Raw genomic sequence first — 230686 nt, 5'->3', positions numbered from 1 at the left:
CCCACCTGTGCTACTCCGAATTCGGCGCCATCATCGACGCCATCGACGGACTGGACGCCGACGTGACCTCCATCGAGGCCGCACGTTCACGCATGGAGGTTGTCCACGACCTCGAGACCCACGGCTTCGGCCGCGGCGTGGGCCCGGGCGTCTACGACATCCACTCGCCGCGCGTCCCGGGCGAGCAGGAAGTCACCGAACTGCTCAGCACCGCTGTCAAGCACGTCCCGTCCCGCCAGCTCTGGGTCAACCCGGACTGCGGCCTGAAGACCCGCGGCTACGCCGAGACCGAAGAGTCCCTGCGCAACCTGGTCAAGGCCACCAAGACGGTCCGCGCCAGCCTGCTGCAGGCGGCCAAGTAAGGTTTCGACAAGCTCAACCACCGAGCTAACAACGGCGGCCGGTCACCTCAGGTGACCGGCCGCCGTCGGGCTTTAAGAGAATCGGTGATCGAGCTTGTCGAGATCCAGGTTTCGACAGGCTCAACCACCGGCAGGGTCAGGATTCCCAGAGGATTTCGTCGTCGACCACGCCGTCCTCGTCGGCAGATACCACCAGGACCTCGTCCGTGAAGTGCGAGCCCAGCGTGAAATCAAGGACGAAGTAGCGCTCCGGCTGGCCGGGATAGATGCCGACGTGGCCGAGTTTCAGGGCTTTCAGGAACACCGCATTGGTCAGTTCGCTGCGGTCCTCGACGCCGAAGACCTTCTTGAGGTGCTCATCCTTCAGGGCGTTGCAGTGGAAGCGGAGATACTCCTGCGGGCTGGTGCCCTCCTGCTCGAGTTCTTCGGCGATCATGTCCCGGACCTCGTCAACGAGCTCGGGGAGGTAGCGGAGCCGGTAGTCCACCTTGTGCATGGCCGCTTCGTCAAAATGGTCATGCGCGTTGATATTCAGGTCGAGTTCCAGAGTGGTGCCACCCAGCTCATGTTTGGCGGCGATGTTGTGATCCTCGCCGTGGTTGAGCTCGATTTCTCCAAAGTGCTGGCTCGCTACCCTGTTCATATCTTCAACATAGACCCGTCAAGCGGTCCGTTCCAAGCATTCGGCTCTAATTGCCTGTTGTCCCCAGGCCCGCGAATGTTTCGGCCAGCAGGTCCACGAACAGCTGCACGCGTGCCGTTTTCTTCTCGTTGATCAGAAGCGCAAAAACGTTGCGGGCCAGCCTGATCTCCGGAACATCCAGCACCACCACCCCGGCCGGGCGGTGCCGCAGCGCGAGCTCAGGCACCAGCGCGGCGCCCAGTCCGCCGGCCGCCATCTCCAGGCTGGCATGGAAATCGTCACTGTAGGCCACTACCCGCGGGTGCAGGTTGCAGCTGGCGAAGAGCCGCTCGATCACCATGGCGTCGGGGCTTCCTGGATGGTGCATGATCCACGGCATCTCGGACAAGTGGTCCGCGGCGACCTTGGCGTCGGAGCGGAACCCCCAGCCGGCAGGAAGCACAACGCGGAAGTTGTCGTCCCCGATCCACTGCCGGTTGATGGTGTGCGGCCAGGCCAGCCCGGACTGGCCCACCTGGAAGACCAGCGCCACATCCAGCTCCCCGCCGGTGCGCAGTCCCTGGATGGTCTGGGACGGTTCCGCCACTGAGACCCGCAGGTCGATTCCCAGGTTCTTCCACGCAGGGTTCTTAAGGATCCGGGGCAGGACGTAGGTGGCCAGGCTGGGAAAGATTCCCAGCCTCAGTTCCTGGCTGGTGCTGTCCTGCGTTTTCGAAGCGGCGGCCATCAGCGCCTCGATGTCCGTGAGCACCTTGGCGGCGTGCCGGGTCATCACCTCGGCGGCTTCGGTGGGAACCACACTGCGGGCCGAGCGCTCGAAAAGAACCACGCCCGTGTCCCGTTCAAGGGCGGACATCTGCTGGGACACCGCCGATGCCGTGTAGCCCAGGCGTGCGGCGGCCGCCGCAAACGAGCCGAGCCGCGTCACTTCGAGGAGTGTCTTCAGGTGTACCGGATTTACCAACGCTGTCCTTCAGATCAGGGCCGGAAGTACCGAGGTGTTCCGGGTCTGGGCGGCCCGCTTCATTCTGGCACACGAACGAATACCGCCGGTATGTCGCGCCGGTCCCCGACCCGCCGGCACTGGAGAATCGGGATCAGCAAAGATTCTTGGGAAAACACTCATCCGGAGGCCCAACGGTGACGAATTGCCCCTAGAAAGTTTGCACAAAACGCAGAACGAGTCCGAGCAACAGGAGCAGATCAGTGTCAATCGCAGGGAACAACGCCGGGAGCGCCAGCCGCCGCGTAGCGGTCATTGGCAGCGGCGTGGCCGGGCTCACGGCGGGGTATGTCCTTAACCGGCATGACAATGTCACCCTCTTCGAAGCGGATACCCGGCTGGGCGGCCACGCGCATACACACAGCGTCCCCCAGCAGGACGGCCCTGCCCTGGGGATAGACACGGGCTTCATCGTCCATAACGAACGGACTTATCCCACGCTGCTGCGGCTGTTCGCCGAGCTGGGCGTGGAAACGCAGGATTCCGAAATGAGCATGTCCGTCCGCTGTGACGGCTGCGGGCTGGAATACGCCGGGGCGCGCGACGGCGCCCGCGGCATCATCGCGCGCCCGTCGAGCTTGCTGCGTGGACGCTACCTCCTGATGCTGGTCGAAGTCATGCGTTTCTACCGCCGGGCCCGGGCGCTCATCCAGGAGGTGCCGGCGTCGTCCGTTGACCCCAAGGCCGCCGCCCCGGAGCCGACTCTTGGCGAGTTCCTGGCGCGGGAGCGCTTCAGCCCCTATTTCATCTCGCACTTCATGACCCCTGTGGTCAGCGCCGTCTGGTCCTGCGACCCCACCACGGCGCTGTCCTACCCTGCCCGGTATCTGTTTACCTTCCTGGGGCACCACGGCATGCTGGGCGTCAAGGGTTCGCCCCAGTGGCGCACGGTCACCGGCGGTTCGGTGAGGTACGTGGCGAAGCTCGCGGCAACACTGCCGGACATCCGGCTCGGCACGCCGGTGACGGCTGTCCGGCGTCACGCCGACGGCGTGGAAGTCGCCACAGCGGAGGGCGTGGAGAATTTTGACGCCGTGGTGATTGCCACGCACCCGGCACAGGCCCTCGGCTTCCTCGCTGACGCCACCCCGGACGAGAAGGCAGCGCTGGGCGGCATGCCCTACTCCGTCAACCACACTGTCTTCCACCGCGACCCGGCTGTCCTTCCCGCCGCGGCCAACGCCAAGGCGTCCTGGAACTACCGGCTCCCGGGTTGCGACGCCCGTCCGGACAAGGTCCTGGTCAGCTACGACCTCACCCGGCTCCAGCGGCTTGAACCCGCAGACGGACGGCCCTACCTGGTCAGCCTGGGGGAGTCCGAACTCATCGCCGATGACCAGGTCCTGGAACGGATGGTCTACGAACATCCCCAGTACACCCCCGACTCGCTGCAGGCACAGCAGCGCATCGACGCCCTCAGCGACCACCGCGTGGCTTTCGCCGGAGCCTACCTGGGCTGGGGTTTCCACGAGGACGGTGCACTGTCCGGCGTGCGCGCCGCCGCCAGCCTGGGCCGGACCTGGGCTGCGCCCGGGACCACGGCGGAGCCCGAACTGCTGGCGGCTGCGGAGGGACCATGACTTCCACTGCAGCCATCTACCGCACCTCGATTTCCCATGTGCGGCAGACCCCGTTGAAGAACGCCTTCACGTACCGCAGCTACAGCTGGTTCGTTGACGTTGACCGGCTGCCGCGCCTGCCGCTGCTGTTACGGCCGCTGGCCGTCTTCCGTGCCGGGGACCACCTCGGTGACCCGTCGGCAACCATCCGCGCCAATGTTGAGCGGTTCCTCCGGACCCGGGGAATGGAGCCCGACGGCGGGGCCATCCGGATGCTGACCAGCGCCCGGGTCTTCGGTCACGTCTTCAACCCCCTCACGCTCTTCTGGTGCTACCGGCAGTCCGGGGACCTGCAGTGCGTCGTTGCCGAAGTCCACAACACCTACGGCGAACGCCACTGCTACGTCCTGGAGACAGATCCCTCCGGCCGGGCCAGCGTGCCCAAGGCCTTCTACGTTTCACCGTTCAACGACCTTGACGGGCAGTACCGGATGAAGCTGCCCGCACCGGGCGAACGGCTGGCCGTCTCTATCGTGCTGGAGCGGGACGGACACCGGCCGTTCATCGCCACCATGGATGGTGAACGGCACCCGGCCACCATCAAAAACATCCTCGCAGCGGCAGCGGCCGTCCCGGCGGCGCCGCTGCTGGTATCCGCCCTGATCAGAATCCAGGGCGTTAGACTCTGGGCAAAACGCCTGCCCGTCGTCAAAAAGCCACACCACCCCTCACAGGAGGCAGTTCAATGACAATGACCGATGAGAACGGAACAGCTGCTGCCGCGGAGGTTGCCACTGCGAAGCCAGCCACCCGGCACCCGGTGACGGACTGGAACGGAGCCGGGGTACCGGCAGCCCCGGCCACCATCGACCCTGACGTCTGGCCCGGGGTTGCCCAGCCGCCGTCGGGCACCAGGGCCCTGGTGGCGGGCAAGGCCGCGGGATTGCTCTTCAAGGCGGCCGTCCGCCGGCTGCCCCTGCGGGTGTCCTACCCGGACGGTTCGGTCCTTGGCACCGGCGGCCCCGACGCGCCCGTCATGACCATGGCCAGGCCCGAAGCGTTCGAGGCACGGATCGGGGACAACGGCCTGATCGGACTCGGCGAGTCATTTATGGCCGGGGACTGGGAGGCCTCGGATCTTGCGGGTGTGCTGGAGGTCTTCGCGGCATCCGTGGACACCTTGATCCCCACCCCGCTGCAGAAGCTCCGGACCCTCTACCTGCCACGGACGCCGCGGCAGGAGCGCAACGACGAGCAGAACACCCGCAGCAACATCTCGCGGCACTACGACCTCTCCAACGAGCTGTTCTCGAACTTCCTGGACAGCACCATGAGCTACTCGTCGGCGCTGTTTCCCGCGGACGCCGGAGCCCTGACGTCCGTGCCATGGGAAGCGCTGGCGGAGGCCCAGCAGGCCAAGATCGACAGGCTGCTGGACAAGGCCGGCGTGGCCGACGGAACCCGGGTGCTGGAAATCGGCACGGGCTGGGGGGAGTTGGCCCTGCGGGCAGCCGCGCGCGGCGCCACCGTGTACAGCGTCACGCTGTCCAGCGAACAGCAGGCCCTGGCCCAGGAGCGGATCGCCGCCGCCGGCCATGCGGGCCGGGTGACCGTTGCCCTGCAGGACTACCGGGCCGTGGAGGGCGAGTTCGACGCCGTTGTGTCCGTTGAGATGGTCGAGGCCGTGGGCTACGAGTACTGGCCGATCTACTTCCAGACGATCGACCGCGTCCTTGCGCCCGGCGGAAAGGTGGCCATCCAGGCCATCACCATGCCGCACGGGCGCATGCTCGCCACGCGCAATGCGTACACCTGGGTCCACAAGTACATCTTCCCCGGCGGGTTCCTGCCGTCGGTACGCGCCATCGAGGGCGTGACGCAGCAGCACACCACGCTCCGTGTCCGGGAACGGATGGGCATGGGCGATCACTACGCGGCGACCCTGCGGCTCTGGGAGGAGCGGTTTATGGCCCGATCGCCAGAAGTGGGCGAGCTGGGCTTTGACGCGGTGTTCCAGCGGATGTGGCTCTTCTACCTCTGCTACTCGCGGGCAGGTTTCCAGTCGGGCTACCTGGACGTGCAGCAGATTGTGCTGGACCGCCGGGAGGCACAGCTCTAGTTTTTTGCCAATCAACGCCGACCCTGCCCAAATGTCCGTGGGCTTGGTCACCTTAAGGGGTTCCGAAGATCACTTCGGGGCCCCTTTTTGTGTGCCGGACACAACATATAGGGGCCCCGGCACCAGGCGCGACACGCCGTCCACGGAGCGACACGCTGACGGTTAATTGTGGCTAAGTACTCCACAGGGTGTGGATTTCGTCCCCGAAATCAGCGGATTTCCGGACATTTTGCGGGGGTCTGCCTGTGGATTAAAAGTGCATTAAATGACATACTTGTAATACATCATCTTGGGGTTCCGGAGAGCTCTCTGCACTACATGTAGTATCTACATACAGCTTGAGCGGGACACCAGCGCAGGACATCAAACTGTAGACGGGCCGCGGAAGCGGCATGCAGGCCAGGGCAGTAACGGACATGGATTCCAGTTCGGAACGGCCCGCCTAAGAAGAGCGATATTTCGACAAAGGGGACAGGGACCATGACCGTTACGGTTTACACAAAGCCGGCTTGTGTTCAGTGCAACGCAACATACCGTGCACTGGATAAAAAGGGCATCACCTACCAGAGCGTGGACATCTCCCAGGACGCCGAGGCCCTTGAGCGCCTGAAGGCACTGGGCTACATGCAGGCTCCTGTTGTGGTCACCGACCAGGACCACTGGTCAGGATTCCGCCCGGACAAGATCGAGGAACTGGCACTCTCCGCTGTTTCCTCCGTGGCCTAGGGCCTCATTTTTCCTGCCGTCAGGCAACCTTCGATGCAGCTGAGGTGACTCCCGTGGCACTGGCAACAGCCGGGGCTTCCTTCACCGCGACAGGTGAAACCGACAATCCCGTTGACGCGGCTCAGCGCGCCGGCCGGGATGACGACGGTGAGGCCCAGGCGGTTCCGCCGGAGCCGGTCACCACGCAAAGCCAGCTCATCTATTTTTCCTCCACCTCCGAGAACACCAGCCGCTTCGTTGCGAAGCTCGGCCGCGAGCTGGCCCGGATCCCGCTTTACCCGAAGGACGCACCCCTTCTCGCCGCCAGGCCGTTTGTGCTGGTGCTGCCGACGTACGGCGGCACCGGCGGCGAAGGATCGGTGCCCAAACAGGTCATCCGCTTTCTGAACAACCCGCAGAACAGGAAACTGATCCGCGGCGTCATCGGTGCAGGCAACACAAACTTCGGGGACAACTACTGCATGGCTGCGGACATCATCTCCGCCAAATGCAAAATCCCCAGGCTTTACCGCTTCGAACTTATGGGCACGCCAGACGACGTTGCCCGCGTCAACAATGGATTGGACACGTTTTGGACACGACTGTCGCAGATACAGAAGTAACCAGGGCCGAAGGCCAGGGCACCCGCGCGGGTGCCGCCGTCGAAAAGCCCGAGATGCCGGCCGCCTACAAGGGGCTGGGCTATCACGAGCTGAACGCGATGCTGAACCTGTACGGCCCCAACGGCGAGATCCAGTTCGAGGCTGACCGCGAGGCCGCGCACCAGTACTTCCTGCAGCACGTGAACAACAACACCGTGTTCTTCCATGACCTGGAAGAGAAGCTCGACTACCTGGTGAAGAACCAGTACTACGAGCGCGAAACCCTCGACCAGTACACGATGAACTTCATCCGCGAGCTCTACAACCGCGCGTACAAGAAGAAGTTCCGCTTCGAGACGTTCCTGGGCGCGTTCAAGTTCTACACGTCCTACACACTGAAGACGTTCGACGGCAACCGCTTCCTGGAGCGCTACGAGGACCGCGTCTGCATGGTGGCCCTGCACCTGGCCCGCGGCGACGAGAAGCTCGCCCTGCAGATGGTGGACGAGATCATCGAAGGCCGCTTCCAGCCGGCCACCCCCACGTTCCTGAACGCCGGCAAGCGCCAGCGCGGCGAGCTGGTCTCCTGCTTCCTGCTCCGCATCGAAGACAACATGGAGTCGATCGGCCGGTCCATCAACTCCGCTCTTCAGCTGTCCAAGCGCGGCGGCGGCGTGGCGTTCGCGCTGACCAACATCCGCGAGGTCGGCGCCCCGATCAAGCAGATCGAGAACCAGTCCTCCGGCGTCATCCCCGTGATGAAGCTCCTCGAGGACAGCTTCTCCTACGCCAACCAGCTCGGTGCCCGTCAGGGTGCCGGCGCCGTGTACCTGCACGCTCACCACCCGGACATCTACCGCTTCCTGGACACCAAGCGCGAGAACGCGGATGAGAAGATCCGCATCAAGACCCTCTCGCTGGGCGTTGTCATCCCGGACATCACGTTCGAGCTGGCCAAGAAGGACGAGGACATGTACCTGTTCTCCCCGTACGACGTCGAGCGCGTCTACGGCATGCCGTTCTCCGACGTCTCGGTCACCGAGAAGTACTACGAGATGGTGGACGATTCCCGGATCAAGAAGACCAAGATCAAGGCGCGCGAGTTCTTCCAGACCCTCGCCGAGATCCAGTTCGAGTCCGGCTACCCGTACATCATGTTCGAGGACACCGTGAACCGGGAAAACCCGATCGACGGCAAGATCATCATGTCCAACCTGTGCTCGGAGATCCTCCAGGTTTCCCAGCCCACCACGTACCACGATGACCTGTCCTACGACGAGACCGGCAAGGACATCTCCTGCAACCTGGGTTCGCTGAACATCGCCAAGGCCATGGACAGCCCGGACTTCGGCCTGACCATCGAGACGGCCATCCGCTCGCTGTCCGCAGTGTCGGACATGTCCAACATCACCTCGGTGCCATCCATCGCCCGCGGCAACGACCAGAGCCACGCCATCGGCCTGGGCCAGATGAACCTGCACGGCTACCTGGCCCGCGAGCGGGTCCACTATGGCTCCGAAGAGGGCCTGGACTTCACCAACATCTACTTCTACTCGGTGGTGTTCCACGCGGTCCGCGCCTCCAACCTGCTGGCAATCCAGACCGGGCAGACTTTCGGCGGCTTCGAGAAGTCCAAGTACGCCTCGGGTGAGTTCTTCGACAAGTACACCGAGCAGGAATGGGTTCCGCAGACCGCGAAGGTTGCGGAGCTGTTCAAGAACATCCACATCCCCACGCAGGATGACTGGCGCGAGCTGAAGGCTTCCGTCATGGAGCACGGCATCTACAACCAGAACCTCCAGGCCGTCCCGCCGACGGGCTCGATCTCCTACATCAACAACTCCACCTCCTCGATCCACCCGGTGGCGTCCAAGATTGAGATCCGCAAGGAAGGCAAGCTGGGCCGCGTGTACTACCCGGCGCCGTACCTGACCAACGACAACCTGGAGTACTACCAGGACGCGTACGAGCTCGGCTACGAGAAGGTCATCGACACCTACGCCGCTGCCACCCAGCACGTGGACCAGGGCCTGTCCCTGACGCTGTTCTTCAAGGACACCGCCACCACGCGCGACATCAACCGGGCGCAGATCTACGCCTGGAAGAAGGGCATCAAGACCATCTACTACATCCGTCTCCGCCAGCTCGCGCTGGAAGGGACGGAGGTGGACAACTGCGTCAGCTGCATGCTTTAATCTTCAACTAAATCTGGACGGTACGACGGCGGGCGCCCGCCCGCCGTCGTACGCTTAACTTCAAAGAACAACCCAACGTTTAGGGGATGACATGACCGAGAAGGTCAAGCTGCTTAGCCACGTCGAAGCGATCAACTGGAACCGCATCCAGGACGACAAGGACGTGGACGTCTGGAACCGTCTGGTCAACAACTTCTGGCTGCCCGAGAAGATCCCGCTCTCCAACGATGTGCAGTCGTGGGCCACGCTGACTCCGGACGAGCAGCAGCTCACCATGCGCGTGTTTACCGGACTGACGCTGCTGGACACCATCCAGGGCACCGTCGGCGCCGTGTCGCTGATCCCTGACGCGATCACGCCGCACGAGGAAGCCGTCTACACGAACATCGCGTTCATGGAGTCTGTGCACGCCAAGAGCTATTCCTCGATCTTCTCCACGCTGGCCTCCACCAAGGAGATCGACGAGGCATTCCGCTGGTCCACCGAGAACGTGAACCTTCAGAAGAAGGCCCAGATCGTCATGGACTACTACCAGGGTGACGATCCCCTGAAGCGGAAGGTGGCCTCCACGCTGCTGGAGTCCTTCCTGTTCTACTCGGGCTTCTACCTGCCCATGTACTGGTCCTCACGGGCCAAGCTGACGAACACGGCTGACCTGATCCGCTTGATCATCCGCGATGAGGCCGTGCACGGCTACTACATCGGCTACAAGTTCCAGAAGGGCCTGGAAGGCCTCTCCGAGGAGCGCAAGCAGGAGATCAAGGACTACACCTTCGAACTGCTCTTCGAGCTGTACGAAAACGAAGTGCAGTACACGCACGACCTCTACGACAGCGTCGGCCTGGCCGAGGATGTCAAGAAGTTCCTGCACTACAACGCCAACAAGGCCCTGATGAACCTGGGCTACGAGGCCATGTTCCCAGCTTCCGTCACGGACGTGAACCCGGCGATCCTCTCGGCGCTGTCCCCGAACGCCGATGAGAACCACGACTTCTTCTCAGGGTCAGGTTCCTCCTACGTGATCGGCAAGGCCGTCAACACTGAGGATGAGGACTGGGACTTCTAGTCGTTCAGGATGCCTCCTCGGCCTTGTAATGCCCCGTACGCCAAGCGTGCGGGGCATTCGTGTACATGGACACCCTTAGAACAGCGGCCAAGGCACCGCGGGCATGTCACCACTCGGGGCCGGAAACTGCCGTGCCGACCGCAACCGTGTGCAGCGTGCAGTGAGCGAAGCGATTTCTTCGCCGCTGAGCAGGTCCGCCAGGTTTCGGCCCAGCTCACCGTGCAGTCCTTCGCTGACACGATCGATGCCCGCAAGTTCCTCGGTGGTCAGTTTGTCGCCCAGCCACCCCCACAGCACAGTGCGCAGCTTGTGGTCCCGGTGAAAGGTGAGCCCGTGGTCCACGCCGTGCCGGTGTCCGTCCTTCATGGCCAGGACGTGATTGCCTTTGCGGTCGGCGTTGTTCACGACGGCGTCGAACACCGCCATGCGTCTGAGCGCCGGAGAGTCCTCGTGGACAAGGGCGACCGTCCGTCCGGACTCATCCTGACCCTCAAGGACTTGTTTCCACCCGGTCTCCGGTACTTCCGTCGCAATGAGTTCCACTGCATTCTGGTCGGGGTCTGATTCCTGCCACAGCTGCACCATTCCTTTACCTAATGGACCGTCCCGCAGCCAGGTGCGTGGCACAACGTTCCAGCGGAGGACCTCCGAAACCAGGTAGGCGGCTACCTCCCGGTGGGCAAGGAAGCCATCAGGAAAGTCCCACAGCGGTTTCTCGCCGGCTATCGGCTTATAAACGACCGTGGTGTCGCCGATGCTGCCCACAAAGGTGGCGTTCGACGCCGTCGTGATGCGCCCAATGAGGATCAGTTCGCCAGTCAGCAGGTCGGGTGCCGGCATCAGACCTCGGGCACGGTGCAGACGTGCCCGTCGGCGTCCACGGGATAACCGCAGAGCGGGCATGCCGGACGCCCGGCGCCCACCACCTCCCGGGTCCGCTTGGCGAATGCCCTGGCGGTGCCAACCGGCATCCGCAGCAGTAACATTTCGGGCACATCAGCGCCGTTCTCCGCCAGTGATTCGACGTTGTCATCAGCATCGACTTCGGTGATGGGGTATGCCTCTATGACCACCTGCGCGGTCGTCGGGTCCCACCCTAAGGTCATGGCCCCGGTTCGAAATTGCTCCGTGACCGCCTCGAGCTGATCATTGTCGACGAGTTCGATGGGAGTCCCCGTGGGAACGCTGAAGGGGTTGCCTTCGAGGGTGATGAGCTGATCGAGGATTTCGTCAATCTTCTCGGCGAGCTGAGCCGACTGCTGCTTCTCCAGTGCGATGCTCACGATTTGTTTACCTGAGCGAACCTGCAGGTAGAACGTGCGCGCCCCCGGAACGCCGATGGTGCCGATGACGACCCGGTCAGGCCAGGCAAACTCATGAACAAGTGTGGGCATGTCAGTATTTTAAGCACATGAGGTTTACTGCGCCTTCTGCCCTGCGCCGCCGCCGACCTGCGCATCGCCGGAGCTGATGCCCTTCGACAGCCAGGACAGATCGCCCGCGTCGGTGTTCATTGCATGGACGGTCGGCCGAACAGCACCGTAGTGGACGATCGATACGGAGGCAGGGCCCACGTTAATGCGCTGGAACAGGTCAAGGTGCATACCGAGCGCGTCGGCGAGGATTGATTTGATGATGTCGCCGTGAGTCACTGCCACCCACACGGCTCCCGGCCCGTCCTTGGCTTCGAACGCTGCATCGTGGCGCCTGATTGCCGCTACCGACCGGGCCTGCATCGCCGCCATGGATTCACCGCCCGGGAAAACGACTGTGGACGGCTGCGACTGTACAGCAGACCACAGGTTTTCGGTGGCGAGCTCACTAAGCATGCGGCCCTGCCACTGGCCGTAATCGCATTCGTTGAGATCTGGGTCGGTCGGAGCAAAGGGATTACCAGCCTGGCGATCGAGAATGAGCCGAGCGGTTTCCTGACAACGCTCGAGGGGGCTCGATACCACCCCAGCCAGGTGCACGACCGCGAGCCGGTCTCCGGTCAAGGCTGCCTGCTCGCGCCCGAGCTGGTCCAAACTGACGCCGGCCGCCCGACCCGCCAGCAGTCCGGCGGCATTGGCCGTGGTGCGGCCATGCCGCACGAGGATAACTGTTGCCATCCACCCAGCCTAACCAGCATCCTTCGCCGAACCCCGGCGACAGCACGGTTGATGCCCGATCCGCGGTTACCGGTGTATGCGCTCTCGCCAGTCTGCCGGTACCTTGTCTGCCGGCGCAGGTGCCGGCTGCTCCGGTGGTCGGGACTGAGGATCCGGAAGCCGCGGGCCGCGGAAGAACTTCTTCGTGGTGTGCTCGTAGAACCAGTCCTCCCCAGGTTCAAACGACCTCACGACGGGGTGACCGACAGTGCGCGCGTGGGCACTGGCATGCTGTGAGGGTGAAGAATCGCAGCATCCGATGTGGCCGCATTGGGCGCAGCGGCGAAGATGTAGCCACCACCCCGGGCCGTCACCGCTGAGGCACTCCAGGCAACCTGTTCCACTCGGTGTGGCGGCGAGGCTGATTCCCGGAATAGGGCGGTCCTCCATGGGGTCCTCCCTTTCCATCGCGCCGGTTCCGCTCAGGTCATCCCGCGTGCCCACCGTCGGGAGCTATTCTGGCAGAATCTTCCCGCCCTTGTCCCCGATGTCTTAGCGCGAGTATCGTGGGCGCCACCGAACCATTGAACCGGAAAGACGGCGGCCATGGATCACTCGGTTCCGGTCATGCTGATTGCCACCACGGACCCGACCTCTCGGCGCATTCTTGGAGACGAGTTACGTCGACGGTACGGTGCCGACTACGAGGTGGTGACCTGCGCCGACTACGCCCACGGGCGGGCGGTGCTTGACGGGCTCCGGCGCTGGAACCGCCAGGTCGCCCTCATACTGGGGTGCTACGGACCGGCTGACCGCGGTGGACTGGAGTTCCTGCGGCGGGCCTATGGTTTTCACCCGGCGGCCAAACGTGGTGTTGTGGTGATATGGGGTGACTTCGCCAGCGCCCCGACCGTATTCCGGGCGATCGCGCGGGGGTACGCCGAACTGGTGATCATACGTCCCGAACGGTTGCGGGACGAAGAATTCCATGGGGCGATTACCGATGCCCTCGATGACTGGCACCTGGCCCAGGGCGTCGGGTTCGAGGCGGTCCGGCTGATCGGGGAGGTAGGCGACGAAAGAACCCATGCGTTGCGCGACTCCTTGAGCCGGAACCACATCCCGGTGGGCTTCCACCCTGCCGGGTCCGAGATGGCGGAACGGACTCTGGAGAGCGTGGGTCTTCGCAACCCCGTGCTGCCGGTCATGGTGCTGGAGTTCACCGCTCCACCAATTGTCCTCGAGAACCCCAGTGACCTGGAGATCGCCGAAGCGATGGGGGTGACGCGACCGCCACCGGCCGACAAGATCTTCGACGTGGTGGTCGTGGGAGCCGGTCCCTCCGGTCTCGCGACCGCCGTGTATGCCTCCTCTGAGGGCCTCTCCACCATGGTGGTGGAGGGAGAAGCCGTGGGGGGCCAGGCCGGCACCAGCTCGTTGATCCGCAACTACCCAGGCTTCTCCCGCGGTGTGAGCGGCGCCCACCTGGCCTACCGCTCATTTCACCAGGCCTGGACCCTGGGCACGGACTTCCTGTTCCTCAGGAAGGTGGAGGGGCTCGGCACGGACGGAGCCTTGTACACGGTGTCGATTTCCGATGGCAGCGCCGTGCGGTGCCGCGCAGTCGTGGTGGCCACCGGTGTTGACTACCGTCGCCTCGGCATCACTCCGCTGGAGGATCTGGTCGGCAGAGGCGTCTTCTACGGAGCCACAGTCTCCGAGGCGCCGGCGATGGCCGGAAAGCACGTCTGTGTGGTGGGCGGCGGCAACTCGGCCGGACAGGCGGTCCTGCACCTGGCCAAGTACGCGAAGAACGTGACGCTGCTGGTGCGCGGACCCACTTTGTCGGTCAGTATGTCGGAGTACCTGATCTCCCAACTCGAGGCCACCCGGAACGTTGCGATCCGATATGGCACGGTGCTCGTGGGGGCCCGCGATCGGGACGGATTCCTTGCCGCCGTCGAGGTCGCTGCATCCGGAGCCGCGGACGCAACCCCGGGCGAGGAAATCGAAGCGGGCGGCCTGTTCGTGCTGATCGGTTCGGTGCCGCGGACTTCCTGGCTGCCCGACACTGTAGAGCGTGACCCGGCCGGGTTTCTGCGCACAGGCGCCAGCCGGGATGTCAGTGACGCCGGGTCCGTCAGGCCGGACAGGGCGCCGTTGGCGCTTGAAACCAGCATGCCCGGCATTTTCGCGATCGGCGACGTGCGGGCCGGTTCGATCAAAAGAGTGGCTACCGCAGTCGGGGACGGCGCCACCGTGGTCTCGATGCTTCACACCTACCTGGCCGAGAACCCCCTGCCTGCCTCGCCCGCTGCCCGCGGTGCCGAATCCACACACGAGGAGCTGACCGGTCACGTCCGCTTCGAATGAGGCCACACCGTTGATTCCGCCAATGCGGTGGCTGCTCTACGTCGCTGCATTCCTTGTGTTTCTTGCCGGGCTCGTGCTGTTCGTGTTTCCGCTCCGGACTGATGAATTCTTCGCGTGGACAGTCAATCCGCCCATGACCGCGGTCTTCCTCGGGGCGGCATATTGGTCGGCCGCCGGTCTGGAGGTGACGGGCGCACGCTCACCGAGTTGGGGTTCAGCGAGGCTGGCAGTCTGGCCCGTGTTCATTTTCACGACATTGACCCTCGGAGTCACCCTCCTTCATCTCAGCCGCTTCCACCTGTCGTCGGACACCGCCCCCACTGCCCAAATAGCCACCTGGGCGTGGCTGGCAATCTATGCCGTCGTGCCCGTGGCGATGCTTGTCATCAGCTGGATGCAGATCCGGTCCCGGCGTCCTGTCCCAAAGTCCGTCACGGCGGGACGGCCAGTGCTGCCCCCTGCGCTCCGGCTGCTCCTTGCGGGAATAGGCGGGATACTGCTGCTATACGGCGCGGCGCTCCTGCTAGTACCCATTTCAGCCGCCACGTGGTGGCCGTGGCCGCTCTCAGAGCTCACAGCGAGGGCGATCGGAGCGTGGCTGGTCGGTCTTGGGTGGGCGGCCGCGCAGGGCCAGCTGAGCGGCGACCTCCGCACCGTCCGCCCCGTGGCCCTCACCTCCGTTGCCTTCGTCATTCTGCAGGCGCTTGCCCTGCTGCGGTATGGCAACGCCCTGACCTGGCCGAGCGCACCGGCAATCGGCTTTGCCACCGTACTGCTTGCCATTGGAGTGGCCGGCGGATGGGCACTCGCACTATCCCGTTCGCCAGTGGCCCGGGCCGGAAGTACGTGATCTCAGATTTTATAAGCATCCCTGTGGGTAGCCGGATTTTCTTATGACAGGTCCTGCGAAAGCTCGGCTTCGAGCAGTTCGATGCTAGGCAGCGTGGATGCCAATTCCTCTGGCAACGACTCCACGATTTCAGTTTTCCACTCGGAGACGCCGATGGGCATTTGCGTTGTCCGGAGCGCGTACTCGGCCACCAGGTTGTCCTTGGACTTGCAAAGCAAAAGGCCAATCGTGGGTTTGTCATCGGTGTGGGCGAGCTGGTCATCCACGGCCGCCATGTACATGCCAAGCTGGCCGAGGTATCCGGGTTTGAAGTCGGTGGCCTTGAGCTCGATCACTACAAAACAACGGAGCCTGAAATTGTAAAAGAGGAGATCTGCAAAGAACTCCTGGGCGTTGATCTGAAGTTTCACTTGCCGGCCCACGAATGCAAACCCCTGGCCGAGTTCCAGCAGGAACTTCTGAATGTGATCGACCAGCTGGTTCTCAAGTTCGCGCTCATTGCGCCTGTCCGTCATGGCGAGGAAGTCGAAGATGTAGGGATCCTTGAATGACTGCCGCGCGAGGTCAGAGTCCTCCGACGGCAGGACCGCCGTGAAATTCGTGACAGCCTGTCCAGTGCGTTCCATGCGCCTGGTTTCGATGTGATGCACCAGCACGTTCCGGGACCAGCCATGCTCGACGGCGGCAGCCGCATACCAGAGGCGGGCTACGGGATCCTCGAGCTTCTGGATCAGGGCGATGTGGTGGTACCAGGGCAATTGTGAAAGCGGCGCTTTCACAATTGCCTGCTCATTCCACGTTGCCGCCAGCGCCCTCATGAACATGAGGTTTCGCGGAGAAAACCCCTTGGAATCGGGAAAGCGCCCGCGAAGATCTGCGGAAAGCCGGGTGGTCACTTTCGCGCCCCAGCCCTCGTCTCCTTGCCGGCTAAGGATGTCGCGCCCGATTGCCCAATAGGTGATGACCAGCTCTTGGTTGGCTGCGGCCACGGCGCGCGCCTGGCCCCGCTCAACCCGCCGGGCGACAGTGTCGAGTAGTTCCGGATACCACTCAGGCATTGTGCTCTTCGCCGGGGTTTCGGGGAACGACGCGCCGCCGGCGTGCTTGCGGGTTCCGGGGCCGATGCCCATTCTGTTGGGCTCTGCCCGGTCCTGCCTACTTGGCGTTGACATGAATCGCCCCTTTCCGAGCTTCGGTTTTGCTTCCTTGAAGGTACGGAAGGGGGCCGACAATGTGGCGGGGTACCAGGGGGTGTTCAGCAGCTGGTGGCGGCAGCACCGCCGTCGTACTGGCGCTCGTCTGCGTGGCCGCCCCTACCCGCACCCGTTCTTCAGGTCCCCCTTGACAGGCCTCCGATCGCGGGGCTGTTATACGAGTATCGACGTGAATAGGAGAGGGTGTGGTGGCTATGCCTGCCATCCAAACTACCCCGCAGAGTCAGGCCCGCCTCCGGACGGGAGCCGCTCTCATGGCGCTTGCCGGGCTGGCTTTCGTTGCGTACGCCGCAGTCTTCCTGGTGCTCAACTTCACGGGGGCGTTCCTCGAGCTGGGTATCGGCCCCGATCAAGTGGACAAGGGAATGGCGGAGGTCGAAGCGTTCAGCCCTCAGTTGCATCACTACATCAGCCATCTGCACATCGCGCTCAGTGGCTTCATCGCTGCGACCGGGCTGGCCATCGCATGCCTGTCCTGGTACGGGGTGCGCCGAGGAGAACGTTGGGCCTTCGCCACAGCCGTTGTGGTCCCGACTGTCGGACTCGCGGTGGCCGTCCCCGCACATTACCCGTGGGGTCTGGCCACCATTGGGCACCTTGGCCCGGTCTACCTCGCTGTCCTGATTTTCCTGGCAGGGGTCGGGGTGGCCTACAGCGGAATGCGAAGCCCCGCGATGAAACACAACGACTGAGCCCGGGGCTGGCCGGACAAACCTAGATGGGCTCCTTGGCCAGCGCCTTGGTCTTGGCCGGGGTTTCACGGCCGAGACGCTCATCGAGCGTGACACGCAACCTGGCGGCTGCCACCTGGACACGGTGCTCGGCCGGCGTGGGCTTCTTATTGGCCGGCGTTGCGGGCGTGCTCCGGGGAGTCTGGACGAACCGGTGTTCAGATGACGCTGCGCTCATGGTCCAACCTCCTTGGATTTGTCTTCATCGGTCGTTCCATTGTCGCCTAAGTGTTCATCGGAGTCCACGGGCGCGATCACCTGGCCGGAGTCTTCCTCCTGCCCGCTTTCATCCCCGTTCTCCTCACCTGAGACGTTTTTCCATGCGATGTCGAACAACTCAAGCTCCTCTTCCCGGGCCAGTTCGCTGCGAGCCAGAACATCCAAGGTTGCCAGCCCCAAGGCCTTTGTTCCTTCATCTTCGTCCAATGCCCGGTCGAGAGCCCACTGGGTCCGCCTCCACCATTCCGCCCGGCTGTCCGCTTCAGTCTTCTGCCTGAGGGCCTGAACGTCCGCTTCCCGCTTCTGCTCCAGCGCAGTCTTGTCGGCCTCCGTCCGCTGCTTGAGCGTGCGCCAGTTGATGTAGAAGGCCAGGAGGGCCGCGACAAGAACGGCCAATGGTCCCAGCCCGGCAAGGATCACCCACCAGTCGGCCGGCCCCGAATGGACTATGACGTCGAGGGGGCTGGGGGATGGGGCAGGAGTCACTCGACCAGCATAAACGGCGGCAAGGATGTCAACGACGCGGCCCCTCGGACGGATAGCAGGCGATCAGGGCATCGGTGCGGGTGGGAGGTCCTTGGCGGCTGGCCCCTGGATGACGGCGCCGTCGGTGGTGAACCGGGAGCCGTGGCAGGGGCAGTCCCAAGTGGCCTCGGCGGCGTTGAACCCGACGGTGCAGCCCAGATGGGTACAGGTGGCGGATACAGCGTGAACGTGGCCTTCTTCGTCTTTGTAGACGGCGGTGCTCCCGCCGTTAGCTTTGATGACTGTCCCCTCTCCCGGCAGCAGGTCCGCGTGGCCCGGCCGGCCGCGGACCTTGCCGGCCACGACGGCCGCGAAGGTCCTAATGTTCTCCTTAACGAACCGTCCCGCGCTGGCTGCCGGGGTAATCCGGTTGCTGTTGAACACCGGGGCCCACGCGTTCGTCCGGCCGGTGAGGGTGTCGGTGAGAATGAGTGCAGCTGCGGTTCCGTTGGTCAGGCCCCATTTGCGCAGCCCAGTGATCACGTACACGTGTTTGGCCGTGGGGGACATAAGTCCGGCGTACGGCAGCCCGTCGAGCGGCATGCCGTCCTGTGTTGACCAGCGGTATGCGACCTTGTCCACGTCGAGGCGGTCGCGGGCGAAGGCCGCGAGCCTGCGGTACCGCGCGGCTGTGTCGCCGGACTCGGATACGCGGTGGCCCTCGCCGCCGGTGAGCACGTAGCTTGTGCCGTTGACGCTGGCGGTCAGAATGGATCGCATCGGTTGGTCGGCACTGATGAATGTGGCGTCCAGCGGTAGCGTGTCCACGCGCCCGGCCACGATGTACGAGCGGTGTGGATGAGAGCGCAGGTAGAACAGGCCCTGGCCGCCACACGGCACATTCGTGGCCACGATGATGTCGCGGGCCCGTACCCAGCCATTTTCAGTATCGACGACGGCCGGGGAACCATCGTGGACGTTCTGGGCCCGGGTGTGCTCGAAGACGAAGCTGCCGTCACCATGTACCGCGCGGGCGAGACCCTGGAGGTATTTCACGGCGTGGATTTGCCCTTGGCCATCGAACCGGACGGCACCCCTGACCGGGAAGGGCAGCGGCACTTCCGCGGTGAATGTGGCGGGAAGGCCCAGGCGGGCAGCAAGGCTGGCTTCCGCGCGCACGAGTTCCAACGCGTCAGCGCTTTCGGCGTAGGTGTAGTTGGCGACGCGGCGGAAGTCACAGTCGATGGCTTCGTCGGCCACCAGCTGCGCGACGTGTTCTACCGCGGCCTGGTTGGCCTGCCCGTACACGCGGGCGGTGCCCGTGCTGTGGCTGCGTGCAATGCCGGTGTAGGCGAGACGGTGGAGGGAGGTGACCTTGCCGGTGGTGTGGCCCGTGACGCCGGTACCAACACGTGCGGTCTCAAGGACCGCGACAGTACGGCCGGCCCGTTTGAGGGCCAGCGCGGCGGTCATCCCGGCGATGCCCGCCCCGATGACCGCGACGTCGACCTCAACATCCCCGCGCAGGGCGGGATAATCGGTGGTTCCGGCGGTGGCAACCCAAAGGGATACGGGTTCACCTTCGGGCCGTCCATGGTTCGCTGCGGCATTCACCGCGTCACCTCAGGATCCGGTTTTCCACTAACCGGTCGCTACATAGCGCTTCCCTTTTTCTCCATGGCGTCCCGGCCGAGCCAGAGGCCCAGCCCGACCATGCCGACGCCGAGAACCAGATGCAGCCAGTTGTCGGCAGTGTTGAACGGGACGAAGTTGGCGGCCGCGTTCATGTCGATGACCAGGCCGTAGATCCAGAGCAGCAGGTACACAACGCCGCCGCCAAGGAGGAACCACCGGGCCATCGGGTTTGTCCGGGCCATGGCAATTCCGGCCACGCCAAACAGCAGATGCACGATGTTGTGCAGCACGGACACTTGGAAGACCCCAAGCAGCATGGCCCCGGACTCATGTCCAGCGAAGGTCATGGCGCCGTAGTTGGTGGTGATTCCCGGGACGAACCCGAGGACTCCAACCAGCAGGAAAACCGCACCAATAATCAGGGCGGTGTTGTGAAGCGTCAACCCCATCATGTGGTGCTGGGCGGGGTGTGAGGCGGTAGTCATTGGTCTCCCTTTCACGCAAACTGCCGGGTCTTCAGGTGGAGAACCGGCGCGGCGGCAAGGAGTCGCAGGAATCCTGCCGACGGCCATATTTTACTCCCGAAAACCGCGTGTGGGCAGGGGAAACAGGGCCGTGACATGCTTGTGGGGTGACAACGCTTTCGACGCAACCACGCCGTACCGCGCTCACTTGGAAGCTCGTGCCGGCGGTCCTGCTCTCCGCATCCGGGGTGCTCCTTTTCGGCGTCGAGAACGACCCCTTTGGTTACAGCATGCTCGCCACGAGCCTGGTCACGGCGGCACTGATCGACCGCGGATTCCTGCGGCACCTGATACTGGTCGCGGCGGGAATGGTCATCATCAGCCTGGTTCCCCTCAACGCTGACTTGAGCGTCACGCACATGACCCTCATGGGTGGAGCCCTTGCCCTGGCCGTGCTGGTGCCCTGGCTGGTGTCGCGGTACGCCTACCGCGAGAGCATCATCAAGTTTCCGGTGAACACCGGCCGTAAATGGCCGTTGAGCGCGAAGCTGTACCTGATCGCGGTGGTGGCTCTTGGGTACTTGATTCTTCCCGTGTACCTGATCCGCACCGGGGTCTACCAGAACTGGCCGGATGCGTCAGACCCCACCATCTTCTGGCGGCTTTTCCTCGGGGTGAACACTGTTGGCATCTGGGATGAGCTGTTCTTTATCTGCACCACCTTCACCCTGCTGCGGCTGCATTTCCCGGACTGGCTCGCCAACATCCTGCAAGCCGTGATCTTCTCGTCCTTCCTCTGGGAGATCGGCTATATGGCCTGGGGTCCGCTCCTGACGTTCCCGTTCGCGCTGCTGCAGGGCTACACCTTCAAACTGACAAAGTCGTTTACCTACGTTGTGTCAGTGCACCTGCTTTTCGACTTCGTCCTGTTCCTCGCGCTGGTGCACGCGCATAACCGCGACTGGCTGCCGGTCTTCCTGTACTGAGCTGGCTCCAGAGTGGGCTGGAGGACTTACGCCACCAGCCGCAGCGGACGCTCACCCAGTTGGACCGTGATTTCCTGGCCCCAGGACGCTGTGAGCCGGTCGCCTTCCATGCCGTCGCCGAACACTACGAGCTGGTCTGAGCCAACAGTTACGCGAAGCGTTTCGCCAGCCTCCAACAAACCCTCGGTCAAGGAGGCTCCGGTGATGGGGGACGGCCATGCTTCGCGGACGAACCACGCCAACCGGGAATCCCTCGGCCCCGGCAGGGGGCGTCCTCCGCGCTCGAGGGCGATCGATGCGCACCAGCCCGTGGCGCCGGTGCCGGTGGAGACGATCAGGCCGGAGGAGGACTGGCGCTCGGCCCGCCCGTCCGGCACTGTCAGCCGGTAACGGGCCGACTGGTGTGAGGCGTGTCCAATAAAAATTTCGTTGAGTCCTGAGAGTTCCTGGCCGTCGTCGAGCCGCGCGGTCACCGTGGTGAGTTCATGGCACCGCAGCCGATCCGGCGTCCCGGCCAGGGCCGCGTCCTGCAGGAGCCTGGCCGCAGCACGGGGCGAGTGCTGGACCAGGACGCCCGGGTTCATTCCAGGTTCAGGGTCGATGCCGATGACGGGCTGGCCCTTGAGATATTTCGCCGCGTTGGCTACCAGCCCGTCCTGGCCCACCACGGCGATGATGTCGTCCGGTGTGAGCAGGAAGCGGCTGAGGTCCACGCGTTCCACTTCGGCGTGCCGCCATTCAGCGGGAACTGCGGCGCGGAGGGAGGCCAGGGCTGCGGTGAGCCTGTCGTGCCGCCCCTGGACGTCCTGGATGCTGCGGCCCCTGGTGCGGAGGAAAAATTCGGCCTGGCCGCGGGTGGCGTGCCGGTCCAGCAGCTCCTGGAGCTCGGTCCGCCGGTGGACGATGACTATGCGCGGGGTTGCCATGGTGCGTCCTTACTTGGCGATGGCGGTCGGCGTCACGGCTGCCGGGGCCTCCCTGAACAGCCCGGCCAGCGCCCCGCTCAGGAGGTCCGGGGTGATGGTGAGGTTGCCGATGTTGGGCAGCGATCCTGCTGCCTCGCGCAGCGCCAGAGCCAGCAGCGTGGCTTGCTCCATGCCCCGGTAGACCTCCATGGTGGCTGCTTCGCGTGCCGCGGCCGCTTCGCCCACCAGCCGGATCTGGTTTGCTTCGGCGGAGGTGGTGATGCCTTGGCGTTCGGCCGCAGCCTGCGCCTCGATCAGGCCGGCGGCGGCCTTTTCCCCGGCCTGGCGCCGCGCGTTGGCGCCCTCCTGGGCGACCAGGTGTTCGCGCCGGGTGGCCAGCTCAATCTGGCTCGCCATTTCGTTTTCGGAGATGGTCCGTTCACGTTCGACGGCGACCGCCCGGCGTTCGTACACGGCCCGGTCCGCCTCGGACTGGAGTTGTTCGCGGACGGGTGTCTGCAGCGCCCGCTCGACGTCGGACTCCGGCCGGACCGCCAGGACCTGGACCCCGAGGATCTCGATGCCGGTGGACAGGAGCCGCGCGTCACTTCGGAGGGCGTCGGAGAGGATAGTGCGGAGTTGGCTGACGCCGCGCTCGAGGGCTTCGGAGAGGGTAGTGGTGGCGATCTGGTCGATCGCGTGGCTCTGGCACAGCTGGCCGATGATCGTGGCCACCTGTTCGCGTCCCGTGGCCGGGGCTGAACCGGCCGGCTGGAGGCCGAAGTCGAGCCGGCTGGACACTGACACTGGGTCAACGAAGCGGTAGGTCACGTTTGCCTGGACGCTCACGTCCTGGTGGTCACGGGTGATGGCATGGAACAGGGTGGGCAGTTCCTGGTCATCCACGGGGACCTCGCTGAGTACGGAGTTCGCCGGCCGGAACCAGAATGCCTGGCCCACACCCTGGTGCCTGACCTGGCCCTGCTGCAGGTGGACGACGTACCCCGTAGGGCTGCCCAGGAAGTGGCTGATCCAGGGGTAGCGCTTGATGCTTGCCATGAGCTTCTCCTTCAGTGCGTTTTCGTCATTCTGACGATAACTAGACTGTAGGATCACCGCCGACTTATTGTCAAGGTGACGATAAATACCTAGGATTGCTTCATGACCGAACCTCACCCGCTGCCTGCGCGCTTCCCGGTGACCGTCGACGTCGTCGCCCTCACCGTCCGCGACGGCGCGCTGAATGTTTTGCTGATCACCCGCCTGATTGATCCCTTCCGCGGTCAGCTCGCCCTGCCGGGCGGTTTCGTCCTGGCCGGCGAGGAGTTGCTTACGGCCGCGGGCCGGGAGCTTGCGGAGGAGACCGGTGTCGGACGTCTTCCAGGACATTTGGAGCAGCTGGGCAGTTATGGCCCCAAAGGACGCGACCCGCGCGGGGACGTGCTCACCGTGGCCCACCTGCTGCTCGCTCCCGACTTTCCGGTTCTGGCGGCAGGGAGCGACGCCGCGCACGCGGCCTGGTACCCCGTCAGGCAGGTCATGAATGGCGAAGTGCGGCTCGCCTTTGATCACGAGCGGATCCTCAGTGACGCCTTGGAGCGGGCGAAGTCAAAACTCGAATACTCGCCGTTGGGAGCGGCTTTTTGCGGGCTGGAGTTCACCATAGCCCAGCTCCGCGCCGTCTATGAGGCCGTGTGGGGCACCCGCCTTGACCCCCGCAACTTCCACCGCAAGGCCACGGGAACGCCTGATTTCCTGGAAGATACCGGGCGGATGACGGCCGGCGACGCCGGCCGTCCTGCCGCCCTTTACCGGCTGGCTGAGGCTGCCAGGCCAGCTGCGGGACAGCCGGCGCGTGCCGTACTCAATCCACCGCTGATGCGGCCGCGGGACTGATTTCCGCCGGGGAACTGTCCGGGTCAGTACCAGTTGTTTGCGGCGCGGAATTCCAGGGCTTTTGCCGGAGAGCCATAGCGTTCCTTGATGTAGCCCAATCCCCGGTCCACCTGGCTGGGACGCCACTTTGCCGACGTGTCCCACAGCACGTTCAGGGCATTCATCTGTTCCGCGCCCCATCCATAGGACGCCAGGCGGGCGCTGGCATACGAGCGGGTGTCGACTGCTTCATCGGTGGTGCCATCCCCTTCCTCGGAGGGTGCAGCGGTACCAGTGGGCGAGGGGGCTGGTGACGCGGCCACTGGTGTGGGTGTGGCCGCCGGAGGCGTCGTTGTGGGTGCTGGTGCGGCCGCTGCCGGAGACGCTGGCGGAGCAGGTGTCGCAGGTGAAATAACCGGAGGCTGAAGGATTACGGTGGGCGTCGGTGAGGGCGGAACCGCGGCGGGGGAGTCAGCCAGGATTCCGGCCAGGGTAGGAGCGTCCACTGGCATGGGGAGGTCGGCGACGGCTGGCACGGACGAGGCAATGGGATCCGTAGTAGCAGGCACATTATCGGTGCCCGGGGCGGCCTGGCCCGGTGTGCCCGGTGTGCCCGGGGGAGTGGCGGCGCCGGGCCGGGGAGCCACGCGTCCATTAGTGCCGGTGGGCTGTGTTCCCGACGTGGCGCCGGTCGCGTCCGTTGCAACGGGGGCATCCTGGGCGGACGACTCTTTGCCGAAGAAAGGCAGTTCGGTGGCCTGGCTGGCCGTGCCGACGGCAAGCAGCACGGCAAGGGAGCCGGCGACTATGGCCATCCGATGGCCGACCACACGAACAGAAGCGGCTCTCTTCAGGATGGCCCGGGCATCGGAACTGAAGGCAGAGGCTACCTGGGGGCTAAGTGCTGTCGTTGGCGCGTCGCCCGGGCCGGCGGCCCTCCGTGGGCTTTCCGGAGCGGAACCCATGGGAGCTATTGCCGGAATGGCTTCGGTTGCAGGCGATGCAGTTTCCGAGGGGCGTCCTGATTCCGGGGCAGGCGGTACGTCGAAGGCCGGGCGCCTGTCCCTGCGTCGTCGCAGCGGGGCGGACGCCGTTTCGGTGGAACTATGCCCGGGATGTGACGCTTCTGCGTCGGAACTTGTGGGGGTGACTGGAGTGGTGATGACAGGCGCAGCAGCTGCGCGGTGTCGCCCGGCCCGAAAAGGGCGCGACTGATCAAGCGAACGGGACATGATGGTTGCCTCTCAACGCCTGCGGAGTTAGCTGTCGGGTTCGGCGGAGGTCAACCGGCCGGCACGTTAGACGTGACGGCTTCACCCCAAGGACCGCTGGGCAGCGGCCCGAAGACTGTGGGTCCCCCGTCTCTGCCTTAGTGTGTTGGGAGTCCGGGATGTGGCAGAGCTCGGCGTCAGCCCGGACGCAGCCCGATCCAGATGGGCCACCCCAAGACCGTACATGAACCCGTCCATTAAGTCACGTTTAGGTAACAGGAATGACTCGGACCGCGAGTTACCTTGTGTCCGCCCGCGATTGCACCGGGGTACGGGCTGGCCGGCCAGGGCACAGCGGTAAGCCGGCCGAGCTTTGGATAGTCCACTGGACGTAAGGTTTGATGGAACCCGGTGCGATGGGGGACGTCACGGGGTTGCTTCGGCGGTGCCGTGTCCCCCAGGGCGCCGGGGTCCAAGGATCGGCGGCAACCATGGCGATCTGACACATCAATAGGGGGAACTATGACAGTAATGCTGATCGGCGGGGGCGCACTTGCCCTCCTGCTCATCGCGGGATTCATCTTCTACACGTCGAGCATCCGGTTCGCTAAGCCGAATGAGGCCATGCTCATCACTGGCAAGAGCGATCCGAACACAACCGATGAAACGTCCGACGACCAGTCCCGTGTCATCATCAACAACCGGGCGTTCGTTAACCCGATCACCGAGCGCGTGAGCCACATCTCACTGTCCTCGCGTCAGGTTGAAGTCACCATCGAAGCGATCTCCAACAACGGCATCCAGCTCAAGCTGGCCGGCGTTGCCCAGGTAAAGGTCGGCGGCGACAAGATTTCTGTCCGCAAGGCAGCCCAGCGTTTCCTTGACCAGCAGGACGCCATTGACCACTACACGCAGGAGACCCTGTCGGGTTCACTGCGTTCCATCGTGGGCACACTGAGCGTTGACGCGATCATCAAGGACCGCGCGCAGTTTGCGGCCTCCGTCAAGGAAGAAGCCGAGCATTCGATGACCAACCAGGGCCTGGTCATCGATACCTTCCAGATCAAGTCTGTGGACGACGCAGGCGGCTACCTGAAGAACCTTGGCCGCCCCGAGGCCGCCCTGGTGGCTCGGAACGCCAGCATCGCTGAAGCGAACTCGCAGCGGGAAGCCGCGGAAGCGAAGGCGCTCGCAGACCAGAAAACGGCGGAAGCCGAGCAGAAGCTGGCCCTCCGGCGCGCTGAACTGAAGCAGGAAACGGACGCCCGCCAGGCAGAGGCTGACGCCGCCGGCCCCCTTGCCCATGCCGACCAGCAGCAGGCGATTATCCTCAAGAACCAGCAGGTTGTGGCACGCCAGGCAGAGCTTCGGGAAAAGGAACTCGACATCGAGGTCCGCAAACCCGCAGACGCTGCCAAGTACAAGGTTGAAACCGAAGCAGCCGCCGATCTCGCACGCCGTACCCGCATCTCGGAGGCTACCAAGGTTGAAGCCGCCGCCGAACTCGAAACCCGCAAGCTCAAGGCTGCCGGCAACGAGGTCGAAGCGAAGGCCCTGGCGGCAGCCAACACCGCCAAGGGCAACGCCGAGACCGAGATCAACAAGACCCGGGGCCTTGCCGAGGCCGAAGTGACGAAGACCAAGGGCATCGCCGAAGCTGATGTCATTGGCCTTCGCGGCACCGCTGAAGCAGGAGCCATCGAGGCCCAGGCCAAGGCGTACAGCGAGTTCAACGAGGCAGCAATCCTGAACAAGCTTCTGGAAGTTCTGCCTTCCATAGCCCGGGAAATCGCCGCGCCGATGAGCGCCATCAGCAATATGACCGTCATTTCCAACGACGGCGCAGGTCAGGTCAGCAAGAATGTTTCCTCGGGCGTGCAGCAGACCGCGCAGATGCTCAAGGACACCACCGGGTTTGACGTGATCGAAATGCTCAAAGGCTTCGGCAAATCAACCCCCGTCGCAGACCCCAGGGCCACCGGAAACGGCGTAGTCAAAGAACAAACCGGAGCGCAGTGATCGTGCTGGCCTGAGGGACCGGCCGGCCGGCTAAACTCTGGACGGAATCAACAAAACGCCGCGGAACCACAATTGGTCCGCGGCGTTTTGGCGTCCGGGTGCCGGGCGAAAAGAACTCTGCTTGTCAGCCAACAAAATGGGACACTCGTTTCCATGCGTGAACTTGTCATCCTAGGCACTGCCTCACAGGTGCCGACCCGCACCCGGAACCACAACGGCTACCTGCTGCGGTGGGACGGCGAGGGCCTGCTCTTCGACCCCGGTGAGGGAACCCAGCGCCAAATGCTCCACGCCGGGGTATCGGCCACCCAGATCACCCGCATCTGCCTCACGCACGTGCACGGTGACCACTGCTTTGGCCTGCCCGGAGTGCTGTCGCGGATGGCTTTGGACGCCGTGCCCCATCCGGTCCACCTGCACTATCCGGCGTCGGGGGAGGAGATGGTCCGCGCCCTGGTGGCCGTCAGTTCTCCCGGGACCGACCTGCGGCTTCACCCGCACGGCGCCGCCGGAACGGTCGCGCCTGGCCTGGAGGTGCACCCGCTGAAGCACCGCATCGAAACCTACGGCTACAGGCTCACCGAACCCGGTGGCCGCACCTTCCTTCCGGACCGGCTCGCCGCGGCGGGGATCACGGGAGCGGACATCGGCCGACTGCAGCGTGACGGCCGCCTGGGACGTGTCCGTGTTGAGGACGTGAGTATTCCCCGGCCCGGCCAGCGCTTCGCCTTTGTGATGGACACGGCACCCTGCGCCGGCGCGGAGGAACTGGCCGACGGTGCGGATCTGCTCGTGACGGAGTCAACGTTCAGCAACGACGACGGCGGACTGGCCGCGGAGTACCGGCACCTCACCGCCGGGCAGGCAGGGGAGCTGGCGGCCAGCGCCGCCGTCGGCACCCTTGTCCTCACGCACTTCTCCTCCCGGTACGGCGACGACGTCACGCCGCTCGCGGAGCAGGCACGGGAACGTGCCGGTGGGGCGACGGTTGTTGCGGCCAATGACCTGGACCGGATCACCTTCCCCAGACGACGGCCGCCGCGCTGAGCGGGACCAGGAAGGCCTTGCCCGCTCCACGCCATCGGAGGAGGATGTTGGGCATCTTCAGGAGGCTCCCATGATCCAGCTTGGCAAGTTTGAGACGTACCTGATCGAGGAATTCTTCGACGATTACCGCGCCGGGGACATGACCCACCGCACCTTTACCCGGCGGGTAGCATTCATCACCGGAAGCATGGCCGCCGCCTCGGCCGCGATGCTGCTGGTCGGGTGTACCCCCGAGGAAGTCCCGCGCAGCAGCGACCCGATGCCCACGCCAGCCCCGTCGTCGTCGTCGTCGGCGGGCAACGGCACCGCGGCGGCCGGTGCGGTCCCTGGCGCCAGGAGCCCCCTGTCCGTTCCCGAGGGCGCGGCGGGACTGACGACGTCGACAGTCGCGTTCCCCTCCAACGGCACCGGGATCAGCGGCTACCTTGCCCGGCCGGGCGGGGGAGCAGCGGGTCCGGCGGTGCTGGTCTGCCACGAGAACAGGGGGCTCACCCCACATATCCAGGACGTGGCGCGGCGTTTCGCCATAGCGGGATACAGCGCGCTGGCCGTGGACCTCCTGAGCAGGGAGGGCGGGACGGCTGCCCTGGATGCCGATGCCGTTCCGGGGGCCCTGACCAGTGCGGGCGCCGCACGGCATGTGGCCGATTTCGCTGCCGCCTTCGACTACCTGGCGGCGCAGGATTTCGTGGACTCGGCCCGGATCGCCATGAACGGGTACTGCTTCGGCGGCGGGATCACCTGGCAGGCGGCGGCGGAACTCAGCGGGCTTAAGGCAACTGCCGCGTTCTACGGCCCGGCGCCGGACCTCAGCAAGGTCCCGGCCATCAAAGCGGCCGTCTTCGGTGTCTACGCGGAGCTGGACCAGCGGATCACCGGGGCCATGCCGGCACTGAAGGACGCCCTGACGGCCAGCAACGTCACGCACCAGCTCACGGTGTACCCGGGCGTGGACCACGCCTTCCACAACGACACCAGCGGCCGCTACAACGAGGCCCAGGCCACGGCGGCCTGGAACGACACGCTGGCGTGGTTCAAACAGCACGTCTGAGGGGCGCTGGTCCGCACAGCTATGGGGGCGTCATCCGAAGGGATGCCCGTGATCGCACGTGGTTTGCCCGTCCGGAATCTCGTGTCCCTGGATGCACGTCACGGTGGGAGGCTGCGGAAGGTCATGGGCCAGGAAGAACAGGCTGCTCCGCCCGTGCTCAAACCCCGCGTCCTCCCGTTTCAGCCAGGACCGATGGTTTCGGTGCGCTGAATCAGCGGACCTTTCGACTTCCTGCTGATGATGCCCGAAGGGATTCTTGACCATGGCGACCGCGACCTTTCCATGACCGTCGCTGCCGTGTGAGCAGCGATGAACCGGTACCGAAATTTTACGCCGCCGGCGCCCTCGCCGGCACGGGTAGTCTTGAAACATGAGCACCACAACCCCAGCAACGCTCACCTTTGACGGCCGCTTCGCCCGGGAATTCGGGGAGCTTGCTGTTCCCTGGCAGGCCGAGGAGGCACCGGCGCCGGAGCTCCTTGTCCTGAATGAAGCCCTGGCCAGTGAGCTGGGCCTGGATCCGTCGTCCCTTCGGACGCCCGAGGGGACGCTGATGCTGATCGGCAACCGGATCCCGGAAGGCGCCACCCCTGTGGCCCAGGCCTACGCCGGGCACCAGTTCGGCGGGTACTCGCCGCTGCTCGGCGACGGTCGTGCCCTCCTGCTCGGCGAGGTCACCGACGTCCGCGGGCGACTGCGCGATGTCCACCTCAAGGGCTCCGGCCGTACGCCGTTCGCCCGCGCCGGTGACGGCCTGGCCGTGGTCGGTCCGATGCTGCGCGAATACCTTGTCAGTGAAGCCATGTACGCCATGGGCATCCCCACCACGCGTTCACTCGCCGTCGTGGCCACAGGACGCCCCGTTCGCCGCGAAACCATGCTTCCCGGGGCTGTGCTCACCCGCGTCGCGGGCAGCCACCTGCGCGTGGGCAGTTTCCAGTTCGCCCGCGTCAACGGTGAAACCGAACTCCTCCGCCGCCTGGCCGATCATGCGATCAGCCGCCACTATCCGGACGCTGAGAAGGCAGAGCAGCCCTATCTGGCGTTGTTCGACGCCGTCATCGCCGCCCAGGCGTCGCTGGTGGCCCAGTGGATGCTCGTGGGATTCGTCCACGGGGTGATGAACACGGACAATATGACCATCTCAGGCGAGACCATCGACTACGGACCCTGCGCATTCATGGATGCCTTCAACCCCGATGCGGTCTACAGCTCCATCGACGCGGGCGGACGCTACGCTTACGCGAACCAGCCGCTCATTGCCGAATGGAACCTCACCCGGCTGGCCGAGGCGCTGCTGCCCCTGCTCCATGAGGACCAGGAGCAGGCGGTTGCGCTCGCAGTGGACTCACTGGGCGGGTTCAGGAAGCTGTACAGCGCAGCCTGGTCCGCCGGGATGAGATCCAAGCTTGGGCTGGCCGCGGCCCCCGACGACGACACAGTATCCCCGCTGGTGAACGACCTGCTGGCACTGCTGGAGGAGGGACAGGTTGATTACACCTCGTTCTTCCGGAGCCTCGGCCCGGCAGCCCGGGGCACGCCTGACGCCGCCCGGGCCATGTTCGCCGACCCGGGAGCATTCGATGCATGGGCCGAACGGTGGCTCGCCCTGGAACCGGACGCGCGCATGATGGACCGGGTGAACCCTGCCTACATCCCCAGGAACCACCTCGTGGAAGAGGCCCTGGCCGCCGCTACTGCTGGCGACCTGGACCCGTTCCGCCGCCTGGTGGACGTCCTGGCGAACCCATACAGCGAGCGTCCTGGCCTGGAACGCTACGCCGGTCCCGCCCCTGCTGACTTCGGGAGCTACCGGACCTTCTGTGGGACCTGAGCGAACACAGGGAATGGACGACGGCGGCGCGCGGCCGGGCGCCGCCCGCCGCCGTCGTGCACGGCCGGATCACGCTACGCGGACGAAGGACGCTCCGGCGAGCCAGCTGATGGAGTGGACTTCGGTCTTGTAACCGTCCACGCCGCCGCTGACAACCTGGCCGTTTCCGGCGTAGACGCCCACATGGCCGGCCGTGATGACCAGGTCACCGGCGGCAGGAGTACCCACCACTGTGCCGTACGCAAAGAACTGGGTTGGCGCCAGGTCTCCCACGCTCTTGCCAACCGAGCGCAGTGCCTTCTCCACCATGGCGGTGCAGTCCTGCTGGACGCCCAGCTGCGAATAGGCGGAGGCGAGGATTGCCGCGCCAAGCGAGCCGGACGGAGCCTGGGCCACCGGGGCAGAGGTGGAGGCCAGCTGGACGCCGGTGTTGGCCGGAGCAGTTGGGGCTGCCGCCGCCGTTGCCACGGGAGCCGGTGCGGTGTAACCGGCGCCCGGGATCTGGATCTGGTCGCCGGGGTAGATGATGGTGGTCATGGTCAGTCCGTTGACCGACAGGACGTCGTTGAGGGCAACGCCGTAGGACGCGGAAATAGCGCCCAGGGTATCGCCTGACACGACGGTGTGGACGGTGGCAGCCGCTGCAGGAGCAGGGGCCGATGCCGGAGCAGCCACGGGAGCTGCTGCCGGAGCGCTGGTCTGGCCCTGAACATTGACGGTCCCGGAATTGTCGGGTCCGTGGACGCCGGCCTGTGCGGGTGTGCCGAGACTGAAGAGCAGGCCGGATGCGGCAACAGCAACGAGTGCAGGCCGGCCGAACGTCAGTGCGCGGGCTTTGGCTGTTGAAGACGTGCCGATGAGGGCTGTGGTGCGGACAGGAGTCGCACGAAGGCGTGCGGCAGTGAAGTTCTTGGACACGGATGATCGCCTCTCCCATGCCTGCGGGGTGAGCTGTCGGGTTCGGGTCGGAGACACCCGGCCGGTTACGGCTCCGCACGGGACGGAGCGATACCGACTTAACCCCAAGGCTTCGAAAGAAGCCGTGGAAACGTGGTTCCCCCGTCCCTGCCAGTGGAATGCGCTGGGGTCCCGGGTCAGTGGCAGGGCTCGGCATACTGACGGGAATGTCCCGGCTTGAGCCGGGGCACTGCACGACCATAACCAGCGCTGGATAGGAATGTCACATTCCGATAACGGAATGTAGCGTGCAGGGCCACCTGATCCTTTCGCCGGTTCCTGCGGCTCGGGAGACAGGCGCCGCAGGTCAGGGTCGTAATCCGTATATGCCGGAAGGGCCCATCCGGGTGTGTTGTGATTCACAAACAAAAGTAGGCCTGGGCGGCGATTGTGACGCAACAATTCGAGGCAGCTGTGATAATGGACATTTCGAGCCTGCGTGCAGGGCCATGTTGATGACGCCCTGGTACTTCCGGCTAATAGCCGGCGGACCGGCATCTCTGCTGGGTAACAATGTTGGACCGTGAACGACTTTTGGGCGTTTTGCCCGGTAAGCTCACCAACTATGTCCCGGTTTGCTCACAGAATGAGGCTGCCCGCCCTCGCGGGGGTGCTGGCCGTCGCCCTGACGGGGTCGGCTGCCTTGCTTCCTTCCTACGCCGCCGACGACGCACCGCCGGGCGGCTACCCTTCCTGGCAGGACGTGCAGAACGCCAAGCAAAGCGAGGCCGGCAAGGCCGCAGAGGTCAGCAGGATCAACGATCTGCTGGGCGGGCTGCAGACGCAGGCCGAAGTGCTGGGCAACGCTGCCGTAACCTCCGCCGCCGAGTACGCCGTGGCGGAGGCTGCGCTCCAGTCAGCCACTGCGAAGGTGGATATCCTCACCGCCCAGACAGCACGGGCAACTGCCGAACTTGGACAGTACAAAAGGGAAATCGGAGCGCTGGCAGCGCAGTCTTACAAGACCGGCGGCACCAACATGGGATTCTTCGTTGCCCTTGATGCCGTCCAGACCAACAGCATCCAGGGCCTCAACATCGTCCAGATCGTCAGCGACAAGACAGCAGCACTGGTCAACAAATCCTCAGCCGCCGAACGGGTCTCCGGCGCCCTGGCCGATCAGGAACAGGCAGCCAGGGCAGAACGTGAACGGTTGTCAGGGGAAGCAAAGACCAAGCTCGACGCCGCCCAGGCCGCCCAGCAGGCCATGTCACGGCAGATTGCGGAGCAGCAGGAACACGGCCAGGAACTGACCGCCCAGCTGGCGTCGCTCAAAGACACCACCGCCACGGTCGAGGGCGAGTTCCGGCAGGGCCAGGCCGCCCTGGCCGCCTACGAAGCGGCGCAGGCTGCCAAGCGCGCCGCTGCGCAGGAGCAGGCGCGCCAACAGGCTGAAGCAGCAGCCAAGGCCGCGGCCCTCGCCGCCGCGCAAAAACCCGTGAACCCGGCACCGGCCGCCCCAGCTGCACCGGCGGCGCCCGCCCCGGCTCCTGCCCCGAGTCCGACGCCGACCCCGCCACCCGTCGTCGTACCCATCGTCCCGGGCGGCGCGGTCAACGACCCGGCCGGCGCCAAGAGCTACGCGGCCAGCCGGTTGTCCGCCTACGGCTGGGGACAGGACCAGTTCCAGTGCCTGGCGCAGCTGTGGACCAAGGAATCCAACTGGCTGACCACAGCCACCAACCCCTACTCCGGTGCGTACGGCATCGCCCAGGCACTGCCCGCCGGGAAGTACGCCAGCGCAGGCAGCGACTGGCTCACCAGCTACAGGACGCAGGTCGAGTGGGGACTTGGCTACATCAAGGACCGCTACGGGTCGCCGTGCGGAGCCTGGAACCACTCCGTCCAGTACAACTGGTACTGACCCGGTGCCGCAGGTGCAACGCCGGGCTAGGCGGAGCCCTGCGGCGGTTTGGCGAATTCCGCCGCGCTGACAAACTCAATTCCGACGAAGGCCTGGTCGCCGTCAACCCAGGCGTCATGTCCTGGCGGAATGGTGTAGGAGTCGCCTGCGGAGATGTTGATGCTGTTTCCGTCGGTGGTTTCCACCGAGAGCGCACCGGAAACGCAGTATCCGATGTGGTTCACCTGGCATGACTCGGTGTGGACCACGGGCTTGATGCAGTCGGACCAGCGCCAGCCGGGCTCGAAAGTGAACCGGCCAACCGTGTAGTCGCCCAGGTTGACGACGTCCACTTCGGTCTTGTCCGGACGGCGTTTTTCGTCCGGTGAATTGTGCGACTTGACCGCCAGTTCGGTAACAACATTTGTGGGCATGGCATGCGGGCTTTCTCTGCGGAATCCGGTGTCCGTCAGCTGTCTGTCCCTGGCCGCCAGACGGCATCTGAGGCGCTTACGAGTGCCAGCATCCTCCGTTGCGTCCGGCTTGTCGAGTCCCCCACAGCAGCGACGGCGCTAGGCTTTTCCCATGGCTGACTTTGAGCGGTTCCGGATCCTCCTGGAGGAAGAGCGGGCCCGGAAACTTGCCCTGCTCCCGGCGCTCCGGGCGGACATCTCGTCAGCCAGCGCTGCGCGGCTGGACTCCAACGTCGACGACGAGCACGACCCCGAGGGCGCCACCATCGCCTTTGAATTGTCCCAGGCCTCGGCCCTGCTCAACCAGAGCAGCTCCGGGCTGGCCGAGGTTGAAGCGGCACTGCAGCGGATCTCGGACGGCAGCTACGGAGCCTGCAGCGTGTGCGGCCGGCCCATTGCCGAAGGCCGCCTGGAGGCCCGGCCCTGGACACCGTACTGCATTGAGCACGCCTCCACCGGACGCGGCGGACGGTAAGCCCGTGAACCAGACCGTAATCGATGCCGCGGCTTTCATCGACACCACCCTGCAGAACGAAGGCGCCTGGTACCGGGCGGACGATGTGGAGTCCCGGGTGGGCGGCGCCATGAGCTCGTACGGGTCATCGGTAGGAGCGGTGCGCGGGACCGTCCGCGACGCCGGCAGGAAGTTCAAGGACTTTGCCCACGACGACGTGACGGCCCTGGCATCCCTGCTCTGGGGCCAGCCGCATCCCGGCAGGAGGCCTGTGTATGAACGGCGCCTCGCCGCCGTCGTGCTGCTGCAGTCCCGTGTTGGCCTGCTGCGGCACACCGACCTGACCAGGCTCGAGGGCTTCATCAGGTCCGCGGACTCACGTGAGCTGGTGGATCCGCTGATCAGCGACGTTGTGGTTCCGCTGCTGACGGTACTCGAGGGACAGGACCGGCAGCGCGCCGACGTCGTGATGACCCGTTGGCGCCTGGACCCGGACGATTCGATCCGCCGGGCGGCATCCCTGACCGCGGAAATAGCCGGCAACACCTGAAAGAAGGAGACGGACATGAGCGACCCCCACCACCTGGAACGGTTTGTTGAGGCACAGGACAGCGGCGGCACGTACAGCCAGGCGCTGGCTGAACTGCAGCTCGGCCGGAAGACCGGCCACTGGATGTGGTTCGTCTTCCCGCAGATAGCCGGGCTTGGCAGCAGTCCGACGTCCGTCCGGTACGCCATCAGCACGCTGGCAGAAGCGCAGGCATTCCTGAAGCATGACGTCCTGGGGCCGCGGCTGCTCGAGTCTGCAGCAGCCGTTGAAACCCACGCCGGCCAGTCCGCCGTCGACGTCCTGGGCGGCGTCGACGCCAGGAAGCTCCAGTCCTCCATGACTTTGTTCCTGCGTGCCGCGCCGGGGGAGACCATCTTCAAAACAGTGCTGGCAGACTTTTTTGACGGCCAGCCGGATCCAGCCACCGACTCGCTGCTCGCAGCGGACAGGGACTGAGGCGCGGGTGATCAACCAACAAGAGCTCTGGGACCACGACGCCGCGCAGCAGTACGACACGCCTGGCGAGGGAATGTTCTCTCCCGAGGTGCTGGCGCCCACCGTCGAGGTACTGTCGGAGCTCGCGGGCGACGGTCCGGCGGTCGAGTTCGCCATTGGCACCGGCCGTGTCGCCATCCCCCTGTCAGGGGCGGGGATCCAGGTCAGCGGCATTGAACTCTCCCACGCGATGATCTCCCGGCTCCGGGAGAAGGCGGGAGAGGACCGCATTGCCGTCGTCCAGGGTGACATGTGCGAGGCCGTGGCGGGGGAGAACTTTTCGCTGGCGTTCCTGGTGTTCAACACCATCGCCAACCTCCTGACGCAGGACGAACAGGTCCGGTGTTTCCAGAACGCTGCCCGTCACCTTGCACCTGGCGGGCGCTTTGTCATTGAGCTGTGGGTGCCGCAACTGCGGTCGCTGCCACCCGGACATGGCGGAACCGTGGAGGTGAGCCGGCCCGGGTACCTCCTGGTCGACACCTATGACGTGCTGCACCAGCACGTCATCTCACACCACGTACAGTTCGGCCCGGACCTGGCGGACGGGCGGGAGGCCCGGATCGGGCGGACACCCCACCGCTACATCTGGCCCAGCGAACTCGACCTGATGGCGCGGTTGGCCGGGTTTGAGCTGGAATCCAGGTGGGCGGACTGGGACCGCAGCGAATTCACCGAAGATTCCCGCAGCCACGTTTCCGTGTACCGGCTCACCACAGTGTGAGCCGGCAGGCCAAACAGCGCACGAAATATGCGCCGGATAACTCTGCTCAACGGCACCCTGTTGCCGCCTGCCGTTGAGTCGTACTCTGGGGCTGGGAGGTGGTTGCCATGGAGGCAGCGCAGGGTGACAGGATCATCGTCAGGGGAAGGACCGTCGGTTCCACCGACCGGCACGGGGTGATCCTGGAAGTGAAAGGACAGGAAGGCCACCCGCCGTACCTTGTCCGCTTTGACGACGGACACGAGACCGTCATGTATCCCGGCGGTGATTTCGCCGTCGACAAAACGCACGGCGGCTGACGCCGTCTTATTGCGTGCAGCCGGCCGCGTGCCTGTCAGACTGGAGCCATGGATCATTCCGTGACCGCAACCCAGGCCGACGCCGGAAGCTCAAGCCAGCCCGGGCAAAACCCGTACCTTCAGCACCCTCCTGCCCGGACGGGTCCGCGGGATCCCGGCGATGACTGGGTGGAAGGGGACCGGGGGCGTTTCTGGGGCAGGTTCGGCGCAGCCGGAGTGCTCGCCTACGATCCGGACAGGGGTGTGCTCCTGCAGCACCGCGCGGAGTGGAGCCACAACGGCGGCACGTGGGGCCTCCCCGGCGGGGCCCTGCACCAGGGGGAGGACGCAGTGACAGGCGCGCTGCGGGAAGCCCATGAAGAAGCCGCGGTGCCGGGTGACAGCGTCAGCGTTCTGTTCACCTCGGTCCTGGACTTCGGTTACTGGTCCTACACCACGGTGGTACTCCTGGTCACAGCTCCCTTTGAGCCAGTGATCAGCGACCCCGAAAGCATTGAACTCCTGTGGGTGCCGCTGACCGACGTCGACGCCAGGGAACTGCACCCGGGTTTTGCCGCTGCCTGGCCCGGACTGCGGACCCGCTTGCTGTCGCTGGCAGAAGCGAGCCGTTAGCGGCTCCTGCCAGGGAACGGCCCTTAGGTGTCCTGGCCGTATTCCGCGGTGATCAGGATGGGCAGGTGGTCGGACTTGCCGCGCGGCAGGGTTTCCACACTTTCAATGTCCAGGCCCAGGGACGTGGCGAAATCGAAGTGGCCCTTGAAGACCTTGTAGCGGGTGTACGTGCGGCGGTCGCTGAGGGACAGGGCATAGCCCGAGTCCTTCATGTGTGCGTGCAGGTTCTTGGTGAAGAACGGGTAGTTGAAGTCACCCACCATCAGCGTCATCAGCCCGCTGCCCATGCTCAACAGCTCGGCGTGGGCGGCATGGATCTGCGTCCGGCGCAGGGAGTTGGAGGCGGTGAGCGGTGAGGCATGGAAGGAGCCGATCACCAGTTCGTGCTGGGTTTCGTTGTCCACCACCCGGGTGCCGATCAGGCGTTCATGTGCAGGCGCCAACACCCGGTCATGCATGGACTTCTTCAGCGCGAACGATTGAGTTTTCACAGCTGTAAAGCGGCTGCTCCGGTAATAGATGGCCAGACCCAGCCTGTTGCCCTTGGTGGAGTCTGCCAGGTGCAGCGACCCGAGGGTTTCCGGCAGATCGGCCGAATCCACTTCCTGCAGGCACAGCGCATCGACCTCAAAATTCCGGGCGAGGGCAAGGAGTTCTCCACTTGCCTTGTGCTTCCGGAGGTTGTAACTAATGACGCGCATCGGACACCTCTTCCGAGGGTTGCTGACAGGACCAGTTTCTGAGTCTACCCAGATCCCCCTCCTCCGGCGCCAACATTTCGCCGCGTCAGGGCAAAGCGTCGTGGCCAAGCCGATAGAGTTAGTGGCGATTCACCCAGAACCACGGGAAGGGCCAACGTTGACCAGAGATCTGCCCGAACTTGCCGACGGCAACTTCTACTACCAGGCATTGGGCGGCGGCCGTTTCCGCTCCACCATCCACGCCCAGGGGGCCTGGAACGAGCACGAGCAGCACATGGCCCCGGCCTCCGGGCTCATGGCCGACAGCCTTGAACGGCACGCGCCCCGGGCGGACATGCGGATGGCCCGGCTCAGCTACGAGATCCTGGGGCTGATTCCCGGCGGCGAATTCCATATCGAGAGCACCACCCTCCGGCCCGGCAGGACCATCGAGCTCCTTCAGGCCGAGCTCATCGCCAACGGCCGGGTGGCCATCCGCGCCACGGCCTGGCGCCTGGCCACCAGCGACACCAGCGCGGTTGCCGCCGTCGAGGACACCGCCATTCCCGCGCCGGACGAATGCAAGCCGTACGACGGCGCCAGCGTCTGGCCGGGCGGGTACATCCGGTCCCTGGAGATGCGCGTGGCTGAGGGCCATCGGCCGGGCGCCGGCACGGTCTGGCTGCGGACCGGCCATCCGTTGACCGACGCGGCCGACAGTGGCGACCTGGCCCGCCTGATGGGGCTGGTGGATACGGCCAACGGGATTGCGGCCCGCGTCCCGCCGGGCAAGGACAGCTACGCCTTCCCGAACCTTGACCTGCAGATCCACATGTACCGGCGGCCGGAGGGTGAATGGCTGGGCCTGGACAATGCGGTGTCGTTCGGGGCGGACGGAATTGGCCTCACGTCCACGGTGCTGCACGACCTTGCCGGCCCCTTCGGTCGCGCCGAGCAGATCCTGACGCTGCGGAAGTCCTGACCCGCGGCAGGGAGGCCGCGCCCCCTACTCGGTTGCCGCGGTGTCCTTGTAGGCGCGCACGGCGGAGTCGAGGGTGGGGAAGAAGTGGTCCGGCGTGAACCGTGCACTGGCTCCGAACCGCACCAGCCGGTCCTTGACGGGGCCCTTCAGCTCGGCAAAGACCAGGCTGGTGCCATCCCGGGCCAGTTCGTCGTCGAGCTGGGCCACCTCATCCAGCGCCGTTGTGTCGAGATCGGTAATAGGCTCGGCGGCGACGATGACCCACGTCACCGGCCAGGGGGCAGCGTCCACGAGGCTGCGGATATGGTCTGCGAATACCTCTCCGTTCGCAAAAAACAGCGGCGCGTCGAAGCGTGCAATCACCAGCCCTTCCACCCGCCGGCCGTCGGGATGCCGGTCCAGGTCGTGGAAGCCCGGGATGCCCTCCACGCTGGCGAGTTCCGTGCGGTAGGGATCCCAGGCACGCCGGACGAAGGCCATCAGGGACAGCCCGATGGCCACCACTATTCCCTCCAGGACACCAATAAAGGCGACGCCGAGGAATGCGACGACGAGGAGGAGGGCCTCCGTCCGGCTCGTCCTCATCAGCCGGAACAGCGTCTTCACGTCCACCAGCGACGCCGCCGCCACGATCACCACGGCGGCGAGCGTGGCCGTGGGAAGGAAGGCTGTCAGCCCCGGAACGGCGACCATAAACAGGATCACCAGCAAGGCTGCCACCACGCCGCTGAGCTGCGTCCGCGCTCCGGCGTCGAGCACAATCGGTGTGCGTGAGGAACTCCCGCACACCGGAAAGCCGCCCAGCACGCCGGTAGCCACGTTGGCGATGCCCAGTGCACCCATTTCCTCATTGCCATTGACCCGGTCCCCGCGGCGCGCTGCGAGGCTTTTGGAGAGCGTGGAGGTGTCCGCAAAAGCAATCAGCGCAATACCGGCCGCCGGCCCCGCGAGTGCCAGGACGTCGTCCGCCCCGATGCCGCCCAGGGCCGGGGCCGGGAGTCCCTGCGGCAGGGATCCGACCACCGGCAACTGCCCCGCCAGGTCCAGCGCCGCCACCACGGCGATGGAGCCGGCCACGGCAAACAGGACGCTGGGTACCTTCCAGGGCAGAAGGCGGCCAGCCACAATGACGGCCAGGCTGCCTGCGCCCACGGCGAGGGCGACGGGATTGATTCCTCCGCTGGCGACGGCGCCGGCCAGGCCGGTGAGGCGCTCCAGGAGGCTGTCGCCAGGGACGGAGATGCCGAGCAGCCGCGGAAGCTGGCTGACAGTGACTGCCAAAGCGATGCCGTTCAGATAACCAACACGAATGGGCCGGGACAGCAGTCCCGTCACAAATCCCAGCTTTAAGAGCCGTCCGGCAATGAGGAAGACGCCGATGAGGATGGCCAGCACGCCGGCCATTGGCACCGCCTGCTCCGGGTCACGCCCGGCCAGCGGAAGAATGGCGGCCGCGATCATCGGAGCGAGCGCCGAATCCGGCCCTACAATCACCACCCGCGACGGCCCGAAAATGGCGTAAACGATCATCGGCACCACGGAGGCGTACAGACCCGTGACAGCAGGAAGCCCGCTCGCCTCGGCGTACGCCATCCCCGCCGGCACCAGTGCGGCACTCAATGCCGCCCCGGCAATCAGGTCCGGCTTCAGCCACGAGCGCCGGTAGTTCCGCGCAACGCCGATTCCCGGCATGGCCTTCAGGATCCAGTCGTGGCGCACTTTGCCTCCCGGTGGCAACGGTCAGGATGGTTAAGTCGGAGCACCCGGCGGACGCGCCCGCGTCAGCTGCTCCGGAACACCAGCCAGCCGGCCAGTGTGGCGAGCCCGGTCAGCACGGCTCCCCAGAGCATGTCCACCACGATCAGCTGCAGCGGCCACGTCTTGAGGGTCGCGGCGTTGGTCAGGTCATAGGTGGCATAGGCGAAGGCGCCCAGCGCGGCGCCGTAGCCCACGGCGGTCAGCCAGCTGCCGCCGTCGAGCGCCGGACGCAGCGCGAAGAAGACAATTCCCGCGATGTAAATGACATAGAAGGCCACGGCGTAACCTAGGTGTGGTTTGTCCGCCAGCAACTCGCCGATGTGACTCCGGTAGAACGGGTTCATCAGCTTAAGCCACACGGCGTCAATGACTGCGAACGCGGCGGCGACAACGAGGAATTGCAATATGACCATAAGGGAGCTTAGCAACATGCAGGATGCCGGAACGGGACGGCGGGAGCTCACCGTGGTGCGCCAGGAACGATCGCTGGGCGCAGCAGAAGACCTGGATCTTGCGCTGGAACTGCTGGCCAGGGCCAAGACGGGCCGGATCGGCCCCACCCTCCGGCTGTACCGTCCAGCCCCCACGGTGGCCTTCGGCCAGCGGGACACCCGCCTGCCCGGATTCGAGGCGGCCGCGCAGGCGTGCCGTGACCGGGGCTTCGAACCCCTCGTGCGGAAGGCGGGAGGGCGTGCCGCCGCGTACCACCAGGGCACCCTCGTGGTGGACCACATCGAGCCTCATGCCGACGCCATCGCCGGGTCCAAGACCCGGTTCGGTTTTTTCGGTGAACTGCTGGCGGAGGCCCTGCGGTCCGCTGGCGTAGAGGCCGCCGTCGGTGAAATTCCGGGGGAGTACTGCCCCGGCGAATACAGCGTGCACGGAACGGACCGGGCCAACCCCGCCCACCAGGTCAAGCTCGTGGGCACGGCGCAGCGGGTAGTGTCCGGCGGTTGGCTCTTCAGCTCCGTCATCGTGGTGGAGGATTCCGCCCCGATCCGGGGCGTGCTGACCGACAGCTACGCGGCGCTCGGGCTCGAGTGGGACCCCGCAACCGCCGGTGCCGCCAACGATCTCGTGCCCGGACTTGACGTCCGGACCGTCGAGGATGCCTTGCTGTCTACCTATGCGGGCTACGCTTCCCTCCGGTTTGCCGACTTCAGCGGCTATGCCGGGCTGGACATCGGGAAGGCGTAGCCCGCAAGGGTTAACAGTGGCTCAGTGGCCCCGGGCGATCCATTCGTCCAGGTGCGGAGCTTCGGCGCCGATGGTGGTGGAGTCGCCATGGCCGGTCCGCACCACTGTCGCCTCCGGCAGCGGCAGCAGCCACGACCGGATGGAGTCGATGATCGTGGGGAAGTCGCTGTAGGACCTGCCCGTCGCGCCCGGACCGCCCTGGAACAGTGTGTCGCCGGTGAAGACAGTGCCTTCGCCGTCGGGCCCGTCAGCCAGGTAGAACGACACCGATCCCGGCGAGTGCCCCGGCGTGTGGAGTGCCTTCAGCTTCGCTCCGCCCACCTCGAAGACGTCGCCGTGGCTGATGTCGACGTCGGGATCCACCTCCGGGTAGACGTTCCGCCAGAGCATCCAATCGCCCTGGTGGAGGTGGATGGGTGCCTGCACCAGGTCCCAGAAGTCACCGACTGACCCGATGTGGTCGTCATGGCCGTGGGTGAGCAAGATGGCCTTAAGCGTCCGTCCGCCCACTGCGGCTGCCACTGCTTTGGCGTCGTGGGCGGGATCGATGACGATGCATTCCTCGTCGTTGCCCACAATCCAGACGTTGTTGTCCACGTCCCAGGTGCCGCCGTCAAGCGAGAACGTCCCGGACGTGACCAGACGGTCGATCCGCAGGCTCACAGCTCCACCACCGAACGCAGCACCGAACCGGCGTGCATTTTGTCGAAGGCTTCCTCCACCTGGTCGATGGTGATCCGCTCGGTGACGAAGGCGTCCAGATCCAGCTTGCCCTGCTTGTAGAGGCTGATGAGCATCGGGAAGTCGCGGGAGGGCAGGCAGTCGCCGTACCAGGAGGACTTCAGGGAGCCGCCGCGGCCGAAGACGTCCAGCAGGGGAAGTTCCAGCGTCATCTCCGGGGTGGGCACGCCCACCAGGACGACGGTGCCGGCGAGGTCGCGGGCGTAGAACGCCTGCTTGTACGTCTCCGGGCGGCCGACGGCGTCAATCACCACGTCAGCGCCGAAGCCGCCGGTGAGCTCGCGGATTCTCTCCACGGGATCGGTTTCCGAGGAATCGACAGTGTGGGTGGCGCCGAGCTCTTTGGCGCGCTCCAGCTTTTTCGCGTCGATGTCGACGGCGATGACCGTGGTGGCGCCGGCGAGCGCCGCTCCGGCGATGGCAGCCACGCCCACGCCGCCGCAGCCAATCACGGCCACCGAGTCGCCGCGCTTAACGCCGCCGGTGTTGATCGCGGCGCCCAGCCCGGCCATCACGCCGCAGCCGAGCAGGCCGATGGCGGCAGCATCGGCGTCGGGATCCACCTTGGTGCACTGTCCGGCGGCAACCAGGGTCTTTTCGGTGAAGGCGCCGATGCCCAGGGCGGCGGAGAGTTCGGTGCCGTCCTCGAGGGTCATTTTCTGCGTGGCGTTGTGCGTGTTGAAACAGTACTGCGCCTCGCCGCGGTTGCAGGCGCGGCAGTTGCCGCAGACGGCCCGCCAGTTGAGCACCACGCGGTCGCCCGGGGCGACGTCCGTGACGTCGGGGCCTACGGCGCTGACCACTCCGGTGGCCTCGTGGCCGAGAAGGAATGGGAAGTCATCGCTGATGCCGCCCAGCTTGTAGTGCAGATCGGTGTGGCAGACGCCGCTGGTGATGATGTCCACCAGGGCCTCGCCCGGACCCGGATCCGGGACCAGGATGGTCTCCAGAGTGACCGGGGCGCCCTTGGAGCGGGCTACGACACCTTTGACTTTATGGACCACGAAAGGCTCCCTCAATGCAGATAGACAAAAACGGGACCAACACGGATGTTGGTCCCGTTCTGTCTACCACATGAGCTGCTGCGGTCAGGCTGCGAGGCGGCTCTTTACTTCAGCTACGGAGGGGTTGGTGGCGGCGGTGCCGTCCGGGAAAAGCACGGTGGGGACTGTCTGGTTGCCGCCGTTGAGCTGTTCCACGAGTTCGGCCGTGCCCTCAACCTCTTCAATGTTGATTTCCGTGTAGCCGATGCCCTGCGCGTCCAGCTGCTTCTTCAGCCGGTTGCAGTAACCGCACCAGGTGGTGGAAAACATGGTGATGGTGCCGTTCTCGGGGGTAAAGTCCACGGAGCTCTCCTAAATCAGTGAGGGGGTTCGTTCCCATCAACGGTAACCCGCGGCCCGCTATTCCCCGGAGCCGGTAGCCCCGGATGACACCGCGTAACACTGATGGCATGCTGGTGCCATGTGTGGACGCTATGTGATGGCACGTGCGGTGGGGGACCTGCTGGCCGAATTCGATGCCCAGCTCGAGGAGGACGTGGAGCTGCCGCCGTCGTGGAATGTTGCACCCACCGATGACGTGCCCATTGTCCTGGAACGCCTGATTGACGACTCCGCCGTCCGGCAGCTGCATGTGGCCCGGTGGGGCCTGGTGCCGTCCTGGGCCAAGGATCCCGGCATCGGATCCAAAATGATCAACGCCCGGAGCGAAACGGTCCTGGAGAAGCCCGCCTTCCGCAAGGCCATCCAGTCGCGCCGCTGTGCCGTGCCGGCGGACGGCTATTACGAGTGGAAGCAGGGGACGGGGAAGGCGAAGCAGCCCTACTACGTCCACCCCGGCGAGGGCAGCGGCCTGGTTTTTGCCGGGCTGTACGAATGGTGGAAGGACCCGTCCAAGGCGGAGGGTGAGCCCGGCCGGTGGCTGCTCTCCACGTCCATCCTGACGGCCGACACGCCCCCACCGGGATCGGAGTCAACTGTCTTCGGCAAACTGACCGCCCTGCACGACCGGGTGCCGCTGCCCATGGACCGGGCCACGATGGAGTCCTGGATCGACCCGCAGATCGACGACGCCGCCTTCCTGGTGGACCTGGTCCGCGCCCATGTGAAGGATGTTGCCGCGGACTGGCACGTGGAGTCCGTTGGCCGGGAGGTGGGAAACGTGCGCAACAATTCCCCCGAGCTCATCCGCCCGGTGGAGGCGCTGTTCTGAGGCGTATTATCCGCTGACCCGGGCGACGGCGGAGGTGCCTGACCCCTAAACGGTGACCTTGCCGGCGTCGTCCACTGCCCACGTGGGGTTGTAGGCGATCTCCCAGCGGAAGCCGTCCGGGTCCGCGAAATAGCCGGTGTATCCGCCCCACGGCTGGGTGACCGGCTCCGCAACTATTTTTGCCCCGGCTGCGGCGGCTTCGGCCATGACCCGGTCCACGTCCGCGGTGCTGGGGAGGTTGTGGCTGAGCGTGATGCAGGGGACTGGTCCCGGCGCATCAACCCCGGCTTCGGCCTGCATCTGGCCGGCGTTCCACAGCGAGAGGATCAGCCCGTGGTTGACCTGGATAAACACCACGTCGTCGGGCAATTCCTTGTGGACGGGCCAGCCGAGGCCCTCTGCGTAGAAGCGGCGGGAGGCCGCTACGCTGCGTACACCTAGTGAGATGAAGTCGACTCTGGGCTGCATGCTTCGATACTGTCAGATGATGGCGACAATTCAAGGAAACGACAGGGACGCGCTGGCCGACAAGGAACAGCTCGCCGCCGTGCGGATTGCAGTCGACGAGGTCGATGACCAGATCGTTACCCTCATTGCCCGGCGTGAGCGGCTGATCCGGATCGCCGGAACCCTGAAGGGTGACGACGCCGAAGTCCGGGCCCCGGGCCGGGTGGAGCGGGTCATTGAGCACGTACGCTCCGCTGCGGAGAAGAAGGACATCGATCCGGACATCGTGGAATCCACGTACCGGGCCATGATCTCGGGCTTTATCGAACTCGAGCTGAAGGTCCACAAAGAAAGCAGCTGAGGCTGTTCGACATCCATACAGGGCGCCCTGCGGCCGGACACGTATCCGGTTGCAGGGCGCCTGTTTTGGTGCGCCTGGTTACAGTGCTTCGTCGACGGTGATGCCGGACTGGAATTCCCTGCCGTCCGCCTCGCTGAACGCCGACATGATGTGACCCTTGCCGAGCCCGTGGATGGCGGCCAAAGGGAAGTTTCCGGTGATGGAGTTGCCGGAGTGCGTGACTCCGCTGAGGTCGAAGTTTTCCTCGGTGCCCTGTTCGTGGCTGAACGAGTAGAAGGCGATCGCCTCCCCGTTCATGAATTCAATGCCCAACCGTCTTTGTGATGAGTAGTCAGGGCTGGCCGCAACGAGACCCACTACGTACGCACCCGCTCCCGGGATGTTGCCGTCGATATCAAAGGTTGCCACGAGCGTTGTGTCCTGGGCCTTGATGCTTACGTGCTTGAGGAGTGCGTCATTGGTGCTCATGCCACAATCCTGCTCCCTGCCGTCATTTCCGTCCACCCCTGTCTAGGTTTTGTGTTGGCTCCGGCGTAGACTGGATTTATTCGAACATGTATTCGAATAAGTGTGTTCGAAACCCCGGGATGGACCTTCCTGGGCCACAGTTCCAGTTCAGTTCCGGGAGGCGCCAATGGGTATGTTCAGCGAATCCGTTGACGTCGCCTGCAACGCTGCCGGCCAGCCGGTGGCCCTCCAATGGGCCGGGCGGCACTACACCGTGTGCGCTGAACCTGTGCGGTGGTTTGAACGCAGGCAGTGGTGGGCCGAGGAAAGCCGCGCACCGCTGGGAAGCGGGCCCGGTCTGGTTGACCACGAAATCTGGCGGGTCCAGGTGCAGGCAGACCCGCAGGAAGAACCCCTCACCCTGGACCTGAGCCGGCACCTCGGAAGCGGCCGGTGGCGGCTGCTCCGGATCCATGACGCACTCCAACCCAGAACCGCATGACTTTCACGCATCTCCACACTTCCACCGCCTTCAGTGCCCACTATGGGGTGTCCTGGCCGGACGAACTCGCCCAGGTTGCCGCCGCTGACGGTGCCACAGCGCTCGCCTGTACTGACCGGGACGGCCTGTACGGCACGGTCAAGCACCTCAAGGCCTGCATGGCCGCAGGTATTGACCCCATCGTGGGGGTTGACCTTGCGGTGTTCGACGACGACGGCGACCACCGCACCCAGCTCGCCGGACGCGTGGTGGTCCTCGCCCGAGGCCATAACAATGGCGCGGGCTACCGTGCCCTGTGCAGGCTGGTGTCAGATGCCCATGCCAGGACTTCCGGCAAAGCCGGGGGAGCTGTACCGGTGGCAGTCACCCGCGCCGAACTCGCCTCCCGGACCCTTGACCCGAAAACCCTGAAGCCGGTCCTGATGGTCCTGATCGGACCGGATTCCGACGTCGGACGCGCCATGGGCGGGCGGCGGTACCTGCGCCCCCGCACCCTCTTCAAACGCTGGCTGGATGCCATGCCGCAGGGGACCATGGTGGCTGAAGTGGTTTCCCAGCTCAGCTCACCGGGCTCACCGCTGAGCACCGCCCACGCAGTGCGGATGCTCAAACTCGCGGAGGAACACCAGGTCCCTGCCGTGCTCACCAACGCTGTACGGTACTGCGCCGAGGACGGAGCCGCCACGGCGGACGTCCTGGATTCAGCCCGCACACTGAAGTCCCTCCCCGAACTCGCCGCCGAACCCCTGCTCCAGCCCAACGGCCAGGCCTGGCTGAAATCGTCAGCACAGATGCTCCAGCTCGGCAAGGAAATCATCGGCACTGCAGGATACGGGGCGGCGGACCTCAAACAGCTCATGGCCCAGACCGAGGCGCTCGCCGACCTCTGCCGGATAGACCCCGTCACTGACATGGGATGGAAGCAGCCCGTTGTCCCCGAGGCCTCAGTCATCGGCATCAGCCAGGACCCGCACGTGGAGCTGGTCCAGCGCTGCGAGGCCGGGATCGGCAGGAGGTTCCCTGGCATCACCGGAGCCGCCGAAAAGGAAATGCGCTCGCGGCTGGAGCACGAACTGGGGATCATCATGAACCTCGGGTTCTCCTCCTACTTCCTGACCGTCGCCGAAGTGTCCCGGATGATCCTGGACATGGGGGTCCGCGCCGCCGCCCGGGGGTCCGGAGCATCCAGCCTGGTCAACTACCTCATCGACGTCAGCCAGGTAAACCCCCTGCAGCATGACCTGATCTTCGAAAGGTTCCTGTCCCAGGACCGGGCCACCCTGCCGGACATTGACATCGATGTTGAAAGCGCTGAACGGCACAACGTTTACCGGCGGATCTTTGACCGCTTCGGTGCCGAACGCGTCACGCTCATGAGCATGCAGAACGGATACCGGGCGCGTGGCGCAGTCAGGGACGCCGGCATGGCCCTGGGTATGGACGACGGCGACGTCGGCGAGATCGCCAAGCAGCTGTGGCGCTTTTCGGCCCGCAAGTTCCGGGAGGCACTGGTGGAGAAACCCGAACTGCGCGAGTTCGCCGACCGGGTGGAGCGCAGTGACTTTGCCGAAAACCAGCAGCTTGATCTTCTGGTGGACCTCACGGAACGGCTGGACCGGCTTCCCCGGCATATTTCCATGCACCCCTGCGGGGTGATCCTGGGCGATGCCACACTGCTGGACCGCACCCCCGTACAGCCCAGCGGCCTGGGATTGCCCATGAGCCAGTTCGACAAACACGACATGGATCCCATGGGGATGCTGAAGCTCGACGTCCTGGGTGTCAGGATGCAGAGCGCCATGGCCTTCGCTGTCCGCGAGGTCATCCGGCTCCACCCTTCCAAGGCCGAAGTAGTGGCTGCTGGGGCGCACCCCCAGGGTGAGGACGGGACAGGCCCGGACTACATCGCCGACAACGGCCACATCAACCTCAATGCCGTGCCGCTGGACGACGAACCCACCTATGAGCTGATCCGAAGCACGCACACCCTGGGCTGCTTCCAGATCGAGTCGCCAGGTCAGCGGGAGCTCATCGGCAAAATGGAGCCGCGCGAATTCAATGACCTCATCATCGACATCTCGCTGTTCCGGCCGGGGCCGATGAAATCAGACATGGTGCGGCCGTTCCTGGAGCACAGGCACGGTTTCGCGCCGGAGGTGTACCCCCACCCGGACCTGAAACCTGTGCTGCAGGAAACCCACGGGGTCACCGTCTTCCACGAACAGATCCTGAAAACCTTCAACGTCATGACGGGCTGCGGCCTTGCCCGTGCGGACGAATTCCGGCGCGCCCTGGGCAATGAGCTGCTCGAACCGAAGGTGGAGGAGTTCTTCCGGAAGGAGGCCAGGGCCAAAAACTATTCACCGGACGTGGTGGACAAGGTGTGGGGAACCCTGAAGGCGTTTGGCAGCTTCGGTTTCTGCAAGGCCCACGGCGCCGCCTTTGCCGTACCCACCTACCAGTCGGCGTGGCTGAAGGCGCACCACCCTGAGGCGTTCCTGGCCGGGCTGTGGGAGCACGATCCCGGCATGTACCCCAAGCGGCTCCTGGTGGCTGAAGCACGCAGGCTGGGCATCCCCATCCTTCCCCTGGACATCAACCGGAGCCATGCCGAATACCGGGTTGAGCCGGTGGAGCACGGGCCGGACCGCGGCAAACTGGGGATCAGGCTGAGCCTGAAGGGCATCTACGGGCTGTCCGGCGCAGAGCTTAAGCGCATCGTGGCCGGGCAGCCCTATGACTCGCTGGCTGATCTTCGGGCGCGGTCCCGGCTGAGCAAACCCAACATCAAACGGCTGGCCCAGCTGGGCGCCTTTGATTCGCTGCACCGGGAGTCGGGCGGGGCCGCCAACCGGGCAGACCTCGTCCAGCACCTCCAAAGAATGCAGTCGGCAGGCAGCGCGCGGAAGGGCATCGAGGTCATTGAGGGGCAGCTTTCCCTGCCATTGGGCGACGTGGAACTTCGAAACGTCAAACCCGGGCTGCCGGCCCCAACGCTGGTGGAAAATGTCCGGGCAGAACTGGACCTGATGGCCATTGACGTCAGCGGGCACCTGATGGACAGCCACCGCCCCATGCTGGACAGGCTCGGCGTCACTACGGCGGACAAGCTGCTGGGCCTGCGCAACGGCTCCGAAGTGCTGGTGGCCGGGGTGCGCATCGCCACCCAGACCCCTCCCATGCGTGGCGGGCGCCGAGTGGTGTTCATCAGCATCGACGACGGCACCGGATGCATCGACTCTGTCTTCTTCCACGAAGCTCAGGAGCAGGCCGGGCTGCTGCTGTTCGGCACCAGGCTTTTGCTCATCCGCGGCACCACCCGGCGGACGGGGCCCAGGGGCATCAGCCTGAGTGCCAGCATGGCGTGGGACCTGAGCCGGGTGGAGACCCTCCCGTTCCCGGAGTCACGGCCCGAAACCACCGACATTCCGCATCCCCTGGACGGAATCAGCCGCAGCCTGGCCATCACCGGAATGGGTGGCTGAACCGCGCCATCCCAGCCAAACCCGGGTGTCGGGGCCCGCGGGTCCCGTTGGTCGGCCCCTTGGGAAACCGATAGCATTGACGATGGCTGGCTGTGGTCCCCGTACGCCACAAGCTATGAAGCCTTAACTTTGAATAGGAGACACCCGTGTCAGATGCCCAGCAGATCACCCTCATCGTCGATGGCGAAGAGGCCAAGGTGACTACCGGGACAACCGGTGCGGAACTCTTCTTTGAGCGCCGCGACGTTGTTGTGGCCCGCGTTAACGGCGAGCTTAAGGACCTGGACCAGGAGCTGCCGGAGGGCGCCGACGTCGAAGGCGTCACCATCGAGTCCCCGGACGGACTGAACGTCCTCCGCCACTCCACCGCCCATGTCATGGCCCAGGCCGTGCAGCAGCTCCGCCCGGACGCGAAGCTGGGCATCGGCCCGTACATCACCGACGGCTTTTACTTCGACTTCGACGTCGCCGAACCGTTCACCCCCGAGGACCTCAAGACCCTCGAAAAGATGATGCTCAAGATCATCAACCAGAACCAGAAGTTCGTCCGCCGCGTCGTGTCCGAGGACGAAGCCCGCGAAGCCATGAAGAACGAGCCCCACAAGCTCGAATTGCTGGGCAAAAAGAACAACGCCGCCGAAGCCGGTGAAGGCGTCAACGTCGAGGTGGGCGCCGGCGACATCACCATCTATGACAACGTCGAGCGCAAGGAAGGGACCACCGTCTGGTGCGACCTCTGCCGCGGCCCGCACCTGCCCAACACCAAGCTCATCTCCAACGCCTTCGCGCTGACCCGGTCCTCCTCCGCATACTGGCTGGGCAACCAGAAGAACCAGCAGCTGCAGCGCATCTACGGCACCGCCTGGCCCACCAAAGACGCCTTGAAGGCCTACCAGGAGCGCATCGCCGAAGCCGAACGGCGCGACCACCGCAAGCTCGGCGTCGAACTTGACCTCTTCTCGTTCCCGGACGAGCTGGGCTCCGGCCTGCCCGTGTTCCACCCCAAGGGCGGCATCATCCGCAAGGAGATGGAGGACTACTCGCGGCAGCGCCACGTCGACGCCGGCTACGAGTTCGTCTACACCCCGCACATCACCAAGGGCCACCTGTACGAAGTCTCGGGCCACCTGGACTGGTACAAGGAGGGCATGTTCCCGGCGATGCACGTGGACGCCGAACTCAATGAGGACGGCACCGTGCGCAAGCCCGGCCAGGACTACTACCTGAAGCCGATGAACTGCCCCATGCATAACCTGATCTTCCGCTCCCGCGGACGGTCCTACCGCGAACTGCCGCTGCGGCTGTTCGAATTCGGTTCGGTGTACCGCTACGAGAAGTCCGGCGTGGTCCACGGCCTGACGCGCGTCCGTGGCATGACCCAGGACGACGCCCACATCTACTGCACCCGCGAGCAGATGAAGGACGAACTCACCAAGACCCTGACGTTCGTGCTGGACCTGCTCAAGGACTACGGCCTGAACGACTTCTACCTGGAGCTCTCCACCAAGGACCCGGAGAAGTACGTCGGCGAGGATGCCGCCTGGGAAGAAGCCACCCGGACCCTCGCCGAAGTGGCAGAGGAATCCGGCCTGGAACTGGTTGCGGATCCGGGTGGAGCGGCCTTCTACGGCCCGAAGATCTCCGTCCAGGCCAAGGACGCCCTCGGCCGCACCTGGCAGATGTCCACCATCCAGCTGGACTTCAACCTGCCGGAACGGTTCGAGCTGGAATTCCAGGCCGCCGACGGCACCCGGCAGCGGCCAGTGATGATCCACCGCGCCCTCTTCGGTTCCATCGAACGGTTCATGGGTGTCCTCACCGAGCACTACGCCGGCGCCTTCCCGGCGTGGCTTTCCCCGGTCCAGGTGGTGGGCATCCCCGTCGCCGAAACGTTCAACGAGTACATGTTCGACGTCGTTGACCAGCTCAAGGCGGCGGGCATCCGCGCCGAGGTGGATACGTCGTCGGACAGGTTCCCTAAGAAGATCCGCACCGCCAGCAAGGACAAAATCCCGTTTGTCCTGATCGCCGGCGGCGACGACGCCGAGGCCGGCGCGGTGTCCTTCCGCTTCCGCGACGGCAGCCAGGACAACGGCGTGCCGGTGGCCGAGGCCGTCAAGCGGATCACCGAAGCCGTCCGTAACCGGACCAGCTAGCGAAACGGACGAGAAACGGTGCAGGAGAACACAGGCGCAGGATATCCAGGCGATGCCGGCGTGACCGACGACTTTGACCTCGCCGGTGTCCCGGATGCCTTCCAGCGCCTGTGGACTCCGCACCGGATGGCCTACATCAAGGGCGGCCAGCACCAGTTCAAGAACGAGAACGACTGCCCGTTCTGCGTCGGTCCCGGCCGGACCGATGAGGAGGCACTCATCGTTTACCGGGGGAAGACCTGCTACGTGGTGCTGAACCTGTTCCCGTACAACCCGGGCCATCTGCTCGTCTGCCCCTACCGGCATGTGCCGGACTACACGGACCTGACCCTGGAGGAGACCGCCGAGTTCGCCGATCTGACGCAGACCGCCATGAAGGTGCTGCGCAAAGTGTCGAACCCCGGTGGCTTCAACCTGGGCATGAACCAGGGCGTGGTGGGCGGCGCGGGAATCGCGGCGCACCTCCACCAGCATATTGTTCCGCGGTGGGGCGGCGACGGTAATTTCTTCCCGATCATCGCGCAGACCAAAGCCATCACCCAGACCCTCGACGAGGTCCGCCGCCAGGTGGCCGAGGCGTGGCCCGGGGAGACGGATGCTGAATAGGCACGCGCGCGGTTTCTTCACTGCGCTGTTTACCCCGCTTGCCCGCTGGCTCCTGAAAATCGGTATTTCCCCCGACGCCGTCACGGTGGTGGGGACCCTTGGTGTGGTAGCCGGCGCCCTGGTCTTCTACCCGCTGGGCCAGCTGTGGTGGGGAACGCTGTTCATCACTGCGTTCATCTTTTCCGATGTGCTGGACGGCATCATGGCCAGGATGCGGGACACCGGCGGCCGGTGGGGAAACTTCCTGGACTCCACGCTGGACCGGGTCGCCGACGGCGCACTCTTTGCAGGCCTCGCCATCTGGTTCTTCGCCGGCGGCAACGACGTGGTGATCGCGGTTGGCGCGATGGTCTGCCTGGTCCTGGGCATGGTGGTCTCCTATGCGCGGGCCAAAGCGGAATCCCTCGGCTTCACCGCCAACGTGGGAATTGCCGAACGTGCCGAACGTCTGGTCTCGGTGCTGGTGGTTACCGGATTCACCGGCCTGGGCCTGCCCCATATCGTCCTGCAGATGACGCTCGCGCTCCTGGCCACGGCCAGCCTGGTCACGATTATCCAGCGTGTGGCCACCGTGCGCCGCCAGTCCCTGGCGGAGTCCGCAGCCTCTGATTAAGGCTGATTAAGCCCGCCGCCTGCCGTGGGACTAGTATTGTGACTGCCCGGTCAATGGACCCGGCAACCCGGTGTGTGTACTTTCGGCTCTGTGCCGCCCTCACGCCCGGCGAAGATCATCTATCTACCCATAGGGGTTTTTGTGTCTACACCTGATGTAAGCAGCGAAGCCGGTTCGTCCGCGAACAGCGTCACGGGCAGCAACCGCGTCAAGCGCGGCATGGCTGAGATGCTCAAGGGCGGCGTCATCATGGACGTCGTCAACGTCGAACAGGCCCGCATCGCCGAAGACGCCGGTGCCGTGGCCGTGATGGCGCTGGAACGCGTTCCGGCCGATATCCGCGCCCAGGGCGGCGTGTCCCGCATGTCGGACCCGGACATGATCGACAAGATCATCGAAGCCGTCTCCGTGCCGGTCATGGCCAAGGCCCGGATCGGCCACTTCGTCGAGGCCCAGGTCCTGCAGTCCCTGGGCGTGGACTACATTGACGAGTCCGAGGTCCTGACCCCGGCCGACTACGTCAACCACATCGACAAGTGGAACTTCAAGGTTCCCTTCGTCTGCGGTGCCACCAACCTCGGTGAGGCGCTGCGCCGCATCAACGAGGGCGCGGCCATGATCCGTTCCAAGGGCGAGGCCGGCACCGGCGATGTCTCCAACGCCACCGGGCACATGCGCCAGATCCGTTCCGAGATCGCCAAGCTTGCTGCCCTGCCCGAGGACGAGCTGTACGTCGCGGCCAAGGAACTGCAGGCCCCGTACGAACTGGTCAAGGAAGTTGCCGCCGCCGGCAAGCTCCCCGTGGTGCTGTTCACCGCCGGCGGCATCGCCACCCCGGCCGACGCTGCGATGATGATGCAGCTCGGCGCCGACGGTGTGTTCGTCGGTTCCGGTATCTTCAAGTCCGGCAACCCAGCCCAGCGTGCCGCCGCCGTCGTGAAGGCCACCACGTTCTTCGATGACCCCGACGTCATCGCCAAGGCCTCCCGCGGCCTGGGCGAAGCCATGGTGGGCATCAACGTCGACGAGATCCCGCAGCCGCACCGCCTCGCCGAGCGCGGCTGGTAAAAGCTCCACAAGTAGTACGACGGCGGGTGGCCACCTTCTCGAAGGCGGCCACCCGCCGTCGTCCGTTGGCTACTTCAGCTGCCTGTGGACTCCATGGGGGCAACGTTGCGGTTGGTTCTGAACAAATTATCGGGATCATATTTCGTCTTCACCTGGACCAAGCGTTCATAGTTGGTGCCATAGGCTGCCCGGACCTGCTGTTGTCCCTCGTCCGCCGTCTGGAAGTTGATGTAACTGCGGCCTCCGGTGAACGGCCGTTGCCGCTCCCATGACTCGCGGATCCACGCCCGGTACGAGTCCGCGGCCGGATCGCCGGGATCCCACATGCCATTTGATCCGATGACGTATCGGGCATTGCGGTTACCCACCACCCCGTCGTCTTCGGGGTGCTCGTTGAGGGCACCGGCAAGGTGCAGGATACCGAGTTCCGCTCCCTCAATGGGGCATTCAGCGAAAAGCTCGCGGATGGTGGATAGCAGACCGTCGCTCAGTTCGACGGCGTACTCGGTCTTCCAGTAGTAGTGGAGGCCCTTCGGCTCACTGTCGTCCAGATAGGACTGGACGTGTGTATACGGCTGCGCGGCGAGGAGATCGACAGCGGGATCACCAATTTCCAGGAGAGAATCCAAAACCTCCGGCACTTTATCGAGTTCGCCGCTGTAGCAAACTGCCATAGCGCAGATCTTCTTGCCCTGCCACCGTTCAGGAATGAAAGGTTCCGCCGGGGCAGTCATAAGAATCAGCCACACGGCAAGCTCGCGAGGCGCGCGGGACGTGAGCGTCCGATACCGCCGGAGGATTTCGTCCGCGCGCTCGAATGGCCAAGCAATGAGACCGCCAAAGACGGTAGGCCCCACCTCGTGCAGCCGAAGCGTGAAGCGCGTGACCACGCCAAGATTGGCGCCCGCGCCGCGGACACCCCAAAACAGGTCCGCGTTATCGTGACGGCTGGCTGTGCGGACCAACCCGTCGGCCGTGACAATCTCAACCTCTTCGAGGTTGTCCACAGTCCACCCGAACCTGCGGCTCAGATATCCGAGGCCGCCCCCGAGAGTCAGGCCCGCCACGCCCACTTCGGAGATGAATCCGAGAACTGTGGCCAGTCCGTGTTCCTGAGTGGCCCGGTCGACGTCCTGCAGCAGGCAACCCGGGCCAACTTGGGCGAGCATGGCCACCGGGTCCACTGTGACTGTGTTCATCCGCGACATGTCCAGCGTGAGGCCACCATCGGCGATGGCGCTTCCTGCTATGTTGTGGCCGCCACCCTTGGTGCTGATCTGCAGCCTGTTCGCTGCTGCGAACCTGACAACGGCTGAGACCTCCCTGGCTGACGTTGGCTGGACCACCAGGGCCGGTTCCTTCTTGATCAGACCGTTCCAGAGCAGGACAGCAGAAGCCCAGCCGGAGTCACCTGGGCGCAAGAGAGGCACTCCCAGCATGGACCCAAGCACTTCCAGATCCGAGGACGTCAGGTGCACCGGAAGGCCATCGAGCCCACGGACCTCCACGTCTGTGATGTGGCCGCCCGCTTCGGCAGCATTACGCGATTCCCTGATCATCACGGCACCTCCATTGGCCTTTCAGAGTCCCTAATGAGGATGTTATGGTCCGGCGGCTGGGCGACGCATCGGTAGAACTGCCCCGATCGCAAGATGGGTCATTGTGCCCAGAGTGAGTCAGCCTCGGCTGATCAGCCCGTGCTTGTAGGCGTAGGCGGTAGCGGCGGCACGTGACGTCAGGTCCAACTTCGTGAAGATATTGCTGGCGTGATGGGCAACCGTCTTTTCGCTGAGGAAAAGTTCAGCTGCAATCTCCCTGTTGGACTTTCCACTCGCCACCAGGAGCAGCACCTGTGTCTCCCTGGCGGTCAGCGGATTAGCCCTAATGGCCTGTTGCCGGTTCGAAAGTGCCTCAACGATCGCTGCATCCGGCACTGCGCCAAGATGGAGGAAAGCCCATCTGGCGGCATCAAACTCCAGCTCGGCCGAGTGTGAATCACCCAGTGCGCGGTAAGCACGCCCCATAAGCACCCGGGTGCGCGCCGACTCATAGGGCGCGTCGAGTTGCTGCCATGCTGCCCATGCCCTGCACGCCGCCGCCAAAGCCGCCGCGTATTCCTGCTCCGCAAGGAGCAGCGCTCCTTCCGACTGTGCGGTCTCCGCCTCCAGCCATTGGCTGCCCAGCGCCCCGGCCCTCGCCCGAAGTTCTTCGGCTGCGGCCCGTGCGCCGGAAAGGTCGGACGACGCCAGCATGATCTCCACGGCACCGCCAAGAAGCCGGGAACGCTCTGACGGAGACGATGTTTCGGCAAGGGACCGGCGGATCGCAGCCACCGCGGCGGTCGTTCGGCCTTGCATAAGCAGTAACAGCGCAAGCCCGGGCTGTGGATCCCGGACCCAACGGCTCGCCTCAAGATACGTGTCCCTGGCTTTGGTGAACTGGCCCCTCAGCCGGTGCAGTTCGGCGAGCTGGTAGAGCGCGGCCCCGACTCCCGGCTGCGTAGTCGGTTCGCAGAGCCGGCGATAGGCGTCCTGTGCAGCATCGAATGCATCGGGCCATGCCCCCTGAAATTGCAAGATCCGTGCCCGGTGGATCTGGCAGTTGCCCTGATAAGGGACCATGTCCGGCTGCGCGCCGCACCACCGGGTGAATGCGGCCGTCCACTGCTGTGCTCGGGACAGATCGAACGCATCCATGCACGCTTCGATGACTGCGCAATACACGATCCCCGCAGTGACAGCGGACAGCTCATTGGCCCTCACGCTGACAAAAACTTCGTCCAGCAGAGGCATAGCCTGCCCGGTGTCACCCATGGCGATCAGCGACTCGCTAAGGCCTGTCCTCGCAAGAGCGGCCAGGTCCTGGTGCCCAAAGCGGTTTCCGATTTCCAGCGCGGCCCCGAAGCTCACGGTGGCTCCCACGGCATCCCCCTGGGCGGCACTTTCAAGGCCGGCCGGCACCAGCAGCAGTCCCTGCTCCACACAGTCGAGGTCCGCGGGAAGCGCACGCCGTGCCCGCTGCAGCCACGCGTTGGCCAACGTTTCTTCGCCGCCAAGCAGAAAGTGCAGGGCAAGCCAGGCAGCGCTTCGCGCCGCCCCGGAAGAGTCCGAGTGCTCCAGGTGTGCCCGATACCCACGGGCAAGCACTCTTGCGGCTTCGTCGTCATGGCCCATCAGATAGGCCGCATCGGCGACAAGTTCGAGGTCTTCCGGTACGAGCGACGACTGGCGGTCAGCATCCATCAGGAGGGCGTGTGCATTCGCCCATTCCTGTCGCCTGAAAGCCTCCCGGCCCAGACGGAGAGGGTCTGCCGCCATTGGTTCTCCACTGACTCTTCGGCGCGGACGGCGCCGATACGTGAAGCTTAGCGCTTCGGCGTGGACTCCGGCAGGCAGCCAACGACGGCGGCGGCCATCCGCCGTCGTTCTTCCGTTGAGTGCTCCACAACGGCCCTTATGGGGCCTCAAAACGGCTCTTGCGGAGCAACCGATGAGGGGTTTAGTCGAGGCCGCGGCGCTTTAGCAGAGGGTCCAGCCTTGCTTCGCGGCCGCGGAGGGCTCGGAAGGATTCCAGCGGGTCCCGGCTGTTGCCGCGGGAGAGCAGCTCCTGGCGGAACCGTTCGCCGTTGGCGCGGGTCAGGCCGCCGTTCTCGGTGAACCAGTCCACGGTCTCGGCGTCCAGCACTTCACTCCAGATGTAGGAGTAGTAGCCGGCCGCGTAGCCTGCCCCGGCGAAGATGTGCTGGAAATAGCCGGTGCGGTAGCGCGGCGGGATCAGGGCGTGGGCCACCCCGGCGGCCGCGAGTGACTTCTCCTCGAAGGCCAGGACGTCGTCGGGGATCCCGGTTTCGTCCAGCACATGCCAGGCCAGGTCCAGCAGCGCGGCACCCAGGTACTCGGTGGTAGCGAAGCCCTCGCCCCACAGCCGGGACTCGTTGAGCCTGTCCACAACGTCCTGGGGGAGCGGCTCGCCGGTGGCGTAGTGCCGCGCGTAGTTGGCCAGAACCTCAGGCCACAGGATCCACATCTCGTTGACCTGCGACGGGTACTCCACAAAGTCGCGCGGCACGGCCGTTCCGGCGAAGCGCGGGTACGTCACGTTCGAGAACAGCCCGTGCAGGGCGTGGCCGAATTCGTGGAACGTGGTGCGCAGCTCATCCAGCGTGAGGAGGGTGGGTTCCCCGGCCGGCGGCTTGGTGATGTTCAGGTTATTGATCACCACGGCCTTGGTCCCCAGCAGGGCGGACTGCTCCACCAGGGAGTTCATCCACGCCCCTCCGCGTTTGGACTCCCGGGTGTAGTAATCGCCCAGGAACAGTCCCAGGCCGCTGCCGTCATCGTTCCGCACCTCCCACACGCGGACGTCCGGGTGGTAGCCTGCCAGGTCCGTCCGTTCATGGAAGGTGATCCCAAACAGCGACGTGGCTGCGTGGAACACCCCGTCCTTGAGCACCCTGTCCAGCTCAAAGTAGGGGCGGAGCGCCTGCTCGTCGACGGCGTACTTCTCGCGCCGGACCTTGGCCGAGTAGAACGCCCAGTCCCAGGCCTCCAGCGGATGGCCGGCAATGTCTGCCAGGGCCGCGGCCTCGGCATCCGCGTTCCGCACAGCGGCCGGGGCAAGCCGGTTCAGCATGGCTTGGACGGCCTCGAAATCGGGCGCCGTCTGCCGGTCCACCACCAGTTCGGCGTAGTTCGCGAAGCCAAGAAGCTTTGCCTTTTCGGCCCGCAGCGTGGCCATCGAACGCACGGGTTCCCGGACGTCCAGGCTGCCGCCGTCGCTGCCCCTGCCCAGGGAGGCTTCAAACAGCCGACGGCGGACGTCCCGGTTTTCGAGGACGGCCATGGCCGGCTGGTTGCTCGGCTGGATCAGGGTCAGCAGGAACTTGCCTTCGTGCCCCGCCGTGCGGGCTGCTTCGGCCGCGCCGGCTACGTCGTCGGCGGGCATGCCGGCCAGTTCCTCCTCGTGGTCCAGCAGGAGCGCGGCGGACTTCATGGCTTCCTTGACCCGCTGGCCGAAGTCCGTGCCCAGCCGGGAGAGTTCGGCGTTGACAGCCTTCAGCCGCTCCTGGTCCGGGGCGTCCAGCTGGATTCCTGACTGCCGGAACTCCTTCAGGTACTCCTCGACGAGCCGGACAGCTTCCGGCTCCAGGCCTGCGGTGTCGATGGCGGCGAAGCGGTCGAAGAGGGCGCGGTTCAGGTAGACATCGTCCTGATGTGCGGTGAGCAGCGGCGTCAGTTCCGTTTCGAGGTCGCGGATCTCGTCCGAGGCGTCGGCTGAAACCAGGGTGAAGAAGGACGCAGCTGCCCGTTCCAGCAGCCGGCCCGCCTGCTCCATGGCCACGGCTGTGTTCGCAAACGACGCAGGCTCCGTGTTGTCCACGATGGCCTGGATTTCGGCCAGATGCCCGGCCAGGCCTGCATGGACCGCCTCAGCGTAGTGGGGGACCGAGATCCCGGCAAACGGCGGCAACTCGTAGGGCAACGGACTGTGGCTGAAGAGCGGATTGGTCATGAAGTAAAGCTTTCACATCCCGGCGCTGTTCTCAATGAGCCAAATGCGCGCTTCCGGCCGCGTCGAAACCTAGAATTACGCCCATGGGGAACAGAAGTGGTGGCATTGCCGTCCGCGCCGGCACAGCCATGGCTGCGGCCATACTTGTGAGCGCCCTCGCCGGCTGCGGACTGATAGCCGAACAGGCCGGACGGTCGGCAAGTGCAGGGGCCACTCCGGGTCCGGGGAAGGGCCAGCCGAGTGTCACGCAGACGCCGGCGCCAACCCCTACGCCCACGCCCACCCCGGGCGCCGGGCCGGCATGCCCGACGCTGCGCTGCACCTCTGTCCTGGTCACCGGCGACATGCTGGTCCACACCCAGCTCTGGCAGCAGGCCCAGCAGGATGCCGCCACGGCGGGGAAACCGGGACTGGACTTCACGCCGCTCCTTGAAGGCCAGCGCCGTTACATCCAGGCCAGCGACCTCGCCATCTGCCACCAGGAAACACCGGTGGCAGGGCCGGAGGGGCCCTTCTCCGCCTACCCCTCGTTCAACGTCCCGCCGCAGATCATCACGGCATCCAAGGCAGTGGGCTACCAGGCCTGCACCACCGCCAGCAACCACACGATCGACCGGAGCACGGACGGTCTGCTGCGGACCTTGGACGCCCTGGACGCTGCAGGGCTGAAGCACACCGGTTCCTACCGCACGGAAGCTGAGTCCCAGGGCATCCTGATCCTGCAGACACCTGCCGCCAGGATCGCCATCATCCAGGGGACCTACGGACTCAACGGCCAATACCCTGAATACCCTTGGCAGGTCGACATGTTGGACGCACCGTCCATGATCGCCAAAGCCGTCAAGGCGCGGGCACTCGGGGCAGACATCGTGCTGGGCGCCATGCATGCCGGGGACGAGTACGCGAGTGAAGCCAACGCACAGCAGCAGGAGGTGGCCCACGCCCTCGTGGACAGCGGCCAGTTCTCCATGATCTACGGCCACCACACGCACTCCGTGCTGCCGATCGAGAACTACAAGGGCACCTGGATCGTCTACGGGCTGGGCAACGGCGTCACCGAGCTTTCGCCCTGGTATGTGGTGAACAATGAGGGCCTGCTGGTGCGGGCCCAGTTCAGCCAGGACGCGTCCGGCAAATGGGCCCCCTCAGACCTCGCCTGGGCGCCGTCGGTCATCGTCCGTGATCCCTACCGTTGGTGCTCCGTGGCAACCGATGCACCCCAGGGCATCTGCGCCACGCCCGAGGCGGACGCCGCCACCCGGCTGCGGACTGTCTCCGTAGTTGAATCCATGGGCGCCGCCGCGGCGGGGGCGCACGAACTCCTGATCACGAAGCAGCCCTGACCCGCCACTGCAGGCGGCTCAGGCTGGGACTCAGTGCGTGTGATTCAGCGCGGACGCCGCGCGGCGTGCTCCCGGGCCAGGACTGCGTAGCCGTCATCCGGGCTGCCGGGAACAAAAGCCCCGAACTTGCGCTCAGCGGCGGTGCGGATCAGGAAGTCTGCGATGGCGGGGTTCTTGGGCAGCAGGGATCCGTGCAGGTAGCTGGCCACGATGTTTTTGTAGCGTGCCCCTTCCTGGCCGTCGCTGCTGTTGTTGCCTGTTCCCTTGGCAACGGTACCCAGGGGACGGACGCCGTCGCCCAGCGTTGTCTGGCCGCTGTGGTTCTCGTAGCCCAGGACCTCGCCGAATTCGGCGGTGGCCACCTTGACGTTGCCGATCAGGCGTTCCTCGGTGCCGTGGGTTTCCACGTCCAGGATGCCGATGCCCGGAATGACCGAGCCGGAGCGGGTTTTGAAGAACCGGCCGAACAGCTGGTACAGGCCGCAGATGACCAGCATCGGGGCGCCGTCCTCGGCCAGCTCCGTGAGGACGCCGGCCCGTGACTGCAGGTCATCCTGGATGACCAGCTGTCCGCTGTCCTGCCCGCCGCCGCCCACAATAAGGTCCACGCCGTCCGGAAAGTCGTCGCCGACGTTGTACTCGAGCAGCTCGGGCGTGTAGCCGTGCCAGCCGATCCGCTGCTTGAGGACCAGGGCATTGCCCCAGTCGCCGTAGATGTTCATGTCCCTCGGGTAGAGCTGCAGGACGCGGATGGTGCCCTTGCTTCCCTGGGCGTCCTGGGTGTCCGGGCTCATGAGACAACCTCGACTGTGGTGATTTTGGACAGCTCGCGGCGGATGGCCAGCATCGCTGTGTACGTGCAGAAAATCCTCTTTGGCTTGCCCTTGGCGTCGCGGATGAACGCGGCCAGCGCTGGCGTAATGTCCGGCTGGACTGCGCCGATGCGGACGTCGTCATACTGCAGGCGCAGGGCCATGTCGTAGGCGCGGGACCCCGTCAGCTGGTCCACGCCGCCCTCGCGGAGCGAATCGAACTCCACGTCCCAAAGCCAGGACATGTCCCGGCCGTCGGCGTAGTTGTCGTTGATGGCGATCATGGTGGCGTAGCCGCCCGCCGGGAAGGACTTCAGCCCCAGCCGGAAACCGCTGGGGTTCTTGACCAGCACCAGGTCCAGGGGCTGGCCATCCACCGTCAGGCTTTCACCGCGGCCGAACGCCGGCTCCACCTGGGACAGCGCGGTGAGCAGGGTGGCGTGGTCGGCGGTGGCGGCACCGCCACCGCAGATGCTGCGGGCCAGCGTCAGTGCCGCTGCCGCATTAAAGATGTTGTAGACGCCGCGGAGCTTCATCGCGGTGGTGACCGTGGCGCCGTCGTACTCAAAATCGGCGGTGTCCGGCCCCACCTTCCGGAGGACGACGTCGGCGGGCGGCTTGTGGGGGAGGGCGGCGGGTGCGGGGCTGCCGGGCGCAGCCCGCATGTCGTCGTCGTTGGGGAAGGTGCTCAGGAGGGAGTCGTCCAGGCCGAAGTACTGGACGTCCTGGCCGGTGAGGGTGTCGGCGATCCGGGCCACCCGCGGGTCCTCCCGGTTAAGGACTACCGTGCCGGTGGTTTTCGCGGCGATGTGCTGCAGGAGCTGTGCCGTTTTGTCGATCTCGCCGAAACGGTCCAGCTGGTCCCGCAGGACATTAAGGAGGAGGCTGTAGCGCGGCGGCACCCGGTTCACGAAGTGCACGGCGTGCGCTTCGTCCAGCTCCAGGACGGCGACGTCGGCGGTCAGCCGGCCGCGCCAGTCCACCTCGCCCAGCAGCGCGGCGGCCACACCCCGGGTGAAGTTGCTGCCGGTGCGGTTGGTGAAAACCTTCAGGCCCTGGCTTTCCAGGAGTTCCACCACCATTTTGGTGGTGGTGGTCTTGCCGTTCGTTCCGCTCACGACGGCAACGCCGTGGGGGAGCGTGGCGAGCGTCCGCTGCATAAAGCCGGGGTCGATTTTCTCGACCACCAGCCCGGGCAGGGCAGACCCGCCACCCCTGAGCCGGGACACCCGGCGGACCAGCTTGCCGAGCGGAACACTGATGTAAAGCATGCTCTGTAATATATCCCAGCAACGGCATAGAACCCCGCCCGGGACGGGCTCCCGGCCAAGGCGCGGGCAGTTCGCACATTATGCTGAATGGATGACAAACCCCCTTTCGGCAGCTTCTGCACGCGTGGGCTCGGGCCTGCGGATCGGTGTCCTGGCGCTCCAGGGCGACTTCCGCGAGCACCTGAAGGCCGTTGAAGCCGCCGGTGCCGCCGGAATCGGAATCCGCCGGCCCAAAGAACTGGACGGCCTGGACGGCCTCATCATTCCCGGCGGCGAATCAACCGCCATCGACAAGCTGGCCCGCGCCTTCGAACTCGCCGCGCCGATCAAGGACAGCATCGGCGGGGGCCTGCCGGTCTACGGCTCCTGCGCCGGCATGATCCTGTTGGCCGACGAGATCGCCGACCCCGCCACCGACCTCGCCGGCGACCCGCAGCAGACCTTCGGCGGCCTGGACATCACCGTGCGGCGCAACGCCTTCGGGCGGCAGCGCGAATCGTTTGAAACGGACCTGGACTTCAAGGGCCTGGAGTTCAGCGCCACGGAAACCGGTGTGGCCCCCGTGCACGCCGTATTTATCCGCGGCCCCTGGGTGGAACGCGTCGGCGCCGGCGTCGAGGTACTCGCCCAGGTGGAGCCCGCAGACCCCGAACACGCGTCCCACGCGGCAAGCCTGCCAGGGACGGCTAGAATTGTTGCAGTGCGTTCAGGCCACCTGCTGGCCACCTCCTTCCACCCGGAAGTGACTGGGGAGAAACGCGTACACGAACTTTTTATCCGCATGATCAGAGGAGAAGCGTAAAGCATGTCAGGCCACTCCAAATGGGCAACGACCAAGCACAAGAAGGCCATCCTCGATAGCCGCCGCGCAAAATCGTTCGCCAAGCTGATCAAGAACATCGAAGTCGCCGCACGCATGGGCGGCCCGGACCTCGCCGGCAACCCGAGCCTCGAACTCGCCGTCACCAAGGCCAAGAAGACCTCCGTTCCCGCGGACAACATCGACCGGGCCATCAAGCGTGGCGCCGGCCTGACCGGTGAAGTGGTCGACTACACCGAGATCATGTACGAATGCCGCGGCCCGCAGGGCTCGGCCCTGCTCATCGAGTGCCTCACGGACAACAAGAACCGTGCCGCCTCGGAGGTCCGCCTTGCCATTTCCCGCAACGGCGGCACCATCGCCGATCCGGGTTCGGTCAGCTACCTCTTCAGCCGCAAGGGTGTGGTGTCGCTGCCCAAGAACGAGCTCACCGAGGACGACGTCCTGATGGCTGTTCTCGACGCCGGCGCCGAGGAAGTCAAGGACAACGGCGACACCTTCGAGATCCACTCGGACCCGAAGGACCTCCAGGCAGTCCGCGACGCCCTCAAGGACGCCGGCATTGAATACGACACCGATGAAGCCGAGTTCGTGCCTTCCATGGAGGTTCCCCTCGACCTCGAAGCCGCCAAGAAGTTCATGAAGCTCGTTGACGCCCTGGAAGACCTCGACGACGTCCAGAACGTCTACAGCAACGCCGACCTCAGCGACGAAGTCCAGGCCGCCCTGGAATCCGAGTGACCTACCGCGTTGCGGCTTAAGGCGGTTGTCCCGGGGTGACGCTGCGCGTACTGGGCGTTGACCCTGGACTTACCCGCTGCGGCATCGGCGTCGTTGACGTCGAGCGGAACCGGCGGGCCACGATGGTGGCCGTCGGCGTGGTGGGCACCTCTCCGGAGGAAACCCTGGACCAGCGGCTGCTGGTCATTGCCCTGGCCATCGACGAGTGGCTGGACCGCTACGAACCGCACGTCCTCGCCGTCGAACGCGTCTTCTCGCAGCTGAATGTCAGCACGGTGATGGGCGTGGCACAGGCGTCCGGTGTGGTGATCGCCGCCGCAGCCAGGCGCGGCATTCCGGTGGCCCTGCACACGCCGTCGGAAGTCAAAGCCGCCGTGACCGGCAGCGGAAACTCCAACAAGGAAGCCGTGACCAAGCTGGTCACGAAGATCCTCCGGCTGGATGCGCCGCCGCGCCCCGCGGATGCCGCTGACGCCCTGGCGCTGGCCATCACGCACGCCTGGCGGGCAGGAAGCGGCGCCGCCGTAGCCACCACCGGTCCCGGCAGCCTCTCGCTGACACCTGCCCAGCGTGCCTGGGCGGACGCCGAGGCGAAGGCGCGCCGCGCACGGTGAATGTCCCGGCATCTTGCTAGGGTATTCGTAGATATGTTCGGATAGCCGGTCCTGCCCCACAGAGCCCGGCAGTACACCAGGAGCCCGGCCTTGATCAGTTTCCTTCGCGGAACCGTAGCGCACATTGGCCTTTCCACGGCTGTGATCGACCTCAACGGCGCGGGAATGAGCGTCAACGCCACGCCCCAGACGCTTAGCCGCCTCCGGACCGGGGAAGAAGGCAAGCTCTTCACCTCCCTGATCGTCCGTGAGGATTCGCTGACCCTGTTCGGATTCGCCTCCGATGACGAGCGTGAAGTCTTCGATGTCCTGCTCAGCGTCAGCGGCGTGGGTCCCCGGCTCGCGCTGGCAGTCCTTGCCGTCCACGAACCTGAAGCCATCCGGGTTGCCGCCCACACGGGCGACAGCAAAACGTTCACCAAAGTGCCCGGGATCGGCCCCAAGGTGGGCGGCCGGATCGTGCTGGAACTCGCCGGCAAGCTGGTGCCGCACGGAACGGCCGGTGCAGCGAGTGTAGCCACCCCGGCCGAAGCCGCCTGGAAGCCGCAGGTCGTGGCGGCCATGACCAGCCTTGGCTGGTCGGAGAAGGACGCCACGTCCAGCATCGACAAGGCCCTGGCCGACGACCCCGAGGTCTCGTTCCGCGGCAACGTGGCCGAAATCCTGAGGACAACCCTCCGCTGGCTGGGCCAGGACGGCGCGCGGGCCGGTAACCGCGTAGGCAGCCGTGGCTGAAGCGTCGGTGGTGGCGGCAGCGGAGGAGCCCGAAGACCGGGTCATTGAGGCGGCCCTCCGGCCCAAGAACCTGGATGACTTCGTGGGCCAGCACCGCGTCCGCAAGCAGCTCTCGCTCGTACTGCAGGCCTCGCGGATGCGCGGCCGCAGCGCAGACCACGTCCTCTTCTCGGGGCCCCCGGGCCTGGGCAAAACCACGCTGGCCATGATCGTGGCAGCCGAAATGAACGCGCCGCTGCGCATCAGCAGCGGCCCGGCCATCCAGCACGCCGGTGACCTCGCTGCCATCCTGTCCTCCCTCTCCGAAGGCGAAGTCCTGTTCCTGGACGAGATCCACCGGATGTCCCGGCCGGCCGAGGAAATGCTGTACATGGCCATGGAGGACTTCCGTGTGGACATCGTGGTGGGCAAGGGCGCCGGTGCCACCGCGATTCCGCTGGACCTGCCCCCGTTTACGCTCGTGGGCGCCACTACCAGAGCCGGTTTGCTGCCCGGCCCGCTGCGGGACAGGTTCGGTTTCACCGGACACCTTGAGTTCTACTCGGTGCCGGAACTCGAACTGGTCCTCAGGAGGTCCGCCGGGCTGCTGGACCTGAAGGTCAACTCCGCCGGCTTCAGCGAAATCGCCGGGCGGTCCCGGGGCACCCCCCGCATTGCCAACCGCCTGCTTCGCCGCGTCCGTGACTGGGCGCTCGTCCACGGCCTCGAGCAGATCGATGCCCGCGCAGCCTCCGCAGCGCTGGACATGTACGAAGTGGACAAACGTGGCCTGGACCGGCTTGACCGCGCCGTCCTCGAAGCGCTCATCACCAAATTCGGCGGCGGGCCCGTGGGCCTTTCCACCCTGGCCATCGCCGTGGGCGAAGAAACTGAGACCGTCGAAACGGTGGCGGAACCGTTCCTGGTCCGCGAAGGCCTCCTGGGCCGGACGCCGAGGGGCCGCATCGCCATGGCCCCTGCCTGGACCCACCTCGGCTATGCCATCCCGTCCGGTGTGTTCAGCCAGGAACCGCTGGACCTCTTCGAAACAGACAGCGAGGACGACGAAACCGCCGTCGACTGGGCGCCGAACAGCCAATAGCGCCGTCCTTTCAGCTTTTCCCTTTAGACTGGGTATGACGCCCGGCACGTTTGCGTCTTTGTTCCCGCAGGCGGCTCCAGCAGCTGCCGATGGATGGCAGGCGGTTCGCCGCCCGGCCACCCGGTGCAAAGCCGACGGCGCCTTAAACCAATACGCCAGTACAGATCGGAAACATCCCTGTGGATCCCATGAACATCGTCTTGTTCGCCATGCTCGGAATTTTTATCTTCATGATGTTCCGCCGCAACAAGAAGACCAAGGAGCAGCAAGCAACGCTGCAGTCCCAGTTCGCACCTGGGGTTGAGGTCATGACGAGCTTCGGCCTCTTTGGCCGGATTGTCTCCATGGATGATGAAGAAAACAAAGTCGTACTGGAGCTCTCCCCGGGCAACCTTGCCACGGTGCACCGCCAGGCTGTGACCAAAATTGTTGAGCCTGCTGCTGTTGCTGAGGAAGAGACTGCCGTTGTCCCCGACGACGCATCCTCGCTGACCACCCAGGACGCCGGAACGCCCACCACTCCCGCCGCCGCCGTCGAAACCCCGGACGAGACCCTGAAGCGCCTCAACGACGAGGGCAAGAAGGACAGCTAGTCCCGCCCACCGCATTCCAGCACCTCTACGGCAGCGGGCTGCCGCCGATGGGAGCGAAAGCTCGCATCGGCGGTTCCTGAAGTGAATAAAGGAAAGATCGACAATGGCACGAACTGGCCCCAAAAAATCAGGCCTCAGGGTACTCGTCTGGCTTGGCGTAGTCCTCGCAGTGCTGACAGCTGTCCTTGCCGGCGGCACCATCGCCGGACAGGCCAGCTGGGCACCCAAGCTGGCACTGGACCTCGAAGGCGGCACCCAGATGATCCTGGCGCCCAAGGTTGAGGGCGGTTCGGACATTAACGAGGACCAGCTCAACCAGGCGGTGGCCATCATCCGCCAGCGCGTTGACGGCTCCGGTGTTGCCGAAGCGGAAATCAGCACCCAGTCAGGCCGCAACGTGGTGGTCAGCCTTCCCGGCACCCCCTCCACCCAGACACGGGCACTGATCCAGGCCTCCGCAGACATGAACTTCCGCCCGGTCCTCCTCAACGGAGCCGGCGCTGCGGTGCCCACCGAATCGCTCACACCCGAGGATCAGCTGCCGAAGCCGACGGCGGAACCCGCCAACAGCAGCGACATCAACTGGATCACCGCTGAGGTGTACCGCCAGTTCGAGACCCTTGACTGCGACAACCCGTCCCAGGACAAGCAGGAGCGTTCCGACCCCGCGAAGCCGCTCGTGACCTGCGAGCCCGCAACGGCCACCACCCCGGCCATCAAGTACATTCTGGGACCGGTGGAGGTCAAGGGCAGCAACATTGTCACCTCTTCCTTCCAGCTCCAGCAGGGCGCACAGGGTGCGGTGACCAATGAATGGGCCGTCAACATCCAGTTCGACGGCGACGGAACGGCCAAGTTCAAAGAGGTCACCGAACGCCTGAACCAGTTCTACGTGGCAGCCGGCGGCGAAACCGGCACCGACCCCAAGTCTCAGTTCGCGATCGTGCTCGATGACCAGGTCATCTCCGCGCCGCGTTCCCTGGCAGTCATCACCGACGGCCGCCCGCAGATCACCGGCGGCTTCACCGAGCAGACGGCCAAAGCGCTCTCCGACCAGCTGCGCTTCGGCGCGCTGCCCATCAGCTTCGAGATCCAGAGTGAACAGCAGATCTCCGCAACACTCGGTGGCGAGCAGCTCCGCATGGGCCTGCTGGCCGGTGTGATCGGCCTGCTGCTGGTGGTGGTGTACTCGCTCTTCCAGTACCGGGCGCTGGGCCTCGTCACCATCGCCTCCCTGGTGGTGGCCGGTGCGCTGACGTACCTCGCCATCGCCATCCTGGGCTGGACCGAAAACTACCGGCTCTCACTGGCCGGTGTTGCCGGCCTCATCGTGGCAATCGGCCAGACCGCGGACTCGTTCATCGTCTACTTCGAACGAATCCGCGACGAGCTGCGCGAAGGCCGCGGACTGGTGTCCGCCGTCGAAAACGGCTGGAAGCGCGCCAAGCGCACCGTCCTGGCCTCCAAGGCCGTCAACCTGCTCGCAGCCCTGGTGCTGTACTTCGTGGCAGTGGGCAACGTCCGAGGCTTCGCATTCACCCTCGGCCTGACCGCCATCGCCGACCTCATCGTCGTCTTTATGTTCACGCACCCGACGCTGCAGATGATTGCACGTACCAAGTTCTTCGGCGAAGGCCACCGTTTCTCCGGCCTCGACCCGAAGCAACTCGGGGCCGTGCCGCTGTACCGCGGCGCGGGACGCCTGCGCACCCCCGAGTCGAAGCCCGCCGTCGTCCGGGCCAAGAATACCGGTGCCGCCGCTGAGGCAGAACGCAGGATGACCATCGCGGAACGCCGCCTCGCGGAGAAGCAGGTGCAGCTCACCGGCTCCTCCAAGAGCGCAGCCAAGGAGAACAAGTAAATGTCCAGCTTTGCCACTTTCGGTAACGAGCTCTATTCCGGCAAGCGCTCGTACAACTTTGTCGGCGCCAAGAAGATCTGGTTCCTCATTGCGGCCGTTGCCGTTGCCCTGTCCATCCTGATCCCCGTGGCCAAGGGCGGCTTCAACCTCGGCATCGAGTTCCGCGGCGGCTCCGAATTCACGGTCTCCAACGTCAAGACGACAGACGCCTCCGTGGGCGAAAAAGCCGTTCAGGACATCGTCGCGGGGAGCATTCCGCGCGTGGCCAATGTGGCCGGCACCACCATGAGGATCCAGACGGACAAGCTCACGGACGAAGAAACCCTCAAGATCAAGGAGGGACTGACGGCAGCCTACGGCGTCACGGACAACGAGGTGACGTCCACGTTTGTGGGTCCCACCTGGGGTGCGGATGTGACCAAGCAGGCACTGATCGGCCTGGTGATCTTTGTGGTCCTCGCCGCCCTCCTCATGGCGCTCTATTTCCGGACCTGGAAAATGTCCCTGTCCGCGATCGCCGGCATGCTGGTGACGATGTTCATCACCGCCGGGGTATATGCCCTCAGCGACTTCGAGGTGACGCCGTCGGCCATCATCGGGTTCCTGACAGTGCTCAGCTACTCGCTGTATGACACGGTGGTGGTCTTCGACAAGATCCGCGAAAACACGGCCGATCTCGATGCCTCCACCCGCCGTACTTTTGGCGAGGAAGTCAACCTCGCGGTGAACCAAACCCTGGTTCGTTCGATCAACACCATGATGGTGGCCATCCTCCCCGTGGGTGCCATCCTGTTCATCGGTGCCGGCCTGCTGGGCGCGGGCACGCTCCGTGACCTGTCGCTGGCATTGTTCGTTGGCATCCTGATCGGCACGGCCGCCACCATCTTCGTGGCAGCCCCCATGTATGCCTGGCTGCGCCAGAACGAACCCGACCTCGTGAAGCAGGCCAAGCGCGTTGCGCACCGGCGGAACGAGGCGGCGTCGAAGGCCGCTGTCCCCGCCGAAGCCGCGCAGGCCTGACACCCGCTGGTCGCGGGCCGGCCGGCATCAGGAGACTGACGCCGGCCGGCCCGTTCGCATTTAATCGCCGGTTACATATGTGTGCGGATCGGGGAATAGACTGGGGTAATTAAACGGGTCGTGAGGGGTGCTTCATTGGAAGAACGTTCGGCGTCGGCGCCAACGGCAGACGGAGACAACGGTCCGGGCCGCGGACCGCAGACCGGGCTGGTGCCTGCCGCACGTCCAGGGCAGGCTGTCCCCGTGGATAACTCCGGGGCCAGGCCCACCTTCCCGGGACGCCGCGAACGCACGCGTTCCCGCCTGGCACGGCTTACCGGCCGCGGCGCAGCGAGCTATTCGCCCATCCTCGAACCGCTGCTGCGGACTGTCCGGGCCAATAACCCCAAAGAGGACTTCGACCTCATCCAGCGGGCCTTCGACGTCGCCGAGCGTAGCCACCGCGGACAGAAACGCAAAAGTGGCGATCCCTATATCACCCACCCGGTCGCTGTGGCCACCATTCTTGCCGAACTCGGCCTGAGCGGCACCACCCTGGCAGCTGCGCTGCTCCACGACACCGTGGAGGACACCCCCTACACGCTGGCTGACCTGAAGAGGGACTTCGGACCCGAGGTCGCCATGCTGGTGGACGGCGTCACCAAGCTGGACAAGGTCAGCTTCGGCGAAGCAGCCCAGTCCGAAACCGTGCGCAAAATGGTTGTGGCCATGGCCAAGGACATCCGCGTCCTCATGATCAAACTGGCGGACCGCCTCCACAACGCACGCACCTGGCGCTTCGTCTCCGCGGAATCCTCCGCCCGGAAGGCCCGCGAGACCCTGGAAATCTTCGCCCCGCTGGCCCACCGGCTGGGCATGAACACCATCAAGTGGGAACTGGAGGACCTGTCCTTCGCGGCGCTCTACCCGAAGGTCTACGAGGAAATCGTCCGGATGGTGGGGGACCGCACTCCCGAGCGTGAGAAGAGCCTGGGTGTCATCCGCGACCAGATCACCGACGACCTCCGCTCCGCCAGGATCAAGGCCACCATCACCGGCCGGCCCAAGCACTACTACTCGATCTACCAGAAGATGGTGGTCCGGGACAAAGACTTCGACGACATCAATGACCTGATGGGCGTCCGCGTGCTGGTGGACTCCGTCCGGGACTGTTACGCGGCTCTGGGCACTATGCATTCGCGCTGGAACCCGCTGCCTGGGCGTTTCAAGGATTACATTGCGATGCCCAAGTTCAACATGTACCAGTCCCTGCACACCACGGTGATCGGTCCGGGCGGCAAGCCCGTGGAAATCCAGATCCGGACCCACGAGATGCACCGCCGCGCGGAATACGGCGTGGCCGCGCACTGGAAGTACAAAGACCAGCCCAACCGGACGGCCACAGGCCCCGGCAGCCCCCGGGACGGCGATATGGGCTGGCTCCGTTCGCTGGTGGACTGGCAGCAGGAAACCTCGGATCCGGGAGAGTTCCTGGATTCACTGCGGTTCGAAATCAACGCCCGCGAGGTTTTTGTTTTCACGCCGAAGGGCGAAGTGATGGCCCTTCCGGCCGGATCCACCCCTGTGGACTTTGCGTACGCTGTCCACACCGAGGTGGGACACCGCACCATCGGCGCACGCGTCAACGGCAAGCTGGTCCCGCTGAACAGCGAACTGAACCATGGCGACTGGGTGGAGATCTTCACCTCGAAGGCCGAAGGCGCCGGCCCCAGCCAGGACTGGCAGCACTTCGTTAAGAGCGCCCGGGCCCGGAACAAGATCCGCCAATGGTTCAGCAAGGAGCGCCGCGAAGAGGCGATCGACCGTGGCAAGGAACTCCTGACCCGGGCCATGCGCAAGCAGAACCTGCCCCTGCAGCGGCTGATGACGCACGAGGCCCTGGCCGCGGTGGCGGAGGACTTCAAATACGTGGACATCTCCGGCCTCTATGCCGGCGTCGGAGACGGTCACACGTCGGCCCAGTCGGTGATGGAAAAGCTCGTCGAGAGCCTCGGCGGGAGCGAAAGCACCGACGACGACATCACCGAAGTCAGCATCCCCACGCAGGTGGCCAAGACCCGCTTCTCCGATTCCGGCGTGGTGGTGCGGGGCGTCGGCGACGTCTGGGTGAAGCTGGCCCGCTGCTGCACGCCCGTGCCGCCGGACCCGATCCTCGGATTTGTCACGCGCGGCTCAGGTGTGTCGGTGCACCGGACAGACTGCACCAACATCTCGGATCTGACGGACCAGCCGGACAGGATTGTGGACGTTGACTGGGCGCCCACGCAATCAAGCGTGTTCCTGGTGGAGATCCAGGTGGAAGCCCTGGACCGCAAATCGCTGCTGTCGGACGTGACGAGGGTCCTGTCTGAGAACCACGTCAACATCCTGGCGGCCAGTGTGCACACCTCCACGGACCGGGTAGCCATCTCACGGTTCGCTTTCGAGATGGGTGACCCCAAGTACCTCAGCCACGTCCTCAGCGCCGTCCGGCGGATCGACGGCGTCTTCGACGTATACCGGACCACCGGCAACAAACGGCGGAGCTAACAGGGCGAGCTTCTCCAGGGCGGACCTTTTGTGGGGCACGCGGGGAGTGGATTCGATGGCCAGCACCAGCAGGCGCAGCCGGACATCCTTCTCCGGCCTGGACAGCAGGGCTTCCAGCGCCGGCAGTGCCCGTTGTGCATCCACATGCAGGGCAATGTCCAGCGCGGTGCGCAGCGGGCTGGAGACCATCAGCCCGCCCAGGCTGACGACGTCGAAAGGCCCCAGCCGTACTTCATGGAGGGTGCATCCGCGCGTGTTCCGCAGGCTTGAAATTCTGCGTTTGGCGTCCACGAGCAGTGCCAGCCGGTCGGGTTCGCTTGCGCAGCCATAGATCCAGGCGGCGGTCATCCTGCCGGCCACCACCCGCTGCCTGATGGCTGCAGGCACGGCGTTGGCTGCCGCCCGTGCCCTCATCTGCGGTGACGCGGCGACGTCCGGTAGCGCATAGCCATGCTGGTGGAACTGGCTGAGCACGCCGTCCCCCGCCATCGACTGGAGCTCCGGCCAGGTGAAAGGCTTTCCCGGCGAGTAGAGCTCGGGGAAGCGGGGGAGCGCTGCAGGTGCCGGGGCGGCCGCCGCGGCGGTCGAAGGGGACGGAGTGGCCATTCAGCCATCCTGCCGCGTCTGCCACAAACGCGTACAGGCCCGGCTGCGGTTATGTGGATAACCGGAGCCGGACCTGTGACGTGCCCGTTGGCGAAGCCCTCAGCGGGTTGCGGCCTAGGAGAGTTCGCTGGCCGAGCGCTGGATCTGGTCCAGCCATGCCTGCCGTGCGTCGAGTGCTTCCTGCGCGGCCTTGATCTTGCGCTGGTCGCCGGCCTTCTCGGCCTTGGCGAGGTCCTCCTGGAGACCGGCAATTGCGGCTTCCAGCTGGGACAGCGCGCTGTTGGTGCGGGCCTTGGTCTCGGGGTTTGACCGCTGCCAGTTTTCCTCTTCGGCATGGCGGACGGCGTCCTCCACCTTGCGGAGGCCGGCTTCGATGCGTCCCATGTCGGCACGCGGGACCTTCCCGGCTTCCTCCCACCGGTCACGGACGGACTGGAGCGCCTTCTTGGCGCCGGCCAGGTCCTTGACGGGGAGGATCGCGCTGGCCTCAACGAGGAGCGCTTCCTTCACGGTGAGGTTGGCTGCGTACTCCTGATCGATCTCTTCGTTGGCGGCCTGCCGGTTGGTGAAGAATACGTCCTGGGCCGCACGGAAGCGTGCCCACAGGGCGTCATCATCCTTGCGGCTGGCGCGCGGCGATGCCTTCCAGTCGTCCATGAGGCGGCGGTACTCGCCGGCTGCGTAGCCCCAGTCGGTGGAGCTGGACAGGGCCTCGGCATCCGCGATGAGCTTTTCCTTGGCTGACTTGGCCGCGGAGTTGTTGCTGTCCAGCTGGGAGAAGTAGGCCCGGCGGTGGCGGTCGAACACCGTGCGTGCTGCACGGAAGCGCTTCCACAGGGCGTCTTCGTTGCTGCGGCCCAGGCGTACCCCGCTCTTCTGGGCTGTCTTCCAGCTTTCGAAGAGCTCGTTCATCCGGGCGCTGGACGTTTTCCACTGGATCTGGGAAGGGTCCTGGCCGGAGATGCTTTCGGCTTCTGCAACGATCTCCTCGCGGGCTGCCAGCTCGGCAGCGCGGACGGCGTCGTGCTCGGCCTTCTCGGTCTTTTCGAGTTCCTTGACCTGTTCGGAGAGCTCATCGAGGCGGCCTTCGGCGGCGCGGAGATCGCCCACCATGTTCCGCTCGGCCAGCTGTTCGCGCAGGTGGGTGACGGTCTTCTGCATGTCGGTGCTCGGGGCCTTGGAACTCACCCGCTGCTCCAGCAGGACGATCTGGGCCAGGATGTCATCGAATTTGCGGGCGAAATACGTCAGGGCTTCATCGTTGCTGACGTCTGGGTACTGTCCGACGGCGTGTTCCTCGCCGTCGATTTTCAGGAAGACATGGCCGTCGCCTTCAACCCGGCCCCAGCGCGACGCCTCAGCCACCGACGTGGCGGGCACTACCGGCACCGGTGCCGCAGCAGGAGCGGCGGCCGCCGGCTTTGGCCGGGACGCGAATGCCGCCGGCGAGGGCGCCGGACGCGGTGCAGCGGCGGGCTTGGGCGCAGCCTCAGGAGCAGAAACGGCGGGGGTTTCAGCCTCCGGCGCGGCAGCAGTGGGGACGTCAGCCTCAGCTGCGGCAGCGGGGGTTTCAGCCTCAGGGGCGGCAGCAGTGGGGACGTCAGCCTCACCTGCGGCATCTGGGGTTTCGGCCTCTGGAGATTCCTCGGCGACGGCCGGGGCCTCTTCAGCCGGTGCCACGTCGGTGGTGGGCTCCAGGACCGGGGATTCGCCGGCCGTGGCTTCGTCAGCCGCTGCCGGGTCGGCCGCGGGGGCCGTTTCCTCGGTCAGGTCTGCTGCTGTTTCGTCGGATTTCTGACTGTCTGTCACCGCTAAAAGTCTTTCGCTTGGAGGGAAATACTCACGTACTGCACCGCGGCCGTGGAGGCCTGGCTTCCTACTTCAGAGAAACCGAGTCTATCGTGACTGGTTGCACAGGTGCGCCGTCTGCTGCGCTGGAACCGGGAGTGATTCCCGCCGCCGCAATGGCATCTACTGCTTCCATTCCGGAGGTCACCTTGCCCACCACCGTATAGCCCCCGGCAGAGTCGGCGGGAATCACCGTGTCTTTATAGACAACGAAGAACTGCTTCCCGTTTCCGTAGGCGTTGTCGCCGGACCGTGCCACGGCAATCGTGCCTGCAGGGTAGGTGTTGTCCGCCGGAGTGTTTTCGAGGGGTCCCCAGGTGTAGTCGGGGTCGGCGGCAGCGGAGGCGCCGCCGCACTGCAGCAGTCCGAAGGCTTCGCCCGTGGTCAGGCGGTGGCATGCGCTGCCGTTGTAGAAACCCTCGTCCGTGAGTGTTTTAAAGACGGCAGCAGCCTGGGGCGCCTTGGTGCCGTCGATTTCGACGCCGAGCACGCTCCCGTTCAGCGTCATTTCGCCGGTGAACACCTTGCCGGCGGCCGTGTCCGGCGCGGGAATGTTGGGCCCGTTGGTGGCAGGGGTCGAAGGTGTGGCGGACGGGCTGGTGAGCCCGGCCTCGGCGGCGGCGAATTCCTCTTCGGTGGGGTTGCCGGCGAATGCGGTGAGTTGGAGCACGACGGCGAGCACCACGGCGGCGGCACCGGCACCGGCGGCGATGATATTGTCCCGCTTGCGCCGTTTCTCCTGCTCCCGCCGCAGCTCGCGCTTGGCTTCCATCTGCTGGATCCGCCGTTTAGCCTCGCGGGCACTGCGTGAACTGGCCGCCAATGGTCCTCCTGGTAGTCGGGCTGCAGCCGTGCCCGATCATTCCCGGTGCGCCTGCAGTTCAATGGCAGCGTTGCGCCACCCAAGCCGCCCATTAGAGATGCAGGCGGATGACGCATAAACTGACTGCCGCACATAGTTTATGCATGAGTTGCCGGACAGCCGCCGTTCCCGGCCCGTTTCGGGTGGATTACCGGGTAAAGTCCCAGGCACCCTTTATCAAGAGGAGATCTTCCACCATGGCACGCACCGCCTCCCTGTCCGGATTCCCCGAGTGGCTTCCCGAGGAGCGGCTGGTGGAGCTGCATGTGCTGGACACCCTCCGTAAGGTCTTCGAGCTGCACGGTTTCTCGTCCATCGAGACCCGCGCGGTGGAAACCGTCGGCCAACTGCTGCGCAAGGGCGAGATCGATAAAGAGGTCTACGGGCTCAGCCGCCTCCAGGATGACGAAGGTGACGAATCCAAGGCCGGCAAGCACGATCCGCACGCCCTCGCGCTGCACTTCGACCTGACGGTCCCGTTTGCCCGGTACGTGGTGGAGAACGCCGGCTACCTCGCCTTCCCGTTCCGGCGGTACCAGATCCAGAAGGTCTGGCGCGGCGAACGTCCGCAGGAAGGCCGTGCCCGCGAATTCACCCAGGCGGACATCGACGTCGTGGGTGACGGTGACCTGCCTTTCCGCTACGACGTGGAAATCGCCCTGGTGATCGCCGAAGCCCTCAGTGCCCTGCCCATCCCGGACTTCCGCCTGCGCATCAACAACCGCAAACTGGCCGAGGGTTTCTACCGCGGCATCGGCCTGGATGACACCGCCGGCGTGCTGCGCAGCATCGACAAGCTGGAAAAAATTGGCGCAGCCAAGGTCGCAGAGCTGCTCAAGACCGAGCTGGGAGCCTCCGATGAGCAGGCGCAGGCAGCGCTGAGCCTGGCAGGAATCCGGACCGAGGACACCTCGTTTGTGGCCCAGGTCCGCGCGCTCGGCGTGACGAATGACCTCCTGGAAGAGGGCCTGGACGAGCTCGAACAGGTCATCGCGGCCGCAGTGCAGCGCGCCCCGGGCAAGGTCGTCGCAGACCTCAGCATCGCCCGCGGCCTGGACTACTACACCGGCACCGTGGTGGAGACCGTCCTGGTGGGCCACGAACAGCTCGGCTCCATCTGCTCCGGCGGCCGCTACGACGCCCTGGCCAGCAAGGGCAACCGCAAGTTCCCCGGCGTCGGACTTTCCATCGGCGTGACCCGGCTGGTGTCCCGCATCCTCAGCCAGGACCTGGCGAAGGCTTCCCGCTCGGTGCCCACGGCGGTACTGGTTGCCCTGACCGACGACGACAGCTGGGGCGCTGCCCAGGACGTTGCGGCACAACTGCGGGGCAGGGGCATCGCCACCGAGGTCGCTGCGAAGGCGGAGAAGTTCGGCAAGCAGATCAAGTTCGCCGACCGCCGCGGCATTCCCTTTGTCTGGTTCACCGACGACGACGGCAAGCACCAGGTCAAGGACATCCGTTCGGGCGTGCAGGTGGACGCCGATCCGGCCAGCTGGGCCCCGGCTGACGAAGACCTGTCCGTCCAGGTCACCACCGCTCTTCACGCGTCCGCCCAGCCGGCCTGACGCTAACGGTCTGATACTGGTCGCGGCGACGGCGTCCGGGGCCAGCCTTCGTGGGGCACTTTGACGTGGGTTAACCGCTTTCTTGGCCGATTTCGCTGCTCATCCGGCCCAAAGTGCCCCACGACGGCGTGACTTAGGCCCGAAGCGGAACTAGCGGCGGAACCTCAGCACCAGGAACCGCCCTGCTGCTCCGGCGGCGAGGACGCCCGCCATGCCCAGCACCGACGCGGCCGGCAGGGTGAACGCCAGGAGCAGGCAGCCAAGGAACCCGGCGACATTCAGCCACCGGGGGCCATGGGCAGGGTGTTCGGCCAGCGTATAGGCGGCAGCGTTGGTGACCGCGTAGTAGATCAGGACGCCAAAGCTGGAGAAGCCCACCACGGTCATGACGTCCGTGGTCAGCAGCAGGAGAATCACGACGGCGGCCACCGCGAGTTCGGCGACGAACGGCACCGTATGCTTCCCGCCCACACGAGCAAGGGGCCCGGGCAGGTCCCGTTCCCGCGCCATCGCCAGGGTGGTCCTGCCCACGCCGGTGATCAGCGCCAGGAGGGCGCCGAGGCAGGCAGCCGCCGCCCCGGCCTGGACCACCGGCGAGCCTGCGGCCAGGGAGGAGTTGCGGACAGCATCCAGCAGGGGCGTGGCCGTTGCCGCCAGGCCGGCCGGGGACAGGTGGTTCAGCAGCAGCAGCGCCAGGACGAGGTAAATGCCGAAGGCAGCAGCGAGGGCTGCAAGGATGGCCCGGGGGATGGTCCTGGCCGGATCCTTGACCTCCTCACCCAGGGTGGCGATCCGGGCGTACCCCGCAAACGCGAAAAACATCAGCCCGGCCGCCGGCAACACGCCGCCGAGGTTGGCGTGAACACTGCCGGCGGCAGCACCGGCGTCGGACGCGTCCCCTCCCATTGGAACGCCCGCCGGGTGGGGTCCAACAATGCTGGCGGCGGCGACAAATACCAGGGTGGCCAGGACCACGGCCAGCAGGATCCTGGTCAGGAGGGCGGTGCGGGTGATGCCCAGCAGGTTGACGCCGGTCAGCGCCACCACCGCAGCAACCGCGACAGGAACGGCGTACTGCGGCGCAACGTAATTTCCGAAGGTGAGGGCCATGGCCGCGCATGACGCTGATTTTCCGGTGACGAAACCCCAGCCAGCAATGAAGCCCGGCCACTCGCCCAGCCGCTTCCGGCCGTAGACATAGGTACCGCCGCTTGCCGGGTACCTGGCCGCGAGTTCAGCCGAAGCCACAGCGTTGCAGTACGCCACGGCACCGGCGATCAGGACAGCAAGGACCAGGAAACTTCCAGCCAGCCCGGCGGCCGGGGCGAAGGCCACAAAGACGCCCGCGCCGAGCATGGAGCCGAGTCCGATCGACGTGGCGTCGAACACGCCCAGCCGCCGCTGAAGTTGCTGGTGCCCGGTCATGGGGGTGGTGGAGCCTTTCCAACGGGTAAACTCGAACGGGATTGTTCCCGGAACGATCCTATGCAACTTCCCTAAAGTTCCTGCTGTCTCTTTCAGAAAGGCGTGCTGTGCTGCGCACACATGACCTCGGATCCCTTCGCTCCGAGCACATTGGACAAACCGTAACCCTGGCCGGCTGGGTGGGCCGCCGTCGTGACCACGGTGGTGTCGCATTCGTGGACCTGCGCGATGCCTCCGGTGTGGCCCAGGTTGTGGTCCGTGAGGAAGAGGTCTTCCACGGTCTGCGCAACGAGTACGTCCTTCAGATCACCGGCACCGTTTCCAAGCGCCCCGAGGGCAACGAGAACCCCGCGCTGGCCACCGGCGAGATCGAGGTCATGGCGGACAAAGTCGTCATCCTCAACACCTCCGAGCCCTTGCCCTTCCAGATCGACGAGCACGTCGAGGTGGGCGAGGAAGCGCGCCTGAAGCACCGCTACCTTGACCTGCGCCGTCCCGGCCCCGCCCGCAACCTGCGGCTGCGGTCCGAAGCCAACCGGGTGGCCCGCGAACTGCTCCACCAGGACGGCTTCGTCGAGATCGAGACGCCCACCCTGACGCGCTCGACGCCGGAAGGCGCCCGCGACTTTGTGGTCCCCGCCCGCCTGGCCCCGGGTTCCTGGTACGCGCTGCCGCAGTCGCCGCAGCTTTTCAAGCAGCTCCTGCAGGTGGGCGGCTTCGAGAAGTACTACCAGATTGCTCGCTGCTACCGCGATGAGGACTTCCGCGCCGACCGCCAGCCGGAATTCACCCAGCTGGACATCGAGGCCAGCTTCGTTGACCAGGACGACATCATTGCCCTGGGCGAAAACATCGTCAAGGCACTGTGGAAGCTGATCGACGTCGAGATCCCCACGCCCATCCAGCGCATCACCTATGCGGACGCGATGGCCCGCTACGGTTCCGATAAGCCGGATCTCCGCTTCGGTGTGGAGCTGACCGAGCTCACCGAATTCTTCAAGGACACCGGCTTTGGTGTCTTCAAGGCTCCTTATGTCGGTGCCGTGGTGATGCCCGGCGGCGCTTCCCAGCCGCGACGCACCCTGGACGGCTGGCAGGAGTTCGCCAAGCAGCGCGGCCACAAGGGCCTGGCCTACGTCCTCTTCAAGGAAGACGGCGAACTGGCCGGCCCGGTCGCCAAGAACCTGACCGAAACCGAGCGTGCAGGCCTCGCCGACGCCGTGGGCGCCAAGCCGGGCGACTGCATCTTCTTCGCCGCCGGTGAGAAATCAGCGGCCCGCGCCCTCCTGGGTGCTGCCCGCGTGGAGATCGGCCACCGCACCGGCCTGATCGATCCCAGCGCCTGGGCCTTCTGCTGGGTGGTTGACGCCCCCATGTTCGAACCGGCTGCCGCTGCAGTGGCTTCCGGCGATGTGGCTGTCGGCGCCGGAAAGTGGACGGCCGTCCACCACGCCTTCACCTCTCCCAAGCCGGAGTTCCTGGACACGTTCGACCAGGACCCGGAATCGGCCCTGTCCTACGCCTACGACATCGTCTGCAACGGCAACGAAATCGGCGGCGGTTCCATCCGTATCCACGAGCGCGACGTCCAGGAACGGGTCTTCGAACTGATGGGCCTGGACCGTGAAGACGCCCAGACCAAGTTCGGGTTCCTGCTCGAGGGCTTCAAGTTCGGGGCCCCTCCGCATGGCGGCATCGCCTTCGGCTGGGACCGTGTGGTGGCACTCCTGGCAGGTGTGGAGTCCATCCGCGACGTCATTGCCTTCCCGAAGACCGGCAACGGCTACGACCCGCTGACCCAGGCTCCCGCGCCGATCACGCCGCAGCAGCGCAAGGAGGCCGGCGTCGACTTCAAGCCGCAAACGAAGCCGGAAGAAGCCAAGAAGGCAGAACCCGAAGCCAAATAGGCTCAAGGATCAATCACAGGAGGCTCCCCGGATAACCGGGGAGCCTCCTGCCGTTGATGAAGGATGGAGCAGCGTGGCCGATACCGCCCCGATGGACCTTGAACGTGTGATGGACGCCGCCTGGCCGGCCCCCGACCGGGAGGAAACAGGCGGATGGGTTCTTCGCGCCGCGGACGGCGTGACCCAGCGGGCCAACTCGATCTGGCCGCGCGCCGGGACGGACGGCGATCCCCACGAAAGGCCTGTCCTGCTGCGGGAGGCCCGGGCCTGGTACCGCAGCCGCCGGCTGCCGGTGATCTTCCAGGTTTTTGACAATGTCGGCAGCGAGGCACTGAATGCCTTCCTCGATGCGGAAGGCTTCACCCGGCAGTCCGAAACCCTGATCCTGGTGCGCAACGGGGAAGCCGGCGCCGGGGAAGCGGTGCCCGACTCCGGCGTCGAACTTTCGTCAGCGCCTTCCGCGGAATGGCTGCGGCTCTGGTGGAGCGTGGACGGGCGCGGGGGCGAGGATTCCCTCTCCACCGCCCGCGGAATCCTTGAGGGCTGTCCGTCGCTGTACGCCCTGGTGAGGGACGACGACGGCGTCCCCGCCTCCGTCGGGCGTCTCGCCATTCCTCCGGGCCGGTCAGGCGGGCCGGGCGCCTGCGGCGGCCTCTACAGCATGGCCACCCGGCCGGATGCACGGCGCCGGGGCTACGCCACGCGTGTTCTCCAGGGCCTGCTCGGAGCCGGCCAGGCACAGGGCCTGGCCAGCTACTGGCTGCTGGTCACCGCCGCCAACCCCGGGGCGCAGGAACTCTACGCCAAGGCCGGATTCAACGAAACCGGCCGCTACGTCTACCGGCAGGAACGGCCCAAGCGGCACCTGACCGGCTGCTAGGTGCCTTCCGGCGCGGTGCCTCCGTCCGCAAGTCCGGCCCTCTCACAGCGACGGCACGTCCACGGCGATGCCAAACGGTCTCCGCGCCTCGGGCGGTCCTGACACACCCGTGACCAGGAGCTTCTTCCCGGCGACGCCTACCGCGGACACAGCAAGGCCTTCCTGGTCGAACGCGTCGTGCCCAAGGTCCTTCGTGGTGAACTCCCTGCCGTCCTTGCTCAGCATGAGGACTGCTTCCGCCTGACCCGCTGGGCCTCGGGTGGCCAGCAGGACAAATCCGTCTCCGTTCGCCGCAAGGCGTGGGCGGGCCACCGAATGTTCCTGCGACGTGGCCTCCAGGGCAGGGCCCTGTTCCCACGTCCGGCCATCGTCGCCGCTGGAGAATATGTCGAAGCGGGCCGGCTTTCCGGGGCCGCTGCTGTGCACTACAGCCACCGTCCGCAGCGGCCCTGGCGTCAACGACACCACCTGCGCTGTGGCGTAGCCTTCGGGGCGGGGGAGCTGGACCGGTTTCCAGGTATGGGCGTCCGTTGAGGCCCATACAGTTGCGTCGCTTTGCTCGTGGTCGTCGACCGATCCTCCCGCCAGAACCGTCCCTGACGGCGTTTCTGCCAGGCTGCCAATGGAACGCCCGGCCGTCGGCGCCCCGCGGAGCTCCGCGCTTTGCACCTCACTCCAGGAGTCGCCGTCCTCGGAGACAGCGAGCCCCGCATGGGTCGCCCCCTCGGTGTCGTACGACCCCGCGGCCAGGAATCCATGGCGTGACGGAAGCACAGCGCGTACTTCCGACTTCCCCTGGCTGGTACCGGCTCCGAAGACGCTGCGATCGTGGACGGACCAGTCTCCGGACTCCGTTCGGGACCAGATCACGGGAAGATGGCCGTTTGCCGTCCTGCTTTCGCCAAGGAGCATCTCCCCTCGGGGACCGGCCGCCATGGTGTCCAACGTCTGGTCCTCCTGGCCGACCAGGGTGGTGTAGTTCCTGAAGTCCTGTTCTCCCTGCAGTTCCCAGAATGCGGGCTGGGAGCGTACCGATCCGAAGGCAATGGTTTTCCCTCCGCTGCTGAGGATGCTGGTGACGTGGGCATCGCCTGACGCTGCCGCCGTGGGCGCAGCCGTCGTCAGCGGCGAGTCCCGTCCGGTGACGTTTCCGCTGCCATCCACATGCCAGAGGCGGGTGCCGTCATTTCCGTGCCGGGAGCTGGTTCCCACGACCAGAAAGCCATCCTCGACAGCCGTCACGTCGCCGTAGAGCTGCAGCCCCGCATCCGATTGCTGGGGCATCCCCAGTTCCGACCACGCCTGGCCCGGGGGCTGGAAAAGCACCCGGGGCTCGCCGTCAGCGAGCTGGCCGATCATCTGCGTTGCGAGGGCGCCTGCAGCGCCGTAGGCCACCCCCGGGCCCCGGGGAAAATCATGGTCCTGCCGGCTCCAGCCGGCGTCGGCCTGCAGATTCCACACCCCGCCCGGGGTCCAGCTGCCCGACATACCCAGCGGGAACCGCTTCGGCCGGGCATCCCGGGGCCACGCATGGCCCGTTACCCTGAAGTCGTTTCCTGACCAGGCAACAGTCCACAGGGCATTTCCTGCCGGACCGACGTCCCCGGTGTCCGGGCTGACATCCTGCCAGCTGTTCCCGCCGTCGCTGGAAGCGAAGGCCCGGGCAAAGGGCGGACGGTCGTGGGGGACCTCCTGGCCCACAAGAACGATGGTGGATGGACTTGCGGCCATGCTCAGCGGATGGAACGTGCCACGGGCCGCGGGCAAACCGGACGCACTCCCATCCCGCCCGCTCCACGCTGCTCCATCGCTGCTCTGGAACAGTGTTGTGGCCGCGCCGCCGGAACCGCTGTCGGGCGAGGCCGCGATCAGCCAGCCCTCATCCGTGCCCACCACCGCGTTTAATCGTGTGCCCGTAGTCTCGAAAATCGGCGCCTGCTGGAGCGTGAAATTCGTCCCATCGGAGCTGATAAAAGCAAAAACCTGTCCGTTGCGGTGTCCCACGAGCAGCCACTGGCTGGAACGGACTGCGGCCACGGAGACCAGATCCATCCCGGGATCTGCCTTGCCATCAAACAGGACCGGCTGCCATGACCTGCCGTTATCCGCGGAGTGGGCGGCGCGGCCGCCTTGAAGGGTGGGTGTCTCAAGATCCAGGACTGCCAGGACCTCGTTTCCGCGGCTCACCATTTCCGGCAGGGAGCTGTTGGTGCGTTCCTCCCCGGCAAGCGGTGTATCGATTCCTTGGGTATAAAAGGAAAGTCTTGTCTGGTCCAGCCAGCCGCCGTCTGTGCAGCCGGTGCCTGCCAGCACAAGTGCCAACAGCACGGCGGCCCCTCGAAGCCTTACTTTCATGATGTCCCCCCACCGGCAACCTGCGAAGGCCGTTGCGACCCCCTTGATGGGGAGTGTAGGCAGGAATGAGGCGCCACCGCCTGTCATGGATTGCCGGTTGTGGATAACTACGCCGGCGGGTCGGCCACCTGGATCCGGACCGCACAGGCATCCGAAGCGGCTTTCTTCAGGACCGCAGCCCGGGGATCAGCCACGTCGAGGTAGGCCAGCCGCGGCAGGCGGGCGTAGTCCTTCAGGACAGGCTCGTCCAGCACCAGGTCAGCCAGGGTGCGGTCCCCGCCCGGAACGACGTATTCGAAGGACTGGCCGCTGAACACCTGCCGGGCCTGCCCGGCGACGGCCTGGACCAGCTCATCGGCCTGGTTGGAGCGGCGGCGGGCAAACCGCTGCTGCGACTGGCCCCCCGCGGCGGTCCTGGACTGCACGTACCTGGTGCCCGCCTTGGACACGGCGATGGCACCTTCGCTGGCCACGGCGATGCCGTAGCCTCCCCGCCGGACCAGGAGAAGACCGAGCCGGCGCGGCTGGGAGGCGATGGACGCCAGCCGCTCCAACGGGCCGGTGCCCCGCCCCGGCCGGCCGTCCGCGGGCCACGGCGGCTGCAGCAGCGCGGTGGTGCCGTCGGCTGCCAGGAGCCGCACGCCGTCGTCGTCATCGCTGAGCCGGAAGCCGCCGTGTGCGGCGCTGAACCGCTCCACCCAGCCCGCCAGGCGGGCGCCGGGCACAAACGCGGTCCTGGCCGACCCGGGACGTTGCGCGCCGTCGGCGGGGTGTGCGCTCATGGGGGACCTCTTGGGCTGGCGGAAAGAAGCAGTGAACTAGAAGTAGCCTATCTGTGTGGATGATCTCTTCGCCCAAGGGCCAGGCAACGAAGACGACGGCGAAGACGACAACGGTGCGCCGGCCGCCGCCGGAACCGGAACGGACGGCAACGGCCGGCCCCGCAGCCCGCTGGCCGTCCGGATGCGGCCAAAAACCCTGGACGACGTGGTGGGCCAGCAGCACCTGCTGGGGCAGGGCTCGCCGCTGCGCCAACTCGCCGCCGGCGCTGACGCAGGCGGACCCGCCGGGCCGGCGTCGGTGATCCTCTGGGGACCTCCCGGGACCGGAAAAACCACGTTGGCCCACGTGATCGCCAAGGGGCGTGGCCGGAAGTTCGTGGAACTGTCCGCCATCACGGCAGGCGTGAAGGATGTCCGGCGCGTGATGGACGAGGCCCTGACTGCCCGGGACCTGTACAAAACCACCACCGTGCTCTTCCTGGACGAGATCCACCGGTTCAACAAGGCGCAGCAGGACGCGCTGCTGCCCGGGGTGGAAAACCGCTGGGTTGTCCTGGTGGCGGCCACCACCGAGAACCCGTCCTTTTCCGTGGTCTCGCCGCTGCTGTCCAGGTCGCTCCTGCTGACGTTGAGGCCACTCACAGACGACGACATCGAGGGACTCGTCCAGCGTGCCGTCACGGATGTCCAGGGACTGAACGGCAAGGTTGAACTCAATGACGAGGCGTTGGCCCACCTGGTCAGGCTTTCCGGGGGCGACGCCCGGCGTGCATTGACTGCCCTCGAAGCCGCCGCCGGTGTGGCGTTCGGCGATGCCGACGACGCCGGCGACGGTCCGGTGACCGTCGAGCTGAAGCACACGGAGCGGGCCCTCGATGTCGCCGCGGTCCGCTACGACCGCGCCGGCGACCAGCATTACGACGTCGCCAGTGCCTTCATCAAGTCAGTCCGGGGTTCCGACGTGGACGCAGCCCTGCACTACCTGGCACGGATGCTTGAGGCGGGGGAGGACCCCAGGTTTGTCGCCCGGCGCATCGTGATTTCCGCCGCCGAAGACGTTGGCATGGCCGACCCCACGGCGCTGCAGACTGCCGTGGCCGCCGCGCAGGCAGTCCAGTTGATCGGCATGCCCGAGGGCAGGATCGTGCTGGCCGAAGCCGTGGTCCACCTGGCCACGGCGCCGAAGTCCAACGCGGCGTACATGGGCCTGAACAAGGCGGTGGCGGACGTCCGCGCCGGCCTCGGAAACGGGATTCCGGCCCATCTGCGCGACGCCCACTATCCGGGGTCGAAGCAGCTGGGCCATGGACTCGGCTACAAGTACGCCCACGACGCCCCGCACTCCGTGGCCACCCAGCAATACCCGCCGGACGACCTCGTCGGCAAAGACTACTACCTGCCCACGGCCAACGGTGCGGAACGCGACATTGCCATCCGGCTGGAGCGGCTGCGCAAGATCATCCGGGGCAGCTGAGCCTTCCCGGCAATAGCCTTACGCCCCCACAGCGTCCCCCAGCTCGGCCAGGGCAACGTGCTCCAGCCTGGCACCTGAGGCCAGCAGCGCCTCCACCATCTGGGCCGGTCCCGGCCTCACCAGCAGGTAGCCCTGCCCGGTGCTGCGTGTTCCAAAGCCGTCGACGGCGATCCGGACGCCGAGTGCCTTGAGCCTGTTCAGGACGGACATGCCGCCGTCGCGGCTGGCTGCCAGGGCAGCCTCGGTGATTTCGAGAACGAGCCGGTCGGCCTGCGCGGCCGGATCGGCGAGGACGTCTTCGACGGCGGCCAGGGTGCGGTCATCGGGAAGCTGCCGGTAGGAGAGGTTGACGGCGATCCACAGGTTTTCGCAGCCGGCGATGGACTGCCGCCAGCCGGCGGCCTGCTGGGTGGCCGTTTCCAGTACCCAGCAGGTGATGGCCTGGATGTCGCCGGTCTCCTCGGCCAGGGGCAGGAAATCGGCCGGGGCGAGGAGCCCCAGCGACGGATGCTGCCAGCGGACCAGGGCTTCCAGTCCAACGATTTGCCCGGTCAGCAGGTCCGCCACGGGCTGGTACTCAAGGCGCAGCTGCCGCGCGGCGACAGCCGTTGCCAGGTCGCTCTTCAGGGCAGCGCGGTAGGCCATGTGGTCGTGTCCGCGCGAGTCGAACAGTTGGTAACGCGCCTTCCCGCCGTGCTTGGCCATGTACATCGCAAAGTCCGCCTGGCGCAGCAGCTCCGCTGCGTCCGACGTGTCCGGCCTGCGCTGGGCAGCACCCAGGCTGGCCGTCACGGTCAGGCGGTCGTCAGCCACGAAGAACGGTGCCCGCAGGGCTTCGTGGATCCGTTCGGCAACGTCGCCGGTGACGGAGTTTCCGTCATCCTCCATCACCACGATCGCGAACTCGTCCCCGCCCAGGCGGGCCACGAGGTCATCGGCGCGCACGCAGTTTTGGAGCCGTCCAGCAAGCTGGATGAGGAGGGCATCGCCCCGCTCGTGGCCCAGCGAGTCGTTGACTCCCTTGAAATCGTCGACGTCGATAAAGAGCAGGCCCTCAAGCCTGCCGTCACTGCCCTTATCCCCGCCAGGTTCAGGGTCAAACGATGCGTTGAGGCGCTCCATGAGGGCGGCGCGGTTGGGCAGGCCGGTGAGTGAATCGTGGGTGGCGCGGTGGGTCAGTTCGCGGTGGCTGTCGTGCACTGCGGCGGCCATCGCGTTGAAGGCCTCGGCCAGCTCGCCAAGTTCGTCCCGCCGGTGCACGGAGATCCGGTGGGTGTACTGCCCGGCCTGCAGCTTCAGGGCACCGTGCCGGAGGCTGGCCACCGGCCGCAACAGGTCTTTGACCATTCTGCGGCGGAAGTAGAACGTCGCGGCAACGGCGATGGCGAACAGCCCGACCCGGGCAGCCACGAGGATGATTTCCAGGTCCGCGGTATAGGCCAGCGCCTTGTCCATGGCCGCCAGGGAGGACCGTTGTACGGCCGCCAGCAGCGTGCGGACCCGGGCGCTGTCGGCGGCAAACCCGGGAGACTCCGCGACTCGGGTTCCCTGCACGGCGTCCACCTGCACGGACCACAGGCCATGGGACGCCAGGGATTCCTGCCAGGCCTGCCGCACGTCGCCGAAGGCCACCCCGGATTCCGCCGGCTCGGGGAGGTCCGTGGCGGCGGCGTCGAACAGGGCGGAAATATCCTGCTGCTGCGTCCTGAACATAGCTTTGTCGGCTGCAGGGTCCGACAGCAGCCGGTGCCCCAGCTGCTCATGGGCATCCAGCGCCTCGCGCAACGACTCGATCCGTTCCGCCTCAAGCAGCAGCCGGCTGTCAGCGGCCTGGACGTGGCCAACCACACCACGGACGCCCACGATGGTCACCGCCGCGCCCACCAGGAGCGCGATGAGCATCAGGATGAACGCCCGGGACCATTCACGCCGCAGGCTCCACGTCCGGGGCGGCGCCGTGAACGCGGCCCCGGGCACGGGCCGGCGGCCCCCACTCTGCACATCCATATGCTGTTGTCCTATGGGTCAGGGAGCCAACGTGTCCCTGTCCCCACGCCAGAGTTGGCCCGGCCAAGAGTCCGGTGATAGTAGGAGCAGGCTAACAGGGCGGCAGCCCCGTCGGCCGCTGCGCCGCTCCCGCGTGGTAGGATAGTTCGTTGTCTGGCAAGGCACGGACGCACAATCCACCAAATTCACTTTGATGCGGTTATGCCCTGTGCCCAGTAGCAAAAGGCAGCGGTTGGCCGATGCTCTCCATCGTGGAGGCCAGTAACACTGACACACCGCAGATATTGGAAGGACACAAGTGGCTAACAACACTCGTGCTCGCCGTACCGCACGCCTCTCGCGTGCACTCGGCATCGCTCTGACCCCCAAGGCCGCCAAGTACATGGAGCGCCGCCCGTACGGCCCCGGTGAGCATGGCCGTGCCCGCAAGAAGCAGGACTCCGACTACGCCGTACGTCTGCGCGAAAAGCAGCGTCTGCGCGCCCAGTACGGCATCCGCGAAGCCCAGATGACCCGTGCCTTCGAAGAAGCGCGCCGCACCAAGGGCCTGACCGGTGAAAACCTGATCGAACTGCTCGAAATGCGTCTTGACGCCCTCGTGCTGCGTGCCGGCTTCGCCCGCACCATCGCCCAGGCCCGCCAGCTCGTTGTGCACCGCCACATCCTGGTTGACGGCATCCGCGTTGACCGCCCGTCGTTCCGCGTTGGCGAAGGCCAGCTGGTCCACGTTCACAGCCGCAGCGAAACCATGGTTCCGCTGCAGGTTGCAGCAGCCGGCGCCCACCGCGACGTCCTGCCCCAGGTTCCCGCCTACCTGGACGTCAAGCTTGACGCCCTGCAGGCACGCCTGGTCCGTCGCCCGAAGCGCTCCGAGGTCCCCGTGACCTGCGAAGAGCAGCTCGTCGTCGAATTCTACGCACGCTAAATCCCAGCAGCGTATACAAAGAAGCCCGTGGCAAGCGCCGCGGGCTTCTTTGTATGTAAGGTACTTGGGGGGCATCTGCGTTTCGCACCGAAAATGCATACGCGGATGGAACAGATCCACACAGTTTCGAGGAGATGAACGTCTATGTCTGGTGGCGATATTGCCGGCCTGATCGCTGCCGGAGTGTTCGCGCTCCTGGTGCTGCTGCTCGCAGTGCCGATCCTGAAACTGGGACGGGTTTTTGACGAAGTGCGCACCTCCATCCGCGCCATCAGCGACGGCGCCACGCCCCTGATGGACGAAGTGACCGCCACGGTGTCCACCACCAACCAGCAGCTGAAGAAGGTTGACGGCATCGCCTCCAACGTTTCGGATGCCTCGGCCAACCTCTCCGCCCTGTCGTCCCTCATGGCAGCGACTGTCGGTTCACCGCTGATCAAGGTGGCAGCCTTCAGCTACGGCGTACGCTCCGCCTTCGCCAACCGCAAGAAGCCCGCCGCCGGCCGTCGCAGCCGCTAAGCCACGGAGAACTGAACATGAAACGACTTGTCTGGATGGGGATCGGCGTGGCCATCGGAGTCATCGCATTCCGCAAAGTCACCGAAGCCCAGGCCAACCTCGGCCCGGTTGGCCTGAACCGTGCGGTGGGCCGGCTCGCCGACGGCGTCTACGACTTCGCGGACGCCGTGCGGGCCGGAATGCGTGAGCGGGAAACCGACCTGCGCGCCGCGCTCGGCGTCGAGTCCCAGGAGCTTGTCCGGCGCTGACGCCCCGGATTCCGCGCGAGAATTATAACCAGCAGTCCCGTATGCCGGGGCTGCCCACTGAATCAAAACTGTCACGCAGCAACAGACGCGTGAACCAAGAAGGGTAAGTAAACAGCTCATGAAGTCGCAGGAGATCACCAAGCGCTGGATCGACTTTTTCGTCAGCAAAGGCCACACAGCGGTGCCTTCCGCCTCCCTGGTCTCCAGCGATCCCTCCCTGCTGTTCACCGTGGCCGGCATGGTCCCGTTCATCCCTTACCTGACGGCCCGCGAGGAAGCACCGTACTCCCGTGCCACCAGCGTGCAGAAGTGCATCCGCACCGGCGACATCGAGGAAGTGGGCAAGACCGCACGCCACGGCACTTTCTTCCAGATGTGCGGCAACTTCTCCTTCGGCGACTACTTCAAGGAAGACGCCATCAGGTTCGCCTGGGAGCTGCTCACCACCAGCGTGGCCGACGGCGGCTACGGCCTGCCGCCGGAACTGCTCTGGGTGACCGTCTATGAAGAGGACGACGAAGCCAAGGAGCTGTGGCTCAAGAACACCGGCGTCCCGGCCGACCGCATCCAGCGCATGGGCAAGGCCGACAACTACTGGCACACCGGCCAGCCGGGCCCCGCCGGCCCCTGCTCCGAGATCTACTACGACCGCGGCCCCGCCTACGGCGTGGACGGCGGACCGATCGCCGACGAGAACCGGTACGTCGAGATCTGGAACCTGGTGTTTATGCAGTACCAGATCGACAACGTCCGCTCCAAGGACGATTTCGACATCGTGGGCGAACTGCCCAAGAAGAACATCGACACCGGCCTGGGCATGGAGCGCCTTGCCATGATCCTGCAGGGTGTCGAGAACATGTACGAGACCGACCAGGTCCGTCCCGTCATCGACAAGGCAGCGCAGCTCTCCGGCAAGGAATACACCTCCGCCGAAACGCCGGATGACCCGCACCACACCGACGACGTCCGGATGCGCGTTGTGGGCGACCACATCCGGTCAGCCCTGATGCTGATCGCCGACGGCGTGACCCCGTCCAACGAAGGCCGCGGCTACGTGCTGCGCCGCCTCATCCGCCGTGCCGTCCGATCCATGCGCCTGCTCGGCGTCGAAAAGGCCTGCCTGCCGGACCTGCTGCCCGAGTCCCGCGACGCCATGAAGGGCGTCTACCCCGTGGTGGAGACCGACTTCGCCCGGATCAGCCGGATCGCGTACGCCGAGGAAAAAGCATTCCTGCGCACCATCGCGTCCGGCACCGCCCGGCTCGAAGATGCCGTGACCGAATCAAAGTCCGCCGGCAAGCCGCTGTCCGGCGCCGATGCGTTCGCACTCCACGACACCTACGGATTCCCCATCGACCTCACGCTCGAGATGGCTGAAGAGGCCGGACTCCGGGTGGACGAGCCTGAATTCCGCAGGCTGATGCTCGAACAGCGCCAGCGTGCCCAGGCCGACGCCAAGGGCAAGAAGGGCGGCCACGCCGACCTCAGCGCCTTCCAGGAGCTCCTGGCCCAGGGCGAGACCGTCTTCACCGGCTACACCGACCTTGACGGCGAGTCCCGCGTCCGGGGCATCCTCAGCGGCGGCCGGGCAGTGGCCCAGGCTTCGACCGGGGACGAGATTGAGCTCATCCTGGCCGAGACGCCGTTCTACGCCGAGGCAGGCGGCCAGGCAGCTGACACCGGCCTGATCACCGGCGACGGCTTCGTCGTCGAGGTCCTCGATGTCCAGCGCCCGCTGAAGGGACTCAGCGTGCACAAGGCGATCGTCCGGGAAGGCGAGATCCCCTCCGACGCCCTGGTGCGCGCCGCCGTCGACCGGGAACGGCGCCACGCCGCGGAACAGGCCCACACCGGCACGCACATCGTGCACGCCGCCCTGCACCAGATCCTCGGCCCGGAAGCCACCCAGCGCGGCTCCTACAACAAGGCGGGCTACCTCCGCTTCGACTTCGCCTGGGGCGAGGGCCTCAGCACCGCCACGCGCTCGGAAATCGAGGAGGTCTCCAACCTCGCCATCCGCAACAACTTCCGGGTGGACACAAAGGTCATGGGGCTCGCGGAGGCCAAGGCGCTGGGCGCCATGGCGCTCTTCGGCGAGAACTACGGCAGCGAAGTCCGCGTTGTGGAGATCGACGGCGCATGGTCCCGTGAACTGTGCGGCGGCACCCATGTTTCCAACACGTCCCTCATTGGCAGCCTGTCGCTGCTGGGGGAGCAGTCGGTGGGTTCGGGAAACCGCCGCGTTGAAGCGTTCGTGGGCATGGACGCGTTCCGCCACCTGGCCGCAGAGCGTGCCCTGGTGACGGAACTGACCGAAATGCTGAAGGTTCCCTCCGGCCAGCTGGCTGACCGCATCGCGGTCACCCTCACGAAACTCAAGACTGCCGAAAAGGAACTGGAACGCCTCCGCAAGGAGCAGCTCGCTGCCGCTGCGGGCCAGATTGCCGGTACGGCGAAGGATGCCGCAGGAGTCAGCGTCATCGCGCACGACGCCGGACAGGTCAGCGGTGCCGACGACCTCCGGGGCCTCGCCCTGGATCTTCGGAACCGGCTGGGTTCCGCCGCGTCCACCGTGGCTGTTGCCGGTGTCAGCAACGACCGGCCCGTGATCCTGGTGGCCACCAACGAGGCCGCCCGCGACGCAGGCGTCAAAGCCGGGGCACTGGTCCGGATTGCTGCCGGGATCCTCGGCGGCGGCGGTGGCGGCAAGGACGACGTGGCTCAGGGCGGCGGTACGGACGCCAGCAAGGTCGCACCGGCACTGGCAGCCGTTGTGGACGCCATTTCCCGGCGATAAGCATTCCATGACCAGTCCAGCAGCAGCCAGCGCCTACCCCCAGGGAATCAAACTGGGGGTGGACGTCGGCACCGTCCGGGTGGGCGTCGCCCTTTGTGACCGCGACGGGATCCTCGCCACGCCTTACAAGACCCTTGACCGGAACCCGAAGAAAAACTCGGATGTCCGTGTCATAGCAGGGCTGGTCCAGGAACTCGGGGCGGTCCAGGTCATTGTGGGGCTTCCGCGCACCATGAAGGGGGAGGAGCACGCCTCCGCCCGGATGGCGACGGACTATGCGGAGCTGCTGGCCGGGGAGCTGGAAAGCCGGGGCCTGGACGTCCCCGTGTGCCTCGTCGACGAACGCCTCAGCAGCGTCACGGCCCACCGCAACCTGCACGAAGCTGGCATGAGCAGCCGCAACCACCGTAAAGTGGTGGATCAGGTTGCGGCGGCCGGAATCCTCCAGCACGCCATAGACATGCAAAAAGCCAGGGGAACGGATGTTGGCGGCCGCGTGAACGCGCCGGCCCGTCCGTGGCTTTCCGGGGCCAGCGCAGCGGGTACGCCTGCGCCTGCTGCCCCGGAGGACAAGACTCGATCTTCAGATAACGGAAGGCTACAGTGAGCCCGGCCAACATTGATGACACTTCCGGCACCCCCGGCGACGGCGGGGCCAGGCAGCTGACCCGCAAGGAAATCCGCGCGCTGGAGAAGTCACTGCACACGGAAAGCAACAACGTTGTTCCGGAGCAGGCCTACGAAACCGGGTTCGACTACCTGGATGAGGGCAACGGGCACAAGCCGGCCGCCACGGCTCCGCCCGAGCCGGCCGCCCCTCCCGTGGTCCCCGCAGTTCCGGAGGCACCGCCGGCCTCCATCCCTGAACCTGCGGCAGCGCCCGCGACCGAAGCAGCACCCGTGATCCCCGCCGCTCCGGAGAGCGCACCCGCCGTCCCGGCGACCCCGGACACCCCGCCCAGCGTCCAGCAGGTGGAGTCCGCGCCGCCGGCGGTGGAGCACGACGAGGTCCTTCCTGGAGACATACATCACGACGGGCATTACCCCTACGCTGATGACGCCCACCACACTGATGAACAGCACCATTACGAGGACGGCCATCCTGAGGCCGTGCACTATGACGCCGTGCACGCTGACGCCGTGCACTACGAGGACGCGCATTATGCGAACGCCCATCCCACCGACACCCGCCATGACGCGGATTACCACCCGGATGACCACCACGACGCCGGCCTGCTCGGCGGCGCCTCGGCGGTCACCGTAGTGCCCGGGCCGTCAAAGAAGGTGCGCCGCCGGCGCCGCCTCCTCGCCCTTTTCCTGACCCTGGTTGTTTTCGTGACCGCCGTAGCGGTCGGTGCACAGTTCCTTAAGCCCCTGCTCGGAAACGATAAAGCCAGCGATTTCCCCGGCCCCGGCACCGGCGAAGTCCAGGTTTCCGTTGAACCCGGCGAGGGTACCCGGTCCATGGCCGCCAAGCTGGAAAGCGAAAAGGTCGTGGCCAACGCAGATACCTTCCTCCAGGCATTCACAGCGTCCGGCGGAGTCCTTTCGCCGGGTGACTACACCTTCAAGATGGAGATGAAAAACTCCGACGCCGTCAACGTCCTCCTCGGCCAGGACAAGAGCAAAGTCATCTACTTTGCCTTGAGCGCCGGCCTGAGGATCGGGGAGTCGCTGCAGGCAATCTCGGAGGGATCCGGAATCCCGCTGAGCCAGCTGACAGAGCTCAGTAACACGCCGGCGGAGTTCGGCCTGCCGGGCAACGCCAAGAACCTCGAAGGCTTCCTGGCCCCGGGGGAGTACCGGTTCCCGCTGGGCACCCCCATAAAAGACATCCTGCAGTCGCTGGTCAAGGTCACGGTGGACGAACTCGTGGCGCAGGGCATTACCGATCCCGCCAAGCAGTACGAAGCCGTGATCGTCGCCAGCATTGTCCAGGCGGAAGGCGGCCAGGCCGAGTACGGGGACGTTGCCGGCGCCATCTACAACCGGCTCAAGCCCAATGACCAGACCAACGGCTACCTGCAGGTGGACTCGGCGGTGACGTACGGGCTGGGCACCAAGAGCTTCAACTTCACTGATGCAGAGCGCCAGGACAAGTCCAATCTTTACAACACCTACGCCAACCCCGGACTGCCTCCGGGCCCCATCGGTTCGCCCGGCAAGACGGCCATCGATGCCGCTGCCCGGCCCAAGACCAACGACTATCTCTACTGGGTGACCATCAACCTGGACACCAAGGAGACCAAGTTCTCGAAGACCCTGGCGGAGCACAACGTGTACGTGGACCAGTACAACACCTGGTGCGAAGCCCACGCGGGCCGTTGCGCATGAGCCTGCGGGCCGCCGTCCTGGGTCACCCGATCAGCCATTCGAAGTCGCCGGCCCTGCACTCTGCGGCGTACGCAAAGCTGGGCATTGAGATTGACTACACGGCCGTGGACCTGACGGAGCGGACGCTGCCCGGCTTTATGCTGGAGCTCAGCCGGCAGCAGGGGTGGCGGGGGCTCTCCGTGACCATGCCGTTGAAGACGGCGATGCTGAAGGAAGTGGACGAAGTCCGCGGTGTTGCGAAGGTCCTGGGCGTGGTCAACACGGTGGCCTTCGAAGACGCCGGTGACACGGTGCGGCGCGTCGCGTACAACACGGATGTGGCCGGCATCGTCAACGCCGTCCGGAACGCCGGTGTTGTGCCTGCTCCCACTGCTGTCATCCTTGGTGGCGGCGGCACCGCGGCATCGGCCGTGGCCGCCCTTGAACTGCTCGGCACGGGGTCGGTGCAGCTGTTTGTCCGCGACACGTCACGGGTGCAGGAGGCGCGTGCCGCCGCCGCCGGAGTCGGCGTGGACCTGGCCGTGCGGCACCTGTCCGAGGCCGCAGAGCCGACGGCGGCCGCCGACGTCGTGATTTCAACCTTGCCGCCCCGCGCGGCCGACGGAATCGCAGGCGAACTGGCGGCCAGTGGAGCCCGGACCGCCGGTGTCCTGCTGGACGTGGCCTACGATCCCTGGCCGAGCATGCTGGCCTCCGCGTGGCAGTCCGGCGGCGGTGCAGTGGTCCCGGGGCTCGAGATGCTGCTCTACCAGGCAGTGGAACAGGTGCGGCTTTTCTCCCGTCTTGGCGAGGAAGTTAACGCAGCTGTCATAGATGTGATGTGTGACGCAGTCGGGCTTCCCCGACGGGCGTACTGACCGCCATACGTGGCAGGATGGAAATTATGTTGCGTTGGTTGACTGCCGGTGAATCCCATGGTCCGGCTCTGATGGGAATTATTGAAGGCGTCCCCGCCGGTGTGGAACTCACCAGCGGGCAGATCGCCGATTCTTTGGCCCGCCGCCGCCTTGGCTACGGCCGCGGCGCACGCATGAAGTTTGAACAGGACGTGGTGACCATCCTCGGCGGCGTCCGGCACGGACTGACCCAGGGCGGGCCGGTTGCCATCCAGGTGGGCAACACCGAATGGCCCAAATGGGAACAGATCATGTCCGCAGACCCCGTTGACCCGGAAATCCTCGCCGACCAGGCACGCAACGCCCCGCTCACCCGCCCCCGCCCCGGCCACGCGGACTTCACCGGCATGCAGAAGTACGGTTTTGACGAGGCACGGCCCGTGCTCGAACGCGCCAGCGCCCGGGAAACCGCCACCCGTGTTGCCATGGGCACTGTGGCCGCCCAGTTCCTCAGGCACCTCGGCATCGAGCTGGTCAGCCACACCGTCTCCATCGCCAGCGTCACAGTGCCCGAAGGACGTCCCCTCCCCGTGCCGGCCAACGTCATTGCACTGGACGCGGACCCGCTGCGCTGCTTCGACCGCGAGACGTCGGACGCCATGGTCGCCGAAGTGGACGCTGCCCACAAAGAAGGCGAAACCCTCGGCGGCGTGGTGGAAGTGCTCGCGTACGGCCTCCCGCCGGGACTGGGCAGCTACGTGCACTGGGACCGCAGGCTCGACTCCCGCCTGGCGGCCGCCCTCATGGGCATCCAGGCCATCAAGGGTGTGGAGGTCGGCGACGGTTTCCTCACCGCCGCGCGCCGGGGCTCCGCAGCGCACGACGAGATCGTCAAGGACGCAGACGGAAAAATCATCCGGACGTCCAACCGTGCAGGCGGCATCGAAGGCGGCATGAGCATCGGCGACGTGCTGCGCGTCCGTGCCGCGATGAAGCCGATCGCCACGGTGCCCCGTGCCCTGAAAACCATCGACGTCAGCACCGGCGAGGCCGCCAAGGCGCATCACCAGCGGTCGGACGTGTGTGCCGTGCCCGCCGCCGGCGTTGTGGCCGAAGCCATGGTGGCGCTGGTCCTTGCCGAGGCCGTCACCGAAAAGTTCGGCGGCGATTCCGTGGCCGAAACGAAGCGCAACATCAAGGGTTACCTGGACAACATTCCGGCGTCCCTGGACTCGATCGGCCAGTAGTGCCGCATCGCAGCAAAACAGGTGCGCCGGAAAACCGGCCCATTGTCCTGATTGGTCCCATGGCCGTTGGCAAGTCCGCCATCGGGTACCAGCTCTCGCAACAGCTGGGCGCGCCGTTCATCGACACCGACGTGGTGATCGTCGGGAACCACGGTTCGATCGCCGATATCTTTGCCGGGCGGGGCGAACGCGCCTTCCGGGAGATCGAGGCCCGGACCGTGGCCAGCGTGGTGGAACAGGCCGCAGGAACGGCCACGGTGATCTCGCTGGGCGGCGGCGCCGTCCTGGACTCCGGAACGCAGCAGCTCCTGGGCAGCTGCACCGTGGTGTACCTCGAATGCGACGCCGACACAGTGGCCAGCCGCATTGCCCGCAATTCCGGCCGTCCGCTGCTGGCCGGCGATGCCATGGGCCGGTGGGTCACGATGTTCGCCGCCCGGAAACCGGTCTACGAGCGGCTGGCCGACGTGGTCCTGGACGTCCGCGAGGGCTCCGTGTCCGAGATCGGACGCCGGCTCGAAGTTGCGCTGCGGGAATTCGCAGCTGCCAAACAGGAAGTTGAAAAGTGAGCGACGAATCAACAGTCATCAAGGTCACCGGAGAGTCGGCGGCCCAGAACTACGACGTCGTTGTCGGCCGGGGCCTGCTCGGCAGCCTTCCCGGACTCCTGGGTGAGCGGGTGCGGCGCGTGCTGGTCATCCACCCCCGGGCACTGCGGCTCACGGGCGACACTGTGCGGGACGAACTCGCCGCCGCCGGCTTCACCTCCCTGACGGCCGAGATCCCGGACGCCGAGGAAGGCAAGCACATCCAGGTGGCGGCGTTCTGCTGGCAGGTCCTGGGACAAAACGACTTCACCCGTTCCGATGCCATCGTCGCCGTCGGCGGAGGCGCAGTAACCGACCTCGCCGGCTTTGTGGCTGCGACCTGGCTCAGGGGCGTCAAGGTCATCCACATGCCCACGAGCCTGCTGGGAATGGTGGACGCTTCAGTGGGCGGTAAAACCGGCATCAACACCGCCGAAGGCAAGAACCTGGTGGGTTCCTTCCACCCTCCCGCCGGTGTGCTGGTGGACCTGGACACCCTGAACACGCTGCCCCGCAACGAGCTCATCTCCGGCATGGCCGAGGTGGTCAAGTGCGGCTTCATCGCTGATCCGGCCATCCTGGACCTCGTCGAAAAGGACCCCGAAGCCGTAGTGGATCCGCAGTCCGCCGTGCTGCGCGAGCTTATCGAACGCGCCATCGCCGTCAAAGCGAAGGTCGTCTCCGAAGACCTCAAGGAATCCGGTCTCCGCGAAATCCTCAATTACGGCCACACCCTCGGCCACGCCATCGAACTCGTGGAACGCTACTCCTGGCGGCACGGTGCCGCGGTGTCGGTAGGCATGATGTTCGCCGCTGAACTGGCCCGCAGCGTGGGACGCCTCAGCGACACCGACGCAGACCGCCACCGCAGCATCCTCGAAACCCTCGGCCTGCCCGTCACCTACCGCCGGGACCGCTGGCAGGGACTCCTGGACGGCATGCGCCGGGACAAGAAGTCACGCGGGGACCTCCTGCGGTTCGTTGTCCTCGACGGCGTAGCCAAGCCCGGCATCCTCGACGTGCCGGACACGTCCCTGCTGTTCGCCGCCTACCAGGAAATTGCGTCCTGATGCAGGGCGACCTGGAAGGGACCAGCGACTGGCCCGAGGCCGGCTTCCCGGGGATCCGCATCAACCCCGAATCCCTGCTCCCGCAGATCGTGAACGAGGACGCCTGCCGGGAAGCCCTGGCAGTGTCCACTGACCCGGCGGACCACATCTTTGTGCTGCTGGTCGAAGGACACGCCCCGGAAGCGGCCGAGCTGCTGGCCGAGGCGCGCTTCAAAGACCCCGAATCGTTCCGGCTGAGGGCCTTCGAAGCCGAAGTGCTGCGCGTCTCCAACCGCCTCGACCGCGCGGTGGAGCTGTTCCGGCAGCTCCTCGCCGAAGTCCAGGGAACCCCCCGCGAAGCACTGGTCCTGCAGTTCCTCGGCAAGACGCAGTACACCGCCGGGCAGACCTCCGCAGCCGTTGAATCGTTTGCCCGCGCCCTGGACCTCCGCGTTGCCGAGTCCGCCGACGCCGCCCTCATCTATTCCTCCACCGTGGCACTGCAGCGCGCCCGGGACGTCCTGGATCTGGCCTGCTGAGACCAGCCGGACAGTGGCCGGACGCACACTGACGGAGGCCGCACCGGATTTACCGGTAGAATGGTTCTTGGATTTTTGACAAACACGCGCTGGCGGGCCGATCGGCATGCCTGCCCGGCATAGAAACGTCTGACCGCCCAGGCAGATAGAAACCAGAGGAAATCAGTGGCAACCACTAACGACATCAAGAACGGAACGGTCCTTAAGCTTGAGGGCCAGCTCTGGAACATTATCGAATTCCAGCACGTCAAGCCTGGCAAGGGCGGTGCGTTCGTACGGACCAAGATGCGCAACGTGATGTCCGGCAAGGTTGTGGACAAGACCTTCAACGCCGGCCTCAAGATCGAGACCGCCACGGTTGACCGCCGCGACTACCAGTACCTGTACCAGGACGGCGCTGACTTCGTCTTCATGGACACCACCGACTTCGACCAGATCACGGTTTCCGGTGCCACCGTAGGCGACGCCACCAACTTCATGCTGGAAAACCAGATGGTCAACATCGCCATCCACGAGGGCACCCCGCTCTACATTGAACTTCCCGCCAGCGTTGTCCTGGAAATCACCTACACCGAGCCGGGCCTCCAGGGCGACCGCTCCTCCGCAGGCACCAAGCCCGCTACCCTCGAAACGGGCTACGAGATCCAGGTTCCGCTGTTCGTCGAGAACAACACCAAGGTCAAGGTCGACACCCGTGACGGCAGCTACCTTGGCCGGGTCAGCGAGTAGTGAGCGCACGCGGTAAGGCCCGTAACAGGGCACTGGACGTTCTCTTCGAGGCTGAGCAGCGATCGGTCTCCGCTTTTGACGTCCTGCGGGCACGGCGGGAAAAGACGGACCAGATCGTCAATCCGTACACGCTGGAAATCGTCGAAGGCGTTGTCTCGCAGCAGACCACCATTGACGAGTTCCTGGAAACCTATTCGCAGGGCTGGACCCTGGAGCGCATGCCCTCCGTGGACCGCATCATCCTGCGCATCGGCACCTGGGAACTGCTCTACAACGACGACGTACCTGACGGCGTGGCTGTCAGCGAGGCTGTGGCGCTGGCCAAGGTGCTCTCAACTGACGAGTCGCCGTCGTTCATCAACGGACTCCTTGGACGCCTGCAGCAGCTGAAGCCTTCGCTGCTCGCCTAGTCAGTAGCCTTATTCGCAAAGGGGCCGGCCTCCGCCAGATGGCGGAGGCCGGCCCCTTTGCTGTGCCGTCAGTTTGCGACGGCGGCCCGCAGCGCCAGGATCCGGTGCAGCTGTTCGCGCTCTTCAGCCTGGTGCAGCGCCACGTCCCTGCCGCTCAGGATGCGCTGCCGGGTGAAGGCGAGAGTCGTGGCTGCCTTCAGGAAAGCCTTCATCTGCGGCCGGCGGTTGTAGCCGGCCGCCCAGCGCAGGGCAGTGCGCCTGCCGCCGGGCGTGGCCAGAAGATCCACTTCGGCAGGCGTGAACCAGCCCGCCGCCGCATACTCCAGCAGCCGCTGGCGGGTGAGCCGGTTTTCCGCGACGCGCAACAGGATGACAACCCCGATGAACAGCACAAAAATGGGCACTTGGATGAGGATGTAGTCCGCCAGGAAGCCCTGGCCCATGCTGTTCCACCGGTTGTGCAGGAACATCGCCGGAAGCAGGCCCACCACAAAGGCCCCGATGGAAGCACCGGCGTGCCACCGCCGTGCCGCGAAGCCCATGATGAGCCCGGTGGTCCCGGTGAAGATGGCGTGGGCGAACGGCGACATCACGCCGCGCAGGAGGAAGATCTGGGCGAGGTCGGTGGCGGGGCTCGCAGACTCCGCAATGGCCCGGCCGAAATAGAGGATGTTCTCCGTGAACGCGAAACCGCCGGCAATCGTGAAGGCGAAGACCACCCCGTCCACGGGTCCGTCGAAGTGCCGGCGCGCCATCAGCAGAAGCAGCAGCAGGCCCAGCGACTTGGCGAATTCCTCCACGATCGGCGCCTGGACGGTTGCCATGTACGTCTGGAAATCGGCCTCGGCAGAAAACTGGAAGGTGAGCGCAAAAAACGGCTGGACCAGGAGCGTGACGGCGATAGATACCGCGGCACCCCAGGTAAAGGCGAAGAACAGGAGCCGCTTCGGTTCCGGCTCCCAGCGGTCGATCACGTGGACTGCCAGCAGCACCGCGGACAAGGGGACCAGCGACGCGACGAAACCCACAGTGAAGCCGGCGGTTCCCGTATTGGCCAGCAGGAACGGAACCACCAGGAACAGGCTGAGGAATGCCAGCGCTCCGCCGCCGATCATCAGTCCAAGCAGCCCTGCGCGGGTCCGGGGAGCGGCCGGGGCCTGGGCGCCGCCGGGGTGCGGCAGCACCACAGAATGCACGGGGCCGCCGGAATTGCCGGGCACCGGACGGTAGTACTGCGGCTGCACGTGGCCCATCCAGCTGGGGTTCGCCTGGCCGGGAAGCGGTCCTTGCGGCCCGGACGGACCCGGCTGGCCGGGAGGGGGATGGGGATGCATCGACATAAGGGAAAGCCTATGGTGCCGCCATCCCGGCTCCAAGGCATGCGCACTGCGGGAGGTGCCGGTGTGACCATAAACGCTCTGCTCCGGCAGGGGAGTGGGCCGCCCCGTGTGGTAATTTTGAAACGCAAATAATCCTTTTTTAATTCCGTCCTGTGAGGCGGGGAAAGGGGAGACGAGCGTTGACTTCTGTCACAAGCGCACCGGTTCCGGCCAGGGTTGTCCTCAACCAGGCGGACATTGACCGCGCCCTCACTCGTATCGCCCATGAGATCCTCGAAGCCAACAAAGGCTCCAAGGACCTGGTCCTGCTGGGCATTCCGCGCCGGGGGTACCCCCTGGCAGTCCGGCTGGCCCGCAAGATCGCAGCCGCGGATCCCACCGTGGATGCCGCCGCGATTGTCGGACAGCTGGACGTGACCATGTTCCGCGACGACCTCTCCCACCAGCCCACCAGGCCGCCTTACCCCACCCAACTCCCGCGAACAGGGATCGACAACAAGGTCGTGGTGCTCATCGATGACGTGCTGTACTCCGGCCGCACCATCCGTGCCGCGCTGGACGCCATCATCGATCTCGGCCGCCCGCGGATCGTCCGGCTCGCCGTCCTGATCGACCGCGGCCACCGCGAACTCCCCATCAGGGCAGACCACGTCGGAAAGAACCTGCCCACCTCCTCCGCCGAGAAGGTCCGGGTCCGCCTCGAGGAGACCGACACCGCACCCGACGGATCGACGGTCAACGAAGTGGTCATCGAGGGCGGCGCGTGAAACACCTTCTCTCCACCGAAGACCTCAGCCTGGCCAACGCCATCCGCATCCTCGACACCGCCGAGGAAATGGCCGCCGTGGGGGACCGCGAGGTCAAGAAGCTCCCGGCCCTGCGCGGACGCACCGTGGTGAACCTGTTCTTCGAGGACTCCACCCGCACCCGGATCTCCTTCGAAGCCGCCGCCAAACGCCTGTCCGCCGACGTCATCAACTTCGCCGCGAAGGGCTCCTCTGTATCCAAGGGCGAATCCCTCAAGGACACCGCCCAGACACTGGCCGCCATGGGAGCGGACGCCGTCGTGATCCGCCACTGGGCATCCGGTGCACCCCACCGCCTTGCTGCCACCGACTGGATCGACGCGGCCGTCATCAACGCCGGCGACGGCACCCACGAACACCCCACCCAGGCACTCCTGGACGCGTTCACCATGCGCCGGCACTGGGCAAAGCTCGCCGGTACCGGATCGATCGGTGGAGACCTCAAAGGCATGCGCGTCGCCATCGCAGGAGACGTCCTGCACTCCCGGGTGGCCCGTTCCAACGTGTGGCTGCTCCGCACGCTCGGCGCGGAAGTCACCCTCGTCGCGCCGCCCACCCTGCTGCCCATCGGCGTCGAACAGTGGCCGTGCAAGGTCAGCTACAACATGGACGAAACACTGGAAAAGGGAGTGGACGCAGTCATGATGCTGCGCGTGCAGGGCGAGCGGATGAACGCCTCGTTCTTCCCCTCCACCCGCGAATACTCCCGCCGCTGGGGTTTCGATGACAACCGGCTCCGTGCCCTGGACAGCCTGGGACTGAAGGACACCATCATCATGCACCCCGGCCCCATGAACCGGGGCCTGGAAATTTCCGCGGCCGCCGCGGACTCGCCCCGCTCCACCGTGCTTTCGCAGGTGCGCAACGGCGTCTCCGTCCGAATGGCCGCGCTGTACCTGCTGCTCTCCGGGGATACCCGCGAACCAGCCGCCACCCCCACTAAGGAGAGCAACTGATGGCAGAGAACAACGGAACCTACCTGATCCGCGGCGCATCTGTCCTGGGCGCCGGCGCCGAGGACCTGCTCATCCGTGGCGGTGTCATTGCCGCCCGCGGAACCGGTGCAGCCACGCACGCTGACGCCGAAGGCGCCACCGTCATCGAAGCGGCCGGCCTCGTGGCACTTCCCGGTATGGTGGACGTGCACACGCACCTGCGCGAACCCGGCCGGGAAGACGCGGAAACCGTGGAAACCGGCACCCGAGCCGCGGCCCTGGGCGGTTACACCGCCGTGCACGCCATGGCCAACAGCACCCCCGTCGCTGACACCGCCGGTGTGGTGGAACAGGTCTACAGCCTGGGCCGCGCCGCCGGCTGGGTGGACGTCCGCCCGGTCGGAGCCGTCACCGTAGGCCTGGCGGGGGAGCAGCTGGCAGAGCTCGGCGCCATGGCAGACTCCCGCGCCCGCGTCCGGATGTTCTCCGACGACGGCATCTGCGTCCACGACCCGGTGCTGATGCGCCGGGCCCTGGAATACGTCAAGGCGTTCGACGGCGTCGTGGCCCAGCACGCGCAGGAACCCCGCCTCACCGCCGGCGCCCAGATGAACGAAGGCGAAGTTTCCGCCGTCCTGGGGCTCACCGGCTGGCCCGCCGTCGCCGAGGAAAGCATCATTGCCCGGGACGTCCTGCTGGCGCAGCATGTGAACTCACGCCTGCACGTCTGCCACGTGTCCACCGCCGGCTCCGTGGAGATCATCCGCTGGGCCAAGGAACGCGGCATCAACGTCACCGCCGAAGTCACCCCGCACCACCTCCTGCTGACCGACAACCTGGTCCGCAGCTACAACCCCGTCTACAAGGTCAACCCGCCGCTGCGGACCGACGCCGACGTGCAGGCATTGCGCGCGGGCCTGGCCGACGGCACCATCGACGTGGTGGGCACCGACCACGCGCCGCACCCCAGCGAGCACAAGGAATGCGAGTGGGCGCAGGCCGCGATGGGCATGACCGGACTGGAAACCGCATTGTCCGTGGTCCAGCACACCATGATCGAAACCGGGCTCATGACCTGGGCCGACTTCGCCCGGGTCACGTCCACGGCCGCGGCGCAGATTGGCCGGCTGTCCGACCAGGGCCGCCCTCTCGAAGCCGGCGAACCTGCCAACATCATCCTGGTGGACCCCGCTGCCCGCTGGACCGTTGACCCGGCCAAGATGGCAACCATGGGCCGCAACTCGCCGTTCGCCGGCCTGGAGCTGCCGGGCAAGGTGGTGGCCACCTTCTACAAGGGCCACCCGACCGTGCTGGACGGCAAGCTCAACACGCCGTACCGCGAACCGGCGGGCGTCTCCTGATGGACACCAAGCTCCTCACCGGCCTGATCACCGTGGTGATCATCGCCGTCGTCCTCCTGATGATCTGGGCGGGCTGGCGGAACCGCCTCAAGCGGCAGGCCGACGTCGAACAGCTGCCGGAGGTGCCCGAGGCACCCGGGGCTGCGCTCAACACGGCCGAAGGCCAGTACGTCGCCTCAACCACCGCGGGGGACTGGCTGGACCGGATCGCCGTGCACGGGCTCGGCATCCGCACCAACGCGACCCTCGCCGTTTACCCCCACGGTGTCCTTTTTGACCGGTCCGGGGCTCCGGCGGTCTACATTCCGGCGGCAGACCTCACCGCCGTCAGGCAGGACAGCGGAATGGCCGGCAAGTTTGTCGAAAAGGACGGCCTCCTGGTGCTCCGCTGGAAGCTCGGCACCCACGAGCTGGACACCGGCTTCCGCACCCGCCGCGCGGCGGACAAAACCACCCTCTTCGAATCCCTTCAGCAATTGATCTCCGCGGCCCCCCAGGCTGATCCCCAGAGTGGAAAGTAAAACAGTGACAGAAACAGAAGTGACAGCAGACGCAGTGGATGCCACTGCAGCAGCGATTTCCACCCCCGCCGCTCTGGTCCTTGAAGATGGCCGCATCTTCCGCGGCACCAGCTACGGCGCCACCGGCACTGCCCTGGGCGAGGCAGTCTTCGCCACCGGAATGACCGGCTACCAGGAAACCATCACGGATCCCTCCTACGCCCGCCAGCTGGTGGTGCAGACCGCACCGCACATCGGCAACACCGGCGTCAACAGCGAAGACGCTGAATCCCGCCGCATCTGGGTGGCCGGCTACATCGTCCGCGACGCCGCCCGCCGCCCCTCGAACTGGCGCTCCGAACGAAGCCTGGACGACGAACTCGTCGCGCAGGGCATCGTGGGCATCCAGGGCGTGGACACCCGCGCCATCACCCGGCACCTGCGCGAACACAAGACCATGCGCGCCGGCATCTTCTCCGGCGACGCCGCCCAGGCCACGGACAAGGAACTCCTGGACTCGGTCCTGGCCAGCGCCCCGATGGAAGGCGCGCGGCTGGCTGAGGAAGTCAGCGTCGATGAGGCCTACGTGGTGGAACCGAATGACCACGGCTGGGACGGCGAGCCGCGCTTCAGCATTGCCGCCATCGACCTCGGCATCAAGGCCATGACCCCCGTCCGCTTCGCCGAGCGCGGCGTCCGGGTCCATGTCCTGCCGGCAACGTCCACCCTCGAGGACGTCAAGGCCGTCAGCCCGGACGGTTTCTTTATGTCCAACGGCCCCGGCGACCCCGCCACCGCCGACGCCCAGGTCAAGCTGCTGCGCTCCGTCCTGGACGAGAAGCTGCCGTACTTCGGCATCTGCTTCGGCAACCAGATCCTGGGCCGCGCCCTCGGGTTCGGCACCTACAAGCTGCGCTACGGCCACCGCGGCATCAACCAGCCCGTGATGGACCGCCGCACGGGCAAGGTGGAGATCACCTCGCAGAACCACGGTTTCGCCGTGGACGCACCGCTCGACGGCGCCACCCAGGCCCCTGAGGAACGCTACGGCCGCGTTGAGGTCAGCCACATCAGCCTCAACGACGACGTCGTGGAGGGCCTCGCGTGCCTGGACATCCCCGCGTTCTCGGTCCAGTACCACCCCGAAGCGGCGGCAGGCCCGCACGACGCCGCCTACCTGTTCGACCGTTTCATCGACCTGATGGCGGACACCAAATCAGCCGCAGACGGCGCGAAGAACACCACCGACTCCAAGACTGAGGACAAGAAGTAATGCCCAAGAGAACTGACCTTAAGAGCGTCCTGGTCATCGGTTCCGGCCCGATCGTCATCGGCCAGGCTGCCGAATTCGACTACTCCGGCACCCAGGCACTGCGTGTCCTCAAGGAGGAGGGCCTCCGCGTCATCCTGGTGAACTCCAACCCGGCCACCATCATGACGGACCCCGAGTTCGCCGACGCCACCTACATCGAGCCCATCACCCCCGAGGTGGTGGAGAAGATCATCGCCAAGGAACGCCCGGACGCCGTCCTGCCCACCCTGGGCGGCCAGACCGCACTGAACACCGCCATCGCGCTGGACAAGAACGGTGTGCTGGAGAAGTACAACGTGGAGCTCATCGGCGCGAACATAGCGGCCATCGAGCTCGGCGAGGACCGCGAAAAGTTCAAGGGCGTGGTGGAACGCTGCGGCGCCGAATCCGCCCGCAGCCACATCATCCACACCATGGACGAGGCCCTCACGGCAGCCGAAGACCTGGGCTACCCGATGGTGGTCCGGCCGTCCTTCACCATGGGCGGGCTCGGCTCCGGCCTGGCGTACACCGAGGACGACCTCCGCCGCATCGTGGGCCAGGGCCTGCAGTACAGCCCCACCAGTGAGGTGCTGCTCGAAGAGAGCATCCTCGGCTGGAAGGAATACGAGCTTGAGATGATGCGGGACAAGAACGACAACGTCGTTGTTGTCTGCTCCATCGAAAACTTCGACCCCGTAGGCGTCCACACCGGCGACTCCATCACCGTTGCCCCGGCCCTGACACTGACCGACCGCGAATACCAGCGGCTGCGCGACATCTCCATCGCCGTCATCCGCGAAGTGGGCGTCGACACCGGCGGCTGCAACATCCAGTTCGCCATCGAACCGGACACCGGACGCGTGGTGGTCATCGAGATGAACCCGCGCGTGTCCCGCTCCTCCGCCCTGGCCTCGAAGGCCACCGGGTTCGCCATCGCCAAGATCGCCACCAAGCTCTCCCTCGGCTACACCCTGGACGAGATCCCGAACGACATCACGCAGAAGACCCCGGCGTCGTTCGAACCCACCCTGGACTACGTCGTTGTGAAGGTCCCCCGCTTCGCGTTCGAGAAGTTCCCTGCCGCCGATGACACCCTGACCACCACCATGAAGTCCGTGGGCGAAGCCATGGCCATGGGCCGCAACTTCACCGAGGCGCTGCAGAAGGCACTCCGCTCCCTGGAACAGAAGGGCTCGCAGCTGGACTTCAGCTCCGTCCCGGAATGGGAAGTCCCGGAACTCATCGAAAAGGCCAAGCGCCCCACCACAGAGCGCCTGCACCAGGTCCAGCGGGCCATGCTCGGCGGCGCCACCGTCGAAGAGCTCTACGCGGCCACCAAGATCGATCCGTGGTTCCTGGACCAGCTCCAGCTGCTGAACGAGATCTCCCGCGAGATCCGCCAGGCCGGTGCCCTGACCGTGGAGATGCTCCAGCGCGCCAAGCGCCACGGCTTCTCCGACGAGCAGATCGGCGCCCTCACGCACAACTCCGAGGCAGTGGTCCGCGGTGTCCGCCAGGCCCTGGGCATCCGTCCGGTCTACAAGACCGTGGATACCTGCGCCGCCGAGTTCGCCGCCTACACCCCGTACCACTACTCGTCCTATGACGAGGAGGACGAGGTGGCGCTGCACTCCAAACCGTCCATCCTGATCCTCGGCTCCGGCCCGAACCGCATCGGCCAGGGCATCGAGTTCGACTACTCCTGCGTCCACGCCTCCATGGCCCTGCGCAAGGCCGGGTACGAGACCGTGATGGTCAACTGCAACCCGGAGACCGTCTCCACCGACTACGACGTCTCCACCCGCCTGTACTTCGAGCCGCTGACCCTTGAGGACGTCCTCGAGGTCATCGCGGCTGAAGAGCGCACCGGCGGCGTCATGGGCGTCTTTGTGCAGCTCGGCGGCCAGACCCCGCTGAAGCTCGCGCAGCAGCTGGCCGACGCCGGCGTACCCATCCTGGGCACCTCCCCGGAAGCGATCGACCTCGCCGAGCACCGCGGCGAATTCTCCCGCGTCCTGGACAACGCCGGACTGATCTCCCCGAAGAACGGCACCGCCGTGTCCTTCGAGGACGCCAAGAAGATCGCCGACGAGATCGGCTACCCCGTCCTGGTCCGCCCGTCCTACGTGCTCGGCGGCCGCGGCATGGAGATCGTCTACGACGAGGCCAACCTCTCCCGCTACATCGCCAACGCCACCGAGATCACCCCGGACCACCCGGTCCTGATCGACAGGTTCCTGGAAGACGCCGTCGAAATCGACGTCGACGCACTGTTCGACGGCACCGACATGTACCTGGGCGGCATCATGGAGCACATCGAGGAAGCCGGGATCCACTCCGGCGACTCCGCCTGCGTCCTGCCGCCGATCACCCTGGGCAACAACGTCCTGGAACGTGTCCGCACCGCTACCCGTGCCATCGCCGAAGGCGTGGGGGTGCGGGGCCTGATCAACATCCAGTTCGCCCTCGCCTCCGACGTCCTGTACGTCCTGGAAGCGAACCCGCGGGCCTCCCGCACCGTGCCGTTCGTGTCCAAGGCCACCGGCGTCCAGATGGCCAAGGCCGCCGCCCTGATCGGCACAGGCGTCACCATCAACCAGCTCCGCAGCGCCTACAAGATGCTGCCGGAAACCGGCGACGGTTCCACGCTGCCGCTGGACGCCCCGGTGTCCGTCAAGGAAGCCGTGCTGCCGTTCAGCCGGTTCCGTACCCCTGAGGGCAAGGTCGTGGACTCCCTGCTCGGCCCGGAAATGCGTTCAACCGGTGAAGTGATGGGCATCGACAAGCACTTCGACACCGCGTTCGCCAAGAGCCAGGCCGCCGCCAACAACGCGCTGCCCACCCAAGGCAAGATCTTTGTCTCCGTGGCCAACCGGGATAAGCGCTCGGTCATCATGGGCGTCAAGCGGCTTTCCGACCTCGGCTTCGAGATTGTCTCCACCGGCGGCACAGCTGATGTCCTGCGCCGCAACGGCATCCAGGCCACCCCGGTGCGCAAGGTCGCCGAAGGCAGCAGCGCCGAAGGCGAAGGCACCATCGCGGACCTCGTCATCGCCGGCGACATCGACATGGTGTTCAACACCCCCTCCGGCGGCGAAGCCCGCAGCGACGGCTACGAACTGCGCGCGGCGGCCACGTCCATCGGCATTCCCTGCATCACCACGGTGGCTGAATTCAACGCCGCCGTGCAGGCGATCGAGGCCATGCGCACGTACGAGTGGTCCGTCACCAGCCTGCAGGAACACGCCGCAGCCCTGGCAGCATCGCAGGAAGCTGCGCGCCAGAATGCCTGACGCCGGCTCCGAACTGCCCGCCCCCAGCCGGGAGTCCTTTGGCTCCCGGCTGGGGACGGCCATGGCCGCCCGCGGACCGCTGTGCGTGGGCATTGACCCGCACCCGGCGCTGCTGAAGAGCTGGGGACTGGACGACGACGCCGACGGCCTCAGGCGTTTCTCGCTGACGGTCCTGGAGGCGGTCGGTTCGCTCGCTGCCGCGGTCAAGCCGCAGGTGGCCCTTTACGAGCGCCACGGCTCGGCCGGCATGGCGGTCCTTGAGGAACTCCTGGCTGCCGCCCGGGACGAGGCCGTGCTGACCATCGCGGACGCCAAGCGCGGCGACATCGGATCCACCATGGCCGCGTACGCGGACGCCTGGCTGCGGGACGGGTCGGCGCTGGCTGCCGACTCCGTGACGCTCAGCCCGTACCTCGGGTTTGAGTCGCTCCGCCCGGCCCTGGACCTCGCGGCTGAATACGGCCGCGGTGTGTTTGTCCTGGCCCTGACGTCCAACCCGGAGGGGGCATCCGTCCAGCACATCGGCGGGGCCGACTCCGTGGCACGGCGGATCACGGAAGCCGCAGCTGCGGAGAACCGCCGCTACGAGGGACCGCTGGGGTCCGTCGGACTTGTGGTCGGCGCCACCGTGGGTTCGGCGCTGACTGACCTGCAGCTGGACCTGCAGGCAGTCCGCGGCCCCATCCTTGCCCCGGGGCTGGGGGCGCAGGGCGCCACCCCGGCTGACCTGCGCCGGACGTTCGGTCCGGCGTACCCGCAGGTGCTGGGAACGTCAAGCCGCGACATCCTAGCTGCCGGCCCCGGCATCCAGGGACTGCAGGACGCCGCCCTGCGGACGCTGGACGGGCTTCGCGAAGCCTGACCTGGCCTAGCGCGGGTCCATTGATTCGCGGGGCACCAAAGGGTAGGTTTCAGGACAAGTCCAATGGCGGCCGCCTTGGATGCATCCGACCAAACCGGGGGTGTCCACCATGAGCCTGCGACCGCTATCCGCGTCGGAACGCGCAGACGCGCTGCAGAAGGCAGCTGCTGCCAGGGCTGCCAGGGCAGCGGCAAAAGAGCGGCTCAAAAACGGCCAGACGTCGGCCGCCGACATCATCAGGTCGGCGGCCGCGGACGACGCCCTGGCCCGGATGCGCGTGGCAGAGCTTCTTGAAGCGCTTCCCGGCATCGGCAAGGTCCGGGCTGCTGCCATTATGGAGCAGCTGGGAATCGCTGCTTCCCGCCGGGTCCGGGGGCTGGGCATTCACCAGCGCCAGGCGCTGGTAGATTTTATAGACGAGAAGTAGGGCGTGCCACGGTTCGCCCCATCCGAACCGAAGCCGTAAAGGAATACGTGAGCAAGAAACCGGGACTGACAGTCCTCGCAGGTCCGACGGCTGTTGGCAAAGGCACCGTGTCCACCTACATCCGGGACAACTACCCCGAAGTCTGGCTTTCCGTTTCGGCCACCACCCGCGCCCCGCGGCCCGGTGAGGAGGACGGCGTCCACTACTTCTTCAAGTCCAGGGAAGATTTCGAGTCGCTCGTGGCAGCCGGCGAGTTCCTGGAGTGGGCAGTAGTCCACGGCCAGAACACCTACGGCACCCTGAAGAGCACCGTGAACCAGGCCATCGCCGACGGCAAGTCAGTCCTGCTCGAGATTGACCTGCAGGGTGCCCGGCAGGTCAAGGCGGCCGTCCCGGACGCGCAGTTTGTCTTCCTTGCGCCGCCGAGCTGGGACGAAATGGTGCGCCGGCTGGTAGGCCGCGGCACCGAAACTGCCCAGGAACAGCAGCAGAGGCTGGAAACCGCTAAACTAGAACTTGCCGCTGAACCGGAGTTTGACCACACCGTCATCAATGATGACGTTCGCCGGGCAGCGGACGAGCTAGTTTCACTCATGGGGCTGACACCGCACCCGCACTAGTTGCCGGTAGCAGTCGGCCCGTTAGAATTTGGAGAATTCGTGTCCACGAACCTTGAAGGCATCATCAACCCGCCGATCGACTCACTGCTTGAGGCAGCTGATTCCAAGTACGGCCTGGTGATCTTCGGTGCCAAGCGTGCACGTCAGATCAACGCTTACTACGCCCAGCTGCACGAGGGCCTGTTCGAGTACGTCGGCCCGCTGGTCGACACCAAGCTGAACGAGAAGTCGCTTTCCATCGCCCTGCGCGAGATCAACGAAGGCAAGCTCGTTTCCACGCCGATCGAAGCGGCAGAGTAAGTTCTGCAGACTGCCTGTTGACGGAGGTCACGTGCGCATAGTCCTCGGAGTCGGGGGAGGGATTGCCGCCTACAAGGTGGCATCGCTCCTCCGGCTTTTTACTGAAGCCGGCCATGACGTCACGGTCATCCCCACCGAGGCGGCTACCCGCTTTGTTGGAGTTGCAACCTGGGAGGCCCTGTCCGGGCATCCCGTCAGCAACAGCGTTTTCGACGACGTCCACCAGGTCAACCATGTCCGCCTCGGCCATGAAGCAGACCTGATCGTGGTGGCACCTGCCACCGCGGACCTGCTGGCCCGTGCCGCGACCGGACAGGCCAACGACCTCCTGACGAACACCCTGCTGATGGCCAGCGGGCCGGTGCTGTTTGCGCCTGCCATGCACACGGAGATGTGGCAGCACGCTGCCACCCGCGCCAATGTTGAAACCCTGCGGGGCCGGGGAGTTGCCGTCCTGGAACCCGCCAGCGGACGGCTCACCGGCTCCGACTCCGGACCCGGGCGCCTGCCCGAGCCGGAAGCCATCTTCGACGCCGCCATCGCACTGACCCAGGGCAGCTCCGACTATCAGCTCCCGCTCGCGGGAAAGACGGTCACCATCAGTGCCGGCGGGACCCGGGAACCTTTGGACCCGGTGCGGTTCCTGGGCAACCGCTCATCCGGCAAGCAGGGCGTCGCCCTGGCCGTTGCCGCCCGCAACGCGGGAGCCACCGTCCGGCTCCTGGCCGCGCACATGGAAGTACCCGCGCCTGCCGGTGTCGAGGTGGTGGCGGTGGAGACTGCCCTGCAGCTGCGGGAAGCCGCGCTGGCGGCGGCAGCCGATTCCGACGTCGTCATCATGGCCGCGGCCGTGGCCGACTTCCGTCCCGCTGAGATTTCCGGCACAAAAATCAAGAAGCGCGACGACGCCGCCGACCCCGTCATCTCCCTGGTCCGGAATCCGGACATCCTGCACGAACTGGTGGAACTGCGGGATGCCGCCGCAAACCAGCTCCGCCGCAGCCAGCTCATTGTCGGTTTCGCCGCGGAGACCGGTGACGGCGAAGGCGACGTCCTGGCGTACGCCGAAGCCAAGCTCAGGCGCAAGGGCTGCGACCTGCTGGTGGTCAACCATGTGGGCACGGACAAAGTCTTTGGCCAGGACACCAACGCCGTAGTCATCCTGTCGCGCTCCGGCTCCGAACCCCAAGAGGCATCCGGAACCAAGACCGAAGTATCGGCCGCCGTCATTAACCGGATCGGCTATGAGCTGAACCACGTTTCGCCCCGCGCCTGACGGCAGGCCAAGCGAGGGTTTCCTTAGTACGGGGACACACGCTGCCGGACGTCCGATCCCCAACCAGTAAGGTAGTTGAGTGACTTTACCGCTGCACATTCCCCACACCCACGGGGCCACGCCCTCCGCCCTCCGGCTCTTCACCTCGGAGTCCGTGACTGAAGGCCACCCGGACAAGATCTGCGACCAGATCAGCGACGCCATCCTCGATGCGCTGCTGGCCGCGGACCCGGAGTCCCGCGTCGCCGTTGAGACCATGGCCACCACAGGCCTGGTCCACGTGGCCGGCGAGGTCACCACGGACGCCTACGTTGAGATCCCGCAGATCGTCCGCGAGACCATCCTGGGCATCGGCTACGACTCGTCCGCCAACGGATTCGACGGCGCCCGCTGCGGCGTGTCCGTCTCCATCGGGCAGCAGTCCAACGACATCGCCGGCGGCGTGTTCAACTCGCTGGAAGCCCGCGAAGGCCGCCAGGAGGACGACTACGATCTCCAAGGTGCCGGTGACCAGGGCCTGATGTTCGGGTACGCGAGCGACGAGACCCCGTCCTACATGCCGACGCCGATCTGGCTCGCGCACCGCCTGTCCGAGCGCCTCACCGAAGTGCGCAAGTCCGGCGAACTGTCCTACCTCCGTCCCGACGGCAAGACCCAGGTCACCATCGGCTACGACAAGGACGTGCCGGTTTCCGTGGAAACCGTGGTCATCTCCAGCCAGCACGCCGAAGGAACCAGCCTGGACCGGCTCCGCGCCGACCTCGCCTCCTTCGTGATCAACCCGGTGCTGGCCGCGGCGAACCTGGACATCTCCCGGACCGCCAACATCCTGAACCCCGCCGGGGAGTTCGTCATCGGCGGCCCGGTCGGCGACGCTGGCCTGACCGGACGCAAGATCATCGTTGACACCTACGGCGGCATGGCCCGCCACGGCGGCGGCGCCTTCTCCGGCAAGGACCCGTCCAAGGTGGACCGCTCGGCAGCCTACGCCATGCGCTGGGTAGCCAAGAATGTGGTGGCCGCAGGCCTGGCCAAGCGCGCCGAAATCCAGATTGCCTACGCCATCGGCCAGGCACGCCCCGTGGGCACCTACGTGGAGACCTTCGGCACGGAAACGGTGGACCCGGCACGGATCAGCGCCGCCATCGCGGAGATCTTCGACCTCCGCCCGCGGGCCATCATCGATGCCCTGGACCTCAAGCGCCCCATCTACGCCAAGACGGCGGCGCACGGGCACTTCGGCCGTGACGATCCCGACTTCACCTGGGAGCGCCTGGACCGCGTGGACGACCTCAAGGCTTTCTTCAACGCCTAGCCTTCGCTAACGTCCAGTCCAGCCACCTGGCCCCGGCTGAAAATGTCGGGGCCAGGTGGTTTGCTGGTTCGAAAGGGGGTAGCCGCCATGGCAAAAGATGAGACTGTCCAGGCAGAGCCTGGCCTCCCCGGTGCCGTGCAGCTGTCCCTGCTCCAGGGATTCCCGGCGCGCAAGCCACAGGCCGGCCCCCCGCTTGCAACGCACCTCCCGGTGGCCAGGGTGCTCGTCGAATCGCCGCTGCCGCACCTGGACCGCCCGTTTGACTACAGTGTGCCTGCCGACCTCGACGCCGCCGCCCAGGCCGGCGTGCGGGTCAAAATCAAGTTCAACGGCCAGGAACTGGCCGGCTTCATCATGGAACGCGCCGCCGAATCCGACGCCGGCCATACCCTGGTCCCGCTGCACAAAGTGATCTCGCCGCTGCCCGTCCTCACCCCGGCCGTCCGGGACCTGGCCTCCGCCGTTGCCGCCCGCTATGCCGGAACCATCAGCGATGTGCTCCGCGCCGCGGTTCCGCCCCGCGTTGCCAGGCTGGAGAAGGAGTTCCTGGCCCGGTCTGCTCCGGACCCTGCCGCGGACACCCAGGCCGACAACCCGGCCGGGTCCACTCCGTCCGGCGGGTGGGATGCCTACCGCAACGGCCAGGCGTTTATCCGGCACCTGGGGGAGGGCGGTTCCCCGCGTGCGGTGTTCAGCCCGCTCCAGGGCTTCGGTCCGGCGGCCTGGCCCCGGCTGGTCGCCCAGGCGGTTGCTGCCGTCCGTGCCTCCGGCCGTGGCGCCCTGGTGGTGGTTCCCGACTACCGCGACGTGGACCGGTTGGAAAAAGCGCTGGAAGAGGTCCTGCCCGCCAGCGACATCGCCCGGCTGACCGCCGATGACGGCCCCACTCCGCGGTACCGGAACTTCCTGCGCGTCCTCGACGGCTCGGCCCGGGTGGCCATCGGCACAAGATCGGCAGCGTTCGCTCCGGTCCGGGATCTGGGCCTCGTGGCCTGCTGGGACGACGGCAACGATCTCCATATCGAGCAGCGGGCCCCGTACGCCCATGCCCGCGACGTGCTGCTGCTCCGCGCCGGCCAGGAGGGCGCAGCCTGCCTGATGGCCGGCCACACCCGCAGCACCGAACTGCAGCGTCTGGTGGAAACCGGCTGGGCTACGCCCATCGACGCCGAACGCCCTGCCCTGCGTGCCACCGTGCCGAGGGTGCTGAACACCGCGGACAGCTTTGAACAGGAACGGGACCCGCTGGCCCGGATCGCGCGGCTGCCCGGCGCTGCCTGGCGCGCCGCCAAGGAAGGCCTGGAACGCGGACCGGTCCTGGTCCAGGTGGCCCGCGCCGGCTACGCGCCGTCGCTGGTCTGCGAGACCTGCCGCGAGCCGGCACGTTGCGGATCCTGCCAGGGGCCGCTGGCTGTCGCCGGTGCCAGCGGCAGCGCCGCCCTTCCCCAATGCCGCTGGTGCTCCACACCGGCCCCGGACTGGGAGTGCAGCCACTGCGGCGGCCGCCGGCTCCGGAAGGGTGCAACGGGGGTCATGCGGACGGCCGAGGAGCTGGGCCGGGCGTTCCCCGGCAAGGCGGTGGTCACCTCCTCCGGGGACCACGTCAAAACCGACGTCGGCAGCGCGAAGGCGCTGGTGGTTGCCACCGTGGGTGCCGAGCCAGTGGCCGACGGCGGGTACGCCGCGGCGCTGCTGCTCGACGGCGACTCGCTGCTCCGGCGCGAAAACCTCCGTGCGGGGGAGGACACCGTCCGGCGCTGGTTCAATGCCGCCGCCCTGGTGCGGCCGGCCACCGAAGGCGGCCTCGTGGTGATCACGGCAGCCGATACTGCGGCGGTCGGCGCTTTGCTGCGCTGGGATCCCGCCGGCTATGCCCAGCGCGAACTGGCCCTGCGGGTGGAGCTCCAGCTGCCCCCGGCGGTCCGGATCGCCTCCGTCACCGGCCCGCGCGCCGCCGTCGTGCATTTCACCGAGGGTGTCGAAAAGCAGCTGACAGCAGCCGGTGTGGACCTGCGGACGGCGGGTCCGGCGCCGGTGCTGCTGGTCGGCGCAGCCACCCCCCAGCGTGTTGGCGAGGACGTCCGCACGCTGCTGTTCTTCCCCTACGGTCAGGCGGCCGCAGTGACCAGGGTGCTCCGGGCCGCCCGTGCCGCCGCCGCGGCCAAGCGGAGCGAGGAGCCGGTACAGCTCCGCCTGGACGGCGTGGATGTCCTCTAGGCCGGTTAGGCCGGATGTGCCGGACGTTTCCGGCCCGAGCGCATGGCCACGATGTCGTGGGCCACGTCAACCAGCTGCCTGGCTGATTCATCCCAGCTGAATTCCGCGGCGCGCGCCACGGAACGGCGTGACACGTCCTGCCAGTGCCCGTCGTCCCGGAGTTTCTTCGCGGCAGCGGCGAACTCCGCGGCAGAGCCGGGGTCAACGTAGGACACGGCGTGGCCGCCCACTTCGCGGAAGATGGGGATGTCGCTGGCGATGACGGGCGTGCCCAGCGCCATGGCCTCCACGAGCGGCAGCCCGTAGCCTTCCGCCCGGGAAAGGCTCACCAGGGCGGTGGCGCGCCGGAGCAACGTGGCGTACTCGTCGTCGGTCACGCCGTTGTGGAACACCACCTTCGCGCCAGGGGGAACCATGATCTCCAGCTCGGCCCGGCGCTGCGGGGTGATCCTGCTCAGCAGGTGCAGGGTGAAGTCCGGCAGCTCGGCCATGCCCGCCACCATGGTCTCCACGTTTTTGTAGGGCATGAATGAGCCCATGTAGACGAGAGAATGCTCGGCCCCGGCGGCGGCGTCGCGCGGTTCCTGGTCCGGCTGCGGCGCGTTGCTGATGATCCGCACCGGCCGGCTGGTGAGCCGGTACTTTGCCATCAGCGCTTCCGTGGTGCTGCTGATGGTGGCCACGATGTCTGCCCGGTTGAGCAAGAGCCGCTGCGGCCAGAAGGCCTTGTGGTAGAGGCGCCACAGCACCCGCACCGGTGCGGGAAGGAAGCCGGGAGGTGCCGGGTGCTCGTAGTAGATGAGGTCGTGCAGGGTCAGGACCAGTCCGTAGTTGCGGCCCCAGGTTCCCATGGTCTGCATGGGGCAGATCACCACGTCAGCGCCGAGCGGGTTGATCTTCCGCGCCACAAACAGCTCCATGGGCGAGAGCGGGCTGTTGATCAGGGTGTAGGGCACGTCAGGGAGCAGGGCAAGCTGCCGGGGGTCGCTGATGAGCATGGAGACGTCGGCGATTTTTGCTGTTGCCGCTATCAGACTGGCGCCGTAGCGGCTGATTCCGTCGTGGTGGTCGGTCCGGGTAAAGCGGGCATCGACGACAATTTTCACGCGGGATGGTCCTTAAGGAAGCTGAGGATGAAGCCGGCGGCAGGCGCCGGCGTTTCGTAATGGATCAGGTGCCCGACGCCGGGGATCACCTTGAGCGTCCCGTCCGGCAGCAGGGCGGCGAGGCGGTGCTGGTCGGGCAGCATCGCGATCTCGTCCTTTTCGCCGGCGATGAGCAGGACCGGCAGGGCCAGTTGCCCGGCCACCTCGGCTACATTTCCGCTGACGGAGGCCGTGAACGATTCCAGCAGGCTGTCCCGGTCGGCGAAGGCGCTGAAATAGGAATGATGCTGGCCGTGGATGAACCGGCGCAGCTCCTTGTCCGGAGTTTTGGCCATGGCCCCGCTCATGACGCGGACGATCAGCGGGTTGCGGAGCAGGGCAAGGCCGGGCCCCTGGGGGAGCCGGGCCGCGAGCCGGTAGTACAGCACGGCGAGTTTGGTCATGATCCCCTTTGGCCCTTCCAGCGCCGGTGCGGCGATCGGGTTAATGAGGATCAGCGGCGAGACCGCGCCGGGGTGGGCTGCCACGAAGTGCGCGGCAACGATCGAACCGAACGAATGGCCCAGCAGGACGGTGTCCGGGCCGAGGCCCAGCGCAGCCATGAAGCCGGTGATGAACCTGCCGTAGTGCTCCACGGAATGTGGCCCCGAAGCGAAGGCATCGGAGCTGCCGAAGCCGGGGAGGTCCGGCATGATGAGCCGCATCCCCGGCAGCTGGTCCGCAACCCTGAGCAGTCCGTGGTGATCGCCGCGGAAGCCGTGGATCACCAGGATGTTCCGCGTCTCCGGCGTCACCTGGACCGGTTCGTAAGTCCAGTAGGCCACCGTGCCGCCGTCGAGCTCGATACGGGAAGCCCGGGTCCGGGCCGCGAGTTCCCGGCTGAAGTAGGACGGCGTGGCGGGAGGCTGCGGGTCAGCTGTTTTCATTTGCCGCGATCCTAGTTGACGTTGTCGGGGTGGGAGCCGGTGCGGTGGCCCCGGTCAAGTTCGGCGAGCGCAACCATGTCGCGGTCCGAAAGTTCAAAGCGGAAGACATCAAGGTTCTCCCGGATCCGGGCCTCGGAACTGGCCTTGGGGATGGCGATGTTGCCCAGCTGGATGTGCCATCGCAGGATGACCTGGGCCGCCGTCACGCCGTGTTCGGCGGCGCACGCCAGGACCACCGGATCCGCCAGGACCTGTCCCCGCCCCAGGGGGCTCCAGGCTTCCGTCCGGATTCCCAGCGCAGCGTGCTTTTCCCGCAGCTCAGCCTGCTGGAGCCACGGGTGCAGCTCGATCTGGTTGACGGCCGGCACTACTTCCGCCGTCTGCAGCAACTGGTCCAGGTGGGTGGGCTGGAAGTTGCAGACGCCGATGGCCCGCACTCTCCCTTCGCGGTACAGCGTTTCCAGGGCCCGGTAGGTGTCCGTGAAAAGCCCGCGCCGGGCGCAGGGCCAGTGGATCAGGTACATGTCCACGTAGTCCAGGCCGAGGTTAACCATGGAGTTGTCGAACGCCAAAAGCGTGGAGTCATAGCCCTGGTCATCGTTCCAGACCTTGGTGGTGATGAAGACGTCCCCGCGGGCCAACCCGGGCGACGCTTCGCCGGAGCCGCCGCTTCCGGTTCCCATTCCGCCGTCGTACCCAAAGAGGGAACTGATTCCGCGGGCCACACCGGTTTCGTTCCCGTACATGGCCGCAGTGTCGAAATGGCGGTAGCCGGCGCCGAGCGCGGTGGAGACCAGGGCGGACGCCTCCGCCACCGGAACCTTGTAGAGCCCATATCCCAACTGGTCGATCAGCACGCCGTTGTTCAGGCTGAGCCGGGGTGAGGTTTTCATAGCAACGACTCTACCCATTCTGTACCCAGACTCCCTCAGGCGGCGCCGTCGAAACCCACCAGGCGGCGTGCGGATGCCTCATCAAGAATCAGGTCCGTAGCCAGCCCTGCCGTCAGTGCCCCGCGGAGCCCGTTGATCTTGGACGCCCCGGACACCACGCAGATGCGGCGCCTGACCTGTTTGAGTTCCGCGAGCGCAGGTCCGGTGGAGCGTTCGTTCAGGACGATGCCGTCAGAGGACCCGTCGCCGCGGAAGAAGACGGTGGCGACGTCGCCCACAACGTCCGATCCTGCCAGGATCCCCAGGTCACTTTCGTCCAGGTAGCCGCCGGCGTAGACATGGCTGGGATAGTCCGCGTCCACCGAGCCCACCCCGAAGATCGCGATGCTCATCCGCGACTGCAGCTCCAGGATCCGTTGCACGCTGCGCTCATTCCACATGGCTGTCTTGGTCGCGGCGTGGTCAAAAAACGCCGGCACCGGGAACTGCTCGACCCGGGCCCCGTAGGCGCTGCCGAAGCGGCGCATGATGTCGCTTGCGTAGGTGATGCCCGTGGTGTGCATGTTTCCGGCGCCGTTGAGCTGGACAATGACGCAGTCGTGGGTGATCTTGCGGGTCAGGTGCCGGCTGACCGCGCTCAGCGTGGACCCCCAGGCGACCCCGATGATGGCGTTCGAATCCACCAGCGGCCCGATGGTGCGCGCGGCCTGCATGGCCACCCGGTCCAGCGTTTCCGCCTCATTCAGGGTTTCCAGGACCGGGACAACGTGCGCGTCAACGTTGTATGTGTCGCGGATCAGGCTCTCCAGTTCAGGGCCGGTGTCGAGCGGATTCCGGATCTGGATCTGCACCAGGCCCGACTCCCTGGCCGATGACAGGAGCCGGGACACCGTGGAACGGGAGGTGCGGAGCTCCCGGGCGATGGCGTCCATGGTGAGGTCCTGCAGGTAGTACATCTGTGCGGCGCGCAGGGCGTCGGAGTGGCGGGTCGGTGACATGAGGATCCGTTCTGCACGTTTGTGCATATAGGTTGACTCCATTTTCCATTACTTCAAACAATAGTTGGAGACCTGCGGGACGCCGGGCGGCGGCCGCACACACCAAACCCCAAGGGAGTTGTTTTGGGAACCAAGCATTTTTTCGGCCACAGCGGAGCTGCGCCTTCTCCGGCCAGCGGACCGCGTTCAGCGGTGCAGGCACTGAAGCAGCGGCCGCAGGCCAGGGTGCTGATCATCGGCGGCGGCATCAACGGCGTGGGCACGTTCCGCGACCTTGCCCTGCAGGGAGTTGACGTTGCCCTGGTGGAGCGCGGCGACTACTGCCAGGGAGCCAGCGGCGCCTCGTCGCACATGATCCACGGCGGTATCCGCTACCTGGAAAATGGCGAGTTCCGCCTCGTCCGGGAATCAGTGGTGGAACGGAACCGGCTGCTGCGCATCGCACCCCACTACGTGAAGCCGCTCCAGACCACGATTCCGATCTTCAGCACCTTCTCCGGCGTGCTCTCCGCACCACTGCGCTTCCTGACCCACAAACAGCAGGGCAAGCCCAAGGAACGCGGCGCATTCCTCATCAAGCTTGGCCTCAGCCTCTACGATTCGTTCTCCCGCGATGGCGGCTCCGTTCCCCGCCACCAGTTCCGCGGCCGCAAGCGCGCACTGGCCGAACTGCCGCACTTGAACCCCGGCATCAAATATGCGGCCACGTACTTCGACGCGTCCGTCCACAACCCGGAGCGCCTCACCCTGGACGTGCTCCAGGACGGTGAAAAAGCCGGGCTGGGCACTGCCGGCCAAACCAACGCCACGGCCCGGGCCAGCAACTACCTCTCTCTCCAGTCGATGAAACCCGGGGCGGCGGCAACCGGCGGCCCGGCCACGGGCAGCACCGTCCAGCTTCGCGACGAACTTACCGGCGAGGTGTTTGACTTCACCGCCGACGTCATCGTGAACACCACCGGTGCCTGGGTGGACCTCACGAACGAAGCGATGGGCGCCGCCTCCCGCTTTATGGGCGGCACCAAGGGCTCACATATCGTCCTGGACCACCCCGGACTCCTCGAGGCGTGCCGCGGCCGCGAAATCTTCTTCGAACACACCGACGGCCGGATCGTCCTGATCTACCCGATGGGGGACAGGGTCCTGGTGGGAACCACCGACGTGGACGCCGACATGGGCCAGGACGCGGTGTGCACCGACGGCGAAATCGACTATTTCCTTGACCTCATCGGCCATGTCTTCCCGGACATCCCGGTCGAACGCGGGCAGATCGTCTACACGTTCTCCGGCGTCCGTCCGTTGCCCCGGCACGAAGCAACCCAGCCCGGATTTGTCTCCCGGGACTACCGGATTGAACGCCGCGAAGCCGAGGCCGGCGCCGTCGTTCTTTCCCTGGTAGGCGGCAAGTGGACGACGTTCCGTGCGCTGGCTGAGCACATGACCAACGACGTGCTCGCCGAGCTGGGGATGGAACGGAAGGTTTCGACGGCGAAGCTCGCCATCGGCGGCGGAGCCGGCTTCCCCGACGACGAAGCCGGGGTCCAGAAATGGATCAAGGCCCACATGTCCGCCGGCCGCAACGCGGACCGGACCGCGGTCCTGCTGACGCGCTACGGCACCCGGGCCGGGGAAGTCATGCGTTACCTCGACGCCGGGCCCGACCGGCTCCTGCACTCCACGCACGAACTCAGCGTCCGCGAGCTGGAGTTTATGGCCGCCAATGAACAGGTGGGCCACCTCGCGGACGTGCTCATCCGCCGCACATCCCTGGCCTTCCGCGGCCTGGTCACGGGCGAACTGCTGCACGAGATGGCGGATGTGCTGGCCGGTCCGCTGGGCTGGGATGCCGCAACCACGGCCGCGGAGATCCGTGCGGCCCAGGATGTGCTGGAGCGTTTCCACCGCGTACAGATCCACAGCCTGGTCGCCTAAGCGGCACGGCTGACGGCCGGGGTGCCACCGTGCCCCGGCTCCGCGGTCCTTCATACCCGCGAAGGACCGACAACAGAGAATAAAGGAGTCAACGATGTCTCTTGGAATTGTTTTTCTTTCCGAAGTCTTCGGAACGGCCATGCTCACCCTGCTGGGTTGCGGCGTCGTGGCCAACGTTGCCCTGAAGGGCACCAAAGGCCACAGCGGCGGGTTCCTGATGGTGACCTGGGGGTGGGGCATCGCCGTTTTCGCGGGCGTTTTTGTTGCCGCCAAGTCCGGTGCGCACCTTAATCCCGCCGTCACGCTGGGCCTGTTGGTTAACGGCAAGGCGGAGTACGCGCCCGGCGTCCCGATTGACGTTGCGTCCACGCTGACCTATTTCGGCGGCGAAATGCTGGGGGCTTTCCTCGGCGCAGTAGTCTGCTGGGCCGCTTATAAGCAGCACTTCGACGCGGAACCGGAGTCCGCCAGCAAGCTGGGCGTGTTTTCCACCGGCCCCGCGATCCGCTCCACCCCGTGGAACCTGGTCACCGAGATCATCGGCACCTTTGTCCTGGTCTTTGTGATCCTCACCCTCGGTGGAACGCCTTCGGGCCTGGGACCGCTGGCCGTGGCCCTGCTCGTGGTGGGCATCGGCGTATCACTGGGCGGACCTACGGGCTACGCCATCAACCCGGCCCGTGACCTGGGCCCGCGCATTGCCCACGCATTGCTTCCCATCAAGGGAAAAGGAACCAGCGACTGGGCCTACTCGTGGATTCCCGTAGCAGGACCCCTTGTGGGCGGCGCTCTGGCCGGTATTGTCGCAAAGATCGCACCGATCATCATTACTGCCGCCGCCTGACCTCCCAGTAACCACTCAGCAGACAAGGACGTCACCATGAACCAGTACGTAATCGCCATCGACCAGGGCACCACCAGCTCCCGGGCCATCATCTTCGACCACAGCGGCAACATCGTTTCGTCGGGCCAGATGGAGCACGAACAGATCTTCCCGCAGGCAGGCTGGGTGGAACACAACGCCGCCGAGATCTGGAACAACACCCGGGAGGTCATTGCCTCCGCGCTCTCCAAGGCGAACCTGACCCGGCACGATATCGCCGCCGTCGGCATCACCAACCAGCGCGAAACGGCTGTGGTGTGGGACAAGACCACCGGCGAGCCCGTCTACAACGCCATCGTCTGGCAGGACACGCGCACGCAGGACATCGTCGACGAGCTCTCCAAGGACGGCGGGCCGGAACGGTTCAAGCCGAAAGTGGGCCTTCCGCTGGCCACCTACTTCTCCGGCACCAAGATCAAATGGATCCTGGACAACGTCGAGGGCGCACGGGCCAAGGCCGAAGCCGGTGACCTGGTCTTCGGCAACACCGATGCCTGGGTCCTTTGGAACCTGACCGGCGGTGTTGACGGCGGCGTGCACGTCACGGACGTCACCAACGCCTCACGCACCCTGTTCATGGACCTGGAGACACTGAGCTGGGATGAGGAGATCCTGGGGATTTTCGGTGTCCCGCTGAGCATGATGCCGGAGATCAAGTCCTCCTCCGAGGTGTACGGCACCGTCCACACGTCACAGCTGCTGCGGGAAATCCCGGTATCGGGCATCCTGGGCGACCAGCAGGCCGCAACCTTCGGCCAGGCCGCGTTCCAGGCCGGCGAAGCAAAGAACACCTACGGCACCGGCTGCTTCCTCATCTTCAACACCGGTGAGGAGATCGTCCACTCCAAGAACGGCCTGCTGACCACCGTCGGCTACAAGCTGGGGGATGCCGCCCCGCACTATGCCCTGGAAGGCTCCATCGCCGTCACCGGTTCCCTGATCCAGTGGCTGCGGGACAACCTCGGCATGATCAGCAGCGCCCCGGAGGTGGAGACGCTGGCCGCGTCGGTCAAGGACAACGGCGGCGTCTACATCGTGCCAGCATTCTCCGGACTGTTCGCCCCGTATTGGCGCTCGGACGCCCGCGGCGCCATCGTGGGCCTGACCCGGTTCGTCAACAGGAACCACATCGCCCGCGCAGCCCTGGAGGCCACGGCATTCCAGACCCGGGAGGTCCTGGACGCGGTCAACGCGGACTCCGGCGTTCCGCTCACGGAGCTGAAGGTCGACGGCGGCATGGTCGCCAACGATGCGCTGATGCAGTTCCAGGCAGACATCCTGGGGGTCCCGGTGATCCGTCCCAAAGTCGTGGAAACCACCGCACTGGGCGCCGCCTACGCAGCGGGCCTCGCCGTCGGATTCTGGAAGGACCTCGGCGAGCTTTCGGCCAACTGGTCCGAGGACAAGCGCTGGGAACCGCAACTTGATCAGGCCGAGCAGGACCGCCAGCTGCGCCTGTGGAAGAAGGCCGTCACGAAGTCCATGGACTGGGTGGACGAGGACGTGAAGTAAATCCTCACGAGTTGCCAAAGGGCCGGAGGCTCCCCGCCCGCCCGCTTCGCGGTGCCCACCACGCCATGGCGGGGGAGCCTCCGGCCCCTTGGCCGTGCGGGCCAGTTTAGCCGCCGTTGCTATGGGGGGAGGGGACGCCTTCCTCACGGCCAGTCCCGCCCGTTTTGTCCGGCCCTCGCCCCAAGCACCTCGTACTTCAGTCCTCGTGGGTCATTACGATACCCGCGTTGCCGTCGACTGTGACCAGTTGGCCGGTGTGGAGGATTTGGGTGGCGTTGCCGGTGCCTACCACGGCCGGTATGCCGTACTCGCGGGCCACGAGGGAGGCGTGCGCAGCCAGGTTGCCGCCGTCCGTGACAACGGCCGCGGCAGCCGCAAATAACGGCGTCCATGCCGGCGCCGTCGCTTTGGCCACCAGGATCTCGCCCGGCAGGAACCGGGAGAATTCCTCCGGACCGTCCACCACCCGCACGCGGCCTTGAGCCCGGCCCGGGCTGGCAGGGTGGCCCACCAGGGCGCCGGCCGGAAGGTTGTCCCTGCTGCGGGCGCTGTTCGCGATCCTGTCGAACATGTTTCCGAGCAGAGGCGGCAGCTTTCCCAGCGAGAGCGGAGCCGCCAGTTTCCGCTGGCTCTGCCACTGCCTGCGCCGCCGGTCAACATTTTTATGCTGCGGCGGTGCGTCCAGGCGTAAGGCGTCAAAGGTCAGGAAGTAGACGTCCCCGGGCGCCTTGATGATGCCGTGGCCGTGCAGGCGGGCTCCTATTTGCGCCGCGCACCGGCGCAACAGCGGCCAGCCCAGGGTGAAGTCCTTGGCCTGCTCCTCGCGGAGCAGGGCGTAATGCTGGGCCAGGCCGAGGAGGCTGTCAAACCGCTTCAGCCGCCTTCCCTTCAGCAACGCACGGCATGAGGCCTCAGCGGCGCGGCGCCGCTCAGCTGCCGACGGCGTCGGTGCATGGCGTGGTGCGTTGCCCTCCCGGGCCTGGGCGGGCCCGCCGCGTTGCTCGCCCGCCGTCCTGTGGTACCAGTCGATGCTGTAGACGGCGTGCGGCACCCCGGCGGGCAGCGCGGGAGCCAGGCCGCCCAGGAGCGTCTGGTATCCGATGGCCTCCTGTGTCTCCGGGGTGGCCTGCCCCGCGAGCGCCCCGGCCAGGTGCCGGCGCCAGAACCGCGCCAAAACCAGTTCCATCTTCCACGCGGCACCGCCCGTGGCGGAAAAGAACCAGAGGTACTCACCGGCCTTCCGTGCCACACTTTGCACGGTGTTTATGAGTTCAGCCAGGGTGGCCGTCCCGGCGGCGTCCCACGAAGTGTCCACTAAGGTCCGGTACGAGGGCAGGCATTCGGTGCGCCATTCGTGTTCGAGGCCACGCAGGACCGTCCTGTCTGCCCCGGCGGGGTCCACCATGGGCCGCACCACGGAGTTGAAGAAATAGGGCAGGGATCGCGGTTCGCCGCCGAACAGCAAGTGCGGCAGTGCCTTGGGATTCGGCGGGGAGACGTAATACCAGCCGTTGACCTGTCCGTGCCCCATTGCCACTGAAATCCCGGCAGACGCGAAGACCGCCTTGTTGTATGCCTCGTCCATCCGCGGAATCACCCAGTCCATGAAAAGGGGCGTGACCGGTTCAGGCAGCCATTCGCCCAGGCGGAAATTCCTGAGCCAGGCTCCTTTGCCCGGCGGCTCCCATCTCACGGGGTCCGGAAGGGCCGTCATCGGCCGGGCCTGCAGGATCTGGACGCTGCCCGTGCGGTCCAGTGCCCATTCGATGTCCTGCGGGCAGCCGAAATGAAGGGCGACCTTGCGGGCGCAGGTGGCCACCGCCGTCGAGCTTTCCGCCGACAGTACCCCGTCGGCCCCGCGCACCCGAATGGACCGTCCCCCGCGCACCACCCACTCTTCGCCCGTTTCCACACCGGACACCAGTGCCTCCGCCAGGCCCTGAACTGCTGAGATGACGGTTTCGTTGCGTTCCCCGGTCAGCGGGTTGGCGGTAAAGGCGACGCCTGCGGCGACGGGATCCACCATCTGCTGGACGAGGACCGCCATGGCGGCTCCCTCGCCTGTCCCCGGCCCGATGGACGCCTCATAGGCGCGGACGCGGCCGGCGCCGGCGGATTCAAAGCATCGCTCCACCGCCGCGGCCAGGCCGTCCAGGGCAACGTTGAGGTAGCTCTCGTACATGCCTGCAAAGGAAGCGCCCGGCAGGTCTTCCGCGGCAGCGGAGGACCGCACCGCGTAAGGGCCGGGCCCGGCGGCCGAAGCAGCTGCCTGGAGTTCTGTCCCCCAATGGCGGGCTTCTGCAGCTGCAAGCGCAGCTTCGGTCACCACAAATCCGGCCGGAACACGGAAGCCGGCGGCGCTGAGCGCGGACAGGGCGGCGGCCTTACTGCCGGCGGTTTCCCTCGCCGACGCGGCCGGGTGGCCGAGCGGGGGGAACAGGATGTCGTCACTCACCTTCAGTCACCGGTCCGGGTCAGTTGTTGCACAGCGGGCTCCAGTCTATTCAGGCGGGGCCGCGCCGGATAGGGGTGCGGGCACCGCGGTGCCCCGCCGTGGTGCGCTAAAGTAGTTCCATGCGTGCGATCCTTCTGCTTAGCTAGCCGCCCGGTGTCCGGATTCAACCGGATAGCCGTGCGGCAGCCCCTCCATGGAGAGGGGCTTTTGTGTGTCCGGGCGTGTTTGCCGGGCCGGCAGCAGAAGGGATCAAAGAAGTTATGGCCGCACAGATGCCGTAACAGAACAGAAGAGGGCAGCAGTGAGCGTTCAGCCGGAGACAGAGACCGGAACAGCAGCAACGGCAGCGGACGGCCCCGAGGAGGGCGCCTACAACTTCGCCGCGATGGAAGCCAGGTGGCCGCAGGTATGGGAAGACCTCAAGGTCTTCACCCCCGCCGATGACGGATCCCGCGAGCGCCGCTACGTCCTGGACATGTTCCCGTACCCGTCGGGCGACCTGCACATGGGCCACGCCGAGGCGTTTGCCATGGGCGATGTCGTGGCAAGGTACCTCCGGCAGCAGGGCTTCGACGTCCTGCACCCGATCGGCTGGGACTCGTTCGGCCTGCCCGCGGAGAACGCGGCCATCAAGCGCAACGCCCACCCCAGCGAGTGGACCTACGCCAATATCGAGACCCAGGCGGCATCGTTCAAGCGCTACGCCATCTCCGCGGACTGGTCACGGCGGGTACACACCTCTGACCCGGAGTACTACCGCTGGACCCAGTGGCTGTTCAAGCGCTTCTACGAGCGTGGCCTGGCCTACCGCAAGGATTCCCCGGTCAACTGGTGCCCCAAGGACCAGACGGTGCTGGCCAACGAACAGGTGGTCAACGGTGCCTGCGAACGCTGCGGTACCGCAGTCACCAAGAAGTCGCTGAACCAGTGGTACTTCAAGATCACCGAGTACGCCGACCGGCTGCTCGATGACATGGACGAGCTGCGCGGCCACTGGCCCGAGCGCGTCCTGGCCATGCAGAAGAACTGGATCGGCCGCTCCGAGGGTGCCCACGTCAACTTTGTGATCGAGTCCGACGGCGGCAAGCCCGCCAAGGACGTCACTGTCTTCACCACCCGCCCCGACACCCTGTACGGCGCAACGTTCTTCGTTGTGGCGGCCGACGCGCCGATCGCCGTCGAACTCGTCGCGGAAGAGCACGCCGCAGCCCTGGACGCCTACCGCGAACAGGTCAAGGCACTGTCTGAGATCGAGCGCCAGTCCACCGAACGGGAAAAGACCGGCGTCTTCACCGGCCGTTACGCCATCAATCCGCTGAACGGCGAGAAGCTGCAGGTCTGGGCCGCGGACTACGTCCTGGCCGACTACGGCACGGGTGCCATCATGGCCGTCCCCGCGCACGACCAGCGCGACCTCGACTTTGCCAAAACCTTCGGCCTGCCCGTCCGCGCCGTGCTGGACACCGGCGAGGAGGACCCCGCGGTTTCCGGCAAGGCGACGGCGGGGGAAGGCACCCTGATCAATTCCGGGAAGCTGGACGGCCTGCCGAAGGCCGAGGCCATCCCGGCCGCCATCAGCATCCTGGAAGAGCAGGGCACCGGCGAGAAGTTCGTCAATTTCCGGCTCCGCGACTGGCTGCTGAGCCGCCAGCGATTCTGGGGAACGCCCATCCCGATCATCCACTGCCCCGCCTGCGGCGAGGTTCCCGTTCCCGACGAGCAGCTGCCCGTTACCCTGCCGGCGGACCTGCGGGGCGAAGACCTGTCCCCGAAGGGCACGTCCCCGCTGGCGGCCGCCGAAGCCTGGGTCAACGTGGAATGCCCCAACTGCCACGGTGCAGCCAAGCGCGACACCGACACCATGGACACGTTCGTGGACTCGTCCTGGTATTTCCTGCGGTTCGTCTCGCCGCAGTTCACCGAAGGCCCCTTCGACCCGGCCAAGATCAACGAGTGGATGCCGGTCGGCCAGTACGTGGGCGGCGTCGAGCACGCCATCCTGCACCTGCTGTACGCCCGGTTCTTCACCAAGGTCATCCACGACCTCGGCATGATCGACGCCGACGAACCCTTCAGCGCCCTGCTGAACCAGGGGCAGGTCCTCAACGGCGGAAAGGCCATGAGTAAGTCCCTGGGCAACGGCGTTGACCTCGGCGAGCAGCTGGACAAATACGGTGTGGACGCCGTCCGCCTGACCATGATCTTCGCCTCTCCGCCGGAGGACGACGTCGACTGGGCGGACGTATCGCCGTCGGGCTCCGCGAAGTTCCTGGCCCGCGCCTGGCGTCTGGCGCAGGACGTCACCAGCCCGCCCGGTGTTGACCCCGCGGCCGGGGACCGTGCACTGCGCTCCGTCACGCACCGCACCATCGCCGACGCCGCGGCCCTGCTGGACAGCAACAAGTTCAACGTGGTCGTGGCCAAGCTCATGGAGCTGGTCAACGCGACCCGCAAAACCATTGATGCCGGCGCAGGGGGCTCCGACCCCGCGGTGCGCGAAGCCGCGGAAGCGGTCGCGGTCATCCTCAGCCTGTTCGCGCCCTACACCGCTGAAGACATGTGGAATGTCCTGGGCCACCCGGCCTCCGTCGCGAACGCCGGCTGGCCGGCCCACGACGAAGCGCTCCTGGTGCAGGACACGGTGACGGCCGTCGTCCAGGTGCAGGGCAAGGTCCGCGACCGGCTCGAGGTCTCCCCGGAGATCGGCGAAGACGAACTGCGCGAACTGGCCCTCGCCTCGGAGAACGTCCAGCGGGCCCTCGACGGGCGGGGCATCCGCACCGTCATCGTGCGTGCACCTAAACTGGTGAACATCGTCCCGGCCTAGCCGGGGCACCGGCCGCCGGATCCTTCCGGCGGCCGGCAATAACTCCAGGAGGCGCACTTGCCCGACCGTGATTCCGCCGCCTGGCTATGGCTCCGGGACCGTCTGGCGGCGCTGCGCCCCGCGCCCCGGCCGGAAATCTCCGGTGCCGGCCAGGCCGGCGTCGTCCGGACCGCAGTGGTCACTGACTCCGCTGCCGCCCTGCCTGCAGAATGGGTCAAGGCCTGTGCCGGCGACGGGCGCCTGACCGTGATTCCCATGCCTGTCATGGTGGGCGAGGAAATCTACGGCGAGGGCGAGGACGACATCACCGAAACCATTGCCCTCGCACTCGCGAGCGGCAAATCCGTCAAGACCTCCCGCCCGTCACCGGGCCAGTTCGAGCAGGCCTTCCTCGCTGCCGAACGCCGCGGCTACGACGCCGTGGTTTCCATCCACATTTCCGGCGGACTGTCCGGCACCGCGGACGCTGCCCGCCTGGCCGCGGGCCGGGTGGAAATCCCTGTCGAGATCATCGATTCCGGCACCGTCGGAATGGCACTGGGCATGGGCGTGCAGGCCGCCGTCGTCGCCGCAGCGGGAGGAGCGGACGCTGCCGGCGTGCGCGCCGTTGCCGAGGGGCAGCTGGGCCGCACGAAGGTGTACTTCTACGTCCCCAGCCTGGAGCAGCTCCGCCGGGGCGGAAGGATCGGGGCAGCCGCCTCCCTGGTCGGGACCATGCTGGCCATCAAGCCCATCCTGGCGGTCGACGGCGGCAAGATCGTTCCGCTGGAAAAGGTCCGCTCGGCAGCCAGGGCAATAGCCCGGCTGGAGGAGATTGCGGCCCAGGACGCTGCTTCCCGGCCTGCAGGCAGCGTCAGGCTCGCTGTCCACCACTTCGGGAACCCCGCAGAGGCCGAGGCGCTTGCAGACAGGCTTGCGGCCGCCCTCCCGGGTTGCCCCCGCGCCCAGATCAGTTCGCTTCCGGCAGTCCTCGCCGCCCACGCCGGGCTGGGAGTCCTGGCCGTGATCGTAGGGGACGGTGGAACGTCGGAACCGGCCGCCGGACTCCCGGGCCTATCCAGCTAGCCGCACTCCCGGAAACGGGGCGGACATCCGGAGCCAGCGCACTGTGAGCGTGGTCGGGACCACTGACTGACGCCGAGCGAAAAGAACCAACAGAGACGTCAGTGGCCGTACTTGTTGACCACAATCTGCACAATGTTCGTGTCGTCGTCCTGGCCGCAGTCAGTGATTGGGATGCGTACGTTCCAGCCGTCAATGACTCCAATATCCCGACAGTCCAGTCCGCCTGCATTGAACCGGGGGTTCCGACCGCACACCGCAAACTCCTGGGGGATCAAACCCGCCTGCTGAACGTATCGCTCCAGGTCACCCTCCCTGTACCGTCCTGGCCTGCACGAGTCCGGCGGCGCCGACGGAGTTAGTTGACGCGGCCCGAGCGAAGTGCATGGCTCGGATCGAAGGGCCAAGCCGTAGGATTGGGCGGATGAAGGTTGGCAAGGTCCACGGACGCTCAGACCGGAAAGTGCAATGACCGGCGACAGGGATCGGGATGCTTCACGGCGCCCGCGGCAGGCCCGGCCACGTGACGCCCTTGGACGGCCGCTGCCGTACGGAAGTGCTGGCGTGGAGCCGGTCTCCGAGGAGCCGCTGCCGCCGGCGGAGACGTTGGTCTCGGCCCGGAGGCTGGTGGAAGCAGGCCGGCCCCTCGCCGCGCATGAGGTACTTGAGGCCCGATGGAAAGCTGGGCCGGCCCAGGAACGCGACCTTTGGCAGGGTCTCGCCCAGATATGCGTCGGGCTTACCCACGCGGCCCGGGGGAACAGTGTTGGCGCGCTTCGGCTCTTCGAGCGGGGTGCGGTCCGGCTCGAGGAGTACGGTTCAGGCGAAGGGCCGACTTACGGGCTCGATTTGTCCGCCGTTGTGCGTTGCGCGCGTGATCGGATGGGCACTGGCGGCTGATTCCGCGACCAGCATCCTCGCGGCAGGCGAAGGCACCATCTCCGGGAGGCTGCTGAGGGTTTACGTGACCCACTACCGGTTCACAGTTCCCGGAATCCCGGGGAAGCCCGTCGGGGAGGGTGGCTCTCCGGGACCGGCCGCCGGGCTGTGACCGGCTCTTTCCACATAGCCGCACCCGGCACTGTTCCGGGCCGGTCCGCCTCCCTAGCGTGGTGGATATGTCACGCCGGGATGCTGGATCCGCAGCCAGCCCTGCGGCGCGCCATGCCGGCCGGCGCTTGCAGGCTACCCTCGGATCCGGGTCCGGCGGGCTCCTGCCCGGGGACGGGGAAAGTTTTGTGTACGGCGGCGGCACGGGCGGGGATCCAGATCGAGTCGCTGGATCCGGAGCGGACGCCGCGCCCGGAACCCAGTCCGGCCCGGGGCGGACGGGGCCGGTCCTCAGGTGGCGGCTGGGACTGAAGGTCGCTGTGCTCGTGGGCATTGCCGCCGTCGTCTGCGGGGCCTGGTTCTGGTGGCAGGTTTCCACCGGGCGGCCGGACGTGCTGCCGCTCGGTGACGTCACGCCTTCAGGAAGCGCCGTTCCGGGCGGATCCGGACAGGAGCCGCCCGGAACGGTACCGGAGAATCCAGGACAGACCGGCGCGGATGCCGGATCCGGGGGCGGGGCGCCCGCGGTGCTGCATGTGGCGGGGGCTGTCGCCCGGCCGGGGATCGTTGAGCTTGCGCCAGGGAGCCGGGTTCACGATGCCGTCGCAGCCGCCGGCGGGGGAACCGAGGCGGCGGACCTGGACCGGCTCAACCTGGCCGCCGTCGTCGTGGACGGGCAGAAGCTTTATGTGCCGCGGCACGGTGAACCCCTGCCAACCGACTCCGCCGGAGGCGCGGCGGGTGAGGCCGGCGCCGGTGCAGGCGGCCTCGAACCGCCCGCGGGCAAGATCAACCTCAACTCGGCCGGTGTTGAAGAGCTTGGGACGTTGCCCAAGGTGGGCCCGGTGCTTGCGCAGCGCATCGTGGACTGGCGGAAGGAGCACGGGCTGTTCACGTCGGTCGAGGAGCTCGATGCCGTGGACGGAGTCGGACCAAAAATGCTCGAGACCCTGCTGCCGCTGGTGAGCGTGGAGTGATGTCCCCGGACAGAACGGGACCTCGTGGCAGCCCCAGCCGGTGGAGCCGGTTTGTGGAGGCGGCAGTCAGGGCGCCCGGGACCGGAGCCGGCGAACCCGCAGGCTACTCTGCGCAGCCCACGGAGCCCCTTGCCCGGGCTGGTACGGGACAGCCGCCAAAACCTGCAGGGGAAACCATCCGCCGCGTGGTCACGGAAAACGTGCGCCGGCGGCCCCAACCTTCGTTCCCGGCAGACGGGAAGCGGCGGCGCACGGACGTACGGCTTGCCCCTGCCGCGCTGCTGGTCTGGTGTGCCGCCGTCGCCGGGGTCTGGCTGGCACCGGCAGCACTCCTCGGCGTCTGCTGTGCGCTGCTGCTCGTCGCTGCGGTTCTTCTCGCCAAGGCCCTGCGGGCAGGTGTGCCCCGCAGTTTCCTGACCACCGCCGCCATCGCCGTACTGTTGGCCGTGTGCACCGCCGCGCATTCCGCTGTTGCGTCGTCGCAGCGGCACGATGGCCCCCTGTCCGACGTCGTTCGGGGCGGCCAGTCCGTGGTGGCAATTATCGAGATCACCGGGGCGCCCCGCGCCGTCGCCCCGGCAGGGCAGGCCGGGGCGGCAGGAAGGTGGGCCGTGCCGGCCACCACCCTTGATGTCACCGCCGGTGGCCAGCTGATCCGCGGCCGTGCCGACATCGTGGTCATGGGCGGCGGTGACTGGGGCTCCGTGGCGGCAGGTCAGCGCATCCGCAGCGCGGGGAAGCTCAGGCCTGCGGATCCGGGCCAGGCCGAGGCCGGGATCCTGGCCGCATCAACGGCCCCGTTGCTGTTGCCGGGCGGCTACCCGGGCTGGCACGAAGGCGCAGCGCAGCTGCGAAGCCACTATGTGTCCGCGGCGTCGTTCCTGGCACCGGACCCCGCCGGTCTCCTGCCCGGCATGGTCACCGGAGACACCAGCGCGCTGGATGAAGGTCTGACCGCAGCCATGCAGGCCGTGGGCATGACCCACCTGACGGCCGTCAGCGGCGCCAACTGCAGCCTGGTTCTCGGGGCCCTCCTGATGCTGGCCCGCAGCCTGCGCCTGCCCAGGGTACCGGCTGCAGTCATGGCTTTGTCGGGCCTGGGGTTGTTTGTCCTCCTCGTGGGCCCCGATGCCAGCGTCCTGCGGGCCGCCCTGATGGGTTCGATCGCCCTTGCGTCACTGGCCGGCGGACGGACTGGCCGGGGCCTGAGTTTTCTGAGCCTCGCCGTCATCGGGCTTTTGCTGTTCGACCCCGGCCTGGGTACCAGCTTCGGCTTCCTGCTGTCCGTCCTGGCCACCCTGGGAATCATTGTCCTCGGCCGGCGGATGGTGGACCTCACGCCAGCCGTTGTGCCGCGCTGGGCGGCGGCGGCATTTGCCGTGCCGCTGTCCGCACAACTGCTGTGCGGTCCCGTCATCGTGCTCCTGCAGCCGCAATTCTCCACCTACTCCCTGGTGGCGAATGTGGTGGCCGCCCCGCTCGTCGCGCCGGTGACGCTGCTTGGCACGGCCGCGGTTCCCTTGGTGGTGCCTGCGCCGTGGGCTGCAACCGCCCTGATCGCAGTTTCGGGCACGTTCTGCAGTGGTGTGGCCGCGACGGCCAGGTTCATGGCGGGCCTTCCCGGCGCCACACTGCCGTGGCCCGAGGGTGTCTTCGGGCTGTTGACGATGGCTGCGTTGTCGGTGCTCACACTCGCCATGGTGCTGCTGGCACTCCGTCCGCGCTTGGCAGCAGACATGGTCCTTGGCCTGCACCGCCGCATCGAGAAGATCCTGGAAAAGGTGGAACGTGTTGGCTGGCCGCCACGGCCCCGCCGGATGCCGGGACGTGGCTTGGTGCCTCGCGCCCGCCGTGGCAGGCTTAGATATTGCACAAACACTTCCGGAAGGAACCCAGCATGGCCGCTGCGCCGAATGCACGAAACAGGACCACGGCGTCCGTTACGGCCACCTGGCGGGACGTGGAACCGGCGGGAGTGGTCCTGATCGGCGGCCCGGAGGAGTACCTCGGTGTCCGGGCGATGGACCGCGTCAGGGCGCAGGTACGGGCAACTTCGCCCGATGTCGAGGTCACACGGCTCAACGCGGCAAGCTACGAAGCCGGGTCGCTCACCCTGCACGTCAGCCCTTCGCTCTTCGGAGAGAACAAGCTGATCGAGGTCGAAGGCGTTGAAAGCATGAACGACGCCTTCCTGGCCGACGCGCTCTCTTATGTGGCCCGACCCGAGCCCGACGTCGTCCTGGTCCTGCGGCATGGCGGCGGTGTCCGTGGCAAGAAGCTCCTCGACGCCGTCAAAGCAGGCGGCTGGCCCGTGGTGGACTGCCAGCCGCTGAAAAAGGATGCCGACAAGAGCGCATTCGTCACCTCGGAATTCAGGGCTGCCGGCCGGAAAATCAGCGGCGAAGCTGTCCAGTCCCTGGTCAACGCAGTGGGCGCCAGCCTGGCCGAACTCGCGGCAGCCTGCAGCCAGCTGATCGCGGATGCAAGCGGGGCCGTGACCCCAGAGCTGGTGGACCGCTACTATGGCGGCCGGATCGAAGCCACAGCCTTCAAGGTTGCCGACGCCGCCATGGCGGGCAACGGCCCGGCGGCCCTGTCCGCGCTTCGCCATGCCCTGGCCACAGGAGCCGACCCCGTTCCACTGGTGGCCGCGCTGGCTGCCAAGCTGAGGACTGTCGCCAAAGTGGCGGGCGCACGGGGGTCGTCCGCGCAGATCGCCCGGGATCTTGGCATGCAGCCCTGGCTCGTGGAGCAGGCCCAGCGTGACGTACGGCGCTGGACGCCGGAAGGCCTGGTCCGCTCCATCCAGGTCACCGCGGAAGCTGATGCGCAGGTCAAGGGACTTTCGCGGGACCCGGTCTACGCGGTGGAGCACGCTGTCACGGTCATCGCCACCTCCGCACGCGGACACTGACGGCCTGAACCCCGCCGCAAGACTGCGCCACCTGGCGGGCTGCCGGCCGTTGTGGCGTGGAACGGGGCAGCCCGTTTAAAGCGGTGTGGCCGGCACCCAGGGGGTGCCGGCCACAACCATCAGTTCAGGGAACTGGAAGCCTTACAGTGCGTTGACCTTCTTGGAGATCGCCGACTTGCGGTTCGCTGCGTTGTTCTTGTGCAGAACACCCTTGCTGACAGCCTTGTCCAGCTTGCGGCTGGCGGCAACCAGGGCAACAGCAGCTGCATCCTTGTCGGTGGACTCAACGGCGGTGTTGACGGCGCGGATGGCCGTCTTCAGCTCAGACTTGACTGCGTTGTTGCGCAGGCGTGCCTTCTCGTTGGTGAGGATGCGCTTCTTCTGGGACTTGATATTAGCCACGTGTGAACTCTCTTTTTAATGCGGAAATGGTCTAGAGGGCTTTCAGATTGGCCATTGACTGAGCGGCGTGGGGATACCTATGGCGGCCAACCATCAGTGGCCGTCGACCTGCACGGACACACAGCTATAAAGAATAGCAGATTGGGCCGAAGGCTGGCCATTTGGCAGGCCTAGTTCCAGCCGTGTCGCTTGCGCAGTACGGCGGCAACCAGTTCGAAACGTCGCCGGTCGAGTACGGCTCCTTCGCGGCGGATGCCGTCGGGGCTGATCTGCAGGATCCGGTCCACCTTTGCTTCGCTGGGACGGGACTGCCGGTCCCAGGCCCCGGTTCCGATATCCACGTAGTCGTTGCCTGCGTGGGCGTCCTGGTCGTGGTCGCGGCTGGTGAGCATCAGTCCCAGAAGGTAGCGGCCGTTATGGCCGACCAGAAGGACCGGACGGTCTTTGCCCCTGGTGTGGTCCTCTTCGTAGGGCACCCAGGTCCATACGACTTCGCCGGGGTCCGGGGCGCCGTCCGGCTGCGGCGCGTACCGGACCGTGGCGGTGCCGCCAAAATCGCCAGGATAACCGGTGACCGGCCCCGGACCGCTGGAGGACTTTGACGACGTCGGCTTTGGCCGCGCCGGGGTTCGTACCGGCGTCCCCGCGGCAGGGCTGCCCGCCCTGGTGCGGGGGGCGGCGTTTGAGTCCCGCCGTATCCTGTCCAGGATGTGGACAGTCTTCTGGAATGCGTTGACCAGCGAGCGGAAGTTCAGTGCCATGGGGAAACCCTATCGCCGGGCGGGAAATGCCGGCCTGGCAGTGACACCCGTGTGTTGTCCGGCGGATGCGGTGTGGCAGGCCCTGACGTGGGACACTGGAGGTTGAAAATATGCGGCCTGTCCGCCAGCGTGCCCCGGTGGGCCCTGGCTGTGTCCGTGTGAATGCCAACAGTAAGGACCCTGCGTGTCTCCCATGGCCCGCACCGCCCCGGTGCCCGCCGCGACAGATCCGGCCATTATTCGGAATTTCTGCATCATCGCGCACATTGACCACGGTAAGTCCACCCTGGCCGACCGGATGCTGCAGTACACCGGAGTGGTCCAGTCCCGCGACATGAAGGCCCAGTACCTGGACCGGATGGACATCGAGCGTGAACGCGGCATCACCATCAAGTCCCAGGCAGTCCGCATGCCTTGGGAACTGGACGGCACCAGCTACGCGCTGAACATGATCGACACCCCCGGCCACGTGGACTTCACCTACGAGGTCTCCCGCTCGCTCGCGGCCTGCGAAGGTGCAGTGCTCCTGGTTGACGCGGCGCAGGGCATCGAGGCACAGACTCTCGCCAACCTTTACCTGGCGATGGAAAACAACCTCACCATCATTCCGGTCCTGAACAAGATCGACCTCCCGGCCGCCCAGCCGGAGAAATACGCGGCCGAACTGGCCAGCCTGATCGGCGGCGACCCCGACGAGGTACTCCGCGTCTCCGGCAAGACCGGCATGGGCGTCGAGGCGCTGCTGGACAAAATCGTCCGTGACCTGCCGGCCCCGACAGGCAACGCGGACGCCCCGGCCCGCGCCATGATTTTCGACTCCGTCTACGACACGTACCGCGGCGTGGTCACCTACGTCCGCGTGGTTGACGGCATGCTGCACCCCCGCGAACGCATCCAGATGATGTCCACCAGGGCCACCCACGAACTCCTCGAGATCGGCGTGAGCTCACCGGAACCCACCCCGTCCAAGGGCCTCGGCGTCGGCGAAGTGGGCTACCTCATCACCGGCGTGAAGGACGTCCGGCTGTCCAAGGTCGGCGACACCGTCACCAACCTTGCCAAGCCTGCCTCCGATTCCCTTCCCGGCTACGCTGATGCCAAGCCCATGGTCTTCTCCGGCCTGTACCCGCTGGACGGCACGGACTATCCGGTGCTCCGCGATGCGCTGGAGAAACTGATGCTCAACGACGCCGCACTGGTCTACGAGCCCGAAACCTCCGCCGCGCTGGGCTTTGGCTTCCGCGTGGGCTTCCTGGGCCTGCTGCACCTGGAAATCACCCGGGAGCGGCTTGAGCGCGAATACAACCTGGACCTGATCTCCACCGCCCCCAACGTCGAGTACGAGGTGACGCTGGAGGACAAGAAGGTGGTCCACGTGACCAACCCCAGCGAATACCCCTCCGGCAAGATCGCCGAGGTCCGAGAGCCGATGGTGTCCGCCACCATCCTGGCGCCCAACGAATTCGTGGGCGCCATCATGGAGCTCTGCCAGAGCCGCCGCGGTGTCATGGGCGGCATGGACTACCTGTCCGAGGACAGGGTGGAAATCCGGTACCGGCTGCCGCTGGCCGAAATCGTGTTCGACTTCTTCGACATCCTCAAGTCCAAGACCCGCGGCTATGGCTCGCTGGACTGGAAAGCGGACGGCGAGCAGGTGGCTGACCTCGTGAAGGTGGACATTATGCTCCAGGGCGAGCAGGTGGATGCATTTTCGGCCATCACGCACCGGGACAAGGCGTACGCCTACGGCGTGATGATGACCACCAAGCTGCGCGAGCTGATTCCCCGCCAGCAGTTCGAGGTCCCCATCCAGGCTGCCATCGGCTCCAGGATCATCGCCCGGGAAAGCATCCGCGCCATCCGCAAGGACGTTCTCGCCAAGTGCTACGGCGGTGACATTTCGCGAAAGCGCAAACTGCTGGAAAAGCAGAAGGAAGGCAAGAAGCGCATGAAGATGGTGGGCCGCGTCGAGGTTCCGCAGGAAGCCTTCATCGCCGCGCTGACCACGGACGAATCCAAGGACAAGGCCAAGAAATAGTGATGACCGTGGCCGCAACTCTGCGAGGCCGCCGCAATGCCTAGCGTTCTTCCCCTCGGCGACCCGGCGCCGTCGGACGGTCTGCTGCCCCCGCAGGCAGCGGACGGTGCGGCGGGCCGGGCCTTCGGGCTGTATGTGCACATTCCGTTCTGCGCCGTCCGTTGCGGCTACTGCGATTTCAACACCTACACGTCCACTGAGCTGGGAGGCGGCGCGTCGCAGGACGCGTACGCCAGCACCGCGGTGTCCGAGGTGGACTTCGCTGCGGCCGCGCTGCGGGCCTCCGGGATCCCGGACCGGCCCATGAGCACGGTATTTTTCGGCGGCGGAACCCCAACGCTGCTCCCAGCGGAAGATCTCGCCCGGATCCTGGCTGTCGCCGTCGCCCGTTGGGGGCTGGAACCCGGCGCCGAAGTCACCACCGAGGCCAACCCTGACTCCGTCACGCCGGAGTCACTTGCCGTCCTGAAGGACGCCGGCTTCACCAGGGTTTCCTTCGGCATGCAGTCCGCCGTTCCCCATGTGCTCAAAGTCCTGGACCGCACCCACACTCCCAGCCGCGTGCCGCAGGTGGTGCAATGGGCGCGTGAAGCCGGCCTCGCGGTGAGCCTGGACCTGATCTACGGGACCCCGGGGGAGTCACTGGACGACTGGCGGTACTCCCTCGAGACTGCACTGTCCTACGAGCCGGACCACATCAGCGCCTACGCACTGATCGTCGAGGACGGCACCAAACTCGCCGCCCAGATCCGCCGGGGCGAAGTACCCGGAATCGACGACGACGACCACGCCGACAAATACGAACTCGCCGACCAGCTGATCGGCGAAGCCGGGCTCGCCTGGTATGAAGTCAGCAACTGGGCCCGCACGCCCGGCCAGGCATGCCGCCATAACCTGGCCTACTGGCGCGGTGACGATTGGTGGGGCATCGGCCCCGGAGCCCACTCACACGTGGGCGGTGTGCGCTGGTGGAACGTCAAGCACCCCACGGCCTATGCCGGCAGGCTGGCCCAGGGGCTCTCACCGGCCGCCGGGCGGGAAACCCTCGACGACGGCACGCGGGACATGGAACGGATCATGCTCGAGGCGCGGCTCGTCACCGGTGTCGGCATCAGTTCGCTGGGGGAGTCCGGCCGGAAAGAAGTGGCCGGACTCATCGCGGACGGACTGGTGGAGCCCGCACAGGCATTCAGGGGACAGCTGGTGCTGACGCTGAAGGGCCGGCTGCTCGCCGACGCCGTGGTCCGCAGGATCCTGCCGGACTGAGCGGAGGCCCCCGCCCGCAAGGTGGGCCGGGTGGGGATTACTTGATCCAGCGCAGGTTGTACTGGTAGCGGTGCGGCTGGCCGCGGTTCACGTGGATGCCGGCAGCAACGGAATAGCACGTCAGCGCGATCCAGATCAGCGTGGCAATGACGGCGAAGATGTTGCCGATCACGGGGATGAACACCAGCAGGTTGGCCACCACGGCCGCGATGGTGGGAGGCAGGCTGAAGTTCAGCGCTTCCTTCGATTCCTGGGCGGTAAACGGCCCGCGGTCCCGGAAGATGAGGTAGATCAGCAGCGACGGAACGCACCCGAGAATGCCGCCGAAGTGCGCCAGCGTAGCCCACTGCCGGTCTTCACTGGCCGTCAGGGGCAGCGCGTTTGCCGGAACGCCATGGTACTCGGAGCGGCCCTGGCCGCCCTGGTTGTCCCTGTGTTCGCGTGCGTTTTCTGCCACGGTGTCTTCCTTCGAAAATGCAATGGTGCGTTGATGTAGAACATTCAAACTTACAGGGTGCCGGGCCCAAGTGCAGCGGCACCTGCAGTACCAAGAATACTGCTAGGGAACGGTCAGGAAGTCGATGACTTCTTCCACCCTGCCCAGCAGCGAGGCTTCCAGGTCGGCGTAGCTCCGGACCGCGCCCAGCAGTTTTTGCCAGCCCAGGCCGATGTCCTCCTTGGTGGAATGGGGCCAGCCGAACGCCGCCAGGATGCCGGTCTTCCAGTCCTGGCCCCGGGGGACGACGGGCCAGCTTTCAATTCCCAGCACGGCAGGCCGGATGGCCTGCCACACGTCCACGTAGGGATGGCCAACGATGAGGACATTGCCTGCTGCCCCGGGCGAGGCCATCACGGCGTCCGCGATCCGGGACTCCTTGGAGTCCGGCACCAGGTGGTCAACGAGCACGCCCAGCCTGCGGCCGGGGCCCGGACAGAAGCTGGCCACAGCGGCGGCCAGATCATCAATGCCGTGCAAAGGCTCGACGACGATGCCTTCCACCCGGAGGTCGTCTCCCCAGACCTTTTCCACCAGTTCGGCGTCGTGCTTGCCCTCCACCCAGATCCGGCTTGCCTTCGCCACCTGTGCCCGCTGGCCGGCGACACGAACCGAACCGGAGGCCGTCCGTCCGGCCGGCGCGGTGGCCGGCCGGGGTGCCGGAGGCATGAGCCGGATGGGCTGCCCCTCGAGGAGGAAGCCGTAGCCAAGCCGGAAGGACCGCGATTTGCCGCGCCGGTCCTCCAGCGCCACGACATGCATGCCGCCGGATTTTTCGACCCTCGTCACGGCGCCCACCCAGCCTGACTGGACATCTTCCAGGACCATGCCCCGCTCCACCGGCACTTCCGGGAGCTGGTTCCTGACGGGGGCGGCGATCTCTTGGGGGCCCCAGTTCTGGTATTGCATGGATGTGTTCCGCCTTGCCTAGGTCCTGGCCCGGAATTTCGCCCGGAGCGGTACCAATGCTAACAACGGGGTGAGTCATATTAGACTGTTAGCACTTAGGCATGTCGAGTGCTAAGCCGCGCCCGCGCCGCGGCCGGTGCGCCCGGCGGGGGAAACCCGGCGCCCGTGACCCTGGATGGAGGTGGAGTGTGAGCGAGCCGCGCAAACTTGAAGTACTGCGTGCCATCGTGGAGGACTATGTGCACTCCCGCGAACCGGTGGGGTCCAAGGCGTTGGTTGAACGCCACCACCTGGGCGTGTCCAGCGCAACCATCCGCAACGACATGGCGGCCCTGGAGGATGACGGCCTGATCACCGCGCCGCATACCAGCGCCGGCCGCATCCCCACGGACAAGGGCTACCGGCTGTTTGTGGACCAGATCTCCGCAGTCAAACCCCTGTCGCAGGCGGAACGCCGCGCCATCCAGACGCTCCTCGAGGGCTCGGACGATCTCGACGACGTCCTGGAACGGACCGTCCGGCTGCTGTCACAGCTGACCAACCAGGTGGCAGTGGTCCAGTACCCGCACCTGAGCCGCGCCACGATCCGCCACATCGAGTTTGTGCTCCTGGCCCCCCGCCAGGTCCTTGTAGTCCTCATCGCCAACACCGGCAAGGTGGAGCAAAAAGTGGTCGACGTCGGCCAGGACCTGGGCGACGATGCCCTCGCCGGCATCCGGGGCAGGTTCCTCGGCTCGCTCGCAGGAACCCCGCTCAGCCAACTGACCCAGTCGCTGCCCGTGGTGGTTTCCGGGATGGGCCCGGGACAGCGGCAGGCGGCGCAGGCCCTGGCCCACGGCCTCGAGGTCCTTGCCCACAACAGCCGCGAAGACCGCATGGTCATGGCCGGCACCGCCAACCTCGCCAGGTCCAACGTTGACTTCCCACTCAGCATCGGCCCGGTGCTTGAAGCACTCGAGGAACAGGTGGTCATGCTGCGCCTGCTCAGCGAGATGGCGCAGGATCGCCGCGGCGTGACAGTCAGCATCGGCCGTGAAAACCCCCACGACGGGCTCGCCGAAGCATCGGTGGTCGCCACGGCGTACGGCCCGGACAGCACGGCCAAAATCGGGGTCCTCGGCCCCACCCGGATGGATTACCCCACCACCATGGCGGCAGTCAGGGCTGTAGCCCGCTACCTGTCAAGGATTCTGGGCCCCTGACCGCACCTGGCCGGGCCCCAGGCAAAGAAGAGCAGTGCAAGCAGTCCCACTGCAGCAGGACAAACAGGAAGAGATACGAACTTTGAGCAGCCACTACGACGTCCTTGGAGTCTCACCGGAAGCCACCGGGGAAGAGATCAAGAAGGCCTACCGCAAGCTGGCCCGCACGCTTCACCCGGACGTCAACCCCGGTGAGGATGCTTCGGACCGCTTCAAGGCCGTAACCCACGCCTACGAGGTGCTCTCCGACCCGCAGAAGCGCCGGGTCTATGACACCACCGGCAACGAAAACGGCACCGACAACGGCTTCGGCGGCGGCGGTTACGCCGGGCAGGGCTTCGCCTTCCAGGACATCTTTGACACCTTCTTCGGCGCCGGAGGATCCGCCGGGCCGGCGTCACGCGTCCGGCGCGGGCAGGACGCCCTCATCAGCGTCCGCATCGAACTCCGCGACGCCGTTTTCGGGGTTAACAAGAAACTCGAAGTTGACACCGCCGTCGTCTGCCCCACCTGCAACGGCTCCTGCTGCCGGGAAGGAAGCCACCCGGAACGCTGCGACATCTGCGGCGGGAGCGGACAGGTCCAGCGGGCGGTACGGTCCATCCTGGGCCAGGTCATGACGGCCGCCCCGTGCGGAAGCTGCGAAGGCTTCGGCACCGTGATCAAGGACCCCTGCAACGAATGCAGCGGGCAGGGCCGGATCCGCAGCCGGCGTTCGATGACCATCAAGGTGCCTGCCGGTGTTGCCACCGGAACCCGGATCCAGCTTTCGGGCCAGGGCGAGGCAGGCCCGGCAGGCGGTCCCGCCGGCGATCTCTACGTTGAGATCCGGGTCAACAACGACGCCACCTATGTCCGTGACGGCGACGACCTGCATGCCACGCTGAACATTCCCATGACCGCGGCCGCCCTGGGCACGGAAGTGTCCCTGGAGACCTTCGACGGGCTGCAGGAAATCGACGTCAAATCGGGAACCCAGTCAGGTGAGATCATCACGTTGCGGGGCCTGGGCGTGACCCACCTCCGCGGCTACGGCCGCGGCGACCTCAAGGTGCACCTCCAGGTGGAGACGCCGGCCAAGCTGGATTCAGCCCAGGAAGACCTGCTGCGGCAGCTGGCGAAGCTGCGCGGCGAACAGTTCACGGAGGGCAAACTTGCCGCCAGCGGCGGCGTCTTCGCCAAGCTCCGGGACCGGCTCGGTAACCTGTAGCGGTGAGCAATCCGGTTTTCTTCAGCGCCGCCGGGACGCTGGACCACGTGGTCCCAGGTGCCCAATTTGTCCTGCAGGGGCCCGAGGCCCGGCATGCCGTGACGGTCAAACGGCTTGCCCCCGGGGAGTCCGTGGATATCGCGGACGGCGCCGGCAAACGGCTGACCGGTACGGTGGTGGCGGCATCGCCGTCCGAACTGACAGTTGAGTGCTCCGCGCTGACGGCCGAAGAAAAACCGGACATCCGGCTGGTCCTGGTGCAGGCGCTGGCCAAGGGCGACCGCGACGAGCTCGCCGTGGAAACCGCCACTGAGCTGGGCATCGACGCAGTCATCCCGTGGCAGTCCGAGCGGTCCATCGTACGGTGGAAGGGCGAGCGGGCAGCGAAGGCACACGCCAAATGGCAGTCAGTTGCCACGGCTGCTGCCAAGCAGGCCAGGCGTGCCTGGATTCCGGAGGTGCGCGCCGCCGTCGAAACCCCCGGACTGGCTGCGGCAGCCGGCGCGGCCGACCTCGCCGTCATCCTGCACGAGGACGCCGTCCGGCCGTTCCGGTCCGTTCTGGAGTCCTGGCATGCGACGGCGGACGGCAGCGGGCCCCGCGAAATCCTGCTTATTGTGGGGCCGGAGGGCGGGATCAGTCCGCGTGAAGTGACCAGGCTGTGCAGTGCCGGCGCGGTCACGGCACTCCTTGGGCACCATGTGCTGAGATCCTCCACTGCCGGTCCTGCCGCGGTGGTCCTTGCCAGCGACGTGCTGGGCCGCTGGGCCGCACCTGCAGGCTGACTCTATGGCTGCTAGCGCACGCTGAAGCTGCGCGTATCAACGTTCAGTTCCTGATCGCTGCCTGAGGGGTCGGCCTGTGCGACGCGAAGCTCGTAGTCGCCGGGGGTGAGCGTCAAGGCGAGGGTAAACACGCCGGATTGGGCGGCCTCCGCCGCGGCGGTGGTCTCACCGGTCAGGAAAGGCGCCTTCTCGCCGTTCCCTTCCTCACGCAGGATCCGCCAGCGCAGCTTGCCGCCGGGGACCGTGTTCCGCCCGGTGATCTTGACACTGCCATCGGCGACTTCCACGTCTTCCTGCGGATCGATGATCCATACCGGAGCCACCATCCCGGGGCTGCGTGACATCAGGGTGCCAAGGCGCACGTGGTTGAAGGCAAGGTAGTCGGTGTGCCCGTCGACGAGAACCATCACCTGGATCTGCTGGCCGGAATCGATGAGGCCTGCACTCGCCCCGGCCGCCGTGGCCGTGTATACCAGCTGCTGGATGGCGCGGCCGGCCATGTCGGCGTCGAGGTTGCTGTTGAAGGCGTCCTCGGAGACATCAACAGTGATGACGTTCTTGCCCGAGATGGACGTGGCCAGCTTCTTGGGGTTCTGCCACGGCGTGAAGAAATCCGGGTCGAGGGGCTTGTCCGACATCATGGCCCGCAGTGCCCTGGTCACCGGGTTTTCCTGTTCGGGCACATCCCTGAACTCGCGGTAGAGGAAAACATTGTTGTTGCTGCGGCCGATCCAATAGACGGGCGCCTTGTTGGATGACTGCGTGGTTTCCAGCGGTGCGCTGGTGGACGGCACCCCTGGCGACGTACTTTCCGGGGCCTGGCTCGAATTCTGCGCCAGCGTGGGCTCTGGCCCGGGATCCGCGATGCAGCCGGTGAGGACAAGGACAGCGGGCAGGAGGCCCAGCAGGGCGGCGGAGCGGATGCGCCCCAGGGCAGGTCCCAAGGCAAGGCGCGTTACTGGTCCCGGCACTGTGATGGCACTGTCCTTCCTGGCTGTGATGATGGAGCCGGTCCCCGGACGGCCTTGATTTCCAGCATCGCACAGGGAAACTGGCCCTGAGGTCCGAACTCCGCCGACCGGTGTAACTGCAACGGGAACGATATGAGGCCGATATGAAGTTGATACCTAATGACGGCAACTTCCCGCCCCAGGGGACCTTTCCGATACGGCCGGCGGGCCGCGCACAGCCGCTGTGAAGCCCTCCACCCAGCCGCCTCTGGCCCTGCGCTGGCGTAAGATGGTATGAACCCGGGGACCTCCGGCGGGCGTGGCAGCACGCCCCGGCGGTCCACGGAATACCGAATTTGAACTGGAGGGGACCACAGGCCTGCGGGCCAGCACCATGACTGAATCAGCGAACGGAAAGCGCCGGCTGAATACTGAGCGCACCGCAGGAGAATTTCCCCACACCCTTCCCGGCATCCGGACGGAGGTGGTCGTTTTTGACAACTCCGATCAGATGGTCCAGTCGCTCGGCAGCCATGATGAGGCCCTCCGTTTCATCGAGGAGCAGTTCCCGGCCGTCAATTTCCACGTGCGCGGCAATGAACTGTCCATCAGCGGACCTGCCGCCGATGTGCCCAGGATCATGCGGCTGCTGCAGGAGGTCCGCGGCCTGGTCGCCCGCGGCACGGTGATCAGCCCCGCCGTACTGCAGCAACTCGTGGCGCTGCTGCGGAGCCAGTCCTTGCAGAACCCGGTTGATGTCCTGACCCACGACATCCTTTCCAGCCGCGGCAGGACCATCCGGCCCAAAACGCTCAACCAGAAAAACTACGTGGACGCCATCGACGCCAACACGGTGATTTTCGGCATCGGCCCCGCAGGCACCGGCAAGACGTACCTGGCCATGGCCAAGGCGGTACAGGCGCTGCAGCAGAAGGAAGTCAGCCGCATCATCCTGACCCGGCCCGCAGTGGAAGCCGGCGAGCGGCTCGGGTTCCTGCCGGGCACGCTCAGCGACAAGATCGACCCCTACCTCAGGCCCCTCTACGATGCCCTCCACGACATGATGGACCCCGAATCCATCCCGCGGCTCATGGCCGCGGGCACCATTGAAGTGGCTCCGCTTGCGTACATGCGCGGCAGGACGCTCAACGACGCCTTCATCATTCTCGACGAAGCACAGAACACCACGCCGGAACAGATGAAGATGTTCCTTACCAGGCTCGGCTTTGGCTCCAAAATGGTGGTCACCGGCGACGTCACCCAGGTGGACCTCCCGTTCGGCACCCGCTCCGGTCTTCGGATCGTGGCGGAAATCCTGCACGGCATCGAGGACATCAACTTCTCGGTCCTGGACGCCACCGACGTTGTACGCCACCGCCTCGTCGGGGACATCGTCCAGGCCTACAGCGTCTGGGACGACGTCCAGCGGAACAGGGTCAAGCATTCGGTAGGCCGTGAAAAGCAGGGGGAGCGCGCATGAGCATCGAAGTGAACAACGAGTCCGGTGTCCAGGTGGACGAGGCAGAGCTCGTGGCGCTGTCGCGGTATATTTTTGGCCAGCTGTACATCCACCCGCAGGCCGAACTGTCCATTCTCCTGGTGGACGAACCGGCGATGGAGAAGCTCCACATCGAACTGATGGACGAGCCAGGGTCCACGGATGTCCTCTCGGTACCCATGGATGAGCTGACCCCCGGCACGCCGGACCGGCCCACCCCGCAGGGAATGCTGGGCGACATCGCAGTCTGCCCGCAGGTGGCCAAAGTGCAGGCGAAAAACGCGGGGCACTCCCTCCAGGACGAGATGCTCCTCCTGACCACGCACGGAATCCTCCACCTTCTCGGATATGACCACGCCGAACCCGAAGAAAAGGCTGAGATGTTCGGGCTCCAGCGCGAACTGCTGTCCGGCTTCACCGGCAAAGAAGCACCCGCCGAGACAACGAAGTGACCCCCCTGCTCCTTGTTGGCATGGCCCTGGCGTTCCTCAGCATGGCCGCCGTCCTGACCGCGGCCGAGGCCGCCTTCAATTTTCTTCCGCGGCACGACGCCGAAGAAGCTCTCCTCAGGAGCCGCGGTAACGCCATGCGGAGCATCATGGCGCACCCGGTGGCCCACATCCGCGCGCTGAGGTTCTGGCGGATCTGGTTTGAGATGGCATCCGCGGTGGCAGTTGCCGTCCTGCTGCACAGCCTGCTGGACAACGTCTGGCTCGCCGGGCTGGCAGCCACCGGGATCATGGCCCTGCTCGGATTCGTCATCGTCGGTGTCTCGCCGCGCCAACTCGGCCGGCTCCACTCGGCTGCGGTGGTGAGGTTCACGGCGCCCCTCATCCGCTTCCTCACCTGGGTCCTGGGCCCCATCCCTGCGTGGCTGGTGGCGCTGGGCAGTGCCGCCGCACCGGGTGCGCCGGGCGGGGATGAGGCATTCTTCAGTGAACAGGAATTCCGCGAACTTGTGGACCGGGCCAGCGAATCGGACATGATCGAGGACACCGAGGCTGAGATGATCCAGTCCGTCTTCGACTTCGGCGACACTTTGGTGCGGGCCGTCATGGTGCCCCGGACAGACATCCTCAGCATCGACGCCGGATCCAGCCTCAGGCGTGCCATGTCCCTGTTCCTGCGGTCCGGCTATTCCAGGATTCCGGTGATACAGGACAACACGGACCAGATCCTGGGGATCGTCTACCTGAAGGACGTTGCCGCCACGCTCCACGAACTGGGGCCCAACGAGGAGCCGCCGCCCGTCGAATCACTGGCCCGTGAGGTGCGTTACGTTCCGGAGTCCAAGCCGGTCAGCGACCTCCTCCGGGAGCTCCAGAAGGAATCCACGCACGTAGCCATCGTTATTGATGAATACGGCGGCACGGCCGGCCTGGTCACACTGGAGGATCTCATCGAAGAGATCGTCGGCGAGATCGTGGACGAATACGACACGGAGAGCGCCGAGGCCGTAGCGCTGGAGGACGGCTCCTACCGGGTCAGTTCCCGGATGAGCATTGATGACCTTGGCGAACTTTTTGACATCGAACTCGACGACGACGAAGTCGACACCGTGGGAGGGCTGCTGGCAAAGGCCCTTGGCCGGGTACCGATTGTCGGGAGCACCGTGGAGGTGGGTGGCATTGCGCTGCGCGCCGAGCGCCTCGAGGGCCGCCGCAACCGTGTCAGTCACATCGTTGCGGCAGCCGTTCCAAAAGTAGACACTGACCTTGAAGACCTCCTCGACGAGGCGGAAACAACCCAGCAGGGAGTTCCACGTGAGCAAGAAAAATAACCACCCAGGCAACAAGGATGCCGCCAAGGACGACTTCGGCGGCTTCCGCGCCGGCTTTGCCGTGCTGGTGGGACGTCCCAACGCCGGCAAGTCCACCCTGACCAACGCCCTGGTGGGCCAGAAAGTCGCCATCACCTCGGCCAAGCCGCAGACCACCCGCCACACCATCCGCGGGATCGTCCACCGGGACGACGCCCAGCTGATCCTGGTGGACACTCCCGGCCTGCACCGCCCCCGCACACTGCTGGGAAAACGCCTCAACGATCTCGTCGCTGATACCCTCGCTGAGGTTGACGCCATTGGCTTCTGCCTGCCTGCCAACGAGAAAATCGGCCCGGGCGACAAATTTATTGCTGCCCAGCTCGCCGCGATCGGCAACAAGCCGGTCATCGCGATCGTCACGAAGTCCGACACGGTGGACCAGCAAGGCCTCACCGAGCAGCTCCTCGCCGTCGACGCCCTCGGCCGGGAGGTTCTCGGTGAGGACGGCTGGAAGGACATCGTCCCGGTCTCCGCCACCGACGGCTTCCAGGTGGGCGTCGTCGCCGACGTCCTGATCAGCCACATGCCGGCGTCCCCGCCCCTGTACCCGGACGGGCACCTGACGGACGAGCCCGAAGCCGTCATGATCGCCGAACTCATCCGGGAAGCTGCCCTCGAAGGCGTGCGCGACGAACTGCCGCACTCCCTGGCCGTTGTCGTGGACGAAATCGTGCCCCGTGAGGGCCGCCCCGAGGACCGGCCGTTCCTGGATGTCCGGGTAAACCTCTATGTGGAGCGGCCGTCCCAGAAGGCCATCATCATTGGCAAGGGCGGGGCCAGGCTCCGCGAGGTGGGCACGAACGCGCGCAAGGGGATCGAGGCGCTGCTCGGCGCCCGCATCTACCTGGACCTCCACGTGAAGGTGGCCAAGGACTGGCAACGGGACCCCAAACAGCTGGTCAAGCTAGGCTTCTGAGAACGCCCCAGCGGGTGCCCCGGGCCGGGGCACCCGGCTTTTTCCCAGCCTGGACTACTAAAATGGGCCGGATTCAGATTAAAGAGGAAGGTACAACCTGTGGTGCGAGGCCGCGACGAGCGCGAATACGGAGCTGACCCGTCAGCCGGATCAGGACCAGTTTCCCGCCACGCGGAAGATGCCGGGGTTGGTGCAGCCCGCCACTTGGGATCGCAGCGCCGGATGCCGTTGTGGCTGAAGGTGGCCACAGCGGTCGTCACCGTTGTGGTGGTGGGCGGCCTTGCCTTCGCCGGGTACTGGTACTTCCGGCTCCAGTCCAACATCTCCAAGGCGCCGCTGACCGCAGGGGATGGCAACTCCAACCCTGTCAGCGACTCCAACGACAGGATGCAGATCCTGATCCTTGGCTCAGACACCAGGGACGGCAAGAACTCCGAATACGGCGCGGCTGATCTCTCCAGCGGCTACGGGCAGTCTGACGTGATGATGCTGATGGACATTTCAGCCGACAACAAGCGCGTCAATGTCATCAGCTTCCCCCGTGACCTGCTGGTGGATATTCCGCAGTGCAAGGACCAGGAAACAAAGCAGGTCTACCCCGCCCGCAGCGGCGTCATGATCAACGAGGCGATGGCCCAGGCCGGCATAGGGTGCGCGGTGGACACCGTCAACAAACTCACCGGGCTCGAAGTGGACCACTTCATGATGGCCGACTTCAACGCCGTCAAGGAGCTGTCCAATACCGTCGGCGGTGTTGACGTGTGCATCAGCGACGCCGTCTACGATCCTGACTCACGCCTCCGGCTGCCGAAGGGAACGTCTGCCGTGCAGGGCGAAATGGCCCTTGCCTTCCTGCGGACCCGGCACGCTTTCGCAGATGGCGGCGACCTCGGGCGAATCAAGGCCCAGCAGGGCTTCCTCTCCTCCCTGACCCGCAAGATCAAGGACGAAGGCACGCTGTCCGATCCCGGCAAGATGCTGCGGATCGCTGACACCGTTACGCAGAACCTCACCGTTGACGAAGGGCTGGCTTCGGTGCCGTCCCTGCTCACCATCGGGAACCGGCTCAAGGACATCGACATCAGCAAGGTTGCCTTCGTCGCCGTTCCCACCACCCCTGCCGTGCAGGATCCGAACCGGCTGGAAATCGCCGAACCCGCGGGCGCCCAGCTGTTTTCGGCGCTCCGCAAGGACGTGGACCTCACCGACCCCACGGCGCCCACCACGCCGTCGCCCTCTGATACGGCAACCCCTGCCCCCACCGCAACGCCGACCGAAAATGTTCCGCCGGCACCGCCCTATGACAAGGCACTCCAGCCGGTGACGGTGGCGAACGGTACGGGCGTTCCCGGGCGGGCGCAGGAGATCATCCAGGCGCTGGTGTCCGGCGGCTTCACCCAGACCGCCAGGCTGGAAGCCCAGCCCGTGGCCCAGTCCGTGGTCTACTACGGATCCGAGTTCGCGGATGTGGCCGCGGACGTGGCCGCACTTCTGGGAATTCCTGCGGCACAGATCCTGCCCGCCCCGGCCGTGGGCGGCGTCCAGGTTTACCTCGGCACCGACTTCACCAGCGGTGCCACGTACGGAGCCGCCGCCCTCCCCGGGGATATCGTGAACCAGACTGCGGGTGACGCCGTCTGCCAGCAGGCGAACCCGGAGCTCATCGTCGCGGGCTGAACGGGAAACCCGCTTTCAAGCGAAAGGGCGGGCCGGCACGTTCGTGCCGGCCCGCCCTTTCGCCCAGGTTTTACCAGATGCTGACGCGGTCCTCGTGCGGCATCCACATGCCGTCCTGTTCGGTCACGCCGAACGCGTCGTGGAAGGCATCCAGGTTCTTGGCGATCGCATTGGTCCGGAACTCGTTGGGGGAGTGCGGATCCGTGGCCAGCCTCCGGATAGCTTCCTCCGACCTGATGACCTGCCGCCAGCCGGCCGCCCAGGACGCGAAGAAGCGCTGCTGCCCGGTCAGCCCGTCAAGGACTTCCGGTTCCTTGCCGTCGAGGCTGATGAGGTAGGCCTTGTAGCCGATGGTCAGTCCGCCGAGGTCGCCGATGTTTTCGCCCAGCGTCAGGCGGCCGTTGACGTTGTGGTCGGGCGCCGCATAGGGGGACAGGGCGTCGTACTGGGCCACGAGCTTGGCTGTCAGTTGCTCGAATGCCTTCCGGTCTTCTTCGGTCCACCAGTTCCGGAGTGCGCCGCCGCCGTCGAACTGGGACCCCTGGTCGTCAAAACCGTGCCCGATCTCGTGGCCAATGACGGCTCCGATGCCCCCGTAATTGACCGCGTCATCCGCGTCGGCGGTAAAGAACGGCGGCTGCAGGATGGCTGCCGGGAAAACGATCTCATTCAGCATGGGGTGGTAGTAGGCGTTGACCGTCTGCGGGGTCATGAGCCACTTGTTGAGGTCCACGGGCTTGCCTACCTCGTCGAGGTGGCGGTCGACGTCGGCGTTGTGCGCCCGTTCAACGTTCCCCAGGAGGTCCTTGGGGTCGATTTCCACAGCGGAGTAGTCAATCCACTTGTCCGGGTAGCCGATCTTGGCCCGGAATGCGGCCAGCTTCCGCAGGGCTTCGGCCTTGGTGTCCTCGCCCATCCAGTCAAGGCCGGTGATGCTTTGGCGGTACGCCTCGATGAGGTTGGACACCAGGGTCTGCATGCGTGCCTTGTGCGTTTCGGGGAAGTGGCGGGAGACATAGATCTGTCCAACGGCTTCACCGAGGGCCGCTTCGACGACGCCGACTCCCCGCTTCCAGCGGTCCTTGTTCCGCGGTGTGCCGCTGATGGTGGTTCCGTAGAACGCGAAATTTGCGTCCACGAACGCCTGGGACAGGTACGGCGCGGCGGAGCCGATAACGCGCATGGCAAGCCATTCCTGCCATGCCGCCAGCGGTTCGGACTCGAGCAGCCCGGCAGCCCCGACGAAGAAGTCCGGCGTGCTGACCACAATTTCCTGCCGCTTGCCGGCGTCGATGCCTGCGGCGTCGAACCATGTTCCGAGCAGGGGGAACAGTGTGGCTGCTTCGTCGGCGGTCTTGAGGTTGTAGGTCTTTTGCGGGTCCCGCAGGGTGACGTTGTCCCAGTGGTGTGAGGCCAGCCGGGTTTCCAGGCCCACCACGCGGGCCGACGCTTCGTCGGGATTCCCGACGCCGGCGAGGGTAAACATGGCGCGCACGTGGTCCCCGTACGCTGTGACCATCGGAGCGAACTTCTCCTCGCGGTAGTACGACTCGTCCGGCAGTCCGAGGCCGCCCTGACCGGTGTACAGCAGGATGCGGTCCGGGTTCCCGGCGTCGGGGGCGGGGTAGATGTAGAAGAGGCCCGAGACATCGGCCCGGAAGAGCCGTCCGGCCAAGGCCACGAGCTCCGCAGCGGTGCCGGTGGCGAAGACCTCGGCCAGCCGGTCGCGGATGGGGTCCATGCCCCTGGCCTCCACTGTGGCCTCGTCCATGAAGCTGTTGTAGAGGTCGCCGACCTTCCGCTCGATGCCGCTGGCTGTTTCGCCCTTGCCGGCAGCCTCCTCGATGATGTCGCGGACTGCGATTTCCGCTCCGTCCCGCAGCGCGGTGAAGGTTCCCTCGAGCGGGCGGTCATCCGGAATTTCGGTGGCCTTGAGCCAGGACCCGTTCACGTGCTGGTACAGGTCATCTTGCGGCCGGACGCTGTGGTCAATATTGGACAGATCGATCCCCGAGATGGGCACGTAAGCTCCTTCGTGTGACGGTCCGCTTCGGTGCCGGCACCGGCGCGGGGTCTGCATGCTGGACGACAAGGACGGTGGTGCCCTCTCATCTTACGCACGCGTGCTACCCTCAAATGGTGCGTGCAGAGCTCCTCCTTCTTAGCTGCCGCGGCGAGGCCTCAGACGCGATCTAGCGCAAGGCCACCCTCGTCGCGGAGTTTGTGTTGCCCGGCCACCTTTCAGATAAGAACCACAGAAAAGGCCCCGATAGTAATGCGAAACGCACAGAAGCCCTCAGGAATGCCCGCCCACCGGTACCGCCCGTTCCACGAGCAGATCACGGTTGAGCTGCCGGACCGCACCTGGCCGGACAAGATCATCACCAAGGCCCCGCGGTGGTGCGCCGTGGACCTGCGCGACGGCAACCAGGCCCTGATTGACCCGATGAGCCCCGCCCGCAAAATGAAGATGTTCGACCTGCTGGTCCGCATGGGCTACAAGGAGATCGAGGTCGGGTTCCCCTCTGCTTCCCAGACTGACTTCGACTTCGTCCGCCAGCTGATCGAGGGCAACCACATCCCGGACGACGTCACCATCCAGGTGCTGACGCAGGCCCGCGAACACCTGATCGAGCGGACCTACGAGTCCCTGGTCGGCGCCAAGCAGGCCATCGTTCACCTGTACAACTCCACGTCCGTCCTGCAGCGCCGCGTGGTGTTCAACCAGGACGAAGACGGAATCCTGGACATCGCACTCCAGGGCGCCCGGTTGTGCAAGAAGTACGAGGAAACCCTCGTCGACACGCACGTCACGTACGAATACTCCCCGGAGTCCTTCACCGGAACCGAACTGGAGTACGCGGTCCGCGTGTGCAACGCCGTCGCCGACGTCTTCGAAGCCTCCGCTGACAGCCAGGTCATCATCAACCTGCCTGCCACTGTGGAAATGGCTACCCCGAACGTCTACGCCGATTCCATTGAGTGGATGAGCCGGCACCTGCACCCCCGTGAAGGCATCATCCTCTCCCTGCACCCGCACAACGACCGCGGCACCGGTGTCGCGGCGGCCGAGCTGGGCTACATGGCCGGCGCCGACAGGATCGAAGGCTGTCTCTTCGGCAACGGCGAGCGGACCGGAAACGTTGACCTGGTGACCCTGGGCCTGAACCTCTTCGTCCAGGGCATCGACCCCATGATCGACTTCTCCGATATCGACGACGTCCGCCGCACGGTTGAATACTGCAACCAGCTGCCCGTGGCAGAGCGTTCCCCGTACGGCGGGGACCTGGTGTTCACGGCCTTCTCCGGCTCGCACCAGGACGCCATCAAAAAGGGTTTCGAGGCGCTGGAGCGTGACGCCGCCGCCGCCGGCAAGGACGTCGCCGACTTCACCTGGCAGGTCCCGTACCTGCCCGTGGATCCCAAGGATCTGGGCCGCAGCTACGAAGCCGTCATCAGGGTCAACTCGCAGTCCGGCAAGGGCGGCGTGGCCTACCTGCTCAAGAACGAGCACAGCCTGGACCTGCCGCGCCGCGCCCAGATCGAATTCTCCGGTGTGATCCAGAAGCGCACCGACACCGTGGGCGGCGAAGTCAGCGGATCCCAGCTCTGGCAGGTTTTCCAGGACGAGTACCTGCCCGCGGGCGAGTCCGAAGGCCAGTGGGGCCGGTATTCCCTGGGAACCGTCCGCACCGAAACGGACGAGAACGGCGGCATGACGCTGCACGCATCCCTCGGCATCGACGGCAGCCAGGTGAACCGGACCGGAACCGGTAACGGTCCGATCGCGGCACTGCTGGACATCCTCGGCCAGGACGGCGTGGACGTCAGGGTCCTGGACTACAGCGAGCACGCCCTCTCCGAAGGCGGCAACGCCATGGCCGCGGCCTACGTCGAATGCGCCGTCGGGGAACGTGTGCTGTGGGGCGTCGGCATCGATGCCAACACCAGCATGTCCTCGCTGAAGGCAGTCATCTCCGCCGTCAACCGCGCCATCAGGGATGCCCGCGCCTGACCCGGACGCGTTGCGCGCCGGCACCCCCGGCGCGCAACGCCTGCCCGTCCCAATGGGCGGCATTCCGCCAGACAATGGGAAGATTAAGCGTGGTCCAACAATCCTTCGCTGCCCGGTCCTACCGGGATGACGCCGTGGTGCTCCGCACGCATAAGCTTGGCGAGGCTGACCGCATCATCACGCTGCTGACCAAGCACCACGGGCAGGTCCGGGCCGTGGCCAAGGGCGTGCGCCGGACCAGCAGCCGTTTTGGTGCCCGGCTCGAACCGTTCATGGTGGCCGATCTCCAGCTCGTGTCAGGCCGGACCCTGGACATCGTCACCCAGGCGGTCGCCAAGGGGGCGTATGGCGGAAATATTGCTGCCGACTACGGCCGCTACACCGTGGCCGCAGCCATGACTGAAACCGCGGAAAAACTCACCGATGTCGACGGCGAAGCCGGGACCGCCCAGTACAACCTTCTCGTTGGCGCCCTGGCGTCGCTGAGCCGGGATGAGCATTCCGCCGGCCTGATCCTCGATTCCTACCTGCTCAGGGCGCTGGCCACCGGCGGCTGGGCGCCCAGCTTCACGGACTGTGCCCGCTGCAGCAGGCCCGGACCGCACACGGCATTCTCGGCACCCCTGGGCGGGATGGTCTGCAACGACTGCCGCCCGCCGGGTTCTCCCGCGCCGGCAGCGGAAACAGTTGTCCTGCTCAGTGCCCTGCTGACCGGGGACTGGCCGACGGCGGACGGATCGTTGCCGGTCCACCGCCGGGAAGCTGCCGGACTGGTGGCTGCCTACCTGCAATGGCACCTGGAACGTGTCGTGAAATCACTCAAACATGTGGAGCGTACCTGACTGTGGCCTTGGGAAAAAAGAACAGCCCGCCCCGAAAGCGGACCGCCCCGGTGGAGGCGCCGTACCCGCACCCGTCCGGTGCCGTGGCGCCGTCCATTCCCGCCGAATTCATTCCCCGGCATGTAGCCATCGTGATGGACGGCAACGGCCGCTGGGCCAACCAGCGGGGACTGCCCAGGATTGAGGGGCACAAGGCCGGCGAGCCGGCACTGCTGGACGTTATGGCCGGCGCCATCGAACTGGGCATCGAGTACGTCAGCGTTTACGCATTCTCCACCGAGAACTGGCGCCGCTCACCCGAAGAGGTCCGGTTCCTGATGGGATTTAACAAGGACGTGCTACGACGGCAGCGGAACCAGTTGGACGCCTGGGGTGTGCGGGTCCGCTGGTCGGGCCGCCGGCCCAAGCTGTGGGGCTCGGTCATCCGCGAACTGGAGGAAGCCGAGGAGTACACGGCGGGCAACAGTACGTGCACGTTGAACATGTGTGTTAACTACGGCGGCCGCGCCGAGATCACGGACGCCGTGTCCTCGATCGCCGCTGAGGTGGCCGCCGGCCGGCTTAGGCCCGGGGCCATCACGGAGAAGACCATCCAGAAGTACCTGGACGAGCCTGACCTGCCGGACGTGGACCTGTTCCTGCGGAGTTCGGGGGAGCAGCGGCTGTCCAACTTCCTGCTGTGGCAGTCGGCCTATGCCGAGTTTGTCTTTATGGACACGCTGTGGCCGGACGTTGACCGGCGGACCCTGTGGGACGCCGTCGAAATCTACGCCCAGCGGGACCGGCGTTACGGCGGCGCGGTCGATGCGGCGTCGCCCTCGGCGTAGCCGCGCAACCAGCGGGCCAGGCGTGCGTAGGCATCAGCACGCACCTTGGGCGGTGAAAGAAAGACGTCGTGAAGTGCTCCGTCGATACGCTCCACCGTCACGGTGCGCCCCAGCGTCAAGGCACGGAGGGCGATGATGTTCACGTCGAGCACGGCGTCTGTCCGCCGCATCTCCTCCGTCCAGAATGGCCCATTCGCACTGCCTTGGGAGAGCAGGACGAGGATGGGGATCTCGATTCGCAGTCCGCGCGCCACCTTCGCGTGGCCGGCCAGGATGGCGCTCAGCCAGCCGGCACGCAGCGGGAAGGCCATGGGCGGCCGGTAACGGTCGTCCAGGGCCCACTCGCCTTCAGCCGAGCTGCTGATGGTCCGCCAGTAGAAGCCCCGCTCCGGCAATCGCAGGATGGCCTCGGGCCGGAACCGCGCCACCGGCGCCACCATGGTTGACGCGGCCCGGCGCACCAGGGAATTGCCGTGCATTTCCAGCCAAGGGCTGTTCAGGACCAGCTGCGAGGCCGCTCCCGGGTGGTTGGCCACCCACAGCGCTGCGACCAGGCCGCCGGTGGAGTGCCCCATCAGCGTGAGTTCCGGCTGCGGTCCGCCGCTGCCGATGACACCTATTGCCTTGCTGATCTCGGCGTCGTAGTCCGCCAGGTCCCCGACGTAGCCGCCGGGCGCGTCCGGGCGAAGGCTCCGTCCGTGGTTGTGCATGTCCAGGGCGTGGAACTCGTAGCCTCGCAGTGCCCAGAACCGGGCGAGGTCCACGTTGAAGAAGTAGTCACTCCAGCCGTGCAGGAAGAGCACAGCACGACGGCGGCCGGAAGCCTTGGTATCCGGACCAGCGGCTGGGCGGTACCTGACGAGGGTCGCGGTCCGCGCCACGCCGTCATCACCGGCCGCCTCGAAGCTGCAGGCCTCGAAGCCGTCACCAAGGATGTCGGGGTGCCAGTCCATGAATGAATGCTAGCCCGCGTTCCTACCCATAAGTAACTGCATCCCCGTCGGTTCGAACAAGTAGGTTCTGGCGGATGTTGCCGTTCCGGTTTGGTCTGCGCCGCCCCAGACGGAAAACTAGAGGCATGCGCGTATATCCCACTTTCTTTAAGCTGGCCTTTTCATGGATGGACGCCGAACGCGCCCACAAAATCGGATTCAAGGGCATCAGGCTTGCGCATTCCTCCGGTGCCGGCAGGATCCTGCAGAAGTTCACCGCCCCGTCGCCGTCGCTGCAGACCAATGCCTTCGGGCTGACCTTCCCCTCGCCTTTCGGCCTGGCAGCGGGTTTTGACAAGGAAGGCCACGGCATCGAGGCGCTCACGGAGCTTGGCTTCGGCCACGTGGAAGTGGGGACCATTACGGGCCAGGCCCAGCCGGGCAACCCCAAGCCCCGCCTTTTCAGGCTGGTCGAGGACCGGGCGGTCATCAACCGGATGGGCTTCAACAACGACGGCGCCGCCACCGTTGAGCCGCGGCTGAAGGCGGCACGTGCCGCGCTGCAGCGCCGGCACCCCGGCGTCCGCCCCGTCATCGGCGTCAACATCGGCAAAAGTAAAGTCGTGGAGCTGGAGGACGCCGTGGCGGATTACCTCGTCAGCGCCCGCAGCCTCGCTCCCGCCGCGGACTACCTGGTGGTCAATGTCAGTTCGCCCAACACCCCCGGCCTGCGGTTGCTGCAGGACGTCGAGAGCCTCCGCCCGCTGCTGGCAGCTGTGGGGGAGGAAGCCGACCGGGCGGCGGGCCGGCACGTTCCCCTGCTGGTCAAGATCGCCCCGGACCTCAGCGACGAGGATATCGACGACGTCGCACGCCTGGCGCTGGACCTGGGGCTGGACGGCATCATTGCCACCAACACCACCATCGGGCGCTCCGGCCTCAGCTCGGCACCCGAAAGCATTGAAAAGGCTGGCGCCGGCGGTCTGTCCGGCGCGCCGCTGAAGCAGCGTTCACTGGAAGTCCTGCGCCGGCTGAGGGCCGCCACCGGGGGAGCGCTCACGCTGGTGGCCGTCGGCGGTGTCGAGAACGCCCGGGACGTCCAGGACCGTCTGGATGCCGGGGCCACCCTGGTCCAGGGCTACACGGCCTTCCTCTACGAGGGGCCCTTCTGGGCGGCGCGGATCAACCGGCAGCTGGCGAAGAACCGCCGGGCCTGACAGTCCGCGAAGACAGAAAACCCCGGCGGGTGAACCCGCCGGGGTTTTCTGTAGCTGGGGGCCGTGATGCGGATGCACCGGCCGGAATGTTCAGGAGGGGTATTCGCCGCGTTTGACAAGCGGCTTCGGCAGCCGCAGTTTGCGGAACTGCAGCGACCGCATGGAGCCGTACCAGACAACACCACGCTCCACCTCGCCGAACTTCGCGGACAGCCGCTTACGGAGCTGGCGGGACAGGATGAAGACGTCGACAAAAACGGCCAGGAACATCACCCAGAAACCGCCCAGGACATAAATCATCTGTTCGCTGGTGGACGGCACCACAAGCGAAATGATGACAAATACCAGCGCGCCGAACATCAGGTATTCGCCCAGGCTGAAACGGGCGTCGACGTAGTCACGGGCAAAGCGCTTCTGCGGGCCCTTGTCGCGCAGCGGCAGGAATTTCTCGTCCCCGGTATCGAGGGCCTGCCGCATTTTCGTGCGCTGGTCCTGGATTGCCTGCCGTTCAGCCGCCTTTGAAGCCTTGCGATCCTCCGGCACCAGCGGGCGTCGGCGGGCGGCCTCCTGCGCTTTGCGCGTAGGGGTGGGCACACCCTTGCCTGCTGCGGCGTCCTGCCGGGCGGCTGCTTCCGCGGCCTGCTGGTCTATGGTTTCCTGCGCCGAGGGCGCTTCCTTTTTACGTCCGAACACCCCAACAGAATACCCTGCGGCGGGGCGCCTCCGGCCCCGTGACGAACGGAGTCCGGGCGCCCTGTTGTGGTGCAGCCCACGCCGGTCTCCGGCGCAGGTAGTGTTTTGCCATGACTTCTCCTACAGCGGCAACCCCGCACAACTCCGGCAGTCCTGCAGGCGCCATCAATGCCGATGAACTCCGGCGTTCCATCGACCGTGCCTTTGGTGCCACGGTGGCCCACCTCAAGGATCTGGTGTCCATCCCGGGCATCGCCTGGCCAAGCTTCAACCCTGAACACCTGGACCGCAGCGCACAGGCCGTGGCCGAACTCCTGCGGAGTACGGGCGTGGACGATGTCCGGATCCTGCGGTGCGACAAAGAGGACGGCACACCGGGCGGACCCGCCGTCGTGGCCCGGCGCACGGCCTCGGCAGGCAAGCCGACCATCCTCCTCTACGCCCACCACGACGTACAGCCGCCGGGAGACCCGGCCCTGTGGGACACGGAGCCTTTTACCGCCGTCGAAAAGGACGGAAGGCTCTACGGCCGCGGCGCTGCCGACGACAAAGCAGGAATCATGGCCCACGTGGCCGCCTTCTCAGCCGTCTCCGAAGTCCTCGCCGACAGTTTCGGCCTGGGCGTCACCTTCTTCTTCGAAGGGGAGGAGGAAGCCGGATCACCCACCTTCCGGTCCTTCCTGGAAGCCCACCGTGAGCTGCTCCGCGCCGACGTGATCGTGGTGGCGGACTCAAGCAACTGGAAAGTCGGCATACCCGCACTGACCACCAGCCTGCGCGGACTGGTGGACGGCACCATCGAGGTGCAGGTGCTCGAGCACGCTGTGCACTCCGGGATGTTCGGCGGTCCCGTGCTGGACGCCCCGACATTGCTGGCCCGCCTGATCGCCACCCTGCACGACGCCGAAGGCAACGTCGCCGTCCCGGGCCTGGTGTCACGCGACGACGTGGCCGTGGACCTCACCGAGGCCGAATACAGGGCGGATGCCTCCGTGCTTCACGGCGTCCGGCTGGCGGGTTCCGGCACCATCGCTTCGCGGCTCTGGACCAAGCCTGCCCTGTCGATTATCGGCTTCGACGCTCCCGCCGTGGACATGGCGTCGAACACGCTGCTGCCGCGGGCCCGGGCCAAATTCAGCCTGCGGCTCGCACCCGGCCAGGTTCCCGCCGAAGCGATGGACGCCGTACGGCGGCATGTGGAGGCCAATGCGCCGTTCGGGGCGAAGGTGATGTTCACCCCGGGGGAGAGCGGCAGTTCCTTCCTGACCGACACCTCATCCAAGGCCGCATCCCTGGCGCTCTGGGCGCTGGGGGAAGCCTGGGGCGTGCCCGCGGTGGAAATGGGGATCGGCGGTTCCATTCCGTTCATCGCAGACCTGACAGAGTTGTACCCGGACGTGCAGATCCTCGTCACCGGCGTCGAGGACCCCGATTCCCGCGCGCACAGTGCCAACGAATCCCTTCATCTTGAGGATTTCAGGAACGCCATCGTGGCCGAGGCGCTGCTCCTTGCCCGGCTGAATGCGGACGGGCTGGACTGAACGTTCGACGGCGGCAGCGGACAACAGTGCCGCCGTCAAGGTTGCGGGACGCACCCAGGGAACAACCAACCGGCTTCCATGGTTACGTCAGGAGTTAGAGCTACACGTCTGACCGACGTAGCATGTAGCTATAGCCCATACCGTTTCCGTAGGGGCAGGCGCCGCTGATGCGGGGCCGCCAGGGACCGTCCTAAGAAGGTAGGCCAATGAGCACTGCAACCAATGAGAACAGCACCGAAACCACCAGCGCTGCCAGCGATGAACTGGCCGCCCACGAGGTCAAGCTGACTGACGTGGCCGCAGGCAAGGTACGCAGCCTGCTCGAGCAGGAGGGCCGGACCGATCTGCGCCTCCGCGTCGCTGTCCAGCCAGGCGGCTGCTCGGGCCTGATCTACCAGCTCTACTTCGATGAGCGCCTGCTCGACGGCGACGCCGTCCGTGACTACGACGGCGTTGAAGTTGTTGTGGACAAGATGAGCGTGCCTTACCTCAGTGGCGCAAGCATCGACTTCGAGGACACCATTTCGAAGCAGGGCTTCACGATCGACAACCCCAACGCCGGCGGCTCGTGCGCCTGCGGGGATTCGTTCCACTGACCCGGACTTTTCGCCCGATGGCGGCACCTTGTGCGGCCGTGCCCGAAACGGCACGGCCGCACTGTGCCGACATGTGGGCGAAACGCCCGGCGGAGCGGTAAGCTCTACACCGAGTAGTAAAACTTTTAGTGTGCCCGGGCAGCCAACGTTGCCGGGCAACAGCAACAAGTAGGAAGGGCCGTCTGTGAGTTCGCAGAACCGAACCGGCAGCCGACGCAAAACGATCACTTCGATCTCAGGCTTGGCACTTGCCGGCGCGTTGGTTTTGACTGGATGTTCGCCAGAGGTAGAGAAGGGGTGGCTGCCCACCGAGCGTGGCACCACCAATCACACTGACCGGATCATGGACCTCTGGGTCAACTCATGGATCGCCGCACTTGTTGTGGGCATCATCACTTGGGGATTGATCGTCTGGTGCCTGGTTGCCTACCGCCGCCGCAAGGGGACCAAGGGCTTCCCCAAGCAGATCAGCTTCAACCTGCCGCTCGAGGTCTTCTACCTGACCATCCCGCTGTTCATGGTCCTGGTGTTCTTTTACTTCACCGACCGCGACCAGCAGGCCATTGATGACCGCTCACAGCCCGCCGACGTCGTTGTGGACGTCCGCGGCAAGCAGTGGGCCTGGGACTTCAACTACAAGTCCGGCAACGTCGTCGAAGAGGACGTCCACGAAGCCGGCGTCCAGGCGCACCTCACCGGCGACACCATCGACAAAGAGAAGCTCCCCACGCTGTACCTGCCGGTTGGCAAGTCCGTGGACCTGGAACTGAACTCCCGCGATGTCATTCACTCGTTCTGGGTTCCCGCCTTCCTGCAGAAGCGCGACATGATCCCGGGCAAGACCAACTACATCAGGTTCACCCCCACCAAAGAGGGCACCTACGACGGCAAGTGCGCCGAACTCTGTGGCGAGTACCACTCCGAAATGCTGTTCCGCGTCAAAGTGGTGTCCGAGGCTGAATTCGCGGCCCACCTGGACGAACTGCGCGACTCAGGCAACACGGGTCTCCTCGGCGAAGAGTACGACCGCAACCCGAACCTGAACGAAATTAAGTAAGGGGAGCGACGTGGCTACGTACACTCAATCCGCACCCACCGGAGTCCTCACCGCTCCCGTGGTTCCCAAATCCAAGGGACGCATCGTCGTCAACTGGATCACCTCCACCGACCACAAGACCATCGGGTACATGTACCTGATCGCCTCCTTTGTGTTCTTCTGCTTCGGCGGCGTCATGGCACTGCTGATCCGTGCCGAGCTGTTCGAGCCGGGCATGCAGATCCTGCAGACCAAGGAGCAGTACAACCAGCTCTTCACGATGCACGGCACCGTGATGCTGCTGATGTTCGCCACCCCGCTGTTTGCAGGGTTCGCGAACGTGATCATGCCGCTGCAGATCGGCGCGCCCGACGTCGCGTTCCCGCGACTGAACGCACTGGCCTTCTGGTTCTTCCTCTTTGGTTCCACCATCGCGGTCTCCGGCTTCATCACCCCGCAGGGTGCTGCTTCCTTCGGCTGGTTCGCGTACGCACCACTGTCGAACACCACGTTCAGCCCCGGCATCGGCGGTGACCTGTGGGTCTTCGGCCTGGCGCTGTCCGGTTTCGGCACCATCCTCGGTGCGGTCAACTTCATCACCACCATCATCTGCATGCGCGCCCCGGGCATGACCATGTGGAGGATGCCGATCTTCACCTGGAACACCCTGGTCACAGCCATCCTGGTCCTCATGGCCTTCCCGCCGCTGGCTGCCGCCCTGTTCGCCCTGGGTGCAGACCGCCGCTTCGGCGCGCACATCTTCGACCCGGAGAACGGCGGTGCGGTCCTGTGGCAGCACCTGTTCTGGTTCTTCGGCCACCCCGAGGTCTATATCATCGCCCTGCCGTTCTTCGGCATCGTCTCGGAGATCTTCCCGGTCTTCAGCCGCAAACCGATCTTCGGCTACAAGGGCCTGGTCTACGCCACCATCGCCATCGCAGCCCTGTCCGTGACGGTGTGGGCGCACCACATGTACGTCACCGGTTCGGTGCTGCTGCCGTTCTTCGCCTTCATGACCATGCTCATCGCGGTTCCCACCGGTGTGAAGTTCTTCAACTGGATCGGCACCATGTGGCGGGGCTCGATCACGTTCGAGACGCCGATGCTCTGGAGCATTGGCTTCCTGATCACCTTCCTCTTCGGCGGCCTGACCGGCATCATCCTGGCGTCGCCGCCGCTGGACTTCCACGTCTCAGACTCCTACTTCGTGGTGGCGCACTTCCACTACGTGGTGTTCGGCACCGTGGTCTTCGCGATGTTCGCCGGATTCTACTTCTGGTGGCCCAAGTGGACCGGCAAGATGCTCAACGAGCGTCTCGGAAAGATCCACTTCTGGCTCCTGTTCCTCGGCTTCCACGGGACGTTCCTGATCCAGCACTGGCTGGGCGTCGAGGGTATGCCCCGCCGCTACGCCGACTACCTGGTGGAAGACAACTTCACCTGGATGAACCAGTTCTCCACCATCGCCTCCTTCGTCCTGGGCGCATCGCTGATCCCGTTCTTCTGGAATGTGTACATCACCTGGCGCAGCTCAGAGCGTGTCGAGGTCGATGACCCCTGGGGCTTCGGAGCCTCGCTCGAATGGGCCACGTCCTGCCCGCCGCCGCGCCACAACTTCACCTCGCTGCCGCGGATCCGCTCGGAACGTCCCGCACTGGACCTGCACCACCCCGAACTGGCGCAGATCCACACCGTCGAGTCCCCGTCTGCAGCCGCAGCGGTGCTCGGTAACGCCGACCAGAAGGACACCGCCAAGTGAAGATCGAATCATGGATTTTTGGAGCCGGAGTCTTCTTCTTCGTACCGGTCTCCCTGGTTTACGGGTTCCTGACCAACTGGCATGAATGGGTTGGCACGCTGGGTATTCTCCTGGTGGGCGGCCTGGCCGGAATGATCGGCGGCTACCTGGGCTTCACCGGCAAGCGCGTCGGCATGCGCCCCGAGGACCGCAACGACGCCGAGATCCACGAAGGTGCCGGCGAGCAGGGCCACTTCAGCCCCTGGAGCTGGTGGCCCCTGGTACTCGGCCTCGCCTGCGCAGGCGGATTCCTGGGCCTGGCTATTGGTTTCTGGATCACGTTCATCGCAGCCGGCCTCGCCGTCGTAGCGCTGGTTGGCTGGGTCTACGAATACAGCCGCGGGGATCACGCCCACTAGGCATCCTGGGCTGATTCCAGCAAGGCATAACGACGTCGGGCCCCACCGAAAGGTGGGGCCCGACGTCGTAATTGGTTTAGCACGCTTGGTACGCCCTACCGGGCCCCCTGGGACTCCAAAAGCATCGCCAGTGACCGGAGGGCCGCCTCTGCGGCCTGGAGCCTCTGGGGCGCCTCCACAGCCGTATCGCTGACGCTGAGCTCGACTTCGCAGCCATGATGGAAGTCAGCGGTCATCACCTCCAGTAACGACCTGGCGTCCACTCCCTGGAAGCCGGCTTTGCTGATGGTCACGGGCAGTCCGGTATCAGTAACCGCCCTGACGAACACCGCTGCGGGCCGGGCATGCAGGCCGATGGACGCCGATACCACTGCCTTGTGAACTGGCAACGCAACTCCTTTTCCCGGACGGCCCCCTCCGCCAGACGATAAATTTCCTGTCCAATATAGCCGCCGGGATGCGGGTCCGCCCAAACGGCGGCAGCAACGCAACGTGCCGGTCTAGACCTGCTGGCCGTTGACTTAAGATTGAAGGGTGAATACACCAGCAGGGACCGGGCATCGTGGCCGCTAACGCGGCCGGAGTTGCCGGTGAAATTGATCGAAGCAGCGGGACCGCGATCTACATCCAGCTCCGTGAGATTCTGCGGCAATACATCGCGGAGTCCTGCCCGCCAGGGTCTGCACTGCCTTCGGAGCGGGACCTCGCCGAACGCTTCGGCCTCGCCAGGATGACCGTCCGCCAGGCCATTGACGCACTGGTGGGCGAAGAGGTCATCGAACGCGTCGTGGGGCTGGGCACGTTCGTTCGGAAGCCCAAGCTGGACCTGCAGGTCAAGCTCACCTCCTACAGCGAAGAGATGCAGCGCCGCGGAATGGTGCCCGCCGCCAAGGTCCTGAGTTTCGAGCAGATTGCTGCCAGTGCTTTCCTGGCACGAGAACTCCAGCTCGACGAAGGCACGCCCCTGGTCCGCTTCCGCCGGCTCTTGCTGGCGGACGGTGAGCCAATGAGCGTTGATGAGAACTTCATCCCGGCCCACCGAGTTCCTGGCCTGTTGGATGGCGAGCCCCCCACGTCGCTGTACAACGTCCTGAGCGAGCAGTTCGGGCTGGTCATGGAATGGGGCGAGGACATGATCGAAGCTACCGCCGCGTCGCCCTCCACGGCCCGGCTGCTGAACGTGGACGTGGGTGCACCGCTGCTCAAGATCCAGCGTCATGCCTTCGTGGCACGGGCCATGGTGGACTACTCGGTTTCGTACTACCGGGCCGACCGCTACAAGCTTTGGGTGCCGCTGCAGCGCCCCGGGGCCAGGCCGGCGCGGCACCACGGGTCCGGCTACCGCAACACCTGACCCGGGCTTCGCCAGGCACCGCACAACACGAAAGGCCCGGTCCAATCGGACCGGGCCTTTCGCGTTGGGTGCAGAACAGGTTGCCTTAGTGGCTGAGGCTCTTGCTTTCCTCGGCAGCTTCCACCGCAGGGGCGTGGTGGCCGTGTGCGGCCTCCAGCTCTGCCGGAGTTGCGGGGGCGACCCGGTCCTCGAAGAACCACCTGGACAGGAATGCCCGCTGCTTTTCCTTACGCGTCACGATGCCGTGATCGTTGGGTACGGCGGGCAGCGGTACGGGAGACTCGAAGCCGACGAGCTTGTAGCGCTTGTACTCATCGAGGGGTGCGTGGACTTCGATGAACTCGCCGTGCGGAAGGCGCACGATGCGGCCGGTTTCGCGGCCGTGGAGTGCGATTTCGCGGTCCTTGCGCTGGAGTGCCAGTGCGACGCGCTTGGCGACGATGTAGGCGATGACCGGTCCGATGAAGAACAGCGTCCGGAGCCAGTAGGTGACATCGTTCAGCGACACGTGGAAGTGCGTGGCGATGAGGTCGGAACCTGCTGCTGCCCACATGACGCAGTACCAGACGAAGCCTGCGACGCCGATGGCGGTGCGGGTCGGGGCGTTGCGCGGACGGTCCAGCACGTGGTGTTCGCGGTTGTCCTTGGTGATCCAGCTTTCGATCCACGGGTACATGAACATAATCGTGAACAGGATGCCGGCCGGGACCAGGGCCGGCAGCAGGACGTTCAGCGTCAGCGTGTAGCCGAAGATCACGTACTCAAAGTGGAAGTCGCCGATAACACCGGGCATCAGGCGCAGGGCGCCGTCAACGAAACCGATGTACCAGTCGGGCTGGGTACCTGCGGAAACCGGTGAGGGGTCGTACGGGCCGTAGTTCCAGATCGGGTTGATGGTGAAGAAGGCTGCCATGAGGGCCACAACACCGAACACGATGAAGAAGAAGCCGCCTGCCTTTGCCGCGTAGACCGGACCGAGGGGGTAGCCAACGACGTTTCCGTCGTTGCGGCCCGGGCCGGGGTACTGGGTGTGCTTGTGCACAACCACCATGAACAGGTGCAGGACGATCATCAGCAGGATCAGTGCCGGGACCAGGAGGATGTGCAGCATGTACAGGCGGCCGATAACGGCGGTGCCCGGGAACTCGCCTCCGAAGAGGAAGAACGAGGTGTACGTGCCGATCACCGGAATCGACTTGATCACGCCGTCGATGATGCGCAGGCCGTTGCCGGAGAGCAGGTCATCGGGGAGGGAGTAGCCGGTGAAGCCGGCAGCCATGGCCAGGATCAGCAGGACGCCGCCGACAACCCAGTTCATTTCACGCGGTTTGCGGAACGCGCCGGTGAAGAAGACGCGGAGCATGTGGACCGCGATGGACGCCACGAACAGCAGTGCTGACCAGTGGTGGACCTGGCGCATGAACAGGCCGCCACGGACATCAAAGGTGATGTCCAGGGACGAGCTGTAAGCCACCGACATTTCGACGTTCTGCAGCGGGATGTACGAGCCGTCGTAGTGCGTCTCCGCCATGGACGGGTCGAAGAAGAACGTCAGGAACGTACCCGACAGCAGCAGGATGACGAAGGAATACAGCGCCACCTCGCCAAACATAAACGACCAGTGGTCGGGGAAAACCTTGCGTCCGAACTCCCGCAGGATTCCGGAGCCTCCAACGCGTGCATCGACGAAATCGGTGATGCGTCCGGCTTTAGTCGTGGCGACGAAGGCGGGGGCTTTAGCTGTTGATGATGCGCTCATGCTCATCACGCTCCCAGTAACTCGGTCCAACAGGTTCTTTGAAGTCGCTGGTAGCGACCAGGTAGCCCTCGTCGTCAACTGCGATCGGCAGCTGGGGGAGTGGCCGGCTGGCGGGGCCAAAGATCACTTTGCACTCTTGTGTGAGGTCAAAGGTGGACTGGTGGCACGGGCACAGCAGGTGGTGCGTCTGCTGCTCGTAAAGAGCAACCGGGCAGCCAACGTGGGTGCAGATCTTGGAGTAGGCAACGATTCCGTTGTAGCCCCAGTCTTCGCGGCCCTTTGAAGGGTTCAGCGATGCGGGGTCCAGGCGCATGAGCAGCACAACGGCCTTGGCCTTTTCGTTGAGCTTTCCCTCATGGAGTTCATTCAGGCCTTCGGGGATGACGTGGAACGCCGAGCCGAGGGTGACATCGGAAGCCTTGATGGGTGTTCCGTCGGGGTCCCGGGTGAGGCGCTTGAGTTTGCCTTCCACGGGTGCCCACATGGTGTGCGACAGCGCCTTATCGGGGCGCGGGCCCAGGTCACCGAAGATGGCCAGGGCGGGAAGGGGTGCCAGTGCCACAGCCCCAAGGAGGGTGTTGCGGATCAGCGGGCGGCGCTTGATGCCCGTTTCGTCAACGATGTCGTCGACGATGCGGACTGCGGCCTGCCGGTCGTCCTCCGTGCGGATCGCGTGGCGTTCCTCGGAGACTTCGTGGTCCGGCATCAGGGCCTTGGCCCAGTGCACGATGCCGGTTCCGATGCCCAGCATGGCGAAGGCGGTGCCCACGCCGAGCAGTGCATTCTGGAGCCGGATGGTGGCGATGTCGGCGCCTTCACCCAGGTCGATGGCGAAATACGCCACCAGGAAGATCAGTGTGCCGACAACGGAGGTGCCAAAAAGTAGGGCGACCTGCCGTTCTGCACGCTTGGCGGCCTTCGGATCCGTGTCAGCCAGGCGCAAACGGTGCGGAGGAAGCCCAGGATCCTGGAACTTCTCCACCTCATTCTGACCAGCCGTAGCTACGGTGCCCGAGTGGTTCGGACTGCCGTCACTATGGTTGCCCATAATTCGCCTCATCCTTCTCTCGTCCCGGCTTATGCCGAGTTAGTTTTGCAATTTCAAACTGCTGACGGATCAGCAGGAGTTCTAATGGTGTTGCGGAGCGCCTAGGACGTCCGCGACGTCAGCCAGATGGTGAACGCAATGATGACGCCCAGTCCTGCTACCCAGACAAACAGGCCTTCCGATACCGGGCCGAGGGCCCCAAGGTCTGCCCCGCCGGGGGAGCCGTTGGCTTCGATCTGCTTGAGGAAGGTGATGATGTCGCGCTTGCCTTCAGGGGAGACGTTGGCGTCGCTGAACACCGGCATGTTCTGCGGGCCGGTGACCATGGCCTCGTAGATGTGCTTCGCGGAAACGTCTGCCAGGGCAGGCGCGAATTTTCCGCGGGTCAGGGCGCCACCGGCAGCAGCGGCGTTGTGGCACATCGCGCAGTTCACGCGGAAGAGCTCGCCACCTTCGGCGGCGTTGCCCTGGCCATCGAGCAGGTGTTCTTCAGGGATTGCCGGGCCGGCTCCCAGGGAAGCTACGTAGGCTGAAAGCTGGTGGGTCTGCTCGTCGTTGAACTGGGCCGGCTTCTTGTAAGCCTGGGGTCCGTTCATCTGCATCGGCATGCGGCCGGTGCCCACCTGGAAGTCAACCGCCGCGGCACCTACGCCGACGAGGGAGGGGCCGTCCTGGGTGCCGCTGGCACCCATTCCGTGGCAGGTGGCGCAGTTCGCTGCGAAGAGCTTCTCGCCTTCGGCGGTGTCATTGGCGCTGTAGCTGGTGGTCGATGCCTTCGCCTCGTTGACGGTTGTGGCAACGGCGTAGAGCCCACCCGTGACGAGGAGCCCCATCAGGAGCAGCGCTATTGCTGCTAGCGGGTGACGTCGCTTTTGCGAGAGTGCCTTCACGTGGTGGTTCCTTTATTCGATCCTGCGCCGGCTCCGAGAGCCGCTTCTTGAAATTCTGCCTCTTGTAGAAAAAGAATCAAAGCTTGACTACTTGAGTACGTAGATGACCAGGAAGAGGCCAATCCATACGACATCCACAAAGTGCCAGTAGTACGACGTGACAATCGCTGACGTCGCCTCAAAGTGGCCGAACTTCTTCGCCGCGAACGAGCGGCCCATGATGAAGAGGAAGGCGATGAGGCCGCCGATGACGTGAAGGCCGTGGAAGCCGGTCGTGATGTAGAAGGCGGAGCCGTACGCGTTGGAAGACAGCGAAACGTGCTCGGAGACGAGCATCGCGTACTCGGTGGCCTGGCCGGCCACGAAGAAGCCGCCCATGAGGAACGTCAGGGTGAACCATTCGTTCATGCCCCACCGGGAGAACTGGAACGGGCCGCCGGACTTCCGGGGCTGCAGCCGTTCGGCGGCGAAGACGCCCATCTGGCAAGTAAAGGAACTGGCCACGAGGACAATCGTGTTAACGAGCGCAAAGGGGAAGTTGAGCTTGGCCGTCTCTTCCGCCCACATCTGTCCGCTCGTGGAGCGCAGTGTGAAGTACATGGCGAAGAGACCGGCGAAGAACATCAACTCGCTGGACAGCCACACTACGGTTCCAACGGAAACCATATTCGGGCGGTTCAGCGTGGGGTGCGCCGGGGTACTGGGGGCATGGGTCGCAGATGTCACATAGACATTATGTCTATAAAAGTCCGTACTTCCCAACGCAAACCGCCTTTTGGGAGGACTTTTTCTACAAAGACGCGAAATCACCGGGAAAAGTTCCCGGAGGGGTTCACATTGGTCAGGGCGCAGCGTCGGTCGATAGCATCAGGGAGTGACTTCACTCGCATCGGCACCGGCGGCAGGCAATACCTGGCCGCGGCTCATCTCGGCTCTCATCAGTGGCGCGGACCTTACCGCTGACAACACGGCGTGGGCCATGGACACCATCATGTCGGGGGAAGCGACGCCCGCCCAGATCGCCGGTTTCCTGGTTGCCCTCAGCGCCAAGGGCGAAACAGTGGAGGAGCTCTCGGGCCTGGTCGAAGCCATGTTGGGCCACGCGAATCCGGTCAATATTTCCGGTGAGAAGCTCGACATCGTGGGCACCGGCGGGGACCAGCTGAACACGGTGAACATCTCCACCATGGCCGCCCTGGTGGCGGCCGGAGCCGGCGCCAAGGTGGTCAAGCACGGCAACCGCGCGTCGTCGTCCTCCTCGGGTTCCGCCGATGTTCTGGAGGCGCTCGGGGTCAGGCTTGACCTGCCCATCAGCCAGGTGGCCCGGAACGCAGAAGAGGCAGGAATCACGTTCTGCTTCGCCCAGGTGTTCCACCCGTCATTCCGCCACACGGCGGTTCCGCGCAGGGAACTGGCCATCCCCACCGCCTTCAACTTCCTGGGCCCGCTGACCAACCCGGCCGGGGTCCAGGCTTCCGCTGTCGGCGTGGCAAACGCCAGGATGGCGCCGCTGGTCGCCGGTGTGCTGGCCCGGCGGGGCAGCCGTGGCCTGGTATTCCGGGGCAATGACGGCCTGGACGAACTGACCACCACCGGCCCGTCCACCGTCTGGGAAATCAGGGACGGCACCGTGACGGAACTGGAGTTTTCGCCCGCCGACCTGGGCATCCGCCGCGCGACCGTCGAGGAACTTCGCGGCGGAGACGCACAGGTGAATGCCGCCGTCGTGCGTGATGTCCTTGCCGGCCACCCCGGACCCGCACGGGATGCCGTCCTGCTCAACGCCGCTGCGGGCCTGGTGGCCTTCGACCGTTCGGCCGACGGCGACTTCCTGGAGCGCATGCGTTCAGCGCTTGACCGCGCGGCCGCCTCGGTGGACTCAGGGGCCGCGGCGGCTGTCCTCGACCGCTGGGTGTCACTGAGCCACGGATAAGGAACCCCCACATACAAGAGCAGGGCCCGGCTGGAAGCCGGGCCCTGCTTGGTTAACTTGAGCTGCTACTGCTCGAAGCCAAGCGAGAAAGCGGCGTCGAGATCGTGCTGGGAGTAGGCGCGGAAGGCGATGTGCGTGGTCGTGTGGACCACGGCCGGAACTTTCGAGAGGCGGTCGGCAATGACGTCGGCCAGGTCCTCATGCCTGGCTACCCTGGCGACCGCAATCAGGTCCCATTCACCGGTGACCGAGTACACCTCGCTGATGCCCTGGATCGCGGAGATCTCCTCCGCGGTTTCGGGAATGCGGGCGGCGTCGGTTTTGATCAGAACGAATGCGGTGATCACTTTCAATCCTTCCGGATCTGTTGCGCCGTAGCAGTGCCCGGCAAGACTGTTCAGTGCTGCCAGCCTATTACATGGGCACGCTCCGCAGGCCCAGTTTCACGGCCGGGTCAGGACCTTCTGAGCTTGCGAACCAATGCAAGCAACGCCCGGTAGCCCACCAGGAACAGCCCCAGGCTCAGCAATGCCACAATGACGAAGGCAATCACCACTGTCTGGCCCGTCAGGGCCCGAAGGATCATGCCGCCAGCAACGGCGCCGAGCCATGCAATGACGCCGGCCGATAGGGACAGTGGCCGCCGTCGTACCCTGCCCGCCAGCCACGCGATGGCCGCGCCGGCCAGGAAGGGCCAGGCGGTGAGGAACACTCCGGTGATGATGTCGCCCCGCTGGTGTGCGTCCCTCCCGATCGCGGCGAAAACCAGGATCAGGACCATATCGGCCAGGGCTGCGGCAAGGACGGCCTGCCGGCCGCTGTTAGGGGTGCGTTGCTGGGTCTGGGAAGTCATGGCTTCGAGCCTAGCCTTGTGGCGTACGTGTCCGGGAAACCCTGGTTGCTGCGGAGCCCGCGATTGCGGAAGATTGCAGGACAGACCGTGCGGCATATCACCAGGGAGGCACCGTGCGCTTGATTCAGGTGGCCCAGCAGGCCCATGACCTTCAGCGCGCAGCGGCGTTCTATACGAAATTGACGGGAGTGGAGCCCACGGCAGTCTTTGACCCGCCCGGGCTGCTGTTCTTCGATCTCGACGGCGTCAGGCTGCTGCTGGAGCGCGGGGCGCCGTCGTCAGTGCTCTATTTGGAGGTGGACGACGTCGGTTCCACTGTCCGGACGCTGCAGGACGGCGGCGTGGAGATTGTTGCCGCACCGCACGTGATCTTCCACCATGCTGACGGAAAGCTGGGACCCGCCGGCACTGATGAGTGGATGGCCTTCATTAAGGACTCTGAAGGGAACACCGTGGGGCTGGTCAGCAGGCTTTCCCCGGCCGTTGTGCAGGTACCGCCCCCGGACTAGGCTCGAGCCGGAAGGGAGCACCCATGCACAAGATTTCCACTTGCCTGTGGTTCGAGAACCAGGCCGAAGAAGCCGCCGAGTTCTATGTCTCAGTCTTTGACGACTCCCGGATACTGGAAGTCTCGCGCTACGGCGAGGGCGGCCCTGGTCCCGCGGGTGGAGTGATTACCGCTGAGTTTGAGATCGAAGGGCGCAGGTTCCTGGCGCTGAACGGGGGAGCGCCGTCCAACTTCACCGAGGCAGTCTCGTTCGTCGTTGACTGCGAGGGCCAGGGAGAGGTGGACCGCTACTGGGCGGCGCTGACCGATGGCGGCGCCGAGAGCCAGTGCGGCTGGTTAAGGGACCGCTATGGTGTGTCCTGGCAGATTGTGCCGTCGGCGCTCGGATCGCTGATCGGCGGGCCGGATCCGGAGGGCGCCCAGCGCGCGATGCAGGCCATGCTCGGAATGCGCAAGCTTGATATCGCCGCCCTTCAAACCGCCTATGAGGGCTAGCATCTTTCCGGCGGCGCGCCGATGAACAAGCCGCTGTGGATCGGCACACTGGTCGGCGCTGCGATCGGGATAGCTCTCGGGCTGGCAGTTTTCCAGAGCCCTTTCGTCGGTATGTTTGTTGGGGCCGCCCTGGGAGCCGTTGCCGGTGCGGGTGTTCGTCCGCGGCGCTGAGCGGCCACGGTGGAGGGGCCACGTCGGGACGAAACCCGCCCCACCAGGACCGCGTCAGGCGAATCGGGTGATGTCCAGGCTATTGATGGTCACTGTGCCGCCGAGGGCGTAAATGGCGACGTCGGTACTCGTGGCCGCCGGGAAGATCAGTTCCGTCATGGTGACCTGGCCGTCCTGGGCGAAGATTTCAACCGAGCAGCGGTCCACATAAATGTCGAGTTTGTAGGAGCCGTCGACCGTGTGGATGGGGGCCGCGTCGACCGAGGGGAAGGATGCGTGGAAGTCGGTCCGCCCTGATGTCCGGCGGTCGACATGGAGCGTGCCTTGTTCCGGCCGGATGCCGATGCGCGTTCCGTGGGCGCCGTTTCCGCGGATGACAAGGCCAAACTCGTCCGCGTCGCCGGGGGTGAACCTCGCCTCGATCCGCTGAACGGTGCCGGCCGCCCCGTCCAGGACACGGGTGCAGTCCGACAGGTCCGTACTTGCAAGGGTGAAGGAATGGCCGGCCCCGGAAAGTGCTTCGAAGTCGCCGGTGGCCTGTTGGACCAGCCGAGGACTTCCGTCGACAGTGCCGAGTGACACTTCGCGGGCCATGGTCATGGGGCTCCGCCACGGTGAGGTGGGGATCTGGTTGGCGTATTCCCAGTTGTTCATCCAGGCGATCATAAGGCGGCGGTTATCGGGGGCGTCGCTGAAGGATACTGCGGCGTAGTAGTCCCGGCCCCAGTCCAGCCACTGGTACTCACCCAGCCGGGCGGGGTCCTGGAGTCCTTGGGTCACGGTGGTTTCCGACGTGAACGTGGTCCCGTCGAAGTCTCCAACGAAGTACTGCCCCGCGGAGCCGTTGTTGGGCCCGCCCGGGTTGAGGTTGACGGTGAGGACCCACTTCAGGTTTCCCGGATCCCCGTCCACGGGGAGGGGGAAAAGGTCAGGACATTCCCAGACGCCGCCGGTGGCGTTGGCCGGGCCAAATGTGCTCAATGGCACCCAGCTCAACAGGTCCTCGGATTTGTAGAGCACCACCTGGAAGTCCGTGGCTTCCACGGCGACCATGACCCAGTAACTGCCGGCGCCGCCGTCGTACCTGATGACTTTGGGGTCGCGGAACTCTGCTGAGCCGCGGCTCAGGACGGGGTTGGCGGTGTGTTTGGTCCACGTGTAGCCTCCGTCCAGGCTGTAGGCCAGCGACTGTGCCTGGAGCCCCGCGTGCTTGGAGCCGGTCTTGTATGCGCTGGTGTAGACGGCCACCAGGGGCGGAGCCGAGTCGGTGCCGAAACCGCTGGTGTTGTCCCTGTCGAAGACGATGCTTCCGGAGAAGATGTCTTCTTCCTCGTCGCAGGCGATGGCGACGGGGTGTTCCGTCCAGGTGGTCAGGTCAGGGGAGGTGGCGTGTCCCCAGGACATGTTGCCCCAGACGTTGTCCAGCGGGTTGTTCTGGTAGTAGAGGTGGTAGACGCCGCCGTGGAAAATCAGGCCATTGGGGTCATTGAGCCAGGTGTTCCGGGCGGCGTAGTGCAGCGCCGGACGGAAGGTGTCGGCCGTGGTGGCGGTCGCGGCAGTCATGAACGTGGTTCTCGTTTCTGTGCAGGTCGGGTGGGGAACACCTGCCTGAGGGTCCCTGTGGGTTGGGTGGGCCGGTATGCGCCGGCCCACCCGGGTACTTCGGAGTTAGGAGTTCTTCTTGTAGCGGTCGTAGGCCTGCTGGTAGACCTCAATCATTTTGTCGACGCCGACGTTCTTGAGCTGGGAGACGTAGCCGTCCCATTCCTGCTCGATGCCGCCGGAGACGATCCATTTGGCCATGTTCTGCTTGACCAGGGACGCGGCGTCCGTTTCGATGGTGCCGATCTGCTGGAGTTCCTCCGTGGAGAGGGCCACCGGCGGGTAACCGTCGTTAGCCGCGAAGGGCTTGTAGTTTTCTTCCACGGTCTTCTGGCGTGCGGCGGCGCGTGGTTCAGGTGCGACGACGGTGGTGAAGTTTTCGGCAGTGTTGGCCTTCGGGCCGCCTGGGGCGACCTTTTGGCGGCGTTCGCCTTCGCTGGTGCCGGCCGGGGCGGGGATCTGGGTCAGGATGCCGGTGGCGTCCTTTTGCAGGGTTTCACCGATGGGTCCCCAGTTGGCCTGGGCGGACTGGATGGGGTCGTAGAGGTTGTCGGCCCAGCGCATGGTCGCCGCAGGATATTTGTTGGTCCGCGTGACGGCGAAGGCGCCGCGGGCGATTTCCTGGTTGTTGGACTGGCTGGCGATCCGCTTGCCGTTCACGCCTTCGAGGACCGGGACCAGGGAGTAGTTGTTGGCGCGGTCGGCGCCGACCATTTCGGGGATTTCCCACCAGACGAAGGAGCCGAGGTTTTCCGTGGCGGCCTTGCCCTTGGCCAGGTAGGCCTTGTCGTCCTGGGAGAAGGATTCGGGATCGATCAGGCCTTCCTGGTACCACTCGTGCAGGGTCTGGATGGCTTTTTTGTAGCCGTCCTGGGTGGGAGTGAAGATGACTTTGTCGTCCTGGACGATGCGGTGGTCCATGTTGTCCGGCACTCCGCCGAGGGCGGCGATCAGGTCAACGATGTCCCCGCACCAGGAACCGGGCATGAAGCTTAGCGGGATGGTCTTGCCGGTCCCGGAAGCGTCCCGGGTCTTGAAGGCCAGCAGCGCATCATGGAACTCATCGATGGTCTTCGGCATCGGGATGTTGAGCTTCTTGAGCCAGGCGGTGTTGATGGCCAGTTCGTTGGGGAACTGGACCAGGCCGAGCTCTTCCACCGACGGCAGGGAGTAGATGTGCCCGTCCGAAGAGGTGATGGCTGCCTTGATGTCGGGCCGGTCCGAAAGCAGCTTGGAGAGGTTGGGCGCGTTCTTCTCGATGAGCCCCTCGAGGGGGATGAGGGTGCCGCTGGCCGAGTAGGTGGCGATCTCGGCGTCGGTCAGTCCCGAATTGAAGAACGCGTCGGGCAGGTCACCGCTGGCGAGGATGAGGTTCTTCTTTTCCTTGAAGACCGTTTCGGGCAGGTTCTCCCAGTTGATGTGGACGTTGGTGGCCTTTTCCCATTCCTTCACCACCGTCATGGTGTTGTAGTCCGGGGCAAGGGCTGCCTTCGTGCCGGAGAACGTCAGGTCGAGCTGCTTGCTGACGATCGGAAAGCCAGTTTCCTGGAAGCCGAAGTCCGCGGAGGCGTCTTTGATCTCCGTGGTGCCCGAGCCGCCGCCGGAGCAGGCGGTGAACATCAATGTTCCGGCCAGGACGGCGCCGAGGGCGGCGAATTTGCGGCTGAATGCCATGGTCATTCCTATTCTGAAGTGGGGATACTGCATCTGAGAATTACTGAGGGGGATATTGCGGGGGTTGGAGCTATTTGACGGCGCCGATCATGGCGCCCTTGGTGAAGTGCTTCTGCATGAATGGCAGGGCAATCATGAGTGGCAGGCTCGAGACGACGATCATGGCGTATTTGGTGAGCTCTGCGATCCGTTGCGCGGCGGCATAGGACTCGATGTCTCCGCCGGTGGTTCCGGTGGATGAGACGTCTGACTGGATGAGGATGTTGCGCAGGACCAGCTGCAGCGGGTACTTGGAGTCGTCGTTGAGGAAGATCAGTGCGTCGAAGAACGAGTTCCATTGCGCCACCACGTGGACCATGATCATGAGCATGATCAGCGGCTTGGACAGGGGGAGCACCATCTGGAAGAAGAATTTGAAGTCCGTTGCCCCGTCCATCTGGGCGGCTTCGCGCAGCTCGTTGGGGATGGTGTGTTCAAAGAAGGACCTGGCGATGATCAGGTTCCACACGCCCACGGCGCCGGGCAGGACTACCGCCCAGACCGTGTCCAGCATGCCCAGGTCGCGGACCACCAGGTACTTGGTGATGAGGCCGCCGTCGAAGAACATGGTGATGACGAACAGGAGCATGAGGATTTTCCGGCCGGGCATGTCCTTGCGGGACAGTGCGTAGGCGCCGCACAGGATGGTGCTGACGCTGATGGCGGTGCCGAGGACGGTGTAGATGACCGTGTTGCCCAGGCCGTTCCAGATCCGGCTGTCGGCAAAGATCCGCTCGTAGCCCTCGGTGGTCACGCCGGAGGGAAACAGCCAGACCTTGCCTTCGTAGACGGCGTTGGGGTCGCTGATGGAGGCGATAACGATGAAGTACAGCGGATACACCACGGCGAGGATGGACAGCAGCAGGACGGTTGTGGCCGCGATGTTGAAGGCACGGTCACCGTATCGGTCCCGCAGTGTCTGCTTGGGGCGGCCCGGGCTGCTGGCCCGGTTGGGGTGGTTGAGGGTGCGGGGGTTGGTTGTCAGGGACATGTTGTCATCACCACAGGGTCGCTTGGTTGGCCCGGCGCGCGATCGTGTTGAAGACGAGCAGCAGTGCCAGGTTGAGGAGGGAATTGAACAGGCCGATGGCGGCCGAGTAGCTGAACTGCGCCTGCTGCAGGCCCGCGTGGTAGACGTAGGTCTGGATGATCTCCGAGGTCGAGAGGTTCAGTGGCGTCTGCATCAGCAGGGCCTTCTCGAAGCCGACGTTGAGCAGGTTGCCGATGGCGAGGATGAACAGGATCGTCACTACGGGCATGATGCCCGGCAGGTCGATGTGCCGGATGCGCTGCAGCTTCGAGGCGCCGTCGACCTTGGCCGCATCATGCAGTGCCGGGTCGATGGCAGCAAGGGCCGCGAGATACACGATCATGGAGAAACCGGCGTTCTGCCAGACGTCCGAGATCACGTAGATGGGCCGGAACCACTCCGCGGAGCCCATAAAGAAGATCGGCTCACCGCCGCCGAGCTGAATTGCGTTGTTCACGAGTCCCGACCTGGGGGAGAGAACCACGAACATGATGCCCACCACCACGACGGTGGAGATGAACGCCGGCGAGTACAGCACTGTCTGGGTGAACTTCTTGAACCTCTCGCTCTGGAGCTGGTTAACCAGCAGGGCGAGGATGATCGGGATCGGGAAGGCCACCAGCAGGCCCAGGACAGCGATCCACAGGGTGTTGCCGACGACCTGGCCGAATTGATAGGAGTTCATAAACCGGATGAAGTGCGTCAGGCCCACCCAGGGGCTGTCGGTGAACCCGTCCACCGGGTTGTAGTTCTTGAAAGCGATCTGCACGCCGTACATCGGCCAATACTTGAAGACCACTATGTAGATGATCGCGGGGGCTAGTAATACGTATAACTGCCAGGCGCGGGAAATCCTCTTCAGGCGGAGTGCAAGAGAATTTTTTGGTTGCGGCAACGGCGCCGCGGCAGGACGCCCGCGTCGGGCCGGGATGGTGCGGCTCATGGCATCTCCTTAGGATGGGTGACTGAGTTCCGTTCAATCAGAGGGCAGTCCATGAGCTCGACCCGGCCGTCGGGTTCCGCATCCTGGAGGATCAGTTCAACCGCGCGCCGGCCCATGGCGACGAACGGCAATTCAAAAGTGGTCAGTCCCGGCCGGAGGAACGGCGCCAGGGTTGCCTGATTATCGAAGCCCACAATGGACACGTCGTCCGGAATCGAGAGGCGCAGGTCCGAGACGGCCTGGTAGGCGCCCCAGGCGCCGCGGTCATTGGCGCAGAAGATCGCTGTCGGCGGGTGGTCTGAGGTCAGCAGCTCCATCGCATACTTGTAGCCGTGTTCCTCGCCGCCCTGGCCGAAGCGTACCAAGGCAGGATTGATGTCCAGTCCGGCTTCCTCAAGTGCCGAGCAGTAGCCCTCGTACCGGCCGACTGCGGCAGGGAGACCGCTTTCAAGGGTTTCGATGTTGATCAGTCCCACCCTGGTGTGGCCGCTTTGGAGTAGCCGGCGGGTGGCTGCGTAGCCGCCTTTGACTTCATCCGGTGCGACGCTCGGGACCCGGCCGGCCCGGTCCTGTGAATTCAGTACGACGGATCGGACGCCCGTCAGGGCCTCCGGAACGTCCAGGCGGCGGTGGTACATGGCGGCGTAGACCACGCCGGCAACCTTGTAGGAGAGCATGGTGTCCAAGGATGCGGCCTCAAGGTCCCTGTCACCGCCGGTGTTGACGGTGAGCAGCAGGAGCCCGTCCTCCCAGGCCCGCTGCTGCGCGCCTTCGATGATGGCGCCGGCAAAAGGAGTGGTGGCGACGGAATCGCCGATGAACCCGATCATGCCGGCGACGCCCTCGCGGAGGACTTTGGCATGGGCGTTGGTGCGGTAGCCGAGGCGGTCCACGGCGTCCCGGACGCGCTTGCGGGTGTCCTCGGAAAAACGCGACCCAGCGGCCGAGTTCAGCACCAAGGAAACGGTGGCCTGTGAGACGCCGGCCGCAGCAGCGACGTCGTGCATTGTCGGTCCGGACTTAGGCCGTGATCCAGCCATGGGCACCTCCTTGGGCCTTCGGTAATTTCGGTGAGTTATTCGTATAACTTGGTGTAACTGTATCTTGCATCACATCGGCCGTCAACAGGGGGATGAGGGTGATGTTGAGGGGAGGGAAATGGGCATGAATGATGCCGCGTCCGGCGGCCGCCAACCGTGCGGAAATCCGTTTCGGGGTGGATCTGCGGTCGGGCAACCCGGTGCGAGATAGAGGAGCGTGAATAGAGGCGTTATGTCCGAGTGGGGGAGAGGGGGCCCGTTTTGGACTTTTCCCGGTGGCGATACCCAGGGTCGACCGACTCGGTTGACGCTATAGTCCTCGCGCTATCCGCGGCATGCGGGGACGGGTTATCCTTGCGAAAACATTGGTGCCCGGCTTGCTCCGCTGATGGACTGACGTCCCACCGTGAGTCTGCTGCGTGACGGAGGTAGTGGTTGTGGCGGAATATGACGTGCTTGCCGAGGTGTACGAATGGCTCATCTCGGATGCAAAGTTGCCTCCCGCCGAGTTCGCTGCGTCGTTCGATGACGCCCTCAATCTCCTGCCGTCGAATGCTCATGTCCTCGACTGTTCGTGCGGAACCGGACAGTTGGCGGTTGGCCTCGCCGGTCGTGGCATGCAGGTTGTCGCAACTGACGCCAGCGAAGCGATGGTTCGCCGGACTGCAGAGTTGTCTGAGGAGTTCGGGGCCTCCGTCCGGGCCGTGCGGGCGAACTGGGAAGAGTTGCCCGACCATTTCGAGGACGACACGTTCGACATGGTGTTCTGCGTTGGCAACTCGCTTCACCATGCCGCGGGCGCGACAGGCAGGGGTACTGCTCTGGAGTCGATGTCACGGCTTCTGCGCCCTGGCGGGCGCTTGGTGCTCACATCCCGCACTTGGGAACTCGTGAGGGCCAGAGGTTCCCGGCTGGACATCGGGGACCGACTCGTCCGCCGGAACGGTCGCGATGCCGTCGTGGTCTACCGCTGGGAGATTGCGCCGCATTGGGAGGATGAGCACCACATCGAGATTGCGATCGCCCAAGTTGATGCGACTGGGCTGGTTCTTGTCCGCTCGGAACTGCTGTCCTGCTGGCCCTACCGGTACGAGGAACTCGAAGTCGAGCTGCACCGGGTCGGACTCCGGACGGAAGTGAGCACGTTCGATCTTGAGGCCGAGAACTACATGGTGGTCGCGAGCAAGGTATAGACACCTCTGCGCGGAGTGTTTCCGCAGTCACAGGCGCGTTCAGAGATAGGCGAGAGCGTGCCGCCCGTCGGTGGTCGGAGGAGGGGCGATCGTGCGTCGGATGCAATGATCAATGTTCTACTTGACATAATGTAGATTATCGGCGTTAAAAGCACGGGAGTAGAAGTGGCTGCGAGAACTACCGTCCCCTGACGAATCCTGCGTCTCCTCAGGTCAAACGGCTTTGTTGGGGGTGCGGGAGTTTCCGGCGGCGCTAGGACGGCGCCGCACGGATCCGGATATGAAAACTGAGGTTGGCCTGGCTCGAGCATGCCAGACTGGCTAGATGCCGGATTCCCACAACTTTCCTTGCTCATGCTGCGGATATCTTGCTTTTGACGAACAGCCCGGATCTTATGAGATCTGTCCGGTTTGCGGCTGGGAGGACGACATAGTACAGCTACGATTCCCGACCATGGGCGGGGCCAATGCACCCCTCATCAAATGCCAGGACGCGTATGCTCACCCTCCCGCATGGAATCGGCCACTGGCCACTCCTGAGCAAGAAGGGTTCGTCCGCGATCCTGATTGGCGTCCCCTCGACCCCTCAATTGATGACATCGACCAACCTCGAAAGGCCGTCGACGACGGAGAGCCCCTTGCTGCCGGGTTAACCGTCTACTACTACTGGCGAGATCGACTCCAATTCCGTTCGAGCTTGTAGTGGAAGATGAAGAAATGCACGAGGTGACAGTCGGACATCAGGGCACGCTCAACTTCCACGTTGAACGGACACTTCGCAGCCCAGGCACGACCATCGAAGACCTGACGGTCACCGTGGAACTACAAGGACTCCGAGCCAGCAAACGTGTCTGGGATTTCGACGGCTGGTCGGCGCTGCTGTCCTTTTTTGAGGGCCTCGCAGTTAATTGGCGCGGCTGGGACGGGAACAAGAACTTCGACTCCCTGGAGGGAGATTTTCGGCTGTCCGCGAAGCACGACGGTCACGTCCGGCTCTCCTTCGAGCTCGGGGAATTCGACCGCCCGACTCCATGGGCGGCCAAGGGAGAACTCACATTAGATCCCGGTGAAGAACTGACTGAAGCAGTGGAGGCACTCCGGCGATTGCTGGCCGCCCCAATAAAGTGAGCTTCTGGGACTATACCTGCGAGAACCCATTCCATGACTAATTTGGCGTCTTGCCGAGTTAGACCGCTTTACGGCGGTGACTGCATTCGTACGCCGGAACCCGAAGGTAGAAACGGCTGTTGGCTGGTCAGAGACGAGGAGCTGCAAGAAATCACCTTCCTCGGCCCGTGGCGATCATCGCCGAAGACGGCGGCTCCCCCGTCCAGGCTTGAACGCCATGCACTCGACTCGTCAGCGAACACCCTCACTACATCACAGGATCCGGACCCGGGCGCCCTTGATCTCCACTTCGGTGAGCTTCACACGTTCGTCCGGGGTGTTGTTGGGCCAGTGGAAGACCAGGTAGTCATGTCCGCTGGAGGTTCGGAGGATCATGCCATGGCCACCGTTGCTGGACCACAGGGGCTGGTCGTGCTGAAGCCAGGGCCCCATGATGGTTCCATTTTCTGATTCGGCGATGCCCATCGCGTATCCGGCGTCCCCGTGGCTCGACCACAGCATCAGCAGCGACCCCTCGGGCGATCGGATGAGAAAGGGGCCATCGGTGAACAACGGGTCCTTGGCCAGGTTCAGGCCCTCCGGTGGTTCCACCCCGTCCGGGAACCGCAGCGGCCTGGTCCAGGCTGCCGATGAAGCTGCGAACAACAGGACTGGCTCACCCGCGGCAGTTTTTAGGTCCTGGGACAGGCGGAGCGCGTACATCTCGCCGTCAGGGATCCCTGGTTTGTCAGGTGTCCCCTCCGCGCCGCGGCTGTAGACCAGCCACTGGTCAGAGTCGTCATCAACGAAAAGCGTTCCGTCGAGGCTGGGCTCGGACACCGGTGTCACAGGTCCATCGCTCCACGGCTCGTAGGGACCTGTGGGGTGGTCCGCGACCAGGATCGCGACTCCACGGGGGCGTGCGCCGGTCGAGGTGGCGAATGTTGCGAGCATGAAGAACCGTCCGTCAAGGGAGTGGACTTCCGGCGCCCAGTACTGGCTGTCCGCCCAGAAACCTTGCCGGGGGCGGAACGCGGCGATGGGGCCATCCCAGTGCTCGAGATCGTCGCTGGTGTAGCAGTCGAAGCCAGTCGCGGGCCCTCCCCAGACGTTCTCATCGGTGGTCCCGAAAAGCACGAACTCACCTGGAAGCGGCTCCAAAATGAACGGATCACGCATCCGGATTTCCTCAAGGCGGAGTTGTTCAACGGGCATCTGCGTTCCTTTGGTAGGCGTGGCGGCTAGCGCGTCCCGGTACCCCGTCGTGCGCCGACACCAGTCTTGCCCACCTCGGTAGCCGTTTGGGGAGGCGTTTTCGCCCAATGGAATTAGTGAACCAGGTTCAAATCGGACGCAACGAACGCTCGCGATTTTCCGAATCTTCCAGAAGTCTCAGCGGGCTTCAGGATTTGCCGGCCCCGTTTCAGCGATTGTTCTGGCGACGAGGAAAACGTCGATCGGGTCCTCGTGCTCGTGAACGAACCCGTGTCGTTCATAGAGCCGTTGCGCGGAACTGCCTTGAAGGACGTTCAGCCGGAAAGGCCGGGCATCACCCAGCGTCGCCATCACGTGGCGCAGGACCTCACTCCCGATGCCCCGCCCCTGGTGCTGGGATCCTAGGTAAAAGTGTTCAATCCACTGCTCGTCGCGTTCGGGGCGGACCGCGATCACTCCGACCGGGGAGCACTCAACCTCGATCACGAACGTGTGGGCGGGGAGAAAACCGTCGCGGAAGCGCTGCCGCACCCGGACCGGGTCCCAGCGCCCGAGTCGTTCGAGGTCCGGGCGCATGACAAGGGCGCGCAGCTCAGCGATCCAAGGAGCGTCGGAGCGAAGAGCCTGACGTAAGGACCACACGGGAGACATGCCATCACTAAACCGCACCGACATGGCGAAACAAAATCTCTGCGCGGTCCGGGGCCTGCCATCTCGCGGTGGAATCCCCCGGCAGCGTCCAAAGCCGGACCAGATTGACATCACCCGGTCCGGCTCCGTCCCCGGATTCTAAGCCTTAAGGGCCGACGTACGCTGCGAGGTGCTTGCCTGTAAGGGTCGAACTGGCGTCCACCAGCTCGGCCGGCGTGCCCTCGAAAACGACCTTGCCGCCGTCGTGCCCTGCGCCGGGACCCAGGTCGATGATCCAGTCGGCGTGCGCCATGACCGCCTGGTGGTGCTCGATGACGATCACCGACTTGCCGGAGTCGACCAGCCGGTCCAGCAGGCCCAGCAGGTTCTCGACGTCGGCGAGGTGGAGTCCGGTGGTCGGTTCGTCGAGGACGTAAACGTCACCCTTCTCGGCCATCTGGGTGGCAAGTTTGACGCGCTGCCGCTCGCCGCCGGACAGTGTGGTGAGCGGTTGGCCGAGTGTGAGGTAACCGAGTCCGACATCGACCAGCCGGTGCAGGATTTTGTGGGCCGCCGGTGTGCGCGCCTCCCCTTCGCTGAAGAACACCTCGGCTTCGGTCATGGACATCGCCAGTACTTCGGCGATGTTGCGCCCGCCCAGCGTGTATTCCAGCACTGAAGCCTGGAACCTCCTGCCCTCGCAGTCCTCGCACGTGGACTCGACGGTGGCCATGACGCCCAGTTCGGTGAAGATGACGCCCGCGCCGTTGCAGGTGGGACAGGCGCCCTCGGAATTGGAGCTGAAGAGCGCCGGCTTCACGTCGTTGGCTTTAGCGAACGCCTTGCGGATCGGCTCGAGCAGGCCGGTGTACGTCGCGGGGTTGCTGCGCCGCGAGCCTTTGATGGCACCCTGGTCGATGACCACGACGCCGTCGCGGCCAGCCACCGAGCCGTGGATCAGAGAGCTCTTCCCGGAGCCGGCCACACCCGTCACGACACACAGCACACCGAGCGGGACATCGACGTCTACCTCCTGGAGGTTGTGCGTTGAAGCTCCACGGACCTCCAGTTTGCTCGCTGATTGACGCACTGAGTCCTTCACGGCCGCCCGGTCGTCGAGGTGGTGCCCGGTGATGGTCTCGCTCCCCCGCAACTCCTCCACACTGCCCTCGAAGCAAACATTGCCGCCCTTGGTGCCGGCGCCGGGACCGAGGTCGACGACGTGGTCGGCGATGGCGATGGTCTCCGGCTTGTGCTCCACAACGAGCACCGTGTTGCCCTTGTCCCGAAGCTGCAGCAGAAGCTGGTTCATCCGCTCGATGTCGTGCGGGTGCAGGCCGATCGTCGGCTCGTCGAACACGTAGGTGACGTCCGTGAGTGAGGACCCGAGGTGACGGATCATCTTCGTGCGCTGGGCCTCTCCCCCGGACAGCGTGCCCGCGGGCCGGTCCAGTGAAAGGTAGCCCAGCCCGATCTCAGCGAACGAATCGAGCAGGTGCCGCAGGCCCTTCAGGAGCGGCGCAACCGACGGCTCGTCGAACTCCCGGATCCATCCGGCCAGGTCGCTGATCTGCATTTCGCAGAGATCGGCGATGTTCTTGCCCTGGATCCTCGACGACCTCGCCTCGGGGCTGAGCCGGGTGCCCTCGCACTCGGGGCAGGCCTGGAAAGTGATGGCGCTCTCCACGAAGCGCCGCACGTGCGGCTGCATCGCCTCGACGTCCTTGGACAGCATGGACTTCTGGATCTTGGGGATGATGCCCTCGAACGTGAGGTTGATGCCCTCAACCTTGATCTTGGTGGGTTCGGCGTACAGCATCGTCTCGAGCTGCTTCTTTGTGAACGTGGCAATCGGCTTGTCCATCGGCAGGCCCATCCCCTCGAACAGCCGGCCGTACCAGCCGTCCATGCTGTACCCGGGCACCGTCAGGGCGCCGTCGGCCAGCGACTTCGTGTCGTCGTACAAAGCGGTGAGGTCGAAATCGGAGACCGAACCCATGCCCTCGCAGCGCGCACACATGCCGCCCAGGTAGACCTGGTTCTGCACAACGGCCTTTTCGACCCGGCCGCCGGCCTTCTCGGTGCTCATCACGCCGCTGGCCTTCCGCGTCGGGACGTTGAAGGAAAATGCCGTGGGCGGCCCGACGTACGGCTGGCCCAGCCGGCTGAAGAGGATCCGGAGCATGGCATTGGCGTCCGTCGCAGTGCCCACCGTGGAGCGGGGGTTCGCTCCCATCCGCTCCTGGTCAACGATGATGGCCGTCGTCAGTCCCTCGAGGAAGTCGACGTCGGGCCGGGCCAGGTTGGGCATGAACCCCTGCACAAAGGCGCTGTAGGTTTCATTGATCATCCGCTGCGACTCCGCGGCGATGGTGGCAAACACCAGCGAGCTCTTGCCTGAGCCGGACACCCCCGTGAACACCGTCAGGCGGCGCTTGGGGATCTCGATGCTGATGTCCTTGAGATTGTTCTCCCGGGCACCCTGCACACGGATCATGTCGTGGGTGTCGGCAGCGTGCAGCGCAGGCGACTGCTGTTCCGAACTCGTGTCGATGCTCATTGTTGTCTCCCTGTTCTCACCCGGCTTGTTGCGGCGGTGTCGCCTGGCGGCGGCCCGGCGGCTTCCGGCGGCGTGCCCTGGGTCTATCTAACCAGCTTCCTGCCCTGTGTAGAGGGGGTATTTCCCCACTTCAGACGCAGTTCCGGCGTACCGGGCCATTGTCTTATCCGCGGAGCTCGCCAAGAATAAGCCAATGACGGTCTATGTGCGTTCCCTGGAAACAGCTGTTCCGCCAACGATGCTGGTTCAAACGGAGGCCCGCGACGTTTTCGCCTCCCAGCCCGGACTGACGCGGCTGGGTTCGAGGTTGGTCAGCACCTGCTTCGACTCGGCGGCGATCGACACCCGCTACACCGCGGTCGAGGAAATGACCAGGGACTTCCGGGCCGACGATCCGCAGTTCTTCGACCCCGCAACCAGTCTTTTGCTGAACCCCAGCACGAAAGTCCGCAACGAGATCTTTGGCCGGGAAGCCACCAAGCTGTTCATCGAGGCCGCCCAGGCCGCCGTCGACGCGTGCCCGGAACTTCAAGCACAGGACATTACCCACCTGATCACGGTTTCCTGCACCGGGTTCTACAATCCGGGCCCCGACTACAAGATCGTCCGGGCGCTGGGCCTGGATCCGGCGGTGCAGCGCTACCACCTCGGGTTTATGGGCTGCTACGCCGCGTTTCCTGCCCTCCGCGCCGCAAAATCCTTCTGCGAGGCTGATCCCGGGGCGGTGGTGCTGGTGGTCTGCGCCGAGCTCTGCTCCCTGCATGTCCGGACCTCGAACGACCCGGACACCATCATGGGATCGGCGCTGTTTGCTGACGGAGCGGCAGCGGCCATCGTCACCGCCCGCGACGTTCCGGAGGCACCCGCGCTGATGCGGCTGGACCACTTTGAAACCGTACTGACGCCGGTCGGTGAGGAATCCATGGCCTGGAACATCGGCGACAACGGATTTGAGATGGTGCTCGGAAACTACGTGCCCCACATCATTGATGACCACATCATCGGGGCGCTGGAACCGTTGCTCGCCCGGGACCCAACAGTCCAGGGACTCCCCTACCGTGACATCCGGCATTGGGGCATCCACCCAGGGGGCCGGAGCATCCTGGACAAGGTCCAGTCCAGGCTGGAGCTGAGCGATGAGCAACTCGTTCCTGCGCGCGGGACGCTGCGGAACTACGGCAACATGAGCAGCGCCACTGTCCTGTTCGTCCTCAAACACATCCTCGACCAGCCACTCGACGGCGGTGACGAACGTATCTGCTCCATGGCCTTCGGTCCGGGCCTGACAGTGGAAACCGGCCTGTTCACCAAGCTGCGGCAGGGCACGGGACGACGCCCCTCAGCCGTGCGTGAAACGGCCGCCGAAACGTCGCTGGCCTGAGCTTCGCGTGTGGCTGATGCGCAGGCGCGCCTTTGATGCTGTTGAAAAGATGGACATGCCCGACTGTGATCCGGTGCGGCTGGAGCGGACCTACCGGCAGTTCGGGCTGGTCAACGGCGCGCTGTCGGGGTGGCGCAGGTTGTACCGGCAGGAAATCCGGCCCCTCCTCTCGGCCGAATCCGCCACGACGCTGCTGGATGTCGGCTCCGGCGGCGGCGATCTTGCCACCAGGCTGTCGCGTTGGGCCGCGAAGGACCGGGTCCGGCTCCACGTCACCGGCATCGATCCGGACGGCCGCGCCCACGCCTTCGCCGCCGGGCGGCCACCGCTTGCCGGCGTGGACTTCCGGCAGGCGCACACCACCGGGCTTCTGCGCGAAGGGCTGAGCTTCGACGTCGTGATTTCCAACCATGTCCTCCACCACCTGCAACCGGCCGGGCTGCAGCAGTTCCTTGCCGACTCGGAGGCGCTCGCCCGGACAAAGGTGCTGCACAATGACCTCCGCCGCAGCCCGGCAGCCTATGCGCTGTTCGCCGTGGCCGCCCTTCCGTTCCGGGGCTCCTTTATCCGCGAGGACGGGCTGACCTCCATCCGCCGCAGCTACACCCCGCAGGAACTTGCGGCTCTGGCTTCCCCGGGCTGGCGCGTCGAACGCACGTCCGCGTTCCACCAGATGCTGGCCCGCCGCAAGGACTCCCCATGATTGACGTGGCGATTGTGGGCGGCGGTCCCGTGGGCCTCTACCTTGCAGCCCTGCTGTTGCAGGAGGGCCTGGGCGTCCGCGTCCTCGAACAACGGCGTGAGCGTGACAGCCATTCTCGGGCCATCGGCATTCACCCGCCGGCCCTCGTGGCGCTTGACCGTGCGGGGGTGGCGCCTGAACTGGCAGCCGGCGGAGTGGCGATCCGCCGCGGCCGGGCCTACAGCGGCGGCAAACTTGTGGGCACCATGTCGTTTGAGTCGGTCTCGCGGCAGTTCCCTTTTGTCCTGTCCCTCCCACAGAGCCACACCGAGGCGTCCCTTGAACGCCGGGTGCAGGAATTGGACCCCTCGGCGCTGGCCCGGGGCGCCCGGGTCACCGGAATAACGGACGACGGCGGCGCGGTGACGCTCGCAGTCACCTCCGGCGCTGTTTCCACGCACCTGGAGTCCGCCCTCGCCGTGGCCGCGGACGGCGCCCATTCCACGATGAGGGATCTGCTGGGGATTTCAGTGCGGCCGAAAAGATACCCGGACCACTACGTCATGGGCGACTTCGCCGATGCGGGGACCTTTGGGGCAGACGCCGTGCTGTTCCTGGAGGAAGGTGGAATCGTCGAGTCCTTTCCGCTTCCCAGTGGCCTGAGGCGATGGGTTGTCCGTGCCGGCCGGCCGTGCGGGGTCCCCGCCGCTGCGGAACTGGCAGCACTCGTCCATCAGCGGACGGGAATTCAGCTGGACGCCGGCAGCAACACGATGCTCAGCCGTTTCAGCACCCGGTCAGCCATCGCACCGCGGATGGTGGCCGGCAGGACCGCCCTGATCGGTGACGCCGCCCACGAAGTCAGCCCCATCGGCGGCCAGGGAATGAACCTGGGCTGGCTGGACGCCGAAGCGCTGGCCCCGATAATCTGCGACGCCCTGGCCGCCAGGCCCGTCGGGAGGAGCCTCAAGGATTTTGAAATCCGGCGGCGGCGGGCAGCGGGTGTGGCCCGCCGGCAGTCTGAAGTCAACATGATGCTCGGGCGCCCGTTCCCGCAGCCCTGGCTGGGCCTGCGGAATCACGCGATCGGGGCAGTCGCCTCCATGCAGCCGCTGAACAGGCTGGTGGCCCGCCGGTTCACGATGCAGTGACACCATGCATCGGAACCGCCCGTGGCGGCGTGGCTTTCAGGACGTGTAGTAGCAGTCGTAGCTGTCCTGGCTGACGATCCGGCCATCCCGGACTTCAAAAACGGACGACGTCCGTGCCCGGATGGTCTCCCCGGCGTCCCAGTACCGCAGGTCCATCAGCGACGTCGCCGACCAGTCTGCCTCCAAAACAACCCGCCCCTGTTCGCAGGTGGTCCGCCGGATCTCGAACTTCTGGTTGGCCACGACTCCGGCACTGTTGTCAGCGCCGGCCAGCACCTGCTCCAGGGTCCGGGTTGAACCGGCCGGTGCCAGCAGGTGCGGAGCCTCAACGAGGACAAACCCGTCCGCCAGGAAGGGCCGGATGCGGGCGGCCCCGCCGCCCGCCTCCAGCGTCCGGACAAAATCGAGAACGAGTTCCAGCGGCGGTTTCCCCAGCGACATCTCTTCAGCCATGGAATCGACACTAACCGATTGCCACGGCCGCCGCCTTTGCGCCGCTAGGCTGTTCCCCATGAGTCATGCATCGCCGCCGACGCCCTTCAGTCCTGCGCGCATCCAGGAAACAGTCCAGGAAATCCTTGCGGCGGAAGCATTGCCGCCCATTGTGCAGGCGGGGCATCCGGTCCTCCGGCAGCAGGCCGCCGCCTTTGACGGCCAGATCACGTCCGGCGAACTGGACCAGCTTGTTGAGCTGATGAAGCGCGTGATGCACGAGGCCCCGGGGGTGGGGCTTGCCGCCCCGCAGTTGGGTATTCCCCTGCAACTGGCGGTGCTGGAGGACAAGTTCGACGTCGACCCTGACGCTGCGGCCGTGCGGAACCGGACGCCGCTGGAGTTCCTCGCGGTCCTGAATCCGCGGTACCGCGCCGTGGGCACCCAGGCCGCCGCGTTCTTCGAAGGCTGCCTTTCGCTCAACGGGCTGCAGGCTGTGGTGGTCCGCCCGGAGCGGGTCCGGCTGAACTTTGATGAGCCCGGCGGCCTGGCGGCCGAACGGGAATTCACGGGCTGGCAGGCACGGATCGTGCAGCATGAAACTGACCACCTTCAGGGAACGCTGTACGTTGACCGGGCCGAGCTGCGGTCACTGAGCGGCAACGCGGAATATGCCGCCCACTGGGCTGAGCCCGGCATCGGCAAGGCGCGCTCGGCGCTGGGTTTCCTCCCCGGCCTCCCTGACCTGCCGAGGCACTAGCCCCGCGTGCCGCCGTCGGGCATGCCCTCAGTTCCGGGGCCGGCCGGGTTGCCCGCCGTCGGCAGGAAACGGGACCACCAGCGGAGGATGTGCTCGAACCGAAGGCGCCGATGATGCGGTGTTCCTGACCGGGAGAGTTCATGGTCCTCGCCCGGGAAGAGGAGCAACGCCGTGGGAACCCCGTTCCGCTTCAGGGCCGTGAAATAGCGCTGGCCCTGCTCCACCGGGCAGCGCAGGTCGTCCTCGCTGTGAATGACCAGCGCAGGAGTCCGGACTTCGTCCACGTGTTCCATCGGGCTCTGCGAAGCCATGGCAGGGCGTGACCGGCCCATGTACTCGGCACCGAAGTACCAGCCGATGTCCGCCGAGCCTTCGAAGCTGACCGGATCCAGGAACCCTCGCTCCACAATGGCCGCCGAGAAACGGTGGTCGCGCCCGATGGTCTGTGCGGTGAGGTAGCCGCCGTAAGACCCGCCCATGATGCCAAGCCGGCCGGCATCCAGGGCCGGGAATTTATCCAGTGCACCTTCCAGGAAGGCCAGCACATCCTGCATGTCGAGGGTGCCCATGGCTCCCTTGACAGCCAGCCCATGCTCCCGGCCGTAGCCGGCGGAGCCCCTGGGATTGCACATCAGGACCGCATACCCCGCACCCGCGTAGACCTGGGCTTCGTCGTGGAGCGCCACCGTGTACTGGGCAAACGGCCCCCCGTGGATGGACAGCAGCACCGGATGGGGCCCTTTCCCGGCGGGCCTGACCAGCCAGCCGTGCACCGGGTATCCGTCCGCAGAAGGGAACGTCAGCTCCTGGGGGACAATGACGTCTGACTGCACCCGAAGCGCGGCGGAAAAATCAGTGAGGAGCCGCAGCTGCCCGTCGTCGAGGACGGCCAGGTCGCCGGCGGTGGAAGGGTCGCTGAACGAGACCAGCATTGCTCCTCCGGCCCAGGCGGCTCCTGTGACCACCCTGTCCCCGTGCACCAGCAATGCGTGGTCGCCGTCCGCGTGCAACTCCAGGAGTTCCACGGTTCCCTGGGCATTGTTCAGGACGATCGCTCCCGCCGGGCCACGCAGTTCGATGCGGCCGCCGGGGCAGGCGACGTCCATCATCTCCGGGTCAGTCAGCGCTGCGGCCCGGCCTCCATCGGCGGGCATGCAGTGCAGCACCGCGTTGCGGGCCACAAAGTCCGTACCGGTTTCGCCGAGTCCCCGGGCGATGAAGAACAGCCATTTCCCGTCCCGGGACTGCCGGACGGACTCGACGGCCTGGCGCGGGGCTCCCGCCGGCTCCACCCGCAGCGGCTCCCCTCCGCCTGCCGGAACCCGGTAGATGCCCGTTTCCAGGGTGTCGTCGCTGCCCGGCGGTGCGGTGACAAAGTAGACAAAGGCGCCGTCGGCGCTGAACCCGGCACTCTCATGGTCGGTGGCGGCGGATGTCAGCTGCAGGGCCGGTGGAACGTCGCCGGCCGGGCGGTGGTCCCGCTGCGCTCGGCCGCGGGGAACCACGCGCGGTTCCTCGCCAAACTCCGGGACGTCCAGCACAAAGATCTGGGCCGGTTTGTCCCGGGTATATCCCACGCCATTGAGCCGGTACTGGTAGTCCGTGACCAGCCGCGGATCCTCGGCGCCGGCATCGACGTTCTCCCTGGTTCCGTAGCGGCCGGCGGCCGGTTCCCGTGAGCTGAAGACAATCCGTTGGGAATCGGAAGACCAGGCAAAAGCCTCGACGCCGAGGGTCCGGTCCGTCAAAGCCCTCGGTTCACCACCGCCGGCCTCCACCACAAACAGCTGCGGTTTCGCTGACGGTCCCATGACGCGAACGAACGCCAGCGCCAGGCCATCCGGGGAGAAAGCCGGTGCAGAATCCTTGAAGCCACGGGTAATCCGGCGCGGCAACTGCCCAGGATCCAGCGGAACATTCCACAGCTGGCCTACATACGCGTCGGCGTCGAAATCCGGCCTGGTGACCGAAACCACGGCCCGGCTCCCGTCGGGATGGACGGCCGGCGCCGAGACAGAGTTCAGGAGCGGGAGGTGTTCTGGCTTCACCCACGTGAGCCTAACGTGCGCCCCACCACAGGGGAAACAGGCCGATCAAGGGCCGGATGCGCCGTTCCGGCGGCCCTAAGATGGTGGACATGCCTTCCACACCTGACCTGGCGCTGCGCTGCCCCGTTTGCCGCTCGCCGCTCAGTTCGGCCGCCGACGCCGGACCGGCAGTTCCGGGAAAGGCGCTGGTGTGCGCGGCCGGACACAGCTTCGACGCCGCCAAGCAGGGATATTTCAATTTCCTGGTTGGCAAAGGCACCGCGTTCGAGGCCGACACCGCCGAGATGGTCGCCGCCCGGTTCAGCTTCCTCGACAGCGGGCACTACCGGCCCCTGGCTGACGCCGTTGCTGCCGCCGTCGTTCCCTCCCTTCCCCGGGATGCCGCGACGATACTGGATTCGGGAACCGGCACCGGCCACTACCTGCGTGTCCTGCTTGATGCGGCCGCGGCCTCCACTGCCAGGGTGACCGCCATCGGCCTGGACATCTCAAAGTTCGCCCTCCGGCGCGCTGCCCGGCTCAACCCCGAGGCAACCAACCTGGTCTGCGATGTGTGGCAGCCCCTGCCGGTGGCGGATGACGCCGTGGACGTGATTACCGTGATTTTTGCGCCCCGCAACCCGCCGGAATTTGCCCGTGTCCTCCGGCCGGGCGGGCTGCTGGTGGTTGTGACACCGCGGACGGGCCACCTGGCGGCGATCGCCGGGCAGACGGGAATGCTCGGGATCGAGGAAGGCAAGGACGGCCGACTGGTTGACGCGATGTCCGGTCAGTTCAGTGTCGAGTCCATCCATGACGTCGACCTTCCGCTGGTGCTGGCACCCCATGAAGTCGTAGATCTCGCGTATATGGGACCGGCCGGCCACCATCTGGACCGCACCGCGCTCGCTGCACGGCTCACCGGCCTGCCGCCGGGCACCACTGTGGAGGCGCGGTTCCGCCTCACCGTATTCCGTCTGGCTGGTCCACCGCGGTAACGACTTGGCCACTATCCCCGGGAATATGCGGCCAACCTGCCGCCCTGCGGCCCTGCGGACTACGATTGGAGGACAGTACTGAGGGCCTGCCGTCGTTGCACGCAGCGCGACCATGGCTGTCGAAGGGGGACGGAATGTTTGAATGGCTTGGCGAGAACTGGTGGGCATTGTGGCTCACCGCCTTCCTCGCTTTTGCAGTGATCGAGATGATCACGCTCGACCTGTTCTTCATCATGCTCGGTGGCGGAACCCTCGCTGCCCTGGTCGCAGACTTTGCCGGTGCCGACCTCTGGCTTCAGATCGTGGTCTTCTGCGTGGTGTCCCTGCTGATGATCGCGTTCGTGCGTCCCGTGGCCCTGACGCACCTGAAAAAAGGGCCCACAGAACAGCGGACCAACATTGACCGGCTCATCGGAGAGCAGGCGCTGGTGATGGAATCTGTCAGTTCCACCGGCGGCCTCGTCAAGATCGGCGGCGACGTCTGGACCGCCCGGTCGGCCGCAGGAGTACTGCCCGCCGGCCAGAAGGTTGTGGTGTCGGCCATCGACGGAGCAACCGCCGTGGTCGCAGCGCAGCCGGAAACTGCCAGCCCGGCCTAGATACAGCTTCAACAACAACTGGGGATAAGAGGAAATGTATGGATAACGCAGGAGGAGCCGCAGTGGCCATTGTGCTGGTGGTCCTGATCGTGTTCGTGATAATAGTTCTGGTCCGCTCGGTGCGGATCATTCCGCAGGCACGCGCGGGCGTTGTGGAACGGCTCGGTAAGTACCAGCGGACGCTGAACCCAGGCCTGACGATCCTGATCCCCTTCGTGGACCGCCTGCTGCCGCTCCTTGACCTTCGCGAGCAGGTGGTGTCATTCCCGCCGCAGCCGGTTATTACCGAGGACAACCTGGTGGTATCCATCGATACCGTGGTCTATTTCCAGGTCACTGATCCGCGCGCGGCCACCTACGAAATCGCCAATTACATCCAGGCGGTTGAGCAGCTGACCACCACCACCCTGCGAAACGTCGTTGGCGGGCTGAACCTGGAAGAGGCACTCACCTCGCGCGACCAGATCAACGGCCAGCTCCGCGGTGTCCTGGATGAGGCAACCGGACGGTGGGGCATCAGAGTCTCGCGCGTTGAGCTGAAGGCCATTGATCCGCCGCACTCCATCCAGGACTCCATGGAAAAGCAGATGCGTGCCGAGCGTGACCGCCGCGCTGCCATCCTCACCGCGGAAGGCACCAAGCAGTCCGCGATCCTCACCGCCGAAGGCCAGCGGCAGGCATCCATCCTCGCTGCCGAGGGTGATGCCAAGGCAGCCATCCTTCGTGCCGACGGTGAAGCGCAGGCCATCCAAAAGGTCTTCGATGCCATCCATAAGGGCAATCCAGACCAGAAGCTCCTGGCGTACCAGTACCTGCAGACCCTGCCCAAGCTGGCTGAGGGCAGCTCGAACAAACTGTGGATCATCCCCAGTGAAGTCGGCGAGGCGCTGAAGGGAATCGGCAACGCCCTCGGCGGCACCAATCCCGACCCGCAGGCACGCGGCGGCTTGTTCGACGACGTGGCCGCCAAACAGTCCGGGTCCTGACCCGCCCGCGCAACATGGAAGGGGGTCCGCACTCTGATGCGGATCCCCTTCCCTTATGGGCCGGCTGCGGTTTTGGCAGCCGCTCGTTTTTTGGTATCAGGACCCCGAGTCCGTATAATTGGATATTTGTCCGGTCCGGTGAGAACCGACGGAACAAGAAAGCTTCGCAATGCGTTGAATCAATTGATGCAGCACAGTGCACACAGTAGTCCGGCGGCGCTATACCGCCCCCGGCTAGCGTGGGGCCTTGCTCCGCGAACCGACCAGAGGGAGAAAACATGAGCGATCGCAGCCTGCGGGGTATGCGCCTTGGCGCGCAGAGCATGGAGACCGAGTCCGGCGTTGAGCCGGCTCCGCGTCAGCGTGTCGAATACAGGTGTGAGGATGGCGAGCAGGTCTTTGTCACCTTCTCTTCCGAGGCGGAAATTCCCCCGGTCTGGGTTTCCAAGACCGGCAAGGAAGCGCTCCTGGTCGATGGCGAGCGTCCCGACACCAGCAACGAAAAGGCTGTCCGCACGCACTGGGACATGCTGCTGGAGCGGCGGACCCTCCCCGAGCTGGAGCAGATCCTTGAAGACCGCCTGACTATCCTTCGCGAACGCCGTGGCGAACGGCGCACTGCGTAACTCCGCAGACCACCAGCCGCCAAGCGCCGGCTAACAAAAAAGGGGCCTTCCCGCACCGAGAACGGTGCGGGAAGGCCCCTTTTTTGGCTTCTTTGGCGCCGCCGAACCTCCGTGGCCCAGGCTGGGCGGCCGAGGCCGCGCGGCAGCGGATTATGCCTGGGAGGAATCCTTCTTGCCCGTGAGCTTGTTCCACCGGGCCTGCAGTCCCCACTTGGTGACGTTGATCATGGCTTCCACAACGATGTTTCCGCTCATCTTCGACGCGCCCAGCTCACGCTCCACGAAAGTGATGGGGCGCTCCTCAATCTTCAGGCCCATCTTCGCGACACGCCAGGCGAGGTCCACCTGGAAGCCGTAACCGACCGAATCAACCTGGTCGAGGTTCAGTTTCTCCAGGGTTGTCCTGCGGAACGCCCGGTAACCGCCGGTGACGTCCTTGATCTTCAGGCCCAGCATGATGCGGGCGTAGGTGCTGCCAATCCGGGAGATGGCCTGGCGGTACAGCGGCCAGTTGACCACGCTGCCGCCGGCGACCCACCGTGAACCCATCGCCAGGTCTGCGCCCTGCTCGATGGCGTCCAGGAGGAGGGGCAGCTGTTCGGGCTTGTGGGAGCCGTCGGCGTCCATTTCCACCAGGACGTCGTAGCCGGCGTCGAGGCCCCACCTGAAGCCCGCGATGTAGGCGGCGCCCAGGCCTTCCTTGCCCTTGCGGTGCAGGACATGCACCTGGGAGTCAGCGGCAGCGAAGCTGTCGGCCAGCTGGCCAGTGCCGTCGGGGCTGTTGTCGTCCACCACCAGCACATCTGATGCAGGGACCGCCTGCCGCAGGCGTTGAAGAGTCTTGGGCAGCGATTCCAGCTCGTTGTAAGTAGGAATGATGGTGAGGACGCGCACAGAGAGCCTTTCCTGGATGAAAGCGGTCAGAGCGCCGGCGCACAGTGGAATCACTGGCGGGCGCAACTTCCCATTATAGGGTGATGCCGGCGGACCCGATTTATGCGCGGAGGGCCGGGCTGGAGTACAGCTCGGCACCGTCACGCACGGTCTGCAGGCAGACAGGGTCGGATCCCGTGTCCAGTGCGGGCAGGAGCGGGGTGCGGGCGCGGGGATCCGTGCTCCAGGACTGGACCCTGCCGTCGGCGACCTGGACCATCAGTTCTTCAACGTCCCACACGGCGAAACTTGCCGGCGCCCCGGGGACGAGCTGCCCGGCCATCGGGTTGTGGTACTTCGCGGCACGCCAGCCCGCCCGTGTGTGGCCGAGGAAAGCGGCGCGTGCGGAGATGCGCTGATCGTTGTTGTGGTGTTCCAGGCAGGCGCGCACACTGGCCCAGGGGCGCAGGGGCGTCACGGGGCTGTCACTGCCGAAGGTGATGGGCACCCCGGCGGAGTAGAACGAGGCGAAGGCGTTCATCCCGCTGCTGCGGTTGCCGAGGCGCTGCTCATAGAGGCTGCCGGCCGCGCCCCAGGCGGCATCAAAGCCGGGCTGCGAGCTGACCGTGACGGAGTAGTGCGCCAGCCGTTCCACGGCCTTGGAATCTGCGATCTCGACGTGTTCGAACCGGTGGCCCGCCGAACGGATCCGTTGTTCGCCCACCTCGGCGGCGGCAAGGTCAAGCGCGGCCAGGGCGGTGTCAAGTCCGGCGTCGCCAATGACATGGAACCCGCCCTGGATGCCAAGCACGGAGCACGCCGCGAGGTGGGCGGCGGCCTCATCCACCGAAAGGTAGAGGCTGCCCCGCTCCCCCGCCGCGTCGCTGTAGTCGGCGCGGAGGGCCGCGGTCCTGGAGCCGATGGAACCATCGATATTCAGGTCGCCCGCAAGGCCCCTGACGGTCACCCCCAGTCCGTCCAGTACCGACTGCGCGTGTTCCTGGCTCAGGGCAAGTTCCCCCCAGTACGGGAGGACTTCCGGCACAGCCTCGGTCCCGGGCCCGCCGGTGTTCCACGCTGCAGCCAGCCGAAGGTCAGCCACCCCGCCGATGTGCGGTGCCGCCATTTCTGCCGCGGCGACGTACCCGTTGGCAGCGGCCTCAGCCAGCGCGCGCCGCTGGTAACCGCGCAAAGCCTCATCGGGCAGGTGCCGGGTGGCCCGGCGGGCTGCACTGTGCGCGGCCCGCTTCAGGTGGCCGGCAGGCGAGAAGCCGTCAAGATCCGTGAGGCCGGCAGCGGCGGTGAGGGAACGCGATACAAGCGCCGAATGGACGTCGGCCCTCGACAGGTAGACGTGCCGGCCTCCCGCAGCCCGCTCGAGTTCGTCAGGGGTAGGCAGTGCCGGGTCCGCCCAGGTCGATTCGTCCCAGCCATGTCCGAGCACAGGTCCGTTCCCGGGCGCGGCCTGGACGGCGTCGAGCAGTTGCCGGGCCGACCTGACCTGTCCGAGCTGCAGGGAATCCAGGGCGATACCCGTTTCGGTCAAGTGGACGTGGGAGTCGACAAAGCCGGGCGCGACGAGGCTGCCACGGAGGTCAATGATCTCCATCGTGCTGTCCGCGATCGAGGATGCTGCCTGTTCCGAACCCACCCAGGCGACTGTGTCGCCGTCAACGAGCATGGCGGTGGCAAACGGATCAGCGGCCGTGTACACGGATCCGTTGCGGTAGAGCACCACGTTGCGCTTGTTCGGGGACGCGGCAGATGTTGCTTCGGTCATTACGGTGAAAGCTCCTAGGAATTGTGGGCTGCGCACGTGCTGCGCGGCATGAGGAAGGTCAGACCACGGAAGAGTAGGCCACCACGCCGCGGCGGATCAGCGAAATCGCTTCGGTGCACAGCCGTGCGAGGCGGGGTTCCAGCCCGGGTATCTTGGCGAGCTGGTCCAGCAGGTCGATGACCTGCTTGACCCACCGCACAAAATCGCCCGCTGCGAGGTCCGTGCCGTTGAGAACTTCCTGCAGGTGCCGGCCCCGTGCCCACTTGTACATCGGCCAGACAAGACCCAGTTCCGGCTCGCCGGTCAGCGGAAGCTTGTTCTGCTCCTCCACGTCCTCAAGGGCGGACCATTCACGGATCACGATGTCCACTGACGATTCCAGCGAGACACTGGGCATCCGCGGCCGGAGGCCCCGGTCCTCACGCTTGGCCTGGTAGACCAGGACGCTGGCGAGGGCGGCAACTTCGACGGCGTCCAGGTCACCGAAGGCGCCCAGCCGCAGGGACTGCGAGATCAGCAGGTCCTTTTCACCGTAGATCCGCCGCAGCCGCTGGCCGTCCGCGCTGATGGCCTGCCGGCCGTCCGCCGCGGTCTCCAGGTACCCATAGGCGGAGAGTACGTCGCAGACCCGGTCGAAGGTCTTGGCGATGGTGTTGGTCCGTCCCTGGATCTGCCGGACCAGGGCATCAGTTTCCCGCCTCAGCTTCCACCAGCGTTCCGACCACCGGGCGTGGTCCTCACGCTCGCTGCAGCCATGGCAGGGGTGGGCGCGGAGGGCGCGGCGCAGCTCGGTGATGCGCTTTTCCTGGTTGGGCAGGGCAGTGGCCCGGCCGAAGTCGATGTCCCTGCTGCTGGTGGCGGCCGGGGGCCGGTTCTCCCGCAGGGCATTCCGCGCCGACGACGCAAGATCCCGCCGCGACTTGGGCACCTTGGCATTGAAGGACTTCGGGATCCGGATCCGCGTCATGGGCGCGATGGGCCCTTCCAGGTCCTCGGTCCCGATCCTGCGCAGCTGGTTGTCCAGCGTCAGGACGGCAGGCCGCGGTTCCCGGCTGGTGTGATCCGAACTCAGCACAATGGCCGGACCCGGCGCCCGGCCGCCCGGCACGTCCACAACGTCCCCCGGCAGAAGCCTGGCCAGCGAGTCATCGCTGAGCGATTTCCGCGCCCGCGACTTGCTCCGGGAGGTCATGTTTTCGGCGTCCGACAGCTCCCGGCGCAGCCTGGCATATTCGGTGAAGTCCCCGAGATGGCAGGTCATCGACTTGGCGTAACCGGCCAGGGACTCTTCCCTGCTGCGCACCTGCCTGGCGAGGCCCACAACGGAACGGTCCGCCTGGAACTGCGCAAAGGAGGATTCCAGGATTTCGCGGGCACGGGCCCGGCCGAACTGAGCCAACAGGTTGATGCTCATGTTGTACGTCGGCCGGAAACTGGAGTTGAGCGGATACGTACGGCGCGAGGCGAGGCCGGCAACCGCCGTCGGGTCCGTTCCCGGCTGCCACAGCACCACGGCGTGGCCTTCGACGTCGATGCCGCGCCGCCCCGCACGGCCCGTCAGCTGGGTGTACTCCCCCGCGGTGATGTCCACGTGGGCTTCACCGTTGAACTTGTCGAGCTTCTCCAGGACCACGGAGCGGGCCGGCATGTTCACGCCCAGCGCAAGCGTCTCGGTGGCGAAGACCGCTTTGACGAGGCCCTCAACGAACAGTTTCTCCACAACCTCCTTGAACGTGGGCAGCATTCCTGCATGGTGGGCTGCAAAGCCCCGGAGCAGGCCGTCACGCCAGGTCCAGAAGCCGAGGACATCCAGGTCCTCGGAGGGGATGTCCTGCCCGGCCTCGTCGACGCGCTGGGCAATGATGCGCTGCTCCTTTTCCGTAGTCAGCCACAGCCCCGAGGACACGCACTGCGCTACGGCGGCGTCGCAGCCCGCACGCGAAAAGATGAAGGTAATGGAAGGCAGCAGGTCCTGCCGGTCCAGGCTGGCGATGACCTGGGGGCGGCTGGCCTTCCGGACACCGGCCGGCTGGGCGCCGGGGCCCGGACGGTCATCCCCACGCTGCCTGTGCTGCCGGCGCTGGCTGCGGCCGCCGTGGCCAAAACGCCCGCGGAAGCTCTGCTGGCTCTCGCTCCTGGCCATGGCCAACAGGTCAGGGTTGACCTCGAATCCACGGCCGGCCGCCTCTTCCGGCGCAGCCGGCGTTACGGGGGCACCCGTTTCGGCATCGGCGGGCGGCGCGATCTCGTCAAAGGTGGTTTCGCCCGCGAAGAGGTCCACGATCTCCTTGCCCACCATGACGTGCTGCCACAACGGCACGGGCCGGTGCTCGGAGACGATGATGTCGGTGTCGCCGCGGACGGTGTCCAGCCACGCGCCGAACTCTTCGGCGTTCGACACCGTGGCGCTCAGCGAAGCGACCTGGACTTCGCTGGGCAGGTGGATGATGACTTCCTCCCACACGGCGCCGCGGAAGCGGTCGGCGAGGTAGTGCACCTCGTCCATGACCACAAAGCCCAGGTCATCCAGCGACGCGGAGTCTGCGTAGAGCATGTTGCGGAGGACTTCGGTGGTCATGACCACCACGGGTGCCTCGCCGTTGATGCTGGTGTCTCCCGTGAGGAGGCCAACGTTTTCGGCCCCGTACTTTTCCGCCAGCTCGGCAAACTTCTGGTTGCTCAACGCCTTGATGGGCGTGGTGTAGAAGGCTTTGAGGTTCCGCTCGAGCGCGAGATAGATCGCGAACTCGCCCACGATGGTCTTGCCGGCGCCGGTGGGCGCTGCGACCAGCACTCCCCTGCCCTCCTGCAGGGACCTGCAGGCCTGGCGCTGGAAGTCGTCCAGCTCGAAATCCAGGGTTCGAATAAAACCGCCCAGGTAGCTGGCGGCCTCGGTGGTCCGATCCTTGCTGGCCTGGTACCTCTCAGACGGCGAGAGCTGCGCGGGAACGGTTGGCCGGGAAGAGAACGGCCCCGCAGGAGGCGGCCCGGAAATAGAGGACATGACTCCAGCCTAGTGGGCGCGGGCCTACAGGTTCTTCAGTTCGTTTCCGGGCGTCGCGACGTCGGCTGTGGCCTCGGTCTCAGCCTCGCGCTTGCTTACCCGCCGGGCGCGGCGCTTGTCGTTGAGCAGGCAGATGCCGATGGCCGCGAAAAAGAGCACCAGCAACGGGCCTGCCAGCATAAACATCGAGATCGCGTCGGCTCCAGGGGCAGCGATGGCGGCCAGGACGAAGACCAGGAAGACCGTGATGCGCCAGGCCTTGAGGATGGTCCGGCCGGTGACGACACCGGCCATGTTTATCCCCACCAGGACCACCGGGACCAGGAAAGCGAACCCCAGGACAAGGACCATCCGTGTGACGAAGTCGATGTAGTCCCTGGCGTCAATGATGTTGGAGAATCCGGCCGGCGTGAACTGCGTGAGGGCGCGGACAACCTGGGGCACAACCAGCCAGCCGGCCCAGATGCCGGCAAGGAAGAGCGGCACGGCCGCGGCCATGTAGCCCAGGGTGTAGCGGCGTTCCATGCTGGTCAGCCCGGGGGTGATGAAGGCCCACAGCTGGTAGATCCAGATGGGGCTGGAAATGACCAGACCGATAATGAGGGACATCTGGAGCTGGAAATCGAAGGCCGAACCGATGTTGGAGAAGTTGACCGAAGATACCCCGCCGGTCTGGAGGGCAATCCTGTCCACCGGTTCTTTGAGGGCCGACAGCAGCGGGTTGTAGAGTATCCAGCCGCCAATTGCGCCCACCAGGACGCCGATCCCGGATTTGATCAGCCGGTTCTTGAGTTCCTTGAGGTGGTCCCAGAGGGCCATCCGGCCCTCTGGGTTGGCTTTGCGGCCCCTCGTCAGTGCCACCGTGGGTCAGGCGCGGTTCGACGGCGGTACGTCAGTACCGTCCGTCGGCTCACCGGGCTTTGCCTGGGGGTGGTTGACGATCCTGCCCTCCACCGGTCCGGTTGTGTCGGCAGGAGTTTCGGTCTTGCCGTCGTTCTTCATTTCCTTGACCTCGGACTTGATGATCCGCATGGACTGGCCAAGGCTGCGCGCCATGGCAGGAAGCTTGGGGGCAGCGAAAAGCAGCAAAGCAACAACGATAATAATGACAATCGGCCAGGGGCCATCAAAGAGTCTTCCCACGGGAATTCCTTTCCTCTAAAAACATCCTACGTCTAAGTGAAGTCCAGATCGCCAAGCGACTGCCGCTGGCCACGGTCAGTCCGGCGCTGGACCCGCCTTTGGCGGCGGTCCTCCCGGCGGGCTGATTTGGATGTGTGGTAATCATGTCGCATCTGCACTGGAGAGGCAAAAACGGCTGAGCCCTGGACGGGCGCCGCCTGTTCCGGCTGCGCCGGTGGGACGGCGGGGCTGAGATGGCCCAGCCTGTCCCCGGCCGCCCCCAGGTCCTTGAGCGTCGCCATAAACTGGCGGAACAGCCGGATGCCCAACAGGACATAAAACAGCAGGGACAGCGCAACCAGCGCTATCCAGATAAGGATCCAAGACCACCAAGGCATGCTGAGAAGTCTAGCCCCCGTAGCTGGCCAGGGACGCCTCGATCCAGGCACGCGACTGGTCGGCGAGCTCCCGGGGTTCGAGGATGCGCACCGAGCCGCCGTGCTGGGCCACGAACATGGGCAGCCATGCCGTGTTGCCAAAGCGGATCTCTGCCAGCAAACCCCCGTCGGGCAGCTCTGATGTCCGCTCGGCGTAATAGTCGTCGGCCAACCCGGTACCCTGCCTGGTGAGCTGGACCGTTACGATCGTGTCGTCGTCGTTCGGTGTGAACAGCTTGGCCGGGAAGCCTTCGTTCGGTTCCAGCGCGGCCGTCGCCGGGTTCCCGTTCGGCTGGAGTTCCTGCACGCGGTCGAGACGGAAGTTCCGCAGGCCCTGTGCTGAATGGCAGTAAGCCTCGAAATACCAGGTGTTGTCGAGCGAATAAAGCCGGAGGGGATCCACGTCCCGCTCGGAAACCCGGTCGCCCTGGGGCGACAGGTAGACCAGGTGCAGCTGGGACCTGGAAGAGACCGCCTGGCGTACGAGGTCAAGCGTTGCCCTGTCAGCAGGCCCGACTGCCGGTCCGGCCAGGGACCCCGCGCGCAGCCCCTCTTCGCCAGCCGCTGCCATCAGTTTGAGGGTGACCGATTCCAGCGCGCCGCCTTCGGCGAGTTCCGGCAGCCCGTTCAGCGTTTCCAGGCCGGTGAGCAGCGCACACGCCTCCTCCACGGTGAACCTGACCGGTCGCTTCAGGTCCAGGTCCTGGGTGATATACACGTGGTCGTCCTCCCACTGGATATCGAGGAGGTCGTCCGGGTACCCCTCTGGCAGCCCGGAACAGATGAGGATCTGCAGGTCTTCTTCAAGTTCCTCGCGGCTGACGCCGAACCGTTCGGCAACGTCCTGGATGTGCAGTCCCTGGTTATGGACCAAAAACGGAACCAGTTGGAGCATGCGCTTGAGCTGGTCTTCGGAGGTCCGTTTGCGGACGTTGCCGGCCCGGGGCTGGTCGTGGAAGGCAATGGCCGGGACCGGGGCCGCGCAGAAGTCGGCTGCGGCCCGCAGCCTGCGCGTGACAGCGGCGATGAGTTCGCCGGGCGCCACGGCCATGGCGTCCGGGCCGTAGGAGGCGAGTTCCTCGGCAAGAACCTCGACGTCCCTGTACTGGACGTCCAGGCGGTCGTAGCCGGCGTCGGGCGTATGCGTGTGCCCTTCCGTCCCCGCAAGGGCCCGCTGGCGCAGCCCCAGCAGGCGGCCGGCGCGGACATCCACGTGCGCGGTCAGCAGCGGCAGTTCCGGCAGCCGGTCCAGTTCCGCCCGGATATTGAAGTGTTTGGGCGGTGCGTAGTTCTCCTTGGCCAGGACGGTGACGGCGCTGGTCAAGCGGGACAGCCGGAAGTACCGGGGAGCCTGGCGGATCCGGTCGTAGCCGGCGAGGTACCACTGGCCGAACCGGCTGCCCAGGCCCCATGGTTCCACCGTGCGCTGTTCGTCCTTGCCGGTGCTTCCTGCGAGGTAGGAAAAGCTGACGGGGTGCTGGGCATGCATGGCCGCGACCAGATCGTCGAAGGCCCTGCCGGCCGGCTTGATCCGCGGCTGCACTCCGACGGGCAGTTCAACGTCGGTGAGGCGGCTGGAGGCCTGGAGCTTGCGCAGTGCGTTTGCCGCGGCGGTGCCAAGGGCCGCGCGTTCCCACAATTGCGAGGCCAGCAGGATGACGGTCCACTCACCGGGGCTGAGTTCAACTTCCGGCAGCCGGTTGGACTCCTTGCCGATCCGGTACCGCGTGGTGGCGGGGTCGTCCTCGCTCCAGCCAAGGTCGGTGACGGTTTCGACGTCAAACCCAAAGTGGCGCAGGTCAGCCTTGTCACGTTCGAACATCCGGCCGAAAGAGGAGTCGTTGCCGGAAACGTCGCGGTAGACCGTTTCGCGCAGCTCGCTGCGGCGCAGGCCGTATTTCGTGTTAAGGAGGGCGATCAGGAGATTAAGCAGGCGTTCAGTACGGGATGCGGGCACCCTCGCTACGTTACTAAAATCCGCCGGGGAAAGCAGAAGGCGCGGTAACGATCGGCTGAGGTCATTCCGATCGTTACCGCGCCCTTAGGCCTCAGGAGCTCCGCGTCAGCGGACGCCCACAAGGTCAACCACAAAGATCAGGGCTTCGTTGGGCTTGATGGCTCCACCGGCGCCGCGTGAGCCGTAGGCCAGCTCCGAGGGGATTTCCAGGCGGCGGCGGCCGCCCACCTTCATGCCCAGGAGGCCCTGGTCCCAGCCCTGGATGACCTGGCCGACGCCGACACGGAAGTCCAGCGGCGCGCCGCGGCCCCATGAGGCGTCGAATTCCTCGCCTGTGGACCAGGCGACGCCTACGTAGTGCGTGGAGACGGTATCGCCGGCTTTCGCTTCGGCGCCGTCACCCTCAATGAGGTCGGTGATGACCAGTTCCGTGGGGACATCGCCTTCCGGGAAGTCAATTTCCGGCTTCTGGCGGTCGAAATCGCGCTGACCAAATGACATGCTTGCTCCTTTGATTTGTTGGGCGGGTGATGTGTTGCTGGTCTTGCCGGGCCCGGTGAGGGCCCGCGGTGCGGCTACTTGGCGCCGAGGATGTCCACAACGAAGACAAGGTCACCCTTGGCTTCGCCCTGGCCTGCATCACCGTACGCGAGGTCCTTGGGGATGACCAGGAGGACCCGGGAGCCCACCGTCTTGCCGGCAAGTCCCTGCGTCCAGCCCGGAATGACGCCGGTCAGCGCGAAGCTGGCCGTTTCGCCGCGGTCAAAGCTTGAATCGAACTTGGTGCCACCCACGAGGGTGACGCCAACGTAGTTGACCGTCAGGGTGTCGGTTTCCTTGACCTCCGGACCGGTGCCCTTGATCAGGTCCTGGGATACGAGGGCTGTCGGAGCTGCGACGCCTTCAACGGAGATTTCCGGGATGCCCTTGTCGTTGTCCTTAACGGTGGGGAGGCCGGCCGGAGGGGTCACTGTTTCGCCCTCGGGCTTTTCGAGCACCGGGGCAACATCCGTAGCTGAGAGCACCTTGATCAGCAGGAGCTGGGTGGGCTGGGCCTGGGCACCTTCAGCGGCTGCTGCCTGGCCGGGAATGGCAAGGGCCAGCGTTGAACCGATCTTGGAACCGACGAACGCGTTGTAGATGACCGCGCTTCCGGTCTTGAGTTCCTCGTTCAGTTCCAGGGGCTCCGGTTCGCCGGCAAAGGTATCTTCCAGCGTGGCGCCGTCGGTGCCGTTCAGGGCGAGGATGGAGATGTTGGCCACCTGGTTCGCCTTCACGGTGTCGCCGCTGCCATCGGCGACGACCTTGATGGTGGGCTCCGCTACGTCCAGCGGCTTGGTGAACTCAACACCGGGAGCTTTTTTGTCCCCGTTGTCCGTCAGTTTCAGGGAGTCGAACTTGGCAGTATCACCTGCGGACTGGCTGGTGGGCTCCGGTGCTGCGGGCGTCCCGCCTCCACAGGCGGTAAGCAGCAGCAGACCGGGGATAAGGATTGCTAGTAGTCGGCGCACGTAAGAACTTTCGTCGGGGCAGGATGGACGCCACGCCGGAAGAATTTCGCTCGGCGCAGCTCACGGCCGAAGAACGGCCCTATCCAGAATAGCCCCTGAAGCTGTGTGTCAGCCCATAGAGTCCAGGAGCGCATCCACGCGGTCGTCCACGCTGCGGAACGGATCCTTGCAGAGGATGGTCTGGTGGGCACGGTCATTGAGCTTCAGGTGGACCCAGTCAACGGTGTAGTCCCGGCCGAGTTCCTGCGCCCGCCGGACGAAGTCGCCCCGCAGTTTGGCGCGGGTGGTCTGGGGCGGCGCATCCACTGCGTCCTTGACCACGGTGTCATCGACCACGCGGCGCACGGCGCCCCTGGCCTGCAGCAGGTAGTACAGCCCCCTGGTCCGGGAAATGTCGTGGTAAGTGAGGTCCAGCTGCGCGATCCGGGGTGCGTCCAGGCCAAGCCCGTGCCGGTCCCGGTAGTTGTCCATCAGCTTCTTCTTGATGGCCCAGTCGATCTCGGTGTCGATGGAGCTGGTATCGCCGCTCTCGATGGCCCGCAGCGTCCTGCCCCACAGGTCCAGGATCAGCGGCACGTGCGGGTTGTGTGCCCCGTGCTCGTCGACGAAGGCGGTGACCTTCGTGAGGTATTCCTGCTGGATTTCCAGGGCGGTGAGCTGGCGGCCGTTGGCCAGCCGGACCAGTGCCCTGCCGCTGAGGTCATGGGAGATCTCGCGGATGCTGCGGATGGGGTTCTCCATCCGCATGTCCCGCATGATCACCCCGGCCTCGATCATGCGCAGGATGAGGTCAACGGTGCCGACCTTGAGGAGCGCGGTTGTTTCGGACATGTTCGAATCGCCCACGATGACATGGAGCCTGCGGAAGAATTCGGCGTCGGCGTGCGGCTCGTCCCGGGTGTTGATGATGGGACGGGACCGGGTGGTGGCTGATGACACGCCTTCCCAGATGTGGTCGGCGCGCTGCGAGAACGCGTAAGTGGCGCCATGCGGGGTCTTGAGGATTTTCCCGGCGCCGGCGATCAGCTGCCGCGTGACCAGGAACGGGATGAGGATCTCCGCGAGCCGGGAGAACTCCCCGCGCCTCGGGATCAGGTAGTTCTCGTGACTGCCGTAGGAGTTGCCGGCGGAATCCGTGTTGTTCTTGAACAGGTAGACGGTGCCGTTGAAGCCCTCTGCCGCCAGCCGGGACTGTGCCTCATCCACGAGGTCGTCGAGGATCAGTTCGCCGGCCCGGTCATGGGCGATCAGCTGCGCCAGGTCGTCGCATTCCGCGGTGGCGTATTCGGGGTGCGAGCCGACGTCGAGGTAGAGGCGTGAGCCGTTGGTCAGGAAGACATTGGACGACCGTCCCCAGCTGACTACCTTGCGGAAAAGGTAGCGGGCCACTTCCTCCGGGGCCAGCGGCCGCGAATCGGGGCTCGAATACGAAATGCCGAATTCGGTTTCGATACCGAAGATTCTCTTGTCCATTTCAGTCCTCCTCAGCAAGCAGTGCCGTGATGTCGGCATCGTTCAATCGCCGGAATGCGCGCCGGGATCCGCGGGAGCTTTCCGACAACCGGTCCAGGACGGCAACTTCGACGGCCGTGGCCGGGAGTGCACCGGCTTCGGCGTCGGTGACAAGCCCGCCCATGGCCAGCCGGATCGCCCCGGGGAACCGCAGCGACGCGTTCCAGCCGTCAGCGATGGCCGATGACACCCGGTCAGCCTGGCCGCCCATCACGATGAACCCCTGCTCGTCGGCGATGGACCCGTCGAAGGTGAGACGGTAAAGGTGGTCCTGTTCCTGGGTGGGGGCAACTTCGGCGACCGCCAGTTCCACTTCGAAGGGTTTCTGTTCCGCGGTGAACACGGCGCCGAGGCTTTGGGCGTAGACACTGGCCAGCCCGCGGGCGGTGACATCCTCCCGGTCATACGAATAGCCCCGGACGTCGGCGTACCTCACGCCCGCCTGGCGGAGGCTCTCAAACTCGTTGTACTTCCCCACCGCGGCGAAGGCGATTTTGTCATAGATCTCGCCGATCTTGTGCAGGGACGGGGAGGGGTTCTCAGCCACCAGGGCAATGCCGTCCTGGCAACTGACCACCACTACGGACCGGCCGCGGGCAATGCCCTTCCGTGCGAAGTCCGCACGGTCCTTCATCAGCTGCTCGGGGGAAACATAGAACTGCTGGGTCATATCAGGCCTCCCGCCGGGCAATGGTCCGCGATTCAATAATGCTGCCTGCTACTGCGGCCAGCTCCGGTTCCGGCACGCGCCGGGCGCCGCTTCGGCTGACCGTGTACACCACCGGCCACAGCTGGCGTACGGGGTCGGGGCCCCCGGTGGCGGAGTCGTCGTCGGCGGCGTCGTAGAGGGACTCCACGGCGACGGCAACAGCTTCGGCTTCGGTCAGGTTGGGCCGCCACAATTTCTTCAGGGCGCCGCGGGCAAACACCGATCCGGAACCGACGGTGTGATGTTCGCGTTCCTCGTACCGGCCGCCGGTCACGTCATAGGAAAACAGCCGGCCAAACCCTGCGGCGGTATCGAATCCGGCAAAGAGCGGTACGACCGCCAGCCCCTGCAGCGCCATCGGCAGGTTTCCGCGGATCATGGCACCCAGCCGGTTGGCCTTGCCCTCAAGGCTCAGCAGCGTTCCCTCAATTTTTTCGTAGTGCTCAAGTTCAACCTGGAACAGCCGGGTGAGGTCGATCGCTATGCCGGCTGTCCCGGCAATGCCCAGCACGGAGTACTGGTCGGCGGGAAACACCTTCTCGATGTGGCGGCTCGCGATGATGTTGCCCATGGTGGCCCGCCGGTCCCCGGCCATCAGCACGCCGCCGTCGTAGCTCATGGCCACAATGGTGGTGGCGTGCGGCACCTGCAGCGGAGTGGCGCCTGCTCCCGCGGGTAAGTCCCGGTTATAGGGAAGCAGTTCGGGCCGGTCCCGCTGCAGATGCTCGGTGAACGACGACGTCGCGTTGGCGGCTACCTGATGGGCGGTTGATTCCTGCACTGATGCACTCCTTCAACGTAGTAAGTCAACGTCTTGCCAGATCTGCGGCCGTCCGCGGCTTCCGCCGCCGTGCTGGACCGGTTACTGACCGCCCTTTTGGACAAACGCCCGGACGAATTCTTCGGCGTTGGATTCCAGCACGCCGTCGATTTCGTCTAGGAGGTCATCCACGCCCTGGGTCGCTGCCGACGCCTGCGCTTCGGGCGGCGCGGGAGGGGCCTCCGGCACGTCCTCTTCGACCTGGCTGTCGCGCGACTGCGGCTGCTGCTGCTCCTGGCCTGCCATTGTTATCTCCCTCGTGTTAAAGCTCGGGTCCGGGTGGAACATCCGATACGCCAATATTGCCACGCCCTGCGGCCGGCGGGGCGGTTTACGCCCGCGGCGGACTGGTGTTCTGTCCCAGCAGTTCGGCCAGGAAAGGACCGGCCTCCCGGTGCCGGGCAAACAGGCCGCCTGTCAGCGCCCTGGTGCCCCTCAGCGGCTCACGGGTGGGGACCCGCTGGAGCCGGCCGTAGCCCGGAACGTCGAAGATCACCGAATCCCAGCTGGCGCCGACAACGTCCTTGCCGAAGCTGCTGACGCAGCGGCCACGGAAGTAGGCCCTGGTGTCCGACGGCGGTTCCGTAACCGCCGCGGCGATGTCGCCGTCGTCGACAATCCGTTGCATCCGGTTCCGAGCGAGCAGCCGGTAGTAGAGGCCCTTCTCAGGCCGGATGTCCGCCCACTGGAGGTCAACGAGGCCCAGCCGGGCATCGTCCCAGGCAAGTCCGTCCCGTTCCCGGTACCCCTCGAGGATGGAGAGCTTGGCGAGCCATTCGACTGAGGACGCCGCGGCCGGACGGTCGCTGTCGAGCTGGGTCAGGGTGGTGGCCCAGCGCTCCAGGACCTCATGAGTGTGTCCGTCGCCGTCGATGGCGTCGGAAACGCCGGTGTCCTGGGCGAGCTTGGCTGCTGCTTCGTGGTAAATCCACTGCAGGTCCAGCGCTGTCACCCGCCGCCCGTCCAGCAGCCGGATTTTGGCGGTCAGGGACGTGTCGTGACTAATGGCCTGCAGGGCGGCGACCGGTTCATGCACCTCCAGCTTCGGGGCGAGGCCCGCCTCGATGAGGCTGAGGACCATGGCCGTGGTGCCGAACTTGAGGAAGTTCGATGCCTGGCTCAGGTTGGCGTCTCCGATGATGACGTGCAGCCGGCGGTACTTGTCCGCCGTGGCATGCGGTTCATCGCGGGTGTTGATGATCGGCCGCCGGATGGTGGTTTCCAGGCCAACCTCGGCTTCAAAAAAGTCCGCCCGCTGGCTGATCTGGTACCCCGGGGTGGAACTGTCCTGGCCCATGCCCACCCTGCCCGCCCCGCAGAGGATCTGCCGGGTGACGAAGAACGGTGTCAGTCCCCGCACGATGTCGCCGAACGGGACGGAGCGCGGCATGAGGTAGTTCTCGTGCGAGCCGTAGGACACGGATTTGTTGTCCGTGTTGTTTTTGTACAGGTTGATCGCCGGAAGTTCGGGGTCCATGCCGAGCCGCCGGACCGTGGCCAGGGCCACCAGGTCACCGGCGGCGTCCCAAGTCACGGCGTCCCGCGGGTTGGTCACCTCGGGGCTTGAGTACTCCGGGTGGGCGTGGTCCACGTAGAGGCGGGCACCGTTACCGAGCACCATGTTCATCAGCAGCGTGCCGGACTCGTCCTGGCCGTCCAGTTCCAGTTCCTCGCGGCCGTAGGCAAGGGCCACCGCTTCGGCGTCGAGGACGGGCGGCTGGTCCGTGAGCTGGCTGGGGTGCGCCGAGGCCCGGTCGAGCGTCCAGCCTCGTGCGTCGTGCAGCGGCTCTTCGTCCGTATAGTCCCAGCGCGTTTCGGCACCACCGGCCGCACGCTGTCGCGTTACCTGCGCATATGCCTGCACCACGCGGGCGGACATCATGGTGGCGTTGGCCGAGGGGGCAGACGGAGCGTGGATCCCGTATTCCGTTTCCGCGCCCATCACGCGCATGGCCCCGCCGACGGGGAGGGGTCCTCCGACGGCGGGTTCCGGCGCAGCCGTCACAGGTACTGCCCTGTGCTGGGCATCGTTTCGATGGACTTCCCGGGTTCCTGCCCGGCCTTGCCCTGGACGATGGTCCGGATGTAGGTGATCCGCTCGCCCTTCTTGCCGGAAATGCGCGCCCAGTCATCCGGGTTGGTGGTGTTCGGCATGTCCTCGTGCTCCCGGAATTCGTCCACCACGGCGCGGAGCAGGTGCTCGATCCGCAGGCCCTTCTGGTGCAGTGTCAGGAGGTCCTTGATGGCGTACTTCTTTGCCCGGTCCACCACGTTCTGGACCACGGCGCCGGAGTTGAAGTCCTTGAAGTAGAGCATCTCGGTGTCGCCGTTGGCGTAGGTGACTTCCAGGTACTCGTTGGATTTGTCCGTGGAGTACATGGCTTCCACGGTGCGCTGGACCATGGCGTCCACGGTGGCCTGGACATCGCCGTCGTATTCGGCGAGGTCGGACTCGTGGAAGGGCAGGTCCGTGGTGATGTACTTGTTGAAGATGTCCGCCGCGGCTTCGGCATCCGGCCGCTGGATCTTGACCTTCACGTCCAGGCGGCCCGGCCGGAGGATCGCGGGGTCGATCATGTCCTCGCGGTTGGACGCACCGATCACGATGACGTTGTCCAGCCGCTCCACGCCGTCGATCTCGCTCAGCAGTTGGGGAACGATGGTGGTTTCGACGTCGGAGGAAATGCCGGTGCCGCGGGTGCGGAACAGGGAGTCCATTTCGTCGAAGAACACCACCACGGGGCTGCCGTCGGAGGCCTTTTCGCGGGCGCGGGAGAAGATCAGCCGGATATGCCGTTCCGTTTCGCCGACGTACTTGTCCAGCAGTTCGGGGCCCTTGATGTTGAGGAAGTAGCTCTTCAGGTCCACGTTGCCGGATCGTTCAGCCGCCCGGGCGGCCAGCGAGTTGGCGACGGCTTTGGCGATGAGGGTCTTGCCGCAGCCCGGCGGACCGTAGAGCAGGATGCCCTTCGGTGCCTTCAGCCCGTGCTCGCGGTAGAGGTCCGGGTGCAGGAACGGCAGCTCGACGGCGTCGCGGATCTGTTCTATCTGGGGGCCCAGGCCGCCGATGTCCTCATACGTGATGTCCGGAACTTCCTCCAGGACCAGGTTCTCCACCTCGGATCGGGGGACTTTCTCCAGCGCGTAGCCTGTCCGCGAATCAATGGACAGCGCATCCCCCACCCGGAGCTTTTCGCCCAGCAGGGCCCCGGAAAGCCGGATGACCCGTTCCTCGTCGGCACGTCCGACGACGAGGGCACGGTCCGTGCCCAGCATCTCCTTCAGGGTGGCCAGCTCGCCGGCGCGTTCATAGCCCAGGCCGGCAACAACCAGCAGGGCCTCGTTGAGGAGGACTTCCTGGCCGACGGCGAGCTGGTTGATGTTGACCAGGGGGCTGATGCCCACCCTCATCTTCCGCCCGGCGTTGAAGATATCCGCCGATTCCTCAGTGGCAGCCTGGCCGCTGTTGCCGGCGGACGGCTGGCGCTTCGGGTTGAGCTGGAGAATGGTGCCGAAGCTGTACGGTGGCTGCCCTTCCTGGTCCAGGGCGTTCTTGAGCCGCAGGATCTCCGCTTTCGCGGCTTCCAGCATGGTGACCAGCTTGCCATTGTTTTGTGTTGCGGCCGCCAGTTGGCGGTCAATGTGCCTGAGCTTGTCCCGGAGGATGTTGACCTGCCTGTCAGCTACAGACAGATCATTAACAGCAGACTGCTCTGCCGGTGTACGTCCGGAGTCCTGGTTCGGAGTCTCCATGATGCATCAGCCCCTTCCTGCGCTTCTCTTTAGACCTTAGCCCCAAGTTGGCGGGTACAGCTGAAGACTCCCAAAATCTGGACTAGTTCGTGATCTCCGGGTCATCCTTGACGTTGGTTCCGGCGATCGCGTCGCGCGCGGCACGGCGGAGCTTCTTGTCCGAAACCAGCCGCTCCCCTACCGCCCCGGGGGTCCAGGCATTGACGTCCGCTTCGTCGAAGTCGGTCTTCGACGGGCGCCGCTTGACCGAAATCCCGGTCACGCCGTCGGCCAGGCGCCGGGTGACGAGCAGGAATCCGGTGTGTGCAACCATCCGGTGGTCGGGGCGGACCGCGAGGCCTTCAAGATGCCAGCCGCGGACCATGGACTCCCACGCGTCCGGCTCGGTGAACCGGCCGTCGGCGCGGATGGCTTCGGCAGTGCGGGAGAGCTGGGTGACTGTGGCCACGTAGTTGATCCAGACGCCGCCGGGAGCCAGCACCGTTGCGACGGCATCGAGGCACTCCCACGGGGCGAGCATGTCCAGTACCACGCGGTCAACGGACCCCGGGGCCTCGCTGCGGACAACTTCCTCCTGGAAGTCACCCAGGGAAATCTTCCAGGCAGGGTGCGGCCCGCCGAAGATGGTCTCCACGTTGCCGCGGGCGATGTCGGCGAATTCTTCGCGCCGTTCGAAGGAGTGCAGGTAGCCGTTGTCGCCTACTGCGCGCAGCAGGGAGATGGACAGGGCACCGGAGCCAACGCCGGCTTCAACTACCCTGGCGCCGGGGAAAATGTCCGCCATGGTGACAATCTGGCCGGCGTCTTTGGGGTAGACAACAGCGGCGCCGCGCGGCATGGAGAGGACAAAGTCCGAGAGCAGCGGACGCAGCGTCTGGTACTGCTGGCCGACATTGTTTGCGACAACGGAGCCGTCCACTTTGCCAATGATCTCGTCGTGGTTGAGGAACCCGCGGTGGGTGTGGAAGGCGCCGCCCACTTCAAGCGTGACCGTGTTCATGCGGCCGCGCTCATCGGTCAACTGGACGCGTTCGCCTTCACGGAAGGGCCCGCGGCGCCGTGCAGCCCCTACCGGCTGGGTTCCGTTGGCGGCAACACCGGCCTGGGGTGCTGCTGGGGCTTCGGGGGCGGCAGATTCGCTGCTCATGAATTTTCCTCGCTCTTGTACAACTGTGGGGCTGCGCACTTGGTGGGGCCGTCCTGTCCGGCTTTGCCAACGGAAGCCGTGTGGCAGTTAAACGCGACCGGCAGGTAACTCTACCGGTTCTGGCCCTGCGGATACCTATTGGGGCGGACACTCTTGCCGGTGATGGCCGCGACCACCACATCCTGTGCCAGCAGGCCGGTCACGGCGCCGTGGTGGTCAACCACGGCATATTCCTGGCCTTCCAGCTGGCCCAGGTACTGGATGAGCTCCTGGCCTTTGGACCATTCGGGTACGTAGGCGCCTGCGCCAAGGGCATAGGACACCGCGGTCGCAGGCGTCGAGCCGGCGGCATGGGGCGGAACTGCGGCGACGGCGGAGGCGTCCACCACGCCCTGCGGGCGCCCGTCCGGACCGCACACCACAACGGCCGGAATTCCGGCCGGCGCCAGCCGCTGGATGTCCGCCACGGTGGCGGTGGCGGGAATTCCGACGGCGGGCCGCGACAGCGCGGATGCGTTGACGAGATGCAGCCGTCCGCGCATGGTGCCTTGCTGGATGGACGCGGATGCTCCCATCCACAGGAATCCCGCGACGAGGATGGTGATCATGAGTGTGCTGAATTCCGGCGATTCGCCAGCCAGCAGGGGCCGGGCAATGAACCAGAAACCGAGGGCGACGACGATGATCCGGCCCGCCCAGCCGGCCGCTACGGTGCCCTTGGCCTGGCTGCCGGTGGCCTTCCAAACGGCGGATTCGACCACACGCCCGCCGTCCAGGGGAAGACCCGGAAGAACGTTGAAGACGCCGATGACGAAATTGGCCCACATAAAGATGTTAGTGAGGAGCTCCGCCACGGTGCCCAGGTTGGCGGCCGAAAGCACCAGCCAGGCGCCCCCGGCCAGTGCGAAGTTGGCAGCGGGCCCGGCCAGCGCCACGAGGACGGAGCGGCCGGGAGTGGCGGTGAAGTTCTCGAACTGCGTGTGGCCGCCCCAGAGGTTCAGCACGATTTTCTGCGTAGGCCAGCCGTAGATCTTGGCTGTGAGGGCATGGGCCAGCTCGTGGACCAGCACCGAAATGAGGAGCAGGAGGGCGTACGCGAACGCCACCGTGTAGGCGGTGGCCCCGAGCGCCGGATTCCGTTGCTGGAGCACTGGCCCGTAGGCAACCACGGTGAAGGCAGCGATGAGGAACCAGGAGTAGGCAAGGATGACGGGTATTCCGGCGATCCTGCCGAGCGGGATTCCCTCGCGGCGGGCTGGTGTGGCCTTTTCACCCATCTGCGGGACTCCCCAGGGTTGCGTCGGGCCGACTCCCAGTGCCGGCGGTACCGTGCCGGTCCGCCGCGATGGCAACGAGTTCGGATACCGTGCGGCCGGCCAGCGAGTCCCAGGTGGCGTGGCGGGGATCATCGGGGATGGGCACAATGTGGGGAATGGCCACAGTGGACACGCCAGAGGCAACCGCCGCGGCGATGCCGGGTGCGGAGTCTTCAAGGGCGACGCAGTGGTCGATGGTCAGGGCGGGGTCCGAGCCCTGGAGCAGTTCCACGGCGGTCAGGTAGGCCTCAGGGTGCGGCTTTCCCTGGGCGACGGTGTCCCCTGTGACGACAAACTCGAAATACGGCTTGGGGAGACTCGCCACGATTTCACGGGCAAGCGGGCCTTCGGACATGGTGACGAGGGCGCACCGGACACCTGCCTGGTGGAGCTCGTCCAGCAGTTCGCGTGCGCCCGGACGCCAGGGCACGCTGCGCTGCACCCCACGGATGACTTCCGCCGTGAGGGTGTCGATGATTTCCCTGGCTTCCAGGTCCACGCCGGCATTTTGGAGGATGCCGGCGGAGTAGGTCAGCGATTGTCCGACAAGTTGCATGGCCTGCTCGTGCGACCAGGTCCCGCCGTGGGCTTCAACCAGCGCATGTTCGGCCGCGATCCAGTAGGGCTCGGTGTCCACAATGGTGCCATCCATGTCCCAAAGGACTGCTTTGAGGGGGGAAATTGTGGCTGGGGATCGCATGTGTTCAGTCTACGGTGCGCGGCTGGGCGCAGGCTGTGGGCTACGCCCTTGGCGAATACCGGACATCCCGCGGCCGGGATTCGGGCGCTCCCACGGATTTTCCGGCGCTTCATTCAATGCAAGACGCAGGTTCTTGGACGTAGGGTGATGGGATGAATAGCTTCGACGGAGACACCACCGAACCGGGTGCCGAGGCCGGGCCGGAGCGGTTCCTGCAGCCAGTGGCTGAGGGTGAACGCATCACCGTAATGCTGGCCGCCTTTGAAGGCTGGAATGACGCGGGGGAAGCGGCCAGCGATTCGCTGCGCTACCTCAACAAGCTCTGGAGCGGCAAGAAGGTCGCGTCCATCGACGCGGACGAGTATTACGATTTCCAGTTCACACGGCCAACGGTACGGCGCAACGCTGCCGGCGAACGCAAGATCAAGTGGCCGGCCACCAGAATCTATAAAGCCAGCGCGCCCGAATCCAACGTGGACGTCATTTTTGTCCAGGGCACCGAGCCGTCCTACAAGTGGCGTGCCTACACAGCCGAGCTGCTGGTTCACGCGGAAGCCCTGAACGTGGACTACGTGGTGCTCGTTGGTGCCCTGCTGGCGGATGTGCCCCACAGCCGCCCCATCCCTGTCAGCACGTCCTCGGACGACGCACCCCTGCGCGAACGGCTGAACCTGGAGGCCTCCCAGTACGAGGGGCCGGTAGGCATTGTGGGGGTCCTCTCCGAAGTCTCGCTGCTGGCCGGGATTCCGACCGTTTCCTTGTGGGCCGCTGTGCCGCATTACGTGGCCCAGGCGCCGTCACCGAAGGCGCAGTTGGCTCTCCTGCACCGGATCGAGGAATTGCTTCAGGTCCCGCTGGACACCCATGAACTGGCCGAAGAAGCTGACGCCTGGGAACGCGGTGTGGACGAGCTGGCCACTGAGGACCCTGAGATCGCCGCCTACGTCCGCCAGCTCGAAGAGGCCAAGGACACCGCGGACCTCCCCGAGGCCAGCGGCGAGTCCATCGCCCGCGAGTTTGAGCGTTACCTGAAACGCCGGGGCAAAGACAAACAGTAAGACAGCTGAAAGTGCCTGCCCCGTTTCGACGGCTCAAACCAGCGGTGGTTGAGCCAGCCGAAACCGGGCAGGTACTTCGTTTTAACGTGTGGCTAAAGTACGACGCCGAGCAGGGCGTCCACTGCGTCAGTGACCAGGGTGCGGTCCTGGGGGCTGCCCGCTGCCGCGGCGGAGGTGGCTTCTGCGGCCCAGCGGTCGACTGCTCCCAGCGCTGCTGGCGCGTCGAGGTCCGTTGCCAGGGCGGCCCGCATTTCCGTGATCAGGCCTGCAGCGGAGCCTTCAGGTGCTACGGCAAGTGCGCCGCGCCAGGCTGCGAGCCGGTCTTTGGCCTCGGCGAATCCTGCGCCGGTCCATGACCAGTCTGACCGGTAGTGGTGGGCCAGGATCGCCAGCCTGATGGCGGCGGGCTCCTCCCCTGCAGCCCGGAGACGTGAGACGAGGACCAGGTTGCCCTTGGACTTGCTCATCTTTTCGCCGTCCAGGCCAACCATGCCCGCATGTGCGTAGTGGTGGGCCAGCGGGACCCCGGCCAGGGAGTATGCGTGGCCGGCGCCCATCTCATGGTGCGGGAAGATCAGGTCCGAGCCGCCGCCCTGGACCGTGAAGGGGGCGGGAAGGTATTCCTGGGCGATGACGGTACATTCGATGTGCCAGCCGGGACGTCCGTCGCCGAGTTCTCCCCCGGGCCAGCTGGGCTCGCCCTCCCTGGCCACGCGCCACAGGAGCGGGTCCAGCGCCTGCCGCTTGCCCGCACGCCCGGGGTCGCCGCCCCGTTCGGCAAAAAGTTCCAGCATGTCGGTTTCTGCCAGGCCTGAGATGTCGCCCAGGGTCCAGGCATCGGCGGCGGAGGACTGTTTTCCGGCGGCTTCGACGTCGTAGTAGACGTCGCCGTCGGGTTCCCCTGCGCCGCCTGGCACGCGGTAGGCGAGGCCGTTGTGCAGGAGCCGCTCAATGGCGGGGACGATCAGCGGCACGGATTCCACTGCGCCGACGTAATGGTCCGGTGCGAGGACGTTCAGGGCCACCATGTCCGTCTGGAACAGCTCGATCTGGCTGGCTGCGAGGTCCCGCCAGTCCACGCCGGTAGCCGTGGCGCGTTCGAGCAGTGGGTCGTCGACGTCGGTGACGTTCTGGACGTAGGCCACACGCTTGCCTGCGTCGCGCCACGCCCTGTTCAACAGGTCAAACGCAACGTAGCTGGCGGCGTGCCCCATGTGCGTGGCGTCGTAGGGCGTAATGCCGCAGACATACAGTGACTGGTCGCCGTCGCCCTGCAGCTCAACTTCCCTGCCGTGGGCGGTATCAAAAAGCCGGACGGCGGGCATGCTGCCGGGCAGGGCGGGAACAGGGCGGGATATCCAGGATTTCACAGGCCAAGCCTACTGTCAGGCGCTGATCACATTGAAACCGAGCAGCAGATACAGGGCCAGGCCCAGGAGGATCCGGTACCAGACAAAGAGCCGGTAACTGCGGGTCGAGACGAACTTCAGGAACCAGCCAATAATGACGTAGCCCACAACGAACGCGATGACCGTGGCCATGGCCGTCTCGGGCAGTCCGTAGGGGCCGGTGATGCCTTCCTTGGAAACGGTTTTGTAGAGCTGGTACAGGCCACTGCCAAAGACAGCGGGAATGGCCAGGAGGAAGGAATAGCGGGCGGCGGCTTCACGGGTGTAACCCATCAGCAGGCCGGCGGTGATGGTGCCTCCGGAGCGGGATACGCCCGGGATCAGTGCCATGGCCTGTGCCAGGCCGTAAAAGATGCCGTGCTTATAGGTCAGCCGGGTCAGGTCCCGTTCCTGCTTGCCCACCGCGTCGGCCACGGCGAGCACCAGGCCAAAGACGATCAAAGTGGTGGCAACAATCCACAGGCTCCGCAGGACCGATTCGATCTGGTCCTGGAACAGCAGGCCCAGCACAATGATTGGCAGGCTGCCGAGAATCACGAGCCAGCCCATCCGCGCGTCGGGGTCCTGCCGGGAGACCTTGCCCGACAGCGAGCCAAACCAGGCTTTGACGATCCGGACGATGTCGTGCCAGAAGAAGACGAGCACAGCGGTCTCTGTGCCCAGCTGTGTGATGGCGGTGAATGCTGCGCCCGGGTCGGATGCATTGGGCAGGAATTGCCCCACTATCCGCAGATGCGCACTTGATGAAATCGGTAGAAATTCGGTCAGTCCCTGCACTAGGCCCAGCAGGGCCGCCTCAAACCAGTTCACGGTAAGACCCTACGTCATGGACCCTGCCGATTCCCCGTAAGCTTGCTGCTATGCAGCAGCGTTACGTCGGCAACAGTGGATTGCGAGTCTCGGCCCTCTCCCTCGGCACCATGTCATGGGCCGGCGAAACCGACGAACAGGACGCCAATGAATTGCTCCGGACGTTCGTGGATGCGGGCGGCAGGCACATCGACACGGCGGCGTCCTACGCCGACGGCAGGTCGGAGGCCCTGATCGGCACCCTGCTGGGGGACGTCGTTTCCCGCACCGAAGTCTCCATTTCCACCAAAGCCGGAATTTCGACGCCGGATGGCCGGCGGACCGTCGACACGTCGCGTAACGCAATGCTGTCCGGGCTCGACGCAAGCCTCGCGCGGCTGGGCACTGACTACGTCGATATCTGGTTCGCCCAGGCCTGGGACCCCAACGTCCCCCTGGACGAAACACTGTCCGCCCTGGAGTTCGCCTTGCGGAGTGGCCGGGCACGCTACGCCGGCGTCTCAAACTTCAACGGCTGGCAGACCGCCAAAGCTGCCGCCATCGCCGGCTTCCCCCTGGTTGCCGCCCAGGCCGAATATTCCCTGCTCCTGCGCAAACCCGAGGGGGAACTCATTCCCGCCGTCGAAGATGCCGGGCTGGGTCTGCTGGCCTGGGCGCCGCTGGGGCGCGGAGCGCTGACCGGCAAGTACCGGGGAGGCATCCCGGGCGATTCGCGGGCAGCAAATCCTGCCCTGGCCCCCTATGTGGAGCCGTACCTGGGCCAGCAGGGGTCCCGCGTGGTGGAGGCGGTCGCGATGGCTGCCAAAGGGCTGGGGCGCACGCCGCTGGACGTCTCCCTCAGCTGGGTGCTGTCACAGCATGGTGTGGCCTCGGCCGTTGTGGGCCCCCGGACACCTGTCCAGCTCAAGGAAATCCTGGATGCGCAGCTTGTCCCGCTGCCCCCGGAAATTTCGCGGGCCCTCGAGGACGTGTCCGAGCCCGCCCAGGGCTGACTGGAGCCGTACGTCAGGGACCTAGTCCTCGAGGATCTCCAGGTCCTCTTCGTCGTCCACATCGCTGTCTTCGTCTTCGTCCTCTTCGTCGTCAAAGACCTGAAGCGGTGTCACTTCGCTGTAGGCCTCATAGAGGGCGTCCTCATAGACTTCGAACGCATCCGCGACGGCAAAAAAAGCCGCCTCTACGGCGGGGTCCCCATCACCGCGGCGGTTGGACGCTGCTATAAGGTGTTCTTCCAAGGAGGAAGTCAAGGACTGAAGCGCGACACGCGGATCGATGCTCATGACTTCACGTTAGCCGGAAAAGGACGAAAATGGAGAGCAATGAAGGAACAATTTCTCACCAGCTCGGTCCAGCGGGAACGGGACTATCTGAGGCAGTACGAGTACCTCGTACTGACGCTCAGTCCCGACGATTCCCTGCCTGATGCCCGGCGGCGCCTTGTGGAACATTCCGAATACGGCAAGTGGGAACTGGAGCGCAGCAAGCTGTACGTGGGCGGTGGCCGGCGGTTCTGGCTCCGCCGGCGGGTGATGCAGGTCCAGCGGACCGTCTAGGCATCGAGCGGGCCGAGCCAGGCGTTGGCTACCGTGTTGTGGGCCGATTCGTCGTCGGATGGATGGAACATGCCGGCCAGCACGTCACGGTACAGCCGCTCCAGTTCCGCGCCCCGGAAATAGCTTGAGCCGCCGCTTACCCTGATGGCCAGGTCCACCACCCGCCGCGCGGTTTCCGTGGCGCTGACTTTCAATCCCACGAGCCTGGGGAACCATTGTGGTCCGTGGTCAACCAGGTCGTCCACGTCGCGGCCCACGGCGGCCAGCTGCGGATAGAGGCCATCCATGGCCATGGCGGCTTCGGCTACCTTCCAGCGGATGTCCGGGTCCTGGGCATAACTCCGGCCGCCGTTCTTAAATGACGTCCGCCGCTTGGTGGCCTCCACACCCAAATACAGTGCCCGTTCCCCGATGCCCGTGTAGACGGCGGCCAGCAGTGTTTCGAAGCAGGCGAAAATGGCGAAGATCAGCGGGTCGGCGTTGGGGCCGACGGGCAGTTTGCGGAAGATCCGGTCCGCCGGGACTTCGGCGCCCTCCAGCACCGTGGTGTTGGACTGGCTGGCGCGCATTCCGAGGGTGTCCCAGTCGTCCAGGATTCTGTAGCCGGGCGTGTCCCGCCGGATGAACCCGTGGACGAGCTCACCTTCGCCGTCCCTCGCCTGGGGATCCTTGCCGAAGATCCCCAGCCTGGTCCATGCCGGCGAGAGGCTGGTGAAGATCTTCGTTCCGGTGAAGCTGTAGCCGCCGTCCGGCCGCGGGGTGGCAACAGTTCGGGAATCAAAGAGCACCGAATCGTTGCCGGCCTCGGAATTCCCGAACGCGAAGACCTCGCCCGCTGCCGCCTCCTGCAGGACAAAGTCCAGGGAATGGTCTCCCCTGGCCGCGAGCACCTGCGCGACGCCGGTCCAGACCAGGTGCATGTTCACGGCCAGGGCGGTGGCCGGCGCCGCCGTTGCGAGCCGCCGCTGGCACTGTGCCGCCGCTGCGAGCCCAAGCCCCAGGCCGCCGTCGGACTCCGGAACAAACAGTTTCAGGTAACCGGCGGCGGCGAGCTCCCCGAGGTCCTCATGGAAGAAGGCGTTATCGCGGTCGTAGGCGGATGCACGCCCGCGGACCCGTTCCAGCAGGGTCTCGGGCAGTACGTCTTCGGGCGTCATGTCCGGGCTGGCTCAGTAGTTCGTGAGGAGCGTGTTGAGTACCCGGGAGCCGAATTTGAGGGAGTCGGCGGGGACGCGCTCGTCGACACCGTGGAACATGCCGGTGAAGTCCAGATCGTCCGGGAGCTGGAGCGGGGCGAAGCCGTAGCCGGTGATGCCCAGGCGGCTCAGCGACTTGTTGTCCGTGCCTCCGGAGAGCGTGTAGGGCAGTACTTTGGCTCCCGGGTCCTCGGTGTGCAGCGCGTCGATCATGGAGTCCACGAGGTTTCCTGCGAACGGGACCTCCAGTGAGACGTCGTTGTGGACGTAGCTGACGTCCACGCCAGACCCGGCGAGTTCACGCACAATTTCGAGGACGTGGTCCTGCTGTCCGGGCAGCGTGCGGCAATCCACGAGGGCCTCAGCCGACTCCGGAATGACGTTGTGCTTGTAGCCGCCCTTCAACAGTGTGGGGTTGGTGGTGTTCTGCAGGGTCGCCCCGACGAAGCGCGCCACGGTGCCCAGCTGGTTCAGCAGGACGTCCGGGTTGTCCGGGTCGAATTCCACGCCCGTGAGTTCCGTCACGCCGTCAAGGAACTGGCGTGTAGTGGGGGTCAGCTCAATCGGCCACTTGTATTCGCCGATCCTGGTCACCGCGGCGGCCAGGCGTGTGATGGCGTTATCGGTGTTGATCTGGGAACCGTGCCCGGCCCGCCCGTGGGCAACGAGGCGGAGCCAGGAGATCCCCTTTTCTGCGGTCTGCAGGAGGTAGGTGCGCTGTCCGCCGATGGTTGCGGAGAAGCCGCCAACCTCGGAGATGGCCTCCGTTGCGCCTTCGAAGAGTTCCGGCCTCTTGTCCACTGCGTAACGGGCCCCGTACTCGCCGCCCGCCTCCTCGTCGGCGAAGAAGGCGAAAATGATGTCCCGCTTCGGCTTGCGGCCTGTCCTGGCGAAGTCACGAAGTACAGACAGGATCATGGCGTCCATGTCCTTCATGTCCACGGCGCCGCGGCCCCAGATGAGCCCGTCCTTGAGTTCTGCGCCGAAGGGGTCCACCGACCACTGCTCCTTCAGTGCGGGAACAACGTCCAGGTGACCGTGGACCACCAGTGCGCTGGCGCCGGGGTCCTCGCCGGCCATTCGGGTGACGACGTTTGCCCTGCCGGGCGCGGATTCGAAGATCTCGGCTGACAGGCCAACTTCTTCGATCAGGCCGGCCGTGTACTCGGCAGCGGCACGCTCCCCCGGACCGGAGCCGTCTCCGTAGTTCGATGTGTCGATCCGGATGAGCTCCTGGCAGATCCGGACAACTTCATCTTCGGGACGGATTTCGGTCATTGGGCACTCCTCATGAGGGTGGGCGGCTGCTGGGAACCAGGGGCGGATTCGCTTGCCTTCAGCCTACCCATGTGGCCCGATTTCATGTTCCCGGAAAATTCATGTTAGAGTCTTTCTCGCTGCTTCGGAGAAATGCGAAACGCTGAAAGGCGGAAACGCAGTCCGAATTACCACCTGCGCGGGTGGCGGAATGGCAGACGCGCTAGCTTGAGGTGCTAGTCCTCGAAAGGGGGTGGGGGTTCAAGTCCCCCTCCGCGCACAGAAGGGAAAGCCCCTGGAATCCAAGGATTCCAGGGGCTTTTTTCTATGGGTCCCGCTGACGACCCGGCCCCGGCCGCCGTCGGTCTTGTGCTGGCTGCACGTTCCATGCTTTAGTAGCCCGCAACAGTGCCGTTGGTCACATTCGGATCGAAAAGCGCCCGCCACACGTGTAGTGGAGCGTTAGCCCGTTGGGGAATACCAGCGCCATGCTGTACGTTGCATACGCGACAGACTGAACCAAAGAAAAGAGAAACACCTAAGTGGCAACCGATTACGACGAACTCCGCTCCGACGTCAAGGAATCGCAGGACAACTCACTCGAGGCGCTCCAGTCCGCGAATGCACCGGACGCCCGCAGCGTTGTGCTGGAACTTGATGAAGCTGACGGACTGGACGGCGCAGGCGTTCCGGGAGGCGAATTCGTTGCCGAGGAGCTGATCGTCCAGGTCATCCCCCAGGCTGACGACGAGTTCACCTGCTACTCCTGCTTCCTGGTCCGCCACCGCTCGCAGATCGCGCGGCAGAAAGACGGACACAGCTACTGCACGGACTGCGAAGGCTGATACCAGCACGACGAACACCCACTCGCGCCCGCTTCGGCTGGCGCACCTGGATACGATGAGGCGCGCCCACGGAAACCGTGGACGTGCCTTTCGTGTTAAGCGAGCCGGCTGCGAACCATCTGGCTTACGGCCTTGCCGTCGAAGCGGCCGGCCACTTTCGCGGTCACCGGTTTCATGACGTCGCCCATCTGCCGCATCCCTGGCGCCTGGCCCGCGGCCGTAAGCTCCGCGACGACCCCATCCACGATCGCTTCCACCTCCGCTTCCGTCAGCGCCTTTGGCAGGTAGGCCTCGATGACCCCGGCTTCGGCGATTTCCGCCGCGGCGCGGTCGGGTTCGCCCGCCTCCGTATAGATCCGCGCGGTGTCACGCCGCTTGGCCGCTTCCTTCTGCAGCAGGGACGTCACTTGTGCGTCGTCCAGCACGATAGGCGTCTTCCCAGACTTTTCGCGGGTTTCGATCTCCCCCAGCACATTGCGCACCGTCGTGAGCGCTGTCTTGTTGCGCTCCTTCATGTGCATCACCACGTCAGCGTGCAGTTGTTCCTTCAAAGTGGACACGGTATTCCTCGATTCGTAGCACGCCCCAGGCCGGGGCGCGGGCAGGTCCACTGCCCTCTAGTACCGTAGAGGGCTATGACGCACTATGACTACCTTCCGGCGGGCGGCGCGTGAACTCCCTGCCCGGCCAACTCTGGCAGCGTCTTGTTGAAGCTTTCAACCGGACGGCCCTCCCCGATGTCTCCCTGGGTGAACTGACCCTGATCCTCCTGATCGCAACGGCGCTGTCCGTTCCACAGGCCACATGGCGGTACTTTGGCCTGCTGGCCACCGCAACACATGAATTGGGTCACGCCTTCGCTGCCCTCATGAGCGGACAACGGCTCGGCGGGATCAGGCTCAGCCTGGACCACTCGGGGACAACCACAAGCTACAGCCGGGGCCGGCTGGCCACCGTGTGGTCCGGGTTCTGGGGTTACCCGGTTCCGGCGCTGACAGGGGCCGCGCTCGTCTGGTCCGGGTTCAACGGCTGGGGACCTGCTGCGCTGACTGTCGGCTCCTTGGTCCTGCTCACGTCGCTCCTTTTCATCCGCAACCTGGCTGGCTTCCTCATCACCACGGCCGCCGCTGCCTCGGGCGCCGTGCTGGTCCTCTTCGTTCCCCATGCCTTTACCGGCCATGTGGCGATCGCCCTTGGCCTGGCCCTGTTGGTGGCTGCGGTCCGCGACGTCATCAAACTCATCCACGTGCATTTACGCCGCCGGGACAGGCTGGCCAGCTCCGACGCCTTTCTCCTCTACCGTTCAACGTCCGTGCCGTCCTTTATCTGGATAGCTTTGTTCATCGTGATTGTTTCGGCGTCCTGGTTCTGGGCCTGGCAGCCCATCTCGGCGATTCTCGTCGCTGGAGCCTAGGGTGTTCAGATGAGCCAGGAAACGGGAACAGGGCAGCAAACCAGCGGCACCGGGGACGGTGCGGATCACAGCACCCTCGGCGCTTATGTCACCAGCGGTGCCGGGTTCACCCGGGACACCAACTACATCGAGGACCGGATCACCCGTGACGGAAGGCCCGGCACCGACGGCGAGCCGGGCTGGCCAGTTGAGGCAGGACGGTACCGCCTCATCGCGGCGAGGGCCTGCCCGTGGGCAAACCGGACGGTCATAGTCCGCAGGCTCCTGGGCCTCGAGGAAGCCATCTCGCTCGGCCAGCCCGGCCCCACGCATGACGCCCGCTCGTGGACTTTCGACCTCGACCCCGGTGGCGTGGACCCGGTCTTGGGCATCGAACGCATCCAGACTGCCTATTTCCGGCGCTTCCCGGACTACCCACGGGGCATCACAGTCCCCGCGATCGTCGATGTTGCCACCGGCGCGGTTGTGACGAACAACTTCCCCCAGATCACCCTCGACTTCTCCACCGAGTGGACCGAATTCCACCGGCCAGGCGCCCCTGAGCTGTATCCGGAAGACCTCCGCGCCGAAATCGATGCAGTCAACAAACGCGTCTTTACGGAGGTCAACAACGGCGTCTACCGTTGCGGCTTCGCTGGCTCGCAGGAAGCCTACAACGACGCCTACACCCGGCTATGGACCGCCATGGACTGGCTTGAAGAGCGGCTCTCGAGCCAGCGATACCTTGTGGGAGACACCATCACCGAGGCGGATGTCCGGCTGTTCACGACACTGGCCCGGTTTGATGCCGTCTATCACGGCCACTTCAAGTGCAACCGCCAGAAACTCACCGAAATGCCCGCGCTGTGGGGCTATGCCCGTGACCTGTTCCAGACCCCCGGCTTTGGCGACACCATCGACTTCGTCCAGATCAAGCAGCACTATTACCTCGTGCACGGGGACATCAACCCCACCGGTATCGTGCCGAACGGGCCGGACCTTTCGGGCTGGCTCGATGCTCACGGCCGGGAATCCCTGGGCGGGCGGCCATTCGGAGACGGCACTCCCCCGGGTCCGGTGCGGTCCGGCGAAGAAGTGGCAGCGGGGCACGGCCCTGGCGGGCTGGAAAGCGCTTTCTAAGCGGCTAAGCTGAGGCCATGCAGATTTCCCATGGCTTTGTGGCGCCCGGTTTCGAGGGCGTTAGTGACCTGTTCGAA

General features: G+C 65.6%; 217 protein-coding genes, 1 tRNA gene and 2 riboswitches (2 of these 220 only partly in view). Of the genes, 126 read left to right on the top strand and 92 right to left on the bottom strand.

The window, feature by feature from the left end; all coding sequences use genetic code 11:
• Window positions 1–362 carry the 3' portion of a 5-methyltetrahydropteroyltriglutamate--homocysteine S-methyltransferase gene (gene metE / locus EYS21_RS10660; RefSeq protein WP_131133167.1) on the top strand. The gene continues 1969 nt to the left of window position 1, outside the view, so only the last 362 of its 2331 coding nucleotides appear in the window; its start codon lies off the left edge, out of view; its stop codon occupies window positions 360–362.
• A 136-nt stretch (window positions 363–498) separates the two neighbouring features.
• Here the strand turns inward: metE and EYS21_RS10655 are convergent, their stop codons facing one another.
• Both EYS21_RS10655 and EYS21_RS10650 read right to left on the bottom strand, forming a co-directional pair.
• The gene (locus EYS21_RS10655; RefSeq protein ID WP_131133166.1) at window positions 499–1005 is read right to left on the bottom strand and encodes a DUF2004 domain-containing protein; all 507 of its coding nucleotides are present in this window, start codon (window positions 1003–1005) and stop codon (window positions 499–501) included.
• A 46-nt stretch (window positions 1006–1051) separates the two neighbouring features.
• Window positions 1052–1969, bottom strand: coding sequence for a LysR family transcriptional regulator (locus EYS21_RS10650; protein ID WP_131133165.1), 918 nt, complete (start codon window positions 1967–1969; stop codon window positions 1052–1054).
• Window positions 1970–2211: 242 nt separating this feature from the next.
• Between EYS21_RS10650 and EYS21_RS10645 the strand changes: the two genes are divergently transcribed.
• From EYS21_RS10645 to nrdF, 7 genes are all read left to right on the top strand, one after another.
• Window positions 2212–3588, top strand: a complete 1377-nt coding sequence (locus EYS21_RS10645; RefSeq protein WP_242633371.1) for an FAD-dependent oxidoreductase — start codon at window positions 2212–2214, stop codon at window positions 3586–3588.
• Complete coding sequence (locus EYS21_RS10640; protein WP_131133164.1) at window positions 3585–4316, top strand: DUF1365 domain-containing protein; 732 nt, start codon at window positions 3585–3587, stop codon at window positions 4314–4316. The genes EYS21_RS10645 and EYS21_RS10640 overlap by 4 nt, the downstream gene beginning before the upstream one ends.
• Entirely contained in the window at window positions 4313–5686 is a 1374-nt protein-coding gene (locus tag EYS21_RS10635) for a class I SAM-dependent methyltransferase (protein ID WP_207307741.1), read from the top strand. Before EYS21_RS10640 ends, EYS21_RS10635 begins: the two co-directional genes overlap by 4 nt.
• A gap of 480 nt (window positions 5687–6166) precedes the next feature.
• On the top strand, window positions 6167–6412 hold the full coding sequence (gene nrdH / locus EYS21_RS10630; RefSeq protein WP_013601222.1) for a glutaredoxin-like protein NrdH: 246 nt from the start codon (window positions 6167–6169) through the stop codon (window positions 6410–6412).
• Between the two features lie 197 nt (window positions 6413–6609).
• The gene (gene nrdI, locus EYS21_RS10625; protein WP_242633383.1) at window positions 6610–7014 is read left to right on the top strand and encodes a class Ib ribonucleoside-diphosphate reductase assembly flavoprotein NrdI; all 405 of its coding nucleotides are present in this window, start codon (window positions 6610–6612) and stop codon (window positions 7012–7014) included.
• Between the two features lie 53 nt (window positions 7015–7067).
• Window positions 7068–9188 (top strand): class 1b ribonucleoside-diphosphate reductase subunit alpha, encoded by a 2121-nt coding sequence (gene nrdE, locus EYS21_RS10620; protein ID WP_131133278.1) that lies wholly within the window; start codon window positions 7068–7070, stop codon window positions 9186–9188.
• Window positions 9189–9279: 91 nt separating this feature from the next.
• Window positions 9280–10254 carry a class 1b ribonucleoside-diphosphate reductase subunit beta gene (gene nrdF, locus EYS21_RS10615; RefSeq protein WP_131133163.1) on the top strand — a complete coding sequence of 325 codons (975 nt, stop codon included), beginning with the start codon at window positions 9280–9282 and terminating at the stop codon, window positions 10252–10254.
• A gap of 75 nt (window positions 10255–10329) precedes the next feature.
• Here nrdF and EYS21_RS10610 read toward each other — a convergent pair whose 3' ends face one another.
• The 4 genes from EYS21_RS10610 to EYS21_RS10595 form a co-directional block, all read right to left on the bottom strand.
• On the bottom strand, window positions 10330–11094 hold the full coding sequence (locus EYS21_RS10610; protein WP_131133162.1) for an SCO1664 family protein: 765 nt from the start codon (window positions 11092–11094) through the stop codon (window positions 10330–10332).
• The gene (locus EYS21_RS10605) at window positions 11094–11648 is read right to left on the bottom strand and encodes a DUF3090 domain-containing protein (RefSeq protein WP_131133161.1); all 555 of its coding nucleotides are present in this window, start codon (window positions 11646–11648) and stop codon (window positions 11094–11096) included. Before EYS21_RS10605 ends, EYS21_RS10610 begins: the two co-directional genes overlap by 1 nt.
• Before the next feature lie 24 nt (window positions 11649–11672).
• Window positions 11673–12365 carry an MSMEG_4193 family putative phosphomutase gene (locus EYS21_RS10600; protein ID WP_131133160.1) on the bottom strand — a complete coding sequence of 231 codons (693 nt, stop codon included), beginning with the start codon at window positions 12363–12365 and terminating at the stop codon, window positions 11673–11675.
• A gap of 66 nt (window positions 12366–12431) precedes the next feature.
• Window positions 12432–12794, bottom strand: coding sequence for a UBP-type zinc finger domain-containing protein (locus EYS21_RS10595; protein ID WP_131133159.1), 363 nt, complete (start codon window positions 12792–12794; stop codon window positions 12432–12434).
• Window positions 12795–12950: 156 nt separating this feature from the next.
• Between EYS21_RS10595 and EYS21_RS10590 the strand changes: the two genes are divergently transcribed.
• Both EYS21_RS10590 and EYS21_RS10585 read left to right on the top strand, forming a co-directional pair.
• A complete protein-coding gene (locus EYS21_RS10590; RefSeq protein ID WP_131133158.1) occupies window positions 12951–14717 on the top strand; it encodes an FAD-dependent oxidoreductase in 1767 nt (588 codons plus the stop codon).
• Window positions 14718–14739: 22 nt separating this feature from the next.
• Entirely contained in the window at window positions 14740–15567 is an 828-nt protein-coding gene (locus tag EYS21_RS10585) for a hypothetical protein (protein WP_131133157.1), read from the top strand.
• Between the two features lie 41 nt (window positions 15568–15608).
• Here the strand turns inward: EYS21_RS10585 and EYS21_RS10580 are convergent, their stop codons facing one another.
• Complete coding sequence (locus EYS21_RS10580; RefSeq protein WP_131133156.1) at window positions 15609–16697, bottom strand: PDDEXK nuclease domain-containing protein; 1089 nt, start codon at window positions 16695–16697, stop codon at window positions 15609–15611.
• Between the two features lie 278 nt (window positions 16698–16975).
• On the opposite strand from EYS21_RS10580, the gene EYS21_RS10575 reads away from it, so the two are divergent.
• Window positions 16976–17473 (top strand): hypothetical protein, encoded by a 498-nt coding sequence (locus EYS21_RS10575; RefSeq protein WP_131133155.1) that lies wholly within the window; start codon window positions 16976–16978, stop codon window positions 17471–17473.
• A gap of 22 nt (window positions 17474–17495) precedes the next feature.
• On the opposite strand, the gene EYS21_RS10570 is transcribed toward EYS21_RS10575, so the two are convergent.
• The 4 genes from EYS21_RS10570 to EYS21_RS10555 form a co-directional block, all read right to left on the bottom strand.
• Complete coding sequence (locus tag EYS21_RS10570; protein WP_131133154.1) at window positions 17496–17690, bottom strand: hypothetical protein; 195 nt, start codon at window positions 17688–17690, stop codon at window positions 17496–17498.
• The gene (locus EYS21_RS10565) at window positions 17687–18127 is read right to left on the bottom strand and encodes a hypothetical protein (protein WP_242633370.1); all 441 of its coding nucleotides are present in this window, start codon (window positions 18125–18127) and stop codon (window positions 17687–17689) included. Before EYS21_RS10565 ends, EYS21_RS10570 begins: the two co-directional genes overlap by 4 nt.
• A gap of 153 nt (window positions 18128–18280) precedes the next feature.
• Window positions 18281–19810 carry an FAD-dependent oxidoreductase gene (locus tag EYS21_RS10560; protein ID WP_131133152.1) on the bottom strand — a complete coding sequence of 510 codons (1530 nt, stop codon included), beginning with the start codon at window positions 19808–19810 and terminating at the stop codon, window positions 18281–18283.
• Between the two features lie 38 nt (window positions 19811–19848).
• The gene (locus tag EYS21_RS10555) at window positions 19849–20316 is read right to left on the bottom strand and encodes a DUF4383 domain-containing protein (protein WP_131133151.1); all 468 of its coding nucleotides are present in this window, start codon (window positions 20314–20316) and stop codon (window positions 19849–19851) included.
• Between the two features lie 146 nt (window positions 20317–20462).
• Between EYS21_RS10555 and EYS21_RS10550 the strand changes: the two genes are divergently transcribed.
• Window positions 20463–21281: a CPBP family intramembrane glutamic endopeptidase gene (locus EYS21_RS10550; protein ID WP_131133150.1), complete on the top strand. Its 819-nt coding sequence runs from the start codon at window positions 20463–20465 to the stop codon at window positions 21279–21281.
• Window positions 21282–21307: 26 nt separating this feature from the next.
• Here EYS21_RS10550 and EYS21_RS10545 read toward each other — a convergent pair whose 3' ends face one another.
• Both EYS21_RS10545 and EYS21_RS10540 read right to left on the bottom strand, forming a co-directional pair.
• Window positions 21308–22207 carry a hypothetical protein gene (locus tag EYS21_RS10545; protein WP_131133149.1) on the bottom strand — a complete coding sequence of 300 codons (900 nt, stop codon included), beginning with the start codon at window positions 22205–22207 and terminating at the stop codon, window positions 21308–21310.
• 9 nt (window positions 22208–22216) lie between these two features.
• A complete protein-coding gene (locus tag EYS21_RS10540; protein ID WP_131133148.1) occupies window positions 22217–23245 on the bottom strand; it encodes an SPFH domain-containing protein in 1029 nt (342 codons plus the stop codon).
• Between the two features lie 102 nt (window positions 23246–23347).
• On the opposite strand from EYS21_RS10540, the gene EYS21_RS10535 reads away from it, so the two are divergent.
• Complete coding sequence (locus tag EYS21_RS10535) at window positions 23348–24082, top strand: NUDIX domain-containing protein (RefSeq protein ID WP_131133147.1); 735 nt, start codon at window positions 23348–23350, stop codon at window positions 24080–24082.
• Between the two features lie 23 nt (window positions 24083–24105).
• Here the strand turns inward: EYS21_RS10535 and EYS21_RS10530 are convergent, their stop codons facing one another.
• On the bottom strand, window positions 24106–24876 hold the full coding sequence (locus tag EYS21_RS10530) for a hypothetical protein (protein ID WP_131133146.1): 771 nt from the start codon (window positions 24874–24876) through the stop codon (window positions 24106–24108).
• Between the two features lie 419 nt (window positions 24877–25295).
• A riboswitch (cyclic di-AMP (ydaO/yuaA leader) is annotated at window positions 25296–25479 on the bottom strand.
• A 315-nt stretch (window positions 25480–25794) separates the two neighbouring features.
• On the opposite strand from EYS21_RS10530, the gene EYS21_RS10525 reads away from it, so the two are divergent.
• The 4 genes from EYS21_RS10525 to EYS21_RS10510 all read left to right on the top strand — a co-directional run bounded on the left by EYS21_RS10525 (window position 25795) and on the right by EYS21_RS10510 (window position 31223).
• Window positions 25795–27291, top strand: coding sequence for a flotillin family protein (locus EYS21_RS10525; RefSeq protein WP_131133145.1), 1497 nt, complete (start codon window positions 25795–25797; stop codon window positions 27289–27291).
• Window positions 27292–27444: 153 nt separating this feature from the next.
• Window positions 27445–28338 carry a ribonuclease Z gene (locus EYS21_RS10520; protein WP_131133144.1) on the top strand — a complete coding sequence of 298 codons (894 nt, stop codon included), beginning with the start codon at window positions 27445–27447 and terminating at the stop codon, window positions 28336–28338.
• A gap of 70 nt (window positions 28339–28408) precedes the next feature.
• Window positions 28409–29389 (top strand): dienelactone hydrolase family protein, encoded by a 981-nt coding sequence (locus tag EYS21_RS10515; RefSeq protein ID WP_131133143.1) that lies wholly within the window; start codon window positions 28409–28411, stop codon window positions 29387–29389.
• Window positions 29390–29759: 370 nt separating this feature from the next.
• Complete coding sequence (locus EYS21_RS10510; protein ID WP_131133142.1) at window positions 29760–31223, top strand: protein adenylyltransferase SelO; 1464 nt, start codon at window positions 29760–29762, stop codon at window positions 31221–31223.
• 69 nt (window positions 31224–31292) lie between these two features.
• Here EYS21_RS10510 and EYS21_RS10505 read toward each other — a convergent pair whose 3' ends face one another.
• Complete coding sequence (locus EYS21_RS10505; protein ID WP_131133141.1) at window positions 31293–32141, bottom strand: LysM peptidoglycan-binding domain-containing protein; 849 nt, start codon at window positions 32139–32141, stop codon at window positions 31293–31295.
• 3 nt (window positions 32142–32144) lie between these two features.
• Window positions 32145–32346, bottom strand: a riboswitch (cyclic di-AMP (ydaO/yuaA leader).
• Between the two features lie 420 nt (window positions 32347–32766).
• On the opposite strand from EYS21_RS10505, the gene EYS21_RS23385 reads away from it, so the two are divergent.
• Entirely contained in the window at window positions 32767–34044 is a 1278-nt protein-coding gene (locus tag EYS21_RS23385) for a lytic transglycosylase domain-containing protein (RefSeq protein ID WP_165478291.1), read from the top strand.
• Between the two features lie 26 nt (window positions 34045–34070).
• Here EYS21_RS23385 and EYS21_RS10495 read toward each other — a convergent pair whose 3' ends face one another.
• Complete coding sequence (locus tag EYS21_RS10495) at window positions 34071–34457, bottom strand: cupin domain-containing protein (protein ID WP_131133140.1); 387 nt, start codon at window positions 34455–34457, stop codon at window positions 34071–34073.
• Window positions 34458–34608: 151 nt separating this feature from the next.
• Here EYS21_RS10495 and EYS21_RS10490 point away from each other — a divergent pair, with 151 nt between their 5' ends.
• The 6 genes from EYS21_RS10490 (at window position 34609) to EYS21_RS10465 (ending at window position 37630) form a co-directional block, all read left to right on the top strand.
• Window positions 34609–34971: a TraR/DksA C4-type zinc finger protein gene (locus tag EYS21_RS10490; protein ID WP_131133139.1), complete on the top strand. Its 363-nt coding sequence runs from the start codon at window positions 34609–34611 to the stop codon at window positions 34969–34971.
• Window positions 34972–34975: 4 nt separating this feature from the next.
• Entirely contained in the window at window positions 34976–35500 is a 525-nt protein-coding gene (locus EYS21_RS10485) for a DNA alkylation repair protein (RefSeq protein WP_131133138.1), read from the top strand.
• Between the two features lie 15 nt (window positions 35501–35515).
• Window positions 35516–35956, top strand: coding sequence for a DUF1810 domain-containing protein (locus tag EYS21_RS10480; protein ID WP_131133137.1), 441 nt, complete (start codon window positions 35516–35518; stop codon window positions 35954–35956).
• A 7-nt stretch (window positions 35957–35963) separates the two neighbouring features.
• On the top strand, window positions 35964–36719 hold the full coding sequence (locus EYS21_RS10475; RefSeq protein ID WP_131133136.1) for a class I SAM-dependent methyltransferase: 756 nt from the start codon (window positions 35964–35966) through the stop codon (window positions 36717–36719).
• A gap of 107 nt (window positions 36720–36826) precedes the next feature.
• On the top strand, window positions 36827–37018 hold the full coding sequence (locus EYS21_RS10470) for a DUF1918 domain-containing protein (protein WP_131133135.1): 192 nt from the start codon (window positions 36827–36829) through the stop codon (window positions 37016–37018).
• A gap of 48 nt (window positions 37019–37066) precedes the next feature.
• Window positions 37067–37630 carry an NUDIX hydrolase gene (locus EYS21_RS10465; RefSeq protein WP_131133134.1) on the top strand — a complete coding sequence of 188 codons (564 nt, stop codon included), beginning with the start codon at window positions 37067–37069 and terminating at the stop codon, window positions 37628–37630.
• A 23-nt stretch (window positions 37631–37653) separates the two neighbouring features.
• On the opposite strand, the gene EYS21_RS10460 is transcribed toward EYS21_RS10465, so the two are convergent.
• Window positions 37654–38331 (bottom strand): endonuclease/exonuclease/phosphatase family protein, encoded by a 678-nt coding sequence (locus tag EYS21_RS10460; protein WP_131133133.1) that lies wholly within the window; start codon window positions 38329–38331, stop codon window positions 37654–37656.
• A 157-nt stretch (window positions 38332–38488) separates the two neighbouring features.
• Here EYS21_RS10460 and EYS21_RS10455 point away from each other — a divergent pair, with 157 nt between their 5' ends.
• Window positions 38489–39292, top strand: a complete 804-nt coding sequence (locus EYS21_RS10455; protein ID WP_131133132.1) for a thioesterase family protein — start codon at window positions 38489–38491, stop codon at window positions 39290–39292.
• A 24-nt stretch (window positions 39293–39316) separates the two neighbouring features.
• Here the strand turns inward: EYS21_RS10455 and EYS21_RS10450 are convergent, their stop codons facing one another.
• Together EYS21_RS10450 and EYS21_RS10445 are read right to left on the bottom strand one after the other, a co-directional pair.
• Window positions 39317–41011 (bottom strand): SulP family inorganic anion transporter, encoded by a 1695-nt coding sequence (locus tag EYS21_RS10450; RefSeq protein WP_242633369.1) that lies wholly within the window; start codon window positions 41009–41011, stop codon window positions 39317–39319.
• Window positions 41012–41073: 62 nt separating this feature from the next.
• Entirely contained in the window at window positions 41074–41463 is a 390-nt protein-coding gene (locus tag EYS21_RS10445; RefSeq protein WP_131133131.1) for a DUF2177 family protein, read from the bottom strand.
• Window positions 41464–41479: 16 nt separating this feature from the next.
• On the opposite strand from EYS21_RS10445, the gene EYS21_RS10440 reads away from it, so the two are divergent.
• The gene (locus EYS21_RS10440) at window positions 41480–42247 is read left to right on the top strand and encodes a lipoate--protein ligase family protein (RefSeq protein ID WP_131133276.1); all 768 of its coding nucleotides are present in this window, start codon (window positions 41480–41482) and stop codon (window positions 42245–42247) included.
• A 21-nt stretch (window positions 42248–42268) separates the two neighbouring features.
• Here the strand turns inward: EYS21_RS10440 and EYS21_RS10435 are convergent, their stop codons facing one another.
• From EYS21_RS10435 to EYS21_RS10425, 3 genes are all read right to left on the bottom strand, one after another.
• Entirely contained in the window at window positions 42269–42910 is a 642-nt protein-coding gene (locus tag EYS21_RS10435) for an MBL fold metallo-hydrolase (protein ID WP_131133130.1), read from the bottom strand.
• On the bottom strand, window positions 42907–43992 hold the full coding sequence (locus EYS21_RS10430) for an S-(hydroxymethyl)mycothiol dehydrogenase (protein ID WP_131133129.1): 1086 nt from the start codon (window positions 43990–43992) through the stop codon (window positions 42907–42909). Before EYS21_RS10430 ends, EYS21_RS10435 begins: the two co-directional genes overlap by 4 nt.
• Window positions 43993–44076: 84 nt before the next feature.
• Window positions 44077–44334, bottom strand: a complete 258-nt coding sequence (locus tag EYS21_RS10425; RefSeq protein ID WP_131133128.1) for a mycoredoxin — start codon at window positions 44332–44334, stop codon at window positions 44077–44079.
• A 118-nt stretch (window positions 44335–44452) separates the two neighbouring features.
• On the opposite strand from EYS21_RS10425, the gene EYS21_RS10420 reads away from it, so the two are divergent.
• Window positions 44453–45202, top strand: coding sequence for an SOS response-associated peptidase (locus tag EYS21_RS10420; protein ID WP_131133127.1), 750 nt, complete (start codon window positions 44453–44455; stop codon window positions 45200–45202).
• 45 nt (window positions 45203–45247) lie between these two features.
• Here EYS21_RS10420 and EYS21_RS10415 read toward each other — a convergent pair whose 3' ends face one another.
• Entirely contained in the window at window positions 45248–45670 is a 423-nt protein-coding gene (locus tag EYS21_RS10415; RefSeq protein WP_131133126.1) for a VOC family protein, read from the bottom strand.
• Between the two features lie 16 nt (window positions 45671–45686).
• Here EYS21_RS10415 and EYS21_RS10410 point away from each other — a divergent pair, with 16 nt between their 5' ends.
• Complete coding sequence (locus EYS21_RS10410; protein WP_131133125.1) at window positions 45687–46010, top strand: chorismate mutase; 324 nt, start codon at window positions 45687–45689, stop codon at window positions 46008–46010.
• 78 nt (window positions 46011–46088) lie between these two features.
• On the opposite strand, the gene EYS21_RS10405 is transcribed toward EYS21_RS10410, so the two are convergent.
• On the bottom strand, window positions 46089–46478 hold the full coding sequence (locus EYS21_RS10405) for a hypothetical protein (RefSeq protein WP_131133124.1): 390 nt from the start codon (window positions 46476–46478) through the stop codon (window positions 46089–46091).
• 166 nt (window positions 46479–46644) lie between these two features.
• On the opposite strand from EYS21_RS10405, the gene EYS21_RS10400 reads away from it, so the two are divergent.
• From EYS21_RS10400 to pdxS, 6 genes are all read left to right on the top strand, one after another.
• Window positions 46645–46959: a DUF6504 family protein gene (locus tag EYS21_RS10400; RefSeq protein ID WP_131133123.1), complete on the top strand. Its 315-nt coding sequence runs from the start codon at window positions 46645–46647 to the stop codon at window positions 46957–46959.
• On the top strand, window positions 46956–50444 hold the full coding sequence (gene dnaE / locus EYS21_RS10395; RefSeq protein ID WP_131133122.1) for a DNA polymerase III subunit alpha: 3489 nt from the start codon (window positions 46956–46958) through the stop codon (window positions 50442–50444). Before EYS21_RS10400 ends, dnaE begins: the two co-directional genes overlap by 4 nt.
• Before the next feature lie 146 nt (window positions 50445–50590).
• Window positions 50591–52600 carry a threonine--tRNA ligase gene (gene thrS / locus EYS21_RS10390; RefSeq protein ID WP_131133121.1) on the top strand — a complete coding sequence of 670 codons (2010 nt, stop codon included), beginning with the start codon at window positions 50591–50593 and terminating at the stop codon, window positions 52598–52600.
• Window positions 52601–52618: 18 nt separating this feature from the next.
• On the top strand, window positions 52619–53206 hold the full coding sequence (locus EYS21_RS10385) for an HIT domain-containing protein (RefSeq protein ID WP_131133120.1): 588 nt from the start codon (window positions 52619–52621) through the stop codon (window positions 53204–53206).
• Window positions 53196–53819 (top strand): phosphatidylinositol phosphate synthase, encoded by a 624-nt coding sequence (gene pgsA / locus EYS21_RS10380; RefSeq protein WP_131133119.1) that lies wholly within the window; start codon window positions 53196–53198, stop codon window positions 53817–53819. The genes EYS21_RS10385 and pgsA overlap by 11 nt, the downstream gene beginning before the upstream one ends.
• A gap of 141 nt (window positions 53820–53960) precedes the next feature.
• Complete coding sequence (pdxS, locus tag EYS21_RS10375; protein WP_011692158.1) at window positions 53961–54887, top strand: pyridoxal 5'-phosphate synthase lyase subunit PdxS; 927 nt, start codon at window positions 53961–53963, stop codon at window positions 54885–54887.
• Window positions 54888–54961: 74 nt separating this feature from the next.
• Here the strand turns inward: pdxS and EYS21_RS10370 are convergent, their stop codons facing one another.
• The 3 genes from EYS21_RS10370 to EYS21_RS10360 form a co-directional block, all read right to left on the bottom strand.
• Window positions 54962–56446 carry an FAD-binding oxidoreductase gene (locus EYS21_RS10370; RefSeq protein WP_242633381.1) on the bottom strand — a complete coding sequence of 495 codons (1485 nt, stop codon included), beginning with the start codon at window positions 56444–56446 and terminating at the stop codon, window positions 54962–54964.
• 117 nt (window positions 56447–56563) lie between these two features.
• Window positions 56564–58204 carry a helix-turn-helix transcriptional regulator gene (locus EYS21_RS23910; protein ID WP_131133118.1) on the bottom strand — a complete coding sequence of 547 codons (1641 nt, stop codon included), beginning with the start codon at window positions 58202–58204 and terminating at the stop codon, window positions 56564–56566.
• Window positions 58205–58385: 181 nt separating this feature from the next.
• Window positions 58386–60398, bottom strand: coding sequence for a M3 family metallopeptidase (locus EYS21_RS10360; protein WP_131133117.1), 2013 nt, complete (start codon window positions 60396–60398; stop codon window positions 58386–58388).
• Between the two features lie 83 nt (window positions 60399–60481).
• Between EYS21_RS10360 and EYS21_RS10355 the strand changes: the two genes are divergently transcribed.
• Window positions 60482–61741: a CapA family protein gene (locus EYS21_RS10355; RefSeq protein ID WP_131133116.1), complete on the top strand. Its 1260-nt coding sequence runs from the start codon at window positions 60482–60484 to the stop codon at window positions 61739–61741.
• Window positions 61742–61785: 44 nt separating this feature from the next.
• On the opposite strand, the gene EYS21_RS10350 is transcribed toward EYS21_RS10355, so the two are convergent.
• Together EYS21_RS10350 and EYS21_RS10345 are read right to left on the bottom strand one after the other, a co-directional pair.
• A complete protein-coding gene (locus EYS21_RS10350) occupies window positions 61786–62535 on the bottom strand; it encodes a glutamine amidotransferase (protein ID WP_131133115.1) in 750 nt (249 codons plus the stop codon).
• Window positions 62532–63824: a Mur ligase family protein gene (locus tag EYS21_RS10345; protein ID WP_131133114.1), complete on the bottom strand. Its 1293-nt coding sequence runs from the start codon at window positions 63822–63824 to the stop codon at window positions 62532–62534. Before EYS21_RS10345 ends, EYS21_RS10350 begins: the two co-directional genes overlap by 4 nt.
• Before the next feature lie 91 nt (window positions 63825–63915).
• Here EYS21_RS10345 and pdxT point away from each other — a divergent pair, with 91 nt between their 5' ends.
• The 9 genes from pdxT to EYS21_RS10300 all read left to right on the top strand — a co-directional run bounded on the left by pdxT (window position 63916) and on the right by EYS21_RS10300 (window position 73818).
• Window positions 63916–64626, top strand: coding sequence for a pyridoxal 5'-phosphate synthase glutaminase subunit PdxT (gene pdxT, locus EYS21_RS10340; RefSeq protein WP_131133113.1), 711 nt, complete (start codon window positions 63916–63918; stop codon window positions 64624–64626).
• A 3-nt stretch (window positions 64627–64629) separates the two neighbouring features.
• Window positions 64630–65385 carry a YebC/PmpR family DNA-binding transcriptional regulator gene (locus tag EYS21_RS10335; protein ID WP_131133112.1) on the top strand — a complete coding sequence of 252 codons (756 nt, stop codon included), beginning with the start codon at window positions 64630–64632 and terminating at the stop codon, window positions 65383–65385.
• 35 nt (window positions 65386–65420) lie between these two features.
• Window positions 65421–65999, top strand: a complete 579-nt coding sequence (ruvC, locus tag EYS21_RS10330; RefSeq protein ID WP_131133111.1) for a crossover junction endodeoxyribonuclease RuvC — start codon at window positions 65421–65423, stop codon at window positions 65997–65999.
• Window positions 66000–66089: 90 nt separating this feature from the next.
• Window positions 66090–66734, top strand: coding sequence for a Holliday junction branch migration protein RuvA (gene ruvA, locus EYS21_RS10325; protein WP_131133110.1), 645 nt, complete (start codon window positions 66090–66092; stop codon window positions 66732–66734).
• Window positions 66727–67815: a Holliday junction branch migration DNA helicase RuvB gene (ruvB, locus tag EYS21_RS10320; RefSeq protein WP_131133109.1), complete on the top strand. Its 1089-nt coding sequence runs from the start codon at window positions 66727–66729 to the stop codon at window positions 67813–67815. Before ruvA ends, ruvB begins: the two co-directional genes overlap by 8 nt.
• A 188-nt stretch (window positions 67816–68003) precedes the next feature.
• Window positions 68004–68408, top strand: coding sequence for a preprotein translocase subunit YajC (gene yajC / locus EYS21_RS10315; protein WP_131133108.1), 405 nt, complete (start codon window positions 68004–68006; stop codon window positions 68406–68408).
• Window positions 68409–68511: 103 nt separating this feature from the next.
• The gene (gene secD, locus EYS21_RS10310) at window positions 68512–70269 is read left to right on the top strand and encodes a protein translocase subunit SecD (protein WP_131133107.1); all 1758 of its coding nucleotides are present in this window, start codon (window positions 68512–68514) and stop codon (window positions 70267–70269) included.
• Window positions 70270–71289, top strand: a complete 1020-nt coding sequence (gene secF, locus EYS21_RS10305; RefSeq protein ID WP_131133106.1) for a protein translocase subunit SecF — start codon at window positions 70270–70272, stop codon at window positions 71287–71289.
• A 135-nt stretch (window positions 71290–71424) separates the two neighbouring features.
• Complete coding sequence (locus tag EYS21_RS10300) at window positions 71425–73818, top strand: bifunctional (p)ppGpp synthetase/guanosine-3',5'-bis(diphosphate) 3'-pyrophosphohydrolase (protein WP_131133105.1); 2394 nt, start codon at window positions 71425–71427, stop codon at window positions 73816–73818.
• Here EYS21_RS10300 and EYS21_RS10295 read toward each other — a convergent pair.
• From EYS21_RS10295 to EYS21_RS10285, 3 genes are all read right to left on the bottom strand, one after another.
• Window positions 73699–74424, bottom strand: coding sequence for a type IV toxin-antitoxin system AbiEi family antitoxin (locus EYS21_RS10295; protein ID WP_131133104.1), 726 nt, complete (start codon window positions 74422–74424; stop codon window positions 73699–73701). The two genes, EYS21_RS10300 and EYS21_RS10295, sit on opposite strands and share 120 nt — an antisense overlap.
• A gap of 114 nt (window positions 74425–74538) precedes the next feature.
• On the bottom strand, window positions 74539–76233 hold the full coding sequence (locus tag EYS21_RS10290; protein WP_131133103.1) for a DUF349 domain-containing protein: 1695 nt from the start codon (window positions 76231–76233) through the stop codon (window positions 74539–74541).
• 67 nt (window positions 76234–76300) lie between these two features.
• Window positions 76301–77095 (bottom strand): peptidylprolyl isomerase, encoded by a 795-nt coding sequence (locus EYS21_RS10285; RefSeq protein WP_131133102.1) that lies wholly within the window; start codon window positions 77093–77095, stop codon window positions 76301–76303.
• Window positions 77096–77331: 236 nt separating this feature from the next.
• Here EYS21_RS10285 and hisS point away from each other — a divergent pair, with 236 nt between their 5' ends.
• Entirely contained in the window at window positions 77332–78702 is a 1371-nt protein-coding gene (hisS, locus tag EYS21_RS10280; RefSeq protein ID WP_131133101.1) for a histidine--tRNA ligase, read from the top strand.
• A gap of 150 nt (window positions 78703–78852) precedes the next feature.
• On the opposite strand, the gene EYS21_RS10275 is transcribed toward hisS, so the two are convergent.
• The gene (locus EYS21_RS10275; protein ID WP_131133100.1) at window positions 78853–80127 is read right to left on the bottom strand and encodes an APC family permease; all 1275 of its coding nucleotides are present in this window, start codon (window positions 80125–80127) and stop codon (window positions 78853–78855) included.
• Between the two features lie 107 nt (window positions 80128–80234).
• Between EYS21_RS10275 and aspS the strand changes: the two genes are divergently transcribed.
• A complete protein-coding gene (gene aspS / locus EYS21_RS10270) occupies window positions 80235–82034 on the top strand; it encodes an aspartate--tRNA ligase (protein WP_131133099.1) in 1800 nt (599 codons plus the stop codon).
• Between the two features lie 91 nt (window positions 82035–82125).
• Complete coding sequence (locus EYS21_RS10265) at window positions 82126–82914, top strand: GNAT family N-acetyltransferase (RefSeq protein WP_131133274.1); 789 nt, start codon at window positions 82126–82128, stop codon at window positions 82912–82914.
• 42 nt (window positions 82915–82956) lie between these two features.
• Here the strand turns inward: EYS21_RS10265 and EYS21_RS10260 are convergent, their stop codons facing one another.
• Together EYS21_RS10260 and EYS21_RS10255 are read right to left on the bottom strand one after the other, a co-directional pair.
• Window positions 82957–85242 carry a hypothetical protein gene (locus tag EYS21_RS10260; protein WP_131133098.1) on the bottom strand — a complete coding sequence of 762 codons (2286 nt, stop codon included), beginning with the start codon at window positions 85240–85242 and terminating at the stop codon, window positions 82957–82959.
• 134 nt (window positions 85243–85376) lie between these two features.
• Window positions 85377–86051: an acVLRF1 family peptidyl-tRNA hydrolase gene (locus EYS21_RS10255; protein ID WP_131133097.1), complete on the bottom strand. Its 675-nt coding sequence runs from the start codon at window positions 86049–86051 to the stop codon at window positions 85377–85379.
• 55 nt (window positions 86052–86106) lie between these two features.
• On the opposite strand from EYS21_RS10255, the gene EYS21_RS10250 reads away from it, so the two are divergent.
• Window positions 86107–87525 (top strand): replication-associated recombination protein A, encoded by a 1419-nt coding sequence (locus tag EYS21_RS10250; RefSeq protein ID WP_131133096.1) that lies wholly within the window; start codon window positions 86107–86109, stop codon window positions 87523–87525.
• A gap of 18 nt (window positions 87526–87543) precedes the next feature.
• On the opposite strand, the gene EYS21_RS10245 is transcribed toward EYS21_RS10250, so the two are convergent.
• Window positions 87544–89532: a diguanylate cyclase gene (locus tag EYS21_RS10245; RefSeq protein WP_131133095.1), complete on the bottom strand. Its 1989-nt coding sequence runs from the start codon at window positions 89530–89532 to the stop codon at window positions 87544–87546.
• Between the two features lie 298 nt (window positions 89533–89830).
• Here EYS21_RS10245 and rpsD point away from each other — a divergent pair, with 298 nt between their 5' ends.
• The 13 genes from rpsD to nusB all read left to right on the top strand — a co-directional run bounded on the left by rpsD (window position 89831) and on the right by nusB (window position 101752).
• Window positions 89831–90457, top strand: coding sequence for a 30S ribosomal protein S4 (rpsD, locus tag EYS21_RS10240; protein ID WP_111905420.1), 627 nt, complete (start codon window positions 89831–89833; stop codon window positions 90455–90457).
• Window positions 90458–90601: 144 nt separating this feature from the next.
• The gene (locus tag EYS21_RS10235) at window positions 90602–90976 is read left to right on the top strand and encodes a DUF948 domain-containing protein (protein WP_066291665.1); all 375 of its coding nucleotides are present in this window, start codon (window positions 90602–90604) and stop codon (window positions 90974–90976) included.
• Window positions 90977–90993: 17 nt separating this feature from the next.
• Window positions 90994–91224 (top strand): hypothetical protein, encoded by a 231-nt coding sequence (locus EYS21_RS10230; protein ID WP_207307738.1) that lies wholly within the window; start codon window positions 90994–90996, stop codon window positions 91222–91224.
• A gap of 118 nt (window positions 91225–91342) precedes the next feature.
• Window positions 91343–94021 carry an alanine--tRNA ligase gene (gene alaS, locus EYS21_RS10225; protein WP_131133094.1) on the top strand — a complete coding sequence of 893 codons (2679 nt, stop codon included), beginning with the start codon at window positions 91343–91345 and terminating at the stop codon, window positions 94019–94021.
• Window positions 94022–94028: 7 nt separating this feature from the next.
• A complete protein-coding gene (ruvX, locus tag EYS21_RS10220) occupies window positions 94029–94628 on the top strand; it encodes a Holliday junction resolvase RuvX (RefSeq protein ID WP_131133093.1) in 600 nt (199 codons plus the stop codon).
• On the top strand, window positions 94625–96355 hold the full coding sequence (gene mltG / locus EYS21_RS10215; RefSeq protein ID WP_131133092.1) for an endolytic transglycosylase MltG: 1731 nt from the start codon (window positions 94625–94627) through the stop codon (window positions 96353–96355). The genes ruvX and mltG overlap by 4 nt, the downstream gene beginning before the upstream one ends.
• Window positions 96352–97212, top strand: a complete 861-nt coding sequence (locus tag EYS21_RS10210; protein WP_131133091.1) for a shikimate dehydrogenase — start codon at window positions 96352–96354, stop codon at window positions 97210–97212. The genes mltG and EYS21_RS10210 overlap by 4 nt, the downstream gene beginning before the upstream one ends.
• A 26-nt stretch (window positions 97213–97238) precedes the next feature.
• Window positions 97239–98438, top strand: coding sequence for a chorismate synthase (gene aroC / locus EYS21_RS10205; protein WP_131133090.1), 1200 nt, complete (start codon window positions 97239–97241; stop codon window positions 98436–98438).
• The gene (locus EYS21_RS10200; RefSeq protein ID WP_131133089.1) at window positions 98438–99007 is read left to right on the top strand and encodes a shikimate kinase; all 570 of its coding nucleotides are present in this window, start codon (window positions 98438–98440) and stop codon (window positions 99005–99007) included. Before aroC ends, EYS21_RS10200 begins: the two co-directional genes overlap by 1 nt.
• Complete coding sequence (gene aroB, locus EYS21_RS10195) at window positions 99004–100095, top strand: 3-dehydroquinate synthase (protein WP_131133088.1); 1092 nt, start codon at window positions 99004–99006, stop codon at window positions 100093–100095. Before EYS21_RS10200 ends, aroB begins: the two co-directional genes overlap by 4 nt.
• Entirely contained in the window at window positions 100095–100613 is a 519-nt protein-coding gene (locus tag EYS21_RS10190) for a tetratricopeptide repeat protein (RefSeq protein ID WP_131133087.1), read from the top strand. Before aroB ends, EYS21_RS10190 begins: the two co-directional genes overlap by 1 nt.
• A gap of 165 nt (window positions 100614–100778) precedes the next feature.
• Entirely contained in the window at window positions 100779–101342 is a 564-nt protein-coding gene (gene efp, locus EYS21_RS10185; RefSeq protein WP_131133086.1) for an elongation factor P, read from the top strand.
• Window positions 101342–101752, top strand: coding sequence for a transcription antitermination factor NusB (gene nusB / locus EYS21_RS10180; RefSeq protein ID WP_131133085.1), 411 nt, complete (start codon window positions 101342–101344; stop codon window positions 101750–101752). Before efp ends, nusB begins: the two co-directional genes overlap by 1 nt.
• 68 nt (window positions 101753–101820) lie before the next feature.
• On the opposite strand, the gene EYS21_RS10175 is transcribed toward nusB, so the two are convergent.
• Window positions 101821–103092, bottom strand: a complete 1272-nt coding sequence (locus EYS21_RS10175; protein ID WP_131133084.1) for a PrsW family intramembrane metalloprotease — start codon at window positions 103090–103092, stop codon at window positions 101821–101823.
• Window positions 103093–103271: 179 nt separating this feature from the next.
• Between EYS21_RS10175 and pyrR the strand changes: the two genes are divergently transcribed.
• The 13 genes from pyrR (at window position 103272) to EYS21_RS10110 (ending at window position 118298) form a co-directional block, all read left to right on the top strand.
• Window positions 103272–103859: a bifunctional pyr operon transcriptional regulator/uracil phosphoribosyltransferase PyrR gene (gene pyrR / locus EYS21_RS10170; RefSeq protein WP_131133083.1), complete on the top strand. Its 588-nt coding sequence runs from the start codon at window positions 103272–103274 to the stop codon at window positions 103857–103859.
• Entirely contained in the window at window positions 103856–104854 is a 999-nt protein-coding gene (locus EYS21_RS10165; RefSeq protein ID WP_131133082.1) for an aspartate carbamoyltransferase catalytic subunit, read from the top strand. The genes pyrR and EYS21_RS10165 overlap by 4 nt, the downstream gene beginning before the upstream one ends.
• Window positions 104854–106194 carry a dihydroorotase gene (locus tag EYS21_RS10160; RefSeq protein ID WP_131133081.1) on the top strand — a complete coding sequence of 447 codons (1341 nt, stop codon included), beginning with the start codon at window positions 104854–104856 and terminating at the stop codon, window positions 106192–106194. The genes EYS21_RS10165 and EYS21_RS10160 overlap by 1 nt, the downstream gene beginning before the upstream one ends.
• Window positions 106194–106715 (top strand): hypothetical protein, encoded by a 522-nt coding sequence (locus tag EYS21_RS10155; protein WP_131133080.1) that lies wholly within the window; start codon window positions 106194–106196, stop codon window positions 106713–106715. Before EYS21_RS10160 ends, EYS21_RS10155 begins: the two co-directional genes overlap by 1 nt.
• Window positions 106716–106749: 34 nt before the next feature.
• Window positions 106750–107967, top strand: a complete 1218-nt coding sequence (carA, locus tag EYS21_RS10150; RefSeq protein WP_207307748.1) for a glutamine-hydrolyzing carbamoyl-phosphate synthase small subunit — start codon at window positions 106750–106752, stop codon at window positions 107965–107967.
• Entirely contained in the window at window positions 107967–111281 is a 3315-nt protein-coding gene (gene carB / locus EYS21_RS10145) for a carbamoyl-phosphate synthase large subunit (protein ID WP_131133079.1), read from the top strand. Before carA ends, carB begins: the two co-directional genes overlap by 1 nt.
• Window positions 111274–112143, top strand: a complete 870-nt coding sequence (gene pyrF / locus EYS21_RS10140) for an orotidine-5'-phosphate decarboxylase (RefSeq protein WP_131133078.1) — start codon at window positions 111274–111276, stop codon at window positions 112141–112143. The genes carB and pyrF overlap by 8 nt, the downstream gene beginning before the upstream one ends.
• Before the next feature lie 109 nt (window positions 112144–112252).
• Window positions 112253–112570 carry an integration host factor, actinobacterial type gene (gene mihF, locus EYS21_RS10135; RefSeq protein ID WP_207307737.1) on the top strand — a complete coding sequence of 106 codons (318 nt, stop codon included), beginning with the start codon at window positions 112253–112255 and terminating at the stop codon, window positions 112568–112570.
• A gap of 47 nt (window positions 112571–112617) precedes the next feature.
• Window positions 112618–113190, top strand: a complete 573-nt coding sequence (gmk, locus tag EYS21_RS10130; RefSeq protein ID WP_131133077.1) for a guanylate kinase — start codon at window positions 112618–112620, stop codon at window positions 113188–113190.
• A 39-nt stretch (window positions 113191–113229) separates the two neighbouring features.
• A complete protein-coding gene (gene rpoZ / locus EYS21_RS10125) occupies window positions 113230–113490 on the top strand; it encodes a DNA-directed RNA polymerase subunit omega (RefSeq protein WP_003800778.1) in 261 nt (86 codons plus the stop codon).
• A 31-nt stretch (window positions 113491–113521) separates the two neighbouring features.
• Window positions 113522–114766: a bifunctional phosphopantothenoylcysteine decarboxylase/phosphopantothenate--cysteine ligase CoaBC gene (gene coaBC / locus EYS21_RS10120; protein WP_131133076.1), complete on the top strand. Its 1245-nt coding sequence runs from the start codon at window positions 113522–113524 to the stop codon at window positions 114764–114766.
• 79 nt (window positions 114767–114845) lie between these two features.
• A complete protein-coding gene (metK, locus tag EYS21_RS10115) occupies window positions 114846–116081 on the top strand; it encodes a methionine adenosyltransferase (RefSeq protein WP_131133075.1) in 1236 nt (411 codons plus the stop codon).
• A gap of 87 nt (window positions 116082–116168) precedes the next feature.
• Window positions 116169–118298 (top strand): primosomal protein N', encoded by a 2130-nt coding sequence (locus EYS21_RS10110; RefSeq protein ID WP_131133074.1) that lies wholly within the window; start codon window positions 116169–116171, stop codon window positions 118296–118298.
• Between the two features lie 5 nt (window positions 118299–118303).
• Here the strand turns inward: EYS21_RS10110 and EYS21_RS10105 are convergent, their stop codons facing one another.
• Genes EYS21_RS10105 through EYS21_RS10090 form a run of 4 tightly spaced genes read right to left on the bottom strand, consistent with a single transcriptional unit; the run spans window position 118304 to window position 122221 of the window.
• Window positions 118304–119404, bottom strand: a complete 1101-nt coding sequence (locus EYS21_RS10105) for a glycosyltransferase family 1 protein (protein ID WP_131133073.1) — start codon at window positions 119402–119404, stop codon at window positions 118304–118306.
• Window positions 119401–120330, bottom strand: coding sequence for an alpha/beta hydrolase (locus EYS21_RS10100; protein ID WP_131133072.1), 930 nt, complete (start codon window positions 120328–120330; stop codon window positions 119401–119403). Before EYS21_RS10100 ends, EYS21_RS10105 begins: the two co-directional genes overlap by 4 nt.
• An 11-nt stretch (window positions 120331–120341) precedes the next feature.
• Complete coding sequence (locus EYS21_RS10095) at window positions 120342–121223, bottom strand: aldo/keto reductase (RefSeq protein WP_131133071.1); 882 nt, start codon at window positions 121221–121223, stop codon at window positions 120342–120344.
• A 35-nt stretch (window positions 121224–121258) separates the two neighbouring features.
• Window positions 121259–122221: a sugar-binding domain-containing protein gene (locus EYS21_RS10090; RefSeq protein ID WP_131133270.1), complete on the bottom strand. Its 963-nt coding sequence runs from the start codon at window positions 122219–122221 to the stop codon at window positions 121259–121261.
• A gap of 192 nt (window positions 122222–122413) precedes the next feature.
• Here EYS21_RS10090 and EYS21_RS10085 point away from each other — a divergent pair, with 192 nt between their 5' ends.
• From EYS21_RS10085 to glpK, 3 genes are all read left to right on the top strand, one after another.
• Window positions 122414–124153 (top strand): glycerol-3-phosphate dehydrogenase/oxidase, encoded by a 1740-nt coding sequence (locus EYS21_RS10085; RefSeq protein ID WP_242633380.1) that lies wholly within the window; start codon window positions 122414–122416, stop codon window positions 124151–124153.
• A gap of 94 nt (window positions 124154–124247) precedes the next feature.
• Window positions 124248–124997, top strand: coding sequence for an MIP/aquaporin family protein (locus EYS21_RS10080; RefSeq protein WP_131133069.1), 750 nt, complete (start codon window positions 124248–124250; stop codon window positions 124995–124997).
• 36 nt (window positions 124998–125033) lie between these two features.
• Window positions 125034–126548, top strand: a complete 1515-nt coding sequence (glpK, locus tag EYS21_RS10075) for a glycerol kinase GlpK (RefSeq protein ID WP_131133068.1) — start codon at window positions 125034–125036, stop codon at window positions 126546–126548.
• Window positions 126549–126744: 196 nt separating this feature from the next.
• Here glpK and EYS21_RS10070 read toward each other — a convergent pair whose 3' ends face one another.
• Window positions 126745–129003, bottom strand: a complete 2259-nt coding sequence (locus EYS21_RS10070) for a PEP/pyruvate-binding domain-containing protein (protein WP_131133067.1) — start codon at window positions 129001–129003, stop codon at window positions 126745–126747.
• A 301-nt stretch (window positions 129004–129304) separates the two neighbouring features.
• On the opposite strand from EYS21_RS10070, the gene leuS reads away from it, so the two are divergent.
• Together leuS and EYS21_RS10060 are read left to right on the top strand one after the other, a co-directional pair.
• Window positions 129305–131830, top strand: coding sequence for a leucine--tRNA ligase (gene leuS / locus EYS21_RS10065; protein WP_131133066.1), 2526 nt, complete (start codon window positions 129305–129307; stop codon window positions 131828–131830).
• Between the two features lie 57 nt (window positions 131831–131887).
• Entirely contained in the window at window positions 131888–132895 is a 1008-nt protein-coding gene (locus EYS21_RS10060; RefSeq protein ID WP_131133065.1) for a DegV family protein, read from the top strand.
• Window positions 132896–133387: 492 nt separating this feature from the next.
• On the opposite strand, the gene EYS21_RS23720 is transcribed toward EYS21_RS10060, so the two are convergent.
• The gene (locus tag EYS21_RS23720) at window positions 133388–133639 is read right to left on the bottom strand and encodes a hypothetical protein (RefSeq protein WP_242633389.1); all 252 of its coding nucleotides are present in this window, start codon (window positions 133637–133639) and stop codon (window positions 133388–133390) included.
• On the opposite strand from EYS21_RS23720, the gene EYS21_RS23715 reads away from it, so the two are divergent.
• From EYS21_RS23715 to holA, 5 genes are all read left to right on the top strand, one after another.
• Entirely contained in the window at window positions 133520–133792 is a 273-nt protein-coding gene (locus EYS21_RS23715) for a DUF309 domain-containing protein (RefSeq protein WP_242633379.1), read from the top strand. The two genes, EYS21_RS23720 and EYS21_RS23715, sit on opposite strands and share 120 nt — an antisense overlap.
• Window positions 133767–133943, top strand: a complete 177-nt coding sequence (locus EYS21_RS23380; protein WP_165478288.1) for a hypothetical protein — start codon at window positions 133767–133769, stop codon at window positions 133941–133943. The genes EYS21_RS23715 and EYS21_RS23380 overlap by 26 nt, the downstream gene beginning before the upstream one ends.
• A gap of 67 nt (window positions 133944–134010) precedes the next feature.
• Window positions 134011–134919 carry a ComEA family DNA-binding protein gene (locus EYS21_RS10050; protein ID WP_131133063.1) on the top strand — a complete coding sequence of 303 codons (909 nt, stop codon included), beginning with the start codon at window positions 134011–134013 and terminating at the stop codon, window positions 134917–134919.
• Between the two features lie 185 nt (window positions 134920–135104).
• On the top strand, window positions 135105–136904 hold the full coding sequence (locus EYS21_RS10045) for a ComEC/Rec2 family competence protein (protein ID WP_242633368.1): 1800 nt from the start codon (window positions 135105–135107) through the stop codon (window positions 136902–136904).
• Complete coding sequence (gene holA / locus EYS21_RS10040; protein ID WP_131133061.1) at window positions 136817–137833, top strand: DNA polymerase III subunit delta; 1017 nt, start codon at window positions 136817–136819, stop codon at window positions 137831–137833. Before EYS21_RS10045 ends, holA begins: the two co-directional genes overlap by 88 nt.
• Before the next feature lie 141 nt (window positions 137834–137974).
• On the opposite strand, the gene rpsT is transcribed toward holA, so the two are convergent.
• Window positions 137975–138235 carry a 30S ribosomal protein S20 gene (rpsT, locus tag EYS21_RS10035; protein ID WP_066291556.1) on the bottom strand — a complete coding sequence of 87 codons (261 nt, stop codon included), beginning with the start codon at window positions 138233–138235 and terminating at the stop codon, window positions 137975–137977.
• A gap of 170 nt (window positions 138236–138405) precedes the next feature.
• Window positions 138406–138996, bottom strand: coding sequence for a type II toxin-antitoxin system PemK/MazF family toxin (locus tag EYS21_RS10030; RefSeq protein ID WP_131133060.1), 591 nt, complete (start codon window positions 138994–138996; stop codon window positions 138406–138408).
• Between the two features lie 184 nt (window positions 138997–139180).
• Between EYS21_RS10030 and lepA the strand changes: the two genes are divergently transcribed.
• Together lepA and hemW are read left to right on the top strand one after the other, a co-directional pair.
• Window positions 139181–141034: a translation elongation factor 4 gene (lepA, locus tag EYS21_RS10025; protein ID WP_207307736.1), complete on the top strand. Its 1854-nt coding sequence runs from the start codon at window positions 139181–139183 to the stop codon at window positions 141032–141034.
• A 36-nt stretch (window positions 141035–141070) separates the two neighbouring features.
• Window positions 141071–142300, top strand: a complete 1230-nt coding sequence (hemW, locus tag EYS21_RS10020) for a radical SAM family heme chaperone HemW (protein WP_131133059.1) — start codon at window positions 141071–141073, stop codon at window positions 142298–142300.
• A 37-nt stretch (window positions 142301–142337) separates the two neighbouring features.
• On the opposite strand, the gene EYS21_RS10015 is transcribed toward hemW, so the two are convergent.
• Both EYS21_RS10015 and EYS21_RS10010 read right to left on the bottom strand, forming a co-directional pair.
• Window positions 142338–142757, bottom strand: a complete 420-nt coding sequence (locus EYS21_RS10015; protein ID WP_131133058.1) for a DUF4870 domain-containing protein — start codon at window positions 142755–142757, stop codon at window positions 142338–142340.
• A gap of 102 nt (window positions 142758–142859) precedes the next feature.
• Window positions 142860–143705 carry a DUF3097 domain-containing protein gene (locus EYS21_RS10010; RefSeq protein WP_131133057.1) on the bottom strand — a complete coding sequence of 282 codons (846 nt, stop codon included), beginning with the start codon at window positions 143703–143705 and terminating at the stop codon, window positions 142860–142862.
• A 188-nt stretch (window positions 143706–143893) separates the two neighbouring features.
• On the opposite strand from EYS21_RS10010, the gene hrcA reads away from it, so the two are divergent.
• The 3 genes from hrcA (at window position 143894) to EYS21_RS09995 (ending at window position 146902) form a co-directional block, all read left to right on the top strand.
• Window positions 143894–144907: a heat-inducible transcriptional repressor HrcA gene (hrcA, locus tag EYS21_RS10005; RefSeq protein WP_131133056.1), complete on the top strand. Its 1014-nt coding sequence runs from the start codon at window positions 143894–143896 to the stop codon at window positions 144905–144907.
• An 82-nt stretch (window positions 144908–144989) separates the two neighbouring features.
• Window positions 144990–146117, top strand: coding sequence for a molecular chaperone DnaJ (gene dnaJ, locus EYS21_RS10000; protein WP_131133055.1), 1128 nt, complete (start codon window positions 144990–144992; stop codon window positions 146115–146117).
• A gap of 2 nt (window positions 146118–146119) precedes the next feature.
• On the top strand, window positions 146120–146902 hold the full coding sequence (locus EYS21_RS09995; RefSeq protein WP_131133054.1) for a 16S rRNA (uracil(1498)-N(3))-methyltransferase: 783 nt from the start codon (window positions 146120–146122) through the stop codon (window positions 146900–146902).
• A gap of 11 nt (window positions 146903–146913) precedes the next feature.
• On the opposite strand, the gene EYS21_RS09990 is transcribed toward EYS21_RS09995, so the two are convergent.
• On the bottom strand, window positions 146914–147834 hold the full coding sequence (locus EYS21_RS09990) for a GerMN domain-containing protein (RefSeq protein WP_131133268.1): 921 nt from the start codon (window positions 147832–147834) through the stop codon (window positions 146914–146916).
• Window positions 147835–148246: 412 nt separating this feature from the next.
• Here EYS21_RS09990 and EYS21_RS09985 point away from each other — a divergent pair, with 412 nt between their 5' ends.
• From EYS21_RS09985 to EYS21_RS09965, 5 genes are all read left to right on the top strand, one after another.
• Window positions 148247–149332, top strand: coding sequence for a PhoH family protein (locus tag EYS21_RS09985; RefSeq protein ID WP_131133053.1), 1086 nt, complete (start codon window positions 148247–148249; stop codon window positions 149330–149332).
• Window positions 149329–149802, top strand: a complete 474-nt coding sequence (gene ybeY, locus EYS21_RS09980) for an rRNA maturation RNase YbeY (protein WP_131133052.1) — start codon at window positions 149329–149331, stop codon at window positions 149800–149802. The genes EYS21_RS09985 and ybeY overlap by 4 nt, the downstream gene beginning before the upstream one ends.
• A complete protein-coding gene (locus tag EYS21_RS09975; RefSeq protein WP_131133051.1) occupies window positions 149799–151130 on the top strand; it encodes a hemolysin family protein in 1332 nt (443 codons plus the stop codon). The genes ybeY and EYS21_RS09975 overlap by 4 nt, the downstream gene beginning before the upstream one ends.
• Window positions 151114–152088: a GTPase Era gene (gene era, locus EYS21_RS09970; RefSeq protein ID WP_131133050.1), complete on the top strand. Its 975-nt coding sequence runs from the start codon at window positions 151114–151116 to the stop codon at window positions 152086–152088. The genes EYS21_RS09975 and era overlap by 17 nt, the downstream gene beginning before the upstream one ends.
• Before the next feature lie 222 nt (window positions 152089–152310).
• A complete protein-coding gene (locus tag EYS21_RS09965; protein ID WP_207307735.1) occupies window positions 152311–153765 on the top strand; it encodes an LCP family protein in 1455 nt (484 codons plus the stop codon).
• Window positions 153766–153835: 70 nt separating this feature from the next.
• Here the strand turns inward: EYS21_RS09965 and EYS21_RS09960 are convergent, their stop codons facing one another.
• The gene (locus tag EYS21_RS09960) at window positions 153836–155788 is read right to left on the bottom strand and encodes a M13-type metalloendopeptidase (RefSeq protein ID WP_131133048.1); all 1953 of its coding nucleotides are present in this window, start codon (window positions 155786–155788) and stop codon (window positions 153836–153838) included.
• A gap of 252 nt (window positions 155789–156040) precedes the next feature.
• On the opposite strand from EYS21_RS09960, the gene leuA reads away from it, so the two are divergent.
• The 3 genes from leuA (at window position 156041) to EYS21_RS09945 (ending at window position 159449) form a co-directional block, all read left to right on the top strand.
• Window positions 156041–157780, top strand: a complete 1740-nt coding sequence (gene leuA / locus EYS21_RS09955) for a 2-isopropylmalate synthase (protein WP_131133047.1) — start codon at window positions 156041–156043, stop codon at window positions 157778–157780.
• 89 nt (window positions 157781–157869) lie between these two features.
• On the top strand, window positions 157870–158622 hold the full coding sequence (gene recO / locus EYS21_RS09950) for a DNA repair protein RecO (protein ID WP_131133046.1): 753 nt from the start codon (window positions 157870–157872) through the stop codon (window positions 158620–158622).
• 2 nt (window positions 158623–158624) lie between these two features.
• Window positions 158625–159449, top strand: a complete 825-nt coding sequence (locus EYS21_RS09945; RefSeq protein WP_131133045.1) for an isoprenyl transferase — start codon at window positions 158625–158627, stop codon at window positions 159447–159449.
• Here the strand turns inward: EYS21_RS09945 and EYS21_RS09940 are convergent.
• A complete protein-coding gene (locus tag EYS21_RS09940; protein WP_131133044.1) occupies window positions 159410–160402 on the bottom strand; it encodes an alpha/beta hydrolase in 993 nt (330 codons plus the stop codon). The genes EYS21_RS09945 and EYS21_RS09940 overlap by 40 nt on opposite strands.
• A 125-nt stretch (window positions 160403–160527) precedes the next feature.
• On the opposite strand from EYS21_RS09940, the gene EYS21_RS09935 reads away from it, so the two are divergent.
• Window positions 160528–161598, top strand: coding sequence for a quinone-dependent dihydroorotate dehydrogenase (locus EYS21_RS09935; protein WP_131133043.1), 1071 nt, complete (start codon window positions 160528–160530; stop codon window positions 161596–161598).
• Between the two features lie 90 nt (window positions 161599–161688).
• Here the strand turns inward: EYS21_RS09935 and EYS21_RS09930 are convergent, their stop codons facing one another.
• Window positions 161689–162291 carry a DUF3043 domain-containing protein gene (locus EYS21_RS09930; RefSeq protein ID WP_131133042.1) on the bottom strand — a complete coding sequence of 201 codons (603 nt, stop codon included), beginning with the start codon at window positions 162289–162291 and terminating at the stop codon, window positions 161689–161691.
• 110 nt (window positions 162292–162401) lie between these two features.
• Here EYS21_RS09930 and EYS21_RS09925 point away from each other — a divergent pair, with 110 nt between their 5' ends.
• From EYS21_RS09925 to EYS21_RS09905, 5 genes are all read left to right on the top strand, one after another.
• On the top strand, window positions 162402–163832 hold the full coding sequence (locus tag EYS21_RS09925; protein WP_131133041.1) for a dipeptidase: 1431 nt from the start codon (window positions 162402–162404) through the stop codon (window positions 163830–163832).
• A gap of 206 nt (window positions 163833–164038) precedes the next feature.
• Complete coding sequence (locus EYS21_RS09920; RefSeq protein WP_066291471.1) at window positions 164039–164428, top strand: iron-sulfur cluster assembly accessory protein; 390 nt, start codon at window positions 164039–164041, stop codon at window positions 164426–164428.
• Window positions 164429–164612: 184 nt separating this feature from the next.
• A complete protein-coding gene (gene coxB / locus EYS21_RS09915) occupies window positions 164613–165485 on the top strand; it encodes a cytochrome c oxidase subunit II (RefSeq protein ID WP_131133040.1) in 873 nt (290 codons plus the stop codon).
• 10 nt (window positions 165486–165495) lie between these two features.
• On the top strand, window positions 165496–167223 hold the full coding sequence (ctaD, locus tag EYS21_RS09910; protein WP_131133039.1) for a cytochrome c oxidase subunit I: 1728 nt from the start codon (window positions 165496–165498) through the stop codon (window positions 167221–167223).
• Window positions 167220–167621 (top strand): cytochrome c oxidase subunit 4, encoded by a 402-nt coding sequence (locus tag EYS21_RS09905; protein WP_131133038.1) that lies wholly within the window; start codon window positions 167220–167222, stop codon window positions 167619–167621. The genes ctaD and EYS21_RS09905 overlap by 4 nt, the downstream gene beginning before the upstream one ends.
• Before the next feature lie 95 nt (window positions 167622–167716).
• Here the strand turns inward: EYS21_RS09905 and EYS21_RS09900 are convergent, their stop codons facing one another.
• Window positions 167717–168010 carry an HPr family phosphocarrier protein gene (locus EYS21_RS09900; RefSeq protein WP_131133037.1) on the bottom strand — a complete coding sequence of 98 codons (294 nt, stop codon included), beginning with the start codon at window positions 168008–168010 and terminating at the stop codon, window positions 167717–167719.
• A 173-nt stretch (window positions 168011–168183) separates the two neighbouring features.
• Here EYS21_RS09900 and EYS21_RS09895 point away from each other — a divergent pair, with 173 nt between their 5' ends.
• Complete coding sequence (locus EYS21_RS09895) at window positions 168184–168975, top strand: GntR family transcriptional regulator (protein WP_131133036.1); 792 nt, start codon at window positions 168184–168186, stop codon at window positions 168973–168975.
• An 85-nt stretch (window positions 168976–169060) separates the two neighbouring features.
• On the opposite strand, the gene EYS21_RS09890 is transcribed toward EYS21_RS09895, so the two are convergent.
• The 4 genes from EYS21_RS09890 to EYS21_RS09875 form a co-directional block, all read right to left on the bottom strand.
• The gene (locus EYS21_RS09890; protein WP_131133035.1) at window positions 169061–170734 is read right to left on the bottom strand and encodes a ubiquinol-cytochrome c reductase cytochrome b subunit; all 1674 of its coding nucleotides are present in this window, start codon (window positions 170732–170734) and stop codon (window positions 169061–169063) included.
• Window positions 170712–171782 carry a Rieske 2Fe-2S domain-containing protein gene (locus tag EYS21_RS09885; protein ID WP_131133034.1) on the bottom strand — a complete coding sequence of 357 codons (1071 nt, stop codon included), beginning with the start codon at window positions 171780–171782 and terminating at the stop codon, window positions 170712–170714. Before EYS21_RS09885 ends, EYS21_RS09890 begins: the two co-directional genes overlap by 23 nt.
• A 101-nt stretch (window positions 171783–171883) precedes the next feature.
• The gene (locus tag EYS21_RS09880; protein ID WP_131133033.1) at window positions 171884–172672 is read right to left on the bottom strand and encodes a cytochrome c; all 789 of its coding nucleotides are present in this window, start codon (window positions 172670–172672) and stop codon (window positions 171884–171886) included.
• A gap of 87 nt (window positions 172673–172759) precedes the next feature.
• The gene (locus EYS21_RS09875; protein WP_207307733.1) at window positions 172760–173398 is read right to left on the bottom strand and encodes a heme-copper oxidase subunit III; all 639 of its coding nucleotides are present in this window, start codon (window positions 173396–173398) and stop codon (window positions 172760–172762) included.
• Window positions 173399–173546: 148 nt separating this feature from the next.
• On the opposite strand from EYS21_RS09875, the gene trpD reads away from it, so the two are divergent.
• Window positions 173547–174605, top strand: a complete 1059-nt coding sequence (gene trpD / locus EYS21_RS09870; protein ID WP_131133032.1) for an anthranilate phosphoribosyltransferase — start codon at window positions 173547–173549, stop codon at window positions 174603–174605.
• A gap of 65 nt (window positions 174606–174670) precedes the next feature.
• Here the strand turns inward: trpD and EYS21_RS09865 are convergent, their stop codons facing one another.
• Both EYS21_RS09865 and EYS21_RS09860 read right to left on the bottom strand, forming a co-directional pair.
• Complete coding sequence (locus EYS21_RS09865) at window positions 174671–174952, bottom strand: Lrp/AsnC ligand binding domain-containing protein (protein ID WP_131133031.1); 282 nt, start codon at window positions 174950–174952, stop codon at window positions 174671–174673.
• A 107-nt stretch (window positions 174953–175059) separates the two neighbouring features.
• Window positions 175060–175458, bottom strand: coding sequence for a DUF3054 domain-containing protein (locus EYS21_RS09860; protein ID WP_131133030.1), 399 nt, complete (start codon window positions 175456–175458; stop codon window positions 175060–175062).
• A 113-nt stretch (window positions 175459–175571) separates the two neighbouring features.
• Here EYS21_RS09860 and EYS21_RS09855 point away from each other — a divergent pair, with 113 nt between their 5' ends.
• Together EYS21_RS09855 and EYS21_RS09850 are read left to right on the top strand one after the other, a co-directional pair.
• A complete protein-coding gene (locus EYS21_RS09855; RefSeq protein WP_131133029.1) occupies window positions 175572–175967 on the top strand; it encodes a VOC family protein in 396 nt (131 codons plus the stop codon).
• A 23-nt stretch (window positions 175968–175990) separates the two neighbouring features.
• A complete protein-coding gene (locus tag EYS21_RS09850) occupies window positions 175991–176461 on the top strand; it encodes a VOC family protein (protein WP_131133028.1) in 471 nt (156 codons plus the stop codon).
• 225 nt (window positions 176462–176686) lie between these two features.
• On the opposite strand, the gene EYS21_RS09845 is transcribed toward EYS21_RS09850, so the two are convergent.
• From EYS21_RS09845 to EYS21_RS09825, 5 genes are all read right to left on the bottom strand, one after another.
• Window positions 176687–178195 carry a glycoside hydrolase family 32 protein gene (locus tag EYS21_RS09845; protein WP_131133027.1) on the bottom strand — a complete coding sequence of 503 codons (1509 nt, stop codon included), beginning with the start codon at window positions 178193–178195 and terminating at the stop codon, window positions 176687–176689.
• A gap of 105 nt (window positions 178196–178300) precedes the next feature.
• Complete coding sequence (locus EYS21_RS09840; RefSeq protein ID WP_131133026.1) at window positions 178301–179908, bottom strand: ABC transporter substrate-binding protein; 1608 nt, start codon at window positions 179906–179908, stop codon at window positions 178301–178303.
• A gap of 70 nt (window positions 179909–179978) precedes the next feature.
• Window positions 179979–180938: a carbohydrate ABC transporter permease gene (locus EYS21_RS09835; protein ID WP_242633367.1), complete on the bottom strand. Its 960-nt coding sequence runs from the start codon at window positions 180936–180938 to the stop codon at window positions 179979–179981.
• A 7-nt stretch (window positions 180939–180945) separates the two neighbouring features.
• The gene (locus EYS21_RS09830) at window positions 180946–181920 is read right to left on the bottom strand and encodes an ABC transporter permease subunit (RefSeq protein ID WP_131133025.1); all 975 of its coding nucleotides are present in this window, start codon (window positions 181918–181920) and stop codon (window positions 180946–180948) included.
• Window positions 181917–182960, bottom strand: a complete 1044-nt coding sequence (locus tag EYS21_RS09825; RefSeq protein ID WP_242633366.1) for a LacI family DNA-binding transcriptional regulator — start codon at window positions 182958–182960, stop codon at window positions 181917–181919. Before EYS21_RS09825 ends, EYS21_RS09830 begins: the two co-directional genes overlap by 4 nt.
• 419 nt (window positions 182961–183379) lie before the next feature.
• Here EYS21_RS09825 and EYS21_RS09820 point away from each other — a divergent pair, with 419 nt between their 5' ends.
• The 3 genes from EYS21_RS09820 (at window position 183380) to EYS21_RS09810 (ending at window position 185281) form a co-directional block, all read left to right on the top strand.
• A complete protein-coding gene (locus EYS21_RS09820) occupies window positions 183380–184153 on the top strand; it encodes a class I SAM-dependent methyltransferase (RefSeq protein WP_207307732.1) in 774 nt (257 codons plus the stop codon).
• 325 nt (window positions 184154–184478) lie between these two features.
• The gene (locus EYS21_RS09815) at window positions 184479–184856 is read left to right on the top strand and encodes a CPCC family cysteine-rich protein (protein WP_131133024.1); all 378 of its coding nucleotides are present in this window, start codon (window positions 184479–184481) and stop codon (window positions 184854–184856) included.
• Entirely contained in the window at window positions 184856–185281 is a 426-nt protein-coding gene (locus EYS21_RS09810) for a DUF6228 family protein (protein WP_131133023.1), read from the top strand. Before EYS21_RS09815 ends, EYS21_RS09810 begins: the two co-directional genes overlap by 1 nt.
• 252 nt (window positions 185282–185533) lie before the next feature.
• On the opposite strand, the gene EYS21_RS09805 is transcribed toward EYS21_RS09810, so the two are convergent.
• The 3 genes from EYS21_RS09805 to EYS21_RS09795 all read right to left on the bottom strand — a co-directional run bounded on the left by EYS21_RS09805 (window position 185534) and on the right by EYS21_RS09795 (window position 189665).
• Window positions 185534–186475 (bottom strand): glycoside hydrolase family 43 protein, encoded by a 942-nt coding sequence (locus EYS21_RS09805; RefSeq protein WP_242633365.1) that lies wholly within the window; start codon window positions 186473–186475, stop codon window positions 185534–185536.
• A gap of 177 nt (window positions 186476–186652) precedes the next feature.
• Entirely contained in the window at window positions 186653–187126 is a 474-nt protein-coding gene (locus tag EYS21_RS09800) for a GNAT family N-acetyltransferase (RefSeq protein WP_131133022.1), read from the bottom strand.
• Window positions 187127–187271: 145 nt separating this feature from the next.
• Window positions 187272–189665, bottom strand: coding sequence for an excinuclease ABC subunit UvrA (locus EYS21_RS09795; protein ID WP_131133021.1), 2394 nt, complete (start codon window positions 189663–189665; stop codon window positions 187272–187274).
• A gap of 193 nt (window positions 189666–189858) precedes the next feature.
• Between EYS21_RS09795 and EYS21_RS09790 the strand changes: the two genes are divergently transcribed.
• Genes EYS21_RS09790 through EYS21_RS09780 form a run of 3 tightly spaced genes read left to right on the top strand, consistent with a single transcriptional unit; the run spans window position 189859 to window position 192879 of the window.
• On the top strand, window positions 189859–191046 hold the full coding sequence (locus EYS21_RS09790) for a type III polyketide synthase (RefSeq protein ID WP_131133020.1): 1188 nt from the start codon (window positions 189859–189861) through the stop codon (window positions 191044–191046).
• Window positions 191047–191062: 16 nt separating this feature from the next.
• On the top strand, window positions 191063–191749 hold the full coding sequence (locus EYS21_RS09785; RefSeq protein ID WP_131133019.1) for a class I SAM-dependent methyltransferase: 687 nt from the start codon (window positions 191063–191065) through the stop codon (window positions 191747–191749).
• Complete coding sequence (locus tag EYS21_RS09780) at window positions 191746–192879, top strand: NAD(P)/FAD-dependent oxidoreductase (protein WP_131133018.1); 1134 nt, start codon at window positions 191746–191748, stop codon at window positions 192877–192879. Before EYS21_RS09785 ends, EYS21_RS09780 begins: the two co-directional genes overlap by 4 nt.
• A gap of 36 nt (window positions 192880–192915) precedes the next feature.
• Here the strand turns inward: EYS21_RS09780 and EYS21_RS09775 are convergent, their stop codons facing one another.
• A complete protein-coding gene (locus EYS21_RS09775) occupies window positions 192916–193332 on the bottom strand; it encodes a nuclear transport factor 2 family protein (protein WP_131133017.1) in 417 nt (138 codons plus the stop codon).
• Window positions 193333–193390: 58 nt separating this feature from the next.
• Here EYS21_RS09775 and EYS21_RS09770 point away from each other — a divergent pair, with 58 nt between their 5' ends.
• Window positions 193391–194071, top strand: coding sequence for a peptide deformylase (locus EYS21_RS09770; protein ID WP_131133016.1), 681 nt, complete (start codon window positions 193391–193393; stop codon window positions 194069–194071).
• On the opposite strand, the gene EYS21_RS09765 is transcribed toward EYS21_RS09770, so the two are convergent.
• A complete protein-coding gene (locus tag EYS21_RS09765) occupies window positions 194068–196119 on the bottom strand; it encodes a S9 family peptidase (protein WP_131133015.1) in 2052 nt (683 codons plus the stop codon). The genes EYS21_RS09770 and EYS21_RS09765 overlap by 4 nt on opposite strands.
• Before the next feature lie 89 nt (window positions 196120–196208).
• Between EYS21_RS09765 and EYS21_RS09760 the strand changes: the two genes are divergently transcribed.
• The 4 genes from EYS21_RS09760 (at window position 196209) to EYS21_RS09745 (ending at window position 199307) form a co-directional block, all read left to right on the top strand.
• Window positions 196209–197096 carry a methyltransferase domain-containing protein gene (locus EYS21_RS09760; protein ID WP_131133014.1) on the top strand — a complete coding sequence of 296 codons (888 nt, stop codon included), beginning with the start codon at window positions 196209–196211 and terminating at the stop codon, window positions 197094–197096.
• A gap of 134 nt (window positions 197097–197230) precedes the next feature.
• Window positions 197231–197695, top strand: a complete 465-nt coding sequence (locus EYS21_RS09755; protein ID WP_131133013.1) for an NfeD family protein — start codon at window positions 197231–197233, stop codon at window positions 197693–197695.
• 38 nt (window positions 197696–197733) lie between these two features.
• Window positions 197734–198681, top strand: a complete 948-nt coding sequence (locus EYS21_RS09750) for an SPFH domain-containing protein (protein WP_131133012.1) — start codon at window positions 197734–197736, stop codon at window positions 198679–198681.
• Window positions 198682–198959: 278 nt separating this feature from the next.
• On the top strand, window positions 198960–199307 hold the full coding sequence (locus tag EYS21_RS09745; protein ID WP_066291394.1) for an RNA polymerase-binding protein RbpA: 348 nt from the start codon (window positions 198960–198962) through the stop codon (window positions 199305–199307).
• Window positions 199308–199457: 150 nt separating this feature from the next.
• Here EYS21_RS09745 and EYS21_RS09740 read toward each other — a convergent pair whose 3' ends face one another.
• From EYS21_RS09740 to EYS21_RS09655, 18 genes are all read right to left on the bottom strand, one after another.
• Window positions 199458–200201 (bottom strand): polyprenol monophosphomannose synthase, encoded by a 744-nt coding sequence (locus EYS21_RS09740; protein ID WP_131133011.1) that lies wholly within the window; start codon window positions 200199–200201, stop codon window positions 199458–199460.
• A gap of 100 nt (window positions 200202–200301) precedes the next feature.
• Window positions 200302–201960, bottom strand: coding sequence for an amidohydrolase family protein (locus EYS21_RS09735; protein WP_131133010.1), 1659 nt, complete (start codon window positions 201958–201960; stop codon window positions 200302–200304).
• A gap of 58 nt (window positions 201961–202018) precedes the next feature.
• Complete coding sequence (locus EYS21_RS09730) at window positions 202019–204964, bottom strand: DEAD/DEAH box helicase (protein ID WP_131133009.1); 2946 nt, start codon at window positions 204962–204964, stop codon at window positions 202019–202021.
• A gap of 24 nt (window positions 204965–204988) precedes the next feature.
• Complete coding sequence (gene tatC, locus EYS21_RS09725; RefSeq protein ID WP_131133262.1) at window positions 204989–205783, bottom strand: twin-arginine translocase subunit TatC; 795 nt, start codon at window positions 205781–205783, stop codon at window positions 204989–204991.
• Between the two features lie 48 nt (window positions 205784–205831).
• Window positions 205832–206107, bottom strand: coding sequence for a Sec-independent protein translocase subunit TatA (gene tatA, locus EYS21_RS09720; protein WP_131133008.1), 276 nt, complete (start codon window positions 206105–206107; stop codon window positions 205832–205834).
• 32 nt (window positions 206108–206139) lie between these two features.
• Window positions 206140–206484 (bottom strand): hypothetical protein, encoded by a 345-nt coding sequence (locus EYS21_RS09715; protein WP_131133007.1) that lies wholly within the window; start codon window positions 206482–206484, stop codon window positions 206140–206142.
• A gap of 10 nt (window positions 206485–206494) precedes the next feature.
• On the bottom strand, window positions 206495–208480 hold the full coding sequence (locus EYS21_RS09710; RefSeq protein ID WP_131133006.1) for a WYL domain-containing protein: 1986 nt from the start codon (window positions 208478–208480) through the stop codon (window positions 206495–206497).
• A gap of 105 nt (window positions 208481–208585) precedes the next feature.
• Window positions 208586–208981: an FKBP-type peptidyl-prolyl cis-trans isomerase gene (locus EYS21_RS09705; RefSeq protein WP_131133005.1), complete on the bottom strand. Its 396-nt coding sequence runs from the start codon at window positions 208979–208981 to the stop codon at window positions 208586–208588.
• Window positions 208982–209055: 74 nt separating this feature from the next.
• Entirely contained in the window at window positions 209056–209991 is a 936-nt protein-coding gene (locus EYS21_RS09700) for an FKBP-type peptidyl-prolyl cis-trans isomerase (RefSeq protein ID WP_131133004.1), read from the bottom strand.
• 108 nt (window positions 209992–210099) lie between these two features.
• Window positions 210100–211464 carry a Pup--protein ligase gene (pafA, locus tag EYS21_RS09695; protein ID WP_131133003.1) on the bottom strand — a complete coding sequence of 455 codons (1365 nt, stop codon included), beginning with the start codon at window positions 211462–211464 and terminating at the stop codon, window positions 210100–210102.
• Window position 211465: 1 nt separating this feature from the next.
• A complete protein-coding gene (prcA, locus tag EYS21_RS09690) occupies window positions 211466–212173 on the bottom strand; it encodes a proteasome subunit alpha (protein WP_131133002.1) in 708 nt (235 codons plus the stop codon).
• A gap of 1 nt (window position 212174) precedes the next feature.
• A complete protein-coding gene (gene prcB, locus EYS21_RS09685) occupies window positions 212175–212993 on the bottom strand; it encodes a proteasome subunit beta (RefSeq protein ID WP_131133001.1) in 819 nt (272 codons plus the stop codon).
• 81 nt (window positions 212994–213074) lie between these two features.
• Complete coding sequence (locus EYS21_RS09680; RefSeq protein ID WP_131133000.1) at window positions 213075–213278, bottom strand: ubiquitin-like protein Pup; 204 nt, start codon at window positions 213276–213278, stop codon at window positions 213075–213077.
• A gap of 85 nt (window positions 213279–213363) precedes the next feature.
• Window positions 213364–214983: a depupylase/deamidase Dop gene (gene dop / locus EYS21_RS09675; RefSeq protein WP_207307746.1), complete on the bottom strand. Its 1620-nt coding sequence runs from the start codon at window positions 214981–214983 to the stop codon at window positions 213364–213366.
• A 50-nt stretch (window positions 214984–215033) separates the two neighbouring features.
• Window positions 215034–216785, bottom strand: a complete 1752-nt coding sequence (gene arc / locus EYS21_RS09670; RefSeq protein WP_131132998.1) for a proteasome ATPase — start codon at window positions 216783–216785, stop codon at window positions 215034–215036.
• Between the two features lie 82 nt (window positions 216786–216867).
• On the bottom strand, window positions 216868–217932 hold the full coding sequence (locus EYS21_RS09665) for a tRNA (adenine-N1)-methyltransferase (RefSeq protein ID WP_131132997.1): 1065 nt from the start codon (window positions 217930–217932) through the stop codon (window positions 216868–216870).
• Window positions 217933–218042: 110 nt separating this feature from the next.
• Window positions 218043–219209, bottom strand: a complete 1167-nt coding sequence (locus EYS21_RS09660) for a site-2 protease family protein (RefSeq protein ID WP_131132996.1) — start codon at window positions 219207–219209, stop codon at window positions 218043–218045.
• Window positions 219202–219948 (bottom strand): HAD family phosphatase, encoded by a 747-nt coding sequence (locus EYS21_RS09655; RefSeq protein ID WP_131132995.1) that lies wholly within the window; start codon window positions 219946–219948, stop codon window positions 219202–219204. Before EYS21_RS09655 ends, EYS21_RS09660 begins: the two co-directional genes overlap by 8 nt.
• Window positions 219949–220100: 152 nt before the next feature.
• On the opposite strand from EYS21_RS09655, the gene EYS21_RS09650 reads away from it, so the two are divergent.
• Window positions 220101–221006, top strand: a complete 906-nt coding sequence (locus EYS21_RS09650; RefSeq protein ID WP_131132994.1) for a PAC2 family protein — start codon at window positions 220101–220103, stop codon at window positions 221004–221006.
• 92 nt (window positions 221007–221098) lie between these two features.
• Here the strand turns inward: EYS21_RS09650 and mshC are convergent, their stop codons facing one another.
• On the bottom strand, window positions 221099–222376 hold the full coding sequence (gene mshC / locus EYS21_RS09645) for a cysteine--1-D-myo-inosityl 2-amino-2-deoxy-alpha-D-glucopyranoside ligase (RefSeq protein ID WP_131132993.1): 1278 nt from the start codon (window positions 222374–222376) through the stop codon (window positions 221099–221101).
• A gap of 15 nt (window positions 222377–222391) precedes the next feature.
• On the bottom strand, window positions 222392–223225 hold the full coding sequence (locus EYS21_RS09640; protein ID WP_131132992.1) for an undecaprenyl-diphosphate phosphatase: 834 nt from the start codon (window positions 223223–223225) through the stop codon (window positions 222392–222394).
• A gap of 50 nt (window positions 223226–223275) precedes the next feature.
• Here EYS21_RS09640 and EYS21_RS09635 point away from each other — a divergent pair, with 50 nt between their 5' ends.
• Window positions 223276–224217 (top strand): aldo/keto reductase, encoded by a 942-nt coding sequence (locus EYS21_RS09635; RefSeq protein WP_131132991.1) that lies wholly within the window; start codon window positions 223276–223278, stop codon window positions 224215–224217.
• Window positions 224218–224238: 21 nt separating this feature from the next.
• Here EYS21_RS09635 and EYS21_RS09630 read toward each other — a convergent pair whose 3' ends face one another.
• A complete protein-coding gene (locus EYS21_RS09630) occupies window positions 224239–224505 on the bottom strand; it encodes a hypothetical protein (protein ID WP_131132990.1) in 267 nt (88 codons plus the stop codon).
• A gap of 39 nt (window positions 224506–224544) precedes the next feature.
• On the opposite strand from EYS21_RS09630, the gene EYS21_RS09625 reads away from it, so the two are divergent.
• Window positions 224545–224778, top strand: coding sequence for a DUF5703 family protein (locus tag EYS21_RS09625; RefSeq protein WP_131132989.1), 234 nt, complete (start codon window positions 224545–224547; stop codon window positions 224776–224778).
• Here the strand turns inward: EYS21_RS09625 and EYS21_RS09620 are convergent.
• Complete coding sequence (locus EYS21_RS09620; RefSeq protein ID WP_131132988.1) at window positions 224775–225935, bottom strand: acyl-CoA dehydrogenase family protein; 1161 nt, start codon at window positions 225933–225935, stop codon at window positions 224775–224777. The genes EYS21_RS09625 and EYS21_RS09620 overlap by 4 nt on opposite strands.
• 12 nt (window positions 225936–225947) lie before the next feature.
• Window positions 225948–227252 carry a M20/M25/M40 family metallo-hydrolase gene (locus tag EYS21_RS09615; RefSeq protein ID WP_131132987.1) on the bottom strand — a complete coding sequence of 435 codons (1305 nt, stop codon included), beginning with the start codon at window positions 227250–227252 and terminating at the stop codon, window positions 225948–225950.
• Between the two features lie 176 nt (window positions 227253–227428).
• Between EYS21_RS09615 and EYS21_RS09610 the strand changes: the two genes are divergently transcribed.
• Window positions 227429–227511: transfer RNA gene (locus EYS21_RS09610), tRNA-Leu, on the top strand.
• Between the two features lie 262 nt (window positions 227512–227773).
• A complete protein-coding gene (locus EYS21_RS09605) occupies window positions 227774–228076 on the top strand; it encodes a DUF4193 domain-containing protein (protein WP_131132986.1) in 303 nt (100 codons plus the stop codon).
• A gap of 95 nt (window positions 228077–228171) precedes the next feature.
• Here the strand turns inward: EYS21_RS09605 and EYS21_RS09600 are convergent, their stop codons facing one another.
• A complete protein-coding gene (locus EYS21_RS09600; protein ID WP_131132985.1) occupies window positions 228172–228636 on the bottom strand; it encodes a GatB/YqeY domain-containing protein in 465 nt (154 codons plus the stop codon).
• Window positions 228637–228746: 110 nt separating this feature from the next.
• On the opposite strand from EYS21_RS09600, the gene EYS21_RS09595 reads away from it, so the two are divergent.
• The 3 genes in view from EYS21_RS09595 to EYS21_RS09585 are tightly spaced (at most 17 nt apart) and all read left to right on the top strand, a layout consistent with a single transcriptional unit that may run on beyond the window.
• Window positions 228747–229490: a M50 family metallopeptidase gene (locus EYS21_RS09595; RefSeq protein WP_131132984.1), complete on the top strand. Its 744-nt coding sequence runs from the start codon at window positions 228747–228749 to the stop codon at window positions 229488–229490.
• Window positions 229491–229499: 9 nt separating this feature from the next.
• Window positions 229500–230609 (top strand): glutathione S-transferase C-terminal domain-containing protein, encoded by a 1110-nt coding sequence (locus EYS21_RS09590; RefSeq protein WP_131132983.1) that lies wholly within the window; start codon window positions 229500–229502, stop codon window positions 230607–230609.
• Window positions 230610–230626: 17 nt separating this feature from the next.
• A protein-coding gene (locus EYS21_RS09585) for a serine hydrolase domain-containing protein (protein ID WP_131132982.1) crosses the window boundary here: on the top strand, window positions 230627–230686 show its start. It continues 1050 nt past the right edge of the window; 60 of the gene's 1110 nt are visible here — the first part of the coding sequence; the start codon lies at window positions 230627–230629; the stop codon falls past the right edge of the window.

Source organism: Arthrobacter sp. S39 (assembly GCF_004320525.1).
Lineage (GTDB): Bacteria > Actinomycetota > Actinomycetes > Actinomycetales > Micrococcaceae > Arthrobacter.
Note: the sequence above shows the minus strand (reverse complement) of the source record. Positions and strands in the feature narration are given on the sequence as shown.

Excerpts from the sequence above, each read along its gene's own strand:
- EYS21_RS10655 (WP_131133166.1), bottom strand. The coding sequence starts at position 1,005 with ATGAACAGGGTAGCGAGCCAGCACTTTGGAGAAATCGAGCTCAACCAC.
- EYS21_RS10640 (WP_131133164.1), top strand. The coding sequence starts at position 3,585 with ATGACTTCCACTGCAGCCATCTACCGCACCTCGATTTCCCATGTGCGG.
- EYS21_RS10635 (WP_207307741.1), top strand. The coding sequence starts at position 4,313 with ATGACAATGACCGATGAGAACGGAACAGCTGCTGCCGCGGAGGTTGCC.
- nrdH (WP_013601222.1), top strand. The coding sequence starts at position 6,167 with ATGACCGTTACGGTTTACACAAAGCCGGCTTGTGTTCAGTGCAACGCA.
- nrdE (WP_131133278.1), top strand. The coding sequence starts at position 7,068 with ATGCCGGCCGCCTACAAGGGGCTGGGCTATCACGAGCTGAACGCGATG.
- nrdF (WP_131133163.1), top strand. The coding sequence starts at position 9,280 with ATGACCGAGAAGGTCAAGCTGCTTAGCCACGTCGAAGCGATCAACTGG.
- EYS21_RS10610 (WP_131133162.1), bottom strand. The coding sequence starts at position 11,094 with ATGCCGGCACCCGACCTGCTGACTGGCGAACTGATCCTCATTGGGCGC.
- EYS21_RS10605 (WP_131133161.1), bottom strand. The coding sequence starts at position 11,648 with ATGCCCACACTTGTTCATGAGTTTGCCTGGCCTGACCGGGTCGTCATC.
- EYS21_RS10600 (WP_131133160.1), bottom strand. The coding sequence starts at position 12,365 with ATGGCAACAGTTATCCTCGTGCGGCATGGCCGCACCACGGCCAATGCC.
- EYS21_RS10595 (WP_131133159.1), bottom strand. The coding sequence starts at position 12,794 with ATGGAGGACCGCCCTATTCCGGGAATCAGCCTCGCCGCCACACCGAGT.
- EYS21_RS10590 (WP_131133158.1), top strand. The coding sequence starts at position 12,951 with ATGGATCACTCGGTTCCGGTCATGCTGATTGCCACCACGGACCCGACC.
- EYS21_RS10585 (WP_131133157.1), top strand. The coding sequence starts at position 14,740 with ATGCGGTGGCTGCTCTACGTCGCTGCATTCCTTGTGTTTCTTGCCGGG.
- EYS21_RS10580 (WP_131133156.1), bottom strand. The coding sequence starts at position 16,697 with ATGGGCATCGGCCCCGGAACCCGCAAGCACGCCGGCGGCGCGTCGTTC.
- EYS21_RS10575 (WP_131133155.1), top strand. The coding sequence starts at position 16,976 with ATGCCTGCCATCCAAACTACCCCGCAGAGTCAGGCCCGCCTCCGGACG.
- EYS21_RS10570 (WP_131133154.1), bottom strand. The coding sequence starts at position 17,690 with ATGAGCGCAGCGTCATCTGAACACCGGTTCGTCCAGACTCCCCGGAGC.
- EYS21_RS10555 (WP_131133151.1), bottom strand. The coding sequence starts at position 20,316 with ATGACTACCGCCTCACACCCCGCCCAGCACCACATGATGGGGTTGACG.
- EYS21_RS10545 (WP_131133149.1), bottom strand. The coding sequence starts at position 22,207 with ATGGCAACCCCGCGCATAGTCATCGTCCACCGGCGGACCGAGCTCCAG.
- EYS21_RS10540 (WP_131133148.1), bottom strand. The coding sequence starts at position 23,245 with ATGGCAAGCATCAAGCGCTACCCCTGGATCAGCCACTTCCTGGGCAGC.
- EYS21_RS10535 (WP_131133147.1), top strand. The coding sequence starts at position 23,348 with ATGACCGAACCTCACCCGCTGCCTGCGCGCTTCCCGGTGACCGTCGAC.
- EYS21_RS10530 (WP_131133146.1), bottom strand. The coding sequence starts at position 24,876 with ATGGCCATAGTCGCCGGCTCCCTTGCCGTGCTGCTTGCCGTCGGCACG.
- EYS21_RS10525 (WP_131133145.1), top strand. The coding sequence starts at position 25,795 with ATGACAGTAATGCTGATCGGCGGGGGCGCACTTGCCCTCCTGCTCATC.
- EYS21_RS10520 (WP_131133144.1), top strand. The coding sequence starts at position 27,445 with ATGCGTGAACTTGTCATCCTAGGCACTGCCTCACAGGTGCCGACCCGC.
- EYS21_RS10515 (WP_131133143.1), top strand. The coding sequence starts at position 28,409 with ATGATCCAGCTTGGCAAGTTTGAGACGTACCTGATCGAGGAATTCTTC.
- EYS21_RS10510 (WP_131133142.1), top strand. The coding sequence starts at position 29,760 with ATGAGCACCACAACCCCAGCAACGCTCACCTTTGACGGCCGCTTCGCC.
- EYS21_RS23385 (WP_165478291.1), top strand. The coding sequence starts at position 32,767 with ATGAGGCTGCCCGCCCTCGCGGGGGTGCTGGCCGTCGCCCTGACGGGG.
- EYS21_RS10495 (WP_131133140.1), bottom strand. The coding sequence starts at position 34,457 with ATGCCCACAAATGTTGTTACCGAACTGGCGGTCAAGTCGCACAATTCA.
- EYS21_RS10490 (WP_131133139.1), top strand. The coding sequence starts at position 34,609 with ATGGCTGACTTTGAGCGGTTCCGGATCCTCCTGGAGGAAGAGCGGGCC.
- EYS21_RS10480 (WP_131133137.1), top strand. The coding sequence starts at position 35,516 with ATGAGCGACCCCCACCACCTGGAACGGTTTGTTGAGGCACAGGACAGC.
- EYS21_RS10470 (WP_131133135.1), top strand. The coding sequence starts at position 36,827 with ATGGAGGCAGCGCAGGGTGACAGGATCATCGTCAGGGGAAGGACCGTC.
- EYS21_RS10465 (WP_131133134.1), top strand. The coding sequence starts at position 37,067 with ATGGATCATTCCGTGACCGCAACCCAGGCCGACGCCGGAAGCTCAAGC.
- EYS21_RS10460 (WP_131133133.1), bottom strand. The coding sequence starts at position 38,331 with ATGCGCGTCATTAGTTACAACCTCCGGAAGCACAAGGCAAGTGGAGAA.
- EYS21_RS10445 (WP_131133131.1), bottom strand. The coding sequence starts at position 41,463 with ATGGTCATATTGCAATTCCTCGTTGTCGCCGCCGCGTTCGCAGTCATT.
- EYS21_RS10440 (WP_131133276.1), top strand. The coding sequence starts at position 41,480 with ATGCAGGATGCCGGAACGGGACGGCGGGAGCTCACCGTGGTGCGCCAG.
- EYS21_RS10420 (WP_131133127.1), top strand. The coding sequence starts at position 44,453 with ATGTGTGGACGCTATGTGATGGCACGTGCGGTGGGGGACCTGCTGGCC.
- EYS21_RS10415 (WP_131133126.1), bottom strand. The coding sequence starts at position 45,670 with ATGCAGCCCAGAGTCGACTTCATCTCACTAGGTGTACGCAGCGTAGCG.
- EYS21_RS10410 (WP_131133125.1), top strand. The coding sequence starts at position 45,687 with ATGATGGCGACAATTCAAGGAAACGACAGGGACGCGCTGGCCGACAAG.
- EYS21_RS10405 (WP_131133124.1), bottom strand. The coding sequence starts at position 46,478 with ATGAGCACCAATGACGCACTCCTCAAGCACGTAAGCATCAAGGCCCAG.
- EYS21_RS10400 (WP_131133123.1), top strand. The coding sequence starts at position 46,645 with ATGGGTATGTTCAGCGAATCCGTTGACGTCGCCTGCAACGCTGCCGGC.
- dnaE (WP_131133122.1), top strand. The coding sequence starts at position 46,956 with ATGACTTTCACGCATCTCCACACTTCCACCGCCTTCAGTGCCCACTAT.
- pgsA (WP_131133119.1), top strand. The coding sequence starts at position 53,196 with ATGCTGAATAGGCACGCGCGCGGTTTCTTCACTGCGCTGTTTACCCCG.
- EYS21_RS10370 (WP_242633381.1), bottom strand. The coding sequence starts at position 56,446 with ATGATCAGGGAATCGCGTAATGCTGCCGAAGCGGGCGGCCACATCACA.
- EYS21_RS23910 (WP_131133118.1), bottom strand. The coding sequence starts at position 58,204 with ATGGCGGCAGACCCTCTCCGTCTGGGCCGGGAGGCTTTCAGGCGACAG.
- EYS21_RS10360 (WP_131133117.1), bottom strand. The coding sequence starts at position 60,398 with ATGACCAATCCGCTCTTCAGCCACAGTCCGTTGCCCTACGAGTTGCCG.
- EYS21_RS10355 (WP_131133116.1), top strand. The coding sequence starts at position 60,482 with ATGGGGAACAGAAGTGGTGGCATTGCCGTCCGCGCCGGCACAGCCATG.
- EYS21_RS10350 (WP_131133115.1), bottom strand. The coding sequence starts at position 62,535 with ATGAGCCCGGACACCCAGGACGCCCAGGGAAGCAAGGGCACCATCCGC.
- EYS21_RS10345 (WP_131133114.1), bottom strand. The coding sequence starts at position 63,824 with ATGCTTTACATCAGTGTTCCGCTCGGCAAGCTGGTCCGCCGGGTGTCC.
- pdxT (WP_131133113.1), top strand. The coding sequence starts at position 63,916 with ATGACAAACCCCCTTTCGGCAGCTTCTGCACGCGTGGGCTCGGGCCTG.
- EYS21_RS10335 (WP_131133112.1), top strand. The coding sequence starts at position 64,630 with ATGTCAGGCCACTCCAAATGGGCAACGACCAAGCACAAGAAGGCCATC.
- yajC (WP_131133108.1), top strand. The coding sequence starts at position 68,004 with ATGAACATCGTCTTGTTCGCCATGCTCGGAATTTTTATCTTCATGATG.
- secD (WP_131133107.1), top strand. The coding sequence starts at position 68,512 with ATGGCACGAACTGGCCCCAAAAAATCAGGCCTCAGGGTACTCGTCTGG.
- secF (WP_131133106.1), top strand. The coding sequence starts at position 70,270 with ATGTCCAGCTTTGCCACTTTCGGTAACGAGCTCTATTCCGGCAAGCGC.
- EYS21_RS10295 (WP_131133104.1), bottom strand. The coding sequence starts at position 74,424 with ATGGCCACTCCGTCCCCTTCGACCGCCGCGGCGGCCGCCCCGGCACCT.
- hisS (WP_131133101.1), top strand. The coding sequence starts at position 77,332 with ATGGCACGCACCGCCTCCCTGTCCGGATTCCCCGAGTGGCTTCCCGAG.
- EYS21_RS10275 (WP_131133100.1), bottom strand. The coding sequence starts at position 80,127 with ATGACCGGGCACCAGCAACTTCAGCGGCGGCTGGGCGTGTTCGACGCC.
- EYS21_RS10265 (WP_131133274.1), top strand. The coding sequence starts at position 82,126 with ATGGACCTTGAACGTGTGATGGACGCCGCCTGGCCGGCCCCCGACCGG.
- EYS21_RS10255 (WP_131133097.1), bottom strand. The coding sequence starts at position 86,051 with ATGAGCGCACACCCCGCCGACGGCGCGCAACGTCCCGGGTCGGCCAGG.
- EYS21_RS10245 (WP_131133095.1), bottom strand. The coding sequence starts at position 89,532 with ATGGATGTGCAGAGTGGGGGCCGCCGGCCCGTGCCCGGGGCCGCGTTC.
- EYS21_RS10235 (WP_066291665.1), top strand. The coding sequence starts at position 90,602 with ATGTCTGGTGGCGATATTGCCGGCCTGATCGCTGCCGGAGTGTTCGCG.
- EYS21_RS10230 (WP_207307738.1), top strand. The coding sequence starts at position 90,994 with ATGAAACGACTTGTCTGGATGGGGATCGGCGTGGCCATCGGAGTCATC.
- alaS (WP_131133094.1), top strand. The coding sequence starts at position 91,343 with ATGAAGTCGCAGGAGATCACCAAGCGCTGGATCGACTTTTTCGTCAGC.
- ruvX (WP_131133093.1), top strand. The coding sequence starts at position 94,029 with ATGACCAGTCCAGCAGCAGCCAGCGCCTACCCCCAGGGAATCAAACTG.
- EYS21_RS10210 (WP_131133091.1), top strand. The coding sequence starts at position 96,352 with ATGAGCCTGCGGGCCGCCGTCCTGGGTCACCCGATCAGCCATTCGAAG.
- aroC (WP_131133090.1), top strand. The coding sequence starts at position 97,239 with ATGTTGCGTTGGTTGACTGCCGGTGAATCCCATGGTCCGGCTCTGATG.
- EYS21_RS10190 (WP_131133087.1), top strand. The coding sequence starts at position 100,095 with ATGCAGGGCGACCTGGAAGGGACCAGCGACTGGCCCGAGGCCGGCTTC.
- EYS21_RS10175 (WP_131133084.1), bottom strand. The coding sequence starts at position 103,092 with ATGTCGATGCATCCCCATCCCCCTCCCGGCCAGCCGGGTCCGTCCGGG.
- EYS21_RS10160 (WP_131133081.1), top strand. The coding sequence starts at position 104,854 with ATGGCAGAGAACAACGGAACCTACCTGATCCGCGGCGCATCTGTCCTG.
- EYS21_RS10155 (WP_131133080.1), top strand. The coding sequence starts at position 106,194 with ATGGACACCAAGCTCCTCACCGGCCTGATCACCGTGGTGATCATCGCC.
- carB (WP_131133079.1), top strand. The coding sequence starts at position 107,967 with ATGCCCAAGAGAACTGACCTTAAGAGCGTCCTGGTCATCGGTTCCGGC.
- pyrF (WP_131133078.1), top strand. The coding sequence starts at position 111,274 with ATGCCTGACGCCGGCTCCGAACTGCCCGCCCCCAGCCGGGAGTCCTTT.
- mihF (WP_207307737.1), top strand. The coding sequence starts at position 112,253 with ATGAGCCTGCGACCGCTATCCGCGTCGGAACGCGCAGACGCGCTGCAG.
- EYS21_RS10110 (WP_131133074.1), top strand. The coding sequence starts at position 116,169 with ATGGCAAAAGATGAGACTGTCCAGGCAGAGCCTGGCCTCCCCGGTGCC.
- EYS21_RS10100 (WP_131133072.1), bottom strand. The coding sequence starts at position 120,330 with ATGAAAACAGCTGACCCGCAGCCTCCCGCCACGCCGTCCTACTTCAGC.
- EYS21_RS10095 (WP_131133071.1), bottom strand. The coding sequence starts at position 121,223 with ATGAAAACCTCACCCCGGCTCAGCCTGAACAACGGCGTGCTGATCGAC.
- EYS21_RS10090 (WP_131133270.1), bottom strand. The coding sequence starts at position 122,221 with ATGTCACCGACCCGCCACTCCGACGCCCTGCGCGCCGCACAGATGTAC.
- EYS21_RS10080 (WP_131133069.1), top strand. The coding sequence starts at position 124,248 with ATGTCTCTTGGAATTGTTTTTCTTTCCGAAGTCTTCGGAACGGCCATG.
- glpK (WP_131133068.1), top strand. The coding sequence starts at position 125,034 with ATGAACCAGTACGTAATCGCCATCGACCAGGGCACCACCAGCTCCCGG.
- EYS21_RS10050 (WP_131133063.1), top strand. The coding sequence starts at position 134,011 with ATGTCACGCCGGGATGCTGGATCCGCAGCCAGCCCTGCGGCGCGCCAT.
- holA (WP_131133061.1), top strand. The coding sequence starts at position 136,817 with ATGGCCGCTGCGCCGAATGCACGAAACAGGACCACGGCGTCCGTTACG.
- EYS21_RS10030 (WP_131133060.1), bottom strand. The coding sequence starts at position 138,996 with ATGGCACTGAACTTCCGCTCGCTGGTCAACGCATTCCAGAAGACTGTC.
- hemW (WP_131133059.1), top strand. The coding sequence starts at position 141,071 with ATGCCTAGCGTTCTTCCCCTCGGCGACCCGGCGCCGTCGGACGGTCTG.
- EYS21_RS10010 (WP_131133057.1), bottom strand. The coding sequence starts at position 143,705 with ATGCAATACCAGAACTGGGGCCCCCAAGAGATCGCCGCCCCCGTCAGG.
- EYS21_RS09985 (WP_131133053.1), top strand. The coding sequence starts at position 148,247 with ATGACTGAATCAGCGAACGGAAAGCGCCGGCTGAATACTGAGCGCACC.
- ybeY (WP_131133052.1), top strand. The coding sequence starts at position 149,329 with ATGAGCATCGAAGTGAACAACGAGTCCGGTGTCCAGGTGGACGAGGCA.
- EYS21_RS09965 (WP_207307735.1), top strand. The coding sequence starts at position 152,311 with ATGCCGTTGTGGCTGAAGGTGGCCACAGCGGTCGTCACCGTTGTGGTG.
- leuA (WP_131133047.1), top strand. The coding sequence starts at position 156,041 with ATGCGAAACGCACAGAAGCCCTCAGGAATGCCCGCCCACCGGTACCGC.
- EYS21_RS09940 (WP_131133044.1), bottom strand. The coding sequence starts at position 160,402 with ATGGACTGGCACCCCGACATCCTTGGTGACGGCTTCGAGGCCTGCAGC.
- EYS21_RS09935 (WP_131133043.1), top strand. The coding sequence starts at position 160,528 with ATGCGCGTATATCCCACTTTCTTTAAGCTGGCCTTTTCATGGATGGAC.
- EYS21_RS09925 (WP_131133041.1), top strand. The coding sequence starts at position 162,402 with ATGACTTCTCCTACAGCGGCAACCCCGCACAACTCCGGCAGTCCTGCA.
- EYS21_RS09920 (WP_066291471.1), top strand. The coding sequence starts at position 164,039 with ATGAGCACTGCAACCAATGAGAACAGCACCGAAACCACCAGCGCTGCC.
- EYS21_RS09890 (WP_131133035.1), bottom strand. The coding sequence starts at position 170,734 with ATGAGCGCATCATCAACAGCTAAAGCCCCCGCCTTCGTCGCCACGACT.
- EYS21_RS09885 (WP_131133034.1), bottom strand. The coding sequence starts at position 171,782 with ATGGGCAACCATAGTGACGGCAGTCCGAACCACTCGGGCACCGTAGCT.
- EYS21_RS09860 (WP_131133030.1), bottom strand. The coding sequence starts at position 175,458 with ATGACTTCCCAGACCCAGCAACGCACCCCTAACAGCGGCCGGCAGGCC.
- EYS21_RS09850 (WP_131133028.1), top strand. The coding sequence starts at position 175,991 with ATGCACAAGATTTCCACTTGCCTGTGGTTCGAGAACCAGGCCGAAGAA.
- EYS21_RS09845 (WP_131133027.1), bottom strand. The coding sequence starts at position 178,195 with ATGACTGCCGCGACCGCCACCACGGCCGACACCTTCCGTCCGGCGCTG.
- EYS21_RS09840 (WP_131133026.1), bottom strand. The coding sequence starts at position 179,908 with ATGGCATTCAGCCGCAAATTCGCCGCCCTCGGCGCCGTCCTGGCCGGA.
- EYS21_RS09835 (WP_242633367.1), bottom strand. The coding sequence starts at position 180,938 with ATGTCCCTGACAACCAACCCCCGCACCCTCAACCACCCCAACCGGGCC.
- EYS21_RS09830 (WP_131133025.1), bottom strand. The coding sequence starts at position 181,920 with ATGAGCCGCACCATCCCGGCCCGACGCGGGCGTCCTGCCGCGGCGCCG.
- EYS21_RS09825 (WP_242633366.1), bottom strand. The coding sequence starts at position 182,960 with ATGGCTGGATCACGGCCTAAGTCCGGACCGACAATGCACGACGTCGCT.
- EYS21_RS09815 (WP_131133024.1), top strand. The coding sequence starts at position 184,479 with ATGCCGGATTCCCACAACTTTCCTTGCTCATGCTGCGGATATCTTGCT.
- EYS21_RS09805 (WP_242633365.1), bottom strand. The coding sequence starts at position 186,475 with ATGCCCGTTGAACAACTCCGCCTTGAGGAAATCCGGATGCGTGATCCG.
- EYS21_RS09800 (WP_131133022.1), bottom strand. The coding sequence starts at position 187,126 with ATGTCTCCCGTGTGGTCCTTACGTCAGGCTCTTCGCTCCGACGCTCCT.
- EYS21_RS09795 (WP_131133021.1), bottom strand. The coding sequence starts at position 189,665 with ATGAGCATCGACACGAGTTCGGAACAGCAGTCGCCTGCGCTGCACGCT.
- EYS21_RS09790 (WP_131133020.1), top strand. The coding sequence starts at position 189,859 with ATGACGGTCTATGTGCGTTCCCTGGAAACAGCTGTTCCGCCAACGATG.
- EYS21_RS09785 (WP_131133019.1), top strand. The coding sequence starts at position 191,063 with ATGCGCAGGCGCGCCTTTGATGCTGTTGAAAAGATGGACATGCCCGAC.
- EYS21_RS09780 (WP_131133018.1), top strand. The coding sequence starts at position 191,746 with ATGATTGACGTGGCGATTGTGGGCGGCGGTCCCGTGGGCCTCTACCTT.
- EYS21_RS09775 (WP_131133017.1), bottom strand. The coding sequence starts at position 193,332 with ATGGCTGAAGAGATGTCGCTGGGGAAACCGCCGCTGGAACTCGTTCTC.
- EYS21_RS09770 (WP_131133016.1), top strand. The coding sequence starts at position 193,391 with ATGAGTCATGCATCGCCGCCGACGCCCTTCAGTCCTGCGCGCATCCAG.
- EYS21_RS09760 (WP_131133014.1), top strand. The coding sequence starts at position 196,209 with ATGCCTTCCACACCTGACCTGGCGCTGCGCTGCCCCGTTTGCCGCTCG.
- EYS21_RS09755 (WP_131133013.1), top strand. The coding sequence starts at position 197,231 with ATGTTTGAATGGCTTGGCGAGAACTGGTGGGCATTGTGGCTCACCGCC.
- EYS21_RS09750 (WP_131133012.1), top strand. The coding sequence starts at position 197,734 with ATGGATAACGCAGGAGGAGCCGCAGTGGCCATTGTGCTGGTGGTCCTG.
- EYS21_RS09745 (WP_066291394.1), top strand. The coding sequence starts at position 198,960 with ATGAGCGATCGCAGCCTGCGGGGTATGCGCCTTGGCGCGCAGAGCATG.
- EYS21_RS09735 (WP_131133010.1), bottom strand. The coding sequence starts at position 201,960 with ATGACCGAAGCAACATCTGCCGCGTCCCCGAACAAGCGCAACGTGGTG.
- EYS21_RS09730 (WP_131133009.1), bottom strand. The coding sequence starts at position 204,964 with ATGTCCTCTATTTCCGGGCCGCCTCCTGCGGGGCCGTTCTCTTCCCGG.
- tatC (WP_131133262.1), bottom strand. The coding sequence starts at position 205,783 with ATGGCCCTCTGGGACCACCTCAAGGAACTCAAGAACCGGCTGATCAAA.
- EYS21_RS09715 (WP_131133007.1), bottom strand. The coding sequence starts at position 206,484 with ATGCCTTGGTGGTCTTGGATCCTTATCTGGATAGCGCTGGTTGCGCTG.
- EYS21_RS09705 (WP_131133005.1), bottom strand. The coding sequence starts at position 208,981 with ATGTCATTTGGTCAGCGCGATTTCGACCGCCAGAAGCCGGAAATTGAC.
- pafA (WP_131133003.1), bottom strand. The coding sequence starts at position 211,464 with ATGGACAAGAGAATCTTCGGTATCGAAACCGAATTCGGCATTTCGTAT.
- prcA (WP_131133002.1), bottom strand. The coding sequence starts at position 212,173 with ATGACCCAGCAGTTCTATGTTTCCCCCGAGCAGCTGATGAAGGACCGT.
- EYS21_RS09680 (WP_131133000.1), bottom strand. The coding sequence starts at position 213,278 with ATGGCAGGCCAGGAGCAGCAGCAGCCGCAGTCGCGCGACAGCCAGGTC.
- dop (WP_207307746.1), bottom strand. The coding sequence starts at position 214,983 with ATGCGCGTGATGGGCGCGGAAACGGAATACGGGATCCACGCTCCGTCT.
- arc (WP_131132998.1), bottom strand. The coding sequence starts at position 216,785 with ATGGAGACTCCGAACCAGGACTCCGGACGTACACCGGCAGAGCAGTCT.
- EYS21_RS09665 (WP_131132997.1), bottom strand. The coding sequence starts at position 217,932 with ATGAGCAGCGAATCTGCCGCCCCCGAAGCCCCAGCAGCACCCCAGGCC.
- EYS21_RS09660 (WP_131132996.1), bottom strand. The coding sequence starts at position 219,209 with ATGGGTGAAAAGGCCACACCAGCCCGCCGCGAGGGAATCCCGCTCGGC.
- EYS21_RS09655 (WP_131132995.1), bottom strand. The coding sequence starts at position 219,948 with ATGCGATCCCCAGCCACAATTTCCCCCCTCAAAGCAGTCCTTTGGGAC.
- EYS21_RS09650 (WP_131132994.1), top strand. The coding sequence starts at position 220,101 with ATGAATAGCTTCGACGGAGACACCACCGAACCGGGTGCCGAGGCCGGG.
- EYS21_RS09635 (WP_131132991.1), top strand. The coding sequence starts at position 223,276 with ATGCAGCAGCGTTACGTCGGCAACAGTGGATTGCGAGTCTCGGCCCTC.
- EYS21_RS09630 (WP_131132990.1), bottom strand. The coding sequence starts at position 224,505 with ATGAGCATCGATCCGCGTGTCGCGCTTCAGTCCTTGACTTCCTCCTTG.
- EYS21_RS09625 (WP_131132989.1), top strand. The coding sequence starts at position 224,545 with ATGAAGGAACAATTTCTCACCAGCTCGGTCCAGCGGGAACGGGACTAT.
- EYS21_RS09620 (WP_131132988.1), bottom strand. The coding sequence starts at position 225,935 with ATGACGCCCGAAGACGTACTGCCCGAGACCCTGCTGGAACGGGTCCGC.
- EYS21_RS09615 (WP_131132987.1), bottom strand. The coding sequence starts at position 227,252 with ATGACCGAAATCCGTCCCGAAGATGAAGTTGTCCGGATCTGCCAGGAG.
- EYS21_RS09590 (WP_131132983.1), top strand. The coding sequence starts at position 229,500 with ATGAGCCAGGAAACGGGAACAGGGCAGCAAACCAGCGGCACCGGGGAC.